Source organism: Emticicia sp. BO119, assembly GCF_013912375.1.
GTDB lineage: Bacteria > Bacteroidota > Bacteroidia > Cytophagales > Spirosomataceae > Emticicia.
Genome location: NZ_JACETV010000009.1, coordinates 57,672 through 261,794 on the forward strand (window position 1 = coordinate 57,672; position 204,123 = coordinate 261,794).

Genomic DNA, 204,123 nt, shown 5'->3' on the forward strand with positions numbered 1-204,123 from the left:
CGGGTAAAGGCTGGGATGCTACCTGTTGCAACAGAATATGTTCATGGGCTAAATTTAAAGACCTTAAAACAAAAAAAGACTTTTATTTCTTTAGTGTTCATTTTGACCACCAAGGCGTTGAAGCCCGCCGTCAATCAGGAAAATTGATGGTAACAAAGATACAGGAAATAGCCACTGATGCACCTGTGATATGTGTAGGGGATTTGAATTCTTTGCCAGATACTGAACAAGTGAAGGAAATCCAGACTATTTTGAACGATTCACGAAGCGTAAGCGAAATGCCGCCATATGGCCCGGAAGGAACATTCAATGCCTTTAAATTTGATGCTCCTATGAAAAATAGAATTGATTATATTTTTACTGATAAACGAATTAGCGTTTTGAAATATGGTGTTTTGACTGATGCAAAAGACCAACGCTATCCGTCTGACCACCAACCAGTGGTTATAAAAGCAGTAATCAACTAATTATCAGAACAATTTTGTTAGATGGTTATTTTCATCAATTGAAAATAACCATTTTTTTATTCATGGAGTTTGCATTAAGCCCAAATATTTGTTTCATGAGTTTTTCTTTTTGCACTTCAATTAACATTATTTCTCTTTTAATTTTATCTGCTTTTAGAAGAATTATGTATTACTTAATGATAAGGAGTAGCAGTTCAAGGAAAATATTATTCATTGTCAAACTTCTGCCAAAGCCTTATAATGAATATTTGAGATTTAATTTGCCAATGCTTCTAACGAACATAATTAGAAAGATGAAGTAACAATCTGGTGTTGTATTGGTTATATAGATAGCTTTTGTTAAGGGGTATGTACCAGAATAATTTGACTAATTACCTTTTTTGTGTTTTATCAAGAATAATTTCACCTCAAAAGCGAGAAATCTCTTTCTGTACAGAACTTTTTCAATATCAAGTATCTGAAATTATTAAGTAAGAATAGCATAGAGTGCAGTTTTTTTCAAACCCTGTTATTCAATAACTAATTTTATTACTCTGATTCAAAAATAGTTTATCTTCCAACTTTTAATATTATTTACCATGAAAAACAATAATTATAACCAGTTATTTTTTATGTTGACTCTGTCATTTATTATCATGTATGCTGTAATGTTTTTAAATGTAAGTCAACTTAATCATATTTATGTGAGTACTACCAGATTTTATATGGCCTTACTTATGACTTTACCAATGGGCATCTTGATGTTACTCTTCATGTCTAAAATGTATGGAAATAAGAAATTAAATAGTATAATTATTTTGATTTGTATTATTGGTTTTGGCATTACTTTAACATTTTTAAGAAAACAAACATTTATTGAGGATAAACAATATATGAAAGCAATGATCTCGCACCATTCCTCTGCCATTTTGACCAGCGAACATGCCCAAATTAAAGATAAGGAATTAAGAAAGCTTGCTGACGAAATAATAGAAGGTCAAAAAAAGGAAATAACACAGATGAAAGAAATTTTAGATAGGATGGATAAAGAAAATTAATAAAGTTGTCTTGGATATTCGTTATGATTATTCAATATAGATAATTGGCTTTATAGAATAAATGGGTAGATTTTTGAAAAAACTGTAAGGTTGATAAAATCAAGTTATTTTGCTCACTAAGCTGTAACAAATTTTTACTTTTGTGTGTTATAAATTACCCGTTCAATGATTCAACCCTTCATGTCTATCATCGTCTCCGGACATGAAAAAAACCTTAAAAATCTTCCTTAGGTGTAGAGACAGCACCTTTTGTAGGAAGTGATAGACTAATGAAAAAAACAATCTTAGCCCTAAGCGTAGCAATCTGTGTATTTCTGCTTACCAGTGCCTTTTTTGATAATAACCCCAGAATTGTTAAAATCAAGCCTGACGATAATAATGGCGGTATTACATTGGCTTCCGGGTTTAGTGCGGTAGTGGTTTCTGAAGCTACTGGTAAAGCCCGACATATTAAGGTATTACCCAATGGCACAATTTATATCAAAAACAGCAATGCTAAAGATGAGAAAGGAATTACTGTATTGAGAGATACTAATGGTGATGGTAAAGCTGATGAAACTGAATATTTTGGTAATTATGGAGGTACAGGGATAGACATTCATAATGGGTACCTGTATGCATCTTCAAATTCAGAGGTATTCCGATATAAATTAGATGCTAACGGCAATGTAATCGATAAGAAAAATCCGGAAACAGTTATTACCGGATTACCCGATTTAAAACAACATGAATCTAAACCTTTTACATTTGATCAGAGTGGCAATATTTATGTAACTATTGGTGCGCCATCGAACGTTTGTCAGGAGAAAGACCGTCAGAAAGGGTCACCAGGTATGAATCCTTGTCCATTATTGGAAAAAAATGGGGGTATCTGGCAGTTTAAAGCAGATAAACTCAATCAAAAACAAGAAGATGGCATACGTTTCGCCACAGGTATTCGTAATGCTGTTGCTCTTGATTGGGACTCAAATACCAAAACTTTGTATGCCTTACAGCATGGGCGAGATATGTTGTTTCAACATTTTCCTGAAATGTTTTCAGCAGAAAAAGGTGCTGAACTGCCTGCCGAAGAGTTCCTGTCTGTAAAAAAGAACGATGATTTCGGTTGGCCATACAGCTACTATGACCTTGAGAAAAAACAAATGATGTTGTGTCCAGAATATGGTGGCGATGGTAAGAAAATCTATACAAAAGCTAAAAAGCCTATTATGGGATTCCCCGGCCATTGGGCGCCCAATGATGTATTATTTTATCATGGAAGCCAGTTTCCTGCTAAGTATAAAAATGGAGCATTTATCTGCTTCCATGGTTCATGGAACCGTGCTCCACTAAATCAGGCTGGATATTTTGTGGCTTTTGTACCTTTCAAAAATGGAATTCCATCAGGCCCTTATGAGGTATTTGCTGAGAACTTTGCAGGCGGTGCTGAAATCAAGAGCCCTGGTGATGCAAAAGCCCGACCGATGGGGTTAGCCGAAGGTCCTGATGGCTCACTGTATATTACCGATTCAGTTAAAGGAAAAGTCTGGAGAGTAATGCATAACCAGTAGTATTTTAAATGGAGGAAAACCTTAAGGAAACAAGACCTGTAAGGTTTTATTTTTTATCAATTCATGAAAAAAGGAGTAGTAGTTATTTTAGTTTTATGTATCCAGACCGCCATTGCTCAAACACCAAAATTATTAGATGGCAAAGGAGTTTATACTCAATATTGTTTACCTTGTCATCAGGAAGATGGAACAGGTGTACCTAACCTCAACCCTCCATTAAGAAAATCTGACTGGGTAAACGGAGACAAAAACCGGTTGATAAAAGTGATTTTAGAGGGTTTGGAAGAAGAAATTGAAGTAAATGGTGAAAGCTATAATAGGGTAATGGCAGCGCATAATTTTCTGACAGATAAACAAGTTGCTGATGTGCTTACTTACATCAGGTCTAATTTTGAAAATACTTCTGATGCTATTAAAGAAGAAGAGGTGAAATCTTTGAGAAAGAAAAAACCATAGATTTTAGAATAGGGCTTTCCATATTTTTTATTTCTGACTTAATTTTATTCTTGCACAACATAGATGGCGTCTAAGTTTCTCCCAAAACCATCGTAATCTAAACCATAACCTATTACAAATTTATTTTCGATTTCAAAACCTATATAATCGACCTTTAAAGGTACTTTTAGCGCTTCAGGTTTATATAGTAATGTCAGGATTTTGATTGAAGCCGGTTTTTGAGAGGCTAACTGGCCAAGTACTTCCTGCATAGTCATGCCTGTATCTACAATATCTTCCACAATAATTACATGTCTGTTTCTGATGTCTTCTTTTAATCCCAATATCTGTTTTACTTCTCCCGTTGATGTAGTACTTTGATAAGAAGCAACTCTAATGAAGGTTACTTCACATTCAATTTCGATTGATTTAAACAGGTCTCCTATAAACATAAAAGAGCCGTTTAAAACGCCGATCAATAAGGGATTTTTTCTGTCATAATCTTTGTTCAATAATTGGGCAAGTTCTTTTATACGCGCTTGAAGAAGTTGTGATTCAATGAAAGGAACAAAGTTTTTGTCTTTGATTTGTTTCATAAATAATTAATGGTAAACAAACATTGCCTGTATAACGGTTGCAATTTAGTAATTTTGGTGGATAAAAATAATTTTAAGAAAATTTTAAGTTTTACAATTTTGTTTTTGTTCCCTTCGTTAATCTGAAAAATTGATAGAAATGAAATTAAAATATAGCTGGTTGATTTTGCTGTTGGTGGTGCAGGTAGCTGAGGCACAATTCTCGTGGTTCGGTGGTAGTACCAAGAAAAAACATCATGAGGTATTGTTAGCGAACCGCGCTATTCAGATAGAAACTACACAGGCCATTAATAATATGTACAATTTTAATTATGATGAAGCTGAACGCGATTTTAAATGGCTTATAGTGAAGTATCCTGAGCATCCGATCGGGTACTTCTTAATTGGTCTGAATGAATGGTGGAAAATTTTACCGGATAGTAAAAATGAGCAATATGATGATGCCTGTTTCTATAATATGGACAAGGCTATTGACCTGGCGGATGATATGTTAGATGATGACAACGAAGACAAAGAGGCAGCGTTTTTTATGGCTGCTGCTTATGCTGTTAAAGGACGTTTGCATTCGGAGCGTGAAAACTGGATTAAAGCAGCATGGGCAAGCAAACAAGCTATGAAATATCTGGAAAAATGCCGAGGGTTTGGTGATTTTAGCCCTGAATTGGCAATTGGAGATGGGTTATATAATTATTATTCTAAATGGATTCCAGAAAATTATCCATCTTTGAAGCCCATGTTAGTATTTTTTAGAAAGGGTGTAAAAAATGAAGGAATTAAGCAATTGGAGTATGTAGCCCAGAATGCCTTCTATACTCGTATGGAGGCTAAATATTTTCTGATGCAGATTTATTCAATGGAAAATCAGCATCAGAAAGCCTACTATACGGCTTCACAAATGCATAGTATGTATCCTAATAATTCTTTTTTTCATCGTTATGCTGCTCGTACGGCATTCGTTTTGGGTAAAGCAGACGAAGCAGAGACTTTATCGCAAGAATTACTTAATAATGTAAATTCAGGGAAACCTGGTTATGAAGCTACTTCAGGTAGGTATGCAGCATATATATTGGCCTACATAAATATGAACTACCGCCATGATATGGCTAAGGCGAAGGAATACTATCAAAAAACGATTGATTTTGCCATACAAAGCAAGGTAAAAGATTCAGGTTATTTTTTAGGAGCCAATATAGCTTTGGGCAAAATGGCCGCTTCAGAAAAAGATTATACAAGAGCAATTCAATATTTTTCAATAGTAGTTGATAATGCTGAAAAAAAATCTGACAACTATAAAGAAGCAAAAAAACAAATAGATGAAATCAGGAAGTTGATGAAAACTCTAAAGAAGAAATAAATCAAAAGAGGAGGATGTTTAAACTGATGGCTGTATTTTTGACAAAAAATAGATTGTTTTGAAAAAAGCCCAAAATTATTTACCAGTATTTCTCCTTTTTTTTGTTTTTGCTCCAACTCTTCAAGCGCAAATTATTACAAGAGGGCCTTATCTGCAACAACTGAGTAATAAAGGTGTGATTATCCGTTGGCGGACAAACCTTGCGGTGGGAAGTCTGGTTAAGTTTTATCAGCAAGATTCTACGCAAACAGTTATTGTTTCTGATGATATGTCCACTACTGAACATATTATTCAATTAACAAATCTGCAGGCAGACACCCGATATCATTATTCAGTTGGTACTTCTACAACTACTTTGGCATCGGGTAAGGATTTTTATTTTATTACAGGCCCCGATAAGTACAGTAATCGTCCGATTCATATCTGGGCTATGGGTGATTTTGGTGACGAATCTACCCAGATTTACATGGAGACTCAGAAAGGTATCAGAGAAAGTTATCTAAAAAATCGCCCTGATTTTACTGATTTATGGTTGTGGTTAGGGGATAATGCCTATTGCTGTGGCACTGATGCAGAATATCAGAAGCAGGTATTTGATTTTTACGGATCAAGTATTTTTGGTAATACTGCTTTTTTCCCCTCACCCGGAAATCATGAATATTTTGCCAGCCCTACAGGTAGGAGCGATAGAAAAATTCCATATTATGATATTATTAGTGTTCCGGGTAAAGGAGAAATGGGAGGGATACCCTCAAACCAAAAGGCTTATTATTCGTATGATTATGGCAATATTCATATCATTTCTCTGGATTCAGATGGTTTTGATAACGGCAAAAGATTATACGAACCACAAAGTCCGCAGTATCAATGGCTGAAACAGGATTTAGCTGCCAATAAATCAATGTGGACAATCGTAATGTTTCATCATCCGCCTTATACCAAACGTTCGCATGATTCAGATGCTGAACTTGAACTACAATACATCAGAGAAAATCTTGTGCCACTCTTTGATCAGTATAAAGTTGATTTGGTATTGACCGGGCATAGTCATATTTATGAGCGTTCTTATTTAATGAAGGGCCATACAGGGCATTCGATGTCTTTTAACTATGATGCTCATGTAATCCAAAAAGTAAATGGTAAATACGATGCAGAACCTGGTTCAAAGCCATTTATAAATAAAGATGAAGGAACTATTTATTGTACAGTTGGGTCAGCAGGAAGATTGGATTGGAATGGTTCTCATGATGTGCATCCATCGTCAATTTATTCAAATATATCCATTGGAGGTTCATTATTATTAACTGTCAATAGTAACCGCTTAGACGGCAGATGGATATGTGCTGACAACGTGGAAAGAGACCATTTTTCAATTTTCAAAAATGTGAATAAGCGACAGAATTTACATGCAGAATATGGCTCAAAAATTCATCTGAATTCTTCATGGAAAGGTAGTCATATTTGGTCAAATGGCAATAAAAAAGATGATGAGATAGATTATCAGGCTTTTAATTCTGAAACAGTAATAGTAAAAGACTCTTTAGGTTTTTTAGAAGATGATTTTATTATTACTGTTACTCCACAGCCTGTTATCAATACCGACTTCAGCCTAACGTCAGTTTGCCCGGGTCAGCCTTTAAGTGTGGCTTTTACTGTGCAAAATACAGATATTAAGAAATGGAACTATTCATTAGAATTATCAGATTCCAATGGTTCATTTGAGAAGCCTTTAGTATTAGCTAAAGCGTCCCAAAGCCCGATACGATTTGCTTTATCAGATAGTTTAAAAGAGGGTAATAACTATAAATTCAGAATTCGACCTGATGTAGATTTTTTTGATGAGAGACCAAGTAAAGAATTTAGACTGAATAAGCCAGCTACAGGTGGATTTATAAGCGAAAAAACTATTCCTTTTGATACGCTTATAAACTTAACACTTCGCTTTACAGGCACGCCACCATATATATATAAACTGAGCCAATTACCGGAAGTTACTACTCAAAATAGCGAAGTAACTATCAAAGTTAAACCCATTGAAGCCACTACTTATACTTTAGAGAGTCTGACAAATGTTTGCGGAAATGGAATAATTGCAGCCAATGGATCGAAAGTCTCTATATTGGCTCCATTGTTTATAGAAGAGGAAAGCACAAAGGTATTCTCAATTTTCCCAAATCCGACTTATGGAGATTTAATTATTGAAAACCAGACTGCAGAACCAATAAAGACCCATGTTACCCTAATTGATTTAAAGGGGAAAAAAATAATGAATAAAACTGTAATAATTGATAAAAGAGAAATTATTTCATTACAGGATATTCCAGCCGGAGATTATGTGCTTAATTTAAAAACCTCTTCACTGAAAGTAAGTAGAAAAGTCACCAAAATGTAAGAAAGTTATTTAAACAAAAAGCCTTTTTCTATGTAGAAAAAGGCTTTTTGTTTAATGTTAATATTTTCAAGGCACCGGTAGTACCTGACTATCTTTGAAACTTGAGAGAATCACCATTGTTTGTGTATTGGCAACTTCTTCTATTTCATTAATAGTTTCCATAATCAATTTCTGATATGAATTTATATCTTTAGCAATCACTTTCAATAAGAAATCGCATGAACCGGTAACATGGTGACACTCAATTATCTCAGGAACCCGTAAAATTTTCTCAACAAAAGCATCCGTTATAGATTTTCTATGGCCTGATAAAGAAACCTGAACGAAGGTCATAACACCTAAGCCGACTTTTTCTCTATCTATTTGGGCATGATAGCTTTTGATGATACCAGATAATTCTAATTTTTTTACGCGTTCAAGCGTGGGTGCAGGAGATAAACCAATTTCTTTTGAAAGCTGTGCGTTGGTAATCTTGCCATTACTTTGGAGTATTTCCAGAAGTTTATGGTCGATTGGGTCGAGTTTATTAATACTCATTGTTTATAGTTATTTTGAAGTGCAAAATATTATTTGGTGCAAAGCTATTGGTTTTTCCAGTAAAAACATAATAAAATACCGAATATTTACCAAAAAAGAAAATTTTTTTTTAGTAAAATCCAAAAAGTCAGTACTTGATGATGTTTTGAAGAAAAGATTCTTCCACATGGAATGTAATCATTTATTTAAGTGTTTATAAATGGTCATTCCATATAAATCAGATATCCTATGAGCAAACAAACAGCTACAAAAGTGAGAGCAATCGTAACAGGTGCAACTGGTATGGTAGGAGAGGGAGTACTACACGAATGCCTTTTACACGATAATGTTGAAGAGGTTTTAATTATTAACAGAAAACCCAGTGGTATTCAGCATCCAAAGCTGAAGGAAATCATCCATAAAGACTTTCAGGATTTTTCATCTATTGAAAAGCAATTGAAAGGCTATAATGCCTGTTTCTTTTGTCTTGGTGTATCGTCTGTAGGAATGAAAGAAGACGAATATTATAAACTTACGTATGCACTAACTTTACATGTAGCCAATACACTCGTTAAACAAAACCCCGATATGACTTTTTGCTATGTTTCAGGAGCAAGTACTGATACTACAGAAAAAGGAAGGATGATGTGGGCAAGGGTAAAAGGTAAAACCGAAAACGATTTAATGAAACTGCCTTTTAAACAAGTATATAATTTCCGACCAGGTGCTATTGAAGCGACTAAGGGACTTAAAAATGTATTATCTTACTATAAGTATTTCAGTTGGTTGTTTCCTATTATCCGACTTTTTTCACCCAATTCCGTTGTGAAATTGAAAGAAATTGGTGTGGCTATGATTAATTCTGTAACAAAAGGCTATGAAAAACAGATATTAGAGGTTAGTGATATAAAAAAACTGGCAGCCCGATAAAAGAAAAGCCTCTTCAAAAAAAGAGACTTTCTCGGGTTAACCAACAGTTACATTTCTGTAATATCTTATATAATCTTCAATGCCAGTGTGATTTGCCATCCGCTGGCTTTCTGACTGAATTGAGAATTACCTTGTAGATTTAATTGCGAGATTTCAGACAAGCTTCCTTCTTTTCTTAAATCAATATCAAATCCTAATATCTTAACACCTACACCTACCTGGTAGCCGAAGGTTGCTTTTTTCATGGCATCATCAAAACTACCTGAGGTATAACTTTTTATTGACTCACTTAATTTCTTGTCTTCATCCAATTTAAAAGTAGCTACCGGGCCACCCATAATACGAAAAAATTTAAGTACTCTTACACCTACCAATACAGGCACATCAATATTACTGTATTTGAATTTTACCTTACCATATTGAGTTGTCTCCACAACGCCACCTCTTTGGGCAAAGAGCACCTCTGGTTGTAGATAAACTTTATTGCCGATTCTTCCAAAAGCACCTAAAACGTAGCCGGTTTGTGTATCTAAACTTTCTTTGATATTATTGTTCAATGAACCGGCATCAGTATAAACCTTGTTGAAATTGATGCCCCCTTTAATACCAAAACCAGATTGAGCGATGGATTCTGAAAAAGAGCATAATAAAGCAAACAGACTAAGAATTGTGATTTTTTTCATGATGTTTTTAATTAAATGATTAGTAACGACTTAAAGTGTACATATTAATTCATAGTCTCTCTTATTTGCGTCCGGATTTAATGGATTAACGTGTAGTAACCTATCAATCGTATTTGGTTAACGAAACATTAACAGATTTTCTATCTTGATTGTTATCAATTTATTTTTTATATTTATAAGTGTCTGAACATATATCGTATTAATGTATCCGCATAAACTTTTTAATTCTTAAAAAATTATTCAATGGCTAAAGTTAAAACAGCTTATTTCTGTCAGAATTGTGGATATAATTCACCTAAATGGTTAGGACGTTGCCCCTCATGTAACGAATGGAATACAATGGTAGAGGAGGTAGTCAGTAAAGATGAACCCGAAAAAGGCAACTGGAAATTTACTTCATCAGGTGCACCTAAGACAGCTAATAAACCTAAGACCCTTACCGAGATTTCAAAACATGAAAGATATCGGATTATTACAGACGATGGGGAACTGAATAGAGTATTGGGAGGCGGTATTGTGCCCGGCTCATTGGTACTGATTGGAGGGGAGCCAGGTATCGGGAAATCGACATTAATGTTGCAGATTGCCTTGAGCCTGAAAGACTACACAGTCTTATATGTATCAGGTGAAGAAAGTGAGCAGCAGATAAAAATGCGCGCCGAACGCATGAGTTTTATGAATGAACGCTGTTACATTCTGAATGAAACCGCCACAGACAACATTTTCCGTCAAATAGAATTAACCGAGCCCGATATTGTAGTTATTGACTCTATCCAGACGCTTGTTTCTCCTTTAATCGAATCGGGTGCTGGAAGTGTATCGCAGGTAAAGGAATGTACAGCCGAGCTAATGAAGTTCTCTAAGGAGTCAGATACACCAGTTATTATGATAGGGCATATTACAAAAGACGGGTCATTGGCAGGCCCTAAAGTATTAGAACATATGGTTGATACCGTACTTCAATTTGAAGGTGACAGGCATATGACTTATCGGATACTTCGCACTACTAAAAACCGTTTTGGAAGCACTTCTGAATTAGGTATCTACGAAATGCAAAGTGACGGACTCAGACAAGTAAGCAACCCATCAGAAATTCTGATTTCTCAAAGAGAAGAGGATTTAAGTGGGATTACCATTGCAGGGATGTTAGAAGGTAACCGTCCATTATTAATAGAAATTCAATCGCTGGTAAGCACAGCCACATACGGCACACCTCAACGAACCAGCAATGGCTTTGATAGCCGACGTACACAAATGCTATTGGCAGTACTTGAAAAAAGAGGCGGGTTTAGGTTGGGTACCCAAGATGTGTTCTTGAATATTGCAGGTGGCTTAAAAGTAGAAGACCCTGCTATCGATTTAGCTGTGTGTACTTCAATCGTTTCTTCATTCGAAGACATCAGTATCCCACATCTATATTGTTTTGCCGCAGAAGTAGGCTTAGGCGGTGAAGTGCGTGCCGTAAACAGAATAGAAAACCGTATATCAGAAGCTGAAAAATTAGGTTTTAAGAAGATATTTATATCAAAGTATAACCTGAAAGGGTTGAATACGAAAAATTATAAAATAGAAATTTTTGCTGCCAGCAAATTAGAAGAAGTTTTCAGCGAGTTATTTGGATAAATGAATAATAAAATGCCAGGGGTTGAACCTGTTTACACCTTAGAAATAGGTTTAGACAGGTTCTTTAAAACCTATAAACATGATTTAACTTTGTATAAAGTTTTTTGTTTCATAATTCTTTACACTTCTATGAAGTCGGTCATGAATTCTCTTCTTGAATGCTGCCGGAGAGATTATTTGCATTCTATCTCCAAAGCCTAAAATCTCCCGTTCAAGTTCAAAATTAATCTGTACTTTGATTTGCACAGTTATGCCATCTTTATTTTTATTTAAGATTTTTTGAGAATGATGAAGTGGTTTGGTCTCTACGAAAGGAGCATCTTCATTGGCAACAAATAAAGTGATTTCTTCCGCCTTTAAGCCCGTTGAAACTGTTACACCTATCACATCCTGATAAAAGGTTTCAGAATCATACAGATCATTTTCGATATAGTCTGTTTTTTCATCAGGGCATAAATACTGGATCCTGTCTAAAGCCAAATGCATGATAATTTTTTTGACACCACGAACTCCTACAGCAAACCAGCGGTTTTTAAATTCCTTTAACCACCAGACATGAAAGATAAACGTATTGGCTTCCTGTGCTTTAAATGACTGATAGGTCAATTCAACTGCTTTCTTTTGCACAATAGAATGATACAGCAAATCGAGGTAAGATAACCCTTTCAGGTTTTCATTCTTCTCAAAATTGATAACAGATTGTTTTTTATGAGCAGCGGCATACACATGGTCTTCTAATTTCTGAACTATTTCATTTAGTTGATTAAAATGAGAAAAACCTTTGAATTGTTTTAATAATTCAACAGCCTCATTCATTCTACCTAAATCTGCATTAGAAATAGGGATGTTAGTGATGCTATATTTAGGGTCTTCGTAGGTATAATATTTTTTATCAATGACAATGATTGGTGCAAAGTAGCCCAATTTATCACTTCTCATCATCTGAATATCCGCCTGTATTGTTCTTATGCTAATGCCCTTATCAATACCCTCATATTCATATAAAGTATCGGAAACCTTTTCAACTAAATCGTCTAAAGTCCATTTTCGTTGTCGGTTTCTCAAACAGGCATCAATAGTTTTATAGCGTACAAGGGCATTTCGGTTAGCAGGCATAGGGTTATTAAATATATTAGACAAAAAAATAAAATTATTTTCAACTACGCAAATATGCTGCGTAGTGATTTTTTTATTTTGTAGCATACAACGAAAACAAGATGACCATTCAAGCACTTCATGAATTAATTGCCAAAGATTATATCAATGTACAAAAGCATAATCATGCTGATTTGTATATTTATAATTATTCAGCCAAAGCCCAGTATGATAAGATCTGGAATGAATGGACTTTGGCTTGTCGTGGCTTGATCATGAATGCAGAGTATGAAATCATAGCTCGTCCATTCAGGAAATTCTTTAATTGGGGAGAAGTAGAAAATCAGTTGATTCCACAGGAATCTTTTGAGGTCTATGAAAAAATGGATGGTTCGTTGGGAATATTATATTGGGTTGATGAAATTCCTTATATTGCTACCAGAGGCTCATTTAATAGCAATCAGGCTAAGGTAGCTACCGAAATGCTGCATAATAAATATGCTGCTTCAATCCCTCTATTAGATAAAACTAAAACCTATTTGTTTGAAATTATCTATCCTGAAAATCGTATTGTGGTCAACTATGGCAATACCAGAGCTTTGGTTTTGTTAGGTGTCATTGATACAAAGACCGGAGAAGAATGCCCTTTGCAACAAATTGGTTTTGAAGTAGTAAAGCTATATGATGGTGTCAATGATTTGTATCAGTTAAAGAAATTGGAAGAGAATAACAGAGAAGGATATGTTATCCGGTTTGCGGGTGGATTGCGCCTGAAAGTGAAATTTGCTGAATATCAAAGAGTGCATCAGATTATTACTCGTGTATCAAATACTAATATCTGGGAGCATCTGAAAGAAGGAAATGACTTGACAGATATTTTAGATAGAGTGCCAGATGAATTTTATGATTGGGTAAAAATGACTGAGAAGCAATTAGTCGATAATTTTAAAGCCATTGAAGCAAAAGCTAAAAGTGAATTTAAACTGTTCGACACAAGAAAGGAAAATGCCATTTACTACCAGACTTGTAGCTATCCGGCTGTTTTGTTTAAGATGGTGGAGGATAAACCTTATGACCAGATTATCTGGAAAATGATCAGACCAAAATTTGAAAGACCTTTCGCAACACCTATAGAGACATGAAAATTTTATTGAAAGCCATAGTAGGGAGTCAGGCATACGGAACAAATACAGCTAATTCGGACATAGATTATAAAGGTGTATATGCACAATCAGTAGATGAGCTGATAGGGTTTAATTATAAAGAGCAGATTGAAATATCAAAAGACGAATGTTACTTTGAGGTGCGTCGTTTTTTGCAATTGCTTCAATCTGCCAATCCAACAATGTTGGAGTTGCTGTATATGCCATCAAAGTGTATTGTTGAAAAGCACCCCGCTTTTGATATAATTATACAAAACAGGGACAAGTTTTTAACGCAAAAATGCCTGCATTCTTTCGGCGGATATGCCATAGCCCAGATTAGTAAGGCTAAGGGCTTAGAAAAGAAAATGAATTGGGAGAATGCGAAGATAACCAGAAAGACACCTTTTGACTTTTGTTATATTTATGAAGAAGGCAAGACAATGCCTTTGCTATATTTTCTTGAAAGAAACAACTTATCGGCAGATAAATGTGGTTTAGTAGCCTTAAATCATTTCAAAAATTGCTATGCTTTGTATTATGATAGTACAGGAGAGTTGGGATATAAAGGTATTGTCTCAGAGAAAGGGAATGATGTAAAACGCAGTTCTGTGCCAAAAGGGGAGAAGCCATTGAGTATAATGTGTTTCAACCAGGAGGGGTATTCATCGCATTGTAAAGATTATGTGGAATATGAAACCTGGCTGAAAAACAGGAATGTACAACGCTATGTAGATATTGCTAATCATCAACAGCAGATAGATGGTAAAAACCTTTTGCATTGCCGTAGATTGTTAGACATGGCAATTGAAATAGCTACTCAGAAAACTATCAATGTAAGACACCCCAATACAGAAGAATTGCTGAAAATCAGGCGGGGAGAAATTGACTTAGCGGCTTTTATGCAAAGAGCAGAAGAAGAGATTATACAACTGAATGAATTATTTGAAAAGAGTGATTTGCCTAAGGAAGTAGATGGAGATTTTGTCAATGAGCTATTGTTGAAAGTGAGACATGCGGTAATATAAAACTAAATGACAAAACTAAAAAAAGGTCTCGTATTCGGAAAATATATGCCTGTTCATTCAGGGCATCTGGCTTTGATTGAGTTTGCAAAATCTCAATGCAAACACGTAATCGTTTCAATGAGTTTTATGCCCAATGACCCAATTGACCATAGTTTACGTTTTGGCTGGCTACAAAAGATTTTTGAAGAACAGCCCAACGTTACGTTGGTAGAAAAGATTGATGATTTTCACGACGAGACTTTACCTCTTTTTGAAGTAACCAAACTTTGGGCTGAGTTTATCCGTAGAGAATTTCCTGATATTGAAGGATTTTTCTGTTCTGAAGAATACGGTGAGCCTTTATCGTTTCACTTAGGCTTACCTTGTATTCTATTCGATAAGGCACGTGAATTGGTTCCTGTTTCAGCTACTAAAATCAGACAAAATCCTCTTGCCTATTGGGACTTTATACCAAATGTGATTCGCCCTTACTTTGTTAAGAAAATATGTCTTTATGGCCCTGAAAGTGTAGGTAAAACAGTTTTAAGCCAGAAATTGGCAAAATATTATCATACAGTTTTTGTACCCGAAGCTGCACGGCAGGTTTTGAAATCTAATGATATAGATGAAGATATAATCATTACAATAGGAAAAAGACAAACAGAATTGGTAAAAGAGCAGACATTAGTAGCTAATAAACTCCTATTCTGTGATACTGACCTCATAACTACGCAGATTTATGCCAGACATTATCTGGGTTTTATACCAGAGATACTGCCAGTATTAGAGCAACAAATTAAGTATGATTTATATTTTTTGCTTGATATAGATGTGAAATGGGTAGATGATCCGTTACGTGATTTAGGCCATCGGTGAGCAGAGATGTATCAGACTTTTAAAACCGAATTAGACAAACGACAAGTTAAATATGTAAGTATTAGTGGAAATTGGGAAAACAGAATGAGTAAGATGATTGATGAGATAAACAAATTGTCTTTACCAGTTCCCGACAACGAATAACTATAACAAACGAAATGAAAACCGTGTTAATATTGCGTGGATTGCCTGCAAGCGGGAAATCTACTTTTGCCAGAAAGCTGTTAGATGAAAAAAGAGGTATATGGAAACGTCTGAATAAAGATGAGCTACGTGCCATGTTAGATAATTCGCATCATACTACGCATAACGAAAAATTTGTAGAAAAAGTGCGGGATATGATGTTGATAGAAGCCCTGAAAACAGGGCATCATATAGTAATTGATGATACCAATTTATCAGACCGACCAGTTGAGCGTATCACACAAGTGGTAGAGAAATATAGAAAAGATACAGGCGATGAAGTAAGAATAGAAATCAAGGAAATGATGACTTCACTGGAGGAATCATTGGCAAGAGATGAAACAAGAGAAAAAAAAGTAGGGAGGGAGGTGATTATGAAAATGTACAGACAACACGTATTGAAAAATGAGCGAGGACCATATTATCAGTCGCAGGACGATAATCTGCCACCGGCTATTTTATGTGATTTAGACGGTACACTGGCTATCTTACATGCAAGAAGCCCCTATGATGCCGAACGCTGCGAGACAGATTTGTTGAATAAACCTGTGGCAGATATTGTACAAACTTATCATCAATTAGGTACAAAAGTGATTTTTATGTCAGGTAGAGAAGAAAAAGCCAGAAAGCAAACCATAAACTGGCTGGAATGTAATGGGATCACTTATGATGCTTTATATATGCGGGCAACCGGAGATTCACGTAAGGATTCAATAGTTAAAAAAGAATTATATGAAACTTATGTGAGAGGTAAGTATTATGTAAAATTTGTCTTAGACGACCGTAATCAGGTAGTTGACTTGTGGCGTTTAGATTTAGGATTACCGTGTTTACAAGTAAACTATGGAGATTTTTAGTGAGGTAGAATCCTATCTCACTACTAAAACTTTGGCAAATGAATATTGACCAAAACTTATACGTACAATATAATTACCTGCCACCAAATCATTTGATTTAATACTTCTGGTATATCTGTCTGCACTTAGTTTCTCTTCTGGAAGCTCTTTTATTTTTCTACCCAACACGTCAAAGACTGTGATCTGAGCAACAGTATTCTGCTTCAAAGTAAAATCAACAAACACCTCATTTGTAGTTGGATTGGGAGAGATTTTCCAATCTATCAATTCACTAATAGGCTCTTTACCTGTCGGCGTAATTTGTACTTCTGTTACTTCTTTGAGAATCTTATTCTCCGGGTCAAAAATTACCTGACTTACATCACCTTTAATATTTGGAATATCAATATCCTGAGTGGCTTTGTCTATAAAAACAGTAGTAATAGTTTCACCTTGTGAAGTAATGATCTTTATATCAACAGGCATTAAAAAATATTCGGGCGTGGTATTTTTAGTCTGAGTTACTTTTAAACTTAGAATTGATAAACCATCAGCAGTTTTGGCGGTAGTCCATCCATAAGTATATTTTGGATAGCTTTCACCATAAACCCATTCCTTAAAAAAATAGTCTAAATTCAAGCCTGTAGTCTGTTCTGCTACTTTCTGAAAATCCTCTGTGGTAGCAGAATTATAGGCTAAAGGAGAAACCAGATAGTTTTGCAGGATTTTAAAAAACTTCTCCTCTCCGACTATCCCACGTAACATATGCAATACCACACTACCTTTAGCATAAGTACGATTAAAACCAAAAATCTCGTTTTCGTTTGATATATTTTTTACAAACAGGCTTCCAATTGCTCTTTTAGCATAAAACATATCGCTGTTAATAGCGGTTTGGTACCCGGTTTTACCACCTATAGCTTCAGCATAGATAGCCTCGCTAAATGTTGCAAACCCCTCGTTAAGCCAGATATGTTCCCAGGTTTTGCACGTAATCTTATCACCAAACCATTGGTGCGCCAATTCATGCGCAACAAGACTGCTCTCAAAACTACCCATCGAACTACAGGTCTGGTGTTCCATACCGCCCCCAAAGCCACATTGCTCATGCCCATACTTTTCTTTAATAAACGGATACTGTCCGTATTTATCCGAGAAAAGTTTAAGCATAAATGGTGTCTGGTCTAATTGATTTCTTACATTAGAGGAGAAGTTCTCTGGATAGATATAATGTGTTACGGCCATTGAATCCGTAGCAGAGTATTTATAATAATTTTTATACTCAGTATAATTGCTACAAGAGATTGAAATCAGATAGTGAGCAATCGGATAACGGTTTTTCCATTGATAAGTTCTGGTGCCATTGCTATTATCTATTTTCTTTGTCAAAACGCCATTTGATACAGAAACAAATCCAAGCGGCATGGTTATCCACACATCAGATGAATCTGCCTTATCTGCCGGGGTATCTTTGCAAGGAAACCAGTCTGGAGCACCATAAGGTTCACTTAATGACCATACGATTGGTGCTGCTCCATGAGAACCAAAAGTAAAACTACCAAATGCCGATGCAACCGGGCTGCCCTGATAGTATATGTCAACAGTAACGGCTTGATTCTCAGTATAAGATTTGTCGAGTGTAATATTAACCTTTGCAGTTTCCTGAGCAAAGGCTAATTTCTTTGCTCCTAACTTGATAGAATCTACTTTAAGCGTATTCTTTAAATCTAAAAAGAAGCTGGATATAGTAGATTTTGGCTTAAAACTGATGGTAGCCTCTCCTTTCAAATACCTTTGAGCATAAGAAATGTCAAGATTCAATTTATAGTAACCTATATCTATTTTATCATCTCCCGGATAGGCTAATTGCATATAACGGGCATTTCTGGCAAATGAACTTTGCTTGGCTTGTGCGCAGCTGATTCCGCCATTCGTCTGAGCCAAACCTAATAAAGGATAAAAAATAAGCACTAAATACAGAAATGGATTTCTCATGTGTTTTTGTTATCAGAATTCCCAACGATAGCTTAAAATGGGTATTAAACCTAACTGGTATTGTTTAACGACTTTTTTCTGTAAAATATCATAATAACTAAAGGCAGTATTTTTATAACCGGCTATATTCTGCATATCTAAGGCTAAAGTTCGCGAATATTTTTGTTTTGATTTTTTCAGATAAATACGGAAATCAGGACGGAAATAGTCAGGTTGTTTCACCGTAAATGCTTCTGTAATTTTATAGACGGCTCTCCTTGCTAATTGTGAAGCCTGTTCATCAATAGGTGTTTCATAAAACCCGCCAAGCCATATAATTCTGATACTTGTTCCTAAGATACGATTTTTGCTATATTCCCATTCTTTACCTATTGTCAAATTAAAAATATGCTTTCCATTATAACGGCTATTCCTTTTAACACCATCCCCTCCTATATATGTAGAGTTATAATACGTACCATTTACTAACGCATAAAATCCTTTTGTAAGATATTGCTGATAAGTAATTTCAATACCATAATTCTGTCCGGTACCTTTGTTTTGTAGTGGCTCATCTATGAAACCTTCTACTAAATTAAGTGTCGAAAAGCCCGGGTCAACTTTTTGAGTTACCCATGCCGGATTTGTAATAACAGGAGCATTAAATATCTTCTGATAATACATTTCTGTTTTCAGATATGAACCTCGTTTAAAATAATACTGGTGGCTTAGTACATAATGATGGGCTTTAGTGAAATCAAGTGAGATATTTGGTGTATTTTGTAATTGTGTACTATAAGCAAAATAAATCTGTGGCAATTGCAATTGGCTATGCAAACCATAAGCAAAACTAACAGTTTGATTTGGTGTTAGCTGATAGCCCGCAGATATGCGGGGTTCAACAGACTGAGATTTACTAACTGTATAGTTCAGATAATGTAAACCAATATTTACAGTAAGTTTTGTAACTGGAGTAAACTGCCAGTTAAAATAGGGCTGAAGCACAAAACCTTTGCCCGTTCCTTTAGCCGATTGATCACTCGCAATCGAATAAACAGCATCAGATTGATGTGTGATAAAAGCACCTACTTTCAATAGGTTTTTAGAGTTTATTTTATAACTAAATGAACTGGTCAGAGAAATTCTACCTTTTGAAACGCTATCTGATTGGGTCAGGTATCTTTGAAAATTACTTTTACTTAATACATATCCTTTACGAACGCTTTCCAAGCCTGAACCTACCAGGGTAGTCTTCCATAAGAGTTTATCTCCAATAATCCTACTATGCGTTGCCCCTAAAGCCCCCATTTTGTTGGTATAATTAATATCGAAGCCATCCTTTTGTACTTCCCACAGCGTAGTATCCCGTTGTCCGGCAAAATAGTTACTACTTAGCCCCGCCATACCAAAAATTGTAAATGTTCCAGCTTTTTTGGTCGGTAAAGAAACATTGAATGATAAATCCTGAAAAGTAATGTCTTCACCACCAAAAGTTACTCCTATCAAGCCTAATAAACCAGTAAATGAATAGCGATAGTTGATCAAATAGCTACCATTCTTTTTGGTATTACTCAGGGGGCCTTCTGCAGCTAAATCGAGACCAATCAAGCCTGCTTGAGCGGTAAACTCGTGTCTTTGGTTATTCCCTTTTCTTAAACGCATATCCATCACCCCTGAAAGTGCATTTCCATATTCAGCCGGGAAAGCCCCCGTCAGGAAATTCATATTGCCTAATAGCTGAGCAGACAAGATATTGACACCACCTGAATTCTGGGTAATTCGATCACTGAAAGTACCTGCATTACTTAAGTGATTGGGGTTCACAATTTCTACTCCTTCTAAGCGCCATTGCATACTATTGGGTGAATTACCACGAATAACCATGCCATTTGCCTGATCATTTGAATTGGCTACTCCTGCATAAGCTGAGGCCAAACGAGCAGGATCAAGATAAGTACCCGGATAACGGAATATCTGTTCAGTTGTGATAGAATGGATACTTGTGAGTGAGCCAGTCAGATTATTCGAAGGGGCTTTTACTGTAGCTTCTCCTAATTGTTTGGTTGTTTCCTGTAATCTGATTTCTAAGACTATTTCCTTACCTGATTCAACCAATATTTCTGAAATAGTCTGGGTCTCAAAACCTACGGAACTGATTTCAAGCTGATGACGCCCTACCGGAACTTTATCAAGTCGGAAAAAACCATTCTCATCAGTTTGAGTGCCCTGTGAAGTATTTTTTAAAACAATGGTTGCTCCTGAAAGTGGTTTTTCGTTATTCGTATCAATGATTCTTCCCCTAATCGTCTGGGTAGTTTGAGCGAAGAGATTTAAGTAAAGAAAAAGGATTATGACTGATAAGGTAATTTTTTTTAACATCTGCTTTGAGACTTGAATTTTTCTTGAAATACCAGAACTTTATTCTTAAATATTAAACATTTTTGTATAGCAAAAGTTTAGTAAGTGTAATTAAAGCTACCGTCATGATTTTAAGTAAATTTGAAGTTAAATTCTATCAGCAATTGGAAGAATTTTTCCAGATTCATGACTTCAATCTGCACTTAGAACATAAACAGTTTCGCAAAGCTACGCAAAACGGATTTCAGAATGTAATATTTTCTATTTCAGAAACACAAAAAGAATATTGGATTGAAGTGAATTTTGGGGTTCGATGTGAATTTATTGAGCAATTGGCACAGCAGTTCATGCATAATACCAGAGGTAATCGTTCTACTGCCAATACACTTGTTATTAGTTTTGGTAAATTTCAGAACCTAAAATACTTTAGATTTAAAGTAACAGACGAAGAAGAATTGGATAAGATTATAGACGAAATCAAGGTTTTTTTTGATAATAGAGGCTTTTTATTTTTACAAGAAGCAGCCTGTTTAGATAAAATAGATGATTTACTTAATGATATGCCTACTAAACCATGCAGATATTTATATAATCAGGTTCACAGGTGTTTTAAAGGTGTAATTGCCGCAAAACTAACTGACAATCATAGTTTTACGACAATTACAAATATTTATAGACATTTTTTATTGAAGAATGGTTCAGATGAAGAATTGCTGAATTACGAGCGATTAGTCAGTTTTCTTCATTTTTACAATCCGAATTAGTCTTTCTCTACGTGGCTACTACCTGACAGATTCGAGCTAACATGTGGATTCCCACGGTATTTTACTTTACTTGCGCCACTTGCTCTTATATTTAATGTCTTACTTACATTTACACGCCCGGTACTTGCCCCAGAAACATCCAAGATTGCTTTTTCAACGAGCGTATCGAAGCCATTTAATTTAGATGCACCCGATAAATCAGCCTCCATTTCTGTACCAATTCCTTCCAGATCTAATTCAGATGCTTCTGAAAGGTCTATTTCATAAATTCTGGCACTGGCAGATATTGTTGCATTTGAAGAACCAGATAAATCAATTTCTAATTCATCAAGGTTATCAAAACCCCCAATATAAGATGTAGAGGCTCCTGAGAAAACAATTTCTTTTAGCGTGGGCATTTCAATATCAATTTCCATACGATATCGCCTGATTCGCCACTTAGAATAATATATTTTCAATTTGCCATTTGATGCTTTTACTATCAAATCATCAATATCTCTCCTGTCTCCATTCGCTTTTATTCTAAAGTCATTAGCTTGTTTTACAGTAATATGGAAAGCATTTCCCATTTCTAACTTATCAAAATTTTTCAGATCAAAAGCTTTATCTTCCGGATTACGGGGTTCTATTCCTTGTTGAACCAACTCACACGAACTTATAAAGAAAGCTATGAGTGCAAAAGCTAACACGTTAGTTGATTTTAGTTTTTTCATAATAGTAAATTTTTATATTTGTGTATAAGACAAATGAGAAAAGAGATACCCCTACTATAGTCGTTGGTTTTGTTTTTTTGATGTGCTCCTAATTTTTTTGCTAATAATTTTCACTGAGAGTAAATGAGGGTATTGCGAGGTTGGATTGTCATATAAAAAATCCGTTTATCAAATAGTACTATCCAAGTTTGCCTTTAATAAGCTATGTTTGCATAAACTTTCAAATTTTAGTCGGTGCAATTATCTGAGCAAGAAATAGTTGGTGCAATCAGGCAAGGAAATGAGCGTATTTTCGAGGTAGTATTCCGGAAGTACTATCAGAGTTTATGCAATTATGCCAATTCGATGCTTAAGGAGATGGATGAAGCCGAAGAAATTGTTCAGAATTTGTTTTCGGGTATTTGGGAAAAAAGAACAGAATTAGAGATTAGCCTTTCATTGAAATCTTATCTTTATAGAGCAGTGCATAATCATTGCCTGAACCGAATCAAACATCTAAAAATAAGAGAAGAGTATCAACATTACGCCAATACTTACTATGAAAGTTCTTATGAGTCGGTTAGCCAATCGGTTATGAAAAATGAGTTGGAACGGAAAATAGAAGAAGCCATTGAAAAACTACCCGAACAATGTCGGTTGATTTTCAGAATGAGCCGCTTGGAAGAACTGAAATATCATGAGATTGCTGAACAGTTAGGGATTTCGCCAAAGACCGTAGAGAATCAGGTGGGTAAAGCACTTAAGATATTAAGAATAGAGTTATCGGAATACTTACCATTGATTATTTTATTAGTTGATGGTTTGATGCAATTTTAGGTTGAATACTTGTATATTTAATTAGCCTTATAGATAAAATTATTAAACTTGGATACAAATCATTCTGATAATAATGAAGGCCTTTTAGGTAAATATCTGGCACAGGAAACTGATGCTCATGAGAATGCTTTGATTGAGAAATGGCTTCAAGAGAATGAGGAGAATACAAAAGAGTTAAATGATTATGCTTTTTTATGGAATAAAGCAGTTGGGTTTAAAGAAAACAGAACACTGAGAGTAGATGTAGATGCTGCATGGCTGAAAGTCAGATCAAAGATAGATTCTGCTAAGGAAGCTAAAGTTATTCTTATAAAACCGGCCCCTAAACGGAATAGGTTCTTTACAATTGGTATTGCCGCCAGCATTACTATTCTAATTGCGGTTGGAGTATTAGCTTATTTATTCAGAGACTCATCACCAGATGTCGTTTTGTTAAAAACTACACAGAACACTTTAGAACAAATCCTGCCGGATGGGTCTGTTGTATTTCTGAATGCTAACACTATATTAACTTATCCAAGAGAATTTAAAGGGGCCACCCGCGAAATAAATTTATCAGGCGAGGCTTTTTTTGATGTTAAAAGGAATAAAACAAAGCCTTTTATTATTCATGCTAATGGCTCTGATATAAAGGTTTTAGGAACGTCATTCAACATTCGGGCTTATAACAAAAATGTTGAATTGAGTGTTGAAACCGGTAAAGTGCAATTTCAAACTAAAACCAAAGCAATTTTATTAGTCGCAGGAGAACAAGCAACTTTTGAGGCTAAAAAAGATACCATTAAAAAGCAGATAGTGCTTGATAGAAATGTCCTTGCTTATAAAACCAAAGTATTTGTGTTTGAAAATTCAAGTCTTGAACATATTGCCAAAGTTTTAGGAGAAGGATATCATGTAAGTATATCGCTAAAAAATAATCGGATTAAAATTTGTCGTCTTACCACAAAATTTGATAATGAAACCCTTCCCGATGCCTTAAATATTATTGCCGAAACACTAAATCTGACTATTAGCTCAAAGGGGGGGAAGTATGTATTAGACGGGGAGGGTTGTAATAAGTAGTTTAAGTTCTTTTCTGACTTCATTAAAAATTAAATTTCTTTTAGGGGAAAAGAATTAGTTGGGTGTCATAGCTTCAAAAAAGCTCATTTATGAAAAAGCTATTAACATTTATTTTCTTTTTACATCTTTACCAATCATTTGCCCAGAATGTCCCTCCGCTTGAAAGAATTATTACTATAAAAATCTCTGATGAAAAATTAGATAATGCCTTAAAGGGTATTTCTGAGGTTGGTAATTTTAGTTTTTCCTACAATCCCAGTGAAATCGATATTAACAAGCGTGTATCGGCCTCGGTTCAGAACCAGCCCGTTAGAGAAGTACTAAACCTGATTTTTAGTACTACAGCTACATTTAAAAATAAAGGCAATTACATTATTCTAAAGAAAAATGACGAAGAACCGAAAAAGGATTTTTTCGTGATGGGCTACGTTTCAGACGGAGAAACGGGCTTAAAAATTGAAAAAGCCAGTGTTTATGAACCAATAACATTAGCTTCTGCCGTCACCAACCAATATGGTTATTACCGTTTGAAAATCCCAACTACAGTTCCCATTGTAAGTGTTCAGATAAGAAAACAAAACTATCATAACGGAGAAATGGCTGTAAAAGGTAGAACAAATACAACTTTGAATATAACACTTTTGCCTATCAAGCCTATCCGGGTTTCAGCTGAGAAAATTGAGCCAATTGCTATCAGAAGAGATACTTTCCCTCAAAAAAAGATTGATAGTATTGCTCCCATTCAAATAGCACCACTGATTACTATTCAAAGAGATTCTTCTATTAGCAATCCAAAAAAATCAGATTATCAGGATTATTGGAATGAAACAAAAGATAGATTAGCTGCAGCACAGAGACATATAACGGATTGGTTAATTACTACAAGGCAAAATATCCATTTAGATAATATTGGAGACACCATTTATCGTCCTGTTCAGGTATCACTTTTACCATTTATAGGAACAAACCACTATCTGAGTGGTAATGTGATTAATGAGTATTCATTTAATATCATTGCCGGATACTCATTAGGAATCACCAAACTGGAAATAGGTGGGTTTTTGAACCTGGTAAAGGGGAATGTCTCTGGGGTTCAAGCTGCCGGATTTGCTAATTTAGTAGGAGAAACTGTGAAAGGAGCTCAATGGGGCGGATTTGCTAATATAGTTGGGCAAAGTGCTTATGGTATTCAGGGTGCCGGTTTTGGTAATTTAGTTTTCAGAAACTTTAGTGGGATACAGGGCGCCGGATTTATGAATGTGGTACTTCATAGTACCAGATATGCAGTACAGGGTGCGGGTTTTGGCAATTTAATAATGGGTAGTGGAAGTGGTGTTCAGGCTGCGGGTTTTGCAAATCTTGTGCGGAGAGATTTTGATGGAGTTCAGGTATCCGGATTTATAAATTACACAGGAGGAACTTTCAAAGGTCTACAGGTTGGAGTAGTAAATGCTGCTAACAGGGTTAATGACGGGCTACAGATAGGTGTACTGAACTTAACAGAGCAATCTAATTCAATACCAATAGGTTTGGTAAGTTTTGTTAAAAGAGGTGGGTATCGTCGCCTGGAATTGAATATTGACGAGGTAAATTTAGCCAATATCACTTTCAAAACTGGCGTTAAAAGATTCTATAATATTTTTACGGCTGGTTATGGCTTTAACGAACCCAATAAACCTTTGTTTAGTTTTGGTTATGGACTTGGTACCGCCTGGCGATTAAATAGGGCTTTCTGGCTTAATTTTGATATCGTTAGCTCTCATTTGCAAAATGACGTGTATAATTGGGAGTTAAATCAGTTAATCAGAGGGAGTCTGGGATTAGAATTACATCTTTCTCCACGTATAGCTATTTTTTTAGCACCGAGTATTAGTTTTCATGCAACACAAGAATCGGAAATTAATTTAGGGCAACTTAACAAACTCAAGTTTTATGAGGAACAAGGAAGATACTTTGGAGAAAGGGCAACATTATCCTCATGGCTTGGTTATCAGGCAGGAATCAGAATTTGTAATTTCTAAAGGATTCAAAATGGAGCTTTGAAGTATTTAACTCAAAGCTCTGTTTTAGAACCTATATCCAATGTTAAAACCTAACCCACGGAGATTGAAAAATGAAAGATTACGTGCATTGTCTAATCTTACTCCTTGTTTGTCGACTTCTAATGAGAGATATTGTTCGTTAATTTTGAAAGTATCTATAATTTTTTCCTTTAGATCTTTAATAAACTGCTCATCGTATCCTTCGAGATTTTGTTTTGATTCTCCATGTACGGTTACTCGACCATAGTGCCCACCAATAATGAACCAGTCGAAAGTGAAACGATTTCCCAATCGGAATTGCTTCCCAATCATTAAACCACCCGAATATGTTTTTACCTGTGTATCGACTGGTAATTCGATTCTTGCGAATGTTTCTTTATATAACATATCTACAAATACGGGAGCTTTTCCAAAATAGCTATTATATCGGCCAAAAACAGCTATATAAGTGCCGATAGGTGCCGATTTATTTTTACCCAAATAAAATCGAAGTTCAGGAGTCAATCCAAAATTTCCGGCAGTTGATTCAGATTTTTTTACGTTAACCAGACTTATATAATCAATCCTCTTATCAGCCGCGTCGACGAAACTCTCTACAGTTTTAGCGAATGGGACTATTTTTACAGGTCGATAGGCTACACCTAAAGCAAAACTGATACGATTCCCTAATGCCTTCTCGTATTGTAAGGAATAAGCTCCTAAAGTTAATGCAGAAAGGTTAACTTTTAATACACTTGAATTGGACTCCTGCGAGTAACAAAAAAATGAAAAACAAACACAAAAGACTGTGAGGGAAGCGATTTTCACTGGGATTTTAATTAAATATGGTTAATACGTATTACTATTTTAAGATAGCAAGTGTTCAGATACGAAGGTGAGCCGGTCAATTAAGATTTTCTTCTTGTGTTGCCTGATAGAAAGAATTAATGGTGGCCATTTCTTTTATTAAAAAAGTTTGTAACTGTTCATTAAAGTCTTTTTTATCTTCCACTGATAAAGAATCATACAGGTCTTTTAATTCCTGATTGATAGCTGTTTTTTCAGCTTCTGTTGAGGCATTCATTGCTCTGATATGGTAAGACTTGAGATTAAACTCTTTCATTAATTAATTTTAATCTTTAATACTAAACACAATATTCGGTATTTAATTGCAGATAATGTTCATTTTTCAGTAGAATTAACCAAAAAATAAACTATTCTACAGGCTGTGCCTTTACTTTTAGAATTTTTATGGCTACTTACTTTTAAATGAAGTGTATGCCTTTCATCTGATAAACCAGAGGCAAATAGTTTGTACCATGGTAAATGTAAAAAATAACTCCATTGCGTATATAAATTCATGCTTTGATAAGGTGCATTATCAATACTAAATAATACTTCTCCTGCATCTGGCCCTGAAACTAAACCGATACCAACTGCATTGCCAATGAATGTAAAATTTAAAGAAGCATCGGGCGAAATAGTTTCTAAAACAGGGCAATTGACAAAGCTCTCTCTTGTACCTATGCCATCTGAGGGCTGCCAACTTTCTATTAACTGGAAACCTTTCTGTATTTTGGCTTGATGGATATTCACATATATGCCGCCTTCAAAGTTCTTTTTATCTAAAGGGCTTATTACCTGACGGTTAATTTGTGAAACTGAATCACCTGTCGCAAAGTTTTTAAAAGATTGGGTTAATAAGTATTTGATACTTTGGTAATAGATTTCCTGACCAAAAGGTGAGGGGTGAAGGTCTTTAAAATCAAATTCCCAACTAAATTCTTTTGCCTGTAAACGTTCTGCCACTTCTTTTGCGAGATTGATAGAAGGCAACTGATAATAGGAGGCTATGGCTTCGTGGTTTTTAATCTCTAACGGAATGAGCCCTTTTTGATAATCAGAAGTTTTATCAGGATCAGCAAACGACATCAGGATTATATCCAGTGAAGGGTTGTCTTTTCGGGCATGACGAACAATCCCTTCTAAGGCTCTTAATTGTGTCAGGCTATCTGTTTCGTTGGTATGGTCATTGACCGCTGCTTCTATAAACAATAAATCCGGTTTGCCTTTATTGATGATATCTTGTTCTAAGCGAAAAGCATGAGGTAAACTTCCTAATGAGGAGATTCCTGCATTAATAAATGTAAAAGAATTCTTGGGAAATCGTTCTTTCATATATTTATTTACTTTATCTCTCCAGCCTGAATTATATGTAATAGATCCACCGAGATAAGCAACAGTTATATTCTTTTTTTGTTGAATGGCCTTATAAAAATTAGGAAGCCCGGCTCTTAACTGAACATAGTTTTTATTAGGTAGTGATTGAACGACAGGAGTAGAACTTTGGATAACAAAATCAGCCCACCGTTCAGGGTGCTCGATTGGAAAATGATGCCCTTCAAGTGTTTGAACACCACGACTCATGCTATACACATAAGCAGGACCACCTAACTTAAGGTATTTCTCAATCAATGGGAATGTATTTTCATCAGGCGGGACTAATTGGTCTTTTAGCCCAATAATATGAATAACAGGTACTTTGTAGGCAGCTAACCCTTCTAAATGATCAATAGGATTGTCATCATAAGCTAAAGCTTGCTCCTCTGTAAACCCATAGACTTCTAATAACTGACTCCATTCTTTTTCCTGGCGCTTACTTTTTCCTCTGCCGCCTGGCCAGCTTTTAAAATCACATACGGGGGTTTCGGTATAAATACAACTTACTTTTTCAGGATTACGCTTTGCCCAGGCATATACATATAATCCTCCACGGCTCACACCCTCCAAAGCTACCTTCGATGCAAATGATAATTTCTTGGTAAGATAATTATAGAAATCGTCCCATTTAAGCATGGCTTGTGGGTCCGCATATCGATTGTCAGTATTTATATAAGCTATGTGAAACCCTTTTTCAAGCAGAATACTGTCCATTTCAATATGCCAGTCAGGAAAATAAGCTCGCCATATCCACGGATTACCGGGCATTGGTGTATTTGGTTTTACATAATATGCCGGAGTTCCATCTAATAGAAAGCCGATTTTCTGAAACCCGTGCCAGATTTCGGTCTTCTGTGAGCTGATGCTTTGGGCAAAAAGCGGAAGACTCAAATGAGTTATCAGAATAAGTTTCAGAATGTGGTTAATTAGATAGCGGCGTTTCATGATTGGTTAAAAAGCAGTCTTTAATAAGAAACTTATTTATTAATGATTATTCCAGGTTATCTTGGCTTCATCAAAATCCAATTGTAATTCCTGTTTACGAATTTCTTCATCACTGAAGGCATATTCTTTGCGAATGGCATATAATTCTTTCCTTTGGGTGCTATAAAGCTCTTTTAATACCTGATTATACTGTTCAATTTCTTTTTTCTGACAAACCTGACATTCCATTGAATTTAATCTTTGATTCGTCAATGAAATGTCACTTTCAATTTCATGTTTCAGAAAACTTAACAATTCATTGTTTTTTATATCATTTGAGTACTTCTCATTTAATTGGTTGAGCGCAGCTTTCATTATTCGTAATTTAATACCTGCTTCCTGTTCTTCTTCTGGTGCTATATGGTCTATTTCTTTTATTTCTAACCATTTCACGATAAATGGTAGAGTTAAACCCTGAAATACTAAAGTTACTAAAATGACAATAAAAGTGATAAACAAGATTAAATTTCTATGTGGAAACGGTTGACCGCTATTCAGAAAAAGTGGGATTGAAAGTGCTGAAGCTAATGAAATAACCCCTCTCATGCCTGCCCAACCTATAATAAATGGGTTTTTGATGCCAGGATCAGGTTCTCTGTCTCTTACACTTTTAAATAACCACCGAGGTATAAATGCTGCAGGGTAAATCCAGAGTATTCTGACTACAATTGTAAGAATACTAATAATAACTGCATATTTAACCGCTTCTAAAATTGAATATCCCTCGAGCCCATTAATTATTGTGGGTAATTCAAGACCAATCAGAATAAACACCAGTCCATTCAAAACAAAGATCAAAGTTGCCCATACTCCAGTCGTTTGTAAGCGGGTTGAACCATGTGTTAATATCTCATGTGAGCGATAAGACAAGAATAAACCGCCACTTACAACTGCCATAACACCTGAAAAATGGAACTGTTCGGCTATTATATACATAAAATACGGTGTCAATAGGGTTAGCGCAGCATCTATACTGGGGGTAGTAGGTAAGAATCTATGAATCACGTAAGCTACATTGGCAATAATTAATCCAACCACAATACCCATGCCTGCTACCCAAAAAAATGTTCCAATGGCTTGCTGTAAAGAGAATTGGCCTGTAACAATGGCTACCAATGCAAACCTAAAGACAATTAAGCTGGACGCATCATTAATCAGACTTTCACCTTCCAGAATAGTAATTACTCTTTTGGGCATTTTGATTCCCTTAAGTACAGAAGAAGCCGCAACGGCATCTGGTGGTGAAATAATACCCCCTAACAAGAATCCTAAACCAAGCGTAAAACCTGGAATCATGGCTTGCGAAGTATAGGCTATAATGGTTGAAGTAAATATAACTAACCCAAAAGCTAAAAGACCTATAGGGCGTTTCCATTTCCAGAAGTCATTCCATGAAGTGTACCAGGCTGCTTCATAGAGTAATGGGGGTAAGAAAATAAGAAATATAAGTTCAGGGTCAACTTCGATGTGGGGAATTTTAGGCATAAAACTAATAAACAACCCTGCTAATACTAAAAAAATAGGGGAGGATATTTTAAACTTTTGCCCTAACATAACTAACATGAAAATGACAAAAAGTAATGATATGACAAGTAATAGATTGTAATGCATTTTTTAATAATGGTATTGGTTGTGGAACACGGATTTGCCACGAAAAGTTTTATCTACATTTGTAGATAATTTATTTTCATCTAAATTATAAAACTATTTTTTGAGTCTTCATTTCTAAAACGTCTTAATTTAATTCTGTAAGTGTCAGCGACTGAAAGGGAGTCGAAAAAGGTTCCCACCATATTGGTAACCTTTTCGGTTACGTTTTATTGGTTGGTACAATTATATAGTTCTAAACTACTGTTGATAGATATAATTAACGACTCTTTTAAACTGCCTTCCAGATACACTGATATTGGCCTTTTTCTTTCTGGAGCTTATAGATTCCTGAAAAACCGGTGGATGTTACTATCCATTTTTAGGGTGGTAAAAGACACCCAAAAAGCGATAGAGCTATTATTATTTTCATCTCTCAAAATCTATAGGTCTGCCATGTCAGGAGTTATAATATAGATTTTTTTCGAGACTATATGTCTTCGACCTGATTCCCTGATTGTGCATTCTCTAATATCTGGTTTTGGATTGTATTTTCAAAGGGGTTGATGAGGATTTTGGTAGAATTGAACTTTTGCATTAAGCTATTGAATTAATTTACTACTGCGCGACCAGAATATTCTGCCGTGAAAATTTAAAGTCTGTCAGGGTCTCTTTCAAAACCCTAAAAAGAAGCAATTATGATAATGGAGTGGCAGGTTCTGGAGTACAATATCTCAGATCAGGAATAGATCGCTGGCAATTCTATCGGCAAATAACTTGCCCTGGCGGGTAAGGGTAAGTGTTTGATTATTGATCTGCAATAATTTATTGTTGAGGTACTTTGTCAAAACAGCCTGATTGGCTATATGCCAGCTGTCACCTACAAGTTTTTCTATTTCATTAATATTACAACCCCATTTGGTTCTGAGCCCGGTCAGAATATAGTCATTGAGTTTTTCTTCTTTCGATAGCAACTCATAATCCGCAGGGACTTGTCCCTGATGTATAGCTTTCAGATACGCTACATTGTTGGCTATATTGTATTGGCGTGACACGCCATTATAGGAGTGTGCAGAAGGGCCAACCCCTAAATATTCATGGCGTTGCCAGTATGAAGAGTTGTGGCGTGAATACTTATTGTTCTGACAAAAGTTTGATATTTCGTATTGCTCGTATCCGGCGGATTCGAGCGTATCAACTAAAATTCTGAACTGCTCTGATGCAAAATCTTCATTGATCGGAGGTATTTTGTTGAGCTGTAGCCATTTGCCAAAAACAGTTTTTTCTTCTATAGTAAGGCAATAAGAAGAAATATGTGGCACATTCAAAGCTAATGCTCTTTCTAAATCATTCTCCCAGATATGATGATTATCGTAAGGAATGGCATAAATAAGATCAATAGTAATATTCTCAAAACCCGTATCCTGTGCTAATTTTACGCATTGTTCGGCTTGCACAGCATCATGAATACGATTCAGTTTTTTAAGATGATCATTATTAAATGACTGGATACCGATGCTTAACCGATTAAAACCAAATCTTTGTAAAATAGCCAGTCGTTCTTTGGTAATATCATCAGGATTTGCCTCTAAAGTAATTTCAATATCTTCTGAAAAAGTATAATACTTTTTAATTATTTCAAAAATATCATACAGTTCGTTAATGTTGAGTAGAGAAGGAGTACCACCCCCAAAATAAATGGTTTGTAACTCTTTATTACTCAGGTAATCAGCTTGAAATTCAATTTCCCGAATAATTGCTTCTATAACCGTGCTTTTCATAGTCAGATTTGTGCTGAAATGAAAATCGCAGTAATGGCAGGCTCTACGACAAAAGGGTATATGAAGATATAAATGCACTAAGCGAAAGAAAGAGTCCGGCGATTGTTTCCACCGCCGGAAATACTATTTTGTTCCAATAAAAAAGAAGTCAATACATTTTTCAGGCTCGTTTGAGAGAAAATGGTCGTCCCAACGAATTTCAGCGGCTAATCCTCCTGTTTCAGTCATTAATTTGTTTCTGTTGAAACGATTGAGAATTTCATAAGGCACTCTGAGCATCCAGGCCGGAAGCCTGTGTTGTAAATCAAAAATATCAAAGCGCATAATACGACGCACGGATTGCTTATTTTCTTCGTAATAATCCCAGACTTTTTGATTACCACCCACACCCATTGTGTCTACTTTAGAGAAATACTTTTGCATGAGGGTACGCAATTCAGCAGTATCATATTCCCGGATATGCCAAGGGTTCCGACTTAAAGAATAGGGACGATTTACGGTTGTAAGTAAAATCTTGCCACCTGGTTTCAAAACCCGTGCTGCTTCCGAAAGAAACTTATGGTCGTCCTGAATATGCTCAATAACCTGGAAGGTAACTATGAAATCAAAAGTATTATCTTTAAACTCAGTAAGATAAGGTAAATCGGCAGTCTGGAAGGTATGTTTAGGATAAGTTGCCTGTAATTGATTAATAAGAGGTTCGTTTTTATCTAACCCGGTAAAATGATCACATTTTTCAATCAAAGTTTCTACACCACGACCCCAGCCACAACCTAATTCTAAAACATTGCCGTGAACGATTTTAGCTGCTTCAACATAAGGGAAGTATAGACGTTGGTGTACAGGATTATCCGAAGGAATTTCGGCACTGGTTATTTCGGTTGTTGCGTATTTGCTCATAGACGCGATTCGTATCTTTTTCCTGAGATACTTTCTACTAAGATAGTCAGGATACTATTCTATTTTAATGGGTGCTTAATATAAAATTCTTATTTATATCTTATTTTTACAAAGTTAAGCTAAAATTGTGCTTTTGTAAAATGATAGGTTTAGTTTATGAAATTTTCCTTTATACCATGCGTTATTTTAGTAATCTAAAACCATTTGTCTGCAATGAAAACAAGTTTGTTGTTGATTGGATTTCTATTGTTTAATATCGATGCGACTGCTCAAATAGGCATTAATACAGTTTATAACCCTTCTTATCTGCTAAGGCCAAAGAAAAAGACTTTGGCAATTAAAAATAATAAAGGCTTCTCGGACAAATTAGACTCTGTATTTACGAAAAACCGAACGCTGTTTTTGCAGTATATACCAAAACATAAATATACCCATAGTATTATTTTTGATGACTATAGCTTTACTATTGCTAATCTTAACACCAATCAAATTGATAGTGAAATTGATCTGGAAAGATCGAAAAATCGTGTTAAGCAATTGTTTTTTAAAATGAAAATGTGGAGGTATTTCAGGGAATAAAAAAACGCCAGAGTAAAATCTGACGCTTTTTTAAATTCTTCATTTTCTATAAGTAATCCCAGTCCTATCTTAAGCAGGTTGTTGGTTCATCACTTCTGTTTGTTTGCGAATAGATTCCATGTGAATCAGTTTGAATAACTCTTCAACCATTTCAGGATAAAGGTTTAATTTTTTACCCTGTTCAGCACGGCTATTGTGTACTTGTTTCCAACGGTCTAATTGCAAAACAGCCACGTTGTTATCTCTCTTATGTTCTCCTAATTTTTCAACTACTGCCATACGTGCGGCTAATACTTCTAATAACTCACGGTCGATATTATCAATCTTCTGACGTAGTCTATCTAACTCACTCTGGAAATCTTCGCCATAAGAAGCCTTACGTACTTCCAGTTCACGAAGCATTTCACCCAGGGCTTCTGGTGTTAATTGTTGAGAAGCGTCTGACCAGGCATCGTCAGGATTACGATGTGATTCGATGATCAAACCGTCGTAATTCAAGTCTAAAGCCCTCTGAGCTAACTCAAATAAATATGCTCTCTTACCTGCCATATGGCTTGGGTCGCCGATGATTGGTAATTGAGGAAATAACGTTTTCAATTCAACAGCCAACTGCCACATCGGAGAGTTGCGGTATTTGGTTTCCTGTGCATTAGAGAATCCACGATGGATGGCGGCCATTTTTTTAATTCCTGCTCCTGCAATACGTTCAAATGCTCCAACCCATAGAGCCAGATCAGGGTTAACAGGGTTTTTGATTAATACCGGAACATCTACGCCTTTCAGTGCATCAGCCAAGTCCTGAACATTAAAAGGGTTTACTGTTGTTCTTGCACCAATCCAAAGAATATCAATACCATATTTTAAAGCCAATTCGATGTGCTGAGGTGTTGCTACTTCCACTGCAATTGGTAGGCCTGTTTCTTTTTTTACTGCAGCTAACCAAGGCAATGCTGCTTCTCCCATACCCTCAAAACTTCCAGGACGAGTACGAGGTTTCCAAACACCGGCACGGATTACGTGCGCGTAACCTTCTTTAGCAATGCGGCGTACTGTTTCGGTTACTTGTTCTTCTGTCTCGGCACTACACGGCCCGGCAATGATTAAGGGTTTTCCGTTTGTATCTATCCAACTGTTAAGGGGTAGTACATCTAAATTTGCTTTCATTTCTTTGTTAAAATTTGTTTTGTCAATTTTTTCAATGCTTGTAAATGGTACCAAATGGATTTACATATGCTACCGAAAGAGGGCATTGACAACAGTTCAGATTACCGAATTATTGATATTGTTTCATTAAATGTCTTTTCTTTGGCGTATATTTGCAAACCAATTTAAAGAATATCGTTTGTTAAACGATAATGTTTCTTAAAATAGTACAATTCTTCATCAAAACTGAAAAATTAAAAGAAACCAATATTTGAAATAATGAAAACGGCTATTCAAAACCGCTCGTTAAATTTCGATGATACTTCTATTGCCTTTGCTCATCAGTCAAATAGCAAGCTTCGTAAAACTTATTTGATTTTTGCGTTGATGAACCAAAACTGGGTTGTAAAGATAGGAACTTTTTTTATAAAACTTGCAATAAAATTAGGATTACCTATAAAATTACTTATTAAAAATACCATATTTGCTCAGTTTTGTGGTGGCGAAAGTATCTCAACTTGCCAAAAGACAATTGAGAGCCTTGCCAAAAGCAGGGTGGGTACTATTCTGGATTATTCAGTAGAGGGAGAAGATAATGAAAATGACTTTGAAGCAACTACCGACGAAATACTCAGGACTATAGATAAGGCTGCTACTCAAAGGGGGAATATTCCGTTTTCGGTTTTTAAAGTATCAGGTATTGGTTCGGTTGAACTTCTTGAAAAAGTACAAGAGCACCCTGAGCTACTGACCGATGAAGAAAAGAGTGCTTTTGAAAGAATACGAAATAGAGTAGATAAATTGTGTGCTCATGCGGCTGAGTTTGAAGTAAGAATCTTTTTAGATGCAGAAGAGTCGTGGATTCAGGAAGTGATTGATGACTTGAGCTACGAAATGATGAGGAAATATAACATTAAAGGCAAAACCATAGTTTATAATACTTTCCAGTTGTATCGCTGGGAAAGTTTACAACATTTGATTGATGCGTGCGAAATTGCAAGAAATGAGGGATATACTGTCGGAGCCAAGCTGGTAAGAGGTGCCTATATTGAAAAAGAAAGACGCAGAGCGGCGGAATTTGAGTATAAAGATCCGATTCATACTACCAAACACGAGACGGACACAGACTTTAATAAAGCTATTCATTTTTCAATTAATAACTTAAATACGTTATCAATCTGTTTGGGTACACATAATGAAGAAAGTTGTTTAATATGTGCCGAACTGATGAAGGATAAGGGAATTAGAATAAATGATGAGCGAATATGGTTTGCTCAGCTGTTAGGTATGAGTGATAATATCTCCTACAATTTAGCTAATGCGGGCTATAACGTGGCTAAATACGTTCCGTACGGTCCTGTAGAAGCTGTAATGCCTTATCTTTTTCGTCGAGCAGAAGAAAATACCTCTATTGCCGGACAGAGTAGTCGTGAATTCTTGTTAATAAAAAAAGAAAAGCAACGGAGAAAGACCTCCTGATAGATGAGACGGAATAATTTTAATAAATTTATGCTCAGATCGTTTTTAGTTAAGGGTAAACGATATATATTAAGAGATTATAGCCTGAATAAAGGTTATTGAATTAAACAAAACAATAAATGATTACAAGTAGTGGCTCATCTGGAGGTAAGTCTCCTTATAAATATTTATTGCTTACAATTGTGTTGATTTTAATTGACCAGGGAATTAAGCTATGGATGTATTTTGATGTACTTCCGAATCATTATGGTGAAATAGATATTATTCCGGGTTTTTTTAAACTACATTATGTAGAAAACAAAGGCATGGCCTTTGGTTGGACGTTGGCAGGAGATTATGGTAAATTGCTTCTCACAATTTTCCGCCTTTTCGCAATGGTAGGAATCTGTTGGTATCTGATTTACCTGGCTCGAAAAAATGCTCATAGTGGGTTACTCTGGTCTATCGCAGCGGTATTAGGTGGTGCTATAGGTAATGTGATTGATAGTACTTTTTATGGAGTATGGTTAAACAATGCTCCTTTGGATTCGGCAACCCCTTGGTTTCATGGGCAGGTAATAGATATGTTTTATGCGTATGGGTTGGATGGTAACTACCCTGACTGGATTCCTTTTTTAGGGGGGCAATACAATACAACACCAATTTTTAATTTTGCTGATGCCTGTATTTTCTGTGGGGTAGTAAGTATCCTTATTTTTCAGAAAAGCTTTTTTATTCATGAAGAGAGACCAACGAGGTCAACTCTTGACAATGGTGAAGTTTTAAACGAAGAAGAGCAAGCGTTTAAAGAAAAAAATGCGTCATTAGGAAAAGAGGAATTAGCTATATCAGATAACACAAAAGAAGATACTGAGGCAGTTTTGAATAATAAAATAGAAAATGATTCAGAAGAAGTGAAGGAGGAGTCTAAATAAAGTACAACAAGTTTAAACAAAAATTGAATTTTAATATGGCGGTTTTATCTAAACTATCTTATAGATGGATTATTGTTCTGAGTTTTTTAGGGATAATTATTTTACCTGGAATGATGCCATCACCAACGTTAAGAAATTCAACCTTAGGTGTGTTAGGTCTGATATGTTTAGTTTTTCAATTTCTTAATTTGAAAGTGGCAGACCCTAAAAGGAGCCGTAAAAGTGATATTATTCAGGCCTGGATATTGATATTATTTACAATCATTCTTTTGATTGTTAACTTTATGGTATAACCATTGATTGACTGGTTTTTCATAGGAAGCTAACAAGCAGATCCTGAAAATCGCAATTCAATCAATAGTTTTTTTCAATTTTCACTAATAGCTATTATTTATGAAGAACAGTTTTTGCTTTATAGGTTTTTCTGTATTTTTTATTTGGCAAACCTCTGCCCAGCAGCCAATAATGCAGAGTACGAGAGATGCACTTAACCAGAACCTTACTGTAAGTCAGCATAATTCAAGTATGCTTTATGGTTTTGATAATCGTTCAACTGAAATTCAGGGAAGTTTTTACCTCGATCCTGAGTGGTCTACTGCAACAGTAAGATTTTATCCAAGAACTATCGCAACACCTAAGGGAACAATTAAATTGGATAGTATCACCGATGTTCAAATGCGGGTAGTTTTGAAAGGTAATGATGTAGAGTTCAATACCCAAGAAGGAATAAAAGTCATATCGGGGAGTTTAATAAAAAGTTTTACTTTTGAAAAGCAAGGTTTCAGTGTTAAGCATTACGTCAATACCTTAGAGTTTAAAGATGAGAGCGATAAGATAAAATCAGGCTTTTTTGAAATTCTTGCAGATGGGAAAGTGAAGCTATTGGATTATTGCACATTAAAGATTCACCAACCCGACTACGTGGAAGCTTTTAATGTAGGTAGTAAAGATGTAAAAATTAATACAGAGAGGCAATTGTTTATTGCAAAGGGCAAAGATGTTGTAAAGTTTAATACAGGCCGGAAAAGTGTATATGTGTTAATGGCGGATAAAAAGCCCGAAATTGAAAAGTTTGTAAAAGATAAAGGACTGAGCCTTAAAGATAGGTCAGACCTTGCAAAGGTATTTCAATATTATAATAATTTATAGCAAAAGAGGGCTGAGAAGCCCTCTTACTATTTATTCCTTTTGTGCATACGGGATAATCAGTTTTTCTCCTCGTTCGGCAAAATTCTTTGTCTTTTTATTAGCTTGCATAATTAGTGGTACAGAAACATTGTATTTCTTACCAACTACTCGCAGAATATCTCCTGGCCCAACTGTATGAATTGCTTTTATTCTGACTTTTAGCTTGGTCACACCTACTTTGATACCACTTTCTTCAATATTTGGATTCATTGCTTTTAAGGTTTCTTTTTTTACGTTGAAACGATTCGCAATGCCAAAAAAAGTTTCTCCTTCACTAACAGTATGTGTATAAGTTTCACCACCTGTCGGGATCTCAATTTTTGGTTTATCGTCCTTCGATTTATCTTCCTTTGGTTTTTCTTCTTTTGGTTTGTTATCTGTTTTGGCAGTTTCATCTTTTTTCTCTCCGACTTTAGGCATTGCAACATCAGGTAAGGCATCAGAAGATACTTCTTCCTGTCCAGCTATTGTTTCTTCTTCTGTTGGTTGCGTTTTGATAGCGTTTGCAACGGAGTCGGCAGGAGCAGTGGTTAATTCATCGGCAGTAGATGTATCATCAGACATGTATTTCCAACCGATGTAAAGCAAAGCACATATAATACTCACCAAAACTAACAACACAGCCATTGGTAAATTGCGTGAGGCTTCTTTGGGACGTTCATTACGTTGTTCGCGGTCTTCGAACTGCATGGTATTAGGAAATTTAGTTATGAATTATAATAGGAAAACAAATTTTTATTTTTGTAATTGGTAAAGATTACGTATATTCTGATATAAATATACTATCATTTCGCTATAATTAACAAAATGACAGAACACTTAATTGTGTGTACTTATATACTTTTTTTCAACTCCTCGTTCATTTCCTCTACCAAATCTTTTAAACCCTCTCTGTAGGATCTTAATCTTTTAGCTACTTCATCATCGCCAATACCTAATATCTGAGCAGCTAAAATTCCGGCATTTTTCGCACCATTCAACGCAACCGTGGCTACCGGCACACCAGTTGGCATCTGCAATATAGATAAAACAGAGTCCCAGCCATCGATTGAATTACTTGATTTAACAGGTACTCCAATAACTGGAAGCGTAGTACTTGAAGCTACCATTCCTGGCAAATGAGCTGCCCCGCCTGCTCCGGCAATAATTACTTTTAAACCACGTCGACGAGCTGAAAGTGCATAGTCGAACATTTTCTGAGGTGTACGATGCGCTGAAACAACCTCTTTTTCGTAAGGAATCTCTAATTCGTCTAAAATTTCTGCAACCCCTGCCATGATTTTCCAGTCAGAGAAACTGCCCATAATAATTCCAACCATTTCTGTCTGTATTAACTGATAATTAAGGATTCAATATTAGAAACTATTTAATTCTGTTATGTTGAACCTGTTTAAACTTATTTCTTTTGCCTCCGAATGGCACTTTTTCAATTATATTTCACCGATTTATTTCGTCCGTAGCTCTGCTACGCACTCAACAAATCCGCTCATCTGATTAAAAAATTGCACATTCTCGCCATAAAATAAAAAGTTTAAACAGGTTCGTTAAAAATGTTCTTTTTTTTAAAAATATACGGGTACTATAGTCTTCATTTGTATTAGATTCACTCTTGTTTCAGCACCTTTTCAAAATAAAGATACTCTATTTTAAATTATAAAATTTAATTCAATCAGTGCCTTGGTTTTTGGCTATAACCTTTAATTTTTCTTTTACAAAAATGACTTTTTCTTTTAATTTTTCAAAATCCTGATCGATAATCGTTATATGCCCCATTTTTCTGAAAGGTTTTGTGAAACGCTTACCATACAGAAATGGATGTACTCCCTCTACAGAAAGGGTCTCGTCCATTCCTTGATAAATTGCTTCACCAGAATATCCTTCTTCTCCTAACAAATTAACCATTGCCGCTTTTGAATGCGCTTTTGTACTTCCTAAAGGTAAGTTAAGTATAGCTCTAATGTGTTGTTCAAATTGGGATACGTCGTTGGCCCGAATACTTTGGTGTCCGCTATTATGTGGACGTGGCGCCACTTCATTAATAAGAATTTCTCCCTCTTTTGTCAGAAACATTTCAACTGCTAATAATCCAATAATCCCCAGTGAATTAGCAGTTTGAATTGCTATTGCTTCAGCTTTTTGTTCAATCTCTGATGCTATATTGGCGGGGCTAAAGAGATATTCTACTAAATTGGCCTCAGGGTGAAAAACCATCTCAACTACCGGAAAAGTTTTGGTTTCACCGTCCTGGTTGCGAGCTACAATAACCGCCAGTTCTTTTTCAAAATCAATCATTTTTTCTAAAACACCTGGCTGGTCAAAGGCTTTAGGGAAATCTTCGGGAGTCCTTAATACCTGCACACCTTTACCATCATAACCACCTTGCCCAAGTTTATGAACTGCAGGTAGAAAATCTCCAAAACTACGTGTATGTGCCTGATTATCTGTTAGTATAAATTCGGCTGTTGGCAATTTCTGCTGTGCATAAAATTGTTTTTGTACTCTTTTGTCCTGAATAATTCTTAAAACAGAAGGTTGGGGAAAAACGGCCTTCCCTTGTTTTTCTAAGGCCTCTAAGGCCTCTATATTAACATTCTCAATCTCAATTGTAATAATATCACAATCCTGGCCGAATGCCACAACTGTATCATAATCTTTTAATGAGCCATTAACAAACTCATGGGAAATATATTTGCAGGGGGCCTCACTATCTGGGTCCAGTGTTTTAATGGTTAAATCAAAATCAATAGCGGCCTGAATAAGCATTCTGCCTAATTGGCCTCCGCCAATAATACCTATTTTTTTTCTGTTGTCAAATCGCACGAATGAAGATTTTTTGCAAAGATACGTTAAGAAATAATAGTAACTGCAACAATAAACCGTTTTGCCTATCTTTTTTCATATATGTTACTATATTTGCTTTATGAATGTTTCGGCAATATGAAAAAAAAGATAATTATAAAAGTGATTACTTTTTTTACAGGTTTTTTATGCCTATCATTTGTTTTTGCCCAGAATATACCTTACCCCGATATAGCTGACAAGCTAAAAAATGCCTCGCTGCACCATAAAAAGGTTAATTCTGATAGCCTGCTCAGTCTCTTGAAAACGTATTATCATTATAGACATATTCCTGATTCGCTTAAAATAAAAGCTCTCCGGGAACTATGTATGCTTTATGGAGCGAATATAAATCCTGGAAAAAATGGTGATTCTACTTTAAAGTATGCTTATTTATTAATTGATTTAGGGAAAAAGAGCAACGACAGACAAACAGTATTTGAGGGTTTATTATTTAAGATAGATGGCATGAGCGATGCTCATAATTATCCTAAAAGTCTTGAATATTGTATGAATGGCCTTAGGTATGCTGATTCGATAGGTTTAAAAGGGTTTGAATATTATCATGCACAACTTCATTTGTATTATGCTTTAAATCTTAGGACCCTTGGTGACAATGAGAACTCAATTAAACAAAATTTATTGGCAATTGATTTCTTGAAAAAGTCTAAAAAATTCAAGCAAGAGGATTTGATAGATTATCAGATTGATTTAGCAAGGACATTATGTGTAAGCGGGCAGATTGATAAAGGTCAAAAAAAACTATTTGAAGCCCTAAATAATGCAAAAGAAATAATGTCAACTGAATTACAAATGTATCTTTATAATGAGATTGCCAGTACTTATTTAGACTTAAATCAGCCAGAAAAAGCGGGCAAATATTTAGGAATATCCCGATATTTTTTTGAGAATAGTAATGATTATTTTAGTTTGTGCGAATCAGATTTTCTTACTTCAAAGTTATTTTTCCAGATAAAAAACTATGATAAGTGCATTGAATATGCGTTAAAAGCCCTTCATACTCCACTCAATTCATTGCCTCTGAGAATTTTAATAAATGCTAATGAATTATTGTATTTAAGTTATAAAACCAAGAATCTGCCAGATAAAGCATTGATATATTATGAAAAATATATTGAGGGAAAGGAGCGTAGTTTTAATCAGAAGAATGCTTTGGAGATGTCTTTTCTAAGAAAAAAAATTGAAGATGCAGAATTGAATGCCAAGATTATCAGAGAAGAAAACGAGATACAGGAACAGAAAAAATTAAGGAATGTGCTGATAACAGGCATAAGTTTATTAGTAGCAATGCTTATGATTTTATGGTATTATTATAGGCTTTTAAATAAGAAAAATACAATTGTTGAGAAACAAAAGAATGAAATAGAGTCATTAAATTCGGGTTTAGAAAGTAAAGTAAAAGAGCGTACTAAAGCCTTGCAAAAAGCTTATGATGAAATTAAAGAAGCTATGCAAAAAGGGCAGACGCTTGAGCGTAAACGAATGGCAGCTGATTTACACGATAATTTAGGAAGTTTACTAACTGCAATCAATATTTCATTAGAGAATATTAATCCTGAAAATCTGACGGATCGGGAGAAGAAAATCTATGCTGGTATATTAGATATGACTGAAAACGCCTATGCGGAGGTAAGGCTTTTATCTCATAATCTATTACCGGAAGAGTTAGAAAAAGCAGGTCTGAAGATAGCGTTAGAAAAGTTGATTAAGAAATTGAACAATAGTCAAACAATTAAATTTTCTTTAATAATTAATCAATTAAGTCGCCAAAGTAAAAGTGTGGAATTGAATATATATGCTATTTGTCTTGAATTGACGCAAAATATCATTAAGCATGCAGAAGCTACGGAGGCAAGGATTTCTATTTTTGAGAAAGGGAAAGTACTTTGGATCGAAGTAAATGATAATGGCAAGGGCTTGAAAAAGAATGTAGAAAAAGGGATGGGTTTTAAAAACATTCAAAGTCGTTTAGATGATATAGGTGGAGAGTTTTTTATTGATACCAGTGGCGGCGGAGCCAAATTTATTATTTCTGTACCTTTGACTTTGATTCATGAGACTTAGCTATTGAATCAGCTTGTGTTGGAGTGCATACCGGATAATACCTGCAAGATTCTTAATATTTAATTTTCGGAAGATATTTTTCCGATGACTTTCAACTGTATTAAGGCTGATAAAAAGTTTGCTCGCAATTTGCTGGCTCGAATATTCCTGTGCTATAAGTATTAAAACCTCAAGTTCCCTTTCGGAGAGTGCGTGGTGCAGTACATCAGCTATGTTTTTTTTCTCAGTTTGCGATAATGTCGCAAGGATTTCATCATTGAAATATTTTTTACCTGTTGCTACAGCATGAATAGCTTTTTCCAATTCCGCCTTTTTTGATTTTTTTAAAATATATCCCGACGCTCCTGCCTGAATGGCTTTTTTAATAGGAAGTGTATCATCTAACATAGTTAACATCAGAATTCTGACTTCAGGAAAAGATTGTCGCACCTGTAATACAGTGCTTATTCCATCCATGATCGGCATTTGCATATCACAAACCAATACATCAACCTCATATATTTCTAACTTTTTCAATACTTCCTCTCCGTTGGTAGCTGTACTTACCACTTCAATATCACTACTTGTATTGAGTGATGTAGTCAGACTCTCTAACAGAATCTCATGGTCGTCGGCAATAAGTACTTTAACTGGCATAGTATATTTCTTGTCGTTAGCCAAATATATATATATTATACTGCTTTTTTTAATTTCTTTGGCATAATGTTTGGATAGTTGAAGGTATAAACATGCCAAACCTTATGAAGACTACTAATGCAAAAACCATTCTTTTTAGCTTATTTTTAATAATTTCTACATTTCTAAAAGGGCAAGAGTTAAAGACTACGTCTTATATTTTCTCAAATGAGACCATCGGGTTATACTTTTTTGATAATATGGCACGTGTAAATATCGGTGGAAAATATGGATTTATTGACCGCCAAGGCCTTTTGCAAATTCCTTGCCAATATGATATGGTCCAAAATTTTCAGGGGGGGGTAGCTATTGTACGAGAAAATGACAAGTACAGTTTTATCCGTAAAGATGGAACCTTGCTTTCTTCATTGATATTTGATAGTTGCGAACCATTTTCTGAAGGATATGCTTTAGTGAGCATTCATGGGAAATACGGATTTATTGATAAAGAAGGGAAAGTGGTTGTTAAACCTCAATTTGATTTCGGAATGGGCTTTACAGATGGTAAGGCTATGGTAGTAAAAAATGGTAAAAACGGGTATATTAATACTAATGGTGATGTGGTAATTGACTTCAAATATGAGTTTTCGTTACCATTTGCAGAAAATTATGCTGTGGTAATGAATAACGGCAAGTTTGGTTATATAGACCATAATGGCAATGAAGTTATACCGTGCAAGTATGATATTGCCAGTTCGTATCATGAAGGTTTGGCAACTGTGAAAATGGGGGAGCTTACCGGGGTAATAGATCAAAAAGATAATATGGTTATTAAACTACAATATCAGAATATAGGTAGCTTTGAGAATGGTGTAGCAGTAATGATGAAAGAAGATAAGTATGGAATTATAGACCGTGATGGCAGAGAAATAATAACGGCTAAATATGATTTATTGGATGATTTCAAAGACAATATTGCTGCATTTAAGATTAATGGTAAATATGGGTTTATTAATAGTAATGGCAAAGAATTCATTCCAGCTATTTTTGATAAAGCAAATGCATTTAATCAAGGTATGGCGGCAGTAAGACAAAAAGATAATTTATATTACATTGATACTAAGGGCAAAGTTATTTACTCAAGCAAATACGTTCTGCCGTCAAACTTAGCTGAAACCCAAAATGTTTCTGGTTATATTGATGGTAGAGAAAGAATCAATTTTACGCTTGATAATACAAACCGCTCTAAAGTTCAGATATTGTTTACCAAAGACTATAAATTTGACAAAGGCAATGTATTAACAGGTATTTCTGATTAGAATTATTATTTGGTCACTTTTACCATTCTTAATATTTCAATACCATCACTGTTTAGGCTAAGTGTATTATCACCATTAATAGTAAAGGAGTCTATTTTTTTTAGGGCGTCAATAAAAGTTGGTTCTCCTTCTCCCTGGCAAGCCATTTTTGTCATAGCCATTGATTTGTTGAAATTAATTTTGTTTCCATAGACTACTAACAGTCCACTGAAATTATTGCAGCTGGTATTGCCAACAAACTTATTATCATTAACATCAAAAGTAATTACAGGTTTTTTGACAGGGTACAAACCTGCTACTGAAACTCTTGCCCCTGGAATATCGGCCAATTCCCAGCTTCCATTGAGCTTCATAGATGTATTGATTGCATCAGAAGGTTTTTGAGTTGTAGTGCTTGTAGTTTGTGTTCCTATACAGCCAAGCATACCATAAGAGAAAAGACCTATAATTAATACTATATTTTTCATGACTTTAATATTTAGTTGATTTGTTAATTGATGTTTTGTAATCTTAGACCTTTATTTATTTCAAAATGTTTAATATTGGTTCAAAGTTTTTTAATTCTTTTAATACTGAATCATGATTGTCAGGGTTAAAAATTACCGTTACGGTTAATCTAAAAATAATAGCTCTTAATGCTAATTGAGTTAATAAAAATTTTGAGTATTGTGTTATCCATAAACTTTTGAGTTCTTCCTGATGCCAGGCGATAGAATCAGTAATTAATAGAATTTCGGCATAAGCTTTTGGCCTGAATTCTGGACTAAAATCTATGATTACTGGAGTACTGCCATTAAATAAAATGTTACCGGCTAAGTCAGAATGAACTAACTGTTTTGGTAAATGTATGGGTTGATATCCGGTTTTAATCGATTTTATTAATTTAACCGAATGCAAATTGGTATTGTCCGGTAAATCGGCCTCTTCCCATGCAACCTGATTAGCCCGTTGCCAAGGTGAATGCCAATGAGTCCATTGTTCTGGTTGTTTAATAGATTGCAGTAAATGACTGAGAGCCTGGCAGGCCTTAATTTTTTCTTTTATATTACCTTGGGAAAACTCTCCTTCTATATACTTAGTAACTCCGTACCCATTTTCAACGAAATTGCCATTTTTTGACTTAAGTGGTTTAGCGATACTTAAACCAGAAGTTGAAATTGGAGCTAAGACTGAACCGATCCAATTGTATTTATTTACTTCATCAATTGGTTTTATAACAAAATCACCAACGCGAACTGATCTCCCTTGCCCTCCGTTTAACCTTACTATTTTTCCGTATATTCCGAATACTTCAAGAATTTCTTTCAAGATATTTGTATTATGGATATAGTAAATATTTTTTTCTCATAGTCTTATATTCAGATAAACCCGGTTCCCAACTTTTACGAATTTCTTCTTCGGATTTGCCATCAATTATCTGTTGTTTAAAACGCTCTGTGCCAGCCAAAAAGTTAATGTTACCCATTTGTTTACTCTGGGTTCTATCGAAGAACTTATCTTTATAAGGGTAGGCTTTATACAATTCTATCATCCATTTCAGATTCAAACGTTTGGTTTTTCTTAATTCATTGGTATCATAATTTCTTAAATCTAACCCGTAACATTCTTCATTCTGGTGCAAAGGAGTTTCGCTCATACCTGGAATACCTACTGGCTTAAAGTGAAATTCATATTTGCCCTTTAACGCGGGAGCTCCTAAAACTGTAAACGGAATATAGGTGCCCCGGCCCTGACTAATGATTGTTCCTTCAAATAAACAGATACTTGGATATAGGAGTATAGATTGCTGAGAATTCAGGTTAGGTGATGGGAAAACAGGTAATTCATAAGGCATATCATGATTATAGTTTGCTACTTTAATAATTCTTAATTTGCATTGAAGCTTATTCGGAATCCACCCTTCACCATTAACCATTTGAGCAAACTCGGCCATTGTCATACCATGAGTAATCGGAATGGGGTGCATACCAATTCCCGAATGAAGGTGCTCTTCCAACATTGGACCATCTACAATATAACCATTCGGATTAGGTCTGTCTAATATCAATAATTCTTTATTATTTTCGGCACAGCCTTCCATTACATGAGTTAGTGTATTAATGTACGTGTAGAATCGACATCCTACGTCTTGTATATCAAATACAACTAAATCGACATCTGACATATGTTCTTTTGATGGTTTTTTATTTTTGCCATAAAGAGATATAATCGGGATTCCAGTCTTAGAATCAACATTGTCTTCAACCTTTGCTCCATTACTTGCGTTACCTCGAAACCCATGTTCAGGGCCAAATACTTTCACAACATTTATACCTAAAGCTAATAAAGTATCGACACTTGGTTTTTTAGCAATAACTGAAGTTTGATTTACAACCATTGCAATTCTTTTGCCTTTCAGATAAGGAAGATAAGTCAAAAGCTGATCTGCTCCGGTAATTATTTCTTTTGGTTTTTTTTCTAAATATTGATTCGACGAAAAATCAGAACCAGGGTATTTCAAAATAATAAAGCCAATAATAACTATCTGTAGAGGTGTTAAGAATGTGAAAAAAGTTTTTTTCATGTTGCTGTAATCAAGTATTGAAGAAAAAAGAAAGATTTATATGCGAATAAACGAAAATGTAAGAGATTTTCTGCAAAGATCAAACAGAAATTTAGAACGCTTTGGTTTTGAAGTTAATTACGCAATATGGCTTTAATATTTGTTTTCTCAAACAACTGCTGTCATAACAATTCAACTGTCAGAATGCCATTTCAATGCGTAATCCTGCAAATTAATGAAATCCATCTTTAGCTCATCGGGGTATATAGGAGTGTTTTGATTATTTGATTGGAATTTAGCCAATTACTTTTCAGAATCGATTGAAAGTTAGTATAAAACTATTTAAACCTTACATAAAAATGACCGGAAGCCTTAGAAAAATTTACAATCCTATTCAAAAAGACTATGTTACTTTTTTAAAAACTGCTACTGAGACTAACGGAGAATATACGTTAGTGGAGGTTGAATTGGCTCCTAAGGGTGGAGTTGGGGTGCACTACCATAAAATGTACTCAGAAAAATTTGACTGTCTGACCGGAGAACTCAAGGTTCAGTTAGGCAGTAAAGTTCATACACTTTCCGGTGGAATGTCTGCTATGGCTTTTCCGAATATTCATCATCGTTTCTTCAATTCTTCAGATGAAATATGTAAGTTCAGAGTGGAGATCCGGCCGGGTAGTAGTGGTTTTGAACAGTCTCTACAAATAGCTTATGGTCTGGCTCGTGATGGTGAAACCAAGAAGAACGGTTTCCCAAAGAGCAAATACATTTTGGCATGGTTGTTTGAGATTAGTGAAAGTAACCTACCTGGCTGGATGAGTATTTTTGAATGGATATTAAGACGGCAAGCAAAAAGGGTTCTGAAAGATGGGATTGATAAACAACTTATAGAACGATATGTGGAATTTTGAGAAACAGGTGCATAATTGAAAAAGCAGATAGCTAATGAAACTATCTGCTTTAGAATTATTCAGTGAAATAAACTTTATTCTTTAATTTCAAATTCAGAGTCTTTCAAACCCTTGTTGACTTTTATTGATTGAATTTCTGATACAATTTCACCCATTTGACCACCACTTCTTTTGCTAACCGCAGGTATTAGAACATCAGTACCTTTGAACTTTTTATAATTTTCAAAAATAGTAGTTTGTTCAAATTTTCCTCTAGGTGTTTCATTAGAAGTAAAATTTTTTAATTTTAAACCGGATGCTGTATCAAAAAAATCTGTCCATTTTCTACCGTCTGCTGTAGAGAATTCTACTTTATAGGCATCTTTATCTCCAACTTTTTCTGTTCCCGCAACTGATCCGGTTATGCCCAAATCTTTATACATAGTTTCAAAGAAAGGGTTTGATCGCATGGCTTGAATTTTGGCGGCATTACCTTCTAATTGAGGTCTGTTTCCGCCACCTCCGTTTCCACCACCGCGACCACCAAAGCCACCACTGCTTTTGAAGTTTTTACCATCATAAACAGTTGTCATTCCGGGATTCCCGTTGAAGTACATACTCATGGCATATTTATCAGGAAATTTATATTTAATTTCTGTTTCTGATGTTCCTCTCTGGCTTTCTGTTGTACTATTTATAGTTATATCCTGAATTTTAGATATTGCTTCTTTTCCACCAATTGCAGTAATATATTTGTCAATAATTGCATCGGCTGTAGGGGTATCCTGAGCAAAACTACCCAAGGTAATAAATGAAAAAAGGCAAACAAATATTCTTTTCATTGTTTTATATAGGTTTATAAGCGTTTGATTTTGAATTAGACAAACAATTAACCCAAAAGTAAAGTTTTTATTTCAACATATAGATTAAAAAATTGATAGCGAAGATAAAAACTTCATAAATAGAGATGAACCAAAAAGTAAGTATATTCTGGTTTCGCAGAGATTTAAGATTAGATGACAATGCCGGACTTTTTTATGCACTTAAAAGCACCTATCCCATATTGCCTCTTTTTATTTTTGATAGCGAGATTTTAGATAAATTAGAAAATAAGTATGATGCACGTGTAGAATTTATTCATAAATCAATACTTGATTTACATGAACAGTTGAAGGAATTAGACTCATCTATTTTAATAAAATATGGTAAACCCTTAGAAGTTTGGAAAGATTTAATTGAGACATGTACAATTGCAGAGGTTTATACCAACCACGATTATGAGCAGTATGCCAATGGTCGTGATTTAAGGGTAGGAGAATTGCTTAATTCTAAGGGAATTGGTTTCTATACTTATAAGGATCAGGTTATATTTGAGAAAAATGAAATTCTGACAGGAGGCAACACCCCCTATACTATCTTTACACCTTATAGTAGAAAATGGAGAGAGAAACTGAATGAATTCTATGTGAAATCCTACCCTACGGAAGCGTATTTTAAGAATTTTCTGAAATTTGAAAATAAGGTAATACCTGGTTTAACAGAAATGGGATTCTTTAAGACAAATACAAGATTTCCCGAAAAGGAAATTGATACAAATCTTATTGAAAAATATAATGACCTTAGAGATATTCCTTCGATTCTTGGAACAAGCCGATTGAGTGTGCATTTACGGTTTGGTACGATAAGTATCAGGAAATTAGTGCAAAAGGCTTTGATTCTGAGTCAGACCTGGCTGAATGAATTGATCTGGAGAGATTTTTATATGAATATCTTATATCATTTTCCGCATATAAGTAAAGGTGAATCATTTAAAAAAGAATATGACGGTATTGTTTGGCGTAATAATGAGAATGAATTTCAAGCATGGTGTATGGGACTGACTGGTTACCCAATTGTAGATGCAGGTATGCGCGAACTAAACGAAACCGGATTTATGCACAATAGAGTCAGAATGATTACTGCCAGTTTTCTGGTTAAACATTTGTTAATTGACTGGCGATGGGGAGAGGCGTATTTTGCTGAGAAACTATTGGATTACGATTTTGCAGCCAATAATGGGGGATGGCAATGGGCGGCTGGAAGTGGCTGCGATGCAGCACCTTATTTCAGGATATTTAATCCCACCACTCAAACTCAGAAATTTGATCCGGAATTAAAGTATATTAAAAAATGGGTGCCTGATGTTAGCAACTTTGATTATCCCGAACCTATTGTAGAACATACATTTGCCAGAGAGAGGGTGTTGGACGCTTATAAAAAAGCATTAAATAAAAACTGAATTTTTCTTCAAATTTATTATTTGTTTCATTTTAATAGTAGGTAACATAAAACTTAAATCTCTAATTTGTTTTACTTACAATTGAAATCAGGAAAAACAACTATTTTGTGATGCTTAATTTTAGATTTGTCTCCTTAAAATAATTTTCGTTTAATAAATTCAGTAAAAATCTGTAATTTGCATATGATTTCACTATCTTAAATAAGATTCATTTCTGCTCTTTCACAATAAATTAATGCTCTCATTTTTAATGAAAGTAATAATCATCTAAATGGTATTTCTGGAACAATCGGCTCATTATGTTTTTGGTAAACACCCGTTAGCGCAATTGAAGAACATATGTGTCATATTGCCTAATCGCAGAGCAGTATATTATTTTAAGCGCTATCTGGCACGTGTTTCAAAAGTACCTTTTCTTTCTCCACAAGTTTTTGCTATTGATGATTTTGTTGCTAAGATGTCTGGTTTCAATCAGATTGATGCCGTTGGGCTCCTGTTTGAATTATATGAAACATTCCGGAAGTATGACCCTGATGTAGATTTTGATCGCTTTATTTCATGGGCGCCTACATTATTGAGAGATTTTGATATGATAGATCAATATTTAATCGGTGACCCTAAGGCATTGTTTGATTATATAAGTGAAGCACAGACAATAGCCCGTTGGAATCTGGAACTGACATCGGTTAACAAACCATTACTTGAAAGTACTTCTAATACGGAGAGATATTTTAAACTTTTTGAAAATATATATAATGTTTACAATGATTTACATAATGAATTGAGGATAAAAGGCTTTTCATACAGAGGAATGTCGTATAGGCTATTGGCTGAAGAGGTTGATACGCTTTTGTTGGAGAATCATTTATTTGAAAGATTTTACTTTATTGGATTCAATGCATTCAGTAAATCAGAAGAAAAAGTAATTGAAAAATTAGTCAAAGCTAATTTAGCAGAAATGCTGTGGGACTGCGATGATTATTTCATGAACCCAAGATTTAATAATAAAGCAGGAAATCTCTTAAGGCGGTATAAAGCGAGTGGGAAATTTGGAAGCTGGAACTGGCAATCAAGCCATTTACTGACCGAAGAAAAAAATATTAGGATAATTGGTGTTGAAAATGCCACATTACAAACAAAGGTTGCGGGAAATATTTATGCGGAAATCCTTGCTGAAAATCCTGCTATACCAACAGCGATTGTTTTATGTGATGAAAATCTACTGTATCCACTTATGTATTCGTTGGATAGTATCGTGTCGGATTTCAATATCACGATGGGGTTATCATTAAAGGGGTCAATGTTGTTTACTTTGATTGATGCTATCTTTGAATTGCAGCAAAATATTGTTGAGTTTAAAGATAAAACAGGTAAAATGGTGAAAGTACCAAAGTATAGTCACCGACATATTTTTAAAGTGCTGAATCACCCATTCTGCAGGAAATACGAGCAGATGAACTTTGTTAACGAGGAGAACGGGAGTGAACTTAATATTTTTAGAGAAACTTTCTTAAGGATAATTCAAGGAAATATAGTTTATCTGAGTGAAGAAGAAATAATAGGACTTGGTAACAGTAATAAACTTTTTAAAATACTCTTTACGCGTTGGGGCGATAATCCTCAAAAGGCATTAAAATCATTTTATGATTTGATAGATGAGTTAAGAAGTGTATATCGAGAATCTAAGGATGCTATCGAAACTGAATATTTATATCTGTTTCTGACGATTCTGAACCGTCTTGAAAAAATCCTATTTAGTAATAGACAAATCAACCTTAAAAGTTTCAAACATTTCTTATATGAATTGATCAAGCAAGAGAAAATTCCTTTTAGTGGAGAACCCATTGCTAATCTGCAAATAATGGGTATGCTCGAAACTCGGTGTCTTGATTTTGAAAAAGTTATTTTTTTGTCAGTCAATGAAGGTGTACTTCCGTCTACCAGGCATCTTAATTCATTAATTCCTTTTGACGCTTCTATAGAGTTTGGCCTGCCGGTGCAGTCTGACCAAAATGCTATTATGTCATATCATTTTTTCCGATTACTGCAAAGAGCGAAAGAAATCGACATACTGTATGTGATTCCATCCGGAGAAGGGGTAAGTGGTGGGGCAACTGAAAAAAGTAGATTTATTTTGCAGATAGAAAATGAATTAGCAAAAGAGAATCAGAAAATAAAAATCTCTTATCCAAGAATCGAATATGCAAAAATTATAAACAAGGAAGTAATAAGCAGAATAGAAATTCGTAAAACACCCGATATTCTTTTAAATATCAGCCAATTGATTTCAGGCAAAGGTATTTATCCTACCTATCTGAACGAATACTTGCACTGTACTATGAAATTCTATTTTAATAAGGTTGCCAATATTTCAAAGAGAGAAGAGGTAGACGAAAATTTTGGCGCAGATATTTTCGGGACATGGCTTCATAATACTTTAGAAAAGATTGACATCGATCATGGTCCGATGATTACTAAGGAGTTAATAGATTTGATTGTAACTGAAATTCCGAAAAGATTAGAAACGGCTTACCTTGAACAGTTTGGTGGGTATGTAATTGATTCAGGAATGAATTTTCTATTAAAACAAGTGGCAGAGCAATTGCTGGAAGATTTTTTTAAACAACAAAAAGAAAGCCAGGTTTTCCCGTATCAGGTATTAGAAACAGAAAGAGAAGTTAAGGTGATTTTTGATATGGATGTTCTTGGAAAAGTACAAAAAGTTAAGATTGCTGGCAGGGTTGATAGAATAGAAAAAGAAGGAAATACAATTAAAGTAATTGACTATAAGACAGGTAGAGTTGGAAAAAAAGAATTAGAAAAGCCGAGAGAGCAGATTTTAGAGGAGGCTTTGGTTGATCCTGATAAAGACAAACTGCGGCAATTATGGCTTTATCAGTACCTGATGTTAAAGAGTATTGCTCAAGATAAGAGCTTTTTGTTGGGAGGTGAGAGACTGGAAAACCATGATGTGAAAGCAAAAATCTATTCTTTCAGAAATATGAAAGAAAATTTAGAGGTAAATTTGAGTTTTAATGATAACCCAACTATCTTTGGTTTTATTGAAAAATCAGAAGAAATATTAGCTAACCTAATAAAGGAAATGCTTAATCCGGATATCCCATTTATTCAAACAAATAACCAGCTTATCTGTGAGAGATGTGATTTTAAAGGAATCTGCGGAAGATAAAATGACAAATTTTAAAAATACATTGAATACACGTACTAACCATATTCCATTTCTGGATTTAAAACTAATTAACCGGAATTATGAGAAGTCTATTAATGAGGTATTAGCAAAAAAGATTTCTTCGGGTTGGTATATATTAGGAGAAGAAGTAAAAAAGTTTGAGAATTCATTTGCCGATTATTGTGGTACTAAATATTGTATTGGAGTTGCCAATGGTCTCGATGCCTTGATGCTTTTGTTTAAAGCTTCGGGTTTTCCGAAAGGTTCAGAAGTTTTAGTTCCCTCAAATACCTATATTGCAAGTATCCTTGCTATTTCTTTGGCTGGTCTTACTCCGGTTTTAGTCGAACCGGATATTAATTCTTATCTGATTGACCCAAAAAAAATTGAAGAAAAAATTACTGAGAATACAAAGGCGATTTTAGCGGTACATCTATACGGTAAATGTTGTGAGATGGAGCTAATTAATGAGATTGCAAAAAAGAATAATTTAAAAGTGTTTGAAGATGCTGCACAATCTCATGGTGCTATGTACCTGAATAAAAAAGCCGGTAGTTTATCAGATGGAGCGGGTTTTAGCTTTTATCCGACTAAAAATTTAGGAGCTATGGGTGATGCTGGAGCAATAACCACCAATGATGATAATCTGGCAAGCAAAATAAGAGAGTTAAGAAATTATGGGTCTGCTGAAAAATATATTTTTGGTGAACAAGGAATCAACAGTAGATTAGACGAAATGCAAGCGGCTATTCTAAATGTAAAATTACCAGACCTCGATCAAGACAATAAAATCCGCAGGTCAATTGCAAAAAGATACCTGACTGAAATTCAGAATACTCTTATTAATCTGCCATTTGAAGGAACCATTGATGATGATGCCTGGCATTTGTTTGTTATAAGAACAGATGACCGGAATAAATTGAGAGAATATTTAATGCATCATAACGTGGGCACTGATGTCCATTATCCTGTTCCACCTCACAAACAGTCAGCTTATAAAGAATGGAATAATGATTCTTTTCCAATTTCAGAAAAAATTCATAAAGAAATAATTAGCTTACCATTGAATGCTACTTTAACAGAGGAAGAGGTAAGTTATATCATCGAAAAAATTAACCTTTACAAGTAATCTATGCTTTTGTCAGTAGTTATACCAGTTTATAAGGGAGAAAAAAGTATAGCAAAACTTGTAGAAAAATTACAAGATGAGCTTAAGAAATATGATTTTGAGATAATACTTGTAAATGACGGAAGCCCGGATAACTCTGAACGGGTTTGTATAACACTTAATGAAAATTACAAGAATATTCATTTTATTTCCCTTCGTAAGAATTTCGGAGAATTTAATGCTGTAATTTGTGGACTCAACCATGTGAGTGGTAAATATGCCATAATTATAGATGATGATTTCCAAAATCCGCCATCAGAGATAATTAAACTTCTTAATACGGCCAATAATGGTAATTATGATGTGGTGTATAGCTACTATGCTGAAAAAAAACATAATTTTTTCAGGAATCTTGGTAGCTGGGTAGTAAACCGAATAACTACATGGCTTATCCATAAACCAAGTGATTTGTATTTATCAAGTTTCAAATTAATCAGCAAAGAAGTAATTTTAGAAATTATTAAATATAAAGGACCTTATCCGTATATTGATGCCTTAATTTTCAGAACTACAAATAACGTTGGCCGAGTACAAGTAGAACATAATGAAAGAACCGAGGGGGAATCGAACTATACATTGAAAAAATTAGTCAGACTTTTCATTATCATAGTATTTGGCTATTCAACTTTACCAATCAGATTTATACAAGGAACAGGTATATTCTTGATTTTTTTGTCAATATTACTTGTTTTTTTATATCTGATAAATGTTATCTCTGATTGGCAGATTCCTATGTTTATTTTTTTTGGTGGTGTTCAACTAAGTTCAATTGGTATTATTGGCGAGTATGTTGGGAAATTATTTTTAACTCAGAACGGGACACCACAGTACGTAGAAAAATATAATTCAACTCATGTTAAGTAGCCGAGAAGAATATCAGATCATGTATAACTCTGAAGAAAAGCTTTGGTGGTATAAGATTCTACATGAGAAAATTCTTAATGAGATTGTAATAAAATTTGGACAGAATAGAAATGTAAAAATTCTTGACGCAGGATGTGGCACTGGAGGACTCATGAGTTTTCTAATGAAGCAAGGATATAATAATATTGAAGGGTTTGACTTCTCAGAAGACGCGGTAAGTTTCTGTAAAGAGCGTAAACTAAAAGTTCAACAAATAGATTTGACCAGTTTTGATTCAGAATTTGTTGACTCATCTTTCGATATTATTATTAATAACGATGTATTGTACCAATTTGAGGATGAAATTATCATAAAAGCAATAAAAAATCTGGAGAAGAAATTAAAACCGAGCGGTATTATGATTTCAAATAATAATGCTTTTGATATTTTCTACGGGACACACGATATTGCGGTGGGAGGATTACAAAGATTTACAAAAGCAGATTTTGAAAAATATCTCAAACAAACGGAGTTAAAGATTAATAGTTATTCTTATTGGAGTTTGTTCTTATCCCCGTTGATATTATCAGTGAGATTACTTCAACAGCTCCAACTAAAATTTAATATGATTAGAGAGAATGAGATTAGGTCTGATGTGAGTGTGCCAGGAAATTTCGTTAATAAGACCTTGTATAGCATTGTAAAACTGGAAGAAAGAATTTTCAGGAATGGAGGTTTTGGCAGTTCACTATTTTTAGTAATGATAAAAAAATAAAGACCCTATTTCAAGGGTCTTTATTTTTTTTAATCTTTTCGATTATTAATTCATGATTTTTCCAATCACATTATCATAGAGATTTTTAGCCGATTGACAAGTAATTACGTTTTCACCGTCTATAACAAAGCTTCCATTGTTTACTTCTCCTAAAAGAGTGAAACCAATATTATTGCTTCGTAATAACTTTTCAATTGAATCCTTTTGCGAATTGTTTGCTGAAATTACTACTCTACTTTGTGCCTCTCCGAATAAAAAGGCATCTGTTCTTAACTTGCCATCAGTCTTGATATTAAAACCTAATCCATTAGGGAAAGATGATTCAGCCAATGTAATGAAAAGTCCGCCGTCTGAAATATCATGTACAGATTGAACTAATTTATTCTGAATTAATTCCTTGATAGATGATTGTATATTAAACTCAGTATCTAAATCAAAATCAGGGGCAGGTGATGCTTTTACATCACGGTAAGAATATAAATATTCTGAAGAAGCAATATCATTTTTTGATTCGCCAATCAAGTAAATTAAATCTCCGGCATTTTTGAAATTTAAAGTCATGTGGTTTTCAATATTTTCCATTAAACCCAACATACCAATGGTAGGAGTGGGGAATACAGGGCCATCGTCTGAACTTTGGTTATAAAAACTTACATTACCACCAGTTACCGGAGTACTAAATTTTATACAAGCTTTGCTCATTCCTTTAACTGCACCGACGAATTGCCAGTAAACTTCTGGATTATACGGGTTACCAAAGTTGAGGTTATTAGTAATAGCTAAGGGTTCACCACCTGTACAAACAATATTTCGAGCTGCTTCAGATACCGCAATTTGGCAACCAATTTCAGGATCCGCATTTACATATCTTCCGTTGCAATCAACAGTAATCACAATTGCTTTGTCTAAATTGCCTTTTTCTGGATTTCGTAATCTTACTACTGCTGCATCAGATGGGCGATTTGTACTTCTATTAGCTGTGCCGACTGTAGAATCGTATTGTTCTGTTATCCATTTACGAGAACATATATTTGGGTGAGACAATAAATGTTCAGCTACTTTTTTCAATTCTGCTTGTCCTGCAATATCGGCTATCTCATTAATATTGAATTTTTTAAATTCCTGATAATAAGCTGGCTCACGATATTCACGATGATATTGAGGAGCTCCGCCACCTAAAACCAAATCTTCTGCAGGAACGTCAGCAATTAAGTTACCGTGTTGATAAAAATGTAACCTTTGAGTATCTGTTACCTCACCAATCTGAGCACAATGCAAATCCCATTTATCAAATATATTTTTGATTAAATCTTCTTTACCCTTTTCTACCACCACCAACATTCTTTCCTGCGATTCTGAGAGCAAAATCTCCCAGCCGTGCATATTTGCCTGGCGAGTGGGTACCTTATCTAAATCAATGACCATACCGTGTTCTCCTTTGGCACTCATTTCAGAAGTTGAACAGATAATGCCGGCGGCTCCCATATCCTGAATACCAATTACATAACCGGTGTTAATAATTTCTAAAGTTGCTTCTAATAGAAGTTTTTCCATAAAAGGATCTCCTACCTGAACAGCCGGAAGTTTTTCGGTTGATTTATCCGTAATGTCTTCAGAAGCAAAGGTTGCTCCGTGAATCCCATCTTTGCCTGTTGCTGATCCGACAATAAATACTGGATTTCCTACCCCATAAGAAGTAGCAGATGCTTGTTTTCCTACTTCTACAATGCCTGCTGAAAAAGCATTAACCAATGGATTCGTATTATAGCAATCATCAAAATAGATTTCTCCACCTACTGTAGGAATTCCAAAAGCATTGCCATAGTCGCCGATTCCTTTTACTACGCCTTTTAATAATCGTTGTGTCTTTGGTAAATTAATATTCCCAAAGCGAAGCGAATTAAGTTGGGCTATTGGGCGGGCACCCATTGTGAAAATATCACGGTTGATTCCGCCAACTCCTGTGGCTGCTCCCTGGTAAGGCTCAAGTGCAGATGGGTGATTATGTGATTCTATCTTAAAGCTACATGCCAGACCATCTCCAATATCAACCAAACCTGCATTTTCCTCACCAGCCTTTGCGAGCATTCTGTCAGAATCTCGTGGTAAAGTTTTGAGCCATACAATAGAATTTTTGTATGAGCAATGTTCCGACCACATAACTGAAAAAATGGATAGTTCAGTGAAGTTGGGAGTTCGTCCTAAGATTTGTTTGATTTTGTCAAATTCTTCGGGCAATAAGCCAAGTTTTTTGGCTGTTTCGAAAGTAGGAAGTTGTTCGATTGTTTCCACAAAAAGAAGTATTCGTAAAATTTTCACAAATTTACGGTTTTTCGAGGGCTTCTGAAAGGAAAAAAAAACTAAAAATTATTTAACGTAGGGTTGACATTAATTAACGAAAGCCGTATCTTTGCAAAACATTTCAGGGACATAGAGAGATGGCAGAGTGGTCGATTGCGGCGGTCTTGAAAACCGTTGACTGTTAAAGGTCCGGGGGTTCGAATCCCTCTCTCTCTGCAAAAGCCGAATCATTTGATTCGGCTTTTTTTTGTTGTATATTGTGTTAGAGTTTTAAGAAAGCATTTAAAAAACGAAAACCATGTGGAAAGAAGAAGATAAAAAATTGAGTCGAACATTCAAATTTAAGGATTTTTCAGAAGCTTTTGCTTTTATGACCCGTGTCGCATTGTTAGCTGAATGTCATGGCCATCACCCCGACTGGTCGAATACTTATAATAGGGTACATATTGATTTGTCAACACATGATTCTGGTAATAAGGTTACAGATAAAGATTGGGATCTGGCTAAAGCTATTGATAAATTGATTTAGCAGCGAGTTTTATAGCATTTGTATTGAATTTTAAAATATTGATAATCAGGTGTTTATAGTGACAAATGTTGCTCAAATTATACTAAATCCTAAAGAAGTGGATTTTTTTATACGAAACTATGTGAAAACGCTATTCATGTAGTTAATTATTATGGCTGAGAATTGAATATTTATCTTTTGTTCGATACTTAGTACGTTATACTTAATTCTCAGGCATGATAAATCCCGGATAAGTGTATAATAAAATCTGAAAACCCTGCATTTTGTCTATTCTTTTACTTAAATAAAAAACGAAGATGTCTGACCAATTTAAAAAAGCTATAAGTCTTTATAGCTTAACCATGATTGCTATTGGGTCAAGTATTGGGTCTGGTATTTTTAAAGTTCCATCGGAAATTGCCGGATATTTAAGATCAGAAGGACTTATGCTTTCTGTTTGGGTAATAGGGGCGGTTATTGCTATATGCGGGGCAATTACTTTTGCTAACATTTCGGCGAAATTCTCTAAAGTTGGTGGTTTTTATGTATTTATTAAGGAAGCTTTCGGTGACTTGCCTGCATTTCTATATGGTTGGTCGATGTTTTGGGTAATTAACACCGGCTCGTTGGCAGCTTTAAGCTTAGTTTTTACTTCTTATTTAAGCGTATTTATTGATATTTCGGAGAGAATGCAAATAGTAATAGCAATTCTTACAATTTTAGTGCTCACAATCATGAATATTGTAGGTGTGAAATTGGGGAGTATATTTGCCAGTATATTTACGAGTGCCAAGCTTTTAGGGATTTTTATTGTGGTAATTATTGGAATTGTCTTTGGAGTAAACCAGGATATTCATATTAGTAACTTCGATTTTCATGCAAATACGAATAATTTGTCTTTTATTTCAGCTTTTGGACTTGCATTGATAGGCGTTTCTTTCTCTTATGGGGGTTATCAGCATGCTACATTTGTTGCAGGAGAGGTTAATGATGCTTCCAGAATAGTTCCAAAAGCTATGATTATAGGAATTTTGGTTGTATGTCTGGCATATGTAATGATCAATATAGCATATTTAAGGCTTTTACCGATTAATGGTATTGCTATTTCAAATAGCGTAGCTTCTGAAGCAATTAGTACTGTATGGTCTGTTGGTGGAAAATTCATCTCTTTTTTGATTATATTATCTGTATTAGGTACGATTGGTATTTATATTCTGACAGCACCTCGTATTTATTTTGCGATGGCCGATGATAAATTGTTTTTCAAAAAGTTTGCAGAGATACATCTTAAATACAAAACGCCTTTCTGGGCCATCATTTTTCAATCTTTATGGACTATTTTTTTATTGATTTTCTGGAAAACGTTCTCAAATCTGATAACTTATGTAGTTTTTGTTGATACCGTCTTTTTTTTCTTGACTGCATTAACTTATTTTTGGCTATTGAAAGAAAAAACTACTATAGGAATTATAAGTGCTATTGTTTTTATGACTATGTGTGCTTTTATTGTAGGTAATACTTTAATCGAAAAGCCGCAACAAGCCGGGGCGGGTCTGCTTTTTTTAGGGGTTGGATGTGTATTTTATTGGTTCTTTAGAAAAAAACATAATATTAATTAATTCTTCACTTTTCAGGCTAAACAGGGAATAACCATTTTATGAACGATTCTTATATTATTAATCAGCTTGCAGAAAACCGCGAGCAATATTTCAATGCTGTTGCACCGCCAATTATTCAAACAAGTAATTTCGCTTTTCCTACGGTAGATGAATTTGCTCATGCAATTACTCATGAAAAAGATCAACATATATATTCGAGAGGGAATAATCCCACTTTAAATATACTATGCCAAAAAATGGCTGCATTGGAAGGTGCAGAAGATTGTTTAATGGTCGGAAGCGGAGCAGCCGCTTTTACAAATGCAATTATGTCTCAAGTAGGTACGGGAGACCATATTGTGTCTGTTAAAAATGTGTATAATTGGTGTACGCGCTTAATGGTTAATATATTGCCGCGATTCGGGATTTCTACAACTTTTATAGACGGCACAGATATTGATAATTTTATTAATGCAATTACCAGTAAAACACGTTTAATTTATTTAGAATCTCCAATCTCGTGGACCTTTGAAGTTCAGGATTTAGAAAAAATAGCCGAATTAGCCAGAAAAAAAGGAATAACCACCATTATAGACAATAGTTATTGTACGGCTCTTTGCCAGAAGCCTATTGATTTTGGTATAGACATGGTAATTTATTCGGCCACTAAATATTATAGTGGACATAGTGATGTAGTGGCAGGCGCTATATGTGGATCCAAAGAAAAAATGACTCAAATATTCTACAATGAATACATGACATTTGGAAATATTTTGTCACCACAAAATGCCTGGCTTATGTTACGCAGTCTTCGAACTCTGCCTATCAGGCTCAGACAGTCTTCAGAAAGTACGATAAAAATACTTGACTTCCTTAGAAAATCGCCGAAAATAGACAAAATATGGTATCCTTTTGAAGAAAGCAATCCTCAAATTGACCTTGTCAATAAGCAAATGAAAATGCCAATGGGAATGTTTACAGTGTCTCTCAAAACCAAAAACATAGCATCAATAAAAAAATTCTGTGAATCTTTACAGAGTTTTCTTATTGCAGTTTCCTGGGGAGGACACGAATCTCTAATAATGCCTAAATGTGCATTTGTTAGCGAGACAGACCCACAAGCAAGTATGATCCGATTTTATATCGGCTTAGAAGAGGCTGACTATATTATTGAAGACCTGGAGAAAAATCTGTTTTTATTATGAATTGGGATTCATCTCATTGTCCGAAAAGCAAAAGCACCATTATCAAATACACATTTTGTGTATTCTAACAAAAGTAATCTGTATTTAACAGGATATTACCAGGCGTAAACTGAACGAGGACGAGATTGTAAGCGAGCCAAATATCCTTTTGGCGCATATAATTCTTTTTCTTCATTCATACGGGTCATTAAAAGACCTCCAAAGGCGAGTGATGCGATAGTAAGTAGTAACATAGTTTTAAGCACGTTTAATGGGTACAATTTTCTAAAATTCCTTGCAATAAAGCAATAGCTAAAAAAAATATTGGTCATTAATTGGATTTTTTTATCCTAAAATATGACAGTTTTATGGTAATTTTAGCTAAAAAAAAGCACAAACATTCAAAAATTGTATTAAAAATAGGTCTTTTAAGTTGTGATACAGATTTTTGAATTAAATCAGGAAAATAAAATTAATAGGAATAAACGTTACGGGGACGAGTCTGTAAACTCATCAGGTAACCTTTGGGAGCATAAAGCTCATTTGTTGCACGTACTTTGGTCATCATCAGACCACCTACGGCGAGGGCAATGGCTGCTAATAACATGGCTTATAAGGTTTATTGGTTCGTCAAAACTATATATTTAATTTTGTTTTGTCAAGTATTTTCAGAAATTTTTGAAAATAATATAACAAATGAATGCCAGTTTTTTATTAAGCGGTTTTTTTTTGATAGAAAAACCTCATTAAGGTGCTTTTAATTCAGTGTAATCTTCCAGTTGAGCGATGAAATTTGTACTTTTGTTGAAAAAATTATAGTGAAGCTTATTCTTGTACCAACACCAATCGGCAATTTGGAAGATATTACATTAAGAGCAATTAATGTAATGAAAGGGGCTGATTTGATATTATCTGAAGACACTCGTAATACAGGCTTTCTTCTTAAGCATCTCAATATCTCTAAGCCATTGCAAAGCCATCATGCATTCAATGAACATCAAACGGTAGGAAAGGTCATAGAAAGGCTAAAAAAGGGCGAAAAAATTATACTTGTATCAGATGCCGGAACACCTGCAATCTCTGATCCCGGTTTTTTATTGGTGAGAGAATGTATCAGGAATGGAATAGAAGTAGAATGTTTACCTGGCCCAACTGCATTTGTGCCAGCATTGGTTAATTCTGGGTTACCAGCTGACAGATTTACTTTTGAAGGCTTTCTTCCGGTAAAGAAAGGCCGGCAAACGAGATTAAAATCTCTTATTGATGAAGAAAGAACCATGATTTTTTATGAATCTCCTTTCAGATTACTTAAAACTCTTGAGAATTTTGTAGAAACCTTTGGTGCTGACCGTCAGGCATGTGTATCAAGAGAAATTACGAAGATTTATGAAGAAAATGTTCGGGGCACTTTGTCTGAAATTATTGCTAATTTTGCCAGTCGAAGTATTAAAGGAGAGATAGTAATTATAGTACAAGGACGTGCTTAAATAAAAATACCCTAAAAGCCTGACTACGTGGAGTTTATTATATTTTAATTGTTTGCTTTTATATGTTTGAAAACCTTAAACACTATACGACTGAACAGCTTGTTATTATTTTTTCGACACCATTATATACATTTTTAATTCTTGGAGAAATAATATTAAGTAATGTTCAGGATCGACGATTTTACACCTTCAAAGATACCCTTACCAATGTCTACCTGATGTTACTTAATGGTGGAATTGATTTTTTATCAAGAGGAGTTACATGGGGGATATTGGCATGGGTGTTTCAGTATCGTTTCTTTGAAATACAAAACCCATTCTTATATTGGTTTGTACTCTTTGTTGCTGAAGATTTTGTTTTTTATGTCTTACACGTGGTTGACCATCATTCACGGTTTTTCTGGGCATCACACGTTACACATCATTCATCTGAACAGTTTAACCTGACAGTTGGCTTTCGGTCATCGGTATTTCAGCCCCTGTATAGATTTATTTACTTTATCCCTTTATCTTTGATGGGATTCAAAGCGACAGATATTGCAGTGATGTATTCAATAACTCAGATTTATGGTATTCTTGTACATACAAGCTATGTGCCAAAGTTTCGCAAAATGCCTTTAAAGTTGTTAGAATACGTAATTGTAACCCCTTCACAACATAGAGTTCATCATGCATCTAATATAGAGTATCTTGATAAGAATATGGGTATGTGCCTGACAATCTGGGATCGGATATTCGGTACTTTTCAAGAAGAAATTAATGATCTTCCTATTAAATATGGCTTGGTTTCTCCGCTCGAAAATAGAAATGCAGTGAATATTGTCTTCCACGAATGGGTGAAATTAGGTGCAGATTTAAAGAGGCCACTCGGCATTTTTACCAAGATTAAATATATATTTATGCCACCGGGTTGGTCGCATGATGGAAGCACAAAGACCAGTAAAGGGCTAAGAAATGAGCTGAAAAAGCAAAAGGAAGCCACAGAGAGTTTAACAGAACCAGTATAACATTAACCATTCAAAATATACATGAAATTACTTGAGAATAAAGTTGCCTTGGTAACTGGCGCTTCACGTGGGATTGGGAGAGAAATCGCTAAAAAGTTTGCGGAACAGGGTGCAAGTATCGCATTTACTTATCTATCAAGCGTAGAAAAAGGACAGGCATTAGAGACGGAATTAGCCGCTTATGGCATAAAAGCTAAGGGGTATCGCTCCGACGCGTCTGATTATGCGGCTGCCGAACAATTAATTACAGATGTAGTAAGCGATTTCGGAACATTGGATGTTCTGGTAAATAATGCCGGAATCACCCGTGATACCTTGTTGATGCGTATGTCAGAAGAGCAATGGGACGAGGTAATGAGAGTCAACCTTAAATCTGTTTTTAATCTAACTAAGGCCGCAACAAAGCCTATGATGCGTGCCAAACAGGGTTCAATTATCAATATCACTTCTGTAGTGGGGTTAATGGGTAATGCAGGACAGGCTAACTATTCTGCTTCAAAAGCAGGTATCATCGGTTTTACAAAGTCTGTTGCTAAAGAATTAGGCTCAAGGAATATTCGTTCTAATGCGATTGCGCCTGGATTTATTGAAACAGAAATGACTGGAGAGTTGAACGAGAAGGCATTGGAAGACTGGTTGAAGAACATACCATTGAAACGTGCAGGACAAGGTGATGAAGTGGCAAATGCTTGTGTGTTCCTGGGGTCAGATATGTCAAAATATATTACAGGTCAGGTTTTACAAGTTGATGGTGGTATGTTGATGTAAGTTCAGCGTGCGTATATTTATTATACAAAGTGATAGTTTCTATCGTCAAGGGAGATTAATGATTAGCCTTGACGATATTTTTTTGTATCTTGGCAAAATATTTGTTCACTTAAGGTGTTGTTTTTATAGTACTATTTTTTAATAAAACTTCCCCGTTAGGAAACGGGCTCAAGGGTTTATGAAATCCGAACTAATCTTTCAATCTTCACCATGGTTCATTATACTTTGCTTACTTGCCGGAGCACTTTATGCGGTTGTATTATACCAGAAAAAGGCTAATTTTTCGGTCTCTCAAAACAGACTCTTAGCTGTTATAAGAGGCGTATTAGTGGCATTTTTAGCTTTTTTGTTGATAAACCCTTTACTAAGAAGCAATAAATCTACTATTGAAAAGCCAACTGTTGTTTTTGCGATTGATAATTCTACTTCGATGACACAAGTAGGCCAGGAAAAACTAACACAGCTAAAAGAAGATTTACAAAAACTGAAAGATGATATTGAGTCAAAAGGAGTGAGTGTGGAAATTAAGACCCTCGAGGAAAAGGAAGATAATAAAGATATTAGTGGTGTGAAATTCGCTCAAAAAACTACTGATTTATCGGGTTTATTGGCTAATCTGAAAAATAATTATGAGGGAAGGAATCTTACTGATGTCATTCTTGTATCTGATGGAATTGCCAATTCAGGTATTTCGCCTACTTACGGGAGATATAACTTTAATATTCATTCTATAGGTTTAGGTGATACTACCCAAAAGAAAGATGTTAAACTAAATGCGGTTTATACCAACAGGATAGCATATTTAAGTAATAAGTTCCCTATACAGGCCGAAATCTCAAGTTATGGATACCAAGGTAAATCCACTACTGTTTTATTGAAACAAGGAGGTAAGATATTGGATAAACAAATTGTTAACTTTGATAAAGCAACTGATCTAAAGCAAATAACTTTTTATTCAGCTGCCGAACAGAAGGGAATGCAACGCTATACAATTGAGGTTGCTCTGAGTAACGGCGAGTTTTCGACAAGAAATAATTCAAGAGATGTTTATATAGATGTTGTAGATGGTAAAGAAAAGATTTTATTAGTAGCTCTTGCACCACACCCTGATATTAAAGCAATCAAAGCTATTATCGAAAAAAATGAATTATATGAACTTACTGTAAAAGTAATCCAAAGCGATAATATCGGTGAAATAGGGAGTCAACCATTTGATGCCCTAATTTTACATCAATTACCTGATTTGTATGGTTCAGGTGGAGGTCTGGTAACTCGCTTATTGGCTCAGCAGAAACCTACGTTATTTGTTTTAGGGAATCAGTCTAACATAGCCAGTTTCAATGGTATGCAGCAAACGCTTAGTATCATTTCGCAGTCGGGTAGAGCGGATAAGGTAACTGCTAAATTTAATAGTAGCTTTAATTTATTTAATCTGGATGGAGAGAAGTTAGGTATTCTGGAGAAATTACCTCCATTATTATCACCTTTTGGTGAATACAGACCCTCTACAGGAAGTGAAATAATCCTTTATCAAAGAGTGGGTTCATTAGTCACGCCTAAGCCACTTTTAATAGCTAATACGACCAATGCCCGCAAATCAGCTGTTTTAGCAGGTGAAGGTATCTGGCAATGGCGTTTAGAAGAATTTGCTTTAACTGATAAGCAAGAGGTAGTAGATGAAATTTTCATGAAAACTTTACAACTCATTTCAGTTAAGGATGATAAACGTAAATTAAGAGTTTATCCTATATCACCTGAGTTTTCTATTGATGATAAGGTGATATTCGAGAATGAGGCTTACAATGATATTTATGAACGAATCTATAACCAGAATATCAAATTAGAAATCACAGACGAAAAAGGAACCACCAAGAGCTATAACTATACAATTAGTCAGGAAAACACACGCTTTGAAATAACCGGTTTAGGAGAGGGCGTGTATCGCTATAAAGCCTCAACACAAGTATTGGGCAAAAGTGAGTCTGTAGATGGGCAGTTCATCGTTCGGAATGCCGATTTAGAAGGTCTCACCAATACTGCAGATTTCAATATGTTGAGAACCCTGGCTCAGCAAAACAACGGAAAATTTTTTATTGCCAGCCAGTTGGAGAAATTGAAAGAACACTTCTCAACCAACCGAAGCCCAGACAAAGTGACGAGCATTGAAGAGATGAATGAGTTCATAAATCTGAAGTGGATTTTCTTTGTTTTGCTATTTTTAGCTTCAATTGAGTGGGTAACCAGAAAATATCTGGGAAGCTATTAATTACGGCATTTTTCTTGATTTTTATATTTCGCAATAAAAAGATTTTTTAATAGAATTGCGAATATTTGACTTGGTTTTGTGACTAAACGGTGACATTTTGCCATGTTTTTCAGCAGAATCAGGCCATTTTGTATTTTATTAATATAAAAGGTTCTTAATTTATTGTACTTTTTCTTGTAAAACTATCCTTTTAAAATCTCCTTTCTGGTTTCCTTCTCGTGATTGTCCAATTAATAGGTGCCCTTGAACTCTGGCATATTTTACTTTTTTGAAAGAAAAGACGGAGAAGGATTTTCGGAATACTATTGAATAGCATCAACTACTTGATTATATCAGGTTTTATTTAAGATAAAATTTAAAAGCGAAGCTTTTTGTAAAATTTTCTCAAATCAATAAAATCCTTTTTTCTGACTAATTTATTTTTTCTTAATTTTAAACTGTCATCTAATTATGAGATTTCGCAGAATATTTTTTGTATATTTAATAGAAAGCATAATTACAAAGAATAGTATTTTTCTTAGAAAAGAATTAAGTGGCGACAGTAAACTATGAAATTAATTTAGTCTTTGGGCTGTTATAGAACTTGTCCATTTTAAAAGGACATGTACAATTTTATTTAATAAATTATAAATCATGAATATTGGAGATAAGGTAAGACTCATACACTCTAAAGAAGAAGGAATTATTACGCGATTTTTAAAAGATAATGTAGTTGAGGTTGAGATTGAAGCAGGATTTAAATTGCCTGTATTAAGAAGAGAGCTGGCAGTCGTTTCAACAAATGAGAAACAATTCTTTAAACCTGTTCAGCCTGCATCAAATACGGAGATAGCTAAACAGAAGGAATTCAAGCCAACTATCAAAGCCGACAAAGGAATTTTTCTGGCGTTCTTACCAATAAACGATAAGAGTGTGGCTATATATCTTGTCAATAACTCCGATTGGCATTTGCCTTTTTCATTGACTTTGAATAATGGTAGAATACACGTCGGACTATTAGGTGGGGTACTCAGAGGAAAAAGCACACAAAAATCAAATCTGGAATTAGATATTAAGGAAATGGAAGAATGGGGAAGTTTTTCTTTTCAGGCACTTTACTATACTGATGGTCCTTTCGATGAGCGTATATCATTGTCTAAAAAAATGAGAGTCCGCACAAGTAGCTGGGTTGATCATAAGAAAAAAGCACCTTTATTAGATAAAGAAGCTTATTTGTATCAATTAGATTCAGATGAAGTGGAGCAGGCTGTAGCAAAACCAAAAGAACAAGAGAAAAAGCTCGTAATAGATGTAAACAAGCTCAAAGAAGGCATGATGGAACAAAAGCAATCAGAAGTTTTACCAAAAAACTATGAGAAACCAACGCAACTGGTTGATTTGCATATTGAAGAGCTAACCAAAAACCATCGCCTGATGGGTAATGCAGAAATGCTCGAACTACAAATCAATACATTTATGAATAAATTTGAGCAAGCCATAGCAAGCGGTATGGATGAAATAACATTTATACATGGTGTGGGTAATGGCGTTTTAAGACAAGAAATTCAGAAAAGACTATCCGGTCATAAAAACGTAGCCTGGTTTGAAGATGCGCAGAAAGAGAAATTCGGATACGGTGCTACCAGAGTTAAGATTAAATAATTGTTCAGAACCTAAAACCAATATTTTTTTTCTGCTTTGTGCGTTTTGCACAAGATTTCCAATTAACAATCATAATGAAAAAATTACCGATTTCTGTTTGTTTGATTATAATCTCAGTTCTTTGTCCACTTTTAAAAACTAACGCTCAAAAAGCGAACCCGGAGGCCCCGGAAGAAAGGTACTTGCAAGATACAGTTAAGGTGCAAAAGGTTTTTTCAAATATCAGTATCCCGTTTGATATCTCAATGAATGACATTGAGCGACAAATCAATGCCTCTATTACTGGTCTGATCTATGAAGACAATAGTTATACTGATGGAAATAATGATAACTTTAAATGTAAAGTCTGGAAAAAATCAAATATAATAATCACAGCAGCAACAAATGATGTTTTTGATTTTACGGTACCACTTAAAGTCTGGGCCGAACAGGGTTTTGGTGCATTTGGTATTATGAAATATGTTCCGGTAGAGTTCGAGATGAATTTAAAGTTTTCTACCAGATTTACTATCAGACAAGATTGGGCTGTTCAGACTTTTACTACTCCGAACGGGTATGAATGGATTACAAAACCCAAATTAAATATTGGTTTTAATGTACCTCTTGATTTTATAGTAGGGAAAATTATTGATAATAACCATACAAGATTCGCCAAGTCAATAGACGATGCAGTTGCAAAAAATCTGACAATAAAACCTTATGTGGTTCAGGCATGGAATGCAGCCTTACAACCTTATTTGGTTTCTGATGAGTACCGCACATGGGTAAGAATTACGCCTTTAGAAATTTTTATGACCCCTCTTGTTACTACCGGAAGAAACGTTAAATCAGTATTAGGTCTTAGGGCTTATACGGAAACTATTACAGGAGATAAACCTGTTTTGCCATTATCTGTCACGACAGTACCTAATTTGAAACTGGTATCAGCAATTCCGAATGAATTTCAAGTAGGGCTTATGAGTGAGGTGCCATATGCAGAGGCAGCAGTTGTGGCAAAAAAAATGTTCATTGGTAAAACTTATGATTTTAAAGACGGAAAGTATAAAATTGAAATCACAGGTTTGGATATTTATGGAAGCAATGAATTTCTTGTAATCAAGGCTGATGTTAAAGGAAATCTTAAGGGAACAATTTATATAAAGGGGATTCCTGTATATAATGCTTCAAAGAAAAGTATTGTATTAAGCAATACTCAATTCGATATAAAGACAAAGAATATTTTAGCTAAAGCAGCGGCATGGGTATTGGAGGGAAGAATGGTAAAGATGATAGAAGATGAGTATGGACTACCAGTTGACGAATTATTAAACTATGCTAAGCAGAATGTCGAAATGGCAATGAACACCGAGTACAGAAAAGGGGTAAAGCTAAGTGGAAAAATTGAGAGTGTTTCGCCAGATAAAGTTTATCTTACCCCTTCAAGTATGGTTGCAATAGTTTTAGCCAAAGGAAAAGTAGAATTAAAAGTTGACGGATTATAGGTGGGTAGTTTCGTATAAAAATTAAATGAAGATTATTTGGCGAAACTTTACTATGATACCATTTAGTCATATTTTATCATAGAATTTGTGATTAAGTGGGGTGAAAATCAATAATATTGCGCTATTAATATGTAACTATTATCTTTGTGTAAAGAAAAAGTAAGTCGTCTTATCGCTACTTTGAGGGGTAACCCGATGAAGTTGAGGAAAGTCCGAACAGTGCAGAGCATCATGCTACCTAACGGGTAGGGGATAATCGAGCGATTGATTATCTACAGCCAGTGCCACAGAAAATATACCGCCTTCGGGTAAGGGTGAAAAGGTAGGGTAAGAGCCTACCGCTTGTTTGGTAACAAACGAGGCATGGTAAACCTCATGAACTGAAAGACCAAATAAACCGACGAAAGCAATCTCCGGATTGTTTAAAAGGCTGCTCGTCTGAGTCGGAGGGTAGGTTGATAGAAATAATAGGTGACTATTATTCCAGATAAATGATAAGACTTTAATACTTATTCTCGGGATAATTATTAAAGACAGAATTCGGCTTACAGGCTTACTTCTTCTTTACTTTATATAGCATATATACGGAAAAATATATCCTAAATAGGTAATCTACTAAAAAAACCTTATAAAACTTTGATTTTATAAGGTTTTTTTTTACTTTTGCAGTCCCAAAAATGCGGAAAGGGGACGGGCTCCCCATTAAAAAACAAAAAAAATGGCAGTTAAAATCAGATTAGCAAAAAGAGGACGTAAGAAAGCACCATTATACGATATCGTGGTAGCTGACGCTCGCTCGCCACGTGATGGTAAGTTTATTGAGAAATTGGGTCAGTATAATCCTCAATCTACCCCAGCTGGTATTACATTAAAAGATGACAGAGCTTTGTATTGGTTAATGGTTGGTGCAGAACCGACAGATACTACGCGCAAAATTTTGTCAGTAAAAGGTATAATGTTTAAAAAACATTTACAAGTAGGTGTTGATAAAGGTGCGATTACTCAAGAAGTAGCTGATTCGCGTTTTGAAGCCTGGGCGAAAGACAAACAAGAAAAACGTGAGTCAAGAATCGCTAAATTAACACAAGGTAAAGATGCGGTCAAACAAGCAGCCTTAGACGCAGAACGCAAAAAACGTGCTGATATGGAAGCTGCCAAACAAAAAGCGCAAGCAGAAGCGGAAGCAGCTGCTAAAGCAGAAGAAACAACTGAAGAAACTTCGGCAGCTGAAACTACTGAAGAATCGACAGAAGCATAATTCAGATAGATTTCTAAATGAAATGATAGAAAATCCTCGCCCAAAAGCGAGGATTTTTATATTAAACTCAATAATAATATGACCAGGGATGATTGCTATTTATTAGGAAAAATAACAAAGACACATGGCCTTAAAGGAGAACTGGCTATCTGGCTTGATGTTGATTATCCGGAAGATTACGAAGAGTTAGATTCTGTTTTATTGGAGATTAAAGGAGAATTAGTGCCACATTTTGTAGAAGAAATCCAGATCAGACCTAACAAATCAATTATTAAGTTTGAAGATATAGATACTATTGAAGAAGCCCAGAAGATTGTGAACTGCGATATTTATCTTCCAGAAGATAATTTACCTGAACTGGAAGAAGATGATCAGTTTTATTATCACGAAATTATTGGCTTTGTTATAATAGATGAAGTAAAAGGAAAATTAGGAAAAGTACTGGCTGTGTACACTTCAGACAGACAGGACCTCATTGCGATGCAATATGAGGGTAAGGAGGTCTTGATTCCGATTGATGATGATATTGTAAAGACTGTAGACAGAAAGAAAAAAGAATTGTACACCAATCTGCCAGAAGGTTTGTTAGAAGTTTATTTAGATGATAATGCTACACAAGAACCTGACGATGATGACCTTGAAGAACATCAATAATCAAAATGGAAATTCAGAATAAAGAAAATTCAAATCAATTGGATATTGATAGTGGTAATGGAATTCGAATTGACATTATCTCATGTGTCCCTCGTTTGCTGGACAGCTATTTTGAATATTCAATTTTGAAACGGGCCAAAGACGCCGGACTTGCTGAGGTAGTTATTCATGATTTGAGAGATTATTCTGAAAACAAACATCGTCAGGTAGATGATTATGCTTTTGGTGGTGGTGCCGGAATGGTTCTTGGCATTGAACCGATTGCCAAGTGTATCCGCCATCTACAGTCGTTCAGAAATTATGAAGAAATTATTTATATGACACCTGATGGCGATGTATTCGACCAGAAAACGGCCAACCGATTATCAATGACAAAAAATATTGTTATTCTTTGCGGCCATTATAAAGGTATTGACGAGCGGGTTAGACAAGTCTTTATAACTAAAGAAATTTCAATAGGAGATTACGTATTATCAGGAGGGGAATTACCCGCAGCAGTTATTTCAGACGCAATTATCCGCTTGATTCCTGGAGTATTAAATGATGAAACATCGGCCTTAACAGATTCATTTCAGGATAACTTATTGGCTCCACCGGTTTATACAAGACCTGCTGAATTTGAAGGCTTAAAAGTACCAGAAGTTCTATTATCGGGACATGAGAAAAAAATTAATGATTGGCGCTTAGAACAATCCATTAAACGAACTCAGGATAGACGGCCTGATTTATTGAAGTGATTTACAGGCTAAAGACAAGTAACACAACACAAAGTACTGAACCTACAATTCCCACTTATTAGGGTTTTCAGTGGCATTATTCTTACTATTGAGTAATTTATTCTACAATATTCATTTCAGGAGTGGTTAAGAACTAACTTTGAGGCTATGGCTTATTTTTTTTGAACTTAGTATCAAATACGTAAGGTTGATTCACAAGAAAATTAAGTCTTTAACCATAGTATTTAGCAACTAATTAATATCCATAATAACTTAAATTATTTAAAGCCATGAAAAAGAATATTTGTTCTTCGCTTGCAGCTCTTGTTTTAACAATTTTTATCAGTATTAATGCAAACGCTGCGAAACCATCGACCGCTACAGAGAATCCTGTTAAAGTTTCAAAGAATGAAAAATTAATGTCGTCGGAAGAAGGTAAAATCATTTTATCAAGACTGGAAGAAATTAAGGCAATGGACAAGTCAGAAATGTCAGCCAAAGAAAAAAGAGAATTACGCAAAGAGGTAAGAGCATTGAAAGCACAAGCTGCTCAGATTGGTGGAGGAGTATATATTTCTGCCGGAGCATTGATTGTGATTTTACTTTTGATTCTTTTATTGTAAAAAGTATTATTTTAAAGCAGGACTTATGAAAACTAATCAGAAACCAAAAGGGAAAGAAGAAAAAATTGAAACAGAATTCCCGGGGTATCCTTTATATCCAGCTTCTGAAGATATTTATAGCCAGGGGATTAAAGAAGAAAATATAGACCCTGAAAATATAAATAAACTAAAAGAGCCGAATGAAAAGACTGGTGGTGAATGGAATGAAAGCGATTATTATCATCAGGGAACTGGAGATGATTTGGATGTACCCGGCTCTGAATATGACGATAAAGATGAAGATATGGGTATGGAAGATGAAGAAAATAACTATTACAGCCTTGGAGGAGATAATCATTCGGATGAGATTAATACAGACTTAGTTAAAGATGATTCTGAAGAGGATAACCAAGTAACAGAAGATTAATACTCGTATAGTTATGAAGAGTTGCCATAGCCGAAGTGCAAAAACCAAGCTACTAATTCAGCTAAAGGTTTTCTAACAGATAACGCCATGAAAATATTAAATAAAATATACTTAATGGGAGTGTTAGCACTCCCATTAAGTATAGCCAGTTGTTCGGGTGAGATTGTAACAACCCCACCACCAGTTGCCGTAGTAGAAACGATTCCAGCCCCACCATCACCTTCGTATATCTGGATTCCAGGACATTATATAGCAAGGGGGAATGTTTATACCTGGAGAAATGGTTATTATAGGCCAGCTCCCAGATACAGAAAAGTATGGGTGCCAGGCAGATATGTACAGACACGCAGAGGATACGTATATAAAAAGGGGTATTGGAGAAGATAAAATGTAATGCATAATAATAGAATCTTAGAGACATTTATTGCTTCTAAGGTTCTATTATTATTGGCTTTTTTATTGAATTGTAATTTTTAAGTAAATCTTTCTTTTATCCAATAATTTTGAGTCTTACCCTCGTAAATTTTGAGACTTATCTTGAAATAATCATCTACTGCTTTTATTTTAAGTAAAATATTTTATAAAAAGTATAATATTTATAAAATAAATAATTTTTATAATTAGTATTATATTTATTTTGTTTCATCATATTAATCCTTAAAACCTTTGTTAATCAAGGATAAATTTATTAAATTTGTATAACTACTATTAAGAATAGTACAACGATATAGTTAAATAGTTATATTTATCCTTCTAAAAAAAGAAAATTTTAAGGCTAATGGCTGAGGAAACAGAAAATCTAATCCCAGAATCTTCCAACAACGGCACAATTATCCCAATCAACATCGAAGACGAAATGCGCGGAGCATACATTGACTATTCAATGTCTGTTATTATTTCACGTGCTTTACCTGATGTTAGAGATGGACTGAAACCCGTTCACCGCCGTGTATTGTACGGTATGGCAGAACTTGGCGTATATCATAATCGCCCGTATAAAAAATCAGCACGTATAGTAGGAGAGGTGCTTGGTAAATATCACCCTCATGGAGACGCCTCTGTGTATGATACCATGGTTCGTATGGCCCAGGAGTGGTCATTGCGTTACACTTTAGTAGACGGACAAGGTAACTTTGGCTCAATCGACGGTGATTCTCCAGCAGCCATGCGTTACACTGAGGCACGTTTGAAGCGAATAGCTGAGGAAATGCTTTCAGATATTAATAAAGAAACAGTTGATTTTCAGCCAAACTTTGATGATTCCTTAGAAGAACCATCAGTAATGCCCGGTAAAATACCAAATCTTCTGTTAAATGGTTCAGCAGGTATTGCAGTCGGTATGGCTACAAATATGGCGCCTCATAATTTATCAGAAGTAGTAGACGGCATTACGTCCTATATTGATAATAATGAAATTACAGTTGAAGAATTAATGCATTTTATCAAAGCACCTGATTTCCCGACAGGAGCAATCATTTATGGATATAGTGGAGTGAAATCTGCCTTTGAAACGGGTAGGGGACGAATTGTTTTACGATCAGTGGCTAACTTTGAGGTTTCAAAAACCGGTAAGGATCAGATTGTAGTTACGGAAATTCCTTATATGGTTAATAAGGCCATGATGATTGAGAAAACTGCTCAATTGATTAATGAAAAGAAAATTGAAGGAATTTCGGATATCAGAGACGAATCAGACAGAGATGGGATGCGCATCGTATATGACTTACGTAAGGATGCCGTACCAAATGTTGTGTTAAACAACCTGTATAAATATACCCAATTGCAATCATCTTTCAGTATCAATAATGTAGCGCTTGTAAAAGGGCGCCCTGTTACTTTGAATCTGAAAGATATGATTCGATACTATGTGGAGCATCGTCTGGAGATTATCACGAGACGTACTCAGTATGATTTAAAAGAAGCTGAGAAAAGAGCGCATATTCTGATAGGTCTGTTGATTGCCTTAGACTATATAGATGCAGTTATTACACTCATACGCAGGTCAAAGGATGCAGATGAAGCCCGTACTGGTTTAATGAAAGGAGATTTCATGAGCGCGCAGGAAAGAGAAAAATTTCTGACCGAAGGTTTACAACGTTTACAGATAGTTGATGAGTTTAATGCAGACACCGAAAGCGGAAATATCTTAAGCGAAATACAAGCAAAAGCGATTCTTGATATGCGTTTGCAACGCTTAGTAGGCTTAGAAAGAGATAAAATAAATGCTGAATTTGAAGAAATTAAAAATCTGATTGAAGACTTGCGGGCTATTTTAGCTTCAGAAGAAAGAAAACGTACCATCATTAAAGAAGAATTGGCAGAACTAAAAGCTCGGTATGGTGATGAAAGACGCTCTAAAATTGAGATGGCAGCAGGTGAATTCAGTATAGAAGATATGATTCCGGACGATGAAATGCTGGTTACCATCTCACATCAGGGTTATATCAAGCGTACGGCATTGCAAGAATATAGGACTCAAGGCAGAGGGGGGACAGGGTCAAGAGGTGTTAAGACTAAAGACGAAGATTATACCGAGCATTTATTTGCTGCAACTAATCATAATTATCTCTTATTCTTCACCAAAAAAGGGAAGCTGTATTGGTTGAGAGTGTTTGAAATACCGGAAGGCTCAAAAACAGCTAAAGGAAGAGCGATTCAGAACCTTATTAATATTGAATCAGACGATAAGATTCAGGCCGTTTTAAATGTAACGACACTTACTGACGAAGATTATATCAATAACAATTATATAGTAATGTGTACAGAAGATGGCACTGTAAAGAAAACACTTCTTGAGGCTTATTCTCGTCCGCGTCAGGGTGGTATCATTGCTATTAATATTAATGAAGGAGACAATCTTTTAGATGTAGCGTTAACAAACGGAGATAATAACATAGTAATAGCGGCTAAAAACGGAAAAGTAGTTCGTTTCCATGAGTCTGGAACACGCCCTATGGGTCGTACAGCTACAGGAGTAAGAGGGATTAGCCTTGAAGATGATGATAAAGTTATTGGTATGGTGTGTGTATCAAGGGCTGATACTCAACTGCTGGTAGTTTCAGAAAAAGGTTATGGGAAGCGATCAGATATTGATGATTACCGCATTACTTCGAGAGGAGCAAAAGGCGTAAAAACCTTAAATATCACAGAGAAGACAGGTACTTTAGTAGCTATTAAGGAGGTTACTGATGATGATGATTTAATGATTATCACCAAGAATGGTATAGCTATTCGTATCAAAATTACTGATTTAAGGGTAATGGGGCGTAATACTCAGGGGGTAAGATTGATTCGTTTAAATGAAACAGATAATATCGCTTCAGTTACGCGCATTATTCGTGAAGAAGAGGAAGAGGATTCGAGTGGAGCAGGAGAGAGCTCGGTTGGTTCAACAGAAACAGAATCTACAATAGAGTAGGGGGAGTACGTCGAGTTTTTATGTTAATACTTTGTTAATTTCCCGAAAATATATATTTTTCGGGAAATAATATTGTCTAACCCTAAACGTTTAAGTATTTTAAAAAATCAACTCAAATATGAAAAAAACCATTTTCGTGTCTGTCTTATCAATGGTTACGGCAGGCGTATTTGCACAGTCAGCAATTGATAATCAGCTTCGTGATGCGCAATGTAAGTCAGCAGCTGATGAAATAGCCAAAGGTGAAAAAGCAAGTCTGGATGCTAAAAAAGGTGCAAAGTCTTCAACGTGGGTTAAATTAGCTACTGCTTATGAAGATATGGCTGTAAACTGCGGCAAAGATTCAATGGCATCAGAAAAAGCTTATAATACCTACAAAAAAGCCCTTGAAGTAGAGGCTGGTGGAAAAGGGGCTAAAGAGATTGAAGCAGCTTTAACAAGCCAGAAAATGTATTCAGCATTAATGCAACAAGGTGCCGGTTTCTACAATTCTAAGAATTTCTCAAGTGCGCTTAAATTATTCAGATTAGCTTCAGAAGTTAGCCCTAAAGATACAACTGCATCATTGTATTCGGGCATTGTAGGTCAACAAGCTAAAGATAATGAAGCAGCTAAAATTTATTTCAATAAATTTATAGATCAAGGTGGAAAAGATGCTGCCGTATTCTATAGCTTATCTGAAATCTATAAAGCAGAGAAAGATATTGCTAAAGCGGTAGAAGTGTTGAAAAAAGGTATTTCAGCGAATCCTAACGATAAAGACTTGAAAGGTTCACTAGTAAATATCCAATTATCAAGCGGTAATGCGGATGAGGCAATAGCTGAATTAAAGAAGTTAGTTGATGGTGACCCAACTAATGTGAATAATATGCTTAATCTTGCAATTCTTTATGATAATGGAGGTAAAAAAGACGAAGCATTAGTATGGTATAAAAAGGTATTGGCGATAGATCCAACTAATTATGATTGTAACTTTAACTTAGCGGTTTATTATTTTAACCAGGCTGTTGAAATTAAAAAAGAAGTAGATAAAATGGATATGAAAGAGTATCAGAAAAATGGTAAGGCTGTAGAAGACAAAGCCTGTGCTAAGTTTGCTGAATCTAAACCATATTTTGAAGCCTGTAAAACAGTAAGAGAGAAAGAGGGAAAACCACAGGAAGAAGAGTTGACTAACAGCTTAACCAGCTTGAATTCGGTTCTTGAGCAATGTGCAAAGCGTAAATAAAAAAGAATAAGATATAATTGTTAAAAGCCCTCAGAATTACTTCTGAGGGCTTTTTTAATGACAAATGTTTTCAGATGCTATCTTTCTTTTATTCTATTTTTTCAAGTCTATAATAGGCAAATATCAAGACAAAGCTTAGAATAATTATATTAACGCAAATATTTTCGTTCCCACAATAGTATTATACACACACCAAGCAGGGTGGTTATATAATTTTCTATTTAACATAATATAAATTATATAACATTTATTTATTGTATAACCCAACAGAATAATGTGGAAAATAAAAAAATCCACGTGGAACATTTGTTGATAAAATGTTGAATTCTTTTATTTTCTAATGGATATTTGCCAAAGGTTTTATTCTAATTAAGAAAAGCTTTTAATGCTTTTGGTTTTCTGCCAACTTTTTTGCGCATTTTTACTTTCTCAGGCCTTTCTTTTATTTTTTTATCTTCAAAGAAAACTCCCAGGGCTTCTATAATAATATCTTTTTGAGACATACCTTCCCAATAGCCATAATCTTTCATCGTTTCAACCAATTCGTTTGGACAATCAAATGTGACTTTGGTTGATGGCCCATTGTCTTGTAAGGCCACTATAGCTGCTGGTTGATTGACTGGAGCAGATTGTTCGGTGCTTTTTGTTGGAACTAAACTTTCGAAGGTGAAATTTTTATTTTTTGCCATTGTTTTACAATTTAATTTGATACAGCAAATTCTCAGGGCTTTGCATAATCAATATAATTAATTATTAATACTACTTAGAATCTCTTTAGTTAATTGATAATAATCCATAGCGCCATTACTTTCTGGCGAATAAGTAAAAATATCCTGCCCATTTGCCTGGGCTTCAGATATGGCAATATTATCTCTGATGGTAGTAGTAAAAAAAGAACTCCCTAACTGTTGTTTTGTTGCTTCTATAATATCATTGCTGAGCTTTTTATTAATTTTGGGATTATATCTTGTAGCAAATACTCCACCCAGCTTTGTTTGTGGACTTATAAGCTGTAGTTCAGATGAATAATTCAAGAAGTTTCTAAGACCTTCATAACTTAAAAATTCAGCTTGCAATGGCACCAGATAAATATCGCATGCGATGAGTGCAACTCTTGTCATCCCAGACATGGTCGGCGGACAATCAATCATTATGTAGTCGTAATTTTTTTTCACTTTCTCTAAAAGTAATTTTAGATTAAAAGGAAACACCGGCGAAGCTTTTATTGCATCTTCTTTTGCGTTGAGTTCAGCCGCACTCGGCAATAAATCCCCAATGAGCGTATTAATTACTATACTCTCAAAAGGAAGTTCACCACTTAAATAGTTTCCTACGTGGTTCTTTCCAACTTGAGATTCCTGAACACCAAAGCAACGAGTAAGACTTGCCTGGCCATCAAGGTCAATAAAAAGCACGCGAGCGTTTGCGAATTTCTGAAAGGCAGCACCAAGATTTTGGGTAGATGTAGTTTTACCTACTCCCCCTTTGTTGTTTACTACACTAATAATCATCGTTTATAATAATAATATTGTTTGGCAATATAAAACAAATCATTCGGAGTAACAATATTATAATAATAACTTTTATCATTAATAATGATATTACGATAAGTATAGAATGTTTTATAATATTTGACTATACAATAATAATAAAATTTATGAATAATATAATATGTGTAAATAGTTATTATTAATTTATGACATAAATATTGTAATATGTATATAAACCTTATAAATAATATAATTATATTAAAATGTATAATGTTAAATAAAAAAATAATAAATTATAATTTATAAGTACTTATAAAAAAAACTTAATATTTATAATGTATTTACAAATATTAATGAATAATACTTTATAAATATTTAATTATATGTAAAAGTATTATAAGTATAATATATAAAATACAAATAAATATATTTATTATTAATGATATTTTATGCACATAATATAATATAATTTATATTGAATAGTATTATATTAAATAATAAGAAGTGTATTTATTAATATTATAATTGGTATAATTTTTCTGGTTATTATCAGTAAGTATTTTCAGTATAGTTTAAATTGCGAATTGATAAAATGGCTATTTTGAAGAGTTTGAGCTTCGAAATGTGTAACTACCCTACCCGTGCATTAACATGGCCTTAGAGCTGACGTTTGAGGGCTTAAAAAAGGCTTCATTTTGAGAAGCTTTTAGTCAAAGTAAGTAATAGTTTGTAGGCTAATTTTTGACGTTAAAAATTCGATGACTACTGAATGCGAAAAATGATTCAATTTATACAAAAGTTAGATAGAGAAAATCCAGGCAAAAGATGAATGCGAGCTAATCGTGTCTTTAGATAATTTGCGAGTCCATAAGACTTAGCGTTACTGATTTTCTATATTAAAATTTTCGAACTCCGGATTATTACAATTTATACAAGGATGAAAATTACCAGAATGCTTGATTATTTTTTTTAGGAGACAATAATTTTAAAGTCATCTTCATAAAATTTTTCATCTATATTTAAATACTGCCGGAAATTATCTGAATTATTCTGGGTTAAAAGAGAGGAATTTCTGTTTCAAAAAATATGATATAGATTGAGACCTGAAATCTGTGCGTTACATAAAGTCAGTCAATGGATAAATTAAACTTTGTCAGGACAATCATATTTTAAAGAATTAAGACTATTATTGAGACTTAGAATATTCTAACTATATAATAATTTTAATTCCTAAGTCTCGATAATTGGAAGTATATAATAGAGCCAATGCTAAATCGGACTTTTATTTACCTGAAACAAAATCGGTTTTAAATTTTAAACCCAACTGAGTGGGTCAAACTATAGGTTTGGTAATTAAATGAAACATCAATGTTTTTAATAATTTTGACTATTCACCAACCAAGCTTTATATATTAAGTTTATTGATACAAAAAATCGAACACATAATTTCTTAGAATCTCGGGCATCAATTTTAAAATTATTTTTATTGTAAGGAACTATACAATGCACTAATAACTCAAAATTTTGGTGACCTCTAAAAATATCACATTTTTGTAAAATCCTGAATCGTGAATATTAAAATCTCGTTAGTAGTTTGAAAATATTCTTTATTAATAGCTCTGAGAGCCCAATACACATATAAGTTTGGTCTCATTCTGACAAAGTCTCATCTTCAATAAAAGAACCCCCCTTCTTAATGGATAGTAGGAATCTTATATACTTTTATACTTTAAATAATAGAGCCATATAAAGCTATTCAGAACCAAATAATCAACAAGAAAACTGTTCTCTTAAGGCTTACTTTTAAATTTAATGCTTACATAAGATTGATCTTGTATTTTCAGCAATGTTCCTTGTCATTTAATTGTCATCAGGATATCCTTCGAGCTATAAACCAGAACCCCCCAAAGTAACAGCCCAACTAAAATTTTAACCTGATTAAAACTCATTCTCTAAAATTAAGAAACAGATAACAGTAACGAGAAACCAATTTATTCAGAGACCCGATTGCTTGATTCTGTCTATCAAAAGCATTCAAAATCCAAACGTTTCATCTAAATATATGAAACTCTTAAAGCCGTAAGGATATTAACCTTAATTAATGACTGTGAGCCGACATATACAGCGTATTCATTTATAATTTAAAAATATCAATATCCAAAAAAATCTATCTTTTAAATTTTTTAATGCCATCGGAAGGGTAAGTTAAATTCTGAAGACATTAAAATATGAGTTTAACGACAGGATAATCTACTTGTTAAAATATGCCTGACAATTTGTCAGGCATTGCTCGACTCAAAGACCTGAGTATTTCCATCATTGTAAACAACAATGATTCGAGCAACATTGCCATGACCAAAATTTGGTAAAATAGTGCTGCTGAGATTTTGTTGCGCTGTAGTATTTTCTGTAACTTTTCTTTCACTCGATTCTCGAGAAGGAAAAATCGGCCTTTTTTGTTGCGTAACTACTTGGCTATTAGTTGATTGTGTTACTAATTGAGTGTCATTTTCTTCATCTTCTAAAAACCAATCGAAGCCAAGTTCAGGGTATCTTTTGTATATTTTCTGTACAATCTCTAAGCTTGGCTTGTTTCTATCAGATAAAATGTGAGAAATGCTTGGACGGGGTACTCCGATCTCATCAGCGAACTTTGTGGAGGTTAAATCCTTGTCATTAATAAACCGACGAATTTTATCATTTAATTTCATAAATAGTTTACAATTATATCTGTAAATAAACAATGTAACATATGTAAATCAATGTTTACATACATGAATTAACATTTTTAAATATCACATTACAAATATAAATAGTTTAGAAATGAAAACCAAATACTTTTGTAAATATATTTGGATAAATGTAAACTCCATATAAGGTTATTTGAAGTACAAATGTTAATAAGCTTATTTTCAGGTAATTATAAAGTTATTTGGGTATCATTCTCAAGAATAGGTATAAAATGTAAATTGAATATTACAGTATAGTTCGAATTTTTAAAAGCAGAACCGGGTTAAGTGAGGACAAAAAAAGCTGATTAGGATAAAATTAACCTATATTTACTAATGTCAAGAAAAAAAAGAATAATATTTACAAAAGGAGCTTGTTTATTAATGTATGTAAACTAAATTTGTGTCATGCTTACGTGCTTTCTAAGATAATTCATTAAAGATAAATTTAAGTAAAGGTTTAATTTGTAGGTAGAAATGCCAACAATTTGGGATTCAATCGTCAGAAAGTCCTTTCTTTTTTTAGATTGGGCTTTTTTTATTTTACTAGGTTGAAAGCTATTTAGTTATTAAACTTAATAAATCTTTGTATTTGAATAGCGTTTTATCAACAGAGAAAACAGCTATGAGCAAATCCAGAATAGGAGTTAATAATTATTCAAATTCCTTACAATCTACTCCCCTCCCTCTTTAAGTAAATTACTCTTCTATTATAATTTTTGCCTATAAGGGAATTAAAACAATATGACAGAATATTAATTTAGTATTACAGGATGAAATTTTCTATGTCAGATTTATTGTGTCAGAATATTTTGGTATTTGGATATATCAGATAATAATTAAATATTTTTATGCACCAGCTGTTGACGATAAAAAATGCATTGGTGAGTTTTTAAGGAGTTAAAGAGACATTAAACTATATTTATAAATAGAATTATTTAAAAGGTTTTATTTATAAGAAGGTTTTATAAAACAAAAAACAGTAGCAATTAAGAAATTACTACTGTCTGAATTCTAAGCTTTAGAGACAATGTCCTAAAGCTAATTATCATAAAAAGTTACACTGAGACATTGTTTTCTCTCAGCGCCTCATTAAGGGAGGTTTTAAGATCTGTACTTGCTTTTCTCTGCCCAATTATAAGAGCACATGGCACACCGAAATCTCCGGCAGGATACTTTTTATTCAGCATACCAGGTATGACAACTGAGTTATCAGGAACGTAACCTATATATTCCTGGCCGCCATTTACATCAATTATTTTGGAGCTACTGGTAATAGTTACACCAGCGCCTAAAACGGCTCTTTTTCCGATTCTGGCGCCCTCTACAACGATACACCGTGACCCAATGAATGCTCCGTCTTCTATAATAACCGGAGAGGCCTGAGCAGGCTCTAAAACGCCTCCAATGCCCACACCTCCGCTCAGGTGTACATCTTTACCTATTTGCGCGCAACTGCCTACCGTCGCCCATGTATCAACCATTGTTCCTGAATCTACATAAGCTCCTATATTCACATAAGAAGGCATGAGTATAACTCCTTTGGCAAGATAAGAGCCATATCGAGCCACTGCCGGAGGAACCACACGTACACCAATTTGATCATATCCGGTTTTTAATTTCATTTTATCATGGTATTCAAAAATACCCACTTCCTGAACACTCATCTGTTGCAGAGGGAAATACAATATGATGGCTTTCTTTATCCAATCATTGGTAGTCCAGGTTCCATCTTCATTTGGATTTGATACGCGGATAATTCCCTCATTTAATTGATTGATTATTTCTTCTATTGCAGTTTTAGTAGTTGGGTCATTAATTAATGAACGATCTTCCCACGCGGCTTCAATGGTTGTTTTTAAAGACATTTTATAATTGATTAAAAATATTAATAAATATATTGTAAAATACTTATAATAAGGTTTTTATAATTTATTTTTAAGTTTTTTTTAAGTAAAAAAGTAATTATTATTTCATACTTCTAAACAAAGGTAAAACAATATATCGACAAATCACAGTCATAGAAAACCGCATTATTTACTGTTCAGACTCTTAAGAAGTACTATACTACGGTTTAACAGTATGAAAATTCAATCTTTCGCCTTAAATGCTTTGTAAAGTGTTTGGCGAAGCCTAATATTGATCTATGAAAGCAAATGAGAGCAATATCCCAAAGGAAAAACATCAGAAAATAGTATAAATAACACCCCTACCCGACTAAAACTATCAATAGATCAATATTAATAACTAATATTTTTAGTATTTTTTACTAAATAATTCAAACATACTTAGTTAGTATTACTAATGAAATTAGCATATTATTTTTAGTAATTAATTAATTTACATTCCTTTAGTAAATTATCCGTATATATAAAAAATCTTCTTAACTTGCGTTATCGTACCACTTAAACCAAATTATTTTAAAATGTCAAAAATAAAAGTAGCTATTAATGGATTTGGACGTATTGGAAGACTGGCCTATCGTCAAATTTATAATATGGATGGAATTGATGTAGTTGCAATTAACGATTTAACCAGTCCATCAGTTTTAGCTCATTTACTAAAATATGACAGTGCACAAGGTAGATTTGACGCAGAAGTAACATCTACTGATAATAGCATTCTTGTTAATGGAGAGGAAATTAAAATTTACGCTCAGAAAAATCCGGCTGAAATTGCATGGGGAACTCATGAAGTTGATGTAGTTTTAGAATGTACTGGATTCTTTACAGATAAAGATAAAGCAGCTGCGCACTTAACTGCCGGAGCAAAAAGAGTTATTATTAGTGCCCCTGCAACAGGCGATTTAAAAACTATTGTATTTAATGTAAACCACCAGATTCTTGATGGCAGCGAAACAATCATTAGCTGTGCCAGCTGTACTACTAACTGCTTAGCACCAATGGCCAAGACTCTTAATGATAATTTTGGTATAGTATTAGGTAGTATGACCACTGTTCACGCCTATACAAATGATCAAAATACATTAGATGCGCCACATGCTAAAGGTGATTTACGTAGAGCAAGAGCTGCTGCAGCCAATATCGTTCCTAATAGTACAGGTGCAGCAAAAGCTATAGGTTTGGTATTACCAGAATTAAAAGGAAAATTAGATGGCGGAGCTCAACGCGTGCCGACTATTACTGGAAGTTTGACAGAATTAACTACAGTTTTAAATAAAACTGTAACTGTTCAGGAAGTAAATGCAGCTATGAAAGCAGCAAGCAATGAAAGTTTTGGATATACTGAAGATGAAATTGTGAGCAGCGATATCATTGGCATTAGCTTCGGTAGCTTGTTTGATGCCACCCAAACTAAAGTTGTGACTGTTGGTGACAAACAATTAGTGAAAACAGTTAGCTGGTATGATAATGAAATGAGCTATGTAAGCCAATTAGTGAGAACTGTGAAGTATTTCGCTACGCTTATATAGTATTTATAGTATAGAATACGAAGGCCTGTTTTAGGACAACTTTATCCTGAAACAGGCCTTTTATATTAAATCTTAGCTGCCAGATAATTGATTTTAAATCCTTTCTCGACAAATAGTCTTTCATAATGAGTTACAATATCATGATGCTCAGGAAGTAATTCTGAACTATACAAGTCGGTAGTTTGTCTTAAAATTTTATAACCTGCCTCTACAAAAGTACCCAAAGAGTATTCAAATAAGCCACTATTATCTGTTTTGAAAAAGAAATCGCCGTTTGGTCTAAGTACTTTTCTATATAGATTCAGGTAATTAATATTAGTTAAACGTTTCTTCTCCTCTTTATCTCTTGGTTGAGGATCAGGGTGAATCAGCCAGATTTCATCGACTTCATTTTCTTCAAAAAACTCTTCCAGAAAACCTATAGAGGTTCTTAGAAAAGCCACGTTTTTTAAATTCGCTTCTATAGCTCTTTTACTTCCACGGGCTATTCTATCTCCTTTAATATCAATACCTATGAAGTTTTTGTCAGGAAATTTCTTAGCTAATCCTACAGTATATTCTCCTTTTCCACAAGCCAATTCTAAAACGATTGGATTATTATTATTAAAGAACTTTTCTCTCCATTCTCCTTTAATTGTTGAATATAGTTCTTTCCCTCTCTCAATAACATTCTCTGCTTGTGAATTATGTATAAATCTGGGTAATTTTTGCCGTGCCACTCTTTTATTAAATTAAATTTATTATATTATTAAAAGTATTATATTTATAATTCATTTATTTCTGCAACAACAAAAGTACTTCCTCCAATATAGATAAAATCGTCTTTTTGAGCTAATTCTCTAACTTTTTCTAACGCATCATTTACGTTGAGAATTGAATATCCTGATAGTTGTATAGACTCAGCTATTTTTATCAAATTCTCAGCCGCCATAGATCGAGGCGAATTTGCCTGACAAAAGTAATAATTGGCATCTTTTGGAAACAATTGTAAAATTTCTTCCACATTTTTATCTTTAACAAATCCGAGAATAAAATACTTTTGTCCATTAATTAATCCACTTGCATATAGTTTATCTATCTGATTTAAAATAATTTTTAATCCGTGTTCATTATGACCAGTATCACATATAGTTAATGGATATTGATCTAATACTTGCCATCTGCCTTTTAATCCAGTCAACAAAACCACTTCCGCAATTCCCCTTCTGATGGCTTCCTCAGAAATTTTGTATCCTAAATTTTTAAGTACCTCAACTGATTGAAAAACTCCTGTAAGGTTCTTCAATTGGTATTTTCCAATTAATTGAGACTTTACTTCCTTAAAAACCTTCTTACTATTATTGTGATACACATCAACACTTAAACTAAAACTTTCTTGTTCTAATCCCGGGCTCACTGTTACTAAATAATTGTCTTCAGCAAAATAGATTGGTGCATTTTGCTCAATGGCTTTTTCTATAAATACCTGGCTGGTTTCTACCTGTCTTTCAGATATTACTACAGGTGTATTAGCTTTTATTATTCCCGCTTTTTCTAAAGCAATTTTAGGTAATGTGTTACCTAAAACATCCATATGATCAAATCCTATATTTGTAATGATTGATAAATCTGGACTTATTATATTTGTTGAATCAAGCCTACCCCCTAACCCGACTTCGATTACTGCCACATCTACATTTTCTTTAGCAAAGAAATCAAAAGCAAGTGCTACACTTAGCTCAAAAAAAGATGGAAGAAGTTTTTCAATTATGTCTTTATGATCTTCGATAAATGCTACAACCTTCGCTTTTTCAATTGATTTACCATTTATTCTGAATCTTTCGGAGTAATCTTTTAGATGTGGAGAAGTATAAAGACCAGTTCTATAACCTGCACTCTGTAATATTGAAGCCATATAGTGTGATGAACTGCCTTTCCCGTTTGTACCTGCTATGTGGATACTTTTAAATTTGGTGTGCGGATTTCCCAGGTATTCACATAAAGCAAGTGTATTATTTAAATTTGGTTTATAAGCCCTTGCACCCTCTCTATGGAAGACCGGCAGCATATTATATAAATAATTGATTGTCTCTTCGTAATTCATTCTCAATAAAAAAAGGTGATTGGATAATCACCTTATACTTTTTTACAAAATTAATAAAGATTCCTAAATATCTTATTTGGAGATTCTTAATTAGTTTCCTGATTGAATATTGATTGTAATAGTTCCACTTGCTCTTGGAGGAGGTGTTCCAGCTGGAGTTAATACTGAGCTTAATTTTTGCTGAATATAGTTCTTATAAAAATTTTGCACTGCAGGACTTACCGTTGACTCTAATACGCTAATACCTACAACATCACCAGAGTCATCTACGGTTACCTTGAATACTATTTTCCCTGTCTCACTTGACCCATCATTCGGTAATGAAAGTTTCTTTTTATTCCAACCACTCAAACCACCTATGGAAGCACCTGAGCCACCACCTTTACCAGGATTGCCGTATAAACTTTTTCCATCAAGTGTTCCTCTTGGGTCACCTTTATCTCCCACTTCCCCTTTCTTACCATCTCCATTATTATTCCCCCCTATACCATCTCTTGTACCAATTGTTCCATTTGAATTGGAATTAGCTCCATTTGAGCCATTTGAGCCTTTAGCACCTTTCTTAAACAATGAACCATCATCTACTGTTCTTTTTGGTGGTTCTGGCTTTGGGGGCTCAGGTTTTGGAGTTTCAGTCTTGGTTTTAGTTTCTACTGGAGAAGATTTTACAACAGGTTTTATTTCAACTTTCTTAACAGGTTTCTCGCTTTCTTTCTCCGTAACAGGGCTGTCTTCATTTGATGTAATTACTGGTTTGGCCGGAGCTTCTTTCACTTTTACCTTTGGTGCTTTTTCAGTAACAGGCTGAGGTGTAACTACAGGCTTAACCTTTACAGATTTGGCTTTTTCTTCTTTTGCTGCTGGTTTTACATCGTAATTATTAGGGGAAGGATTGGCTTTATTGGTCGTTTGTATATCTCCTGAACCTACTAAATCAATCCCATAATTCAGCTCAACCCCTTCAGGTTCCTCCAAAGGCATATACATTAATTTAAGAAAGAATAAAATTGTCAGAAAAGCTCCATAAATAGCCAAACTAATGACTAAAGCCAAAGGCTGATTTCTTTTATCATCTTCGGTAAGAGTTGCGGTTTGCATTTATAATGATAATTATTGTTGATCGATGGCTTATAAAAAAACCTGTAAGGTTGCTTACAGGTCTTAAAAATTTCAAAAACTTACTACTTACTTTTAATAATTGCAGGTTTCTCTCCGATCAGATTTTGATGTTTATCTGCAATAATCTGGGCTTCTTCGAAGGAATCTGCTTCAGCAGCAATCACCTTCATTAGATTACCAAACTGAACAATTCTTGGAGAGAATCCATTTTTAAGTAAACTAGCACTAAGCTTTTCTACGTTTTCTTTACTTTTAAATATACCTGAAACAATCAAATAACGCTTTTCTATATTATTTATTGTAGATTTTGTTTCTATAACCTTTACTAATTCAGAATTAGTTTCAGGCGTTTTAGTCTTAGTATTAACTTCTTTTTTTGTAACTTCTTCTACTGGGATAGATTCCGTGGTTATATCAGGTTTTTGTTCTTCAACTACCTCTTTTTTATTAAAAACAGGTTTTACAATCTCATATTCAGATGCATTATAATTAGCATCAATTTCTGGTTTTCTAACGGCATCTTCTCTTTTTGGAATATAATCTAAGGGATTAAAACTACTCTTTGCAGAACTTTCATCTTGCTTTGGGTTTGAGAAAAGAACCAGAAAAAGACCGGATGTTAATAACAAAACAGGTAAAGAATACAATACATAAGTCCACTTAGAGTGAGTCCCGGTTGTAGAATAAGATTCATTATGCACTACCATCTCATCATTATCGGCCTCAAAAGTATGGCTCAGCGTATAGTTTTGCTTTTCTATTTTTCTTGGGAATATACTATCAAAACCAAAACTTTCACTAAAGAAATTATTCCGTCTATCCGGATCAAAAATTAAATTATTCTCTTCATTCAACGTAAAGTCACCAATCCTATCAAAATGGAAAGATTTATCATTAGCCAAAGAAACTTTAATTTCTGCGACAAAACTCTGAATAGTTCTCTTTGCCTCATCAATAGTAACACTTTCTCTTCTTGATATATAAGTAGCTAAAAGACCATCATCTTGCTTTAAAACTTCATTAAAAGCAATTCTTTTCTGTGGAGGCATAAGAGAACCACTAATATCATTGAAACTTGATGGCATATAATTAGCAATAAATGCCCCAAAGTTTGGGACAGTTACGTAGTCATGCTCATAAAGTAGTGTTCTGATGTAATCTGCAACAGGCTTCATAGGGCTTAACATATATTTTGGGAGCAATCTTTATGCTAAGTTAAAATGAAAAATTGACACCTACAAGAAAATTTAAACCTTGTTGCGGATAATATAAAAATCGCTCGTACTTTTTCCCAATAATGTTATTTAATTTAACAAAGGCCGTAAACTGTTTACTGAATAAATAGTCGAACTCTGCATTAATATCAATGAAATCTTTGTTGGTTACTAATTCTTGAGTGGTTGGATTCTTTGCGTATGTTTTCCCATAGTAAAACAAGTCTAAATTTGCCAAAAGTCGATCAGATACAATTAAAGTATTTCCCCATTTTGCAGTAAAAAGAGGTCGATGGAAAGGCTTTTCAAAACTCCTTCTCTGATAATGATTGAAGTCAGTTTTTATATAAGTTCGCCAGATTTCAGTTGGTTGATAATTTAACTGAACAACCACATTAAAATATTGCGTTTTCAAACTATCATATAAAATATTAAATTTTGCTGTATCTCCTAAAGCCTCACCAAAATCAGGTGTATAATTATTAAAATAGTACAAGTTTTTGTAATAACCCATAGCACCTCTTAAATTAAAGCTAAATCCTGAGCCTAAGTCACCTTTTCCTCCCAAATAAAACTCCTGACTTTTTTCTGTATTCATTAATCCAACCTGGGCCTTTAAGTAAGGATTTTCATTAAGCATTGACCCTAACGTATTTCTTACAATATCGCCATCCATCCCGGCAAAAATAAAAAATAAACTTGGCGACTTATACGTCAATTCCAAAGTAGGAAAACCTTTTGTGCTATTAATCTTTTTTATTTCATCAAATTCGTTGACCGCTTTATATCCGATACTCGCACCAAAACTATTAAAGTTAAGTTTGAATGAAGGCTTTACTCTAAATAAATTTCTTTTATCTACTTCAATGTCACTTCTTTGAGTTATAAAAGCCTCTGCATCAACTACTGCAATAAATTTTTCGTTAATTATAGGGAAATAAGCATTAAAACTTGACCCCCAATCTGTTTCTTGAGCTCCGTAGATATTCTTTAAAGACCTTAAATTTGTCTTCAGGGAGTAATCAACTTTTGGATTTGGTGCTGTATTTTCAAACCCAACATTGAATTGAACAGTATTTAAGACTTGTCGTATATCTTTTCTCTCTAAATCTTCACGGGGTCTTTGATAACCATAAAAATAATATTGATCTCTATTATAGTTTATTCCTCCATTTAATTGAAACTTTTGAGCAATATATTTACCAGTTATTTCGGCCTTATTATACATATTTGCTGAGTTTTTATCGTCAACCGGACCACGAACCGTCGAATTATGATAAGCATGGACTCCAATAATTAGATTGTTTTCCTGATTAGTGTTCAGGAATAATTCACCTAAAATTCTTCCATAATTCCCAGCACCAAGAGTTATATAATTATTATAACTTTCGGTTTCTTCTTTTTTCTTTCCTCCATCAGGTGAAATGACATTCGGGCTGAACTTTACTTCCTCGATTCCTTTAGGTTTACGATCAAAAAAGGTATATTTCATTTCCTTATCTCCATTATTTGATTTTAAAGGAGGAATTTTCTCAAAAACCCGATTTGCTGGAGGAAGTTCGACCTTACGATCTTTGGTAATAATAATGTCATCATCCAATTGCGCAAATGATGTAAAAAAGATAAAGTTAAGACCAATAACAAAAGCAAGACTATAATTCGTTTTTATATACTTAATTCGAAATGAAAATTTCATAGGGGAATACTTTAAATTGTTCAGAAAAATAATTAGAAAAGCATAATCATTGAATTACTCTTTATTTTCAATTTCCTTCATTTTTTTCTTAGCTACATCAACTGTTTCAGGAGTTTCTGAGTTTTCAATAATTGATTTCAAAGTGGCTTTTGCCATAAAATAGTCGCTTAGGGCAACATAATTATCTGCAATAAGAATAAACCCTTTTTCATACCAATACAAAAAATCAGAAAATTCAGAGGCCAGTTCCTGTATAGTTTTAATAGACTCTTTATATTTCTTTTGACGATATTGCATTTCTCCGATATAATACTTTGCTTCTGCCCCGTTAATATCTTTGGCCATGGCAATTGTTTTCTTAAATTCTTCTTCAGCCCTGCCAAAATCATTTTTTGCCATATAAGCTTTTCCAATGTATAATTGTGCTTTATTTGAAGCTCCCATTATGATATCTCCACCATTGTTAATGATTTCTCTGGAATAAACAATTACAGAATCCTGATTTCCTGAATAAAAGTAAGCTTCAGAAAGACCCTGCCATGCTGTTATAATATCACGTTTATTGGCTGATGAAATAATTACAGCTCTATAATTAGAGATGGCATTTTTATAATTTTTTACAGAAGTTTCTATACTTGCTGCCCTTAAAGCCGACTTTGTAACAAAGCCTGTCCGATTATCATTGATTACCTGATTATAGTACTTTAAAGCATTCATATTATCTTTCAGGATATAGTATGAGTCTGCTAAATAATACTTTGCTTCATACATATTCGAGCTTCTGGGATAATTATTGATAAATTTTAATAGAGATGCCACTGCATTACTATACTTCTCATTTAAGTATAGATTCTTAGCAGATTCATATTCAAGGTTTTCGACTGAACCGTTTTGTGGATTAGTCTTTTTGTATTCATCAACAATTGCTGTGAAATCTTCAGGACGACCTAAAATATTGAGTGTTTGTTGCAGACCTAAGAGTGCATTTTCAGCAACATCTGTTTTTCCGTATCGTATTACAATAACTTTATAATCATTTAACGCAGCTTCATAATTCTTTAAGTTACTATATGCTAGAGCTCTTTTGAGCAAAGCTTGTGGAATAAGGCCACTTTTTGGGCGCTCTCTTACCATTTTGCTCAATAAACTTACTGCACTCTGATAATTTCCTTTATCCAACTCCAAGGTGGCATTCTGAAACCATGCATCATCAACCAATCGAGAATTAGGATACTGGGTTCCAATTCGATCAAATATTTGCAAGGCTTCCTGATTTCTACCTAAAAAGGTCAATGTCAATGCCTTCTGGTACATCGCATAGTCTTTCTCAGTTCTGTTTTCTTTAATGGCTAAATCATAGTATTTCAAGGCTTCATCATAATTCTTAATGGCAAGATTACAGTCTCCGATTCGGACAATTGCATCTTCAAAATTCTGGCGATTAGATTCATCCTTACGTACCTTAATAAACTCTTTAAAATAATTAGCGGCTTGTTTATAATCTTTACTATTATAGTTTAAATACCCCAATGCATATTTACTTTTTTGTTTCAAAGTTTCAGGTGCATTACTGTTGATAATATCTTTATAATAACTGCTTACTTCCGGGAGCTTGGCGGCATAAGCAGCTTCTGCCTTCCAAAATGTTGCATTTTGTTTTAATTCATTGTCAATAGGTTGTAAAAGTGATTTATCAAAATACTGAATAGCCTTTGTATAATTTTCTGCATTGAAGTCTAACACTCCCTGGTTATAGGCAAGCTTCTGGTATGCAGCATTTAGCTTAGGAGATTTCTTCGTTAAGCCCTCAATATAAGCAATGGCTTGCGAGTAATTATTTGCATCAAACATGACATCACTCATTACTTCACTGGCCTCGTCTTCATATTTACCACCAGGGTAAGTTTTCAGGTAATTTTCCAATTCTGTAATTCCTTGTTGACTATTACCAAGGTCGATTGCTACTTTTGCATGGTTAAATTGCGCCTCCTCTTGAATTATTTTATCAAATGTGCCAGCTTTAGCTCTTTCAAATGCTGCAGAAGCAGCACTTAAATCATTAGCTTTTAAGGAGGAGATTCCCAAATAATAGGCCGCTTGCTGACCTAATTCATTATTTTGCCCTGCAATTTTTTTAAAGTTTTCTATAGCCTTTTCGTAATGCTCAGTTTTATACAGGCTGTAAGCATGTCTAAAAGTAACCTGATTAGAGACAGCTCCTTTTCTAAAGGTTCTGAATTTATCGTAATATTTGGCAGCATTGGTAAAATCGTCTCTAAAATAACATACTTCTGCGGTAACCAAACACATATCATCTATCTTCCTTCCATTTGGTTTCTCAATGATGGGTTCTGTATAGGCCAACAATTCTTCATACCTTTTCTCAACATACAGAATATTGGCAATCCAGTTTGGAATCTCAGTTTTATAGGGTGAAACACTTTCAACTTTCTTTAAGTCAGATAATGCAGCATCATAATTTGCATTTTTAAAATTAATAACTCCAGAATAATAATAAGAATGAATAGAGTAATCTGAGGCGATGCTTTTTACCTCATTAAATAAAGGTAATGCTTTTGAGTAATTATTGGTTTGATAGTAAGAAATGGCTAACTTATACTTGTATTCTAAGGCTGCAGTGGAAGTTGAATTGACATTAACTGCTTTTTCAAGATATTGAATTGCCCTATTGTAATCGCCTTCGTTATAAAAGTAATTCCCCAAATCACCATAAATAACCTTTGCTTTAGGATGATCAGAATGATTAACTACAAATCTTTCGATTTCAATATCAGCATCAGGAGCTTTAACATATAATCCGGCCAAGGCTGCATAATATTCAGCATTTGTTAAATTAAACTCATTTGCATTTAATGATTGCTGGGTGGATTTAATATAATGACGAAGTTCCTCACGCGAAGGAGCATATACTTTTTTCTGAAAAAGCTCTATACCTTTATGGTAATAAGATTCAGGGTCGGTATAAGCAATTGTGTTTTGGGCGTAAGTATGAAAGCCCATATTTAGCAAGCTCGAGACGGTTGTAATTATTATCGTCTTTTTCATAGGGTCTGAGATCCCCAACCCCGTGGGGAGATATTTTTTATAGGAGTCAATATTTGGGGTTAGTAATATTGATTATAAAAGCACTTAAGCCACTTTGAATCAAAGGTAGCTATTGATAATAAAAATAAACAATCTAAAAGATAAAACTTTGAATCAAAGAGAATGCCATTTTTGGTAAAGAAGAAAAAATGAAGTAATTTCAAGCAAAAAACGTTTGTTTGAAAAAAAAATTGTTTCAAATCATCAACAATTCACTTAACCCATTAACAAAATGATAAAAAAATCATTTCTCTTCTTTTTTCTGTTTATACTTCTTTCGTTTTCTGTTTTAAAAGGCCAGACTACAAACATTATTTACCAACTTTCGATGAATGAACCTTCAACTCATTACTTTGAGATTGAAATGACATTAAGTAATGTTTTAAAAATAAAAGATCTAACTCAGAAAGCCTATGTAGATTTTAAAATGCCTGTTTGGACACCTGGATCTTATCTTGTACGAGAATATGCAAAAAACGTAGAAAGCTTCGAGTCATCAGCCGGGGGTAAAAAAGTTAAGTCTGAAAAAGTGAATAAAAATACATGGCGGGTGCATTCAAATGGAGCAAATGAGATAAAAATAAAATATAAAGTTTATGCCTATGAATTAAGTGTCCGAACAAGTTTTCTGGACGATACTCATGGTTATCTGAATGGAGCCTCAATTTTTATGTATGTACCTCAGTTAAAAAAATATTCATCAAAAGTTAGAATTAACCCATTTAAAGGCTGGAATTCTATTTCAACAGGCTTGAAGAAGGTAGAAGACGCTGAAAATACATTTTATGCATCAAATTATGATATTATTGTTGATAGCCCAATTGAAATTGGTACGCATAAGGTTTTGAATTTTGAAATTCAGAACATTCCTCATGCAATTGCGATGTATAGCAACGGGCCCTTAGAGTACAATGAGGATAAACTAATAGAGGCTTACAAAAAAGTTACTCAAGCGGCATCAACAGTAGTCGGAGAGCACCCCTGCAAAGACTATACGTTTATTATTCATCATTTGCCTGGTATTGGTGGTGGGCTTGAACACCTTAATTCTACTACTTGTCAAACCTCCCCATTAGCTTATAATACTGAGGCAAGTTTCAAAAGCTTCATGGGGTTGATTGCACATGAATATTTTCACCTTTGGAATGTAAAAAGAATCAGACCTATCGCACTCGGGCCCTTTGATTATGAGAACGAAAATTATACTCATATGCTTTGGGTTGCTGAAGGATTCACCTCCTTTTTCCAGGAAAATATCTTATTACGAGCAGGTATTATTACACCAGAAGAATATAAAAATAAAGTTGCAGCCTCTATAAGTGGTATTGAAAACCAACCAGGTCAGAAAGTACAATCGGTTGCTGAAGCCAGTTGGGATGCCTGGATTAAATACTATCGACCAAACGAGAACTCTCAGAATAGTACAATTTCATATTACAATAAAGGTGGAGTGATTGGTAGTCTGATAAATTTATTTATTATTGGTGAAACAAAAGGCAAAAAAACTTTAGATGACGTTTTTAAACTCTTATGGGAAGATTATTATAAAAAACAAGGACGAGGCTACAAAGATGAAGAATTTCAAGCAGCTTGCGAAAAAATAGCCGGAAAAAGCATGGAGGATTTCTTTCAAAAATATATTTGGAGTACTGATGCTATTGATTATGATACTTATTTTAATTATGTAGGTATAAAGGTAATAAAGGAATATGATACTAAAACGCCCTTTTTAGGAGCAAATGTACAAAACAATAAGATTACTTTTGTTTTGAGAGGCGCATCTGCTTATTCTGGAGGTTTAAATGTAAATGATGAAATATTAGAAATTGATGGAAATAGGTACCCTGTTAGCAGTACCTTTTTTTCTGACAAACAGGTTGGTGACACTGTTAATATTAAGGTAAAAAGATTTGGCAGAGAATTTAATTATGACGTAAAACTGATGGCAAATCCATCTACAAGAATTAAGTTAGAGAGGGTAGAAAATCCTACTTCCGAACAAGAAAATCTTTATAAAAAGTGGCTTTTTATAAAATAGGCGTCGGGAAAATTATTAAAAAAGTACAAATTAACAATAGCCGCAAAAGTTTTGCGGCTATTGTTAATTTTAATCAACCGAATCTAAAATTAAATCGAAATCTTCTGACATTTCTTTAAAGCGCTTCATTACTTTTTCCATAAAGCTGTCACCAAGCATTTCCTCAATTTCATCTTCTCCCGAAACATCATATTCATTCACTTTATAAGTCTGCTCATACATACCAGCCTCAAACTTTATGATAAATTTATTGTTCCAGGCATAAAGTGAAGCTTTGCAGTAGGTGTTGGGTATTTCTTTTATAAATTTCATTGTTATTTTGAAGTTTGCGATTTCTGATACAATTTTACACAAGATTTGTCGATTCAAAAAACAAATCAATAAAAACATATTAAACAAAAAGAATGAATTATACATATAATACTTTTATTAAATTTATTACATTTATCATTTTTTTACTTTTGGTTTCTTGCAAAAGAGAAAAAAAAGATTCCGAGTTATTTTTTGTTCAAGGTAATGTAGCTTATAAAAAAGGTGACTATGAAAAAGCTGTTCAGTACTTCTCAGAAGCTATTCAAAAAACTCCATCATTTGCCGACGCCTATAATAATCGTGGATCTGCCAGATTAGCTTTAGGTGATACCGATAAAGCCATTGAAGATTTTGAGAAAGCAGTTTCATTAGATAATGATTTTGTCTTAGCAAAGTACAATTTAGGCGATGCACTTTCAATTACTTCGAGACTTGATGAATCTCTTCATTTATTAAAATCTATTGAAAAGAAATATCAAGACTCGTCATTCTATTTTGTTACATTGAGCAATATTTATTTACAAAAGAATAATTTTTCTGAAGCAAATCAGGTTTTGCAAAAGTCTTTATCTCTCAATCAACGAAACGATAAAGCTCTTACAAATCTCGGTTTTTTACAATATCAATTAAAGGAATACCAACAAGCAAAAGTAAACTTTGAAAAAGCTATATCGATAAATCCGAAGCAACATTTTGCTTTAAATAACTTGAGTCTGGTTTATGCATATGGAGGTAATTTTCAGAAAGCAATTGAATTAGTAGACAGAGCTATCGAACTACACAAAAATCTCGTTTACGAAAATAATAAAGGATTTTATCTGCTCAATACAGGGAATTTAACTGAAGGTAAAAAACTAATAAATAAAACATTGGAAGAAAATAATAGTAATGCGTGGGCAATCAGAAACCTCGGAGTATATGAAATGTTAAAGAAAAACCCTAAACAGGCGATTATACTTCTGGAAAAGGCTGACAAACTTAATCCAGATGTCGAATTACTAAACTATTATTTGGGTGAAGCCTACTTTTCTACTGGCAATAAACTGAAAGCTTGTCATTACTGGGAAATTGGATCACAACTGAAAGAGGAAAATTCAATAAAAAAATTAAGAGAAGTCTGCAAATAGCTTTTTATAATCTCTGAAAACTTCTGCGCTGATTTCGCCATCAACAATAATTTCTAAAAGCTTGGCTTTAGAACTTATTTTGAAAAAATGAACAAGCACTTTTTCTATTTCTTCGTTATTTGTTGCCAGGGCATATTCTATACCTGCATCATTACAGGTGTTTTTTGCATTAAACCTCTGTTCCGTAACGAAGTAATCATTTAACTCAATTTGCTTGTTTGGCCCATCAATTATTCTGAAAATATTTCCACCATGATTATTCAACAAAACGATTCTCAGATTAGCCGGCAAATAAACATTCCAAAACGCGTTTCTATCATAAAAAAAAGAAACATCACCAATTAAGCAAATTACTAACTGAGTAGTTGATAGCGCATTTCCGACAGCAGAGCTTAAAATCCCATCTATACCACTGGTCCCTCTATTAGCAAAAACCTGAATATTTTGGTCATCTGACAATCCTATGAGATTTGCATATCTGACTGGCATACTATTACCAAGATGAAATATCGAATTCTCAGGCAGTTTTTCTATTAGTTTTTTGACAGTTTTAAATTCAGAATAAGACGGATTTAATAAAAAATTAGACAATTTTAATCGAGTTCTATGATTTGCGTCTTGCCATAATCTAAAATATTCGCTATTATCATCTTCATTATCACCTTCTTTAAAGTTCATTATATCTAAATCACTAAATAATGTCTCAAAGAAATACTGGTCTGAAACTTCTATTTTATGTGTTAAAGTCTGAAATGGGTCTATTAATTCAGGATTTTCCTGTATGTGAAAGTGATAATTGGGTTTATAATTACGAATAAATTGTTTTAAATTTTTAGATATAATGGATTTACCACAAGTAATAATTAAATCTGGACTCATGGTCTCTAAAAAAGTCTCATTCTTTGATGAAAGGAAAATATCATGAGCTGAAATAACGTTTATGAAATTAACGTTTGAAATAATATCACTCAATACAGGGACATTAAACTCATCTGAAATATTTCTCAATATTTCAGATAGCTTATTATTTTGTTGTTGCCCAACGATAATAAGTTTTTTTTCACAACCTCGCCAGATTTCATAGAATCCTTCAAAAAAAAGATTAGATACTCTTTTTGAAGTAAAAACGCTTTCAATGATCCGAACCCTATTTTCAAATTTTATCTCCTCATGCGCAAGTGGATAAAATGGCTCACGAATTGGAATATTAATATGGACAGGACCTTTTGGAAATGCCTGAGTAAGATTTATTGCTTCGTTGATAATTCTTTCTATTTGCCAGACAGAATCATTATGTTTATAATCTGATGGCAGAGTATAGCTCTGCTTAACATGCTTACCGAAAATATTTTCCTGGTAAATTGTCTGTCCATCATACTGATTAATCCATTCCGGAGGTCGGTCAGCTGTTAAAACTAATAAAGGAATTTCCTGAAAAAAAGCTTCAGCCACAGCTGGTGCTAAATTATATGCAGCTGTTCCTGATGTACATACTAATGAAACAGTTTCGTCAGTCATTTGAGCGATCCCTAATCCGATAAATCCTGCTGAACGTTCATCACTGATACTATAGGTTTTAATATCAGGATGCCGAGCCATTGAGATTGTAATTGCTGCACTTCTCGATCCAGGACAAAGAATTGCGGTTTTAACATTTTTCCTGGCGCATATTTCAGCAATATTAAGAATAGGTTGTAATATAGCCATTTGAGTGTACAAAAAAAGGCACGAAATTCGTACCTTTTAAATTTATTTTGTCATTATAAAATTTTAACCTAAATAAGCTTTTAAAGCTTTACTTCTTGAAGTCTGACGTAGACGACGAATTGCTTTTTCTTTAATCTGACGTACACGCTCCCTTGTTAAGTTAAATTTCTCACCAATTTCTTCCAGAGTCATTGCTTGTTCGCCATTCAAGCCAAAGTAATAAGTAATCACTTCTGCTTCACGTTGAGTAAGAGTTGATAGCGCTCTCATAACTTCTCTGCGAAGTGAGTCATTGATTAACCCTTGATCAGGTTTTTCTTCACTATCATTTTCTAAAACATCTAACAAACTATTTTCTTCACCTTGTACAAAAGGTGCATCAACAGAGACATGGCGCCCAGAAATTTTCAATGTGTCAATTACCTCGGCAGCAGTAATTTCCAACACCTCTGCCAACTCTTCTGGAGATGGTTCTCTTTCAAATTTTTGTTCTAAGTCAGAGAAAGTCTTTGAAATCTTATTAAGAGAACCTACACGGTTTAAAGGTAAACGTACGATACGAGATTGTTCTGCTAAGGCTTGAAGTATGGATTGCCGAATCCACCAAACGGCATAAGAGATAAATTTGAAACCACGGGTTTCATCAAATCTTTGAGCTGCTTTAATTAAACCTAAGTTTCCTTCATTGATAAGGTCGCCTAAAGAAAGACCTTGATTCTGATATTGCTTTGCAACAGAGACCACGAAACGCAAGTTTGCTTTTGTTAAGCGTTCTAATGAAAGCTGGTCTCCGTCACGGATTTTCTGAGCAAGTATAACCTCCTCATCTGGCGTTAACAAATCAACCTTTCCAATTTCTTGTAAATATTTATCAAGAGATTGACTCTCCCGATTGGTGATTTGCTTACTAATTTTTAGCTGTCGCATATTAAGTCAGTGAACAGTTTTGTTAAAGAGTTTTACGATGCCTAATCATTCTTTTAAAGGTAATCAATAAAACGCCAAAAACCAATTTCTTTATTAACGTAAAAAATCTATAGTTTCCTTATTATAATGAACAATTAATTTTTGTTAACGGTTCTACCCGATTGACTCAATTAATTGTCCATGTTTAATTTTACAATTCATAGAAATGACTATCTAAGAAATTATTGCTTAGGCGGTCTTGGTAAAAGTACTTTTCTTGAAAGTCTGAACTTGCCTGTTTTAGGATCTACTTCAAGTAATTTTACTTGTAGCTCCTCTCCTATTTCTAATACACCATCCATACTTGGAAGGCGCTCCCAAGAGATCTCAGAAATATGCAATAAACCTTCTTTACCAGGTAAAAACTCAACAAAAGCACCAAAAGGCTGGATTGATTTTACTTTAGCATCGTAAACCGCACCAACTTCTGGTTGAGCAACTATGCCATAAACTCTCTTCTTGGCTTTTTCCATACTTTCGCCATTTGAAGAGAAAATAGAAACATAACCCTTACCATCTTTTTCTTCAATAGTAATAGTTGCACCAGATTCTCGCTGAATCTCTTGTACTATTTTACCACCAGGGCCAATCACTGCACCAATAAACTCCTTTTCAATTACAATCGTAAATGCTCTTGGTGTATGTGGTTTCAAGTCAGGTCTTGGTGCTTCAATTGCCTCTTTCATTTTACCTAAAATATGAATACGGCCTTGCTTTGCCTGCATTAAAGCTTGTTCTAATACTTCAAAAGAAAGTCCACCAATTTTTATATCCATTTGGCAGGCAGTAATTCCGGCTTCAGTTCCGGTTACTTTGAAATCCATATCACCTAAATGGTCTTCATCACCTAAAATATCAGATAAAACAGCCCATTTACCAGTTTCATTATTAGTTATCAGCCCCATTGCGATTCCTGATATGGGAGCTTTAATTGGCACCCCGGCATCCATAAGAGCTAAACATCCTGCACAAACAGTAGCCATAGAAGATGAGCCGTTGGATTCTAATATATCTGAGACCACACGAATGGTATATGGATTTTCTGAATCAGGTGGAAGAATTTTCTTTAAAGATCGCATGGCCAAGTTTCCATGTCCAATCTCACGTCTACCTGGACCTCTATTAGGTTTTACTTCACCAGTTGAAAATCCAGGGAAATTATAGTGCAAAAAGAATTTGCTATAACCAGAGGTCATTACCTGATCGACTATCATTTCATCAAGCTTGGTGCCTAAAGTTGCTGTGGTCAAAGATTGCGTCTCACCACGAGTAAATAGAGCAGCTCCGTGTGCTGAAGGCAAATAATCAACTTCACAAACTATCGGTCTGATCTCGTCTAATTTGCGGCCATCAAGTCTTTTGCGCTCATCTAAAACTAAATTTCTTGAAGCATAATATTGTATATCACCGAAATAAGTTTTTGCAAAACCTTTTTTCTCAGCCAATTCCTCTTCTGAAAAAGTAGCTAAAAACTCGTCTAAAATTTCACTGAATCCTTGTTTTCTTACTTCTTTCTGATTACTTCCTAATTGGCAAACAGCATATACTTTATCGTATAACTCTTTGTACATACGTTCTCTTAATTCTTCGTCATGTACTTCATGATTATACTCTCTTTTTTCAGTTTTCCCTAATTCGGTTTCAAATTCTTTTAATGCTGCGACCTGAATTTTTATTGCTGCATGTGCTTCACGCAAAGCTGCAATCATTTCATCTTCCGAACATTGTTCAGCCTCACCTTCAACCATTATAATATTTTCAGCTGTACCAGCAACGATTAAATCGATACTTGCTTTGGCAATTTCGTTAGAAGTCGGGTTGATAATATATGATCCATCAACTTTTGACACTCGAACTTCCGAAATCGGACCGTTGAATGGAATATCGGACGCAGCTAATGCTCCTGCAGCAGCTAAAGCAGCTAATGCATCAGGTTGAATCTGAGGATCAGCAGAAATCAAAATTACATTGACCTGTACTTCTGCATGATAATTTTCTGGAAAGATGGGTCTTAAAGCACGGTCAATTAATCGGCTGATAAGAATTTCATTATCTGATAGGCGCCCTTCACGACGTTGGAAACTTCCTGGAATTTTGCCTGCAGAACCAAATTTCTCTTGATAGTCAACAGAGAGGGGTAGGAAATCAATACCTTCCTTATGTTCTTTAGCAGCCACTACAGTGGCCAATAACATGGCATTTCCTGATCTCAATACAACAGAACCATCGGCTTGTCTGGCTAATTTTCCTGATTCAAGGCTAATCACTTTGCCATCAGGCATTTCGATGGTCTTTGAGTGAATGTTAAACATTTTTCGTTTAAGTATTAAAACCACGTGTCCGCTTTTAACGTGGCGATTTTTTATCCGAATTCCGCGGGGATAATTCAATGACCTTGAGAAAACAACTTTCAAAGTCCTGAAAATATGAATTGTTTGGTAGTTCTGCCTTAAAGACAATCAGAGAACGAAATATCATTCTCTGATTGTCAAATAAAAAATTACTTACGAATGCCTAAGTCAGCAATAATTGCTCTATAGCGTGCAATATCTTTCTTATACAAATAATCAAGCAAACGACGACGTTTACCAACCAGTTTTAACAAACCTGCTCTTGATGAATAATCGTGTTTGTGACTTTTGAGGTGCTCTGTAAGATGAGCGATACGATAAGTAAATAATGCAATCTGAGATTCTGCCGAACCTGTATCAGTTGCTTTTTTTTGGAAACCTTTGCCTTCAAAGATTTCTTCCTTCTTCTCCGTAGTTAAATACATTTGATGTTAACTTAGATTTAATTAATACTTAAACAACTACAAAGATAATACTTTATTTTCAAAAAAGAGTGAAAATACAGAAAAATAAACAAACATAACTTCAAACAGAAAAATGCTTTCTATTTCAACTAAGAATTACTTTTGAAATCGATTGGAATTCTTTCTTTTATCCTAAATTTTAAAGTATTAATTCGAGAAATTTCAAGACTTGACTTAAAATAATTATAAATCGTTAATATCAATAATAAAGTCTTTAGCAAAAAAATACCTGTAAGTCATTGACAAACAGGTATCTAATAACAAATGTTCAACTTAAACTTAAATTTTAAACGTGACGATGGCGAGATTCGAACTCGCACAGGCTAACGCCCACTACCCCCTCAAAGTAGCGTGTCTACCAATTCCACCACATCGCCTTTGGGTATGCAAAACTACATAAGGAGTAAGATTAATCCAAATATTAGACTTTTTAATTACAGGCGAAACAATTAATTGATTTAATATAGGCAATTTTTTTACTTCTGCTAATAGCTTTTTGAAATCTGCAAATTTTCAATTACCGATTAAAACCATACTGAATTTAATTGAATTTTTCCTCCTTAATTCACTTACTCTAAAAAAAGTATTTATCAGAACTCAGTTTTAAAGATTCCTACATATCAGAAAAATTATAAAAATATCGAGAATGGGTTATAAATAAAATGATCAAAGCACAATAAATAATTCCAGGATATTTTTTCAAATTATATCAAACCGTAATTTTTTTTAAGATTTAATAAAAATTTGCGTAGCTAAATAACTACATATATATTTGTAGTCAAATAACTACATAATGAATTTAAGAAGAGACGTTTTTCAGGCTATAGCAGACCCAACCAGGAGAGCAATTTTGCTTTTGGTAGCTTCGCAGTCAATGACTGCCGGTGCAATTGCATCAAATTTTGACACAGCAAGACCAACTGTTTCAAGGCACTTACAAATACTTATTGAGTGTGATTTACTTGAGCCGAACCAAAACGGCAGAGAAATTTATTATAAAATAAACGCAATAAAAATGAAGGAAGTAGCAGATTTTATTGAACCATTTAGTAAGGTATGGGATGATAGGTTTAATAAATTAGAATCTATCATGAAAAACTATCAGACTAAAACTAACTGCTAACAAATAAAACAGAAGATATGGAAAGAAAAACAAAGGTTCACGTAGAGGAAGGCAAACAAGAGTTATTCATAACAAGAGAATTTGATTTACCTATTGAATTACTTTTTAAAGCTTATGAAGATCCCGAAATTATTGAACAATGGATGGGAACGAAAGTGCTGAAACTTGAAAACAAGAAGCATGGCAGCTGGCATTTTGAGACAACTAACTCTCAAATAAATATAGTATTTGGCATGCATGGTGTAATTCATGAATTTATGCCAAATCAGAAAATAACACGAACATTTGAAATGGACAATGCTTCATTTGACGCACAGCTTGAGTTTCTGGAGTTTGAAAAATTAACCGATGATTCAAGTAGGCTAATAATACACATAATCTATAAGTCTGCTACAATCAGAGACCAGGTGCTGAAGTTACCATTTGTTCAAGGAATTAATATGGCACACAATCGATTACAAACCGTTGTTAGCCGTTTAAAATAAAGATAATGACAAATCCTAAAGTTGATTTTTACTTTAATAAAGACTCCAATTGGAAAAAAGAATTTGAGGCTTTGCGCAGAATCGTACTTGATTGTGGTTTAAATGAAGAATTAAAGTGGGGCGAGCCTTGCTATGTATATGATAAAGCCAATATTGTGCTTATTCATGGTTTTAAAGACTATTGCGCGCTTCTATTTTTTAAGGGGGCCTTGCTTAAGGATGCAAATGGTATTTTAATTCAACAAACTCAAAATGTGCAGGCAGCACGTCAGATTCGGTTTACAAGCATTACCAAAATACTTGAATTGAAATCTGTTTTAAAAGCTTATATTTTTGAGGCTATTGAAGTAGAAAAAGCAGGTTTAAAAGTAAAATTAAAAAAGACCGAAGAGTTTAACTTTCCTATCGAGTTTCAGAAGAAATTAGATCAAAATCCTGCTCTAAAAACTGCATTTGAAGCACTAAGCCCTGGTAGACAACGAGGATATATCTTTTATTTTTCTCAAGCTAAACAATCAACAACCAGAGAAAAAAGGGTAGAAAAATATTTAGAAAAAATTCTAAATGGCAAAGGTCTGGATGATTAATTAATGTATCAACTTAATCATTAAGTATTAGAATTTATTTTCCTTCTTCACAACACTTTGTTTAATATTTGAATGTAATTTAGTAGGGCAAAACTTTATCTGTTCAAAGTTAAAATTGAAGTTTTGATTTATACAATAAGAATTTAAAATCAATTTAGATATCATACAAACTATGACCTTGTCAGAAACTCTTGAAAAGCTCAAGTCATTAGGATGCGAAGAGATGCGTAAACAGAATATTAAACGTGGTGCTCGTACTAATCAATTTGGTGTAAAGCTGGGAGACATCCGACCAATAGCAAAAAAAATAAAGATCAACAATCAGTTAGCTTTGGAACTTTGGGATACTGGGATAATTGATGCCCGGCTCCTGGCAACATTAATTATTAATCCTAAGAAATTGACAAACGAAATTATCAATGAAATGGTAAAATCTGAAAAGTTTGTTCAAGTAGCTGATTGGCTTTATTCTTATGTAATAAAAATCTATCCTGATAATGAAACATTAAGAAAGGAATGGATGGATTCAAAGGAAGTAATGTGCGCCCGAGCAGGTTGGAGCCTAACGAGTGGGTGTGTAATCAGAAATCCGGATGTACTTGATATTCCGGCTCTACTTGATAGAATTGAGAAGGAAATGAAAGAAGCAGCACCAGAAGTACAATGGACTATGAATTTTACCCTGGGAAATATTGGAATCAACTTTTCTCAATATCGCCAGAGGGCAATTGATATCGGAGAGAAATTAGGTGTTTATAAGGACTATCCAGTGTCAAAGGGTTGTACTTCGCCTTTTGTACCCATTTGGGTTAATGAAATGGTTCGAAGACAGGCATAAAGTAGATTTAATAGGCTTTTTTTTTAAAACGGAAAATTAAAATCTGGTCCAAATCAAACATAATAACATGACAAAACGTAACAAAATTATTTATTGGATAGCTACCGTCTGGCTATCGTTGGGAATGGTCTCAACTGGGATCGTCCAATTAATTCATATGAAAGAAGAGGTAGAAATGATGATGCATTTAGGCTATCCTCTTTATTTCCTGACCATTATCGGTGTCTGGAAAATGCTCGGAGTTACAGCAGTACTTATTCCTAAATTTCCGTTAATAAAAGAGTGGGCTTATGCCGGCTTTTTCATTGCTATGTCTGGCGCTGTGATTTCACATATAGTTGTAGGTGATAATATTAAAGAAATATTCGGGCCTGTTTTATTGATAGTATTGACCATAGTTTCATGGTATTTCAGACCTTTAGAAAGAAGATTAATTCCGGCTTAAATAGAATTAGTAATATTAAATCGATAATTGTCTGATATTATTAATCCACAAATAAATCGAATAATATAAAACTATGAACAAAAATAAGATAGAGTTACCCCCTCAAGAACAGACAGACCTATTCAAAACCTTAAAAACTCGTTTTGAGAAAAACATATATCGTCATAAAGACCTCGAATGGGATAAAATACAAACAAAGATTGAATCCAATCCTGAAAAGATATGGGCGCTCAATGAAATGGAAATGACAGGTGGTGAGCCCGATGTAATTCGATATGATGACAAATCAGATGAATACATTTTCTGTGACTGCTCTCCCGAAAGTCCTAAAGGTCGAAGGAGTATATGCTATGACCATGAAGCATTAGAAGCTCGAAAAGAGCATAAGCCAGCCGATAGTGCCATAAATATGGCAAGTGAAATGGGTATTGAGATTTTATCAGAAGCTGAGTACAAAGAACTACAGAAAATAGGTAATTTTGACTTGAAAACCTCAAGCTGGGTGCAAACACCTGTTGAAATCCGAAAGCTTGGTGGTGCAATTTTCTGCGATAGGAGGTATAATCAAGTATTTGTATATCATAACGGAGCGGATTCTTATTATGCGGCAAGAGGCTTCAGAGGTATATTACGTGTATGAATCTGAAATTGACGCTTAAGGCTCATAAAAAAGACCTTCAAAGCAAGATTTGAAGGTCTTAAAAGCTTGTGATCCCGCTGGGACTCGAACCCAGGACCCATACATTAAAAGTGTATTGCTCTACCAGCTGAGCTACGGAATCTTCTTTTCATTATCTACTCTAAAAGAAGAATAAAGGTTGTTATACGTTTTGTGATCCCGCTGGGACTCGAACCCAGGACCCATACATTAAAAGTGTATTGCTCTACCAGCTGAGCTACGGAATCTTTTGGTGCTAAATCGGGATGAAGAAATGGAAGAAAAATAAATTTTTATTACTTTTGCTTTCTCTATCACTTTTGAGGTCTTAGCCCCTTTCCTGAATCGCGGTGCAAAATTACACTTTTTGGTATTATGATGCAAACATACTTTCTGAAATTTCTGAAAAAACTTTTTCTACTATTTTTCTTTCTAATACAAACCATTGATAGTCAAGCTCAAAGAAAATTATATTTAACAGCAGATTCTTTATTTAATCAAAAAAAATTTGATGAGGCAGCCGAGACTTATGAAAAAATTCTAATTTCATCGGTAAACTTTAATCCCAAGATATATCTTAAACTTGCTTACGTTTATGAGAATAAAGGAGATTTTGTAAAGGAATTATATTATCTTAATTTATATTCTTTTCGATTTGCCGACGAGCGCGTATTTGAAAAGATTTATACAATTGCTACAGAAAACGGATATAGTGGATATGAAAAAAATGATTTGAATTATTTTCTCTATTATTTCAGACAATATTCAATTTATGTATGGATAGGTTTTTTATTAGTAGGAATATATGTCTTTACAATTTTTATTATTAAAAGATCAAATAATCAGTTCACACCTACTCATCATAAAGTAATATTTTTGATATATCTGATATTTTTATCTGTGCTAATTAATCTTCCAAATAACTATCGGACTGTAATTATCAAAAATGAGCACGTGTACTTGAGGGATTATCCGTCTGCAGGGTCACACATTGTAGGTACTATTAGCGAGGGGCATCGTTTGAACGTTATTAATTCAGAAGATATCTGGTATCAGGTCTTGTGGGACGGTAAGTTCTGTTATGTAAAGCAAAGCGATATTTTATTAATACATTAAGAATGGAAGCAAATTAAAACATTTTTTTCGGCTCAAGAAAATTCTTTTTGAGCCGAAAAAGATTAAGTTAATATGCACTTGAAACCTCTTTCTTTTAACGGATTAAATGTACTATGCCTTTGAAAATCTCATCAGAGAAATGTAATAAATAAAAGTAATCGCCAGTCGGTTCTTTATCTCCGCTCCATCTGAAGTTCCTGTCTGGGGTAGTGTAAATCAATTTCCCATATCTGTTAAAAATCTCAAATTTTACAAACTGTCTATTACAATTATCTTCCGGAATTGCCCCAAGATTAAAATAATCATTAAATCCATCGTCATTAGGTGTAAAAGTATTAAAAGGTTGTAATGGATTTTCAGCTGAGAGATTATTTTTGAGTACTAATCTGACACCCACTGTATCCTGTTTCTGATCACAGGCCTTATCTTGCGCAAAGAACTTAATTAAAAATTCTTTAGAATCTTTCCCCTCTAAAAGAGCACAGTTTGGCAACCATGTAAAAATACTTTTTACTTTACCAATTCCTTCCTTAGCATCAAAATTCATGGCAGCACTCTTAAAATCAAACCCGTCAGCTGACGCTATTAAGTTAATCACATCTTCATCAATATCTAAACCCTCAACTTCAAATTTTACTTCTGAGATACTTGTCGGAGAAAGTATAACCTCAATAGCATTATCGGATAAGTCTGTGGATATAATTGGAGAATTATTCGGGATTGACTGTACAACAACTGGTACTGCATAGGTAGTTTGATTACTAACACCACATCTAAAATCTCTTGCAACAAAATCTAAAATTACCTGCTTTTGCTTTACTGCCTCACAATTTGGAATAAACCTTAATACTGATTTTACGCGCCCTATTCCGTTTTGCGAAGGAAATGTAAACCCAAGAGCTCCTAATGAAAAACTTCTACCAGAACCCGCCAATGAAAGTGTATCCTTATCCTCGTCGTCCCCAAATACTGTAAACTCTAAAGTATCTCCAAACATTACAGTTGGTAAATCAACAAGTGAGGTAGTGATTACCGGGCGATTATTATCAACATCCTCAAAATTAACTCTCATCCTAAAATTTCTTATTTGAGGTACCGGACATCCGTTGTCATAAATACTTAAAATAAATTCAGCAGCCTGATTATTTTTGGTAATAATACAATCGTCTAAGCAAAAAGAATTTTTCAAAGTGTCCGAATTTTGAATAAGTATATTGGATATAGCAGGAATATTAATTTTTTTTGTATCAAAGTTTACTCCTCTTGCAGTTATAGTAATTTTTTGGTTTATGTCAGGGTCAAAATATAATATATCAAAGCATCTTTTATCTCCTTTTTTGATGGTTATAATTTCTCCTTCCTTAAAAAATGAATCTGTTCCCTGACTTTTTACCATAACCTGAGGAGGGATATTAATTTTGCAATCAACTACTTTTAATTGAAAATCTCTTTTTACGCGCCCGATCATTATGCCCTTTCTGTATTCATTCACCATTACAGAAAAAACATACAGCCCTAACTTGTCTGGTTTAACAAAAAGTACTCCAGTAAAACGATCTATTCTAAGTGGTTCTGGTCCGGGAATTACATTATTCAGTGATGTACTATCAACCCAAGTAGCCTCAGGATAACTACTTCTTCCGATACTAACCGGATTGGGGTTTTGTGAGGTTGAGTAACCAATCCAAGGTGTTATCAACTCGTATGTGAGACTATCTCCATCGGGATCAGTAGCACTAAAATCCATTTCAAAATTCTGATTGATGCAGAGATAGTCGGCTACCACATCTTTAAAATGTGGTGAATTATTCGCGATAGTAACAGGAGGAAATTCAGTATAAAACACCATACCCACTGCGCTTGGATTTCTGATATTTGTAATAATTGTATTTCTACAGCATCTTTCCCACACAATCGCATACCCCCCCGGATCGGAAAAAGTGGTTTCAGGAAGATTTAAGTTGGCTCTATATTTAATCAAGAGTGTTTGTAAATCCCCTTTTGAGCATGCAGGGTCAATATACTGAATTAAATCACGATAAACTCTTTGGCACACTGCCTCTCCTATTCGTGCCAGATCTCTTTTACGAATAAAAGTTAAAGTAATTGAAATATCTTCGGCCGCCGGGCGTCCGTTAATTGCATCAAAATAAAGATTCAGAGTAACTTCATGTGTTATTCCAGGAGACGGATTTTTCACTTGAACTAACTCTATCTCACCACCAACTATGTGAGTAGCAAATGATTTCAGAGTGATTGTCAGAAAAAAAACAATGTAGAAATACTTTTTCATATGCTCTGGGTAGTGTAATTTTTAATAGTCTGGGCATCGCCAAATGCTATGACGTAATTTACCTACAAAAGGTTGAATTTTGAAGTTAAAGCTAAGTTAAATATTTTTGCGGTAAATTTAACTGAACAGACAATCAAACAAATGGCCAAAAACAAAACATTCGTCATTGAAAATATTGAAGTAGAAAATTTCGCAGCAGAAGGAAAATGTTTTGCAAGGCACAATGGTCAAATAATTTTCATTGAAGGGAGCAACGTTTCTCCAGGAGATAAAGTAAAACTTTGGGTTAATAACCGAAAGAAAAACTATGCTGAGGCAAATGTTTTAGAATTAATAGAGAAATCATCTTTACGCATTGAGCCTTTTTGTCAGCATTTTGGTGTATGTGGCGGATGTAAATGGCAGCATATTCCTTACGAAAAGCAGTTGGAACTAAAATGGCAACAGGTAAACGATCAGTTACATCGAATCGGGAAATTAGACGTTCCTCAAATTAACCCAATTTTAGGTTCCGAAAATATCAGGTTTTATCGAAATAAATTAGAATTTACCTTTTCAAACAGTCGATGGTTTACAAAAGAAGAAGCCACCAAAGGAGAAGACCATGATAAGAATGCCTTGGGATTTCATGTACCTAAACGCTTTGAAAAGGTATTGCCTATTGAAAAATGTTTTCTACAAAAAGACCCATCGAATCAAATAAGGCTTGTACTCCGAGATTTTGCTAATAAGAATGGGTATTCTTATTATGACCATATTGCTCACCAGGGTTTCTTGAGAAATATTATGATTCGAACATCTTCAACGGGAGATATAATGGTAATGGTGCAATTTGCACAAAAAAACGAAGATGCAATTGAGTCAGTTCTAAAACATTTAAAAACTAATTTCCCTGAAATCACCTCTTTAAATTATGTACTTAATCAGAAAAGAAATGACACATTTTATGACCTGGAGGTACATACTTATCATGGAAAACCCTTTATTGAAGAAAAAATGGAGGATTTAATTTTTAGGATTGCTCCAAAATCTTTTTATCAGACAAATTCTGAACAAGCATTTGAGCTATATAAACTAACAAGAGAATATGCCGATTTAAAAGGCACAGAATTAGTATATGATCTATATACTGGTACTGGAACCATTGCCAATTTTGTTGCAAAAAAAGCAAAAAAAGTTATAGGTGTGGAATACGTTGAGGATGCAGTAGAAGATGCTAAAGTCAATTCGAAAGTAAATGGCATTACAAATACAGAATTCTTTGCTGGAGATATGAAGAAATTTCTAACTCATGATTTTATTGCAACTAAAGGCAAACCTGATGTGATTATTACGGATCCTCCTCGCGCCGGAATGGATGAACCAGTAACTAACACTATCTTAGAAGTGGCTCCAAAAACTATTGTATATGTAAGCTGTAACCCGGCTACTCAGGCACGGGATTTATCAATACTAAGCAATAAATATGAAATTGTAATTGTTCAACCGGTTGATATGTTCCCGCATACTCATCACGTTGAAAATATAGTAAAATTAGAATTAAGGCCGAGTTGATATATAAATGATAATAGGTTATATCAAATATATTCTAAAGCTTAATGTTTTCGTCAAATCGAATTACAGAAACTATCATATAAAACCAGTTATTTGGGCTTTTGAACGATTCTCTTTTACTATTGGTTTTTGCTAATTTTATTAATTATAGTTTCGTCGCTTGATTCTTTTGTAAATTCTTCTTCAGAGTAATTATCAGGCAATAAATTGGCAAAGCCATTGAATTTCCAATAACCTTTTAATGTAACATCTGCTGGTCGGTTGATTAAACCATTTGAGGAAAAGCTACTATATCCTTTAGTTAAGAAAATAACTGAATATTGGTAAGGATAATCGGTGAGGAAAGACTTTGAGTCAGGTTTACTCTTCAAAAAAATTAAAAGCGGCATTTCAGAATGAATAACAAACAGTTCTCTATCTTTATCAAATTCAAAGATTTCAGAGTTTTGAACTGGTGTAAATAGCCCATCTTTAACTTTATTCGCCAGTGTTGATTTTTTATAGTCTAAAGACTTATAATCATCAATTTTAAAAACCTCAAACCTATTTTTATTCAAGTTATTTAAAGCAAGTGCTAATAAAAAATTCTGGAAAGAATCATAAAAAATTTCTTTTCTATTTTTTTCCCATTTCTTTTTCGGATTACTATTAACCGAATCCATTATTTCGAAAAATTTCTGACCCGAAGCGTGGGTTGAAATTCCATCAGTCTCAAATTTTTCCATCTGAAATAGTATTTTATAACCTAAAGCCCTATTTTCTATTATGATGGGATCATTTGCTGTAGCAATTAGCTTATTATCTTTGTCATATTCTAATTCTATAGCTTCAAGGTTAAGTATTTTGCATTGCCTTGCTAACTTTGAATTACCTAATAACGCTTGCTCAAATAATTTCCTTTTTTTTCTCAGAAATTTGCCATAAGTATCCGAATCCATAACTTTCTTTAAACTATTATCGTATTCCAATTGAAATTTAAATAATTGAATTTCAGTTGAAAAATTAACTTTTCGTTTAATTGTTTTATGCCCGGTAAGCAAAACTATTAACTCAATCTGAGAAAATTTATTAGGGATATTAATCAGGAAATTACCGTTTTCGTTGGTAATTATTCCAATTGAAGTATTATTTACAAAAACATGGGCAGACTTCGCAGGATTTTTTTTCTCTTCTGTAATTATTCCACTAATTGTCCAGAAACCAGACTGAGAAAATCCAGAAACAGATATCCACAAAAGAAAATATAAAATTGATAATTTTGCCTTCATAAAATTACTTTTGTCATTTATGACAAAGCAAGTTAAACAAAATTATACCTTAAATAATAAAAAATATAACTATTTAATGTTATTTAAACTTAAGATAAATTCATGCAGAGTCAGACTTTACAAGAAATGCAAAAAGTCTTAGAATGGAAATTCGGTCTCTTCATCGAGATTACGTGCTTGATTAGCTTTGCTTCCAAAGGTCATTGAACCTCCGGTAGAAGGCGGATTCCCCCCTTGTTCAAAACTATCTAATGAATTAGTTGTTGGGAATGGTTTCGGATTATTAAAATCTGTAAAATTATCCTGAATCGGTGTGTAGAATCCGTCCAAATCAGTAAACTTGGTATATTTACCGATAAACCTTAATCTAACTGTATCAACGGTACCGCTTCGGTTTTTTGCAATAATTACTTCTCCAACACCTGCTGTTGGATTTCCGTTTTCATCCTGAGTAATCTTATAATATTCTGGGCGATATAAAAACATTACCATGTCAGCATCTTGCTCGATAGATCCTGACTCACGTAAATCAGAGAGTTGAGGTCGCTTGTCGCCACCTCGAGTTTCCACAGCACGGCTTAACTGAGAAAGTGCGATTACTGGTACATTAATTTCTTTTGCAAGGTTTTTTAATGAACGAGAAATTGTGGCGATCTCCTGCTCTCTATTACCGGACTTTCCTCCACCAACTTCGGCTGTCATCAACTGCAAATAATCAATAATTACTAATCCAATATCAAATTGAGCTTTCAATCGACGGCATTTGGCTCTTAACTCAAGTACAGATAATGCAGGAGTATCATCAATATAAATCGGCGCTTTAGATAATCTGTCTATCCTATGGTGTAATTGTTGCCACTCATGGCTTTCTAATGTACCTTTCCGCAGTTTTTCACTATCTATTTCAGCTTCTGCAGAAATCATACGAAGCATTAGCTGTGTTGAAGACATTTCTAAAGAAAAAATAGCAACAGGTGTATTCCATTCTACTGCGGCATTTCTCATGGCTGATACAACAAATGCAGTTTTACCCATAGCAGGTCGAGCTGCAATAATTGTTAATTCTGTATTCTGCCAACCGCTGGTAATGCGGTCAAGCTCAGTAAAACCACTTGCAACACCTGTTAAACCATCTTTATTATTTTTCTTTTTTTCAAGTTCTTCAATAGTGGCTCGCATAATTGAACTTGCATCAGCATAGCTCTTCCTTATATTTCTTTCTGATATTTCAAAAAATGTCTGCTCTGTTCTATCTAATAGATTAAAGACGTCTGTAGTATCTTCAAATGCATCACGAAGAATATCTCCGGCAACCCGTATCATGTCTCTCTTGATAGCTGATTGTGAGATTATACGCGCATGCCATTCTATATTAGCAGCAGAATTAACTTTACTTGTTAATCGGGCAAGATATTGAGCACCACCTATAAATTCTAACTCTCCAAGGCTTCTTAACTGAGAGGTAACTGTGAGGAGATCAATAGGTTCAGATTTACCAAAAAGAATCAAAATTGCATTATAAATCCTTTGATGTGCTTCTTTATAAAAACTGGCAGGTTGTAATATATCAACAACAGTTGTTAGTGCATCTTTTTCAATCATCAAAGCACCCAAAACTGCCTCCTCTAACTCAATTGCCTGGGGAGGGAGTTTACCTGACTCACTACGAGCTGTTTCCAAAAAGAAATTTTTGCCAAATCCTCTTTGGTTCTGGTTTCTGTTTGATTGATTATTTGGGTATCTTTGTTCCATAATATTAATGCAATGTTAAGAAAAATTACTTTCTCAAAAAACAAAGCTATTGTTAAGAACTATTACCATATAAAGGTAAACAATTGATTATCAATCTTTAACTTTGTGTTGTTTAATTTTTTGTGGAAAAAACATTTGATTTTGTGAATAATTTTTGATTTTTGACATTAAAATTCAATTACCTAAAGTAAAAACTAAATTTTCGGTTCTTACGTTTAAAAATTTTATTAATAAGTTCTAATAAACCAGTAATCAAACTAACAGGATTTTGACAGAAAAAGTATTCACATTGGACGAAGTGTCATTGATAGATTTTCTCGGAGTAGAAAATAGTAATATCAAAGTAGTGGCTGCTGCTTTCCCACAAAGCAAAATTATTTCGAGAGGAAATCAAATCTTAATTAAAGGAAATAATACAGAAATAAACAAAATCTCAGATATATTAGAATCTTTACTTGAGCATTATCAGAAATATGGAAGGTTAAGTAATGAACAGGTAAAGAACTATATCCAACAGGACATTGAATCGGCAAATCATGAGACAACCGACGAAGATGTTATACTTTATGGAACGAGGGGAATAGTAGTAAGAGCCAAAACTGCCAATCAGAAAAAAATGATTGAGGCTGCTCAAAAGTATGATATTGTTTTTGCAACCGGGCCTGCAGGAACCGGCAAAACATATACTGCCGTCGCTTTAGCCGTAAAAGCCTTAAAAGATAAAGAAGTAAAGAAAATTATCATAACAAGACCAGCCGTTGAAGCTGGTGAAAACTTGGGTTTCTTACCTGGTGATTTAAAAGAAAAAATTGATCCATATTTAAGGCCTATCTATGACGCACTTGATGATATGATACAAGCTGAGAAGCTGAAGTTCTATATTGAAAACAGAACAATTGAGATTGCGCCTTTGGCTTATATGAGAGGCCGAACCTTGAACAATGCTTTTATTTTGCTTGATGAGGCACAGAATACAACACCTATGCAAATTAAGATGTTTCTCACCCGCATGGGTCCCTTATCCAAAACAATTATTACTGGTGATAAAACACAGGTTGATTTACCCAAAAATCAAAAGTCTGGCTTGGTTGATGCTTTAGAAATTCTAAAGAATATTAGTGGAATTGGTTTTGTTGAATTAGATGGTAGAGATGTGGTGCGCCACAGATTGGTTAGAGATATATTAAATGCCTACGAAAAAGTCGAAAGTAAATAACTCATTCTAAGCAACCTTAGGCTACTATTCGCACGTCATTAGAGCATGAAAAAAATTCTATATATTTCTTTATTAATCCTGATTTGCCAGGAAGTGTTGGCACAAAAAAAAAATTTTTGTGCCAATGCTGCAATTGATTCTATTCGTTTGCGCCAAGAACCTTCCACAGGAATTAAAAAAATACGATTTGAGCAAGCTCTCGAGAATCTAAAATTGAATAGTAGTACTAAAAGCCGGCTAAGTGTAGCAGATGATGAAATTATCAGAATACCGGTTGTTGTGCATGTAATTCATAACCAGCAAAGTGGGGCAATTGCCGGAACAAATATACCTGATGAACAGATTTTTTCCCAGGTTAAAGTATTAAACGAAGATTATCGCCGCAAAGAAGGAAGTATGGGCTTTAATAATAATCCTATTGGAGCAGATACACAAATAGAGTTTTTTCTTGCATCTAAAGATCCTGACGGGAATCCTACTACAGGTATAACCCGGCATTATAATTCTACTTCAAGTTATAGTCTTATTAATGATAATGACCGACAAAAGCTATCAAATATTGTCTATTGGGATAGCAACAAATACCTGAATATTTGGGTGACTGCTTACAGAGAGCCCTATATAGGTTATGCTGAGTTTCCTTACGCTGAAACCGTTGATGGATTAGAGGATGAGATTCCTGAAAGTATGGACGGTGCATTTATTGATTACAGAGTATTTGGTAAAAAGACAGGAACAAATACAGAAGGGCTATATAGCTTTGGCAGAACAGCAACTCATGAAATTGGTCACTGGCTGGGTTTGATTCATACCTGGGGCGACGAATATTGTGGAACAGATTATGTACAGGATACTCCGCCTACGAGTGGATCAAATAGTACAGCATTTTGTAAAGACACCTATTCGAGTTGTAATGGCACACGAACAAGAAATCTTATTGAAGATTATATGGATTATTCTCCTGATTCTTGCATGAATATTTTTACAGAAGGGCAAAAACAAAGAATCAGAGCGGTATTAGAATTGAGCCAAAGACGAAAAAGAGTTGTTAATTATGCCAGATTTCAATTGCCCCCGTCAAATATACTTGATGTAGCACTTATTCCTAATCCTACCACGAAAGATAATGTAAAAGTACAGGTTTTACTACCCGACTTTCAGGATTTCACTATTTCATTAACTGATATAAGAGGCAGGAAAATTTATTCAGAAACATTTAGTGATTATCCAAGTACAATAGTTACTCTTAAAACTTATGATTTGCCGGCTGGAATTTACATTATGAATGTTGTCTCCAAACAAGAGCGTGCCACAAAGCGTCTTGCAGTTTTTTAAATGCAGGCATAGTCATTTTTTCTTTTCAAGGTCTCTTCTATTTTCCAAACACCTTTTAATTGATTACAATTGTCTCAGAAACAAAAAACAGCAATTGATAAACACTTATTTCATATTTTAACGTTAGCTTTGTGCCAAAAACAAAAACCTAAACACAGGTGAGAATTAGCAACAGCCAAAAATGGAAAATTTAATTAAAGTAAGGCCAAATTTTGATGAAATTTTTATGAATCTTGCCAAAAATCTTGCCCAACGTTCTCATTGTGTAAAAGCGCAGGTTGGTGCTGTTTTGACAAAAGATACAAGAATTATTTCAATTGGCTATAATGGCCCACCTTCGGGAACGCATAATTGTGATGAGGATTTTCCAGAAGAAGGTTGTCCAAGAGATTCAAAAGGAAGTTGTTCATTGGCGCTTCATGCAGAGCAAAATGCTATATTATATGCTTCAAAGAACGGTGCTAATCTTGAAGGTAGCACTCTTTACGTAACACTTTCTCCTTGTATAGCTTGCGCTCGCGTTATTTTCTCAATGAAAATTAAAAAAGTGTTTTTTTTGGAATCCTACGCAAAATTTAAAGGAATTCCGACAGATGAAGGGGTAGATTTTCTAAGAAAATTTGGAATTGAGGTGATAGAATTTGGGGGTAATTAATGAATCACACCCCCATGTCCATGAACGTGCCCATGAGCTATTTCATCAGGATTAGCATTTCTGATTCCAAGAATTTTTCCTTTAAAATGTAATGTTTCACCTGCCAGCGGATGATTAAAATCTAACATTACGAAATCAGGATGTACTTCTACAACTCTACCATTCATTCTATGTCCCTCTTCGTTTGAAAACGGAATAAAATTACCAATTTCTAACATTCCTTCAGGAATAGTGCCATTATCAATTTTAAAGTTCTCAATTGGGAAATCAATTATAGCTTCTGTATCCACTTCTCCATAGCCTTCTTCCGAACTTACCGAAAATTCAAATGTGTCTCCTACACTTAACCCAATCAGATTTCTTTCAAAAGCTTCCGGAAGTCCACTCATTCCATGAATAAATACAATGGGATCTGCTTCATCTGAAACTTCAATAATTTCTCTATCTTCATTATCTCCTACATATAATTCATAAATAGCCGTAACTACTTTTTTTTCTTCAACTTTCATAATTATAAATTTAATTTATCACTTTTAGGATAAATGTAAAAAACTAAATATTTTATTATTTCTTATTTTATAACTTTGCCACAAACGTACAAATTCTACCTCTATAAATGAATTTTTTAGCACATTTATTTCTTTCAGGTGACGATGAAGAAATCCTGGTTGGTAATCTTTTAGAAGACTATATAGTAGGTAGAATTGAACATCCCCGGAATCAACATTTCTCAGAAAATATAAAGAATGGCATATTATTGCATCGTCTGATTGATAGCTATATGGATACTCATGCTGTAGTGAGTACATGTAAATCTGTTCTTTATAAAAATTACCATAAATATTCATCTGTAGTAATAGATATTTATTTTGATCATTATCTGGCTAAATATTGGCATTCATATTCAACTGAGCCTTTTGAAGATTTCAGAAAACGTGTACACGAATCATTTAGAAAATATTGGAACGTGTTACCAGAAAAAATGAAACCTACAATTGAATCAATGATAAAACATGACTGGCTAAAGAATTATGGAGAATTCTGGGGAATTGAAAGATCATTAATAGGTGTGGCCAAACGAACAGCATTTCAATCAAATATGGAACAGGCAATTAATGATTTAAAGATTCATTATGTTTTTTTTGACGATAATTTTAATCTTTTTTTTCCTCAGATGATTCAACAATGCACTAATTTTCTAACAGACAAAAACTACTCCCATAACTACATAATTGTTTGAAAAATGATGATAGAAATACTTAAATCAATCAAAAAAGATTCGTTAAAACCTTTGTATTTTCTTCATGGAGATGAACCTTTTCATACGGAACAGATTATTGAAAAAATTCAGCATTTGGCTATTCCGGCACACGAAAAAGGATTCAATGAATTTGTACTTTTTGGCAAAGATCTAAATGTTGGGGCAGTTTTAAATTATGCAAGACGGTTTCCGATGATGGCACAAAAGCAATTGATTATTGTCAAAGATGCAAACCAAATTCAGGGTATTGACCAAAAAGAGAATCAAAAACTCTTAGAAGAATATGCTTTAAACCCTTTACTTTCGAGTATTTTAGTGCTTTCGTTCAGTAATGTACAGGATGAAAGAAAAGGCTGGATTAAAGCCTTTACTAAATATGGTCAAATTCATAATTCAAAAAAATTTTATGAGAATCAACTTCCTGAATTCCTCGCAGATTATTGTCATTCAAAAGGAGTTAAAATCAGCATGAAAGCCATCCAATTACTTATTGAACATATTGGAAATGATTTAAAAAGACTTACCAGTGAAATTGATAAAGTAGTAATAAACTTAAAATTAGGAGAAGGAATTGATGCAGATACTATCCAGAGATTTGTAGGCATCAGTAAAGAATATAATGTATTTGAATTTCAAAAAGCTCTGATTCAGAGAGATGTAGTAAGGGCAAATCAAATAAATATTTATTTTGGAAATAATCCTAAGGATAACCCTATACAACCCATTTTAATTATTCTATACAATTTTTTCAGTAAAGTCCTCTTAATCCATGTTTCAAACGATAAATCAGAAAGTAGTATTGCCTCATTATTAAAAGTAAACAGTTTTTTTGCTAAGGACTATCTTAATGCAGCAAGAAATTACTCTTTAAATAAATTAGTTTCTGTAATTCATTCGATAAAAATAGCTGACTTAAAATCAAAAGGGGTTGAAGCAGGAGAGGAAACTGAAGGTGATATTTTACAAAAGCTGACTTTTGAAATATTACATTAATAGTATCTGTATTCTATTGATTAGTATTTGTTGTTTAAATAGTACCAATCATTTTAAAAGTAGTCAAAATTAACTTACTGATCCTTATTCTAACCTTGTCTTTTAATAGAATTTCCCTGTATTATATGATTTTTTCTTCTTATTCTATGTTTTCTTTTCAAATCTCTTTTTAAGAAATTGTAAAAACTGGCAAATTATTAATTTTATTTGCTATAATTTAGTAAATATTAGGAATGTATTTAGCAGAAATCACTTAAAGTACTGATAGCCAGTGGAAACAAAGAAAAGAAAATTGTCCTTTTCAAATAATCCTGTTCAAATTGATTCACTACCTAAGTATAGTTGGATAGAGAGAGATACTCTGCTACTTCATATTGCTTTTCAGATTTTTATGGACGCACTTGAAAAAGATAAGGTATTAGAAGTAATTGATTGGGATTGTAATGAAGAATACCGAACTGTGAGAAGATATATCATTCAGTTAAGAAATTGGTGGTTAGAAAGAAAAGATAAAGATCGTCTGAAAGAAATAGATTACTCGGATGAAAAACAGTATGAGGAAGACAGTACTTATCTGCATATGTTGATGCTCATAAGAAAATATTTGGTAGTATAATTTTCTTTACACTCTTAAACTTCCGTTTCACCCTATTCTTTCAAAACATTTTTAGTAATAATCCATAAATCCAGATCTCGCATAGATTAAATCCTTCAATTAAAATAATCATTAAAATTAAATAACTGAAAAATTATAAAAAGGTAAATTATTTTTATAATCAAGAAAGGTTGTGCCAATAATGAACACCAATTTTCTTGATTTTAGAATTTGCAAGTTGATTCTATTAAAAAACACCTGTGCTTTCTCACTCAAAATTCAAGTGCACAATAAGATTTAAACACTTATTTATCAAGCATTTAGTCTTCAATGAAAACTTATTTCAGAATTTATAATGTATTTATTATGTCGCCTTATAAATGACATAATAAATATTTGCTTCGTTTTTTCCGATTTGATAAATTTACAAGTACCCTGAAATCGAAAGCCAAACACTAATACTACAATCAGCATGAATACCAAACTGAGCAATCTGTGTTGTTTCATTAATTGTGTCCATTCTTTCTAATAAGCTGAAATTTTATTCCACGCAAAAAATATCAACTTATGGAAAAACATTGGGCTAAGAATATTTCATTACAACTTTATACATCTGACCTAAAGGAAACCCAACGGTTTTATTCAGTTGTTTTAGGAATTGATTGCGATTCTCTTTCGCAATCACATGTGATATTTTCTTTCGAATCAACAATTTTCGTTTTTACAACTAATCGCAATATTACCATCAATTATCCTTTATATATCAATTTTGAGGTATATGATTTGGACAAACTTTGGGAGTCAATTCGATTTAAAGTCGATACAATTATTCCAATTTCTGATACCGTTGACGGCATTTTCAGGGAGTTCATAATCAACGACAATAATGGTTACTGTCTTAGGTTCTATGAAAAAAACCAAACTAACCAGCTAAGTCTGGACTTTTATAATCAAGGAATAAGAGAATTATCAGCTCGATAAAATAAAAATTGGTATAATTGATATGAAGCATCTACTTTCTTTAGCATTGAAGATATAACCAGTCGTACTATACCTTTTTAGAAGAGGCATTTAGGCTCATAATGTTTTTAATTTTTAATGTACATAAAAAGGTTTCAATAAAACCAGTATTTTAATATTCAATAGTCCAGTTACAATTAACTGCCTGAATTCGATTAAGGCATTTTACAAGATAGTAATAAAAAATCCTTATAGATGATGAAGTATATTGGTAAACCAAGAGGTCTGGCTGCATTATTATCAGACATTGAAATCAATTCAAGTCCATCGTTACATTTTCAGGGAGTTGAAAACATTGATATTTCATTGATTAGAGTAAACCCTAACCAACCAAGAAAAGATTTTAAAGATGCCCAATTAATTGAATTAGCAGAGTCAATCAGGATTCAGGGGTTAATTCAGCCAATTACAGTTAGAGTGAAAGGGACTCATTATGAATTAATTGTCGGGGAGCGCAGATTAAGAGCATGTAAATTGGCGAGACTATCAAAAATACCAGCCTTTATCCGACATGCTGATGATGAAGCATCTGCTTTAATGGCGTTAGTTGAAAATATTCAGCGAGAAAACCTAAACGCAATAGAAATAGCTCTGAGTTTTGAAAGAATGATTATAGAGTATCGATTAACTAATGAAGAATTAGCTGCAAGAATCGGTAAAGACAGAAGTACTGTAAATAATTATCTGCGCTTATTAAAATTACCGTCTGAAATACAAAAAAAAATTATATCAGGAAAGATATCTATGGGTCATGCCAGAGCTCTTATAGCATTAGAAAAACCGGAATTACAAATAAATATGCTGCAAAAAATTTTAAAAGAAGGCCTATCAGTCCGGCAGGTTGAAGAGATGGCCAAAACTCTACCCAAAAAAAATTCCATTAAATCTTCAGAAATACAAAAGTCTTCATTGCAAGAATATATTAATTCAACCGTTAAGTCTTTAGAAGGAAACCTTATTTCAAATGTAGAATTCAAAACAGAAAATGGTGAATCAGGCAAGGTAATTATTGAATTTTTCAACCAGCTTGACTTAGAAAGAATAATGGTTCATTTAGATAAAGTCTTTAAAAAATCTGCTGATAAATTATAATTATTCTTTATCTTTGCATTTAATAAATTCTGCAACTCTACTTTCCTTATTACTCAAATCGTTTGCTTTAAAAAATTAAATTCTCACTGAAAATTCATTTTCATTCTACTCACCTTTTTTAAAATAACTGCTGAGTATTTGACAATTAAAAATCTGACTATCAATTAATTACGAATTACAAATTGAAGTGATTTTTCTCAGGCAATTTTTGATATTATATATAATCTCCCCTTAATTTATTGTGTATTTTTAGTGTCATAGAGCAAATGACATAATAAATATTTGCGTCAAATTTTTCTAATCAATAAATTTACAATAAGCCACTAAAGAAAACTAAATCAAACGATCAGGCAATGTTTTTATTCTTATGTAACAGCGATTTATAAGGTTCAAATTCATTGTCTTAAGTATTTGATTTATAGGCATTTATTATAGCCATAATTTCCAAACCCATAACGTGCTTATCCCAAATGAATTTACTACTTACAGGAAAGTTCTTTACTGAACGAGCCGATTTCTTATTATGGTTAAGAAAAAATCATACCATAAATATTGAGTTAGACCCATCCGTAGTTTTTGAATTATTAGATAACCCTGATATTATTGTTGATGCCATTGTAATTGACGAGCATCTTTATTCTTCACCTAATCAAAGTATTGATTTTGCCTGGGGGCTTCACAGAAACTTTCCTGAAATCCCGACAATTATGATTATTTCCCCAAGAGATAATTATGAAGATATTTTTAATCTATATCAGAAAGGTGGTTTATTTGATGTTATCGAACGCTATCAGATTGACTCCAAAAGTCAGTTTGCAGCGTTTAAGGCAATTCTTTTCAGAATTGAACAATGTTTGAAACGTAATGTATTGATAAAGGATAAATTTGAAGAAAAAGTAATCCAGTTAAATAACGAACTTAATTTTGTAAAATCTGAGGTTTCTAAAGATATCCAATCAAAAGAGCACCAGACAATTGATTATTTACTTAGTTGCCTGCAATCTGAGAGGGAAATATTTACCCAGGAACGAGAAATTTTCCGTTCAATATTCTTTAAAAATGCTGATATCAAAGAAGAGAATATTCTTAAACGTATCCCCTATTTCGAAAAATCTTTTTTAGGAAAAAGTGAACGAATAAAAAAGTTTTTTGAAGAAACATTAAAGATCATATCTTCTGATAATAATATTTTGGTGTATGGCCAATCTGGTAAGGAAATTAAGGATCTGGCAACCTTTATCCATATTTTCAGAAATCTGTTCTATGAAGTACCATTTATTGAATTGGATTGTTCAGTCATCAGTAATCAAGACTTTCAACATGAGGCTTTTGGTCAATATAAAAGAATTCCTAATAATAGGTATGTAACCAATGACGGGAAGCAAAAGATAGGCAAATTAGAACAAGCAAATCAAGGGTTTCTTTTTATTAACCATATTGAACAATTAAACATCCATAATCAGGAGCTTTTATATAATGCCCTTAAAAATGGTTATATAATTCCAGTTGGCGGTTCTACCAAGGACCATCGGGTTGAAATAGAGTTTAACCTGATTGTCGGAAGTACTAAGAATTTATCAACAATGCTAAGTAAAGGCGAATTTAAGTGGCATCTGCTTAATTATATCCTTCAAGGAGAAGTACTGAAAATTCCGGGATTTCATGAACGAATGGATGATTTTAAATACATTTTACACTATACATTGATTAATGCCGGAACAAATATTGTTATAGATGAGTCAGCAATTCAATATCTTTCTAAGCAGGAATGGCCTGAAGGAATAATTTCAGTTGAGCATTTTGTAAAAGATTATTTATTAAGTTCAGAAAATAATGATTCAGTGGTTATTGACATTTTTAGAATAGAAAAACTATTTGGCAAGTATTGTCTAAACTTTGGTTTGAAAGAAGATACAAATCAAAATACTTTATACAAAATTCATTTGAACACGAAAACAATTAGTGCAGTGAGAAAGAATCTGGATTTGCTTGAAAAGACAGCAAATGACTATTTTGAAGACTTTGATATAATAAAAATTATTGATTTGGATAAGCTTGCTTATCGGGAATTTCATGACTTTATTGCGGAAAAGAAATCAGGGAGAGGAAGGAAAAGAACTAAAGAGTGTATGACAACAAATCGATATAAAATTTATCAGAATGGTAAAATCAATCAACAAAGACTTGCAATTAAATATTTGTTAACCCTACACCCTGAAAAATGGCGTTTGCTAAGAAGAGTAACTTTTTTCAATGATATATTAATTGAAAATACAGAGCTTTTTAAGAAAACAAATATTGCTACTGAAAAATCATCCATACTAAAACCGATTAATATAAATTACTGAGTTTTATTTTCGGACAATATTTTAGCAACAGATAAACCTTTTTCCGTAAGATTATAATACCCGTTTTTTAAAGCACCTTTAAATTCAATCAATCTGTTCTCTTTAAGTATTTTTATCTCTCTTGCAATGGTTTCTCTGGAAACCCCCAACTGCTTTATTAATATCTGGGTTGTGCTTGACCGGACCTGATTCAAAAATAAAATTATACTGATTAATCGTTCCTTTTTGGATTCGCTTAAATCTCCAAAAATGTCTAATGGATCATTATCAGGCTTTCCTTTTACTAAATGATTACTTATAAATGGAAATTGCCTGAACTGCTGTATTTGGTTAAGAAAAGTAGGAGGTTCTTCATTAAGATATTTTTCGATTTTAGACGCTTCATCTTCAATAGCATTTTTCTTGGTGATAGGTGGAATAGAGGTTAAAAAAGTAGGCCCATCATGAAACTGAGGTTTCTCGTCTGAAAACTGACTTACAAAAGCTGCAATTTTTTTTAATCCAAAACCTAACTCTTCTGCCAACCCTAATTCTCTCAAGAACCTTCCTATAATCGGATTCTTGGGTATAGGCTGATAGTTGCTCAGATCTATATTTTTATTCATTGCTGTTCTGTTACTATTAGCTGTAAAAGTGCCATCAAGATGGGTAATAGCAAATTTGGCAGGCAACCCAGAACTATAATCCTGATGAGTCAGAAAATTAATGAATACTTCTCTGTACATTAAATCCCGAATACCAACCCTTGTTGTATTATTAATAACAAAGAAATCAGGAAGATGCTTATGCACAAAGTCCATGAGGTGATAGTAAGTATCAATAAGATTCGTAGTAAATGTTTCCCTATCATAATACCCATCAAAGCCTTCTTTTTCTCTCAAAGCATCAATTCTGAAGCTCGGGAAGATCGCCCTAATTACTTCATTCTTACCAAAGAGTAATATGGCAGCTACAGTATATCCACTTTCCTTTGTCTCTAAATCAATTCTCCATAAACCCGAACTTTTCATTACTTCTTCAAAATCCATATTCAGCCACGGATGAGACGGGCGAGTCTGTAAAATCAGTTTCATCGCCTTGTTGTAAACATCCATATTAAAATGTCCTACATCAATATATCTGATTATTTTATTATCAGGATAATAGAATCTTTTTCGTTCTTGTAAACGAAGTTGGTCAGAAATATTCTCGACTGAAATATTGAGATTATCTCTTCGTTCATAAATATCATTCCCATTATTCGTTGTATGAACCGACTGACTATTAGGAATCTTTAAGTATAGAATCTTTTCGTTGTGATAGAAAACATTTTTTATCACAATCCGAGGTTTGGGATGAATTTTATTGGCATTATTAATTCCGGTTATAATACTCTTCTCAAGAATATTATATTCATTTTCAGTCAACCCTTTGATACTATTTTCAAATGAATAGGCAAACAGAATTTCACCTCCATTTGTATTCAAGAAAGCACATAGGGTATCAAAAAAATCAACTGGTAGTTTTCTTACGGTGCTCAATAATTGTGTTTGTTCATCATTACCTCTTTCAATTAAATAGTTAATGTAATCGTTTGAAAACATGTGAATTCTTTATATTTGTATCGATGTAAGGTCATAAGGGTACGGCACTCTACTTTAAATAGAATAATTTTTTGAGGAAATAATTTATAAGACGGTTAGGTGTATTATAGGTATAGTAGCATGACGAGTTGTAGCAAAAGTAATACTTCACTCAGTAAATTAATTATTAAATATATTGTCTTTTTATTAAATATTTTAATAAATACTCAGTATTTTTTTTAATAGCTATTTAACTTAGTAATAATAAACTAAAAACTTGCTTTATAATCAATAATACAAAAATGGCTAATTTGTCGACTTTAAAGTTAATTTTTGTATAATTTCTAACATAACCTCAGAATTCTTCTTTAGATTTGCTTGAAATTAATACTTAAGTACCTAACCAGATGAATTATTCTTCTTTGTTGCATGACAAAATTCTGTGTCAGGCTTCATCAAAAGAGATTAGTTGGATTGAAACAAAAGCCAACGAAAATTTATTATCATTGCAAACTGCATTTGTAGCTGCCCAAAGATTTATCCGTAAAGACATAGTGCAATCGGTTAGTCCGGTAAATTCTGTTTCATTCAATAACTGGACATTAGACAGACTTGTAAGAGTTTATTTTCTGACAAAATTAGATAGCTCAGACAAAGATTCATATATCAACGCTATTGATACCCTATTTGATACTGCTGAAAATAATGAGGCAGTGGCTTTAATTTCTGCTTTACCATTTCTGGCCTACCCTGAAAACTGGATGCTGCGCGCAACGAATGCAGTAAGATCAAATGTAGGCCCTGTCTTTGATGCGATTGCTTTTGAAAATCCATTCCCTAAAAAACATTTTTCTGAACCAGCATGGAATCAGTTAGTTTTAAAATGTATTTTTAATGATAAACCTATTAATAAGATAGAAGGCATAAGCGAAAGAGCGAATCAAGAATTAGCTGATTCTATTTCATATCTTGCTCATGAAAGATGGTCAGCAAGACGAAATATCCCAACCCAGGCCTGGCGTTTAGTAAGTAGTTTTGTAAATAAGGAAATATTGAAAGACATTCAGTATTTGTTTTCTTCTGAAAGTGAATCAGAAAAAATAGCTGCTGCTTTGGTTTGCTATGAATCAAACTTTCAGAAGGCCAAAGAAGAACTGAACAGACACGCTGATTTAAAGTTAAAAGCAGAAACCAAAGCGATTAACTGGGAATTACTTGAAAATTAAGGGTTGATTATTACTAAAATTATCACAAAAAAGATGTGTCAGAAACATTCAGAAATATCACAGAATCCTTCTCATTTTGAAGGAAGTGCCGAAGAATTGATTACCGCAACTAATATTCAGGTTAATTACTCGGAATATACTAAGGGAATGAAGTTTTTCGACCCTCATATTCATATGACATCACGTACAACTGATGATTATACTGCATTAATTGATGCAGGAGTAGTTGCAATTATTGAGCCTGCTTTTTGGTTAGGCCAACCTCGAACGGGATTATCTTCATTTAAAGACTATTTTAGTAGTCTGGTCGGCTGGGAAAGATTCCGTTCTTCGCAATTTGGTATAAAACATTATTGCACGATTGGTTTGAATTCTCGTGAAGCCAATAATGAATCATTGGCAGATCAAGTAATGGAACTATTACCTATTTTTATTTATAAAGAAGGCGTTGTTGGCGTAGGTGAAATAGGCTTCGATGATCAGACATCCGCTGAAGAGAAATATTACAGGCTCCAGTTAGAATTGGCTAAAGAGGCAAACTTACCTGTTCAGGTTCATACACCGCATAGGGATAAGAAAAAAGGCACAGAACTAAGTATGTCTATTGCTTTAGAACACGGACTTGATCCTGGTATGGTAATCATTGATCATAATAATGAAGAAACTGTTGAGAGTGTACTCGAAAAGGGTTTTTGGGCAGCATTTACAATTTATCCTTTCACAAAGATGGGTAACGAAAGGATGGTGGAAATTGTAAAAAAATATGGTTCAGAAAGAATAATGGTCAACTCTGCAGCTGATTGGGGAATAAGTGACCCTTTAGCAGTTCCTAAGACGGCAGCATTAATGAAAATCAAAGGAATTTCAGAGAATGATATTCGATTGGTTACTTATCAGAATGCCATTGATGCTTTTGCGCAAAGTGGCCAGATAGACATTACGGATTTTGAAAACCCGATGATAATTGACCAAAGCCTCAAGTATAATGGTAATACGGTACTCCGTGGAGGGCAGATTCCCAGAATCGAAAAAAACTCAATTATTATCAGTTAAAAATATCATTGCCCATGAAAGTACAGAACAATTCTATTTATTAGAATTTGCACTTTTGAACAAATATCAAAGCATTGAAAATAAAGCCCTATTTACAACTAACACGACCTGCAAATATTATAACAGCTATTTCAGATATTCTGGCTGGAACTGCTATTGCCGGATTTTCATTTTCATTCTATCAAATTGAAATATGGAAAGTTATTTTTTTGTGTTTTGCAACCATTGGATTATATGGCGGAGGAATAGTTTTCAATGATATTTTTGATTTAGAATTAGATCGTATTGAGCGACCGGAAAGGGCTATTCCAAGTGGTAAAGTAAGTAAAAGCAATGCAATTTTTTTTGGTATTTTATTGTTATTATCTGGCGTATTATTCGCCTGGTCAAATTCACTAACCAGTGCTGCTATTGCATTTTTAATAGCAATTTGCGCATTGGTTTATGATAAGTATGGCAAACATCATACCTTTTTTGGGCCAATAAATATGGGTCTTTGCAGGGGTGGGAATCTGATATTAGGCATGAGTATAATAGAATCTTCAATCGGCCAATGGGGATTACTTAGTATTTTGCCAGTTTGCTATATTGCAGCAATAACAATGATCAGCCGTGGAGAAGTGCATGGTGGGAATAAAAATACCCTCTATTTTGCATCAATTTTATACATAGTGGTGAGTTGCGTACAATTATATGTTTCTTTTAAATTAGGGAATGTTCTATTGGCAGTTCCTTTTATATTTTTACATATTTATCTGATTTTCAAGCCTTTACTTATAGCAATAAACAGCCCAATTGGACCCAATATTGGTAAAGCTGTGAAAGCGGGAGTTTTGTCATTGATTGTCATGAATGCTGCTTGGGTAAGTGTTTCAGGCAACATAATTTTTGCTTTGCTGGTACTTTGCCTACTCCCTGTTTCAATAAGTTTAGCAAAGTATTTTGCAGTGACCTAAGCACATAAGGTAATTTTTGTTATTTTTATTTTTAATCTTTCAATGAGTGTAATACATCAAGCGTTTCAGGTTCCTTATTCATTCAATATCATTTTCACAAAAAGTCTATTTTCATCAAATAATAAAGAACTTCTCAATTTCTTATCAAATTTCGGTGAAACAAGTTTTCAGAAAAAGATTCTGTTTTTGATTGATGAAGGTGTTTACGAAAAGCATTCTTATTTAATTGATTCAATTAAAAACTATTTTCGAAGCCAGAATCAAATTTCGCTGGCAGAAGAAATTCTTATTTTGCCTGGTGGGGAGCCTGTAAAAAACGATAGTCAGTATTTAGATAAAACTTTGCACGCTATCAATAAATTTGGCATTGACCGACACTCATTTGTAGCGGCTATTGGTGGTGGGGCTTTTCTTGATATGGTTGGTTATGCTTCATGTATAGCCCACCGCGGAGTTAAACACATTCGTATTCCAACCACAGTTCTTTCACAGAATGATTCTGGTGTAGGGGTTAAGAATGGTATTAATTTTTCAGGGAAGAAAAATTTTTTAGGAACATTCTCTCCTCCTGTTGCTGTTTTCAATGACTCAGACTTTTTAACCACATTATCAGATAGGGATTGGCGATCTGGTATTTCAGAAGCTATTAAAGTTGCGTTAATTAAAGATCTTGAGTTTTTTGAATGGCTCGAAGAAAACGCTCAGGCTATGGCGAACCGGGAAATAGAGATAATGAGCAAACAGATTTTCCGATCAGCTGCTTTGCATACCAATCATATTTCAAGTGGCGACCCTTTTGAAATGGGATCAGCCAGACCACTTGATTTTGGGCATTGGGCTGCGCATAAAATAGAATATTTAAGTAATTTTGAGATCAGGCATGGCGAGGCTGTTGCTATTGGAATAGCGCTTGATTCTATATATTCGCAATTGCTCGGTTTTATCACAGATCAGGAAACTAATAGAATTATTCAATTACTTAAAAAAGTAGGTTTTATACTTTATCATGAATCCCTTGAAGAAAATGATAAGATGAATCTATGGGAAGGTTTAAATGAATTCAGAGAGCATTTAGGCGGGCGCTTAACTATAACAATATTAGAGAAATTAGGAAAAGGCAAAGAGATTCACGAAGTTGATTTTGATTTGATGAAACTCGCTGTTGACCGTTTGAAATTAACAATTGATTAGACTATGAATACCTTATATGGTCATTTAAGCTATTGTAGTAATATTCACCCGGGAGAAGACTGGAAAGAGCATTTTGAGGTTCTGAAAAACAGCATTCCCCAGATTAAAGCCGAAGTTTGCCCCGATGCATCAATGGGAATAGGGCTTAGATTGGCAAATCAGGCAAGTATTGATTTATCAGAAAGTCAAAATTTTGAAACTTTCAAAAAATGGCTTTTAGATAATAAATGCTATGTTTTTACAATGAATGGTTTTCCATACGGTGACTTCCATAATATAGTTGTAAAAGACAAAGTCCATGCACCTGATTGGACCACACCAGAAAGAACAGATTACACTATAAGGTTATTCAGGTTATTGGCAAAACTTTTGCCTGATAATTTATATGAAGGTGGGGTTTCTACTTCACCTCTCTCCTATCGTTATTGGTGGCCAACTGAACCCGCTTTGGAAGAAGCCATCCTAAATGCAACTAAAAATATAGTGTCAGTTGTTGAAGCATTAATTGAAATAAAAGAAACTACTGGAAAAACGTTACATCTTGATATAGAGCCTGAACCTGACGGAATTCTTGAAAACTCCAATGAGTTTATTGATTGGTATAATACATATTTACTTCCTTTAGGAGTAGAATATTTCCAATCAAAGGGTTTTTCATCAGAAAACGCGACAGAGGCAATCAAAACACATATACAATTATGCTATGATGTTTGTCATTTTGCGGTAGGCTTTGAAGCACCAGAAGAGGTAATTAAGAAATTAGATTTTCAAGGTTTGAAAGTAGGAAAAATACAGATAAGTTCAGCACTGAAGGTTGATTTTTCGACTCAGGTTCAGGAAAAACTTCAAATGATTGCCAAGTATAATGAACCAACCTATTTGCATCAGGTTGTAGCAAAAAAGAAGGATGGTTCATTTGTCAAATTTCCTGATTTGAATGAAGCAATTGCAGGATTCAACGATGAAATCATTTCGTGGAGAGTGCATTTTCATGTTCCGTTGTTCTTAGAACAATATGGATTGTTGGAATCAACCCAGACAGATATAATTAAAACCCTAAATCTTCATAAAGAAAAAAATTTTACAAAGCATCTTGAAATAGAAACTTACACTTGGGGAGTTTTACCTAAAGAATTCCAACTTCCACTTAATGAGTCAATTGCAAGGGAAATTAATTGGGTAAAGGAAATACTTTGAAGCTTTTTTTTATAATTCAGACGCTCTTGTTATTATAATATAGGTCTTATTTAATTGATCTACCAGAAAATTATTTCTGTATATACAATGCAAAAAACAGTAATTATTAATATTGTTGGTTTAAGTACCAGTATAATTGGTGAATATACACCGTTCCTGAAAAAATATATTGAAAAGAACCAACTGACATATATTAGGCCTGCCTTTCCGGCACTTACTACCACTTCACAAAGTTGTTATCTAACAGGAAAAAACCCAGATGAACATGGCATAGTAGGTAACGGTTGGTATGACCATGAGGCCTGCGAAATGAAATTCTGGAAACAGTCTAATAAACTCGTTCAGTCTGAGAAAATATGGGAAGCTGCCCGTAAAAAAGACCCTGAGTTTACTGTTTCAAAGATGTTCTGGTGGTATAATATGTATTCAACCGCAGATTTTTCGGCTACTCCTCGCCCACAATATCATTCAGATGGAGTAAAAGTACCAGATTGTTATACTTATCCCGCAGATTTAAGAGATAAATTACAAACAAAGTTCGGCACTTTTCCTCTGTTTAAATTCTGGGGGCCCAATACAAGTATAGACTGCTCAAAATGGATTGCTAATGCTTCTATAGAGGTAGACAAAGAGAATAATCCAACTCTAACATTAATATATCTTCCACATCTGGATTACTGTTTACAAAAATTTGGTGTTGATTTTGATAAAATATCTAAAGATCTGCTTGAAATAGACAGTTTGGTAGAGGAATTGGTGAATTATTATGAACAAAATAATGCACATATTATTCTTCTTTCTGAATATGGGATAAACAATGTGAATCGCCCAATTCATATTAACAGGATTCTAAGAGAGAATAATTTACTTTCGGTAAGAGTAGAAAGCGGACTTGAATTGCTTGATTGCGGAGCTTCCAAAGCTTTTGCTGCTTCAGACCATCAGATTGCGCATATCTATATTAATGATTTAAGCCAGAAAGAACAAATTAAAGAGATTTTATCGAAGATTGAAGGAATTGAATTAATAATGGATGAGGAGGAAAAAAGAAAATACAAAATTAATCACTCAAGAGCCGGAGATCTGGTTTTAATGGCAAAGGCTGATAGCTGGTTTACTTATTATTACTGGTTTGATGACAAAGTAGCACCTGATTTTGCAAGAAGTGTTGATATTCATAACAAACCAGGTTATGACCCCGTAGAAATGTTCATGAATCCGGATAACCCATTTATTAAATTAAGAGCCGGCTACAAATTAGCTCGAAAGTTATTAGGTTTCAGATATAGAATGGATGTCATTCCACTTAATGCTAATCTTATCAAAGGCTCGCATGGTACATTTAGGATTGGCAAAGAATATTATCCGGTGCTGATAAGTAATCAAAAAGTTGATAAAGAAATTGCTGCTACCGATGTTTATAACGTTATTTGGAACAGTATTTTTAAATAATACTTCTGATTTTTTAAAGAATTATCTCAGGATTTTGATCTTACTCTTATATTTATAAATGCTTCAGATCACAATAACTGTGCTAATCTACCTGTTGCAAAATCTATTCCTATAATAGATTTCGCAACTTTAGTTTGAAGCGAGATTAGTTTTTGTTGCGCATCGAAAAGCTTATTTTCACGGCTATTTACCAAAAAAAGAGTGCTTTCACCATTAATAAATTTGGTAAGTTCTCCCTGATATAGGCGTTGATAATTAGCAACTGTTTGTTGGTAAATTTCAAATTGCCGTTTAAGTTGTACAGCATCGTTAAAATACTTATTTACTTTATTCTGTAACTCTGTAAACAGGATACGATTCTCCCATGTCTGTTGAGTTATCTTAAGATTAGCTTTGCGATATTCAGCTCGTGCTTCACGTAAAAATAATGGAATACCAATAGTAAAACCCCATTTATAATTATTTTGAAAAAGATTCGGCTCATTAAAAAAAGTGTAATCTTTATTCAGCATATTATAGTTAAGATTAAAAGTTGGCAACAGGCTCTGAAATTTGAGTTGTTTTTCTATTGACAGAACATTACTTTTTATCTGTGCCTGTTCCAGTTTGGGGTGTGTGATAAGTTTATTGAGATAATCGCTTAATGGCATTAAGGGTTGATTAGGAGTATTGGCTTCTGGTTGCACCCCAACCGGTAATTGATAGGCCTGCTGGTTTTCAAGCCACAAGTAATTACCCAACTCAAAACCGGCGTTGTTAAGAATCTGTATGGATTCTGCTTGAAGAAATTCGAAACTCTGTAATTGAGCTAATGTTTCAACTGTATCGATTGCCGGACGATCCCCAAGTTTTACACCATTTTTGATAAACTGATACCGCTCCTGGTTAATGCCTAACAGACTATCTGCAAGTTGCTTTTGAAAAAAAGCATTCTGCCATTCGTAGTATGCACTTGTTGCTTCATAGAGGAGGTCATTCAACATTAGTTGTTGTTCTTCTTCCGAATAAGCTATCATTTCCCGCGCTTGCTTAACAACAGCCCTCCTTTTATCTATAAGTAACCCTTTACCTAATGTAACCTGAGCTCCTATAAAGCTACTTCTTCCTTTTGTAAGCTCAGTAGCAGTATATTGTCCTTGATTATTTTCAGTACCGGCCTTAAAATCTATTCCATACCAGGTAGGTATTTTGAGTTCTGAATTTAAATAACTATAGTACTGTTTCCCCCCAAATATTTTTTCATTTTTATTAAAGTAAACTGAGGGGTCAAATGCCCCTTGTGCACTTTGAAGTTCAGCTTTGGCTATATCAGTTTTTAGGTAGGCCTGCTTTGCGACTGGATGATATTTTTTGACAATACTGATAAATTCTGAGTAAATCAGTTTTTCCTGAGCCAAACAATACGGGCTACAACTTAGAAAAGTGATTATAAAAAATAATATCTTTTGCATTTTTCTATTAATATTCTCGATTCAAGCCAAAAGGTAAGAAAACCTCTCTGCTTTTGCTCATTCAAATCATTATTTGACATCGAAGGAAATTAGTTTAATTTATTACCTGTTTTTTACCAGATTTACCTGAATTAGGCTCCTGATAATATTCGGGTGGAAAACCATTAATATTACGCCAGACTTCATAGCCCAACGGAACATCTTTTAATAAAATAAAAGTATCGGTAGCTGTGCCGAGTCTCAGAACTTGTGGCCATGGCCGTTCATTAGGATCTGGTTTTACCAATACTCTGAAATTACCACTGGCCGCATCTATATTGTTAGAAATAGCGGTAATAACTCCTCTGAAAGTCCCATATGACTGCGTTGGCCAACCACTGAAAACAATAGCTGGAAAACCATCAAAAATCACATTAACCTTTCTACCAGGTTGTAACAAGGTAATATCAAGTGGTTTTACAAAAATCTCAATAGCCATATCAGTTTGATCTGGTACAACCTGTACCAACTCCTCCCCCTCTTTTACAATCTCTCCAATACCAGCTTTGTTTGCTCGGGTTATTTGTCCGGTTTGAGGAGCAATTACATAATACAACTCATTCCGTAGTTTATAACTACTATATTGATTTTGGAGCTTGGCAATGTCTGCATCACCACTTGCTACCTGAGAAAGTGATTGATAGCGCTCTCCTCGACTTTTAGAGATTTTCTCAATATATTCCTGATTAACAGCATTAAGCTCCAATGAAAGATTAATTAAATCTTGTTTTGAGTTCATGAATTTGATTTCATTACCCGTACGTTTGGCTAACGCATTCTGGAATGTCTGATTTCGCTGTTCAAATTGTGTGAGTGATACTAAACCTTGTTCATAAAGCTGTTTCTGTCGTTTCAATTGTTCATTAGCAATTGAGAAATCATTTCTTGCTGCGAGCATATCCATACTATCCGCTTGTATTTTAGCTTTAGTCTGAGATATTTTATTGTTTATCTGAGCTACTTTCAATCGCTGTGCCTCTTCCATTGCCCTTATTTGTTCATTAGTAGTGTTAGCTTTGCTCAGATAATTTTCGTTAGCAATTTCTTTGGCATTAATCTGCTGACGAGTACGGTCAATTAGATTCGGGTCAAGGTATTCAACCTTGACCTCATGAAGATAAGCAATGGTATCTCCTTTTTTTATCAAGTCTCCTTCTTTTACATACCATTTCATTACTCGTCCGGTAATTGCGCTGTAAACCCCTTGCTGTCTCTGTTCCTGACGAAGAGTTGTAACTTTCCCCCTGCTCTTAATATTTTGAGTCCAAGGCAAAAAGGCAGCAAAAACCATTAAACCTAACAATGAATATGCCCAGTACTTTACTTTACTTTGCCGATTAATAAAATAAATATCCCTGAACGATTTGGGCTGTTTAGTTAAATCTTCCTGTTCAAAAACTGTATCAATATATTTCATAACTGTTTCTTAATTTTGAGAATTCCACACCTGAAAATTAACTGCAAATTGATTTGCACAAAAAATGAAACCTACAAAGTATGTTTACAATCAGGCTAAATGCATAAGACTTTTAATTTATTTATCGAAAAGCCATAGATTCGATTAAGACGATTTTACATCAATAATTTTGCTGAAATATTCCTGGATTCCTTCTTGCTCTGATGCAACTATTACAGTTATTGGTAAGCCGATGATATATTCAGCAACTTTCTTGCGTTTGGCTTTATTAAGATTTTTAAATGGTTCGTCGAGTATCATTAGCTGACAAGGCTGAACAAAAGTGCGAAGTAATAAAATTTCCTGGACAAGATGTGAAGGCAATTTAGCACCTTTAGTAAACAGGAGTGTGGAAAAGCCCTTTTCAAATTCTTCAATAAATCCTGTAAAACCTAACTCTTTTATTAGATGATTTGTAGTTTCGGGCTTCACATCAGGATTTCCAATCGTAATGTTTTCCCAAAGCGTCCCGTTAAAGATTTCATTCTGTCCGCTCAGGTAGTTAACATTTTTACGAAAACTCTGCATTTCATAATTATCAACAGGAATATCATTAATCAAAATACTTCCGGTATGTTCTGATAAATTATTACTAATAAGTTTCAGAATCGTACTTGTTCCTATGCCTGAAACTGTTTTATTTAAGAGTATTTTTTCTCTTGGCTCTACTCTAAAAGATATTCCATTGAGTAACTGATTATTAACCGTATAGGAGAAATTAACTTTCTTGAATTCTACACTTAACGGAATTTTTGCATTTAAAATAAGACTGCCGTTAGACTCAGTAGGCGTTTGTAATACTTTATTCAGTTTCTCAACTGCGGTTAATACATCATATACAATATCAATGCTTGTGATAAGTTTTTCTACCGACGCCATGATGGCTATTATCACGATTTCAGCAGCAATAAACTGCCCTATATTAATTAAATTATTAAGCAGGAGCAAACAACCAATAATCAGCATTGCGGCTGTAAGAACTACCTTAAATACCACAAGACTCCAGTATTGTGTGGTCAGGATACCGAAGTGGTGTGTCCTGTTTTGCAAGTATCCTTGCGTATATTCATCTGTCTTCTGGATATTGAGTTTTGTGTATTCAAAGTTTTTAAACGTATTCTGGGTCCGGCTTATTTCCTGAAGCCATGCAGCCACTTTGTATTTGAAATCACTCTCTTTTAAGCTGGTTTCGAGCCCCCTTTCAGAACTTAATCTAAATATCAGATAAACAATTAAAAGAAGTAAAGCGCCAAAGGCAATAAAAATAGAATGATAAAATGACAATAGCAAAATACCAAAAAGTATCTGTATAAAAGCCGTTGGAACATCAAGCAATAATTTAGATAAACCTTTTTGCAAGTTTATTGTATCGAAAAAACGATTCGTTAATTCTGGCAAATAATATCCCTCAGTGGCTTCAGGACGAATTTTAGGCAGAGTATCTGAATAGGCAAAAGCATAGCGCACAAATATTTTTTGCTGAATCTTTTCGCTGAGCTTCATTTGATTAATCTGCAAAAAACCAACGAAGAAAACACTGATAATGACCAAGCAGATTAGCACCACCAAAGATGTGGAAGCAGTATTATACATTACAAAATTTATGATTGACTGGATACCCAAAGGCAATACTAATTGGATTATACCAGAAAGAATGGCATAGAAATAAAGAGAGCTAATATCTTGTTTATCAAGTTTTAGCAGGTTAATAATTCTTATAAAAGGGTGGATAGGATTAGTATCAGCCATATGATTTCAATAATTTTCACAAAGGTAAGAAAAATTCTTAAATGATAGTAACACTATTATAGTAAAGTTTAATACTATTAATTATTGTATAATCACTATTAATTATTAATTTTGTTTAAAATTTTTCAATATGGAATATCAGTTAAATTTTAGAGTAAATAACAATATATATATTCGGGATCCAGAAAGTAGTGAATTAGGAAAAGAAATTGTAAGGAAGGCGATTGAATTAATTTATGAAATTGGTTACGAACATTTTACTTTTAAAAAACTTGCCACAGAGGTTGGTACAACCGAAGCAAGCATTTACAGATATTTTAAAAATAAGCACTTTCTATTAGTTTATATTTTGAATTGGTACTGGAGTTATCTGGAATTTCTGGTAATGTTCCAATTAAAAAATATAAATGACCCTCAACTTAAAATAAGGAAGGTAATAGAACTACTTACCCGAGAGCTACCAACAGATTCTGGTCGAATAAAATATAATATTTCTTTTCTGAATCAGATTGTAATTACTGAAAGTAGTAAAGTGTATCTTGTAAAAGAAATCAAGGAGATTAATCAGGCTGAAGTTTTTAAACAATTTAAAGACCTATGCAATACTATTTCAACTATTGTGTTGGAGCTAAACCCTCAATATCCATATCCACATTCCTTGAGCAGCACGCTCATAGAAACTTCTCATAATCAACAGTTTTTTAGCTCAAATTTAAAAAGACTCACAGATGTAAAAACTAATGAAGACGTTTCAGGATATGTTGCTGCATATCTTGAAGATCTGGTTTTTCGAGTGTTGAAATAAATATTGTGAGAATTAAATTTGAAAGTAAATTTAGAATTATTATTTCTGAATGAATAGATTTTAGAAATTCATAGTAAAGCTCACACCATATTGAGGCAATGATTTAAGCTCTCCCTCACCCAGATTCTGATAAACAGGGAGTTTATAGGAAACACCTACATTAAATCTGAGGTAATATAATTCAAGTCCGGAATTGGCCATTGCCGCAATACCTCCCGTCTGTGAATTTCGTTTTCCTTCTTTTAAATCCCGAAAACCATAATCCACTATAGCTCCAACATTCGGCATAACAGAAAAAGCTCCCCAGGCTTTGGAGTAAAAGGCAGTCATTGAACCATTCATTCGATTTCCAAAACGGTATTTATCATTGCTTCTGGTTGAGATTCTCCCGCCAATTTCTGTGTTTAAACCCCAGTTATGAAATTTAATCGTATGAATGGCACTTAACAGGAAATCGGTACTACCTGTACCTAACTGAAAATTCGGGTTGATTTCATTTTCATACCCATACTCAAATTTTCCTGTAGCCAGTTTCACGCCGCCACCGATCATCAGACTTTGATAAAAATGGCTGGTATTGGTTGTATCCTGAAAAGTATTGAACACATTTATATGTGCAAGCACAATTGCATCTCCAATCCCATTTTTCAAAGTCTCGGTCTTACTGTTTAACAATAGCTGATAATTGGAATTGTACGGAAGAAATGCCATTATTTGAAGATTTTTGACCGGGTAAAATCTCGCCCATAATTCGGCTGTTTGAAAAGTCTCACGGGTCTTTAGCAATATACTGTTAAGATGCGAATCATAACTACGATATCGATACCTTAGCCCAATAAATTGTGTACCTGCCCGAGGTGTAAGCCCAACGAAGGCACTCCCATTGGCGCAGCCACAAATATCACAGGCAAGGGTATCAAACTGGCTGATTATCAACAATACAATGAATATTTTTTTCATATCTTTTATCTACAAATTCACTAATTTTAATCGCGTAATTGCTTGTTTTTCTATTTCCCAACACTGGAAGACATGACAATGAAAAAGTCATGATTAATATGAGCTTTTTTGCTGTTCATTTTTTTATATACTTTTCAGGTTCTTTATCAAATCTCTCTTTACAGGCTTTTCCGCAAAAACCATGTTGCTTTTCTTTATACAACCTTACAAAAGTTGTTCCTTTTTTTACTTTCATGCCACAAACAGGGTCTTTGCCGTCTTTCTCTAATGTTTTATTTTCTTTCTGCCCATTGCTTTTTGCAACAGGTTCCTGCGCATAAGTCAGATAGTAGAAAAAGTTAAAAGCGAACAAAACAAGGTAATTTTTCATTATTTTAAAGTTTTAGTTTGTATATCATTACAATTTGCACTGATTGAAGCATCATTGGGCGAATCACTCAGCCATTTGGTATCTGATTTTAAACATTCATTGAAATAAAGCACTTTATCATTGACTTTAAATGAAGCAATCAGAATATAGAAATGCGCTGAAAGTTCATCAAAATAATCTAATTGGTGTGCAAAAAAATTCTCTCCTTCAATAATGCGCCTGGCATCAATAAAGAGCTTCTGCTGATAATTCTCAAAGAATCCATTTGGTTCCGTATCTGTGATACGAATCCTGTTGAGCGTTTTAATAAAGGTTCTTGCCAAGTCTGCCACCTGCAAACTGTTTTTTATCTCAATTGCCGATTTAATAGCCAGATACAAATCAATGCTCTTATTGAATAATGCTCTTGTTGCTACATCCGTTATCCTGAAATTCCTCAGTTCCGCGTCAATATTTTTCCTCGGAATTTCATTGACAAGGGTACTTTCTGAAAATGATAAATTTTGTATAAAATTTTCATCATCAAGTGTTTTCAGAAAAGCAATAATCTTTTGTTGTTCATCGGTATTAAGGAAAATCCCAGCTTTGCCGTTGTTCTCAAGTTTAGCATCTAACGAAGGTGATTTTACAACTTTAGAGGAATAATGTTCCAGTACTTCCTCTAAGGTCGTAAATCTGCCATCGTGCATATACGGTGCCGAATAGGTCAGATTCCGAAGTGTTGGCACTTTAAATTTATATTTATCAGTTTCACGCTTTGTTATCTCAAAGCGACCTTTGTCATCATCACTCATGATTAATCCATTATTTCTGAATGAGAAATCAGTAAATAGCTCTCCCGAGTGACATGATGCACATTTTTGCTTAAATAAATTCAGCCCCTCTGATTCAGCCTCTGAAAACTTAACTCCTTCATTCCTGCTATAGTGGTCATACTTACTGTTAGCTGAAACCATTGTTATCATAAATTGCGAAAGAGCTTTTAACAGTCTTTCCGAATTGATTTCACCACTACCAAATGCTTTCTCAAACATGTCGGGGTAGAGTGTGGAGGTGCGAAGCTTTTCGAGTATGTTTTCAAAAGATTCATCCATTTCTGCCGGATTGGTAATTGGTGATACCGCAAAAGAATCCAGTTGAGTTACACTCCCATCCCAACCAAAACTACTCGACCACGCAAGATTGAACAATGGCATAGCATTTCGTTTGCTTAGCCTGTCATTAACACCATGGCTCAACATGTGGCCATGTTGTGTAAATCCGGCTGATTGCTGATGACAGCTACCACAACTGATGGTATTATAAGACGAAAGAAGCGCATCATAAAATAAGGTTTTACCCAAATCTACTCCTGCTTTAGTAATTGGATTACCTTCAAAATGATAACCGGGTCCAGGGAAATTGGAAGGCACGGAAAAAAGTGCAGGCTCCTGAATGCTCTTGATTGATAAAAAAGCAATTCCCATTGACACAACTCCTATTTTAATCCTAACTTTCATTTAGGTAAATTAACTATTACTTGGTTAAGATTTTTGTTTGTATTTCTTTACAATTTTTTACAACAAACAGATCCGTCGGAATATCACTTAGCCAATCCATTGCTGATTCCTGACATTGATTGAAATATAAAGTCTGCTCATAAGCTTTGAATGAGGCAATGAGAATATATAAATGATCTGACAAGTCCTTAAAATGATCCAGTTGATGGTCCGTAGATTGCTCACCTTCAAAAATATGTTCAGCATCAAAAAATAATTTGTCCTGATATTTTCTAAAAAACTCTTTCTGTGATACTTCTTGAATATTCATTTTAGCTAATACCTTCATCAGTTTTTTAGCTTCATTGCCGGCAACTTTGCTTTTGTTAGCCTGAATGGCAGATTTGATTTTCAGATATGACTCCACACATTGGTTCAACAATTCTCTTTGGGTTTTATCTGTAATTTTAAAATTCATCAAATCATCGTTAATATTCTTAGCAAGAATGGGATTAAGAAGAGAGCCTTCAGAAAAAATTGGATTTTTCACAAAATCCTCATCATCCAATGTTTTCAGAAATACCATGATTTTTTGTTTTTCATCTGGTGTCAACGCTATACCCAATCTGCCATCCTTATTCAACGCCTTATCAAGAAAATCTGTCTTTTCAACTTTTGAATCATAGTGTTCCAACACTTCTTCTAAGGTTGTAAATCTGCCATCGTGCATGTAAGGAGCGGTATAAGACAGATTCCTGAGACTGGGCACCTTGAATTTAAACTTGTCGTTTTCATTCTGATTAACCTCAAACTGTCCAAAGTCATTTTCAGTCAAATGTGTCAAACCATTATTCCGGAATGAAAAATCAGTAAATAGCTCGCCTGAGTGGCAGGAGGCGCACTTCTTTTTGAAAAGTTCCATGCCCTCCAGTTCTGTTTTGGTAAATTCTATACCTTCGTAGCGCATATAATGGTCATATCTGGAGTTGGCAGAGACCATTGTCAGCATAAATTGAGAAAGTGCCTTCAGAAACCTTTCTGTGTTGATTTCTTCCGTACCAAAGGCACTTTTAAATAAAGCAGGATATTGTGGCGAACTACGGAGTTTTTCAAGAACATTGGCCAAAGACTCATTCATTTCAACCGGATTGGTAATGGGCGAAACGGCAAAGAAATCCAGATCATGGACACCCCCATCCCAACCAAAACTGCCAGACCATGCAAGATTAAACAAAGGCATTGAATTGCGCTTTGTAAGCTGGTCATTTACTCCATGGCTCAAAACGTGCCCATGCTGTGTAAACCCGGCAGATTGTTGGTGACAGCTACCACAACTGACTGTATTATCTGATGAAATGATGGAATCATAAAACAAAGTCTTGCCCAATTCTACTCCTGCCCTGCTTAGTGGATTACTGTCGAAATGATAAGTTGGTCTGGGAAAATTAGTTGGAACAGAAAAGAGCTCAGGCCCGGTGATGCTTTTAAATGATAGAAAAGCAACTCCTGATAATAATAAAAATATTTTAGTCTCTTTTCTCATGCCTGTTTTAGTTCATTCCCAAAGCCTTTCTGTTTTTATCAATGTCGGTTGTTAGTTTATCTAAACCTGCAAACGAAAACATGGTTTTATAATTTTCTGCTATTTTAGCTGAAAAAGGTCCACCCATTACAGTTGGATTTTTTGCTATTTCAACATTGGTGTCGCCATTCAGCAACCTACTTGCATCGGTTTTAATGGTAATCACCGGAACAAACTTATTGTCTTTCACTCTTAAGGTTTCTCCGCCAAAATCAATTGTAGCATAGCGGATATTGTTGAGAGTCTTTTTATTTCCAATACCTCCGAACAAGCCAATATGGTACATAAAGATGTTATTTTTTGCAGTTGATTGAATACTTGTACCCTCCATTTTCACGAAGATATAGCCTGAATTCCAGGCCCAGTACATATCTTTTGCTTCACCTGCCACATCGAGGCACCCCTTACGTTGTCCTATTTCTGAGGCATTTCTGGCACTATCTATTCCAATCAAAAAACTGATAGCGGTAAATTTCCCTTTTGGTATATTGGCAAGCGTAATAGTTTTGCTACCTTTATTGCTTTCTCGAATCAGGAAATAGGATTGATCCTGTGGCATAACATAAGTTGACCCATCTTTTCTGATAAGTCTGATATTACTTATAAAATACTGAAACAGAGAAACCTTAAATTCGTCTCCATCTGCATTTTTGTATTTTTTATCGTTTAGTACCAAAGGCTCATTACCTATAACATGATCAAAATGAATGCTTATGGAGCCGGTCTTTTGCGCGTTTGCTAATGAAACGGCACATAGAAGGATAAAGATTATTTTCTTCATTGTTAAATGCCAAATTTTTTATTTTTCAAAAATTCTTCGTCAGTTAATGTTTTCAAAAAGGCAATCAATTTTGTTTTTTCGTCTTTATTAAGAGCAATCCCTAATCTCTGATTTGTCCTCAAAAGGCTGTCCAGCGTCTTCGACTCAACTATTCCATCTGAATAATGATTTAATACGGCATCAAGGCTGTAAAAACGGCCATCATGCATATAGGGAGCAGTCACCGCAATGTTTCTCAGGCTTGGTACTTTAAACTTGTAGCTATCATCTCCCGCTGCGGTAATGCGCTGTCTGCCTGTATCATTTTTGTTATAAACGGGCAGTCCGTTGTTCCGATAAGAGTGGTCAGTAAAAAGTTCGCCTGCATGACAGGAAGCACATTTCTGTTTAAAGATTTCCAGTCCTGCGAATTCATCAGTTGTCAATGTTCCTCCAGCTTCTTTTCTCACATACTTATCATACCGTGAATTAGCAGAAACCAGTGCGAGCATAAATTGCGAAAGCGCTTTCAGAAATCTTTCAGTCGTAACTTCCTTACTTCCATAAGCCTTTTGAAAAAGCGTGGTATATTTTTCCTGTTTCCGTAATTTTTCTAATACATTTCCCAATTTTTCATCCATTTCCACCGGATTTTCAATGGGAGCAATAGAAAACAAATCCAGATCAAATACCCCACCATCCCAGAAGAACTCTTTCTGAAAAGCCATGTTCTGAATCGGTGGAGCATTTCTGATACCTACCTTATTATCAATGCCATGACTTAAATCGTGTCCATGATGAGTGAATGCATACGCCTGATTGTGGCATTCAGCACAGGAAATTGTTCCATCCCTTGAAAGGTTCCCATCGAAAAAAAGTGCTTTCCCTAACTCAAAACCATTATTTGTAACTGGGTTTTTAGAGAAATCATACAAAGGTTTCGGAAAGTTAGCAGGAACAGTAAACAGTTCTTCTGGTTTAACTACCTGGGAATCGTCTTTCGAACAGGCGACTCCCAGATACATTAAGCTACTAACCACCAGAATAATAAATTTCGATTTCATCAGTCTTTTTCGTTGTGCACATGGTCTACAATGAAACTCTTGGCGTAATTCTGACCAATAAATATACCTGCATCAGGTGTATGAGTCATATAAGATTTAGCAATACTTATCTGATTTACTCCACTAAAAACCTTCTGGACATCATTAATAATATGAATCTGTGGAGATACATCTCCTCTTACCTGTGCTGAGATTGCCATAGGTAAAGTAATATTTTTCAGATTATTCGGAGTTTTTCCTGTCATACCACCAAAACCCCCAATGTGAAACTGGTACTCTGTCATATTCATCATATTCATTGGAATAGCACTCGATTTCCCTTCCATCTTAAAGAAAATATAGCCCGAATTCCAAGACCAGTACATATTATCATCTCCATAAGATGCCGGGTCTAAAACCCCAGTTCTTTGACTTACATCAGATATTGATTTCAAACTATCTACTCCAATCATGTATGAAACTTCATTATAATTGCCAGCCGGAACATTTTCCAGTTTAATCAACCATGAAGTAGGGTCTGAATGTTTTACCAGGAAATATTTATCATTAAACTTTACTACATCTCCATTCTCATTTTTTAAAGAAACATTAGAAACAAAATAATTCAGACGTGTAACGGTAAAATCTTCGTTGAGAGAGTTTTTTGCCGTAGTTGTCCCTAAAACAAGTTTCTGGTCGCCTATACGATTATCAAATTCAAGAATAACAGTGTTTTTATCATTCGGATTAATTTCATCATCTTTCTGACACGATACAGTAATTATAGAAATAAGAATTGCAATAAATAAATATGAGAAGTTTTTCATTATCTTAAATATATACGTAAGTATCTGAGGATATGAATGTACAGATCCCGGCAAATACATGTGTTTTGTTTGAAAAATTATAAAAATAGAAATTGGAAACCACAAAGAGTTTTGTGGCTAAAATAGCTAATTGCGTGTTCTAAGCGCAAGCTGGTGGGTGAAAAACAGAAGATGAAAAATCAATTGTATTGTTTTCGGTAAATGCGTAATTTCTTACAGAAGAATCCCTGATATCAACCATATTTGTAAAATCAAAATCATTCTGAATTTCAAATGTGTTGATTTCTAAAAGTCTATAAATAAAGTTCTGAAGTGCACTTTGTTCTTCTTTTTCGGTCTGTGCCTGAATTTTTTTTGCTAAAAAACATTTACCATCGCAATGCAATTCAGGCTTATTTTTATTAACGCAGTAATTCTTGATGATAAAATCTTTGCGAAGCTCATAATCCAGGCAAATAAAAGGCACAATGAAAGACTTCACTACTAATGCCAGTGAAAGAAAAACAAGTGCTATTTGCTTGAAGCGAAACATGGCTACAAATATAATAGATAAAGCATGATAAAAGTATATTTTAAAAAAACATGACTAATATCATCATTTCTAAAATCTTCTTATAAAACGAAAATCAATCGATTAATTGTAAGAGTGAACCGCTTATTTAAAACCGAAAGTATAACTTCCCCAATAGCTTTGCCAATCGGCTTCATCAGTTTTTCCATAAGGAATCATATGTACTGTGCTGACCATATATACTCCTTGAGGTTCAAAATTAAAGGATACTTTACCAGATTTATCAGTCCTCAGTTTTCTTACTACGTTTTTTTCTATTCCTTTTTGCCATACCAACACAAGAGCCTTATTTATTGGCTTATTATCAAACAGTACCTGAAATGTTAGTGATTGCTTTGCAGTATAAGGGTTTTGCTGAGGAATAAGTTCCAATCGCATCCTTGTATTTTGGCTATATACTTCATTATACTTTTTCCCAACCTGTATGAGAGTTTTGACGCAACGCTGGTACATTTCCCGGCCTTTTTTATTCAGGGCATTATGCGATTTCCTCCATGCCAATATGCCTTCCAGTCCTTCTTCTTTCAGATAATCATTAAATTTATCGGCTTCCAATTCTATGTGCTTATTAGTATTATTCAAGGCAATTAAAAGATTCCCTTCTTTTTCAAATCTCAGAAAATCGTTCAGTTGCTGCTCATTTAAGCTACCACTGGTATTTCGTTCTCCATCAGGTGTGTAATGTGTATATTTAGCTACTTTAAATTTTGTAAAGTCAATCTCTTCACCTGCAAACCCTTCCCCTACAAATATTTTCAACTGTAATTTTTCCCCGGCTTCCAAAATAAACCTACATGGTTCGAGCCAGAATTCATGCGCCATCATCAGCAGCGATGAAATAAAAACAATACTTAATGTACCAGTAATTTTCTTTATCCTAAGCGTAAAAGAATTAAAAAAGGATAGAATCAGGTAGTTTTATTCCTTTCAGACAAAATTACTCCATTTTATTAACATAGAAGTAAAATATTCGTTGCTTATTTGAGTTTTCATGATAGTCAAATGTTGTTTAAGAATTTATTCTGTCATTAATTGGCTTTAAGAATTCCAGGTTTTAAAAATTGACAGCTGAAAAACTACAATAATTCTTTGAGATGAGACTAACTTGCTACTTTTGTTTATTTTTAATCCTAATATCATGTGAAAAAAAATTTATACATATCAAACGAAGAAATAAATTTCCGGTTGCCTATGTAGTAAATGGAGGCAACAATAGTATTTCGGTAATTGACCTTAGAGCCTTGAATGTAAAAAAAACTTTCCAATTACCTGTAAAAGGACGTTTCCCCCATCATATTGCCTTATCGCCGGATAGAAAAAAATTAATAGTCGCTGTTCCTGAATTTGATTTTGTTCAGAGTCATGATTTATTACATCAATCTATGGGCAAAAAGGGAGGTGTTATTTCGCTGGATTCGGAAAATGGTAAAATTTTATTAAATTTATCTTTGCCCAAGCCGAATTTTAATGCGGTCTTTTCAAATGATAATGCTGAGATATGGTCCGCAGCAACGACGCACTCCGGACAAATGTATGTTTTCGATGCCAAAACAGGTACACAAAAAGCTGTTTTTTCTTTAGGAGCAGACCCAACCGAAATTATATTTTCTAAAAATGGATACCATGCATTTGTAGCGTTAGAAGAAAGTAGTTTCATTTTAGCAATAGATACTCAATTAAAACAAATAAAGAAGTATATTAAAGTTGACCCATTTCCTACGAATGTATGGACAGGAAATGACGGAAATATTTACGTAGAAAATAAAAACCTTAAGACAATAAGTATTGTCAACGAAACAACGCTTGAGACTTACGAGTTTTTAGACCTTAGTTTTAAACCAGGACAAATAGCTTTTAATAGATCGCTGAACGAGCTCTGGATATGTCAGGCAGGAGAGAATAAAGTTGCCTGTTTTGAACGAAAGAATAATACCTGGGTTTTAAAAACTGCTATAACTACTGGAAAAGAAACATGTGCCATAAAGTTTTCCAAAGATGGTAAAACCGCTTATATAGTCAATCAAGGAGAAAACACAATATCTGTTATAAATGTAACTAAGCATCAAAAAATAGCTGATATTCAAGTTGGTAAATCACCAAATGGAATTGTATTGAGCGAATAAAACAGTTTAATTTTTACTTTGGTTAAAACTAAACAATATTAAGCTTCAAATACGAATGTCATTTGCTGCGTAAAAAAAGTACTGAATGATGTTTAAAATTTCTTAATAAAAGCATTTAGAAGACTATTTAGAAGTGTTCAGCAATATTACTTCATTTTTATTTATGAACTAATAAAACCCTATGCGTCACTTCTTAAGTTTTTTAAATTTCTGGGGTGCATTAAAGTTTGTGTCAAGAGTAGTGTATTAAAATGCTAAAAGCCTTGATAATCAAGGCTTTTCGAACTCAGTAGCGGGGAGCAGGATCGAACTGCCGACCTTAGGGTTATGAATCCTACCCGATTTGGATTGATATGGTGTTTAATGGTTTTGATTACCCTTACTATCAGTTACTTACAAAAAAATAAAACCAAGAAACATCATAAAAAACTTTGATTTGTTGTACCTATGTTGTACCCGTTTTTATTATCTTTGCTGTGAAGCATCCAATAAGATAATAATTCCCTATGGCATCATCCGTAAAAATTGTTCTCCGTAAGAAGAAAATCAGCGATGGCACTTACCCCCTAGCAATTCGCATTACAGTAGATCGAAAAACTACTTTCTTTCATTTGGGCTATAACTTAAAAGAAGTAGATTGGGATGTTGCCAATCAAAAAGTAAGAAAATCTCATCCTAATTCTGTTCGTCTAAATAATTTGATTCTTCAAAAGAAAGCTGAAGCAAGTGATAGTTTAATCTCCTTACAAGGAAATAAGGAAAGAGTAACCTTAGGGGCTGTGCGGAAAGAGGTTTCGCCATCCAAACAGGAAACCTCTTTCTTTGCCCAAGCGGCTATTTTTATCGATAACATGCAAAAGGCTGGGAAGTACAATCGTATCAAAACTGACCAGACACGAATTAATCATTTTAAAGAGTTTCTAGGTAACCAAGATATTGCTTTTGCCGACATAAACGTCTTGCTTTTAAAACGCTTCCAGGCCTACCTGAAATCCACAAGAAATATATCCGAAAGGACAATTGTCAATCACCTCCTGATTATTCGTACTATTTATAACCAGGCCATCAAAAGCGGCCTGATTGATAGCAAGAACTATCCATTCGGGAAAGGCAAGGTCGCTATTAAATTCCCAGACTCTGTAAAGATGGGTCTTGTACCAGAGGAAGTTAAAACTATTGAGACATTGGAACTGCCAACCAATAGTTATCTTAACCATGCTCGGAATATTTGGCTTTTTTCATTCTACTTCGCAGGGGTTCGTATTTCAGATGTTCTGAGGATGAAATGGTCTGACCTTCAAAATGACCGATTATTTTATGCGATGGGTAAAAACCTCAAAGCAGGGTCTCTCAAAGTACCTGACAAGGCTTTGAAGATTATTGACCAGTATCGCCAAGAAGAACGAAAAAATGACCTGATATTCCCTGAACTGAAAGTCTTAGACAGTTTAGATGATACTTATAATGTCCAACGTAAAATATCTTATGCCGTTAAAAGGCTAAATAAGGCTCTTACCGAAATTGCGAAACTGGCAGAACTTTCTAAACCTCTAACTCTCCATATCTCACGTCATACTTTTGGCAATATATCAGGAGAAAAAATACCTATCCAAATGCTCCAAAAGCTTTACCGTCATTCCAATATTACAACAACTATCGGATATCAGGCGAATTTTATAAATAAGACTGCTGACGATGCATTGGATGCAGTGATTGGAGACTAGATAGAATATCATTAATTGTCTGATACTATTTTCTCACGGTAGAATTTTAATTCTAATTCGACTTTTTCTTTTTCTATAGTTATTTTTTCAATTTCTAATTTAAGTTTCTCAATCTGCAATTGTAGTTTTTCATTTTCATGTTGCAGTTCGCGCGCATCATTGTTATTAGTATTTTGTACATTTTCTGAATTAACCCCAAATATTGGTCCAGAACACTGGTCGAAAATGTATTGTATTCTTTCACCAAAACTTCTAATAAAGTCAACTGTTACATTGAGTATTTCAGCAATTCTCACGAGCCTTTCCTTTGAAACATTTGATGTTCCACGTTCTAAATTACCATAAGCTAAAATGCTCATATTTAACATCTCTGCCATATTTTCTTGTGATAGGCCTTTTAAAACTCTAATACTCCTAATTTTCTCTCCTGTGTGCATGACATTTATAAAATATATAGTGATACTATACTAAATCTATATTGACAAACAAATGTAATAAAATAAAACCTTTTATCTTGGTGCTAAATCAAAACTTTCGGATCCAATCTTTTACCCTACGGTATCCCCAATTCATGGAAATTCGGATAAACCTTGATTATATCCTGTTCGGTAATTTCTAAGAGAGCAAGATATCTAAAGAATACTTCCTGAATGCTCTGATCTGTCCATTTGTCCAGTTTATCATCATTCGTTGTAGGTATTTGCCATTGATTAAACAAAGTCGCCAGTTCTTTGTAACCAATAGGCTTTTCACAAAAATATCTGGTTCGGGCAATCCTATCACCAATCATAATAACGTAATGATTAGCCATCCACTGTTTCATATACAAAGGAGTTGGATAGCACCCGGAATTATAGAGCGTATTCTGTATGTTCATATAGCCCCCCTCGATGGTGTCAGGGAGTTGGAAAGCCATAAGTGGATGGCTGCCCAAATCTTTGCCCATCCGGGCTGAACATACATTTGGGCCTCCCCGACAAATCGAGGAGTGAGTTGACGATCACAAACCGCCACTTAAAAGGTTTCCACACCCTAAAGCCCTGAAAGGCTTCTCAGGTATCTTACAATTCTGTATATAAAAGGCAAGTTGCCTGCCACATTTAACAAATTGATAGCTTTTTATTGTATCCTTATGATTGACCCCTGATCCTAAGGCCATTTTCATGCTTTTGCGAAAAATCCACTTCCTGTTATCCGTTGCCCTATTAAGTGGCTGTCTCCCGGATGAGGGCGATGTTTCCGCCCGGTACAATGCTATTAATCAACGGGCGCATATTGAAAATATGGCCGGAAGTCTGGCAACCTCTGCTCAAAATCTGTCCGGCTATCTGGTCGCTTCCCAAATGAAACGCAAAACCCCTTTGCAGGATGATGGTAAAATCCTCTCTGATAAGCCCACAGATTTTACTGTTCAGAACAATCCTAAACCTGTTCCACCCACGGGCATTCATGTCAGTTCCTGTGGGAAATATGGAGCAATTGCCTACTTCACGCAAACACCTGCCGGAGTTGCCAGCCTGAAACAACAGGGAAATACAATGGCGGCTTCTTTAGCTCTTAAATTTGGAAATGATGCTGTCGGCATGAAAAACGCTAATAATGTTCAATTACCTAAAAAGGGAATAGAATTGGGTTGTGCTGCTGGAGATGATATTGTGGAGGGTTCACCCATCTTTGTAGCAGGTTTTCTCGCACCTGACGGCTTGGGTGGCTTGCCTGATCCAAAGAAAACTACCCAGCCGACTTTCAAAAGGGATATAACGCTACCTTGTCCCACCGGAACTGATGGAGTAATCAAACGTGAACAAATCTGCCAACTCAAATTTGCTGATAATGAAACCACCAAAGAAACAGGCACTATCAAGATTGGCAATGTAACCAATGAAATTCAACGACTGAATAAATCCTGGGAATGTACGCCTAATTTGGCAACGACATTGCCCCCTGCTACTTCACAGGAAATCAACACGTATTGTCGTGATCCCAGCCAGGACATCGCCAAACCCGCCGATGATGTAATCGAACTGCAAGTTTCCAGTTTAAAGCAGGAACTGGAAAACAATGGGCCGGGGTATTATACTTTCTTCTGCCGAAAAAATAAGGATGGCTCCAATACCTGTGATGCTGAACCCTATAATCCTGAACCCAAAACTTATCTCAAGTGTGATCAGGATACGCCACCCCCACGATTTACCATTAATCCTTATTCACCCATGCAGTTAAACGCTAATGGTGATCTAATCGGCAACGCCACAGAAAACAGAGATTGCGGGAAGGGCTGGTATGGAAAACTGACAGCCCGGTATCTGACCAGACGTTGCCAGTTGATAAAAGTCGTTGATGGAGTCAGTCAGGTAGTGTCCACCCCTCAAACCATCTACCGGGTGGGTTATGCCGCCGCTCAATGCGAACGGGATCTGAATACAACTGTCGTTTGTCCGGCCATTGCCGGGTCTAACCCTAATAATCGACTTCCCATTGTCCGCCATGTCACTATGAACATTCCAGTCGCTCTGGAATGGAGCATGAGCAAGCCTTCACCTAATGCCTGGGACACGAGCAGAATGTCAACCAATGACAGTCGCCTGGAAATCTGGCAGACGGCCGATGAGAGAGGCTATGTTGTACCTGATATTTCAGCAGCGACTCTGGATGCCGCACCCAATGACCTGATTTGGTCAGAGCTTCTGGTAGATGCCATGCGCAAACGCAATCCTGCTTCTGTTTCTGATCCGATTATCTCCTGTAATAACGCTGGTGATCCTTGTGGGACTGGTGGAAACAGTAATGGTATTGAGATTTGGGTGGATACAGGTGCGCTACAAAATGGTAATTATGGTGGAGCTATTCAAAGCCTTCCCAGATTATATTGTTCAACAGTGCCGGATAATGAAGAAGACGCAAATCCTGTTTGTAATCCGATAATGGGTCGTAATCAGCCTATGTGCGCAGGGGAATGTACACGGAAGTTGGGTGCTTCTGACATAGATGTCAGAGGACAATATTTTGAAGAATTACTTACAGATTATTTAAGTAAAGTCGATCATCCTCTGCCACCGGATAACTCCATCACAAGGTTGAATCCTTCAACTTCATTACCTTTATTCAATGACCCTACCGTATTATGTGAGTTGGCTTCATCACAGGCAAAGCGCCTGATCATCTTTGGCATTTTTGATGAGACACAGGATTTTGACAAGCCTGCTGGATGCCCGGCATTAGGTGGTGAAGCCTATAATTCTGTTAGAGACATGATGGATGCCGCGGTCGATAAATACAGATCAGGCGGAGGCGATTTACTGATTTTCGCCAACCATATTACTTTAGGTAATGAGGGCAAGCCAGTATATCATCTTTTAAATCCAAACGATCTGACAGACGGAGGATTGGTCAGTACAACCTTAGCAAACTGGCTGATAAGCCCAATCCCAAAACCAAATCCATGTGCCAATGTTAATTAATGCACTTTACAAAGGCGATACAGACTGCGAGGTTGCATTTACATCCAGGCGGTTCATGCTTGAATAGATGGCTGTACTCTTTGTGCTGGCACAGTTGTCAAGATATTTTTTATAAACTTCATCATTGGCAAATCGGGAACCCATAATACGAATGCCAGAGGCTTCTTTCACAAAGACGTTGATTTGCTTGATAACCTTGACTACTTTTCTCTTATTTTCTTCGTCTGTTTCTGTGATAGTTTTGAAGTAGCCGCCTTTATCAGCAGGCTCATAAGAGAGAATGGGTTCATCGATTTTTTGTGAACGGACGTAATATTCGCCATTTTTAACAGAGTTAGTGCCTACGCCCATATTCTCTCTGTTATATTTTACATTAAACTTGATGTTATCATAACCTGACACACCTGTAGAAACCTTGTCGCTATTCTTGCTGTTTACACGTGAACCAAGTCCATAATACACATTACCGGCATCGTCTGAGATACCGTTGTCTGTGAAGGCAGAATTTCCTATATCTGCGATAATGTCTAATTTAGAGGCAACGCTGTCAATTTTATATTCGGCTGGCTTCGTTCCGCCACCGGAGGGATTAATCGGGTCACCTTTATCACATGAGGCAAGACCGAATGTCATTGCACCGAATAATGTAACTAAGCCCTGACGAAAACTAAACTGTGCCATCACGTTCCTCCCTGTGTTGACCCGTAGAGTATAGCAGAAAATATCCTCCTTCTCAAAAGATTTTGAAATTAGTTGCACAAGGTATATCATGACGGTATTAAGTGTTTGTTTTGAAACAAATTAATATTCATTAAATTAAACCACTGATTTACAGCTATTTCTCCTTTGACCTTCTGAGCATGGATTCCGGCCTGTGGAGTGATTCGCTTTACCCTGCAATTTAGGAACTTATACCTTTGCTGCTTTTCGGAGCCGATATAGAAAATGTATAGTCAGCACTATATATTTTGTATAGTGATCACGCCGATACAGATCATCCTGGCTTGTTCATGTTTGACCGTACTTAATCAACACACTTTTTGAAATCTATGCGCATTGATTGAACTATCATTTCTCCTGTCAATTATTACAGGAGAGAATATGCACCTTTTGACTGAAAAACAGCTTCAAGAACTAACGAAAAACGGCTTGCCTAAAAACCGGAGCAAAGACCATTTTCCAGTCGCTAAACTATTTACTCCTGATGCGGGGGCAACGTGGCTCTTAACAGAGCTGGACAATGAAGACCCGACTATTGCATTTGGTCTTTATGATTTAGGCCTTGGTTTCCCTGAACTCGGATATGTCTCTCTGGAAGAATTAAAAGAGGCTCGCGGCCCATTAGGATTACCTATTGAGCAAGATAAGTATTTTGAAGCGGAGTTCCCATTAAGCGTTTATGCCGAAGCAGCACGAAAGATGCGGCAATTTACAGAGAATACTAGTCTATTGGAACAATTAGCCCATTCACTGAAAATTAAAAGGAAGCCAAAGCCTTTATAGAATGAGGGTTCTTATTATTCCCAAGTCTTCTCAAATTATTCTACAGGAGTTAACCCATTCTCAAAACATATTTTATTTCTAAAGACAAGCGTTTTTCTCTCTTGTATGGAGATTCAATGGCTGTTTTGCCACTAATAAATACTGAATTTGACATGGTGTTTGCTGATCCGCCTTATTTTCTTTCAAATGATGGTCATTCCATCCACAATGGGCAAATTGTATCCGTCAACAAAGGTAAATGGGATAAGCTGACTGACTTTGATTCTGTCTATGCGTTTAATAAACAATGGATTGCTCTTGTCCGTAAGAAGATCAAAGTCAATGCCGCCCTTTGGATAAGCGGAACCATTCACAATATCTTTTCCATTGGTCAGGCATTAACTGAATTGGATTTCAGGATTTTGAACATCATCTTCTGGAAGAAAAGCAATCCACCGCCTAAAGTTCAAAACCAAGATGTCCGTAAACATTATATAGAAGGCTGGCTATAAAGAAAACCACCAGATGATAATCATGCAGGGGAATGACAAATAATAATAAAACAAAAATACCTAATTCAACAATTGCCTCCAACGGATGAAAAGCATACGCAGCCAAAGGACTTGGGTTAGTAGATTTATGATGCATCAATCGGTGCATCCAATAAAAATAAGTATCATGAATTATCATCATTAAAATGAAAGCGAAATAAAAATAAGATTTACTATACTGGTTAATTTCAGAATAATAATAGGTATGAGGTCTTATAGCGTCATTCAGCAACATAATCACAGGTGGAAGTGTAAATATCATAATCGATAGAATAGAAAACCTCTCTCTGGTAGTCTTTTAATGCCGGAAATCTGAGTTGTATTTTCCTAAACGAAATACGTTTTTTAAGCAAAATATAGAAAACAAGAAATGCAATACCGGCAATGATACTATAATTTCGGACATTTTCAATTAATATATAGATAAATAAAATGTAGTGGGCTTGCGATTAAACAATATAAAGAAGATGCGTTAGTAACTGAATTGGATAATGGTTTTAATAAAGTTCGTTGTATCAGGGAAGATCATATAACACCCTTCAAGACAATACAGAATTTTCTTTTTTGTAGTTTTAAAAGTCAAAATAGTTAAACACAATGAAAAAACTTTTACTACCGCTAAGCATTTCATACTTATCTCATTTACAATTGCAGATTAAAAGTCTAAAACTTATAACTATATCCGACTCTAATGACCTGTGTTTCGTAGTAGTCCTTACTTACATATCTGAATCCATCACCGAAAATCTCTTTCTTCACAACCATCATGTTCAGCAAATCAGTGGCATTCAAAAATATTTCCCCTCTGGCAATAGTCTTTTTTATACCTGCGTCTATAGAAAAACGTGCGCCAATTTTACCCTGGGGAATTATATCTGGTGCCAGATATATGGCTACAAACTGAGCATCTATCTTTTTAGGTAAGTGTATCGAGCCGCTTAATTTTACATTACCTGATACTACTTCTTGCTTCTCTGCCGAAAACGTATGCGGCGTAGGATATTTGTTTTGAACTGAGAAAGCATCAATAATATTCTTATAAATATTAGTATTTAGATTAAAGGTGACGAAATGACCTACTTCTTGCGAAAGCAATAATTCAATTCCTGTATTATAACTACGTTTGGCATTCTGGAAGATAGCGTAAATCAGATTACTACCAGATACAGTACTGGAAATACGAGTAATAGTGCCATCAGCAATACGATGATAAAACGCCGAATATAAGTAGCCTTTTGACCAACCTGTTTTGTAACCCAATTCTAACGAATTGGTAAATTGTGGACCAAGGGCAGGATTCCCGATTTTAATAATTTCTGCATCATCATATTTCGGGAAAATACGGATATCTACCTCATTCGGTCGGTCAACCCGACGGTTGTAGAAAAAGGATAGCTTATTCTTGTCATTGATTTTATAAGCCAGACGCACATTCGGGAAAGGTTGCGTATAATTGTAACCATCACTTTTGTAGGTGTTATGATTGGGATTTACTTCATAACGGACGCCTACATACTCAAGACGTAGCCCGGCTTCTACTTCATATTTCAGATTTTCAAATACATAAGTTCCATAAAGTGCAGGAATGATTTCTTTGTAAGTAGCAGCTCCTCCGGCGTTGACATCCAATGGTGAATTAAGACCAGGAATAAACAGCATATTGGTTGGAATTACTCTGTGTCTGAACTTTAATCCGGTTTCAAAACGTCCATATTTTAATGGACGAATATAATCAACATTCAAATCACCTACGTGTTCGTCTGAAATCAGTTTGAAGGCATCCAGACCTGCATAGGTAAGCATGATATTCGTAAAGAAATATTTCTCATCTTCGCGATGGAATGTATAATTAAAGCCGATATTTAGTAGGTGACCTGCTTCCTTGAATTTGTGCTGATAAGCTGTCGATGCCATTACCGTTGTTTTCAACTCATCTTCCAGAAACTGCCATAGGCGGCGTCTTTCGGTCAAATCGGCATTGAAAAAGGGTTCATCACCATTATCCAGTATCTTTTCACTACTGAAGAAACCTGAAACCGTTAAGAGGTTGCTATTATTAATGTTCCAGTCGATACCTGCTTTCGCTGTTGGCAGGCTCGTGCGACGGTTACGTTTGGTTTGTTGCCTTACTATGTCCCCATCGTTATAGAATCGGTCAACGAACTCATTTTTATTCAAGGTTTTAGTATATAGATAATCTCCCTGAAAAAAAGCATTGATTTTATTCCGGCGATAATTGAGCGAGAGAGAAGGGTTGATTTTAGGTGTTGCCTGATAATGGGAACGAATAGAAGGCAGATTCTCCTGTTTTACCCATAAAGCACCCAATCCTCCAGCTAATCCTGCTTTGCCGTTAAAACCTTCCTGCTTATTGGCTTTATAAATAATATTGATGATTCCGGCATTTCCGTTAGCATCGTAACGGGCAGAAGGATTATTGATAATTTCGATTTTCTCAATGGCAGAAGCAGGAATATTATCTAAGCTTGTCTGACTGCCAAAGCCTGTCAGTGCAGTTTGCTTGCCATCCATTAGTACAGTTATCTTATCACTGCCCCGTAATTGTACCTTGCCATCCTGAATAGTTACACCGAGCAGGTTCTGCATGGCTTGTAGCACTGAACCGCCGCTCTGACTGATATTATCAGCTAAAGTAAAGGTCTTTTTATCCATTTTATTGCTGACTTCATCTTGCCTGGCAGTTACGGTTACTTCGCTTAGGAGTTCTATTTTTTCGACCAGGTCAATTGTGGCGACATCCAAAAAAGTGCTCAAATTGCCTACAAACAGCGGTTGCTTTTTGGTAGAATAACCTGTAAAGGAAAATTCCAGCAAATAATTCCCCGGTTTGATATTGCTTAGGGTAAATCGGCCCTCCTCATTTGTAATAGTTCCACTGATAAAACTACTGTCCTTTTCATTTTTCAGTACCACATTTACATAGGGCAACGCCTCTTTTTTGCTTTGATCTTTTACATTACCTGAAATACTTACACCTGAAATTTGCGCAAGACTACTCAATGGAATCAGGAAAAGTAATAAAAATAGATTCTTCATTATATGTGTTGTAATTTTTGAATAATGCTCTTAATTGTGCACGATAATAACACACAAATTAGCAACTCCATTTTGTAGAAATTTTGAATTTATTGGAAAGTGATAGAAAAATGATGTTGATTATTGGTGAAAGTATAATTGATTGTCCAGTTATACCGATTACAGATTTCTTTAACAATTGACAGGCCCAAACCGTTATTAGGTGACTGGGATGAGGCTGATATAAAGCGTTTAAATAATGTATCTTTATTCAATGAGTTTGTGGCTGAATTATAGATGCTGAACACAGGCGCCTGATAGTTAATGCCAATCATCCCATTCTCAATGTTATGTTTGATCGCATTGACCAGCAAATTGGTAAGCATAATTTCCAAAAGGTGTTTGTTCCCATTAATCATAATGGTTTCTTTGATGAGATTTTCAATGCTGACTTGCTTATTAGCTGCATAATCTGAAAGAATCTCTATATTTTCATTTAGTACCTTATTCAGATGAATAATTTGCTCGTCTGAATATTGATGGTTTTCAATTTTAGCCAGTAATAAAAGGTTTTTATTGATACGTGATACTCTTGCCAGTGGAGTATTCAAAGTTGTAATTAACTCCAACTGCTTTTTATTTAGATTTTTGTCTTGTAGCAATAAATCTATCTTTGATTTTAATAGAGCTAATGGTGTTTGCAGCTCGTGTGAGGCGTTTTCAGTAAATTGCTTTTGCTGATTATAGACTGCAATGTTATTGTCTATCAGTTTTGTAAGCACCTGGTTTAGCTCTTCAAATTCTTCAATATCTGAAACAGCTAATTTTATGGGCTTCTGGCTATTCAAGTCAAAACTCTTAAGCTGATTCAATGTATTTTTAAAGGGCCGCCATATCTGCGTGGAAATTTTTCTATTGAGTAGAATAAATCCGATTACCAGTAAACTAAAAAACAAAATTGTGACGACTGCTATGGCAATCACAGTTTCGTGGGTTTCTTCTACATTCGTTTCAACCAATAAATGGTAGGGTTTGCCCTGAATGTAAAAATAGGTAGAACGCCCTCTGAAACGTTCTCCAACCTCATTCGCATATTTATTCGGCCTAATGACTTCATAAACACTATCTTTCTTTACTTCAAATGGTTGAACCTGCCTGATTTTTACCCCCGGCTGAATCTGACTCCAGACATTGATGGCCTCGGTTATTTGGTTACTACTAAGATTATTTTTTTTAAACCCATCTTTTATATGCCCTTCAACCGTTTTATTGTGAACATCAAGTTCATTTAACCATATCGTATCGACTACCCAATAGTAAGCCGGAATGCTCAGAATCAGTATTATCAGGGCATAAAGTGTAAAAGCGCGTAAGGGCTTGTTTAATAACTTACTCATAATTCCCATTTGTAACCAGAGCCGTATATGGTTTTCAAATAATTTCCACATCCCGCATCTGCAAGTTTTTTCTTTAGATTTTTAATATGTGCATAAATAAAATCATGGTTATCAAGCATATCAGCTATATCACCAGAAAGGTATTCTGCCAATGCACTTTTGGATACCACCCGATTTTTGTTGCCAATAAAAAACAGTAAAAGGTCAAATTCTTTACGTGTTAGCGTTACAACCTCGTCATTGACTTTTACTGTCTTTGCTAATACGTCAATCTGCAATTCCTTCTGTTCAATAATGTTAGTATTATTGAATTGCTTGCGACGTATCAATGAATAGATACGGGCAGATAATTCAGGTAAATGAAAAGGTTTTGCAAGGTAATCATCCGCCCCTAATTTTAAGCCACTTACTTTATCTTCAATGGCATTTTTAGCCGAAATAATAATGATACCATCTTGTCTATTTTGTTCCTTAATTGCTTGAAGGAGTTGTAATCCATTGCCACCCGGTAGCATAAGGTCGAGTAATATGCAGTCATAGTGGTACAGATTTATTTTTTCGAGGGCTTGGGTATAAGTTGCCGCAAATTCGCAAAGATAGTTTTCTGTCTCCAGGTAATCGGCAATGTTTTGTGCCAGTTCTTTTTCGTCTTCTATAACCAGTATCTTCATACTGACAAAAGTATTAATTCAATTCTGAATTAATTTGGAATAGAGAAAATATCAAGTAGATAAACATTTTATTAGTACCCAAATTAAATAATGAAAAACGACCAGAATGTGATTAACTTTGGTTAGAAAGGTCTGTACTCCTACTTACTATTGTAGACAAATATTTCTTTCAAGTCCCAGAAAATAAATAAATTTAAAAGAAGATTCAGAGCCTGTTTGTATTCTTTTTTCCAATACTTGATTCTGCATGAAGGGCTTCATTCTACACTATTTTAGTGTTGTTTAGTGTCTACAATATGCTGTTAACAAATAGATAAACCCTTATATAATTTTCCAAACAATTTATATAATTATCAGCCCCGTTCATTTGAAAATAGTGTTCTAACGTAATCTTGGCCGTTTTTTGCCAAAACCACCTTACATCCTATTATAACAGTCTGGTTTCTGGAATACTTTTTTCGTGATTTTGAAAAAAAAGATTGCCATGAAAATACATTCTATTATCGTCACGTCATTACTTACAATGAATGCCCTGACAGGCTTTGCTCAACACCATCAACACGAGCACCAAAAAACTGATACAATTAATACAGGACATCATGAGATGATTAAACATGATTCCTCTATGAGACACATGCCTCCTATGAGTCATGCCTTTTCTCTCAATCTTCCCATGAACCGTAATGGTTCAGGCACGGCGTGGCTACCAGATGCAGTCCCTATATATGGTGCTATGATACATAGCCGGAAATGGATGTATATGTTGCATTGGAATATAGCACCCAGATATACCATACAAAATATTGGCAAGGAAAACGTGAGAAGAGGAAAAGCATTTAGCGCACCTAACTGGTTGATGTTTATGGGACAAAGGAAATTAGGAGAAAAAGGCTTATTACGATTTAATACCATGTTATCTGCCGACCGTATAACTGAAAGTGGAGCTGGCTATCCACTTTTATTTCAAACGGGTGAAAGCTGGCAAGGACGGCCTTTAGTAGATTCGCAACATCCACACGACCTTTTTTCAGAGCTTTCTATCGGATACACATATGCTTTCTCAAAGAAATCAGATTTATCATTTTATTTAGCCTATCCTGGAGAACCCGCTTTAGGTTCAGTAGCATTTATGCATCGTCCGTCTGCTTTAGCTAATCCTGATGCACCCCTTAGCCACCATTGGAATGATGGAACACATATTACATTTGGTGTAGCAACCATCGGCTATCGGTTCAATAATCTAAAATTTGAAGCATCCTCTTTTACGGGTAGAGAACCTGATGAAAATCGCTATAATTTTGATAAGCCCCGTTTTGATTCTTATAGTGGACGTATATCTTATAATCCAACCAGTAACTGGTCATTTCAGGTTTCTCAGGGATGGATAAAAAGTCCGGAACTATTGCATGCTGACGAAGATGTAACTCGCACAACTGCTTCTGCTATCTACGCCAAAAATTTTGGTAAAGAGAAGTTCTTGACAATCACTACACTTTGGGGAATCAATCAACAAAAAGAAAGCAAGAGTGAAAATGCAGTATTAATTGAGGCGAGTCTGAGACACCAGAAATTAGCCCTTTATACACGCTATGAATGGACTCAGAAATCGGTCAAGGAATTGGATTTAAATGAAATAGATTTTAGCACGAATACTTTATTTCCTATCAATGCTTTTACGCTTGGTTTTAACTATGACCTGTTTTCATTTAAAAAAATTCGCTTTGCCTCAGGAAGCCAATTTACTCTATATTATGCTGATAAGCGACTAAATGAATTATACGGCAAAAACCCTGTTTCTGGACAAGTCTTTCTAAGAATATATCCATCCCTTATGAAAATGAACATTTAATTTTAATCAAAACAATTTTAACTATGAAAATTTTATTCAAAATCCTGACAGTGTGTATTGTCTTAATTGCAAGTAGTTCTTGCAAAAAAGATAATGATTTGATTGAAGTACAACAACATGATGATAACCAGATGATGGGGATAATGCATGAAATGATGAACAAAATGGATCAAATGATGATGACGAAAGATCCAGATGTTGATTTTGCTATGATGATGAAAGTGCATCACCAAGGTGCAATTGAAATGGCTAAGTTTGAGCTTCAAGATGGGAGTGATAATCAGATAAAAGACTTGGCACAAAATTTAATTGCCGAACAAGAAAATGAGATTAAGGAATTAGAAAACTTCTTATCTAAAAATAACCCGAAAGCCAATAACCCTGAATTTACCAGTAAAATGATGGAAATAATGGATAAGATGGATAGGAATGCAGACTTGCAGATTATAAATGGGAAAGTTGATGAAGATTTTTCTACATTAATGATTGGACATCACCAAAGTGCCATAGAAATGGCAAATCTTGAAGTACTGAATGGAACAGATGGTCAGTTGAAAATACTGGCTGCAAGTATTGTTAAAGCTCAGCAAAAGGAAATCAAAGACTTTCAAGTATGGCTTTTAAACAATCGCAATTAATTCAGATAACTAATCTTATTATAATAAAAAGACATCAAACAGAAATTATTATGGCACATCAAAAATTTCAAGACTGCATTCAGGCCTGTAACGCCTGTGCAACTATTTGTAGCCACTGTGCTACAGAATGTTTAAAGGAAGAACATCTGCATCACTTGACAAAATGCATTCAACTCGATTTGGAATGTGCAGCAATATGCCGCTCAGCAGTAGAACTAATGAGTTTGGAGAGCGAATTTTCTGCTGATCTTTGTAAAATTTGCTCTAAGATATGCAAAGCCTGCGCTGAAGAATGTGAGAAACATGCAAAAATGGGTATGGAACATTGCCGTGAATGTGCAGAAGCATGTTATAAATGTGCAACTATTTGTGAAGAAATGGCGTTAGCTGTGTAACCTCTGATTTGCAAAAATCTATAATATTGGAATAGAGTGCCTTGCTAAAAGGTACTCTATTGTCCTTCTTAATAGTTATTCTTATAGCTTTAATTCAAGTAGAGAAAATTTACACATATAAGGTATTAGGGGTATATAGGAATAGACGTATCTGAAAATTATATAAAAGATAAAGAACAAAGTATAACCTTATTTTTAGGAAATGTTTGACATTTGTACTTTATTTCAACGAAGTGAAAAAAAGACTTACACAAATATTTTGTTTACTGATGGCATTCCAGGTGCTTTTTGCCAGCATGGGGTTTACCGTGATAGAACATTTGTGTAAGGTTAAAGGAAAAAAAACTTTTATAGTTTCTACACCGAAAAAATGTTGTTCTGATAAAAAAAGAGCAACAAGTTCTTTAAAGCTTCAGCATTTCAAGAAAACAAAATGCTGCGAAGAGCATACGACTGTTCACAAAGTCATTACGGATTCTTCGAATGGATACAATCCGGAGTTACAAACTCCTGCTTTTTTCTGGTTAGATAAACCAGTTTCAAATTTTACATTAAGTTCATGGGAAAATGAATCTGTTTCGTTTAGGATTCCTCATTTCTATGATGCTGCACCACCCCTATCAGGGAAAAATCTGCTTATACGTATCCGGACTTTTTTGATTTGATATAGAAAATTCATTTTCAACCATGCTCGTATCACGGTTGGCAATATAGTTTTTAATCAAAATCAAAATATCATGTCGGCTAATTTTAAAAACATCTTTATAGGGTTTTTTATCCTTATATCCTATAGTTCATTTTCACAAACCTTGAAGGGTATTGTTTTAGAGAAAAAAGCGGATGGCAAAGTTGAACCAGTTATTGGTGCAGTCGTTCGTTGGAAGAACTCCAAACTTGGTACATCTGCTGATATTGAGGGCAAATTTAATCTGTCTAAGACTGTCGATAATCGTCACCTTATTATTAGTTCAGTAGGATTTAAAACTGATACTTTAATAGTCCAATCGGAAGAATTTCTTACTATTCATCTGCAACCTGAATCATCAACGCTTCAAGAAGTCACAGTTAAAAGTGAGGCTACTGTTATTGATCGGTTAAATCCGATTCAAACAGAAATCATAACCACAAAAGCTCTTGCCAAAGCAGCCTGCTGCAACTTGTCTGAAAGTTTTGAAACAAATGCAAGCGTTTCCGTTAGTTATTCCGATGCAGTCACAGGATCCAAACAAATTCAACTATTAGGTTTAAGCGGAAATTACGTGCAGACCAATTCTGAGAATATACCCAATATTCGTGGTCTAAACACTACTTTCGGACTTAATTATATTCCAGGCACCTGGATAAGTTCAATTGATGTAGGCAAAGGCGCGGGGTCAGTGGTAAGTGGCTATGAGTCTATGACAGGACAAATTAATATTGAACTGCAAAAACCTGAACTTGCCGATAAACTCTATCTCAATACTTATCTAAATTCTTTTGGACGAGGAGAAGTTAATCTCAATCTGGCAAAAAAAATCAATAAAAAACTTTCTGTCGGCTTACTAAGTCATGTCTCTACGCTTCAAAACAGAATTGATAGAAACGGTGATAATTTTTTAGATATACCGCTTTACAATCAGTATAATGTTATTAATCGCTGGAAGTATCAAACTGACAATTATATGGTGCAATTTGGTATTAAAGGATTATATGAAGACCGCTTGGGTGGGCAAAATAATTTTCAGCCTGAACAGAGAGGTTCATCATTAGTCTATGGTTTTGGAAGCCAAACCAAGCGAATTGAGTTTTTTAGTAAAACAGCCCGTTTTTATCAGAGTAAGCCTTACAAAGGATTAGGCTTGATTTTAAATGGAGCAGTTCACGATAACCAATCATTCTTCGGGCTTCGTAATTATACTGGTGTTCAGAAAACTCTGTATGCGAACCTGATATATCAGAATATCTTTGGTAATACAAACCATCAATACAAAGCTGGCCTGAGTTATTTATTAGATGATTACAATGAAACTCTTTCAGGTATTAACCCCCGTAACCGCCAAGAGTCTGTACCGGGTGCTTTCTTTGAATATACTTATACTTTACCGGAAAAATTGACAATTGTTGCAGGCGGTAGAGTAGATATACACAATCTCTATGGCACAAGATTTACCCCAAGACTTCACGCAAAGTATGACATTAGTAAAGATATTCATTTAAGGGTAAGTGCTGGCAAAGGGTGGCGAGTGGCAAACCCATTAGCAGAAAATTATGGTCTTTTGGTAAGCAGTCGTTTTGTTGAATTTGAAAATACGCTTAGACCTGAAGAATCCTGGAACTATGGTATAAGTCTAAGTAACGAGTTTCACGTATTTGGTAATAAAACGTCTCTTATTATAGATGCGTATCGTACTGACTTTCAAAATCAGGTTATTGTAGATATGGAATCGGCTGGTTTACTTCGGTTCTATAATTTACAAGGACGTTCTTATTCCAATAGTTTTCAAGCCGAACTTAACTATGTTCCTGCAAAGCGATTCGATTTAAAAATAGCCTATCGCTTGTTTGATGTAAAAAATGATTTCCTTCAAACAGATCGAAGCCTGTTATTAAAGTCCAAACAATTCTTAAACCGGGATAGGGTTTTATTTAATATAGGTTATGCCTTACCCTACGATAAATGGAAATTTGATTTGACATGGCAATGGAATGGAGCAAGAAGAATCCCCGCAATGCCACAGCATATAGAAAGCTATTTCAAAGCATCTGCTACTGCACCGGGATATTCAAATATCAATGCACAAATTACCCGGACTTTCTTAAAATGGGATGTCTACTTAGGGGGCGAGAACCTGAACAATTTTACACAAGCCAATCCGATCATAGCTTCTGATGATCCTTTCGGAAGACATTTTGATGCAGGTATGACATGGGGGCCAGTCATTGGCAGAATGGTCTATATTGGTATGCGTTACAAAATCAAGTAAAAATCGAAAAACATGACTTTATATATTAAAAACATGGTTTGCGACAGATGCAAGATGGTAACGGCAGACCTCTTTAAAAAAAATAACATTAAAACGATAAAGGTTGATTTAGGCTTAGTGGAAACAGACTCTGAGTTAGATGAGAAACAAATTGAGGTTATTTCGAAAGGTCTGAAATCATACGGCTTTGAATTGTTAGATGACAAACGTAAACAGATTGTCCATATCATTAAAACTACGATTATCGAACTGGTACAAACTCAACCCGAGCAATTGAAGAAAATCAATCCTTCTGCATATATCGCTGAAAAACTAGGCAGAGATTATAAATATCTGACGACACTTTTTTCAGAAGTTGAGGGTACAACCATTGAACAATTTTTAATCAATCAGAAAATTGAAAAAGTTAAAGAACTCTTGGTTTACGATGAATATTCTTTGAGCCAAATCGCTGATTTGCTGTATTATAGCAGTGTTCAGCACCTTTCAATGCAATTTAAGAAGGTGACGGGTTTAACGCCAAGTCATTTTAAGCTATTAAAGGAAAACAAGCGCATCTCCATTAATCAGATTTAGATATGAAAAATATACTTATTATAGTTTCTGCCCTGTTGTTTTCCTCATGTATGGACATGAGTACTAAGCAACCTCAGCCCTATATCAACTACCCGGCGGCTTATGTAGTCAATGGTGAAAGTAGTACACTTTCAGTAATCAATTTAACCACCGATGAAATTTCTGCCACCATTCCCTTAACGGATGGAACAGTCACACACATGGAGGGCATGAATATGGGTAAGGCTTTATCTTACCCGCATCACATTTATCTGAACCCAAGTAAAACACAGATTTCAATTGCTGCCCCGGGAATGGATTTAAGTGAAGGGCATTCGGGTGGTATGGCCGGAATGAGTGGAAAAGTCGCGATTCTGGATGCAACAACAGGATTGAACATTAGAATTTTTAATTCTATTGGCATGACTCATAATGCTATCTATTCACCTGACGGTAAAGAAATCTGGACTTCACAAATGGATGAGGATGGAAAAGTCTTAATATATGATGCGAATACGTTTGCGCTAAAAAATACTGTCTCTGTTGGAATGGAGCCTGCCGAAATCACATTTTCTTCCGATGGCACAGTAGCTTTTGTTGCCAATGGAGCAAGTAATACTGTTAGTGCGATTAATCCAGATACTAAAACTCTTTTGCAAACAATCAATGTTGGCAAAAATCCTGTAGGTGCATGGGTTGGAACTGACGGACGCATGTATGTTGATAATGAAGACGGCCAAAGCGTTTCAATTATTGATGTAGAAACACTCAAAGTGGTCGAAACTGTACCTTTGGGATTTATGCCGGGTTTTGTGGCTTATCATACTGCTACGAAAGAAATGTGGGTTACTGACCCTAACGCAGGTAAGGTGCATTGGTGGGTAAAGGATAATTCTGGCAAAATGATGTATGCGGGGGCATTTACAACCGCTGCTGGCGCCCATGCAATTGCCTTTAAGGACATGACTGCCTACGTAACCAATCAGGAAACTGCCAGTGTTTCAGTCATTAATGTTATGCAACACAAGGTAGTTAAAACCATTTCTGTTGGTAAAAAGCCTAATGGTATCGTCATTAAGCTCTGACGATAACCTTAAAATAAAATACTATTAAATCATAAAATAATTCAAACAATGAAACCGACCATTTTTTCAGTTTTAGCAATCTCATTTTTTTCAATTTTCAGCCTGGCATTTAAAGCAGACCCACCTTCACAGGTAAAAATCAAAACATCTGCTATTTGCGAAATGTGTAAAGAGCGCATAGAAAAGCAGTTAGCTTTTACCAAAGGAGTTTCTGAGTCTAATCTTGATTTAATGGATAAAGTGGTAACCATTACTTTTAATCCGAAAAAAACAGATATTTCAAAATTAAAAAAAGCGGTAAATGATGCTGGCTATGATGCAGATGAAACAATAGCTAACGAAAAAAGCTACAACAAGCTTCCGTCTTGTTGTAAAAAAGACGGAGAACCTATGCATAATTAAAATTAATCAGTCAATCTTTAAATAGTAGAGTCATGAAGAAGATAGCAATAATTATTTTGTTTCTTGGAATCTGTATTATCTCTAATGCACAAATTGAATTAAAAACACCTCCACCAAGCCCAGAGGCTGAATGGAAACAAAAATTAGGTTTTACTGACATTAGTCTTAAATACGAAAAACCTCTGATGCGAGGTCGCAAAATTTTTGGTGAATTAGTTCCTTTTAATCAAATCTGGCGCACAGGTGCCGGAGAAAGCACAAGGATTCGTTTCAGTGAAGATATTTTTTTTGGCGGGCAGCCTGTTAAAAAAGGCAGCTATTCGCTGTTTACCATTCCTAATTCGAATGAATGGACAGTCATTTTAAACACAGATACAACAGGACATGGGGCATTTAGTTATGACGACAAAAAAGATTTATTCCGTATCAGGATAAAGCCAGAAACTACCGCCAGAACATATGAATCTTTTTCAATAAGCATAGAAGATATTTTACCGGATTACTCCGCTAAAATTTATTTAAATTGGGAAAATACCCAAATCAAAGTTCCGGTGAAAAGTAATGCAGATGCAGTCGTAATGAATGATATTAACCAAAAAATCAATGTTGAAAAAGTTGAGGATGCAAAATTCTTCAATAATGCCGCTCAGTATTATTTTGCTAATAAAAAAGACTTGAAGCAGGCTTTGATCTGGTCAAAAAGGTCAGAAGAAATGGCTAGTGACAATTTTAATTACGCCAACCTGACAATAAAAATACTGGAAGAACAAAAGGATTATATCGCGGCTACGAAGTCAGCTCAGAAAGCGATTGAATTAGGCAATAAAAAGAACCTAAAAGGGGCAGTTGCCAATTTACAGAAAAAAGTAGAGGAGTGGCAGAAAATTACAGGTATTACCGCCCCGGCTTCAAATACGATGCTTGCTGATAATAGCGAAAATCATAATAACCATTCTCATGGTGGTCATGAGATGTCTTCTATGAAAGAAAACCAATCTATTTTTAAACCTGTTTTGGATGCTTACTACACTATAAAAAATGCCTTGGTCGCATCTGATGCAGATGCGTCTGCCAAAGCAGCAGGAGTGTTGGTTTCTGCTATGAAGGCTATTGTTATGAATAAAATGGAAATGAAACAACACACTGAGTTTATGAAGGTGAACTCAAAAATCATTTCAGATGCACAGAAAATCGCAGATGCAAAAGATTTGAAGAAGCAAAGAGAAATATTCCAAAGTCTATCAGAAAACTTTTATACTTTAGCCAAAGGTGCAAAAATTTCTTCAGAGCCTATATATCAACAATATTGCCCGATGAAAAAGGCAGGTTGGTTAAGTAGCGAAAGCGATATAAAAAATCCCTATTACGGAAGCTCTATGCTGACTTGTGGCAGTGTAAAAGAGACTATTAAATAACTTTTCGAAGCCAAAGGAATTCTGTTTTCATTCTTAAGGATTCCTTTGGTTCTCCTAAAAAACTCTACCTGAAAATTATATAAATCAATGCAAACAGGCTATAAGCAGGTTTGTTCTCTTTCTCTATACCTTTGTTCTATCAAAATATTTAGACAATGGATAAAAATAAAAATATTACTTTAGAGATACCTCTTGAAGGGGTGGAAAGTGAACATTGCGCCTTGATTGTAGATAAGGGTTTGAGCAAAGTTCAAGGTGTATTAAGCCATAAAGTTGAATTAAATAATAACAAGGCTGTCATTACTTCATCTCCTGATAACAGCATCCTTACAAATGCAGTCAAAGAAATAAGGGATTTAGGCTATGATGTAACCACCGTAAAAAAGAATCTCGCAGTTTCAAATATGACTTGCGCCAGTTGCGCCAGTAGTGTTCAGAGTATTCTTGAAAATCAGGAAGGAGTTATTAGTGCAAACGTCAATTATGCCAATGCAACTGCACACATAGAGTATATCCCGACACTTGTAGATGCAAATCAGTTAAAAGCAGCATTGCAGTCTATAGGATATGACCTTTTAGTGGACGAAAGCGAGGAGGCGAAAGATGAATTGGAAAAAGCCAGAGAAAAAAACTTTGACTTATTAAAGAAAAAAACGCTTTGGTCGATTATTCTTTCAATCCCTGTTGTTGCTATCGGCATGTTTTTTATGAGCATCCCATATAGCAATTATATTATGTGGGCATTATCTACCCCCGTTCTTTTTGTTTTTGGCAAGCAGTTTTTTGTAAATGCCTGGAAACAGGCTAAGCATCGTTCAGCTAATATGGACACGCTGGTTGCTTTAAGCACGGGTGTTGCTTATTTATTCAGTATATTCAATACCGTTAATCCTGAATACTGGCATGAAAAAGGATTACATGCCCACGTATATTTTGAAGCAGCAGCAGTAGTCATTTCTTTTATTCTATTAGGTAAATGGCTCGAAGAAAAGGCTAAAGGGAATACTTCATCCGCCCTGAAAAAATTGATGGGGCTACAACCCAAAACAGTTACTATTGTGCATGAAGGTGGGCATCAATTGCAGGTTCCTATTCATAGTATTAAAATTGGTGACATCATTCTCGTGAAGCCCGGTGAAAAAATAGCAGTAGATGGTGAAATCGTAAGCGGTGTTTCTTTTATAGACGAAAGTATGTTAAGCGGAGAACCAATTCCCGTAGAAAAAGCAACAAAAGACAAGGTTTATGCGGGTACAATCAATCAGAAAGGGAGTTTTCAGTTTAAAGCCATCAAAGTTGGAAGTGATACTATTCTGGCGCAGATTATTAAGATGGTTCAAGAGGCACAAGGTAGTAAAGCTCCTGTACAAAAATTAGTTGATAAGATTGCAGGGATATTCGTCCCAATTGTTATTCTTATTGCCATTATCACCTTTTTTACCTGGCTCATATTTGGTGGTGAAAATGGTCTGACACAAGGCTTATTAACAATGGTAACAGTTCTGGTAATTGCCTGTCCATGTGCTTTAGGTTTGGCTACTCCCACTGCGATCATGGCAGGAGTTGGAAAAGGCGCAGAAAATGGGATACTTATTAAAGACGCTGAAAGCCTCGAATTAGCAACTAAAATAAAAGCGGTGGTCTTGGACAAAACAGGAACTATAACTGAAGGCAAGCCTGCTGTAACCAATATATATTGGAAAAACGAAAATCAAACAAACAGTGTTGCGTTAGTTTCAATAGAAAAGCAGTCTGAGCATCCGTTAGCGGAAGCGGTGGTGAAATACTTTAAAGACACTTTTCCTGCACCAGTACATCATTTTGAAAGCATTACTGGATTCGGTGCAAAAGCGATGGTAGCAGATGAGTTATATTTTGTAGGAAATGAGAACTTACTTATCAACAAAAAGATAAAGATTGATGCTCAATTAAAAGCAAAGGCTGATCAATGGCTCGGGGAGGCAAAGACAGTTATTTGGTTTGCCAAGTCAGATGAAGCGTTAGCAGTAATCGCTATTGAAGACCAAATAAAGAAAACGTCTATAGAAGCTATTAAGAACTTACAATCTCAGGGGATAAAAGTCTATATGCTTACAGGGGATAATCCTAAAACTGCTGCATCCGTGGCTAAAATGGCCGGAATAACAGATTTCAAGGCAGAAGTATTGCCTTCTCAGAAGTCTGACTTCATTAAAGAGATACAGAAACAGGGAAATGTGGTCGCAATGGTAGGAGATGGCATCAATGACAGCAATGCGCTGGCTCAGGCAGATGTCAGCATTGCAATGGGAAAAGGGAGTGACATAGCAATGGATGTAGCGAAAATGACTATTATTTCATCTGACTTAACGAAAATTCCACAAGCTATTAAATTGTCGAAAATTACGACTTTGGCTATAAAGCAAAATCTGTTTTGGGCATTCATTTATAACCTTATTGGCATTCCCATCGCCGCTGGTGTTCTCTATCCCTTTAATGGTTATTTGCTCAATCCCATGATTGCGGGGGCAGCAATGGCCTTGAGTTCTATCTCTGTAGTAAGTAACAGTCTTAGACTCAGAAGTAAAAGTTTACAATGAATATCAAATAACACAATATAAATTAAATTTAGAAAAATGGAAAATCAAGCATTCAAAACAAATATTAATTGTAGTGGCTGTGTTGCAAGGGTAACAAATAAACTGAATGAAACTGTAGGGAAAGATAATTGGCAGGTAAACACTGAAAATCCGGATAAGATACTGACCATTACTCATTCAGATGTTCCAACTGAAAACGTAATCGAGGCGGTAAAAAGCGCAGGTTTTAAAATTGAAGCGATAAATTAAATCTTCAAATAAGATTTACCAAGCAAATAATCAAACATTATAACTAATTAAACAATGAAAAATGTAATCTTAACACTCTCCCTCATTTTGATTTCAATGATGAGCGTATTGGGCCAGAAATCAACTAATTTAATCCCTAAAGTTGATTCAAAAGGTCATATTTATTATGAAAGAAAACATATTGGTACTTTAACTTCAGACGGAAGCTTAGACCATACCGGAAAGGCCATTACCAAAGTAGATGCTAACGGCAATATTAAGGATAATACTGGTAAAGTAGTTGGTAAAGCTCCGAAAAATGGCACGTTCGTTTATTATATTAATGGAACTGAGGAAAATTATACCGTTGGTAAAGAGTTGGTAAAGCATCTCACACAGGAATGTGCGAAGTAAAAAATGCAAAAGGAGAAATAGTGATGTTGCTACACGATAATTACAAACAGCAGGCAGCCTGTGCTGTACATTGCTTGTATGAAAATCACTGTATGCCTGCTGATAGAATGGCAGGGCATAAACATTAAATATGAATCATTATTAAACAGAGGTAATATAAGGTTATCTCTGTTGTGCTTATGAAGAAGAAAGAATTTATCCCTGCATTAGGCTACGATTTTCTGACAGCTTATTATGATTTAGTTGTCAAGCTGACTATGCCTGAAAAAAAGTTCAGGTCAATTTTGGTAAAAGAAATAAACCCCATGCCAAATGAAAAAATCCTGGAGTTTGGTTTTGGAACAGGTCAGAATTTACTGCTCGTAAAAAAACTTTGCAAAAATGTAGATTTGAAAGGCGTTGATATTGATTCTAAAGTAAAACAAATCGCTCAATTTAAGTTAGAAAAAAATGCAGTAGAAGCACAATTAGACTTATACGATGGAGAAGCATTACCTTATAAGGATGCGTGTTTTGACAAAGTTTATAGTTGTCTTGTCTTTCATCAATTAACTCAGGAAAACAAATTAAAATGTTTAAATGAGATTTTTAGAGTCCTAAAGCCAAACGGTACGTTAATTATTACTGACTGGGGAAAAGCTGCCAATTCTATTATGCGAATAACCTTTGCCTTGGTACAAATATTGGATGGATTTAAAACGACCAATGATAATGTTAAAGGAAACATGCCTTTATTTATAAAAGAAGCAGGGTTCGATAATTTAGCAATTCCAATATCTCTAAATACTCTCATTGGTACGCTGTCTTATTTTATCTTTCACAAAAAGTGAAAAGGTATTTTTATTCTCAAAACATGGATTACTAATATCTATATTTTTGGCACTATGCAGGGGTATTTCTTTTAATCTGAAAAATTTGGAATAAATGGCAAAAAGCAAACATTATTATATCCGAAAATCTCATAGATATTTAGGCATTATCCTAGGTATCCAATTCCTTTTTTGGACATTAGGTGGATTATATTTTAGTTGGTCTGATATGGATGAAATTCATGGGGATCATCATAAAACCAGTATTCACCCTATTAGTGGCGACATTCCATTGGCAAACCTTTCTGATATTCTGCAAAAAGTTAAAATAAATGATACTGTTAGCTATATTCTGGATATTCGTTTGATTCAGATTTTAGGTGAGCCGTTCTATCAAATCTCATATTCAAAAGAGCATGACAGCCCGAAGAGGATAAAATTAGCTCATGCTATTTCTGGAAAACTACGTGCCGAGCTTTCTGAGAAAGAAGCATCCAAGGTTGCTCAATTGAGTTTCGCGGATAAAGCCAAAATAAAATCAACTCAATACTTAACGACTGTTGACAATCATCACGAATATCGGGGCCAACCTCTCCCAGCCTATGCCATCACATTTGAGCATCCTTCAAATACCACTGTTTATGTGAGTACCGAATTAGGCACAGTCCAGAAATTCAGAAATCATAAATGGCGTATTTTCGATTTTTTATGGATGTTACATACAATGGATTATCAGGGTCGTGATAATATTTCTAACTGGCTGTTAAAAGCTTTTTCAATTTTTGGATTATTCACTATCCTTTCAGGATTTATATTGTTTTTTATAAGTACCAAGAGAACAAAAAAGCTATTGGGCTAGTAATCTGTTTTCGTTTCTTTTTTTGATTATATATATTCTAAAAATTAGTATGATAGAAACATTAAAAAATATTACAATAGAGTATTACATTTCTGGAAAGGTAAGTGTTGAGATTCATTTCTCACATTACTCAGGTAAAATGAAATACTTTTTAATATGTGCTTTTCTATTTATCTCAGGTTCACTTTTTGCACAGCACGAAAATCATAACATCTCTATACCTAATAAGGTTATTACTGTACCTAAGGCAAGAGAAGACAAAAACATTCAAAAGGCAAACAATACAGCCCAAACAGTAAGGTATGACCTGTACATCCGTGATTCCCTTGTAAATTATTCGGGTAAACAGAAAAGGGCTATAGCTGTAAATGGGCAAATCCCAATGCCTACATTGACTTTTACCGAAGGTGATACAGCCGAAATATATGTACATAATGAACTTAATGAAATGACCTCTTTACACTGGCACGGGGTATTCCTGCCAAATAAAGAAGATGGTGTCCCTTATCTTACTCAAATGCCCATAAAGCCTAAAACAACTTATCTATACAAGTTTCCTATAATTCAAAATGGTACACATTGGTACCATAGTCATTCAGGCTTACAAGAGCAAATAGGTATGTATGGCAGTTTTGTTATGAACAAACGTCCTGATGACCCAACATTTAGAAAAGGAATAGACGACTTACCCACAGTCCCAATTATTTTGAGCGAATGGACAGATTATAAGCCAGAAAATGTTCATAGAATGCTGCATAATGCGACCGATTGGTTTGCTATCAAGAAGGGGACTACTCAAAGTTATGGCGAGGCAATCAATCAAGGATACTTTGGAGTAAAACTTAAAAATGAGTGGAAACGCATGAATGCGATGGATGTAAGCGATGTTTATTACGATAAGTTCCTAATAAATGGCAAGAATGAAAATACTCTTTCACAGTTTAAAGGAGGAGATAAAGTCCGTTTAAGAGTATCTAATGGCGGAGCCTCTACCTATTTCTGGCTTAAATATGCAGGTGGGAGAATTACAGTTGTTGCCAGTGATGGTAATGATGTTGAGCCTGTTGAGGTCGACAGATTGATTATCGCTGTTTCTGAAACGTATGATATTATTGTTACCATTCCCGAGAATGGCATGAGCTATGAGTTTTTAGCAACTGCTGAAGATCGGACTAAATCCACATCACTGTGGATAGGTGAAGGTATGAAGATGAAAACGCAGCCCATGCCTAAACTGAAATATTTTGAAGGTATGAAAATGATGAATGATATGATGAATATGGACGGAAGTATGGATGATATGGGCATGAGTATGAGCTTGAACCAGATGGATATGAATGCTGTCATGTATCCGGAAATAACAGGTAGCAATACGAAAGAAATGAATATGGCTGATATGAGTCATCAATCACATCAACAGCCAGGCAATATAGTTACACTTAATTACGCCATGCTCAAATCACCTGTAAAAACTTCATTACCTGTCGGAAATTCTAGAATATTAAAATTTGAATTAAGCGGAAATATGAATCGTTACGTTTGGAGTCTGGATAACAAAGTCGTTTCTGAAGCAGACAAAATATTGATAAAGAAAGGTGAAAACGTAAAACTGATTCTTTCTAACGGCTCTATGATGCGTCACCCTATGCACTTACATGGGCATGACTTCAGAGTTATCAATGGGCAGGGAAAATATGCTCCTCTTAAAAATATTATTGATATTATGCCGATGGAAACCGATACACTAGAGTTTAATGCGAATGTCGAGGGAGATTGGTTTTTTCACTGCCATATTCTCTATCACATGATGAGTGGCATGGGGCGCGTTTTTACCTATGAAAACCAAGCGCCAAATCCACTCATAGAAAATCCTAAACTGGCACGCAGAAAGTTAAACTCTGACGATCGACGATTTCATTTTATGGCCGAAAATGATTTTGCCACTAATGGAAACGATGGGATGATAATGCTCCAGAACACCCGCTGGAGCATTGGTACAGAATGGAGATTAGGTTACAACAATATGCATGGCTACGAAACCGAAACACATATTGGTCGTTATATAGGCAAAATGCAATGGTTTATGCCTTTTATAGGTTTTGATTGGAGATATAGGAAATTTGGAATCAATGAAGTTGAGCGGAATATTTTTAAACAATCTAATACAAAGGATAACCGTAGTCTTTTGAGCCTTGGCTTTAACTATACATTACCCATGCTGATACACTTTCAATCCGAAGTATTTACTGATGGGAATGTACGCTTGCAATTATCGAGAGAAGATATTGCATTAGGGAAAAGATTAAGAGGCATGTTTATGATAAACACCGATAAGGAGTTTATGGGAGGCTTTGATTATATTGCAACAAGAAATATTAGAGCCAGAATTCACTATGATAGTGATATGGGTCTCGGTTTGGGTGTAGTTTTTAATTATTAATCATTAGTCCCTTTTATCTGTATAGAAACTAATAATCTCTTTATGAGACTATAAATAAGCCAATATATCATCACAATATTGCCAATAACTAATGAGATATTCGTTATTCCTAAAAAAACTATTAATTAAATCTTTAGAATTGGGTAATTATCCGACATCTTAATAAACCTGATAATTTATTGGTACACGGGTTGGTACACTGCAAAGGGCTATCTTTAATATGGTAAAACTTCATATTATATAAGCTATTGAAAATAATGGTGGGCGTAACAAGGATTGAACTTGTGACCTCTTCCATGTCAAAAATGAAGTCTGTTGAGTAGTATGGTAAAATAGTGTTTGTCTGGTATTTAAAAATACTTGGTTTTACTGCATTTCCTCTCTAATATGGTTTAGTAAAATTTAACCCAATCAGCGTTTTATTGGTACACGGGTTGGTACACTGCGAGGAGACATAATGCCCAAAAACACATTGCACCTTTTATCTGCTTTGCAAATTGAGCGTTTATCTCATTCAGACAATGATAAGATGTTTAATGATGGCGGAGGGCTTTATCTCTTTGTCCGTCACTATGGAGAGAAAGAATGGATTTTTCGGTACACCTCTCCGATTACCAAACAACGCCGTAAACAGTCTTTGGGGTCTTTTAGAGACACTAATTTAAAGCAAGCAAGAGTTTTAGCTTCTCAAAAACGTACCTTGCTTGAATCTGGCCTTGATCCTTTAATTGAAGCAGATAAACAACTCCAAAAGGAAACAAAAGAATTAGCTAAAAGAAAAAGGCTGCAAGGAAATACCGTCAGAAATGTATTTCAAGCATGGAAACAAAATGAATTGCAGAACAGGAAAGACAATGGCAAAGAAATCAAACGGGCCTTTGAGAAAGATGTCTTTGCCGTTATTGGTGATTTACCTATCAATGAAGTAACCAGACAAGAGATAAGAAGTATTTTAGAACGTCTGACTAAACGAAAATCCAAAAGCATGGCGAACCGACTGCTTGCTAATCTCAAACAGTTTTTTGGTTATGCTGAGGATGAAGAATTAATCAATCTTGATCCAACCAGACGTTTGACCAAAGAACGAGTCGGAGGCAAGGAAAAATCACGCAAAAGGTATTTAGAGGAACAAGAACTGACTCTATTAAAAGAGTTATTGCCTCAATCAGGTTTAAGAACAGAGTATGAAGCCTTAATTTGGTTTCTACTATCTACAGGATGCCGGGTCAATGAAGCCTTACGTGCTAAATGGGAACATTTTGATATATCCAGAAGAATGTTTGTCATTCCTGCTGAACATGCCAAGAATACCTTGAAACATAATATCTATCTGTCAAGGTTTGCTTTGAAACAGTTAATTATTCTGAAAAAAACAAGAACAACCCAATACCTTGTTCCTAATCGCAAATCAGATGGGCCGATTACCCGTCAGGTATTGACCAAACAGGTTACGGATAGGCAACAAGAACCCTCTGAAAAAAACAGGGTACATAACCCACAGGCATTGGTACTACCGAAAGGTCGTTGGGTCATTCATGATCTCAGACGTACTGCCGGAACTATTATGCAGGAATTGGGGATTATGCCGCATATTATCAAGAAATGTCTCAACCAAAAAATTGAAGATAAAATCATTGAAACCTATCAACGTGCCTCCCTCATTTATGAACAGAAAGAAGCCTTTGAAAAATTAGGGCAATATTTATTGGCTATTGGGCAAAAGAAAAAGTAGTAAGCGGCGAGTCACCCGAATTTATTTTCACGAGAAAGTTGAAATTGTTGAAGACAATGGTAAATATCGCTCGTTTTCCAGGCCGTGATGCGTGGCCCTAATTTATAGGGTCTAGGGAATTGTCCTGTTTTGCAACCATTCCACCAGGTGGCTTTACTGACTGGTATTAATTTCAGAACCTGACTTAAACGCATATACCCAAAAGATTCCTGACTAAAATGTTTGGTATCTGTCAACTCAATCCTCCCCGTTATCAATAGTGGTCTGCGATGTAGTGCAGTATGAATACTTTTTTCAAAAAGAAATAAAAAATCAAAATCATTAAGTTCCATAGCAACAAAAGAAATTCAGCATAAATAGTTTAGTCAACCATGCTATTGTATGTGTTCTTTTCAATTCAAGAAATTGAAAGATAACATGCCCCTTTTCAAAAGCATTATTGGTTTGTGTTTAATGAACTGATGAGTCGTTTGACAGCAAGTACACGAATCCTTTACCCAGATGTCCAAAGTTTTTGCTTCACGAATTTGTTCCGGGATAAAAGGAAAAGAAATGTCGAAAAATCCTACTGCCAATACAAAGCCCCTCCTTTTAAATCCTGACTTAGCTGATTCATCCCTCGAATACGAACTGGCAAAAGCAACAGAAAAATATCCCCTTTCCCGGATTCTTTTAAATACCGAATTGACCGCTCAGTATCTTTGCTTTTCAGCCTGCACTTTAGCAGCCTGGCGTTCCGGCAAACGTCACCGTTTGCCCTATCAAAAAAAGGGTAAAATCATTTATTACCGTCTCTCAGATTTAAATGCTTTTATTGCAGCACATGCTTCTCAACCTTTAGAAAATAAGCATTTCTGCCAACCACTGATTAACCGCAAAAGAGCAGCTCATGAGGTCAATTCTACCTTAGGCACCTTAGAGGTCTGGAATAGTACCGGAACAAAGGAATTGGTTTACATCAAAATCGGCAGGGCTGTCCGTTATCGCCCTTACGACCTGTTGGCCTTCAATTTGGCAAGACTTCGGGTTCGTAAGTCCTGAATAGTCACTTATTAATTTTTCATTCAATCCCCATCCTTACTCAACAGGAGAACGCAATGGTTAAACCAAAGGCGGAACTTACCGCTATGACTGATATTGAAAGAATTTTCCAATCATCTTCACAGGAAACCAAACATTTACCCCAAAACTTTGTCAATCCAGTTTTAGACTTCCCGGCTGTGAAGCATTACCCATGCTCAGCATTAGTCATGAAAAGTAAGCGGAAAAGCATTCAAAGCAAAGGGCTGTTTGACTTCCTGAAAACGTTGGGCATCTCCACCGAAATAGCACAATACTACTTTCATGAAGTCTGTGTGTACAATAAACAAACACAGGAGAAACTCAAAACGCTTGGCTTTCGAAATGAAGATGAGGGCTTTGAACTAATCAATCCCTTTTTCAGAGGAACCATTGGCTCGCAAGCCATTTCCTTTATTCGTGGGACAATGCCTAAACCCGAAAGTATCCATCTCTTTAAAGACAGTCTGGATTTTCTGTCTTTCTTGAGCAAACTAGGCGGGAAGAAACTGCTGGCTGATACCATCATTTTACATGCCACTACCTGTCTGGAGCAAATCAATCCATATATCTGCAACTATGGTTATAAGCACGTTTATTCCTGGATGAGCAATGATCAAACCGGACAACAAGCCAAAGCATATATCCAGAATCTTGTCAGTACTGAAGAGGAATCAAAGCACAAGCCGATGAATATGCTTTATGCTCCCTGTAAAGACCTTAGTAAATGGTACCAACAACAATTGCAGAATAAATCATAGGAAAGTACCATGAATTACGCACAACTCAAATCCTTATACCGGGTTTCAGAAATCGGGATTCATTATAAATACAAAGTTCCTTATAAAGACAGAGTCCATATAAATTCGCCCTCCGTTGCCTATGATGTGCTCAGATTGGCATGGGATCAGAATAAGATTGAACTCCTGGAACAGTTCAAAATCCTGCTGCTCGACAACAGAAGTAATTGTCTGGGATTGGTCGATATAGCTTCCGGCAGCATCAATAGTTGTATTGTCGATACAAGACTCCTGTTTTCTGCGGCATTAAAAGCAAAAGCCAGCGGAATTATTCTCGCTCATAACCACCCGTCAGGAAGCCTGACTCCCAGTGAAAATGACAAAAAACTGACTGAAAAAATCTGTGAGGGAGGTAAGATTTTAGATATTGCCATCTTCGACCACCTCATTGTTTCTCCGCAAAGTTATTATTCCTTCGCTGACAACGGTCTGATGCCCAAATAGCAATCAATCATTTGCACTTTTTTATTGAGTCTTTCCCACCAAAGGACAGATGCCTTGCAGACTTTTCACAGAATTATTCAGGGTGATTGCAGACAGATGAGTGAGGTAGCTGATAGTTCTGTTCATCTAATCGTAACATCTCCCCCTTACTGGAACATCAAAGACTATGGGACTATAGAGCAGATTGGCTTCTATCAGAGTTTTGAAGATTATATCAATCATCTCAACCTGGTCTGGAAAGAATGCCACCGTACCCTGATGGATGGTTGCAGGCTGTGTATCAATATTGCTGATACTTTATCCAGCAAAGCTATTTATGGGCGTAATAAGGTAGTGGCAATCCACACAGAAATTATCAAGTTCTGTGAGATTATCGGCTTTGACTATATGGGATCCATTATCTGGCAGAAAATCGGCAATGACAAAGGTGTCTTTTTAGGGTCTTATCCCTTTCCCAGAAACGGGGTCATACAGATAGACTACGAGTACATTCTTGTATTCAGAAAATCAGGGAAAAGCCCTCAACCCACCCTATCACAAAAAGAGTTTTCAAAAATGACTTTGAAGGAATGGCAGAAATACTTTGCAGGACATTGGAATTTTCCGGGAACGCTCCAGAATAAGGGACACATAGCTATGTTCCCTCAGGAACTCCCCAAAAGATTAATCCGCATGTTCAGTTTTATAGGGGAAACGGTGCTTGATCCTTTTGGCGGCAGCGGCACAACCGCCTTGGCGGCCAAAAATAACGGCAGAAATTCTATCTCCTATGAAATCAGTCCTGATTACACAGAAATTATTAAAGACAAACTGCAAACGTATCAGGGTGATTTATTCGGGACAAGTTTTGAGTTTATTCAGCAACAAGCAGATGCAATAGATTTTGCTGATATGATTTCAAAACTGCCTTATCTTTTCAAAGACCCACACGCATGACAGGCCACCTGATTATGCTTCTTTAAAAACTTACTCCCGTAAAAAGGCAAAGGGGACAAATGTGCCCCCGATGAACCCAAAACAACTTTTGCTGTGACTAAAAAAGGTTACAAATTTCACTACTTCTGTACGCAGATGCAAGTAAAAAATTACTATTTTCTTCATCAAATTCCTGTTCCGGCTGTTCTTATGTTCCTTAGTTGGTGGTGGTTTGATGCTGTCAGCCTGGCTCAAAGAGTGGAGATGACGCTTATCCCTCTTTTTTTACTAATAAAAAAAGCTCGTCCCTGCGACTCACTCCTTCGGAGTTCGGGGAGCTATCTCCATTCTTTGAGCCTTTTTTGCTGCCATCATCCACCACCCACAAAGGAGACCTAATGATGAACGGCCAGCTTTTCCCTGAAATATTTCAGGTGGCAGAAATCGAAATCAGTTACCGCAATACTACCCCTTTCAACGAACGAATTTTGGTCAATAAATCTCAAAGTGCTTATGAAATTCTGAATGCTTCATGGGATAAAGATAAAATAGAATTGGTTGAGCAATTCAAAATCCTTTTACTCAATCGGCAAAATCATTGTCTGGGAATTGTCAACCTCTCTACAGGTAGCTCCTTTGGTACGCCAGTTGACCCACGATTGGTTTTTGCCGCTGCCTTGAAAGCCAATGCTACCGCTCTTGTTCTTGCTCACAACCATCCTACAGGCAACGTATCACCAACCAATGATGATATTGTTACTACAAAAAGCCTTGCCAAGGCAGCAGAATTATTCGGCATAGCCATATTTGACCATCTTATTCTCTCCAAAGACGGGTTCTTTTCTTTTGGAGCCAATGGGCTTTTGCCTAAAAAATAAATTCAAACAACCAATTTACCCTTAACCGGAGGTCAGGAATGAACCAAACCAATGACATTTATACCCGTATCACCAATAAAATTCTGGCCGACCTTGAAAAAGGCGAACTGACATGGCGAAAGCCCTGGAATAGTGCACATTTATCTGAAAACATCCAGCGTCCTTTGCGCTGGAATAATATCCCTTATACAGGCATTAATACCGTTGTTTTATGGGCAACGGCAGCAGAAAAAAGTTATGACTTGCCGCATTGGATGACCTTCAATCAGGCAGTGGATTTGAAAGCATCAGTCCGCAAAGGAGAAAAAGGTACACAAATCATTTATGCAGACCAGCTATTGAAAGAAGAAGAAGACAAGCATGGTGAAAAACAAATCATTCAGATTCCTTTCCTGAAATCCTACACCGTCTTTAATGCCCATCAGATTGAAGGGTTGCCGGAACATTTTTATACAACTGCTGAACCTGTCCCGATTAATATACCCCAACGAATGGAGGCTATAGAAACTTTTTTTACACAAACAAAGGCTGATATTCGTAAAGGCTATAAGGCAGCTTATTATATTGGTGAGGACTATGTAGATATGCCGCCCATTGAAAGTTTTGAAACAGCCAAAGATTATTATGCGGTGTTGGCCCATGAGGTAACTCATTGGACACGACACCCGAAACGCCTCAACCGGGATTTTGGTCGTAAACAATGGGGTGATGAAGGCTATAGTAAAGAAGAACTCGTGGCCGAATTAGGTGCCTGTTTTCTGGCTGCTGATTTAGGTTTTGAACCCATGCCGGAGGAGAAGCATGCCGCTTACATCCAATCCTGGTTACAGGCATTGCAGGATGATAAAAAACTCATTGTCTTTGCTGCTTCCTATGCTCAGAAAGCCACCGAATATCTGCATAGTCTGCAAAGTCCGGTACTGTTCTAAACAAACAGAAGAGTGGCTATTTCAGGTTTTGTTGCTTTGGGTAAGTACACAAATTATCTTTTGTTTATGGGTGATTGAATGCTGTCAGCCTGGCTCAAACGCTGTGCCTGCGCTTATCCCTTATTTTACTTTGTAAAATAATCCCGGAGTGAACACTCTGCGACTCCTGACAAAAAATAGACGGCAAGCATCGATTTTTTGTCATTCGGGGAGCTACCACTGCTTTTCGAGCCTTTTTCGCTGCCATCATCAACCACAAACAAAGGAGATTTGCTGATGACAAACCCAACCGAAACCAATAAAAAATATCCCACACACCAGATTTTTCTGGTTACGCCCATTCCGGGTAGTGAAAAGTCCAATTGGCTAAAAGTTGCGGCCGTTTGGGCAAACAAAGACGGTAAAGGGTTTAATATTGTCCCTGAACATCCTATTACCTCCGGTGGAAAATATGTTATGAGACCGTATAGCCCCAAAACCGATAAGTAATAAAATCAGGCTAGGCAGATTGATTCTGCCTAGCCTCAACTTTTTTCTTCTATCTGTATCTCCGTTACCACCGTTTCTGCCTCTTCCGCATATCTTTCATCTACCTGATAAATAAACTGTGGCAACTGCTTTTTAAAGGCTAAAAATAAGGAGGTTAAACCATAGCCGAAAAGTGTGATCAGTTTGGAGGGTAATTCAATGATCATAGTATTCTTTTCTTGGCCTATCCTGAATTGGGTATGCACCACATACGAATAAGGGAAATCATCCATATTCCCGTCTTTCCACACCAGACAGAAATTACGGATCGAGCCTTCACTCGCATAAAAGGCAGAAGTATCATCTTGTGAAGTTGACCCCGATTGACCCGGATTATTTTCCTTCATCTGGTCAAAACGCAGTTTATAATTTTGGCTCATAAGGCTTATCTTTATTCGGTGCTGGTTTCCTGTCTCCTTTCTGTGGGTTCTTTGGAGTTGTCTTAGGCATCTCCCTGTTGATTTTGTCCCGGATTTGCTGATGAATTAAATCGGTATTCGATTTGCCACTCACTAGTTCTATGGCTGACTGGCGATTTCCCAGCTTTGAAGCATGTTCCATTAATTCCTGTTTCTTGTCTGTATAAATCTTCACGCCTTCCTTGCCCCTTGAAACCGACACATAAAACTGTTTGGAACTGGTGGCCGGAAAGGTAGCGGCAGGTTGAGCAATCAGCACCTGATCTACACTCTTTCCCTGTGAAGCATGGGAGGTAATACAATACGCATGGGATAAATGTCCGAAGTCCTGATTGATTTCATACTCGGTTTTGCTTATGACATTTCGTAGTTGAATTTTGCCTGAATTACTGACCTTCAATACTTCAAACATTTGTCCGTTGAGCAGGTCTTTCTTTTGCAGATCGAAGCCATTCCGGGTAACACGAACAATATCTTTCCGGGCTATCGGAATGAAACTTTTTTCATAGACTTCGTAATCCTTGCTTTTTTCTGTAGGCAATATACGTGTTTCTTTGGCCTCATTCTGAATATGAACCCCCTTCTCTGTACATTCACTAATCGTCCACTGACTACCTCTTTTGATATGGGGCAGGTTCTGGTTAAACTGGATGACCTGACCTTCCTGCAAATTTCGCCAGTCGGCTTTTTGTGCTTCAGTCAAGTACAGGTTTCGCAGACGGGAAACATTCAGTTCTTTTTTGCCCAGCATGCCCGATGATTTCATCTTTTGCCTCAGTGCTTCTGTTACTTCATCACTCTGTTGACGGGTCGGAGAAATCACTAAAGCTGTCTTTTTATTTTTTAGGGTGTCCAGATAATCATTCACCAGCATTTCATAGGGCTTTTTCGGGTCTATTTCTTTGATAGCTCCCATGTCTTCCAGTTTTTCAAAAGCACTGGCCACATCTCCCACCGATAAATCTTCTACGGCCTGTTTATAGACTTCATTCTTTTGCCGATAAATTTTACTGATTTCTGCGGTCTTGATTCCTGCCACTGTGTTCAAAATCCGTAAGGCATCCCCTCTGTCAACGCTGGCATGCTGACGGGTATCTCCTACCAGAATCAACCGGGCATTCTGTTGGTCTGCTATCTCAAGCAGGTGGGTCATGTCTCTGGTTCCTAACATCCCTGCCTCATCGACAATCAATACCTGTCCTTTCAATTTATCCTGCATGTCCCTGTCTAGTTTCAAACGGCTGACAGTATCAGCCTGCTTAAATCCTGACTCCCTGAGTGTCCCTCTGGAAGCCTCACTTGAAGGCGCAATGATGGTGATGGTCTTACCTGTCTTTTCAAGCAAAGGGACCAGTTCCTGAAGGGTGGAGGTTTTTCCTGTTCCGGCTTTTCCGGTAACAATCGAAACCCGGTTGGTTGTGCTTAACACATGTTCAATGGCAGCTTTTTGTTCCCCTTGTAATTTTGTTTCCGGTATTTTAGCATACAAGGGGCGTAATTTGCCAAAGCCCTGACGGGCCAGCCTGACCATTCTTTGTTCTTCTGCAAGCACGGCTTTCGTGGTGGTCATGAGTTTGCCTTTTTCTTCCACATGGATCAGCCGGGAATCCTGGGCAAAGTTTTCAGTAATTCCTTCTAATGAAACTTTTGCATGGCCTATGCTGTAGCGATAGGCAGAGGCCAACAGCCGTCTGTCTTGTAAGACGGATGCTCTTTCAAAACCATGCTGAACCGCAAAACCTATACAATGTTCCGGGGTCAGGAGGCGTTCTTCTTTCCGTTGGGCATAACGAATAACCGGATTTTCCTGCTTGCCTTCTTTTTCCGTATGCGCATGAATTTGTCTTCGCCATTCGATTGTCAGGTCTTCCATCGAATGGCCTTTCTGTTTTTTACTCCGGGTTCTGGCGCCTAATTCATCCAGTTCTTTTGCATCGGTAATGCCTTTTTCTTTCGCCACCCGACCGATTTCATCGGTACGTTTGGAGAACAGACCAATGACTGGTTTGGGTACTCCTTTGACTTCAAAAGAGGTTCGGGTGGCCTCAATCCCATATCCCAGATTATTCAGGTCATCGGACAGGTATTTCTGGAAACGTGCCTGATAATAAGGCATATCCCTTTTAATGTCCCGGAACTGGCAAGCCTTGATCCTTTGCTCTTGTTCATCCCAGGTCGCATTGAAGACAAAGCAATGGGCATGCAGGTGAGGGTCCGGCATCGACCCGTCAACAGGTCTTGCCGTCTGATGGGTGAAATCGACCCACAGAAGCTCGCCAGTGGGTCTTTCTTCATCCCGGCCTCTGGTGCGTACCCTGGTCTTACTGTCCTGCTCCATGTCCTGCATGGTCGCTCTGACGCTTCTTTCAAAGGCTTGCAGGATATGGTCGTCTTTGGAGAGGACATGCAGGATAGAGACGGATTTCGGACAGTGGAAATTGATGTCATAGCCCACTGTCCGGTCGTCTTTCGTCCGGGGAGTCAAAGCCTTTCCGGTCGCCGGATTGATATTATCGCACAGGTCATTGAACAGGTCTTTATTGACCTGTCCTTTGATGCCTAAACGTTCAGCTAAAAGACCCTGTACTTTCCCCTGTAATTCCTGATCAGTGACATAGTAATCAGACCGGGAAAGTTCATCTTTGAAATAGGCTTTGGCATGGGCGGCAGAACTGCTTTGTATCATCCGTATCATATACCATCGGATTTATACTCCACTACATGAACTATTTTGATAATTCGTTTGCTGATTAAACATGAGCTAACAAATGAGCGAGTGATTAACACTTGGGGCTGTCTTGTAAAACTGGCCGTCAATGGAATGCAGAAAGTATCAGACATCTTCCCTAAGGACAGCTTAGGTCTTATCTGACCTCTACAATTTCCTCATCATCAAACTCATCTGATAGTTTCTTTCTGTCTTCAGGGTTGGTCGGTCTTCTACCATAATACCTTACCCCCCGTTCATTATTAATCTCGTTTCCTTTCACAAAGGCGTCGTCTTTTTCCTGATTGAAAAGCTGATTATCGATTATATCCATGATAAAATGATCGCCCTGAATGTAACCAATACGGGCATTGAGGGAATAGCCTATACTACTTATGATAATAATATAGCCAATATATTGTTGCAGAATAATCAGCCCAAGGCCAATGGTGAAAAAGAATAAAGGCTCTAAAACAGTTTCAATTTGTCGTACATCAAAGGTCTTATTCTTCCATTTAAAATTAATAAAGATCGGGTGAATATCTCCCGTATAAACACTGGAACGGGCAAAATCAAAGACAGAAGGAAGACGTTTGATTTCCTGATATCTCAAATAACTAACCACAAGAAACACTATTAAAAAGAGATACCAAGAGGCAAAATGGGTGGTAAAATAAAAGCCAAAGCCATCTGTAAAACTACTTTCCCTTTCCCAATTTGGGTTATAATTATAACTATTTTCTCTAAGACGTTCGTGCAAGGATTCCTGTGCATCTTTCATGTAAAACAAGGGAGCGTAGGCATAGGCTATATAGCCAAGTCCCAATACCAACAATACCGCTTGTCCTAATCCTAAATATCTCTCTCCCATGTTCTTACGAATAAAGACTTCCAACAGAGTTCTTGGAAACGAAAGAGTACGTAGTGCCGCCGCTACTGCATGGGCTTCCAAAGTCCGTGTACTCTGGTACACAAACTTGAAGTATAGATTTTTTTTCATCTTGATAAAAAGATTGAGGTGATGAATTAAGGTGTATAGTTTTGATTAAAACTCATTTTTGTATGGTTCATTCCTTTAAACAGGCTATCGCCTTGTCTGTGCATATAACCATCCACACGAAAATCATTAGCCGTGCCACCTGTCCTTAGTCTGATAAAATCCTCCGGCCTTACTACTCTTTCCAGTTTAAGAGATTTGCCTCTGCTGTGTGAGAACTCTCCGGCAATCGTTACACTGGATGTCTCATCCACCACATAGGCATCACCGATTAGTTCGGAAGCATATTTATTCGTTTCTATATCTGCATTGGCATGAAAGATTTTGGTGCCTAATGTCCCTAAAAAACTCTTGACCCGGTATTCTGCTTTTTGACCACCCATGCTGGCATAATAATTCGGCAGGTTTTGGGAAATATACACCGTTGAAATCCGGCTGCTCCGTGCCGTGGCCTGATAGTCCGCATCATGCTCATGCAGGAAATTCTGTGCTTCATCCGCCCACAAAAATAAGGTTCGGTCATTGTCTCTGATTGACCTTTTTTCCATCGATCGCTGCCAGATGTATTTAAATAATATCTGACAGTCCCTACCGACTTTCTGATAGACCTTGACCGGGAGATTGAGCAGAATGATTTTGCCTTGTAAACAATCTTCCGGTTGGATATTGGAATCATATCGGCAGAACAGCGAATAAATGGGTTCTCTTAAGAGCCGAAACAGAAAGCCTGAAAACGTAAAATCAATAATAGAGCGGGTCTTTTCACTCAGAGAGATATAGTTTTCATTAAAAAATTGTCTGACGAAATTGTATAAACGTGCTTCCGGTACAGCGTTTTCTACTTCCATTTCGAGTGTTCCTGCTTCATCCATTTGCTCCTGTATCTCTTTGGATAAATGCAGATACCAGTCGTCCACTTTCTCATTGACTTTTTGTTGCGCTTTCTGAAATGCCCGGTGATAGGCATTTATAGTATCGTGTGAAACCTTATTATCCTGATCGGGCTTGGGAATCGACTGAACAATGTCATAGAGTGTCTGGATGGATAATTGCCCGTAAGCTATCAGGCAAAGGTCAATCACATTGAATATCAGCATATCCAAGGCGGTTTCCCAGAATGGATCATCACTTTTCCCGTTCTTTTCTTCTCCGGCTCTGATAACGGTCTTTAAGACCTCTACAATGTTTTCTGTGATGGATTGGCCGGATGCCTGTGCAGCTTCATATTGCAGGAAATTGAAATGATAATTTCCGCCGGGTTCTATAATGCATAAGTCTTTCTCACGGCCTGTTAATTGGCAATACTCCTGCCAAGTTTCCTTTTCATCCGGCTTTACAGTCAGCACTAATCCACCGAAGCCCGCTTTCAGGTATTTCAAGGCTAATGTTCGACCGGAACCAGAGGACTTGCCGGAACCGATGCCGCCAAAAATCTGTACGCCCTCTACCGCATGGCGGATTGTCCAATGTCCTTTATTGGATGAAGAAGAAAACTCAATCAGAGAAGTATCTAAGTTAAAGTCACTCATGCAAAAGAGGTAGGTTTATTCACACAAAAATTGTTACTCAAAAATAACTTTTTTTGTGGAAAGACCACGCTTTTGCCGAAATTATTTTTCGGACTATGAAAGTATTAGAGCGATTGCATGGCTAATAAAGAGGAATTGTTGGCGGCTTCTTCTCCTTCGGCCATTAAGATTTCCCTGTATCTGATACTGGTCATTGCTCTGTAATCATAGGGGGTGAGATGATCCGATAATTGAATATCATCCCTGGCTAACTTCTGACTGAACCATATTTCTGCGGCCATCGAACATTCCAGTTCTGGTTGGTAACCTAAAAACTTACAAATCCGGGCGTTAGCTTGCTGCAAATAAGGAAGATGCAGCTTACTATAGGCTTTGTAAATCTCGGGATTTTCAAAAACTCTGAAATCATTCCTGAAATCATGTTTTCTCATAACTTTAAGCAATTCATCTGTACAATAATATAATCGGTCAATATCAATATCACCAACGATATAACGATGATAGTATTCTCTCAAATCAGGTTCATACAGAACCGTCAAAGATTGTCTTGGGAGATAGCCTAATCTTTTTTCTATCAGCAAAAGCGTTGGGGATGCCAGTTCAGGACGCAGTCTGGCTAAAATTTCGTCCTCTTCAATAGAAAGCAAATCCTCTAAAGCATACTCCATGTCTGAATCTAATTCCGGCAGAGAAAGCCCGGAAAGATAGCTTTTTGATTTTTTATCCATTCTTTGCTCCGAACAATAATTTCCTTTTATTATATTAGCATAATTATTTAAAGTCAATATTTTTTATGAACAAAGACAAGGATACTAAAACTGACCTTTCTTTCCCGGAGCCTTTTGATGTTTATAATCAGGAGATGGCTGCTGATATTGAAAAGTTACGCGCACAGCAACAAAAACTGGAAAATCTTGAAACGGGATTGGGAAAGGCAATGCAGAGACTTAAAGATAATGGGCCTGCTCGGTTAGATATTGTACATTCTGTTCAAATATTTCAGGATGACATTAGAACAACTGAGGGGGAAATTTCTGCATTAAAGGCGAAAACGTATGATCAATTTGAGCGTATCTTTGCAGAACACGAAGTTGATCCTGAACTCGCAAATCAGGTGATTCAGGTGCTGGATAAAAATGTTTATCCTGAAAGATTTCAAAACAATACCCCTATCGAAGAGCAAACGCTGGATAGTTTAAGTAAAAATTCAGAAGCTAAAACCATATCGACTGAATCGTTAAAATCACCTGATGATAACCGTCATGAAGTTTCAAATACGCCCGAAGCAACTAAGCCCACATCAAAAAATGACTATACGATTTCTCTGCTTCAACGAAGGAAAATGGAACGGGAAACTGATAAAGCAGAGATCGGCAACAAAGCAAATGTAGTAGAAAGGGAAGCAATACCACAATCGAATTATCTGAATTATCAACTCAAATTACAGAAGCCCATTATCAAGGAGCAACCGAAAGAAAAACTGGTAAAAGATTTTTCCAAAAACAACAAAGATATTTCTCCCGATAAAGACTAAAGTTCTATTCTTTGTCTATCTGTTTATTCTGATCTTTGGATGGTGTATGACTTTTGTTCTGGTTTGGATTGTCTTTTAACCAATTAGGTAATTTTTCTTTCAAATGTTCTTTGATGAATTGTTCACGCCCTTGTTGCATCCCAACAATTCTTGGACTTACTGCTTCAATTTTTGAGAGTTTTTCTGCTAATTCAGGTTCATATTGGGCTATAATGTACCCGGCATTAAATCCCTTTAGGTAGTCAGGATCTATTTTGGTATTTTCTTCCATTGTTAAAAAGTTTCACGAGCATTTCTTTCCAGATATTGATTGATAGAATCTGTATCGTAAACAATTACCTTTTTCTGTGGTTGAGAAAAACGGATTTTCCCTTCATCACGCAATTTCTGCAAAGTGGTTTTTGATTTAATATTTAGTAGGTGCATGGCTTCTTCATCTGAAACCCATTTCGCTTTCTCTTTACCATTTTCTTTTTTTAGCCTTGCTACAACTTGTTCGACTAATGAATAAAATGCGTCTTCTTCGAGGCAAATGACCTGCATAGTAAAAGAGATATAAAATGAATTGTTATAAAAAACCTGAAACTATATCCCGCAATATAAACTTAATTTAGAAATATCTAATTGTGAATTTATATTTTTTCACTAATAAACTCTTTTCGATAAATGAATTTCATTTATAGCTCTATTAAAGAAATGCTTTATAGCTTGATTCCTTGCAATTGAATCTGTCATAACAATATTTTGAAGCTGGTTATCTCGCTGGAATAAACGTATTGCCCCTTCAAAAAATGCCTGTGAAAATGCGCTATAAACTACATCAGGCGGATTGTTACTTAGCATGTCTCTTAAATCTTCATTATGCAGAATTTCATGATTTACTTGCTCGAAACGTAGAAAATCGTCTTTAGTAAATTGTGTTCCATGCCGTTGATTGAAGTTATTAATTATTTCAGAAAGAGACCTTTCTTCATCTTCTGAATAAGATTTTGCTCCAAACTCTCTAATAGGTGTTAGAGGTATTGTGGAGCCAGTTGAAAGAGAAGCACTACCTTGCTCTTTTCGTTCAAGTCTGAATGCTTGAAGACGTAACATATCTTCAGTAATCTCAATTTCAGCAGGAATTTCACGGTTTGGAAGGAGCCTGCTTAACCAAGATACATAAGCATAGAGTTTTTCTAGTCCTGTATCTTCTAAACGCATGACTTGAGCAACAAATGAGTAGAATCGCATATAGCTTTTAAGTAGCTGACGAAACTCTTCCTGTTTTCCCTCATCTTCCTCATAATTAAAACGCTGGACAGCATTACGAACTAATTTCTCCAAAAATATTCTATCTTGTGATTCAAGCTGAGACCTAAAATAAATTTCCGAGAAACTATTAATTTCATTTTCATCCACGATAGAGAAAGACTTTATACGCCCTTCCAGTTCATAAATCTGGTTAGGGTCACTTATGTCTTCAATATGAGTAGCTTCAAAGTAAGGCTTAAAAGCGTTTTGAATATCCTCAATAGTATTTTGAAAATCCAAGATAAAGGTTCTTGTTTTCCCAGGATAAGTTCGGTTAAGACGAGATAGCGTTTGTACTGCCTGCAAACCATCAAGTTTTCTATCAACGTACATAGCGCATAGCTTGGGTTGGTCAAAACCAGTTTGATATTTTTCTGCAACGATTAATAATTGATATTCAGAGCCATCAAATCTTTCAGGGAGTTCAGTTTCAGAAAAGTTATTTAGCTGTGCTTCTGTATATATTTCGCCATCAACATATAATTCTCCTGAAAAAGCTACAAGAGGGCGTATTCCCTGATATTTCTTATCTTCAATATATTTCTTGATTGCCTGAAAGTACTTCAAAGCCTGAATGCGGCTTTGCGTAACCACCATTGCTTTTCCGTTACCTTCTAATTCTTTAGATACATGCCTTAGAAAGTGCTCAACAATAACTTCTACTTTCTGAACAATAGCTGTAGGATGAAGCGTTGCAAACCGAGCTACACGCCTCTGTGCCTTGCGACCTTCTAATTGCGGATCATTCTCTATTGCTTTCTCTAATTGATAGTAAGTCTTATAGGTCATATAATTCTGCAACACATCCAGAATAAACCCTTCTTCAATTGCCTGGCGCATTGAATACAGGTGAAAAGGATGTGGTAAACCGTCAGGGCCTTTAGTACCAAAACGTTCCAAGGTTACATTTCTGGGAGTCGCTGTAAAGGCAAAATAACTAATGTTAGCTTGAGGCCCACGTTGCCGTTGGTAGTCGGCAATAATATCTTCAATATCAGAGGAGGTATTTTCATTATCACGGGATAAAGCTTTCGCAAGATTATCTGCGTGGCTTCCTGATTGAGAGCCATGTGCTTCATCAATCAGAACTGCAAAACGCCTTTTACTTTGTCCTGAAATCTCTTTTAAGTGTTCAGTTGAAAATTTGTGAACAGTAGTTACGATAATTCTTGCACCCTGCTGTATTGCTTCTTTTAACTGGCGGGATGATCCATCAATTTTTTTAACTACACCTCTTGTTTGTTCAAACTGAGCAACTGTATTTTGTAGTTGACGGTCAAGTACTACCCGGTCTGTTACAATAATTGCGGTATCAAATATAGGTTCATCTTTATCATTATGCAGGGTAATCATTCTGTGGGCTGTCCAGCCGATTGTATTTGACTTGCCAGAGCCAGCAGAGTGCTGAATTAAATAACTATGACCTGTCCCGTTTTTCCTGGCATGGTTCATCAGTTTAAAAACTGCATCTAACTGTTGGAAGCGAGGAAAAATAATTAAATCCTTCCCATCGCTACTATCAAAATGCATAAATCGACCAACAATATCCAATAAAATCTCACGGGAAAGAACAGCTTGGCAATCAGGAAGATTTTTGTATAAATATGCTATGCGAAATTCATCATCAATATCTGGATTCCCGGCACCACCATTGTGTCCACGATTAAATGGTAAAAACCTGGTTTTACCATTATTCAGGCGGGTAGTCATAGAAACATTATCCTCATCTACCGCAAAATGAACCAGAGCACCACGTTTAAAAGTTAAGAGAGGCTCACCTGCAGGAGCACGATCTTTACGATATTGATTTTCTGCATTCTTAAAAGTTGTACCAGTAGATTGATTTTTGCATTCCATCGTAGCTAAAGGAATTCCATTTAAGAAAAACCCTATATCAATCCGATTTTCATTTTTGATGCTATATTCTAACTCATCAATTACACTCAAAATGTTCGCATCAAATAATTTTTGAAGATTTTTGTTCAAACCAGAAGCAGGCTTGAAGAAACAAAGCGAAAATTTTATTCCGGGAATTAGTTTAATTCCCTGACGCAAAACATCTAAAGTGCCACGTTGAGTGAGTGCCTTTTCTAATTGCTTAAAGAATTCCGTTTCTGCTGCAACCGTGTATTGCTCTTCTAAACGCTTCCATTCATCAGATTGAGTGGCTTTGATGAATTTTATCACCAAGACTTTGTCAATAGCTGAGGAACGATCATAATCATCCTTGCTGCGATGGTAATAACCCTGTTTTTTTACCAAATTATCAACAATATGAAACTGAACCACATTTTCGCGGTGGATTTTATTAGAGGAATAAGTGCGCTTGTTTTTATCCATCATGTGGTTACCTTTTTGCTGTTAGCAATATTGTTTTCAATCTTAACTAACTGGTAATTACTTGTTCCACGATTCTTCCATTTTGTAATGTCCAAATTGCCTGTAACAGCCTCTGTTACTATAGAGGATTTCAATTCTTTTAGATACTTAATGGATAATTCTATTTTCCCTATAAGTTCATCCATCTTTCTAATTTTACTTTCTATGCCAATAGCAATCCTTCTTTGTTCTTCTAAATCAGGAAACTTAACCAACATATTTGGGATATCTTTAAACTTTATCGATTGCCTTACTCCTCCACCAAGAGAGTAATAGTACTTTGCAAGATCAAGAGAAAGGAGAGTATATGCCCAAAAAGCAGGATCATGGTTTTTAGAAACATATACAGCATCATAAGCGGAAGTAACAATTCCTTTTTCTTTAACTAATCCTTGTCGAATGCTGCGTTTATCATTCTGCAAATCTGTTAATCTAAGAACAATATCTCCAGGATAAACAATCTGATAGGTTTCATAACTTTCAGGGATTAATCCTTCATTATTATTCATGTCTTTTCTTACAATGTTACCATAGCTTAGTGATAAAAGATTATTTTCAGGCATCCCTAAATTTTTGTTATTTTTTCTTACTGAAAACACACTATGAAATTTTCCTGTTTGCCAACTTTCTGGGAGTTTAATACTATGTACAAACTCTTGTAATGCTTTACTGTTAAACTTTTCATTTTCATGAGTTAATTGTCCAGAGCATCCATAAATTACTTCTACACTCTTTCTCTCTGAAAGAAGTTTGATAAAACACTCTTTCTTTTTAATAAGGGGGCTGTACTAGATAAGGAGAAAGTCTAGTATAGTTGTATGGGATTAAAGCGTTGTAAATTAAGCGTAAATCAGCGTCGCAGGCTGGTTGAATGCTTCGTGATGGAAGTCACGGCCCGCTCGGCGGCCGATGTGCTAGGGATTCATCCCAACTCGGCAGCTCTTTTTTACCACAAGCTGCGTCAGATTATCGTTGATAAAATCGCTGACGACACGCCGTTTGATGGCGAGATCGAGCTTGATGAAAGCTATTTCGGCGGTGCGCGCAAAGGCAAGCGAGGCCGTGGTGCGGCGGGCAAAGTGCCTGTCTTCGGTTTGTTAAAACGTGGTGGCAAGGTATACGCGGTTGTCGTACCCGATACGAAAGGCAAAACCCTGAAAGCCATTATAACCAACAAAATCAAGCCTGACAGCGTCGTCTATACCGACAGTTACCGCAGTTATAACGTGCTTGACGTATCAGAGTTCAAGCATTATCGGATCAATCACAGCATCGATTTTGTTGACGGACATAACCACATCAATGGAATAGAAAACTTTTGGAACCAGGCCAAGCGCGTCTTGCGAAAATATAATGGCATACCGGCTAAAAACTTCCCGCTCTTTCTCAAAGAATGTGAGTTCCGCTTCAATTATGGATCCCCTAAACAGCAGGTCAAAACTCTGCTACTATGGATCAAATAACACCTTATCTAGTACAGCCCCTTAATAAGTTGATCGATGCGAGCTAATTCTTGATCTAGAAAATCAGCAATTTCTTTTTGTGCTTTATATTGTGGTAATAAAATTGGAATATTTCTCAAAGCTTCATGCTCTAAATCCCATTGATTAACTCTTACGCCTTTAGAAATGCGACCATAAAGCGCAATATAATTACTACTCCGAAGGAGGTAATGTAAAAACTGATCATGTTCATTACTCAGAGGTTTGTACGCATAGTAGGCTGGACTAACAATTCCTCTATACCTAGATATAGCAATTGAACCTTGCCAGGCCTTCATCTTATTTGTAACAAGCCAGCCTTTATCAACGAGTTGATAATTTGACAAATCCTCTGATTCTTTATTATGATTATCATCTCTCGAACTTTTAGGAATTACACCAAAATCACGATATACAGATAAGAGTTCTTCATCAGTAAATCCTGTTCTCTTTATCCTTTGAAAAAGAGACCAAAACGGGCGAGTAGTCCAGCCCTCTGGAGTTTTGTCCGTAATAAATTTTTGTAAAATGTTCACAATGCAACCTCCTTTAGCAAGTTGGAAATTTCCGCTTCAATTGCCCTCAATTCATCATCAATTTCTTTCACTGGACGTGGTGAAATATACTTATAGAAATAGCGATTAAAATTGATTTCATATCCCACGCGCCCTACTCCTCCATCACTTGGGTCTTTATAATTTTCATCAACCCAAATGTCAGGGACATATGGCATTACCTCTCGTTCAATATAATCACGCCAGCTTTCTTTAATAGGGACAAGTTCATGATCACGTAAATCACTATCAGCCTCAATATTTCCTTTTGCATCAACGCATATTTCTGCCATATCGTCCTTTTCCGATAAAACGGAAATAATAGCTTTTTTTAGCGATGATGATATGTGAATGACTGTTTTCTTCAAAACTTTACTCAAGACTTTTTCAAAGACGTAACGGTTTTTAAAAATATCTGAAGAGATGTTAGTAGAGAGAATTCTTACTAACTCTTCTTTTTCCGTTAGAGAAAGTTTAAGAAAGTTTTTGTCATTTTTCAGAAGTTCTATACGCTCTAAGGAAAATTGGAAATTAAGCCTAAGAGGCCGTTCAATACGAATCTCACGATAGCCAAAATCTTCCTTATCAAAAATTTTTGAGTATTCACCCCAGCCAGAATTTCCATTCAACATTTCGTTGTAAAGTTTTACAACTTCCTGTCTAGCAATTTCAGGGATTTCTCTTCGCTTACTGCCTAGGCTCTTACGCATTGATTGCCAGAAACGATCACTACTGGCATCAATTAACTGAACTTTGCCACGACGTTTTTCATCCTTCTTATTCGTTAGCATCCATACATAGGTCTGAATACCAGTATTGTAAAATAGATCTGTTGGAAGAGCTATAATTGCCTCGACCCAATCATTCTCAAACATCCAACGCCGAATTTCACTTTCGCCGGAACCTGCACCACCTGTGAAAAGTGGAGAACCATTCATTACAATTCCAATACGTGAACCGGCAGTGTCATCACGCATTTTTGAAATCATATGTTGAAGAAAAAGGAGTTGTCCATCAGAAACACGTGGCAACCCAGCACCAAAGCGTCCTTTTTTCCCAAGCGTCTTATATTCTTCAACAATAGGCTCTTGGTATTTTTTCCAATCCACCCCATACGGAGGGTTTGAGAGCATATAGTGAAATTTCTTGTCTCTATGAGCATCTTCAGTGAGCGTATTTCCAAAAGCAATCTGATCTGGATTATGACCTGTAATGAGCATGTCTGATTTACAAATGCCAAAGGATTCAGGATTCAACTCTTGACCATAAAGTTCAACACGAATTTTTGAGTTGAAACCTTTCATGGCTTCTTCCATCATTGCTAACATTCCCCCGGTACCACAGGCTGGATCATAGACTGTGCGGATAATGCCTGACCCGGCAAGGGCCTCAACATCATTAATAAGAAGAAGATCAACAATAAGGCGAATAACTTCACGTGGAGTAAAATGCTCACCAGCCGTTTCATTAGAGATTTCTGAGAATTTCCGAATTAAATCTTCAAATAAATACCCCATTTCAATATTTGAAACACGGTCTGGGTGCAAATCGATTTGAGAAAACCGATCAAAGACCTGCCAAAGAATCCCACCATCCTTGAGGCGTTTTAATTGATCTGTAAATAGAAATTTTTCAAGGAAGATATCACGAACGCTTGTATTGAACTTAGTGATATAGTCCAGCAGGTTTTTATGAACATCCGCTGGGTCTTGTCCATGAATTTTCCTGAAGGTTAGTTGGCTGTAGTTGTAAAGTTTTAAATTACTTCCAACAGCACCATAGAGCATCATATCTTTGATTTGATCATCAATACCATTTGGAAGACTCTCATATGCCTTTAACACAGCACTTTTTGTAGATTCCAGTAAGCAATCCAGGCGGCGTAAAACAACGAAAGGCAAAACTACTTTACCATACTCTGACTGTTTGAAGTCTCCACGCAGGATTTCGGCAATTGACCAAGCGAAGGCACTGAGGCTTTGGACTTTTGCAGTAGTCATTATTTTTCAATCTTTAGGGTGAATGGTTAGGAATTATAGGTAACTTAATGACAAAAGGTTAAATAATTCATCTAAATTATTCCCAACTTTATGGATAAAAGATGCAGACTATTTGAAGAGGCCGCGGAAACAACCTCCAATTTATCCAGGATAATATTAAAAAACTTTAATTCAGATAAACTTCTTAAATAGACTTTCTTATCGTTTATAATTGTGAATCTTAAAAAAAATTTATTCACCCTTTATTAAGGTTAATCGGGATCAAGTCTAAAACCTGTGGGGTAGGTATATCTAAGCATAGATTTGCGTAAGTCTATATAAAAAGAAAGGGATATTCTTCACACCTCTGAATTGACTTCTAAATGCTTTAATCTTAGCATT

General features: G+C 35.2%; 177 protein-coding genes, 4 tRNA genes, 1 other RNA gene and 2 pseudogenes (1 of these 184 cut by a window edge). 105 read left to right on the plus strand and 79 right to left on the minus strand.

Annotated elements, in window-relative coordinates:
* The 4 genes from H1R81_RS22985 to H1R81_RS23000 all read left to right on the plus strand — a co-directional run.
* Positions 1-467, plus strand: the 3' portion of a protein-coding gene (locus H1R81_RS22985) for an endonuclease/exonuclease/phosphatase family protein (protein ID WP_181843102.1). 376 nt of this gene lie to the left of the window's left edge; only the last 467 of its 843 coding nucleotides appear in the window; its start codon lies off the left edge, out of view; its stop codon occupies positions 465-467.
* Positions 468-1,171: 704 nt separating this feature from the next.
* Positions 1,172-1,504 (plus strand): DUF305 domain-containing protein, encoded by a 333-nt coding sequence (locus H1R81_RS22990; RefSeq protein ID WP_229251202.1) that lies wholly within the window; start codon positions 1,172-1,174, stop codon positions 1,502-1,504.
* Positions 1,505-1,773: 269 nt separating this feature from the next.
* Positions 1,774-3,054: a sorbosone dehydrogenase family protein gene (locus H1R81_RS22995; RefSeq protein WP_181843104.1), complete on the plus strand. Its 1,281-nt coding sequence runs from the start codon at positions 1,774-1,776 to the stop codon at positions 3,052-3,054.
* Positions 3,055-3,117: 63 nt separating this feature from the next.
* Positions 3,118-3,510: a cytochrome c gene (locus H1R81_RS23000; protein WP_181843105.1), complete on the plus strand. Its 393-nt coding sequence runs from the start codon at positions 3,118-3,120 to the stop codon at positions 3,508-3,510.
* Between the two features lie 44 nt (positions 3,511-3,554).
* Here H1R81_RS23000 and hpt read toward each other — a convergent pair whose 3' ends face one another.
* A complete protein-coding gene (gene hpt / locus H1R81_RS23005; RefSeq protein WP_181843106.1) occupies positions 3,555-4,085 on the minus strand; it encodes a hypoxanthine phosphoribosyltransferase in 531 nt (176 codons plus the stop codon).
* Between the two features lie 139 nt (positions 4,086-4,224).
* Between hpt and H1R81_RS23010 the strand changes: the two genes are divergently transcribed.
* The gene (locus tag H1R81_RS23010; protein WP_181843107.1) at positions 4,225-5,439 is read left to right on the plus strand and encodes a lipopolysaccharide assembly protein LapB; all 1,215 of its coding nucleotides are present in this window, start codon (positions 4,225-4,227) and stop codon (positions 5,437-5,439) included.
* A 58-nt stretch (positions 5,440-5,497) separates the two neighbouring features.
* Positions 5,498-7,831 carry a metallophosphoesterase gene (locus H1R81_RS23015; protein ID WP_181843108.1) on the plus strand — a complete coding sequence of 778 codons (2,334 nt, stop codon included), beginning with the start codon at positions 5,498-5,500 and terminating at the stop codon, positions 7,829-7,831.
* Positions 7,832-7,897: 66 nt separating this feature from the next.
* Here the strand turns inward: H1R81_RS23015 and H1R81_RS23020 are convergent, their stop codons facing one another.
* On the minus strand, positions 7,898-8,368 hold the full coding sequence (locus H1R81_RS23020) for an Lrp/AsnC family transcriptional regulator (protein ID WP_116984584.1): 471 nt from the start codon (positions 8,366-8,368) through the stop codon (positions 7,898-7,900).
* A 228-nt stretch (positions 8,369-8,596) separates the two neighbouring features.
* Between H1R81_RS23020 and H1R81_RS23025 the strand changes: the two genes are divergently transcribed.
* Positions 8,597-9,277 carry an NAD-dependent epimerase/dehydratase family protein gene (locus H1R81_RS23025; RefSeq protein ID WP_181843109.1) on the plus strand — a complete coding sequence of 227 codons (681 nt, stop codon included), beginning with the start codon at positions 8,597-8,599 and terminating at the stop codon, positions 9,275-9,277.
* A gap of 65 nt (positions 9,278-9,342) precedes the next feature.
* On the opposite strand, the gene H1R81_RS23030 is transcribed toward H1R81_RS23025, so the two are convergent.
* A complete protein-coding gene (locus tag H1R81_RS23030; RefSeq protein WP_181843110.1) occupies positions 9,343-9,960 on the minus strand; it encodes a porin family protein in 618 nt (205 codons plus the stop codon).
* Between the two features lie 243 nt (positions 9,961-10,203).
* Here H1R81_RS23030 and radA point away from each other — a divergent pair, with 243 nt between their 5' ends.
* Positions 10,204-11,583, plus strand: a complete 1,380-nt coding sequence (radA, locus tag H1R81_RS23035) for a DNA repair protein RadA (RefSeq protein WP_181843111.1) — start codon at positions 10,204-10,206, stop codon at positions 11,581-11,583.
* 84 nt (positions 11,584-11,667) lie between these two features.
* Here radA and H1R81_RS23040 read toward each other — a convergent pair whose 3' ends face one another.
* Complete coding sequence (locus tag H1R81_RS23040) at positions 11,668-12,699, minus strand: YafY family protein (RefSeq protein ID WP_181843112.1); 1,032 nt, start codon at positions 12,697-12,699, stop codon at positions 11,668-11,670.
* Between the two features lie 101 nt (positions 12,700-12,800).
* Between H1R81_RS23040 and H1R81_RS23045 the strand changes: the two genes are divergently transcribed.
* From H1R81_RS23045 to H1R81_RS23060, 4 genes are all read left to right on the plus strand, one after another.
* Positions 12,801-13,820 (plus strand): T4 RnlA family RNA ligase, encoded by a 1,020-nt coding sequence (locus tag H1R81_RS23045; RefSeq protein WP_181843113.1) that lies wholly within the window; start codon positions 12,801-12,803, stop codon positions 13,818-13,820.
* Entirely contained in the window at positions 13,817-14,848 is a 1,032-nt protein-coding gene (locus H1R81_RS23050) for a DNA polymerase beta superfamily protein (RefSeq protein ID WP_181843114.1), read from the plus strand. The genes H1R81_RS23045 and H1R81_RS23050 overlap by 4 nt, the downstream gene beginning before the upstream one ends.
* A 6-nt stretch (positions 14,849-14,854) precedes the next feature.
* Complete coding sequence (locus H1R81_RS23055) at positions 14,855-15,703, plus strand: AAA family ATPase (RefSeq protein WP_229251203.1); 849 nt, start codon at positions 14,855-14,857, stop codon at positions 15,701-15,703.
* 146 nt (positions 15,704-15,849) lie between these two features.
* Positions 15,850-16,743 carry an AAA family ATPase gene (locus H1R81_RS23060; protein ID WP_310588107.1) on the plus strand — a complete coding sequence of 298 codons (894 nt, stop codon included), beginning with the start codon at positions 15,850-15,852 and terminating at the stop codon, positions 16,741-16,743.
* 12 nt (positions 16,744-16,755) lie between these two features.
* Here H1R81_RS23060 and H1R81_RS23065 read toward each other — a convergent pair whose 3' ends face one another.
* Positions 16,756-18,717 carry a M1 family aminopeptidase gene (locus H1R81_RS23065; protein ID WP_181843116.1) on the minus strand — a complete coding sequence of 654 codons (1,962 nt, stop codon included), beginning with the start codon at positions 18,715-18,717 and terminating at the stop codon, positions 16,756-16,758.
* 12 nt (positions 18,718-18,729) lie between these two features.
* Positions 18,730-21,075, minus strand: a complete 2,346-nt coding sequence (locus H1R81_RS23070; RefSeq protein ID WP_181843117.1) for a TonB-dependent receptor — start codon at positions 21,073-21,075, stop codon at positions 18,730-18,732.
* A 104-nt stretch (positions 21,076-21,179) separates the two neighbouring features.
* Between H1R81_RS23070 and H1R81_RS23075 the strand changes: the two genes are divergently transcribed.
* Positions 21,180-21,818 carry a hypothetical protein gene (locus H1R81_RS23075; protein ID WP_181843118.1) on the plus strand — a complete coding sequence of 213 codons (639 nt, stop codon included), beginning with the start codon at positions 21,180-21,182 and terminating at the stop codon, positions 21,816-21,818.
* Here H1R81_RS23075 and H1R81_RS23080 read toward each other — a convergent pair.
* Positions 21,815-22,531 (minus strand): head GIN domain-containing protein, encoded by a 717-nt coding sequence (locus tag H1R81_RS23080; RefSeq protein WP_181843119.1) that lies wholly within the window; start codon positions 22,529-22,531, stop codon positions 21,815-21,817. The genes H1R81_RS23075 and H1R81_RS23080 overlap by 4 nt on opposite strands.
* A 234-nt stretch (positions 22,532-22,765) precedes the next feature.
* Between H1R81_RS23080 and H1R81_RS23085 the strand changes: the two genes are divergently transcribed.
* The 3 genes from H1R81_RS23085 (at position 22,766) to H1R81_RS23095 (ending at position 26,430) form a co-directional block, all read left to right on the plus strand.
* Positions 22,766-23,347: an RNA polymerase sigma-70 factor gene (locus H1R81_RS23085; RefSeq protein ID WP_181843120.1), complete on the plus strand. Its 582-nt coding sequence runs from the start codon at positions 22,766-22,768 to the stop codon at positions 23,345-23,347.
* Positions 23,348-23,395: 48 nt separating this feature from the next.
* Positions 23,396-24,409, plus strand: a complete 1,014-nt coding sequence (locus H1R81_RS23090; RefSeq protein WP_181843121.1) for a FecR family protein — start codon at positions 23,396-23,398, stop codon at positions 24,407-24,409.
* Between the two features lie 89 nt (positions 24,410-24,498).
* A complete protein-coding gene (locus H1R81_RS23095) occupies positions 24,499-26,430 on the plus strand; it encodes an STN domain-containing protein (protein ID WP_181843122.1) in 1,932 nt (643 codons plus the stop codon).
* Positions 26,431-26,475: 45 nt separating this feature from the next.
* Here the strand turns inward: H1R81_RS23095 and H1R81_RS23100 are convergent, their stop codons facing one another.
* From H1R81_RS23100 to H1R81_RS23125, 6 genes are all read right to left on the minus strand, one after another.
* Positions 26,476-27,258, minus strand: a complete 783-nt coding sequence (locus tag H1R81_RS23100; RefSeq protein WP_181843123.1) for a DUF3575 domain-containing protein — start codon at positions 27,256-27,258, stop codon at positions 26,476-26,478.
* A 76-nt stretch (positions 27,259-27,334) separates the two neighbouring features.
* Positions 27,335-27,553 carry a hypothetical protein gene (locus tag H1R81_RS23105; RefSeq protein ID WP_181843124.1) on the minus strand — a complete coding sequence of 73 codons (219 nt, stop codon included), beginning with the start codon at positions 27,551-27,553 and terminating at the stop codon, positions 27,335-27,337.
* A 59-nt stretch (positions 27,554-27,612) separates the two neighbouring features.
* Positions 27,613-29,595 carry an SGNH/GDSL hydrolase family protein gene (locus H1R81_RS23110; RefSeq protein WP_181843125.1) on the minus strand — a complete coding sequence of 661 codons (1,983 nt, stop codon included), beginning with the start codon at positions 29,593-29,595 and terminating at the stop codon, positions 27,613-27,615.
* A gap of 39 nt (positions 29,596-29,634) precedes the next feature.
* Positions 29,635-31,245, minus strand: coding sequence for a Na+/H+ antiporter (locus tag H1R81_RS23115; protein WP_181843126.1), 1,611 nt, complete (start codon positions 31,243-31,245; stop codon positions 29,635-29,637).
* Positions 31,246-31,955: 710 nt separating this feature from the next.
* On the minus strand, positions 31,956-33,080 hold the full coding sequence (gene hemW, locus H1R81_RS23120; protein WP_181843127.1) for a radical SAM family heme chaperone HemW: 1,125 nt from the start codon (positions 33,078-33,080) through the stop codon (positions 31,956-31,958).
* A gap of 45 nt (positions 33,081-33,125) precedes the next feature.
* On the minus strand, positions 33,126-33,902 hold the full coding sequence (locus tag H1R81_RS23125; RefSeq protein WP_181843128.1) for a class I SAM-dependent methyltransferase: 777 nt from the start codon (positions 33,900-33,902) through the stop codon (positions 33,126-33,128).
* 213 nt (positions 33,903-34,115) lie between these two features.
* Here H1R81_RS23125 and H1R81_RS23130 point away from each other — a divergent pair, with 213 nt between their 5' ends.
* Positions 34,116-34,481, plus strand: coding sequence for a hypothetical protein (locus tag H1R81_RS23130; protein ID WP_181843129.1), 366 nt, complete (start codon positions 34,116-34,118; stop codon positions 34,479-34,481).
* A gap of 69 nt (positions 34,482-34,550) precedes the next feature.
* Here H1R81_RS23130 and H1R81_RS23135 read toward each other — a convergent pair whose 3' ends face one another.
* Positions 34,551-35,645: a chorismate mutase gene (locus H1R81_RS23135; RefSeq protein ID WP_181843130.1), complete on the minus strand. Its 1,095-nt coding sequence runs from the start codon at positions 35,643-35,645 to the stop codon at positions 34,551-34,553.
* Positions 35,646-35,903: 258 nt separating this feature from the next.
* On the opposite strand from H1R81_RS23135, the gene H1R81_RS23140 reads away from it, so the two are divergent.
* The 3 genes from H1R81_RS23140 to H1R81_RS23150 all read left to right on the plus strand — a co-directional run bounded on the left by H1R81_RS23140 (position 35,904) and on the right by H1R81_RS23150 (position 39,166).
* A complete protein-coding gene (locus H1R81_RS23140) occupies positions 35,904-37,103 on the plus strand; it encodes a proline dehydrogenase family protein (protein WP_181843131.1) in 1,200 nt (399 codons plus the stop codon).
* Positions 37,104-37,222: 119 nt separating this feature from the next.
* Positions 37,223-38,017 (plus strand): lipoprotein signal peptidase, encoded by a 795-nt coding sequence (locus H1R81_RS23145; RefSeq protein WP_181843132.1) that lies wholly within the window; start codon positions 37,223-37,225, stop codon positions 38,015-38,017.
* Positions 38,018-38,482: 465 nt separating this feature from the next.
* Entirely contained in the window at positions 38,483-39,166 is a 684-nt protein-coding gene (locus H1R81_RS23150) for a hypothetical protein (protein WP_181843133.1), read from the plus strand.
* 30 nt (positions 39,167-39,196) lie between these two features.
* Here H1R81_RS23150 and H1R81_RS23155 read toward each other — a convergent pair whose 3' ends face one another.
* The 3 genes from H1R81_RS23155 to H1R81_RS23165 all read right to left on the minus strand — a co-directional run bounded on the left by H1R81_RS23155 (position 39,197) and on the right by H1R81_RS23165 (position 42,025).
* Positions 39,197-39,895: a LysM domain-containing protein gene (locus H1R81_RS23155; protein WP_181843134.1), complete on the minus strand. Its 699-nt coding sequence runs from the start codon at positions 39,893-39,895 to the stop codon at positions 39,197-39,199.
* A 143-nt stretch (positions 39,896-40,038) separates the two neighbouring features.
* Entirely contained in the window at positions 40,039-40,524 is a 486-nt protein-coding gene (gene purE / locus H1R81_RS23160; protein ID WP_181843135.1) for a 5-(carboxyamino)imidazole ribonucleotide mutase, read from the minus strand.
* 346 nt (positions 40,525-40,870) lie between these two features.
* The gene (locus H1R81_RS23165) at positions 40,871-42,025 is read right to left on the minus strand and encodes a 5-(carboxyamino)imidazole ribonucleotide synthase (protein WP_181843136.1); all 1,155 of its coding nucleotides are present in this window, start codon (positions 42,023-42,025) and stop codon (positions 40,871-40,873) included.
* A 117-nt stretch (positions 42,026-42,142) separates the two neighbouring features.
* On the opposite strand from H1R81_RS23165, the gene H1R81_RS23170 reads away from it, so the two are divergent.
* On the plus strand, positions 42,143-44,128 hold the full coding sequence (locus H1R81_RS23170; protein WP_181843137.1) for a histidine kinase: 1,986 nt from the start codon (positions 42,143-42,145) through the stop codon (positions 44,126-44,128).
* Here the strand turns inward: H1R81_RS23170 and H1R81_RS23175 are convergent, their stop codons facing one another.
* Positions 44,129-44,764 carry a response regulator transcription factor gene (locus H1R81_RS23175; RefSeq protein ID WP_181843138.1) on the minus strand — a complete coding sequence of 212 codons (636 nt, stop codon included), beginning with the start codon at positions 44,762-44,764 and terminating at the stop codon, positions 44,129-44,131.
* 104 nt (positions 44,765-44,868) lie between these two features.
* Between H1R81_RS23175 and H1R81_RS23180 the strand changes: the two genes are divergently transcribed.
* On the plus strand, positions 44,869-46,062 hold the full coding sequence (locus H1R81_RS23180) for a WG repeat-containing protein (RefSeq protein WP_181843139.1): 1,194 nt from the start codon (positions 44,869-44,871) through the stop codon (positions 46,060-46,062).
* Positions 46,063-46,067: 5 nt separating this feature from the next.
* On the opposite strand, the gene H1R81_RS23185 is transcribed toward H1R81_RS23180, so the two are convergent.
* From H1R81_RS23185 to H1R81_RS23195, 3 genes are read right to left on the minus strand one after another with little or no spacing between them, the layout of a single operon-like run.
* Complete coding sequence (locus tag H1R81_RS23185; RefSeq protein ID WP_181843140.1) at positions 46,068-46,529, minus strand: META domain-containing protein; 462 nt, start codon at positions 46,527-46,529, stop codon at positions 46,068-46,070.
* 55 nt (positions 46,530-46,584) lie between these two features.
* The gene (locus H1R81_RS23190) at positions 46,585-47,370 is read right to left on the minus strand and encodes a hypothetical protein (RefSeq protein ID WP_181843141.1); all 786 of its coding nucleotides are present in this window, start codon (positions 47,368-47,370) and stop codon (positions 46,585-46,587) included.
* A gap of 10 nt (positions 47,371-47,380) precedes the next feature.
* Positions 47,381-48,625, minus strand: a complete 1,245-nt coding sequence (locus H1R81_RS23195; protein ID WP_181843142.1) for an exo-beta-N-acetylmuramidase NamZ domain-containing protein — start codon at positions 48,623-48,625, stop codon at positions 47,381-47,383.
* A 338-nt stretch (positions 48,626-48,963) separates the two neighbouring features.
* Between H1R81_RS23195 and H1R81_RS23200 the strand changes: the two genes are divergently transcribed.
* A complete protein-coding gene (locus H1R81_RS23200; RefSeq protein ID WP_181843143.1) occupies positions 48,964-49,515 on the plus strand; it encodes a cupin domain-containing protein in 552 nt (183 codons plus the stop codon).
* A gap of 74 nt (positions 49,516-49,589) precedes the next feature.
* Here the strand turns inward: H1R81_RS23200 and H1R81_RS23205 are convergent, their stop codons facing one another.
* Positions 49,590-50,336: a hypothetical protein gene (locus H1R81_RS23205; protein WP_181843144.1), complete on the minus strand. Its 747-nt coding sequence runs from the start codon at positions 50,334-50,336 to the stop codon at positions 49,590-49,592.
* 125 nt (positions 50,337-50,461) lie between these two features.
* Here H1R81_RS23205 and H1R81_RS23210 point away from each other — a divergent pair, with 125 nt between their 5' ends.
* The 5 genes from H1R81_RS23210 (at position 50,462) to H1R81_RS23230 (ending at position 57,748) form a co-directional block, all read left to right on the plus strand.
* Entirely contained in the window at positions 50,462-51,772 is a 1,311-nt protein-coding gene (locus tag H1R81_RS23210) for a deoxyribodipyrimidine photo-lyase (protein ID WP_181843145.1), read from the plus strand.
* A gap of 271 nt (positions 51,773-52,043) precedes the next feature.
* Positions 52,044-54,962 (plus strand): PD-(D/E)XK nuclease family protein, encoded by a 2,919-nt coding sequence (locus H1R81_RS23215; RefSeq protein ID WP_181843146.1) that lies wholly within the window; start codon positions 52,044-52,046, stop codon positions 54,960-54,962.
* A 1-nt stretch (position 54,963) separates the two neighbouring features.
* Positions 54,964-56,091, plus strand: a complete 1,128-nt coding sequence (locus H1R81_RS23220) for a DegT/DnrJ/EryC1/StrS aminotransferase family protein (protein ID WP_181843147.1) — start codon at positions 54,964-54,966, stop codon at positions 56,089-56,091.
* A 3-nt stretch (positions 56,092-56,094) separates the two neighbouring features.
* Complete coding sequence (locus tag H1R81_RS23225) at positions 56,095-56,994, plus strand: glycosyltransferase family 2 protein (protein WP_181843148.1); 900 nt, start codon at positions 56,095-56,097, stop codon at positions 56,992-56,994.
* A complete protein-coding gene (locus H1R81_RS23230; RefSeq protein ID WP_181843149.1) occupies positions 56,984-57,748 on the plus strand; it encodes a bifunctional 2-polyprenyl-6-hydroxyphenol methylase/3-demethylubiquinol 3-O-methyltransferase UbiG in 765 nt (254 codons plus the stop codon). The genes H1R81_RS23225 and H1R81_RS23230 overlap by 11 nt, the downstream gene beginning before the upstream one ends.
* A gap of 45 nt (positions 57,749-57,793) precedes the next feature.
* On the opposite strand, the gene purL is transcribed toward H1R81_RS23230, so the two are convergent.
* The gene (gene purL, locus H1R81_RS23235; protein WP_181843262.1) at positions 57,794-60,040 is read right to left on the minus strand and encodes a phosphoribosylformylglycinamidine synthase subunit PurL; all 2,247 of its coding nucleotides are present in this window, start codon (positions 60,038-60,040) and stop codon (positions 57,794-57,796) included.
* 140 nt (positions 60,041-60,180) lie between these two features.
* On the opposite strand from purL, the gene H1R81_RS23240 reads away from it, so the two are divergent.
* The 4 genes from H1R81_RS23240 (at position 60,181) to H1R81_RS23255 (ending at position 63,360) form a co-directional block, all read left to right on the plus strand.
* Positions 60,181-60,265: transfer RNA gene (locus tag H1R81_RS23240), tRNA-Ser, on the plus strand.
* Between the two features lie 82 nt (positions 60,266-60,347).
* A complete protein-coding gene (locus H1R81_RS23245; RefSeq protein ID WP_181843150.1) occupies positions 60,348-60,578 on the plus strand; it encodes a 4a-hydroxytetrahydrobiopterin dehydratase in 231 nt (76 codons plus the stop codon).
* Between the two features lie 296 nt (positions 60,579-60,874).
* Positions 60,875-62,176: an APC family permease gene (locus H1R81_RS23250; RefSeq protein ID WP_181843151.1), complete on the plus strand. Its 1,302-nt coding sequence runs from the start codon at positions 60,875-60,877 to the stop codon at positions 62,174-62,176.
* 38 nt (positions 62,177-62,214) lie between these two features.
* Entirely contained in the window at positions 62,215-63,360 is a 1,146-nt protein-coding gene (locus tag H1R81_RS23255; protein WP_181843152.1) for a PLP-dependent aspartate aminotransferase family protein, read from the plus strand.
* 95 nt (positions 63,361-63,455) lie between these two features.
* Here H1R81_RS23255 and H1R81_RS23260 read toward each other — a convergent pair whose 3' ends face one another.
* Complete coding sequence (locus H1R81_RS23260; protein ID WP_165372089.1) at positions 63,456-63,593, minus strand: hypothetical protein; 138 nt, start codon at positions 63,591-63,593, stop codon at positions 63,456-63,458.
* Positions 63,594-64,157: 564 nt separating this feature from the next.
* On the opposite strand from H1R81_RS23260, the gene rsmI reads away from it, so the two are divergent.
* From rsmI to H1R81_RS23335, 15 genes are all read left to right on the plus strand, one after another.
* Entirely contained in the window at positions 64,158-64,826 is a 669-nt protein-coding gene (gene rsmI, locus H1R81_RS23265; RefSeq protein WP_181843153.1) for a 16S rRNA (cytidine(1402)-2'-O)-methyltransferase, read from the plus strand.
* A gap of 62 nt (positions 64,827-64,888) precedes the next feature.
* Positions 64,889-65,833: a sterol desaturase family protein gene (locus H1R81_RS23270; protein WP_181843154.1), complete on the plus strand. Its 945-nt coding sequence runs from the start codon at positions 64,889-64,891 to the stop codon at positions 65,831-65,833.
* Between the two features lie 21 nt (positions 65,834-65,854).
* A complete protein-coding gene (gene fabG, locus H1R81_RS23275; RefSeq protein ID WP_181843155.1) occupies positions 65,855-66,601 on the plus strand; it encodes a 3-oxoacyl-[acyl-carrier-protein] reductase in 747 nt (248 codons plus the stop codon).
* A 178-nt stretch (positions 66,602-66,779) separates the two neighbouring features.
* A complete protein-coding gene (locus tag H1R81_RS23280) occupies positions 66,780-68,867 on the plus strand; it encodes a VWA domain-containing protein (RefSeq protein WP_181843156.1) in 2,088 nt (695 codons plus the stop codon).
* A gap of 633 nt (positions 68,868-69,500) precedes the next feature.
* Positions 69,501-70,508: a DUF2027 domain-containing protein gene (locus tag H1R81_RS23285; RefSeq protein ID WP_181843157.1), complete on the plus strand. Its 1,008-nt coding sequence runs from the start codon at positions 69,501-69,503 to the stop codon at positions 70,506-70,508.
* Between the two features lie 74 nt (positions 70,509-70,582).
* The gene (locus tag H1R81_RS23290) at positions 70,583-71,989 is read left to right on the plus strand and encodes a DUF4403 family protein (RefSeq protein WP_181843158.1); all 1,407 of its coding nucleotides are present in this window, start codon (positions 70,583-70,585) and stop codon (positions 71,987-71,989) included.
* A 156-nt stretch (positions 71,990-72,145) separates the two neighbouring features.
* Positions 72,146-72,553: RNase P RNA component class A (rnpB, locus tag H1R81_RS23295), an RNA gene on the plus strand.
* Positions 72,554-72,707: 154 nt separating this feature from the next.
* A complete protein-coding gene (locus H1R81_RS23300) occupies positions 72,708-73,247 on the plus strand; it encodes a 30S ribosomal protein S16 (protein WP_181843159.1) in 540 nt (179 codons plus the stop codon).
* A gap of 78 nt (positions 73,248-73,325) precedes the next feature.
* Entirely contained in the window at positions 73,326-73,901 is a 576-nt protein-coding gene (rimM, locus tag H1R81_RS23305; RefSeq protein ID WP_181843160.1) for a ribosome maturation factor RimM, read from the plus strand.
* A 62-nt stretch (positions 73,902-73,963) separates the two neighbouring features.
* Positions 73,964-74,638, plus strand: coding sequence for a tRNA (guanosine(37)-N1)-methyltransferase TrmD (trmD, locus tag H1R81_RS23310; RefSeq protein ID WP_181843263.1), 675 nt, complete (start codon positions 73,964-73,966; stop codon positions 74,636-74,638).
* A 269-nt stretch (positions 74,639-74,907) separates the two neighbouring features.
* The gene (locus H1R81_RS23315; RefSeq protein WP_220275296.1) at positions 74,908-75,240 is read left to right on the plus strand and encodes a hypothetical protein; all 333 of its coding nucleotides are present in this window, start codon (positions 74,908-74,910) and stop codon (positions 75,238-75,240) included.
* A 25-nt stretch (positions 75,241-75,265) separates the two neighbouring features.
* A complete protein-coding gene (locus H1R81_RS23320) occupies positions 75,266-75,646 on the plus strand; it encodes a hypothetical protein (protein WP_181843161.1) in 381 nt (126 codons plus the stop codon).
* Positions 75,647-75,733: 87 nt separating this feature from the next.
* Entirely contained in the window at positions 75,734-76,033 is a 300-nt protein-coding gene (locus H1R81_RS23325) for a YXWGXW repeat-containing protein (protein WP_181843162.1), read from the plus strand.
* Positions 76,034-76,424: 391 nt separating this feature from the next.
* On the plus strand, positions 76,425-79,064 hold the full coding sequence (gene gyrA, locus H1R81_RS23330; RefSeq protein WP_181843163.1) for a DNA gyrase subunit A: 2,640 nt from the start codon (positions 76,425-76,427) through the stop codon (positions 79,062-79,064).
* Between the two features lie 118 nt (positions 79,065-79,182).
* Positions 79,183-80,292: a lipopolysaccharide assembly protein LapB gene (locus H1R81_RS23335; RefSeq protein ID WP_181843164.1), complete on the plus strand. Its 1,110-nt coding sequence runs from the start codon at positions 79,183-79,185 to the stop codon at positions 80,290-80,292.
* Between the two features lie 365 nt (positions 80,293-80,657).
* Here H1R81_RS23335 and H1R81_RS23340 read toward each other — a convergent pair whose 3' ends face one another.
* The 4 genes from H1R81_RS23340 to H1R81_RS23355 all read right to left on the minus strand — a co-directional run bounded on the left by H1R81_RS23340 (position 80,658) and on the right by H1R81_RS23355 (position 86,379).
* A complete protein-coding gene (locus H1R81_RS23340; RefSeq protein ID WP_181843165.1) occupies positions 80,658-80,981 on the minus strand; it encodes a hypothetical protein in 324 nt (107 codons plus the stop codon).
* 57 nt (positions 80,982-81,038) lie between these two features.
* The gene (locus tag H1R81_RS23345; RefSeq protein ID WP_181843166.1) at positions 81,039-81,803 is read right to left on the minus strand and encodes a ParA family protein; all 765 of its coding nucleotides are present in this window, start codon (positions 81,801-81,803) and stop codon (positions 81,039-81,041) included.
* A gap of 2,258 nt (positions 81,804-84,061) precedes the next feature.
* Positions 84,062-84,493 (minus strand): helix-turn-helix transcriptional regulator, encoded by a 432-nt coding sequence (locus tag H1R81_RS23350; RefSeq protein WP_181843167.1) that lies wholly within the window; start codon positions 84,491-84,493, stop codon positions 84,062-84,064.
* 1,076 nt (positions 84,494-85,569) lie between these two features.
* A complete protein-coding gene (locus H1R81_RS23355) occupies positions 85,570-86,379 on the minus strand; it encodes a 2,3,4,5-tetrahydropyridine-2,6-dicarboxylate N-succinyltransferase (protein ID WP_181843168.1) in 810 nt (269 codons plus the stop codon).
* Between the two features lie 557 nt (positions 86,380-86,936).
* On the opposite strand from H1R81_RS23355, the gene gap reads away from it, so the two are divergent.
* Positions 86,937-87,944, plus strand: coding sequence for a type I glyceraldehyde-3-phosphate dehydrogenase (gene gap, locus H1R81_RS23360; protein ID WP_181843169.1), 1,008 nt, complete (start codon positions 86,937-86,939; stop codon positions 87,942-87,944).
* Positions 87,945-88,009: 65 nt separating this feature from the next.
* On the opposite strand, the gene trmB is transcribed toward gap, so the two are convergent.
* The 6 genes from trmB to H1R81_RS23390 all read right to left on the minus strand — a co-directional run bounded on the left by trmB (position 88,010) and on the right by H1R81_RS23390 (position 97,122).
* The gene (trmB, locus tag H1R81_RS23365; RefSeq protein ID WP_181843170.1) at positions 88,010-88,663 is read right to left on the minus strand and encodes a tRNA (guanosine(46)-N7)-methyltransferase TrmB; all 654 of its coding nucleotides are present in this window, start codon (positions 88,661-88,663) and stop codon (positions 88,010-88,012) included.
* Positions 88,664-88,707: 44 nt separating this feature from the next.
* On the minus strand, positions 88,708-90,027 hold the full coding sequence (locus H1R81_RS23370; RefSeq protein ID WP_181843171.1) for a folylpolyglutamate synthase/dihydrofolate synthase family protein: 1,320 nt from the start codon (positions 90,025-90,027) through the stop codon (positions 88,708-88,710).
* Between the two features lie 90 nt (positions 90,028-90,117).
* Positions 90,118-91,125, minus strand: coding sequence for a hypothetical protein (locus H1R81_RS23375; RefSeq protein ID WP_181843172.1), 1,008 nt, complete (start codon positions 91,123-91,125; stop codon positions 90,118-90,120).
* 83 nt (positions 91,126-91,208) lie between these two features.
* Positions 91,209-92,321: a hypothetical protein gene (locus tag H1R81_RS23380; protein WP_181843173.1), complete on the minus strand. Its 1,113-nt coding sequence runs from the start codon at positions 92,319-92,321 to the stop codon at positions 91,209-91,211.
* Between the two features lie 40 nt (positions 92,322-92,361).
* Positions 92,362-94,056: a TonB-dependent receptor gene (locus tag H1R81_RS23385; protein WP_181843174.1), complete on the minus strand. Its 1,695-nt coding sequence runs from the start codon at positions 94,054-94,056 to the stop codon at positions 92,362-92,364.
* A gap of 54 nt (positions 94,057-94,110) precedes the next feature.
* Positions 94,111-97,122 (minus strand): tetratricopeptide repeat protein, encoded by a 3,012-nt coding sequence (locus H1R81_RS23390; protein WP_181843175.1) that lies wholly within the window; start codon positions 97,120-97,122, stop codon positions 94,111-94,113.
* Positions 97,123-97,393: 271 nt separating this feature from the next.
* Here H1R81_RS23390 and H1R81_RS23395 point away from each other — a divergent pair, with 271 nt between their 5' ends.
* Positions 97,394-99,199 carry a M61 family metallopeptidase gene (locus tag H1R81_RS23395; RefSeq protein WP_229251204.1) on the plus strand — a complete coding sequence of 602 codons (1,806 nt, stop codon included), beginning with the start codon at positions 97,394-97,396 and terminating at the stop codon, positions 99,197-99,199.
* A 69-nt stretch (positions 99,200-99,268) separates the two neighbouring features.
* Here H1R81_RS23395 and H1R81_RS23400 read toward each other — a convergent pair whose 3' ends face one another.
* Positions 99,269-99,511: a hypothetical protein gene (locus H1R81_RS23400; RefSeq protein WP_181843176.1), complete on the minus strand. Its 243-nt coding sequence runs from the start codon at positions 99,509-99,511 to the stop codon at positions 99,269-99,271.
* Positions 99,512-99,603: 92 nt separating this feature from the next.
* Here H1R81_RS23400 and H1R81_RS23405 point away from each other — a divergent pair, with 92 nt between their 5' ends.
* On the plus strand, positions 99,604-100,638 hold the full coding sequence (locus H1R81_RS23405; protein ID WP_181843177.1) for a lipopolysaccharide assembly protein LapB: 1,035 nt from the start codon (positions 99,604-99,606) through the stop codon (positions 100,636-100,638).
* Here the strand turns inward: H1R81_RS23405 and menD are convergent.
* The 5 genes from menD to H1R81_RS23430 form a co-directional block, all read right to left on the minus strand.
* Complete coding sequence (gene menD, locus H1R81_RS23410) at positions 100,618-102,345, minus strand: 2-succinyl-5-enolpyruvyl-6-hydroxy-3-cyclohexene-1-carboxylic-acid synthase (RefSeq protein WP_181843178.1); 1,728 nt, start codon at positions 102,343-102,345, stop codon at positions 100,618-100,620. The two genes, H1R81_RS23405 and menD, sit on opposite strands and share 21 nt — an antisense overlap.
* 63 nt (positions 102,346-102,408) lie before the next feature.
* Entirely contained in the window at positions 102,409-103,272 is an 864-nt protein-coding gene (locus tag H1R81_RS23415; RefSeq protein ID WP_101725972.1) for an RNA polymerase sigma factor RpoD/SigA, read from the minus strand.
* A gap of 221 nt (positions 103,273-103,493) precedes the next feature.
* Complete coding sequence (pnp, locus tag H1R81_RS23420) at positions 103,494-105,623, minus strand: polyribonucleotide nucleotidyltransferase (protein ID WP_181843266.1); 2,130 nt, start codon at positions 105,621-105,623, stop codon at positions 103,494-103,496.
* A gap of 188 nt (positions 105,624-105,811) precedes the next feature.
* Positions 105,812-106,087: a 30S ribosomal protein S15 gene (rpsO, locus tag H1R81_RS23425; RefSeq protein ID WP_181843179.1), complete on the minus strand. Its 276-nt coding sequence runs from the start codon at positions 106,085-106,087 to the stop codon at positions 105,812-105,814.
* A 332-nt stretch (positions 106,088-106,419) separates the two neighbouring features.
* A tRNA-Leu gene (locus H1R81_RS23430) sits at positions 106,420-106,503 on the minus strand.
* 416 nt (positions 106,504-106,919) lie between these two features.
* On the opposite strand from H1R81_RS23430, the gene H1R81_RS23435 reads away from it, so the two are divergent.
* From H1R81_RS23435 to H1R81_RS23460, 6 genes are all read left to right on the plus strand, one after another.
* Positions 106,920-107,249: a helix-turn-helix transcriptional regulator gene (locus H1R81_RS23435; RefSeq protein WP_181843180.1), complete on the plus strand. Its 330-nt coding sequence runs from the start codon at positions 106,920-106,922 to the stop codon at positions 107,247-107,249.
* A gap of 17 nt (positions 107,250-107,266) precedes the next feature.
* Complete coding sequence (locus H1R81_RS23440) at positions 107,267-107,734, plus strand: SRPBCC domain-containing protein (RefSeq protein WP_181843181.1); 468 nt, start codon at positions 107,267-107,269, stop codon at positions 107,732-107,734.
* A gap of 5 nt (positions 107,735-107,739) precedes the next feature.
* Positions 107,740-108,321 (plus strand): YdeI family protein, encoded by a 582-nt coding sequence (locus H1R81_RS23445; RefSeq protein WP_181843182.1) that lies wholly within the window; start codon positions 107,740-107,742, stop codon positions 108,319-108,321.
* 172 nt (positions 108,322-108,493) lie between these two features.
* On the plus strand, positions 108,494-109,159 hold the full coding sequence (locus H1R81_RS23450; protein ID WP_181843183.1) for a DNA alkylation repair protein: 666 nt from the start codon (positions 108,494-108,496) through the stop codon (positions 109,157-109,159).
* Positions 109,160-109,226: 67 nt separating this feature from the next.
* Positions 109,227-109,604 (plus strand): DoxX family protein, encoded by a 378-nt coding sequence (locus tag H1R81_RS23455; RefSeq protein WP_181843184.1) that lies wholly within the window; start codon positions 109,227-109,229, stop codon positions 109,602-109,604.
* A 73-nt stretch (positions 109,605-109,677) separates the two neighbouring features.
* Positions 109,678-110,244 (plus strand): DUF4256 domain-containing protein, encoded by a 567-nt coding sequence (locus H1R81_RS23460; RefSeq protein WP_181843185.1) that lies wholly within the window; start codon positions 109,678-109,680, stop codon positions 110,242-110,244.
* Between the two features lie 69 nt (positions 110,245-110,313).
* On the opposite strand, the gene H1R81_RS23465 is transcribed toward H1R81_RS23460, so the two are convergent.
* A tRNA-Lys gene (locus tag H1R81_RS23465) sits at positions 110,314-110,386 on the minus strand.
* 51 nt (positions 110,387-110,437) lie between these two features.
* Positions 110,438-110,510, minus strand: a tRNA-Lys gene (locus H1R81_RS23470).
* Between the two features lie 127 nt (positions 110,511-110,637).
* On the opposite strand from H1R81_RS23470, the gene H1R81_RS23475 reads away from it, so the two are divergent.
* Positions 110,638-111,378, plus strand: a complete 741-nt coding sequence (locus H1R81_RS23475) for an SH3 domain-containing protein (protein ID WP_181843186.1) — start codon at positions 110,638-110,640, stop codon at positions 111,376-111,378.
* A gap of 94 nt (positions 111,379-111,472) precedes the next feature.
* Here the strand turns inward: H1R81_RS23475 and H1R81_RS23480 are convergent, their stop codons facing one another.
* A complete protein-coding gene (locus H1R81_RS23480; RefSeq protein WP_181843187.1) occupies positions 111,473-113,671 on the minus strand; it encodes a gliding motility-associated C-terminal domain-containing protein in 2,199 nt (732 codons plus the stop codon).
* 141 nt (positions 113,672-113,812) lie between these two features.
* Here H1R81_RS23480 and rlmD point away from each other — a divergent pair, with 141 nt between their 5' ends.
* The gene (gene rlmD / locus H1R81_RS23485) at positions 113,813-115,225 is read left to right on the plus strand and encodes a 23S rRNA (uracil(1939)-C(5))-methyltransferase RlmD (protein WP_181843267.1); all 1,413 of its coding nucleotides are present in this window, start codon (positions 113,813-113,815) and stop codon (positions 115,223-115,225) included.
* A gap of 119 nt (positions 115,226-115,344) precedes the next feature.
* Here the strand turns inward: rlmD and H1R81_RS23490 are convergent, their stop codons facing one another.
* Positions 115,345-116,493 (minus strand): carboxypeptidase-like regulatory domain-containing protein, encoded by a 1,149-nt coding sequence (locus tag H1R81_RS23490; RefSeq protein WP_181843188.1) that lies wholly within the window; start codon positions 116,491-116,493, stop codon positions 115,345-115,347.
* 138 nt (positions 116,494-116,631) lie between these two features.
* Entirely contained in the window at positions 116,632-118,245 is a 1,614-nt protein-coding gene (gene dnaB, locus H1R81_RS23495) for a replicative DNA helicase (RefSeq protein ID WP_181843189.1), read from the minus strand.
* A gap of 268 nt (positions 118,246-118,513) precedes the next feature.
* Between dnaB and H1R81_RS23500 the strand changes: the two genes are divergently transcribed.
* From H1R81_RS23500 to H1R81_RS23510, 3 genes are all read left to right on the plus strand, one after another.
* Positions 118,514-119,461 (plus strand): PhoH family protein, encoded by a 948-nt coding sequence (locus H1R81_RS23500; protein WP_181843190.1) that lies wholly within the window; start codon positions 118,514-118,516, stop codon positions 119,459-119,461.
* Between the two features lie 45 nt (positions 119,462-119,506).
* Positions 119,507-120,796, plus strand: coding sequence for a M43 family zinc metalloprotease (locus H1R81_RS23505; protein ID WP_181843191.1), 1,290 nt, complete (start codon positions 119,507-119,509; stop codon positions 120,794-120,796).
* A 181-nt stretch (positions 120,797-120,977) separates the two neighbouring features.
* Positions 120,978-121,451, plus strand: coding sequence for a dCMP deaminase family protein (locus H1R81_RS23510; protein ID WP_181843192.1), 474 nt, complete (start codon positions 120,978-120,980; stop codon positions 121,449-121,451).
* Here H1R81_RS23510 and H1R81_RS23515 read toward each other — a convergent pair.
* On the minus strand, positions 121,448-121,960 hold the full coding sequence (locus tag H1R81_RS23515; protein ID WP_181843193.1) for a peptidylprolyl isomerase: 513 nt from the start codon (positions 121,958-121,960) through the stop codon (positions 121,448-121,450). The two genes, H1R81_RS23510 and H1R81_RS23515, sit on opposite strands and share 4 nt — an antisense overlap.
* Before the next feature lie 107 nt (positions 121,961-122,067).
* Here H1R81_RS23515 and H1R81_RS23520 point away from each other — a divergent pair, with 107 nt between their 5' ends.
* The 6 genes from H1R81_RS23520 to H1R81_RS23545 all read left to right on the plus strand — a co-directional run bounded on the left by H1R81_RS23520 (position 122,068) and on the right by H1R81_RS23545 (position 128,760).
* Positions 122,068-122,691, plus strand: a complete 624-nt coding sequence (locus tag H1R81_RS23520; protein WP_181843194.1) for an ACP phosphodiesterase — start codon at positions 122,068-122,070, stop codon at positions 122,689-122,691.
* A gap of 6 nt (positions 122,692-122,697) precedes the next feature.
* Positions 122,698-123,705: a DNA polymerase III subunit delta gene (gene holA, locus H1R81_RS23525; protein WP_181843268.1), complete on the plus strand. Its 1,008-nt coding sequence runs from the start codon at positions 122,698-122,700 to the stop codon at positions 123,703-123,705.
* A gap of 271 nt (positions 123,706-123,976) precedes the next feature.
* The gene (locus tag H1R81_RS23530) at positions 123,977-124,321 is read left to right on the plus strand and encodes a hypothetical protein (RefSeq protein ID WP_181843195.1); all 345 of its coding nucleotides are present in this window, start codon (positions 123,977-123,979) and stop codon (positions 124,319-124,321) included.
* Between the two features lie 546 nt (positions 124,322-124,867).
* Positions 124,868-125,281 (plus strand): hypothetical protein, encoded by a 414-nt coding sequence (locus H1R81_RS23535; protein WP_181843196.1) that lies wholly within the window; start codon positions 124,868-124,870, stop codon positions 125,279-125,281.
* 234 nt (positions 125,282-125,515) lie between these two features.
* On the plus strand, positions 125,516-126,412 hold the full coding sequence (locus H1R81_RS23540) for a ParB/RepB/Spo0J family partition protein (RefSeq protein ID WP_181843197.1): 897 nt from the start codon (positions 125,516-125,518) through the stop codon (positions 126,410-126,412).
* A 470-nt stretch (positions 126,413-126,882) separates the two neighbouring features.
* Complete coding sequence (locus H1R81_RS23545) at positions 126,883-128,760, plus strand: sigma 54-interacting transcriptional regulator (protein ID WP_181843198.1); 1,878 nt, start codon at positions 126,883-126,885, stop codon at positions 128,758-128,760.
* Here the strand turns inward: H1R81_RS23545 and H1R81_RS23550 are convergent.
* Entirely contained in the window at positions 128,754-130,343 is a 1,590-nt protein-coding gene (locus H1R81_RS23550; protein ID WP_181843199.1) for an RNA-binding domain-containing protein, read from the minus strand. The genes H1R81_RS23545 and H1R81_RS23550 overlap by 7 nt on opposite strands.
* 386 nt (positions 130,344-130,729) lie before the next feature.
* On the opposite strand from H1R81_RS23550, the gene H1R81_RS23555 reads away from it, so the two are divergent.
* The 6 genes from H1R81_RS23555 to H1R81_RS23580 all read left to right on the plus strand — a co-directional run bounded on the left by H1R81_RS23555 (position 130,730) and on the right by H1R81_RS23580 (position 137,397).
* Positions 130,730-131,548 carry an EboA domain-containing protein gene (locus H1R81_RS23555; RefSeq protein WP_181843200.1) on the plus strand — a complete coding sequence of 273 codons (819 nt, stop codon included), beginning with the start codon at positions 130,730-130,732 and terminating at the stop codon, positions 131,546-131,548.
* Between the two features lie 33 nt (positions 131,549-131,581).
* The gene (locus tag H1R81_RS23560; RefSeq protein WP_181843201.1) at positions 131,582-132,601 is read left to right on the plus strand and encodes a TatD family hydrolase; all 1,020 of its coding nucleotides are present in this window, start codon (positions 131,582-131,584) and stop codon (positions 132,599-132,601) included.
* Positions 132,602-132,675: 74 nt separating this feature from the next.
* The gene (gene eboC / locus H1R81_RS23565; RefSeq protein WP_181843202.1) at positions 132,676-133,557 is read left to right on the plus strand and encodes a UbiA-like protein EboC; all 882 of its coding nucleotides are present in this window, start codon (positions 132,676-132,678) and stop codon (positions 133,555-133,557) included.
* A 42-nt stretch (positions 133,558-133,599) separates the two neighbouring features.
* The gene (locus H1R81_RS23570; protein WP_181843203.1) at positions 133,600-134,748 is read left to right on the plus strand and encodes a 3-dehydroquinate synthase; all 1,149 of its coding nucleotides are present in this window, start codon (positions 133,600-133,602) and stop codon (positions 134,746-134,748) included.
* 3 nt (positions 134,749-134,751) lie between these two features.
* Complete coding sequence (eboE, locus tag H1R81_RS23575) at positions 134,752-135,945, plus strand: metabolite traffic protein EboE (RefSeq protein ID WP_181843204.1); 1,194 nt, start codon at positions 134,752-134,754, stop codon at positions 135,943-135,945.
* Positions 135,946-136,032: 87 nt separating this feature from the next.
* Positions 136,033-137,397 (plus strand): alkaline phosphatase family protein, encoded by a 1,365-nt coding sequence (locus H1R81_RS23580; protein ID WP_181843205.1) that lies wholly within the window; start codon positions 136,033-136,035, stop codon positions 137,395-137,397.
* Between the two features lie 68 nt (positions 137,398-137,465).
* On the opposite strand, the gene H1R81_RS23585 is transcribed toward H1R81_RS23580, so the two are convergent.
* From H1R81_RS23585 to H1R81_RS23595, 3 genes are all read right to left on the minus strand, one after another.
* A complete protein-coding gene (locus tag H1R81_RS23585; protein ID WP_181843206.1) occupies positions 137,466-138,848 on the minus strand; it encodes a TolC family protein in 1,383 nt (460 codons plus the stop codon).
* Positions 138,849-138,942: 94 nt separating this feature from the next.
* The gene (locus H1R81_RS23590) at positions 138,943-140,304 is read right to left on the minus strand and encodes an HlyD family secretion protein (RefSeq protein ID WP_181843207.1); all 1,362 of its coding nucleotides are present in this window, start codon (positions 140,302-140,304) and stop codon (positions 138,943-138,945) included.
* Positions 140,305-140,448: 144 nt separating this feature from the next.
* On the minus strand, positions 140,449-142,092 hold the full coding sequence (locus H1R81_RS23595; protein ID WP_181843208.1) for an ATP-binding cassette domain-containing protein: 1,644 nt from the start codon (positions 142,090-142,092) through the stop codon (positions 140,449-140,451).
* Between the two features lie 130 nt (positions 142,093-142,222).
* On the opposite strand from H1R81_RS23595, the gene H1R81_RS23600 reads away from it, so the two are divergent.
* A complete protein-coding gene (locus H1R81_RS23600; RefSeq protein ID WP_181843209.1) occupies positions 142,223-142,897 on the plus strand; it encodes a TetR/AcrR family transcriptional regulator in 675 nt (224 codons plus the stop codon).
* Between the two features lie 60 nt (positions 142,898-142,957).
* On the opposite strand, the gene H1R81_RS23605 is transcribed toward H1R81_RS23600, so the two are convergent.
* The 9 genes from H1R81_RS23605 to H1R81_RS23645 all read right to left on the minus strand — a co-directional run bounded on the left by H1R81_RS23605 (position 142,958) and on the right by H1R81_RS23645 (position 151,313).
* Positions 142,958-143,857 carry a hypothetical protein gene (locus tag H1R81_RS23605; protein ID WP_181843210.1) on the minus strand — a complete coding sequence of 300 codons (900 nt, stop codon included), beginning with the start codon at positions 143,855-143,857 and terminating at the stop codon, positions 142,958-142,960.
* A gap of 115 nt (positions 143,858-143,972) precedes the next feature.
* Positions 143,973-144,227 carry a YHS domain-containing protein gene (locus tag H1R81_RS23610; RefSeq protein WP_181843211.1) on the minus strand — a complete coding sequence of 85 codons (255 nt, stop codon included), beginning with the start codon at positions 144,225-144,227 and terminating at the stop codon, positions 143,973-143,975.
* Positions 144,227-145,726: a cytochrome-c peroxidase gene (locus H1R81_RS23615; RefSeq protein WP_181843212.1), complete on the minus strand. Its 1,500-nt coding sequence runs from the start codon at positions 145,724-145,726 to the stop codon at positions 144,227-144,229. Before H1R81_RS23615 ends, H1R81_RS23610 begins: the two co-directional genes overlap by 1 nt.
* A gap of 16 nt (positions 145,727-145,742) precedes the next feature.
* Positions 145,743-147,248 carry a cytochrome c peroxidase gene (locus H1R81_RS23620; protein WP_181843213.1) on the minus strand — a complete coding sequence of 502 codons (1,506 nt, stop codon included), beginning with the start codon at positions 147,246-147,248 and terminating at the stop codon, positions 145,743-145,745.
* A gap of 7 nt (positions 147,249-147,255) precedes the next feature.
* Entirely contained in the window at positions 147,256-148,068 is an 813-nt protein-coding gene (locus tag H1R81_RS23625; protein ID WP_181843214.1) for an MbnP family protein, read from the minus strand.
* 2 nt (positions 148,069-148,070) lie between these two features.
* Positions 148,071-149,111: a cytochrome-c peroxidase gene (locus H1R81_RS23630; protein WP_181843215.1), complete on the minus strand. Its 1,041-nt coding sequence runs from the start codon at positions 149,109-149,111 to the stop codon at positions 148,071-148,073.
* The gene (locus H1R81_RS23635; RefSeq protein WP_181843216.1) at positions 149,111-149,917 is read right to left on the minus strand and encodes an MbnP family protein; all 807 of its coding nucleotides are present in this window, start codon (positions 149,915-149,917) and stop codon (positions 149,111-149,113) included. The genes H1R81_RS23630 and H1R81_RS23635 overlap by 1 nt, the downstream gene beginning before the upstream one ends.
* Positions 149,918-150,056: 139 nt before the next feature.
* On the minus strand, positions 150,057-150,449 hold the full coding sequence (locus H1R81_RS23640) for a hypothetical protein (RefSeq protein WP_181843217.1): 393 nt from the start codon (positions 150,447-150,449) through the stop codon (positions 150,057-150,059).
* 123 nt (positions 150,450-150,572) lie between these two features.
* Positions 150,573-151,313 (minus strand): DUF4198 domain-containing protein, encoded by a 741-nt coding sequence (locus tag H1R81_RS23645; RefSeq protein ID WP_181843218.1) that lies wholly within the window; start codon positions 151,311-151,313, stop codon positions 150,573-150,575.
* A 269-nt stretch (positions 151,314-151,582) separates the two neighbouring features.
* Between H1R81_RS23645 and H1R81_RS23650 the strand changes: the two genes are divergently transcribed.
* Both H1R81_RS23650 and H1R81_RS23655 read left to right on the plus strand, forming a co-directional pair.
* The gene (locus H1R81_RS23650; protein WP_181843219.1) at positions 151,583-152,611 is read left to right on the plus strand and encodes a YncE family protein; all 1,029 of its coding nucleotides are present in this window, start codon (positions 151,583-151,585) and stop codon (positions 152,609-152,611) included.
* A gap of 506 nt (positions 152,612-153,117) precedes the next feature.
* The gene (locus H1R81_RS23655; protein WP_181843220.1) at positions 153,118-154,335 is read left to right on the plus strand and encodes a site-specific integrase; all 1,218 of its coding nucleotides are present in this window, start codon (positions 153,118-153,120) and stop codon (positions 154,333-154,335) included.
* 11 nt (positions 154,336-154,346) lie between these two features.
* Here the strand turns inward: H1R81_RS23655 and H1R81_RS23660 are convergent, their stop codons facing one another.
* Positions 154,347-154,772 carry a helix-turn-helix domain-containing protein gene (locus H1R81_RS23660; RefSeq protein ID WP_181843221.1) on the minus strand — a complete coding sequence of 142 codons (426 nt, stop codon included), beginning with the start codon at positions 154,770-154,772 and terminating at the stop codon, positions 154,347-154,349.
* A 116-nt stretch (positions 154,773-154,888) separates the two neighbouring features.
* Entirely contained in the window at positions 154,889-155,251 is a 363-nt protein-coding gene (locus tag H1R81_RS23665; protein WP_181843222.1) for a hypothetical protein, read from the minus strand.
* A 247-nt stretch (positions 155,252-155,498) separates the two neighbouring features.
* On the opposite strand from H1R81_RS23665, the gene H1R81_RS23670 reads away from it, so the two are divergent.
* Positions 155,499-157,796 carry a hypothetical protein gene (locus H1R81_RS23670; RefSeq protein ID WP_181843223.1) on the plus strand — a complete coding sequence of 766 codons (2,298 nt, stop codon included), beginning with the start codon at positions 155,499-155,501 and terminating at the stop codon, positions 157,794-157,796.
* 6 nt (positions 157,797-157,802) lie between these two features.
* Here the strand turns inward: H1R81_RS23670 and H1R81_RS23675 are convergent, their stop codons facing one another.
* Positions 157,803-158,567, minus strand: a complete 765-nt coding sequence (locus H1R81_RS23675) for a hypothetical protein (protein WP_181843224.1) — start codon at positions 158,565-158,567, stop codon at positions 157,803-157,805.
* A 330-nt stretch (positions 158,568-158,897) separates the two neighbouring features.
* On the opposite strand from H1R81_RS23675, the pseudogene H1R81_RS23680 reads away from it, so the two are divergent.
* Together H1R81_RS23680 and H1R81_RS23685 are read left to right on the plus strand one after the other, a co-directional pair.
* A pseudogene (locus H1R81_RS23680) lies at positions 158,898-159,212 on the plus strand (DUF2958 domain-containing protein); the annotation flags it as partial.
* Positions 159,213-159,415: 203 nt separating this feature from the next.
* Positions 159,416-159,790: a DNA methyltransferase gene (locus H1R81_RS23685; RefSeq protein WP_220275297.1), complete on the plus strand. Its 375-nt coding sequence runs from the start codon at positions 159,416-159,418 to the stop codon at positions 159,788-159,790.
* Here the strand turns inward: H1R81_RS23685 and H1R81_RS23690 are convergent.
* The 4 genes from H1R81_RS23690 to H1R81_RS23705 form a co-directional block, all read right to left on the minus strand.
* Positions 159,738-160,091: a sterol desaturase family protein gene (locus H1R81_RS23690; RefSeq protein ID WP_181843225.1), complete on the minus strand. Its 354-nt coding sequence runs from the start codon at positions 160,089-160,091 to the stop codon at positions 159,738-159,740. The genes H1R81_RS23685 and H1R81_RS23690 overlap by 53 nt on opposite strands.
* A 401-nt stretch (positions 160,092-160,492) precedes the next feature.
* Positions 160,493-162,886, minus strand: a complete 2,394-nt coding sequence (locus H1R81_RS23695; protein WP_181843226.1) for a TonB-dependent receptor domain-containing protein — start codon at positions 162,884-162,886, stop codon at positions 160,493-160,495.
* A gap of 89 nt (positions 162,887-162,975) precedes the next feature.
* Positions 162,976-164,262 carry a HAMP domain-containing sensor histidine kinase gene (locus tag H1R81_RS23700; RefSeq protein WP_181843227.1) on the minus strand — a complete coding sequence of 429 codons (1,287 nt, stop codon included), beginning with the start codon at positions 164,260-164,262 and terminating at the stop codon, positions 162,976-162,978.
* Positions 164,259-164,933 carry a response regulator transcription factor gene (locus H1R81_RS23705; protein ID WP_181843228.1) on the minus strand — a complete coding sequence of 225 codons (675 nt, stop codon included), beginning with the start codon at positions 164,931-164,933 and terminating at the stop codon, positions 164,259-164,261. The genes H1R81_RS23700 and H1R81_RS23705 overlap by 4 nt, the downstream gene beginning before the upstream one ends.
* A 484-nt stretch (positions 164,934-165,417) precedes the next feature.
* On the opposite strand from H1R81_RS23705, the gene H1R81_RS23710 reads away from it, so the two are divergent.
* From H1R81_RS23710 to H1R81_RS23790, 17 genes are all read left to right on the plus strand, one after another.
* Positions 165,418-166,782, plus strand: coding sequence for a hypothetical protein (locus tag H1R81_RS23710; protein WP_181843229.1), 1,365 nt, complete (start codon positions 165,418-165,420; stop codon positions 166,780-166,782).
* 23 nt (positions 166,783-166,805) lie between these two features.
* A complete protein-coding gene (locus H1R81_RS23715; protein WP_181843230.1) occupies positions 166,806-167,420 on the plus strand; it encodes a DUF305 domain-containing protein in 615 nt (204 codons plus the stop codon).
* A complete protein-coding gene (locus H1R81_RS23720; RefSeq protein ID WP_229251206.1) occupies positions 167,396-167,815 on the plus strand; it encodes a four-helix bundle copper-binding protein in 420 nt (139 codons plus the stop codon). The genes H1R81_RS23715 and H1R81_RS23720 overlap by 25 nt, the downstream gene beginning before the upstream one ends.
* A gap of 233 nt (positions 167,816-168,048) precedes the next feature.
* Positions 168,049-168,480 carry an HYC_CC_PP family protein gene (locus tag H1R81_RS23725; RefSeq protein ID WP_181843231.1) on the plus strand — a complete coding sequence of 144 codons (432 nt, stop codon included), beginning with the start codon at positions 168,049-168,051 and terminating at the stop codon, positions 168,478-168,480.
* A 72-nt stretch (positions 168,481-168,552) separates the two neighbouring features.
* Positions 168,553-170,778, plus strand: a complete 2,226-nt coding sequence (locus H1R81_RS23730) for a TonB-dependent siderophore receptor (protein ID WP_181843232.1) — start codon at positions 168,553-168,555, stop codon at positions 170,776-170,778.
* Positions 170,779-170,790: 12 nt separating this feature from the next.
* A complete protein-coding gene (locus H1R81_RS23735) occupies positions 170,791-171,354 on the plus strand; it encodes an AraC family transcriptional regulator (protein ID WP_181843233.1) in 564 nt (187 codons plus the stop codon).
* A 2-nt stretch (positions 171,355-171,356) separates the two neighbouring features.
* A complete protein-coding gene (locus H1R81_RS23740) occupies positions 171,357-172,418 on the plus strand; it encodes a YncE family protein (RefSeq protein WP_181843234.1) in 1,062 nt (353 codons plus the stop codon).
* 48 nt (positions 172,419-172,466) lie between these two features.
* Complete coding sequence (locus H1R81_RS23745) at positions 172,467-172,820, plus strand: heavy-metal-associated domain-containing protein (RefSeq protein WP_181843235.1); 354 nt, start codon at positions 172,467-172,469, stop codon at positions 172,818-172,820.
* 32 nt (positions 172,821-172,852) lie between these two features.
* The gene (locus H1R81_RS23750) at positions 172,853-174,235 is read left to right on the plus strand and encodes a DUF2911 domain-containing protein (RefSeq protein ID WP_181843236.1); all 1,383 of its coding nucleotides are present in this window, start codon (positions 172,853-172,855) and stop codon (positions 174,233-174,235) included.
* Between the two features lie 155 nt (positions 174,236-174,390).
* Entirely contained in the window at positions 174,391-176,814 is a 2,424-nt protein-coding gene (locus H1R81_RS23755) for a heavy metal translocating P-type ATPase (protein WP_181843237.1), read from the plus strand.
* 36 nt (positions 176,815-176,850) lie between these two features.
* Complete coding sequence (locus H1R81_RS23760) at positions 176,851-177,063, plus strand: heavy-metal-associated domain-containing protein (protein WP_181843238.1); 213 nt, start codon at positions 176,851-176,853, stop codon at positions 177,061-177,063.
* Positions 177,064-177,117: 54 nt separating this feature from the next.
* Positions 177,118-177,456, plus strand: coding sequence for a hypothetical protein (locus H1R81_RS23765; RefSeq protein ID WP_181843239.1), 339 nt, complete (start codon positions 177,118-177,120; stop codon positions 177,454-177,456).
* On the plus strand, positions 177,444-177,584 hold the full coding sequence (locus H1R81_RS23770) for a hypothetical protein (RefSeq protein ID WP_181843240.1): 141 nt from the start codon (positions 177,444-177,446) through the stop codon (positions 177,582-177,584). The genes H1R81_RS23765 and H1R81_RS23770 overlap by 13 nt, the downstream gene beginning before the upstream one ends.
* A 51-nt stretch (positions 177,585-177,635) precedes the next feature.
* On the plus strand, positions 177,636-178,286 hold the full coding sequence (locus tag H1R81_RS23775; protein WP_181843241.1) for a class I SAM-dependent methyltransferase: 651 nt from the start codon (positions 177,636-177,638) through the stop codon (positions 178,284-178,286).
* A 94-nt stretch (positions 178,287-178,380) separates the two neighbouring features.
* Positions 178,381-179,124: a hypothetical protein gene (locus H1R81_RS23780; protein WP_181843242.1), complete on the plus strand. Its 744-nt coding sequence runs from the start codon at positions 178,381-178,383 to the stop codon at positions 179,122-179,124.
* A gap of 49 nt (positions 179,125-179,173) precedes the next feature.
* The gene (locus H1R81_RS23785; RefSeq protein ID WP_229251207.1) at positions 179,174-181,564 is read left to right on the plus strand and encodes a multicopper oxidase domain-containing protein; all 2,391 of its coding nucleotides are present in this window, start codon (positions 179,174-179,176) and stop codon (positions 181,562-181,564) included.
* Between the two features lie 457 nt (positions 181,565-182,021).
* On the plus strand, positions 182,022-183,296 hold the full coding sequence (locus tag H1R81_RS23790) for an integrase arm-type DNA-binding domain-containing protein (RefSeq protein ID WP_181843243.1): 1,275 nt from the start codon (positions 182,022-182,024) through the stop codon (positions 183,294-183,296).
* An 11-nt stretch (positions 183,297-183,307) separates the two neighbouring features.
* Here the strand turns inward: H1R81_RS23790 and H1R81_RS27345 are convergent, their stop codons facing one another.
* On the minus strand, positions 183,308-183,628 hold the full coding sequence (locus tag H1R81_RS27345; protein ID WP_220275298.1) for an AlpA family transcriptional regulator: 321 nt from the start codon (positions 183,626-183,628) through the stop codon (positions 183,308-183,310).
* Positions 183,629-183,797: 169 nt separating this feature from the next.
* Here H1R81_RS27345 and H1R81_RS27515 point away from each other — a divergent pair, with 169 nt between their 5' ends.
* From H1R81_RS27515 to H1R81_RS23830, 7 genes are all read left to right on the plus strand, one after another.
* Positions 183,798-184,337, plus strand: a complete 540-nt coding sequence (locus H1R81_RS27515; protein ID WP_229251208.1) for a helix-turn-helix domain-containing protein — start codon at positions 183,798-183,800, stop codon at positions 184,335-184,337.
* Positions 184,338-184,393: 56 nt separating this feature from the next.
* Positions 184,394-185,116: a hypothetical protein gene (locus H1R81_RS23805; protein ID WP_181843244.1), complete on the plus strand. Its 723-nt coding sequence runs from the start codon at positions 184,394-184,396 to the stop codon at positions 185,114-185,116.
* 9 nt (positions 185,117-185,125) lie between these two features.
* Complete coding sequence (locus H1R81_RS23810) at positions 185,126-185,599, plus strand: RadC family protein (RefSeq protein WP_181843245.1); 474 nt, start codon at positions 185,126-185,128, stop codon at positions 185,597-185,599.
* A gap of 96 nt (positions 185,600-185,695) precedes the next feature.
* Positions 185,696-186,535 (plus strand): site-specific DNA-methyltransferase, encoded by an 840-nt coding sequence (locus H1R81_RS23815; protein WP_181843246.1) that lies wholly within the window; start codon positions 185,696-185,698, stop codon positions 186,533-186,535.
* Between the two features lie 377 nt (positions 186,536-186,912).
* Complete coding sequence (locus H1R81_RS23820) at positions 186,913-187,392, plus strand: JAB domain-containing protein (protein WP_220275299.1); 480 nt, start codon at positions 186,913-186,915, stop codon at positions 187,390-187,392.
* Positions 187,393-187,430: 38 nt separating this feature from the next.
* Positions 187,431-188,321: an ArdC family protein gene (locus tag H1R81_RS23825; protein ID WP_181843247.1), complete on the plus strand. Its 891-nt coding sequence runs from the start codon at positions 187,431-187,433 to the stop codon at positions 188,319-188,321.
* Between the two features lie 276 nt (positions 188,322-188,597).
* Positions 188,598-188,810 (plus strand): hypothetical protein, encoded by a 213-nt coding sequence (locus tag H1R81_RS23830; protein ID WP_181843248.1) that lies wholly within the window; start codon positions 188,598-188,600, stop codon positions 188,808-188,810.
* 35 nt (positions 188,811-188,845) lie between these two features.
* On the opposite strand, the gene H1R81_RS23835 is transcribed toward H1R81_RS23830, so the two are convergent.
* The 5 genes from H1R81_RS23835 to H1R81_RS23855 all read right to left on the minus strand — a co-directional run bounded on the left by H1R81_RS23835 (position 188,846) and on the right by H1R81_RS23855 (position 195,229).
* Entirely contained in the window at positions 188,846-189,229 is a 384-nt protein-coding gene (locus tag H1R81_RS23835) for a hypothetical protein (RefSeq protein WP_181843249.1), read from the minus strand.
* Complete coding sequence (mobF, locus tag H1R81_RS23840; RefSeq protein WP_229251209.1) at positions 189,213-191,963, minus strand: MobF family relaxase; 2,751 nt, start codon at positions 191,961-191,963, stop codon at positions 189,213-189,215. The genes H1R81_RS23835 and mobF overlap by 17 nt, the downstream gene beginning before the upstream one ends.
* 169 nt (positions 191,964-192,132) lie before the next feature.
* Positions 192,133-192,975: a hypothetical protein gene (locus tag H1R81_RS23845; RefSeq protein WP_181843250.1), complete on the minus strand. Its 843-nt coding sequence runs from the start codon at positions 192,973-192,975 to the stop codon at positions 192,133-192,135.
* Between the two features lie 26 nt (positions 192,976-193,001).
* Entirely contained in the window at positions 193,002-194,501 is a 1,500-nt protein-coding gene (locus H1R81_RS23850) for a type IV secretory system conjugative DNA transfer family protein (protein WP_181843251.1), read from the minus strand.
* Between the two features lie 104 nt (positions 194,502-194,605).
* Positions 194,606-195,229 (minus strand): hypothetical protein, encoded by a 624-nt coding sequence (locus tag H1R81_RS23855; protein WP_181843252.1) that lies wholly within the window; start codon positions 195,227-195,229, stop codon positions 194,606-194,608.
* Positions 195,230-195,294: 65 nt separating this feature from the next.
* Between H1R81_RS23855 and H1R81_RS23860 the strand changes: the two genes are divergently transcribed.
* Positions 195,295-196,035 (plus strand): hypothetical protein, encoded by a 741-nt coding sequence (locus H1R81_RS23860; RefSeq protein WP_181843253.1) that lies wholly within the window; start codon positions 195,295-195,297, stop codon positions 196,033-196,035.
* Between the two features lie 4 nt (positions 196,036-196,039).
* Here the strand turns inward: H1R81_RS23860 and H1R81_RS23865 are convergent, their stop codons facing one another.
* The 4 genes from H1R81_RS23865 to H1R81_RS23880 form a co-directional block, all read right to left on the minus strand.
* Positions 196,040-196,306, minus strand: coding sequence for a hypothetical protein (locus tag H1R81_RS23865; RefSeq protein WP_181843254.1), 267 nt, complete (start codon positions 196,304-196,306; stop codon positions 196,040-196,042).
* A 2-nt stretch (positions 196,307-196,308) separates the two neighbouring features.
* A complete protein-coding gene (locus tag H1R81_RS23870; protein WP_181843255.1) occupies positions 196,309-196,578 on the minus strand; it encodes a helix-turn-helix domain-containing protein in 270 nt (89 codons plus the stop codon).
* Positions 196,579-196,680: 102 nt separating this feature from the next.
* Positions 196,681-199,671, minus strand: coding sequence for a type I restriction endonuclease subunit R (locus H1R81_RS23875; RefSeq protein ID WP_181843256.1), 2,991 nt, complete (start codon positions 199,669-199,671; stop codon positions 196,681-196,683).
* A complete protein-coding gene (locus tag H1R81_RS23880) occupies positions 199,668-200,483 on the minus strand; it encodes a restriction endonuclease subunit S (protein WP_310588108.1) in 816 nt (271 codons plus the stop codon). Before H1R81_RS23880 ends, H1R81_RS23875 begins: the two co-directional genes overlap by 4 nt.
* Positions 200,484-200,525: 42 nt before the next feature.
* Here H1R81_RS23880 and H1R81_RS23885 point away from each other — a divergent pair, with 42 nt between their 5' ends.
* Complete coding sequence (locus tag H1R81_RS23885; protein ID WP_181843258.1) at positions 200,526-201,170, plus strand: IS1595 family transposase; 645 nt, start codon at positions 200,526-200,528, stop codon at positions 201,168-201,170.
* Positions 201,171-201,178: 8 nt separating this feature from the next.
* Here H1R81_RS23885 and H1R81_RS23890 read toward each other — a convergent pair whose 3' ends face one another.
* The 3 genes and pseudogenes from H1R81_RS23890 to H1R81_RS27520 form a co-directional block, all read right to left on the minus strand.
* Complete coding sequence (locus H1R81_RS23890; protein WP_181843259.1) at positions 201,179-201,724, minus strand: restriction endonuclease subunit S; 546 nt, start codon at positions 201,722-201,724, stop codon at positions 201,179-201,181.
* Positions 201,721-203,742 carry a class I SAM-dependent DNA methyltransferase gene (locus H1R81_RS23895; RefSeq protein ID WP_181843260.1) on the minus strand — a complete coding sequence of 674 codons (2,022 nt, stop codon included), beginning with the start codon at positions 203,740-203,742 and terminating at the stop codon, positions 201,721-201,723. Before H1R81_RS23895 ends, H1R81_RS23890 begins: the two co-directional genes overlap by 4 nt.
* Before the next feature lie 291 nt (positions 203,743-204,033).
* Positions 204,034-204,123, minus strand: a pseudogene (locus H1R81_RS27520) (DDE transposase); the annotation flags it as partial.

Coding starts and splice junctions, on each gene's coding strand:
- H1R81_RS22990 (WP_229251202.1), top strand. CDS start 1,172: ATGGCCTTACTTATGACTTTACCAATGGGCATCTTGATGTTACTCTTC.
- H1R81_RS22995 (WP_181843104.1), top strand. CDS start 1,774: ATGAAAAAAACAATCTTAGCCCTAAGCGTAGCAATCTGTGTATTTCTG.
- H1R81_RS23000 (WP_181843105.1), top strand. CDS start 3,118: ATGAAAAAAGGAGTAGTAGTTATTTTAGTTTTATGTATCCAGACCGCC.
- hpt (WP_181843106.1), bottom strand. CDS start 4,085: ATGAAACAAATCAAAGACAAAAACTTTGTTCCTTTCATTGAATCACAA.
- H1R81_RS23010 (WP_181843107.1), top strand. CDS start 4,225: ATGAAATTAAAATATAGCTGGTTGATTTTGCTGTTGGTGGTGCAGGTA.
- H1R81_RS23020 (WP_116984584.1), bottom strand. CDS start 8,368: ATGAGTATTAATAAACTCGACCCAATCGACCATAAACTTCTGGAAATA.
- H1R81_RS23025 (WP_181843109.1), top strand. CDS start 8,597: ATGAGCAAACAAACAGCTACAAAAGTGAGAGCAATCGTAACAGGTGCA.
- H1R81_RS23030 (WP_181843110.1), bottom strand. CDS start 9,960: ATGAAAAAAATCACAATTCTTAGTCTGTTTGCTTTATTATGCTCTTTT.
- radA (WP_181843111.1), top strand. CDS start 10,204: ATGGCTAAAGTTAAAACAGCTTATTTCTGTCAGAATTGTGGATATAAT.
- H1R81_RS23040 (WP_181843112.1), bottom strand. CDS start 12,699: ATGCCTGCTAACCGAAATGCCCTTGTACGCTATAAAACTATTGATGCC.
- H1R81_RS23045 (WP_181843113.1), top strand. CDS start 12,801: ATGACCATTCAAGCACTTCATGAATTAATTGCCAAAGATTATATCAAT.
- H1R81_RS23050 (WP_181843114.1), top strand. CDS start 13,817: ATGAAAATTTTATTGAAAGCCATAGTAGGGAGTCAGGCATACGGAACA.
- H1R81_RS23055 (WP_229251203.1), top strand. CDS start 14,855: ATGACAAAACTAAAAAAAGGTCTCGTATTCGGAAAATATATGCCTGTT.
- H1R81_RS23065 (WP_181843116.1), bottom strand. CDS start 18,717: ATGAGAAATCCATTTCTGTATTTAGTGCTTATTTTTTATCCTTTATTA.
- H1R81_RS23070 (WP_181843117.1), bottom strand. CDS start 21,075: ATGTTAAAAAAAATTACCTTATCAGTCATAATCCTTTTTCTTTACTTA.
- H1R81_RS23075 (WP_181843118.1), top strand. CDS start 21,180: ATGATTTTAAGTAAATTTGAAGTTAAATTCTATCAGCAATTGGAAGAA.
- H1R81_RS23080 (WP_181843119.1), bottom strand. CDS start 22,531: ATGAAAAAACTAAAATCAACTAACGTGTTAGCTTTTGCACTCATAGCT.
- H1R81_RS23095 (WP_181843122.1), top strand. CDS start 24,499: ATGAAAAAGCTATTAACATTTATTTTCTTTTTACATCTTTACCAATCA.
- H1R81_RS23105 (WP_181843124.1), bottom strand. CDS start 27,553: ATGAAAGAGTTTAATCTCAAGTCTTACCATATCAGAGCAATGAATGCC.
- H1R81_RS23110 (WP_181843125.1), bottom strand. CDS start 29,595: ATGAAACGCCGCTATCTAATTAACCACATTCTGAAACTTATTCTGATA.
- H1R81_RS23115 (WP_181843126.1), bottom strand. CDS start 31,245: ATGCATTACAATCTATTACTTGTCATATCATTACTTTTTGTCATTTTC.
- H1R81_RS23125 (WP_181843128.1), bottom strand. CDS start 33,902: ATGAGCAAATACGCAACAACCGAAATAACCAGTGCCGAAATTCCTTCG.
- H1R81_RS23130 (WP_181843129.1), top strand. CDS start 34,116: ATGAAAACAAGTTTGTTGTTGATTGGATTTCTATTGTTTAATATCGAT.
- H1R81_RS23135 (WP_181843130.1), bottom strand. CDS start 35,645: ATGAAAGCAAATTTAGATGTACTACCCCTTAACAGTTGGATAGATACA.
- H1R81_RS23140 (WP_181843131.1), top strand. CDS start 35,904: ATGAAAACGGCTATTCAAAACCGCTCGTTAAATTTCGATGATACTTCT.
- H1R81_RS23145 (WP_181843132.1), top strand. CDS start 37,223: ATGATTACAAGTAGTGGCTCATCTGGAGGTAAGTCTCCTTATAAATAT.
- H1R81_RS23150 (WP_181843133.1), top strand. CDS start 38,483: ATGCAGAGTACGAGAGATGCACTTAACCAGAACCTTACTGTAAGTCAG.
- H1R81_RS23155 (WP_181843134.1), bottom strand. CDS start 39,895: ATGCAGTTCGAAGACCGCGAACAACGTAATGAACGTCCCAAAGAAGCC.
- purE (WP_181843135.1), bottom strand. CDS start 40,524: ATGGTTGGAATTATTATGGGCAGTTTCTCTGACTGGAAAATCATGGCA.
- H1R81_RS23170 (WP_181843137.1), top strand. CDS start 42,143: ATGAAAAAAAAGATAATTATAAAAGTGATTACTTTTTTTACAGGTTTT.
- H1R81_RS23175 (WP_181843138.1), bottom strand. CDS start 44,764: ATGCCAGTTAAAGTACTTATTGCCGACGACCATGAGATTCTGTTAGAG.
- H1R81_RS23180 (WP_181843139.1), top strand. CDS start 44,869: ATGAAGACTACTAATGCAAAAACCATTCTTTTTAGCTTATTTTTAATA.
- H1R81_RS23185 (WP_181843140.1), bottom strand. CDS start 46,529: ATGAAAAATATAGTATTAATTATAGGTCTTTTCTCTTATGGTATGCTT.
- H1R81_RS23195 (WP_181843142.1), bottom strand. CDS start 48,625: ATGAAAAAAACTTTTTTCACATTCTTAACACCTCTACAGATAGTTATT.
- H1R81_RS23200 (WP_181843143.1), top strand. CDS start 48,964: ATGACCGGAAGCCTTAGAAAAATTTACAATCCTATTCAAAAAGACTAT.
- H1R81_RS23205 (WP_181843144.1), bottom strand. CDS start 50,336: ATGAAAAGAATATTTGTTTGCCTTTTTTCATTTATTACCTTGGGTAGT.
- H1R81_RS23210 (WP_181843145.1), top strand. CDS start 50,462: ATGAACCAAAAAGTAAGTATATTCTGGTTTCGCAGAGATTTAAGATTA.
- H1R81_RS23215 (WP_181843146.1), top strand. CDS start 52,044: ATGGTATTTCTGGAACAATCGGCTCATTATGTTTTTGGTAAACACCCG.
- H1R81_RS23220 (WP_181843147.1), top strand. CDS start 54,964: ATGACAAATTTTAAAAATACATTGAATACACGTACTAACCATATTCCA.
- H1R81_RS23225 (WP_181843148.1), top strand. CDS start 56,095: ATGCTTTTGTCAGTAGTTATACCAGTTTATAAGGGAGAAAAAAGTATA.
- H1R81_RS23230 (WP_181843149.1), top strand. CDS start 56,984: ATGTTAAGTAGCCGAGAAGAATATCAGATCATGTATAACTCTGAAGAA.
- H1R81_RS23245 (WP_181843150.1), top strand. CDS start 60,348: ATGTGGAAAGAAGAAGATAAAAAATTGAGTCGAACATTCAAATTTAAG.
- H1R81_RS23250 (WP_181843151.1), top strand. CDS start 60,875: ATGTCTGACCAATTTAAAAAAGCTATAAGTCTTTATAGCTTAACCATG.
- H1R81_RS23255 (WP_181843152.1), top strand. CDS start 62,215: ATGAACGATTCTTATATTATTAATCAGCTTGCAGAAAACCGCGAGCAA.
- H1R81_RS23260 (WP_165372089.1), bottom strand. CDS start 63,593: ATGTTACTACTTACTATCGCATCACTCGCCTTTGGAGGTCTTTTAATG.
- H1R81_RS23270 (WP_181843154.1), top strand. CDS start 64,889: ATGTTTGAAAACCTTAAACACTATACGACTGAACAGCTTGTTATTATT.
- fabG (WP_181843155.1), top strand. CDS start 65,855: ATGAAATTACTTGAGAATAAAGTTGCCTTGGTAACTGGCGCTTCACGT.
- H1R81_RS23280 (WP_181843156.1), top strand. CDS start 66,780: ATGAAATCCGAACTAATCTTTCAATCTTCACCATGGTTCATTATACTT.
- H1R81_RS23285 (WP_181843157.1), top strand. CDS start 69,501: ATGAATATTGGAGATAAGGTAAGACTCATACACTCTAAAGAAGAAGGA.
- H1R81_RS23290 (WP_181843158.1), top strand. CDS start 70,583: ATGAAAAAATTACCGATTTCTGTTTGTTTGATTATAATCTCAGTTCTT.
- H1R81_RS23300 (WP_181843159.1), top strand. CDS start 72,708: ATGGCAGTTAAAATCAGATTAGCAAAAAGAGGACGTAAGAAAGCACCA.
- rimM (WP_181843160.1), top strand. CDS start 73,326: ATGACCAGGGATGATTGCTATTTATTAGGAAAAATAACAAAGACACAT.
- H1R81_RS23315 (WP_220275296.1), top strand. CDS start 74,908: ATGAAAAAGAATATTTGTTCTTCGCTTGCAGCTCTTGTTTTAACAATT.
- H1R81_RS23320 (WP_181843161.1), top strand. CDS start 75,266: ATGAAAACTAATCAGAAACCAAAAGGGAAAGAAGAAAAAATTGAAACA.
- H1R81_RS23325 (WP_181843162.1), top strand. CDS start 75,734: ATGAAAATATTAAATAAAATATACTTAATGGGAGTGTTAGCACTCCCA.
- gyrA (WP_181843163.1), top strand. CDS start 76,425: ATGGCTGAGGAAACAGAAAATCTAATCCCAGAATCTTCCAACAACGGC.
- H1R81_RS23335 (WP_181843164.1), top strand. CDS start 79,183: ATGAAAAAAACCATTTTCGTGTCTGTCTTATCAATGGTTACGGCAGGC.
- H1R81_RS23340 (WP_181843165.1), bottom strand. CDS start 80,981: ATGGCAAAAAATAAAAATTTCACCTTCGAAAGTTTAGTTCCAACAAAA.
- H1R81_RS23345 (WP_181843166.1), bottom strand. CDS start 81,803: ATGATTATTAGTGTAGTAAACAACAAAGGGGGAGTAGGTAAAACTACA.
- H1R81_RS23350 (WP_181843167.1), bottom strand. CDS start 84,493: ATGAAATTAAATGATAAAATTCGTCGGTTTATTAATGACAAGGATTTA.
- H1R81_RS23355 (WP_181843168.1), bottom strand. CDS start 86,379: ATGTCTTTAAAAACAACCATTGAAGCCGCGTGGGAAGATCGTTCATTA.
- gap (WP_181843169.1), top strand. CDS start 86,937: ATGTCAAAAATAAAAGTAGCTATTAATGGATTTGGACGTATTGGAAGA.
- H1R81_RS23370 (WP_181843171.1), bottom strand. CDS start 90,027: ATGAATTACGAAGAGACAATCAATTATTTATATAATATGCTGCCGGTC.
- H1R81_RS23375 (WP_181843172.1), bottom strand. CDS start 91,125: ATGCAAACCGCAACTCTTACCGAAGATGATAAAAGAAATCAGCCTTTG.
- H1R81_RS23380 (WP_181843173.1), bottom strand. CDS start 92,321: ATGAAGCCTGTTGCAGATTACATCAGAACACTACTTTATGAGCATGAC.
- H1R81_RS23385 (WP_181843174.1), bottom strand. CDS start 94,056: ATGAAATTTTCATTTCGAATTAAGTATATAAAAACGAATTATAGTCTT.
- H1R81_RS23390 (WP_181843175.1), bottom strand. CDS start 97,122: ATGAAAAAGACGATAATAATTACAACCGTCTCGAGCTTGCTAAATATG.
- H1R81_RS23395 (WP_229251204.1), top strand. CDS start 97,394: ATGATAAAAAAATCATTTCTCTTCTTTTTTCTGTTTATACTTCTTTCG.
- H1R81_RS23400 (WP_181843176.1), bottom strand. CDS start 99,511: ATGAAATTTATAAAAGAAATACCCAACACCTACTGCAAAGCTTCACTT.
- H1R81_RS23405 (WP_181843177.1), top strand. CDS start 99,604: ATGAATTATACATATAATACTTTTATTAAATTTATTACATTTATCATT.
- menD (WP_181843178.1), bottom strand. CDS start 102,345: ATGGCTATATTACAACCTATTCTTAATATTGCTGAAATATGCGCCAGG.
- H1R81_RS23415 (WP_101725972.1), bottom strand. CDS start 103,272: ATGCGACAGCTAAAAATTAGTAAGCAAATCACCAATCGGGAGAGTCAA.
- pnp (WP_181843266.1), bottom strand. CDS start 105,623: ATGTTTAACATTCACTCAAAGACCATCGAAATGCCTGATGGCAAAGTG.
- rpsO (WP_181843179.1), bottom strand. CDS start 106,087: ATGTATTTAACTACGGAGAAGAAGGAAGAAATCTTTGAAGGCAAAGGT.
- H1R81_RS23435 (WP_181843180.1), top strand. CDS start 106,920: ATGAATTTAAGAAGAGACGTTTTTCAGGCTATAGCAGACCCAACCAGG.
- H1R81_RS23440 (WP_181843181.1), top strand. CDS start 107,267: ATGGAAAGAAAAACAAAGGTTCACGTAGAGGAAGGCAAACAAGAGTTA.
- H1R81_RS23445 (WP_181843182.1), top strand. CDS start 107,740: ATGACAAATCCTAAAGTTGATTTTTACTTTAATAAAGACTCCAATTGG.
- H1R81_RS23450 (WP_181843183.1), top strand. CDS start 108,494: ATGACCTTGTCAGAAACTCTTGAAAAGCTCAAGTCATTAGGATGCGAA.
- H1R81_RS23455 (WP_181843184.1), top strand. CDS start 109,227: ATGACAAAACGTAACAAAATTATTTATTGGATAGCTACCGTCTGGCTA.
- H1R81_RS23460 (WP_181843185.1), top strand. CDS start 109,678: ATGAACAAAAATAAGATAGAGTTACCCCCTCAAGAACAGACAGACCTA.
- H1R81_RS23475 (WP_181843186.1), top strand. CDS start 110,638: ATGATGCAAACATACTTTCTGAAATTTCTGAAAAAACTTTTTCTACTA.
- H1R81_RS23480 (WP_181843187.1), bottom strand. CDS start 113,671: ATGAAAAAGTATTTCTACATTGTTTTTTTTCTGACAATCACTCTGAAA.
- rlmD (WP_181843267.1), top strand. CDS start 113,813: ATGGCCAAAAACAAAACATTCGTCATTGAAAATATTGAAGTAGAAAAT.
- H1R81_RS23490 (WP_181843188.1), bottom strand. CDS start 116,493: ATGAAGGCAAAATTATCAATTTTATATTTTCTTTTGTGGATATCTGTT.
- dnaB (WP_181843189.1), bottom strand. CDS start 118,245: ATGGAACAAAGATACCCAAATAATCAATCAAACAGAAACCAGAACCAA.
- H1R81_RS23505 (WP_181843191.1), top strand. CDS start 119,507: ATGAAAAAAATTCTATATATTTCTTTATTAATCCTGATTTGCCAGGAA.
- H1R81_RS23510 (WP_181843192.1), top strand. CDS start 120,978: ATGGAAAATTTAATTAAAGTAAGGCCAAATTTTGATGAAATTTTTATG.
- H1R81_RS23515 (WP_181843193.1), bottom strand. CDS start 121,960: ATGAAAGTTGAAGAAAAAAAAGTAGTTACGGCTATTTATGAATTATAT.
- H1R81_RS23520 (WP_181843194.1), top strand. CDS start 122,068: ATGAATTTTTTAGCACATTTATTTCTTTCAGGTGACGATGAAGAAATC.
- holA (WP_181843268.1), top strand. CDS start 122,698: ATGATAGAAATACTTAAATCAATCAAAAAAGATTCGTTAAAACCTTTG.
- H1R81_RS23535 (WP_181843196.1), top strand. CDS start 124,868: ATGGAAAAACATTGGGCTAAGAATATTTCATTACAACTTTATACATCT.
- H1R81_RS23540 (WP_181843197.1), top strand. CDS start 125,516: ATGATGAAGTATATTGGTAAACCAAGAGGTCTGGCTGCATTATTATCA.
- H1R81_RS23545 (WP_181843198.1), top strand. CDS start 126,883: ATGAATTTACTACTTACAGGAAAGTTCTTTACTGAACGAGCCGATTTC.
- H1R81_RS23550 (WP_181843199.1), bottom strand. CDS start 130,343: ATGTTTTCAAACGATTACATTAACTATTTAATTGAAAGAGGTAATGAT.
- H1R81_RS23555 (WP_181843200.1), top strand. CDS start 130,730: ATGAATTATTCTTCTTTGTTGCATGACAAAATTCTGTGTCAGGCTTCA.
- H1R81_RS23560 (WP_181843201.1), top strand. CDS start 131,582: ATGTGTCAGAAACATTCAGAAATATCACAGAATCCTTCTCATTTTGAA.
- H1R81_RS23570 (WP_181843203.1), top strand. CDS start 133,600: ATGAGTGTAATACATCAAGCGTTTCAGGTTCCTTATTCATTCAATATC.
- eboE (WP_181843204.1), top strand. CDS start 134,752: ATGAATACCTTATATGGTCATTTAAGCTATTGTAGTAATATTCACCCG.
- H1R81_RS23580 (WP_181843205.1), top strand. CDS start 136,033: ATGCAAAAAACAGTAATTATTAATATTGTTGGTTTAAGTACCAGTATA.
- H1R81_RS23585 (WP_181843206.1), bottom strand. CDS start 138,848: ATGCAAAAGATATTATTTTTTATAATCACTTTTCTAAGTTGTAGCCCG.
- H1R81_RS23590 (WP_181843207.1), bottom strand. CDS start 140,304: ATGAAATATATTGATACAGTTTTTGAACAGGAAGATTTAACTAAACAG.
- H1R81_RS23595 (WP_181843208.1), bottom strand. CDS start 142,092: ATGGCTGATACTAATCCTATCCACCCTTTTATAAGAATTATTAACCTG.
- H1R81_RS23600 (WP_181843209.1), top strand. CDS start 142,223: ATGGAATATCAGTTAAATTTTAGAGTAAATAACAATATATATATTCGG.
- H1R81_RS23605 (WP_181843210.1), bottom strand. CDS start 143,857: ATGAAAAAAATATTCATTGTATTGTTGATAATCAGCCAGTTTGATACC.
- H1R81_RS23610 (WP_181843211.1), bottom strand. CDS start 144,227: ATGAAAAATTACCTTGTTTTGTTCGCTTTTAACTTTTTCTACTATCTG.
- H1R81_RS23615 (WP_181843212.1), bottom strand. CDS start 145,726: ATGAAAGTTAGGATTAAAATAGGAGTTGTGTCAATGGGAATTGCTTTT.
- H1R81_RS23620 (WP_181843213.1), bottom strand. CDS start 147,248: ATGAGAAAAGAGACTAAAATATTTTTATTATTATCAGGAGTTGCTTTT.
- H1R81_RS23625 (WP_181843214.1), bottom strand. CDS start 148,068: ATGAAGAAAATAATCTTTATCCTTCTATGTGCCGTTTCATTAGCAAAC.
- H1R81_RS23630 (WP_181843215.1), bottom strand. CDS start 149,111: ATGAAATCGAAATTTATTATTCTGGTGGTTAGTAGCTTAATGTATCTG.
- H1R81_RS23635 (WP_181843216.1), bottom strand. CDS start 149,917: ATGAAAAACTTCTCATATTTATTTATTGCAATTCTTATTTCTATAATT.
- H1R81_RS23640 (WP_181843217.1), bottom strand. CDS start 150,449: ATGTTTCGCTTCAAGCAAATAGCACTTGTTTTTCTTTCACTGGCATTA.
- H1R81_RS23645 (WP_181843218.1), bottom strand. CDS start 151,313: ATGATGGCGCATGAATTCTGGCTCGAACCATGTAGGTTTATTTTGGAA.
- H1R81_RS23650 (WP_181843219.1), top strand. CDS start 151,583: ATGAGACTAACTTGCTACTTTTGTTTATTTTTAATCCTAATATCATGT.
- H1R81_RS23655 (WP_181843220.1), top strand. CDS start 153,118: ATGGCATCATCCGTAAAAATTGTTCTCCGTAAGAAGAAAATCAGCGAT.
- H1R81_RS23660 (WP_181843221.1), bottom strand. CDS start 154,772: ATGCACACAGGAGAGAAAATTAGGAGTATTAGAGTTTTAAAAGGCCTA.
- H1R81_RS23665 (WP_181843222.1), bottom strand. CDS start 155,251: ATGGCTTTCCAACTCCCTGACACCATCGAGGGGGGCTATATGAACATA.
- H1R81_RS23670 (WP_181843223.1), top strand. CDS start 155,499: ATGCTTTTGCGAAAAATCCACTTCCTGTTATCCGTTGCCCTATTAAGT.
- H1R81_RS23675 (WP_181843224.1), bottom strand. CDS start 158,567: ATGATATACCTTGTGCAACTAATTTCAAAATCTTTTGAGAAGGAGGAT.
- H1R81_RS23685 (WP_220275297.1), top strand. CDS start 159,416: ATGGCTGTTTTGCCACTAATAAATACTGAATTTGACATGGTGTTTGCT.
- H1R81_RS23690 (WP_181843225.1), bottom strand. CDS start 160,091: ATGATATTTACACTTCCACCTGTGATTATGTTGCTGAATGACGCTATA.
- H1R81_RS23695 (WP_181843226.1), bottom strand. CDS start 162,886: ATGAAGAATCTATTTTTATTACTTTTCCTGATTCCATTGAGTAGTCTT.
- H1R81_RS23700 (WP_181843227.1), bottom strand. CDS start 164,262: ATGAGTAAGTTATTAAACAAGCCCTTACGCGCTTTTACACTTTATGCC.
- H1R81_RS23705 (WP_181843228.1), bottom strand. CDS start 164,933: ATGAAGATACTGGTTATAGAAGACGAAAAAGAACTGGCACAAAACATT.
- H1R81_RS23710 (WP_181843229.1), top strand. CDS start 165,418: ATGAAAATACATTCTATTATCGTCACGTCATTACTTACAATGAATGCC.
- H1R81_RS23715 (WP_181843230.1), top strand. CDS start 166,806: ATGAAAATTTTATTCAAAATCCTGACAGTGTGTATTGTCTTAATTGCA.
- H1R81_RS23720 (WP_229251206.1), top strand. CDS start 167,396: ATGGCTTTTAAACAATCGCAATTAATTCAGATAACTAATCTTATTATA.
- H1R81_RS23730 (WP_181843232.1), top strand. CDS start 168,553: ATGTCGGCTAATTTTAAAAACATCTTTATAGGGTTTTTTATCCTTATA.
- H1R81_RS23735 (WP_181843233.1), top strand. CDS start 170,791: ATGACTTTATATATTAAAAACATGGTTTGCGACAGATGCAAGATGGTA.
- H1R81_RS23740 (WP_181843234.1), top strand. CDS start 171,357: ATGAAAAATATACTTATTATAGTTTCTGCCCTGTTGTTTTCCTCATGT.
- H1R81_RS23745 (WP_181843235.1), top strand. CDS start 172,467: ATGAAACCGACCATTTTTTCAGTTTTAGCAATCTCATTTTTTTCAATT.
- H1R81_RS23750 (WP_181843236.1), top strand. CDS start 172,853: ATGAAGAAGATAGCAATAATTATTTTGTTTCTTGGAATCTGTATTATC.
- H1R81_RS23755 (WP_181843237.1), top strand. CDS start 174,391: ATGGATAAAAATAAAAATATTACTTTAGAGATACCTCTTGAAGGGGTG.
- H1R81_RS23760 (WP_181843238.1), top strand. CDS start 176,851: ATGGAAAATCAAGCATTCAAAACAAATATTAATTGTAGTGGCTGTGTT.
- H1R81_RS23765 (WP_181843239.1), top strand. CDS start 177,118: ATGAAAAATGTAATCTTAACACTCTCCCTCATTTTGATTTCAATGATG.
- H1R81_RS23770 (WP_181843240.1), top strand. CDS start 177,444: ATGTGCGAAGTAAAAAATGCAAAAGGAGAAATAGTGATGTTGCTACAC.
- H1R81_RS23775 (WP_181843241.1), top strand. CDS start 177,636: ATGAAGAAGAAAGAATTTATCCCTGCATTAGGCTACGATTTTCTGACA.
- H1R81_RS23780 (WP_181843242.1), top strand. CDS start 178,381: ATGGCAAAAAGCAAACATTATTATATCCGAAAATCTCATAGATATTTA.
- H1R81_RS23785 (WP_229251207.1), top strand. CDS start 179,174: ATGATAGAAACATTAAAAAATATTACAATAGAGTATTACATTTCTGGA.
- H1R81_RS23790 (WP_181843243.1), top strand. CDS start 182,022: ATGCCCAAAAACACATTGCACCTTTTATCTGCTTTGCAAATTGAGCGT.
- H1R81_RS27345 (WP_220275298.1), bottom strand. CDS start 183,628: ATGGAACTTAATGATTTTGATTTTTTATTTCTTTTTGAAAAAAGTATT.
- H1R81_RS27515 (WP_229251208.1), top strand. CDS start 183,798: ATGTCCAAAGTTTTTGCTTCACGAATTTGTTCCGGGATAAAAGGAAAA.
- H1R81_RS23805 (WP_181843244.1), top strand. CDS start 184,394: ATGGTTAAACCAAAGGCGGAACTTACCGCTATGACTGATATTGAAAGA.
- H1R81_RS23810 (WP_181843245.1), top strand. CDS start 185,126: ATGAATTACGCACAACTCAAATCCTTATACCGGGTTTCAGAAATCGGG.
- H1R81_RS23815 (WP_181843246.1), top strand. CDS start 185,696: ATGAGTGAGGTAGCTGATAGTTCTGTTCATCTAATCGTAACATCTCCC.
- H1R81_RS23820 (WP_220275299.1), top strand. CDS start 186,913: ATGATGAACGGCCAGCTTTTCCCTGAAATATTTCAGGTGGCAGAAATC.
- H1R81_RS23825 (WP_181843247.1), top strand. CDS start 187,431: ATGAACCAAACCAATGACATTTATACCCGTATCACCAATAAAATTCTG.
- H1R81_RS23830 (WP_181843248.1), top strand. CDS start 188,598: ATGACAAACCCAACCGAAACCAATAAAAAATATCCCACACACCAGATT.
- H1R81_RS23835 (WP_181843249.1), bottom strand. CDS start 189,229: ATGAGCCAAAATTATAAACTGCGTTTTGACCAGATGAAGGAAAATAAT.
- mobF (WP_229251209.1), bottom strand. CDS start 191,963: ATGATACGGATGATACAAAGCAGTTCTGCCGCCCATGCCAAAGCCTAT.
- H1R81_RS23845 (WP_181843250.1), bottom strand. CDS start 192,975: ATGAAAAAAAATCTATACTTCAAGTTTGTGTACCAGAGTACACGGACT.
- H1R81_RS23850 (WP_181843251.1), bottom strand. CDS start 194,501: ATGAGTGACTTTAACTTAGATACTTCTCTGATTGAGTTTTCTTCTTCA.
- H1R81_RS23855 (WP_181843252.1), bottom strand. CDS start 195,229: ATGGATAAAAAATCAAAAAGCTATCTTTCCGGGCTTTCTCTGCCGGAA.
- H1R81_RS23860 (WP_181843253.1), top strand. CDS start 195,295: ATGAACAAAGACAAGGATACTAAAACTGACCTTTCTTTCCCGGAGCCT.
- H1R81_RS23865 (WP_181843254.1), bottom strand. CDS start 196,306: ATGGAAGAAAATACCAAAATAGATCCTGACTACCTAAAGGGATTTAAT.
- H1R81_RS23870 (WP_181843255.1), bottom strand. CDS start 196,578: ATGCAGGTCATTTGCCTCGAAGAAGACGCATTTTATTCATTAGTCGAA.
- H1R81_RS23875 (WP_181843256.1), bottom strand. CDS start 199,671: ATGATGGATAAAAACAAGCGCACTTATTCCTCTAATAAAATCCACCGC.
- H1R81_RS23885 (WP_181843258.1), top strand. CDS start 200,526: ATGGGATTAAAGCGTTGTAAATTAAGCGTAAATCAGCGTCGCAGGCTG.
- H1R81_RS23895 (WP_181843260.1), bottom strand. CDS start 203,742: ATGACTACTGCAAAAGTCCAAAGCCTCAGTGCCTTCGCTTGGTCAATT.